Annotated in this window: 215 protein-coding genes, 5 tRNA genes, 1 other RNA gene and 2 pseudogenes (2 of these 223 cut by a window edge); 133 read left to right on the top strand and 90 right to left on the bottom strand. The window is 56.0% G+C overall.

Translation table 11 applies throughout. From position 1 onward, the window contains the following. Window positions 1-829, top strand: partial view of a glycoside hydrolase family 88 protein gene (locus tag G6Q29_RS15510; RefSeq protein ID WP_165466311.1) — the 3' portion only. The gene continues 359 nt to the left of window position 1, outside the view; the window shows 829 of its 1,188 coding nt (coding positions 360-1,188); the start codon falls outside the window, past its left edge; the stop codon is at window positions 827-829. 12 nt (window positions 830-841) lie between these two features. On the opposite strand, the gene G6Q29_RS15505 is transcribed toward G6Q29_RS15510, so the two are convergent. From G6Q29_RS15505 to qseB, 6 genes are all read right to left on the bottom strand, one after another. Further along, a complete protein-coding gene (locus tag G6Q29_RS15505) occupies window positions 842-1,369 on the bottom strand; it encodes a hypothetical protein (RefSeq protein WP_165466310.1) in 528 nt (175 codons plus the stop codon). A gap of 39 nt (window positions 1,370-1,408) precedes the next feature. Continuing rightward, window positions 1,409-1,849 carry a peptidoglycan-binding protein LysM gene (gene lysM, locus G6Q29_RS15500; protein ID WP_003862507.1) on the bottom strand — a complete coding sequence of 147 codons (441 nt, stop codon included), beginning with the start codon at window positions 1,847-1,849 and terminating at the stop codon, window positions 1,409-1,411. 144 nt (window positions 1,850-1,993) lie between these two features. Then, window positions 1,994-2,308, bottom strand: a complete 315-nt coding sequence (locus tag G6Q29_RS15495; RefSeq protein WP_003862506.1) for a putative quinol monooxygenase — start codon at window positions 2,306-2,308, stop codon at window positions 1,994-1,996. Between the two features lie 30 nt (window positions 2,309-2,338). Beyond that, window positions 2,339-2,920 carry an NAD(P)H-dependent oxidoreductase gene (locus tag G6Q29_RS15490; RefSeq protein WP_015571876.1) on the bottom strand — a complete coding sequence of 194 codons (582 nt, stop codon included), beginning with the start codon at window positions 2,918-2,920 and terminating at the stop codon, window positions 2,339-2,341. A gap of 104 nt (window positions 2,921-3,024) precedes the next feature. Beyond that, on the bottom strand, window positions 3,025-4,374 hold the full coding sequence (qseC, locus tag G6Q29_RS15485; protein ID WP_165466309.1) for a quorum sensing histidine kinase QseC: 1,350 nt from the start codon (window positions 4,372-4,374) through the stop codon (window positions 3,025-3,027). After that, window positions 4,371-5,030: a quorum sensing response regulator transcription factor QseB gene (gene qseB, locus G6Q29_RS15480; protein ID WP_165466308.1), complete on the bottom strand. Its 660-nt coding sequence runs from the start codon at window positions 5,028-5,030 to the stop codon at window positions 4,371-4,373. Before qseB ends, qseC begins: the two co-directional genes overlap by 4 nt. Before the next feature lie 139 nt (window positions 5,031-5,169). Between qseB and G6Q29_RS15475 the strand changes: the two genes are divergently transcribed. From G6Q29_RS15475 to G6Q29_RS15455, 5 genes are all read left to right on the top strand, one after another. Further along, entirely contained in the window at window positions 5,170-5,571 is a 402-nt protein-coding gene (locus G6Q29_RS15475) for a YgiW/YdeI family stress tolerance OB fold protein (protein WP_165466307.1), read from the top strand. Window positions 5,572-5,689: 118 nt separating this feature from the next. Beyond that, on the top strand, window positions 5,690-7,948 hold the full coding sequence (parC, locus tag G6Q29_RS15470; RefSeq protein ID WP_165466306.1) for a DNA topoisomerase IV subunit A: 2,259 nt from the start codon (window positions 5,690-5,692) through the stop codon (window positions 7,946-7,948). 163 nt (window positions 7,949-8,111) lie between these two features. Beyond that, window positions 8,112-8,849: a 1-acylglycerol-3-phosphate O-acyltransferase gene (gene plsC, locus G6Q29_RS15465; protein WP_165466305.1), complete on the top strand. Its 738-nt coding sequence runs from the start codon at window positions 8,112-8,114 to the stop codon at window positions 8,847-8,849. A 61-nt stretch (window positions 8,850-8,910) separates the two neighbouring features. Continuing rightward, complete coding sequence (ftsP, locus tag G6Q29_RS15460) at window positions 8,911-10,323, top strand: cell division protein FtsP (RefSeq protein ID WP_165466304.1); 1,413 nt, start codon at window positions 8,911-8,913, stop codon at window positions 10,321-10,323. Window positions 10,324-10,453: 130 nt separating this feature from the next. Then, window positions 10,454-12,628 carry a YgiQ family radical SAM protein gene (locus G6Q29_RS15455; protein ID WP_242637222.1) on the top strand — a complete coding sequence of 725 codons (2,175 nt, stop codon included), beginning with the start codon at window positions 10,454-10,456 and terminating at the stop codon, window positions 12,626-12,628. Between the two features lie 86 nt (window positions 12,629-12,714). Here the strand turns inward: G6Q29_RS15455 and dkgA are convergent, their stop codons facing one another. Beyond that, window positions 12,715-13,542, bottom strand: a complete 828-nt coding sequence (gene dkgA / locus G6Q29_RS15450; protein WP_003862493.1) for a 2,5-didehydrogluconate reductase DkgA — start codon at window positions 13,540-13,542, stop codon at window positions 12,715-12,717. A 105-nt stretch (window positions 13,543-13,647) separates the two neighbouring features. After that, window positions 13,648-14,811: an alcohol dehydrogenase gene (gene yqhD, locus G6Q29_RS15445; protein WP_165466303.1), complete on the bottom strand. Its 1,164-nt coding sequence runs from the start codon at window positions 14,809-14,811 to the stop codon at window positions 13,648-13,650. A gap of 195 nt (window positions 14,812-15,006) precedes the next feature. On the opposite strand from yqhD, the gene G6Q29_RS15440 reads away from it, so the two are divergent. Next, the gene (locus G6Q29_RS15440) at window positions 15,007-15,906 is read left to right on the top strand and encodes an AraC family transcriptional regulator (RefSeq protein ID WP_165466302.1); all 900 of its coding nucleotides are present in this window, start codon (window positions 15,007-15,009) and stop codon (window positions 15,904-15,906) included. Between the two features lie 45 nt (window positions 15,907-15,951). On the opposite strand, the gene yghB is transcribed toward G6Q29_RS15440, so the two are convergent. Together yghB and metC are read right to left on the bottom strand one after the other, a co-directional pair. Further along, entirely contained in the window at window positions 15,952-16,611 is a 660-nt protein-coding gene (gene yghB, locus G6Q29_RS15435; RefSeq protein ID WP_015571869.1) for a DedA family general envelope maintenance protein YghB, read from the bottom strand. A 142-nt stretch (window positions 16,612-16,753) separates the two neighbouring features. Beyond that, entirely contained in the window at window positions 16,754-17,941 is a 1,188-nt protein-coding gene (gene metC / locus G6Q29_RS15430) for a cystathionine beta-lyase (protein ID WP_165466301.1), read from the bottom strand. 251 nt (window positions 17,942-18,192) lie between these two features. Between metC and exbB the strand changes: the two genes are divergently transcribed. Then, on the top strand, window positions 18,193-18,924 hold the full coding sequence (gene exbB, locus G6Q29_RS15425; protein WP_003862482.1) for a tol-pal system-associated acyl-CoA thioesterase: 732 nt from the start codon (window positions 18,193-18,195) through the stop codon (window positions 18,922-18,924). A gap of 4 nt (window positions 18,925-18,928) precedes the next feature. Then, window positions 18,929-19,354 carry a TonB system transport protein ExbD gene (exbD, locus tag G6Q29_RS15420; RefSeq protein WP_001251472.1) on the top strand — a complete coding sequence of 142 codons (426 nt, stop codon included), beginning with the start codon at window positions 18,929-18,931 and terminating at the stop codon, window positions 19,352-19,354. Window positions 19,355-19,434: 80 nt separating this feature from the next. On the opposite strand, the gene G6Q29_RS15415 is transcribed toward exbD, so the two are convergent. After that, the gene (locus G6Q29_RS15415) at window positions 19,435-19,860 is read right to left on the bottom strand and encodes a cytoplasmic protein (RefSeq protein WP_165466300.1); all 426 of its coding nucleotides are present in this window, start codon (window positions 19,858-19,860) and stop codon (window positions 19,435-19,437) included. Window position 19,861: 1 nt separating this feature from the next. After that, window positions 19,862-20,266, bottom strand: a complete 405-nt coding sequence (locus G6Q29_RS15410; RefSeq protein ID WP_165466299.1) for a hypothetical protein — start codon at window positions 20,264-20,266, stop codon at window positions 19,862-19,864. Between the two features lie 102 nt (window positions 20,267-20,368). Between G6Q29_RS15410 and G6Q29_RS15405 the strand changes: the two genes are divergently transcribed. Next, window positions 20,369-20,872 carry an ESA_00282 family adhesion-associated protein gene (locus tag G6Q29_RS15405; protein ID WP_165466298.1) on the top strand — a complete coding sequence of 168 codons (504 nt, stop codon included), beginning with the start codon at window positions 20,369-20,371 and terminating at the stop codon, window positions 20,870-20,872. Window positions 20,873-20,915: 43 nt separating this feature from the next. After that, window positions 20,916-21,404, top strand: coding sequence for a TIGR00645 family protein (locus tag G6Q29_RS15400; protein WP_006811956.1), 489 nt, complete (start codon window positions 20,916-20,918; stop codon window positions 21,402-21,404). Window positions 21,405-21,508: 104 nt separating this feature from the next. Here G6Q29_RS15400 and G6Q29_RS15395 read toward each other — a convergent pair whose 3' ends face one another. After that, window positions 21,509-22,549, bottom strand: coding sequence for an aldo/keto reductase (locus G6Q29_RS15395; RefSeq protein ID WP_165466297.1), 1,041 nt, complete (start codon window positions 22,547-22,549; stop codon window positions 21,509-21,511). 151 nt (window positions 22,550-22,700) lie between these two features. Here G6Q29_RS15395 and G6Q29_RS15390 point away from each other — a divergent pair, with 151 nt between their 5' ends. Beyond that, a complete protein-coding gene (locus tag G6Q29_RS15390; protein ID WP_165466296.1) occupies window positions 22,701-24,248 on the top strand; it encodes a methyl-accepting chemotaxis protein in 1,548 nt (515 codons plus the stop codon). A 2-nt stretch (window positions 24,249-24,250) separates the two neighbouring features. On the opposite strand, the gene fucR is transcribed toward G6Q29_RS15390, so the two are convergent. After that, window positions 24,251-25,000 carry an L-fucose operon activator gene (gene fucR, locus G6Q29_RS15385; RefSeq protein WP_165466295.1) on the bottom strand — a complete coding sequence of 250 codons (750 nt, stop codon included), beginning with the start codon at window positions 24,998-25,000 and terminating at the stop codon, window positions 24,251-24,253. A 76-nt stretch (window positions 25,001-25,076) separates the two neighbouring features. Then, on the bottom strand, window positions 25,077-25,943 hold the full coding sequence (gene yghU, locus G6Q29_RS15380; RefSeq protein WP_023314842.1) for a glutathione-dependent disulfide-bond oxidoreductase: 867 nt from the start codon (window positions 25,941-25,943) through the stop codon (window positions 25,077-25,079). A gap of 183 nt (window positions 25,944-26,126) precedes the next feature. On the opposite strand from yghU, the gene gss reads away from it, so the two are divergent. Then, entirely contained in the window at window positions 26,127-27,989 is a 1,863-nt protein-coding gene (gss, locus tag G6Q29_RS15375; RefSeq protein ID WP_165466294.1) for a bifunctional glutathionylspermidine amidase/synthase, read from the top strand. 92 nt (window positions 27,990-28,081) lie between these two features. Further along, on the top strand, window positions 28,082-28,894 hold the full coding sequence (locus G6Q29_RS15370) for a DUF817 domain-containing protein (protein WP_242637224.1): 813 nt from the start codon (window positions 28,082-28,084) through the stop codon (window positions 28,892-28,894). Window positions 28,895-28,971: 77 nt separating this feature from the next. Here the strand turns inward: G6Q29_RS15370 and G6Q29_RS15365 are convergent. Continuing rightward, window positions 28,972-29,047 (bottom strand) — tRNA-Phe (locus G6Q29_RS15365). A gap of 95 nt (window positions 29,048-29,142) precedes the next feature. Further along, window positions 29,143-29,856, bottom strand: coding sequence for a DUF554 domain-containing protein (locus G6Q29_RS15360; RefSeq protein ID WP_165466292.1), 714 nt, complete (start codon window positions 29,854-29,856; stop codon window positions 29,143-29,145). Between the two features lie 181 nt (window positions 29,857-30,037). Here G6Q29_RS15360 and G6Q29_RS15355 point away from each other — a divergent pair, with 181 nt between their 5' ends. Continuing rightward, window positions 30,038-32,176, top strand: coding sequence for an ornithine decarboxylase (locus G6Q29_RS15355; RefSeq protein WP_165466291.1), 2,139 nt, complete (start codon window positions 30,038-30,040; stop codon window positions 32,174-32,176). Window positions 32,177-32,273: 97 nt separating this feature from the next. Here the strand turns inward: G6Q29_RS15355 and G6Q29_RS15350 are convergent, their stop codons facing one another. From G6Q29_RS15350 to mutY, 4 genes are all read right to left on the bottom strand, one after another. Then, complete coding sequence (locus G6Q29_RS15350) at window positions 32,274-33,530, bottom strand: nucleoside permease (protein ID WP_165466290.1); 1,257 nt, start codon at window positions 33,528-33,530, stop codon at window positions 32,274-32,276. Window positions 33,531-33,813: 283 nt separating this feature from the next. Then, window positions 33,814-34,890: a membrane-bound lytic murein transglycosylase MltC gene (gene mltC, locus G6Q29_RS15345; RefSeq protein WP_165466324.1), complete on the bottom strand. Its 1,077-nt coding sequence runs from the start codon at window positions 34,888-34,890 to the stop codon at window positions 33,814-33,816. 124 nt (window positions 34,891-35,014) lie between these two features. After that, window positions 35,015-35,287 carry an oxidative damage protection protein gene (locus tag G6Q29_RS15340; RefSeq protein ID WP_003862425.1) on the bottom strand — a complete coding sequence of 91 codons (273 nt, stop codon included), beginning with the start codon at window positions 35,285-35,287 and terminating at the stop codon, window positions 35,015-35,017. A gap of 26 nt (window positions 35,288-35,313) precedes the next feature. Continuing rightward, entirely contained in the window at window positions 35,314-36,366 is a 1,053-nt protein-coding gene (gene mutY / locus G6Q29_RS15335; RefSeq protein WP_207309799.1) for an A/G-specific adenine glycosylase, read from the bottom strand. A 144-nt stretch (window positions 36,367-36,510) separates the two neighbouring features. Between mutY and trmB the strand changes: the two genes are divergently transcribed. Genes trmB through G6Q29_RS15320 form a run of 3 tightly spaced genes read left to right on the top strand, consistent with a single transcriptional unit; the run spans window position 36,511 to window position 38,329 of the window. Next, window positions 36,511-37,230: a tRNA (guanosine(46)-N7)-methyltransferase TrmB gene (trmB, locus tag G6Q29_RS15330; RefSeq protein ID WP_165466288.1), complete on the top strand. Its 720-nt coding sequence runs from the start codon at window positions 36,511-36,513 to the stop codon at window positions 37,228-37,230. Continuing rightward, a complete protein-coding gene (locus G6Q29_RS15325; RefSeq protein WP_165466287.1) occupies window positions 37,230-37,556 on the top strand; it encodes a YggL family protein in 327 nt (108 codons plus the stop codon). The genes trmB and G6Q29_RS15325 overlap by 1 nt, the downstream gene beginning before the upstream one ends. Before the next feature lie 56 nt (window positions 37,557-37,612). Beyond that, window positions 37,613-38,329, top strand: a complete 717-nt coding sequence (locus G6Q29_RS15320; protein WP_165466286.1) for a DUF2884 domain-containing protein — start codon at window positions 37,613-37,615, stop codon at window positions 38,327-38,329. 81 nt (window positions 38,330-38,410) lie between these two features. Here G6Q29_RS15320 and G6Q29_RS15315 read toward each other — a convergent pair whose 3' ends face one another. Genes G6Q29_RS15315 through G6Q29_RS15290 form a run of 6 tightly spaced genes read right to left on the bottom strand, consistent with a single transcriptional unit; the run spans window position 38,411 to window position 42,126 of the window. Continuing rightward, complete coding sequence (locus G6Q29_RS15315) at window positions 38,411-38,749, bottom strand: endonuclease domain-containing protein (protein WP_165466285.1); 339 nt, start codon at window positions 38,747-38,749, stop codon at window positions 38,411-38,413. A 56-nt stretch (window positions 38,750-38,805) separates the two neighbouring features. After that, on the bottom strand, window positions 38,806-39,954 hold the full coding sequence (hemW, locus tag G6Q29_RS15310) for a radical SAM family heme chaperone HemW (protein WP_165466284.1): 1,149 nt from the start codon (window positions 39,952-39,954) through the stop codon (window positions 38,806-38,808). After that, window positions 39,947-40,540, bottom strand: a complete 594-nt coding sequence (locus G6Q29_RS15305) for an XTP/dITP diphosphatase (RefSeq protein ID WP_048991669.1) — start codon at window positions 40,538-40,540, stop codon at window positions 39,947-39,949. The genes hemW and G6Q29_RS15305 overlap by 8 nt, the downstream gene beginning before the upstream one ends. A 3-nt stretch (window positions 40,541-40,543) precedes the next feature. Then, a complete protein-coding gene (yggU, locus tag G6Q29_RS15300) occupies window positions 40,544-40,840 on the bottom strand; it encodes a DUF167 family protein YggU (protein WP_003860023.1) in 297 nt (98 codons plus the stop codon). Next, complete coding sequence (locus G6Q29_RS15295; RefSeq protein ID WP_165466283.1) at window positions 40,837-41,403, bottom strand: YggT family protein; 567 nt, start codon at window positions 41,401-41,403, stop codon at window positions 40,837-40,839. Before G6Q29_RS15295 ends, yggU begins: the two co-directional genes overlap by 4 nt. A gap of 21 nt (window positions 41,404-41,424) precedes the next feature. Next, on the bottom strand, window positions 41,425-42,126 hold the full coding sequence (locus G6Q29_RS15290) for a YggS family pyridoxal phosphate-dependent enzyme (RefSeq protein ID WP_165466282.1): 702 nt from the start codon (window positions 42,124-42,126) through the stop codon (window positions 41,425-41,427). A 17-nt stretch (window positions 42,127-42,143) separates the two neighbouring features. On the opposite strand from G6Q29_RS15290, the gene G6Q29_RS15285 reads away from it, so the two are divergent. After that, window positions 42,144-43,124 (top strand): type IV pilus twitching motility protein PilT, encoded by a 981-nt coding sequence (locus G6Q29_RS15285; protein ID WP_165466281.1) that lies wholly within the window; start codon window positions 42,144-42,146, stop codon window positions 43,122-43,124. A gap of 10 nt (window positions 43,125-43,134) precedes the next feature. Here the strand turns inward: G6Q29_RS15285 and ruvX are convergent, their stop codons facing one another. The 8 genes from ruvX to metK all read right to left on the bottom strand — a co-directional run bounded on the left by ruvX (window position 43,135) and on the right by metK (window position 50,274). Further along, entirely contained in the window at window positions 43,135-43,551 is a 417-nt protein-coding gene (gene ruvX, locus G6Q29_RS15280) for a Holliday junction resolvase RuvX (RefSeq protein WP_014171567.1), read from the bottom strand. After that, window positions 43,551-44,111 (bottom strand): YqgE/AlgH family protein, encoded by a 561-nt coding sequence (locus G6Q29_RS15275; RefSeq protein ID WP_165466280.1) that lies wholly within the window; start codon window positions 44,109-44,111, stop codon window positions 43,551-43,553. The genes ruvX and G6Q29_RS15275 overlap by 1 nt, the downstream gene beginning before the upstream one ends. Window positions 44,112-44,185: 74 nt before the next feature. Then, complete coding sequence (gene gshB / locus G6Q29_RS15270) at window positions 44,186-45,133, bottom strand: glutathione synthase (RefSeq protein WP_165466279.1); 948 nt, start codon at window positions 45,131-45,133, stop codon at window positions 44,186-44,188. Between the two features lie 31 nt (window positions 45,134-45,164). After that, complete coding sequence (rsmE, locus tag G6Q29_RS15265; RefSeq protein ID WP_165466278.1) at window positions 45,165-45,896, bottom strand: 16S rRNA (uracil(1498)-N(3))-methyltransferase; 732 nt, start codon at window positions 45,894-45,896, stop codon at window positions 45,165-45,167. 51 nt (window positions 45,897-45,947) lie between these two features. Next, window positions 45,948-46,655, bottom strand: a complete 708-nt coding sequence (gene endA / locus G6Q29_RS15260) for a deoxyribonuclease I (RefSeq protein WP_165466277.1) — start codon at window positions 46,653-46,655, stop codon at window positions 45,948-45,950. A 94-nt stretch (window positions 46,656-46,749) separates the two neighbouring features. Then, a complete protein-coding gene (locus tag G6Q29_RS15255; RefSeq protein WP_165466276.1) occupies window positions 46,750-47,247 on the bottom strand; it encodes a SprT family zinc-dependent metalloprotease in 498 nt (165 codons plus the stop codon). A 58-nt stretch (window positions 47,248-47,305) separates the two neighbouring features. After that, on the bottom strand, window positions 47,306-48,703 hold the full coding sequence (gene galP / locus G6Q29_RS15250) for a galactose/proton symporter (protein WP_165466275.1): 1,398 nt from the start codon (window positions 48,701-48,703) through the stop codon (window positions 47,306-47,308). Between the two features lie 416 nt (window positions 48,704-49,119). Next, the gene (gene metK, locus G6Q29_RS15245; RefSeq protein WP_041908329.1) at window positions 49,120-50,274 is read right to left on the bottom strand and encodes a methionine adenosyltransferase; all 1,155 of its coding nucleotides are present in this window, start codon (window positions 50,272-50,274) and stop codon (window positions 49,120-49,122) included. Between the two features lie 425 nt (window positions 50,275-50,699). Here metK and G6Q29_RS21890 point away from each other — a divergent pair, with 425 nt between their 5' ends. The 4 genes from G6Q29_RS21890 to speB all read left to right on the top strand — a co-directional run bounded on the left by G6Q29_RS21890 (window position 50,700) and on the right by speB (window position 54,182). Further along, window positions 50,700-50,840 (top strand): hypothetical protein, encoded by a 141-nt coding sequence (locus G6Q29_RS21890; RefSeq protein ID WP_418235904.1) that lies wholly within the window; start codon window positions 50,700-50,702, stop codon window positions 50,838-50,840. Window positions 50,841-50,934: 94 nt separating this feature from the next. Then, complete coding sequence (gene yqgB, locus G6Q29_RS15235) at window positions 50,935-51,066, top strand: acid stress response protein YqgB (protein WP_057979949.1); 132 nt, start codon at window positions 50,935-50,937, stop codon at window positions 51,064-51,066. Between the two features lie 8 nt (window positions 51,067-51,074). Then, complete coding sequence (speA, locus tag G6Q29_RS15230) at window positions 51,075-53,051, top strand: biosynthetic arginine decarboxylase (protein WP_022649348.1); 1,977 nt, start codon at window positions 51,075-51,077, stop codon at window positions 53,049-53,051. Between the two features lie 210 nt (window positions 53,052-53,261). Next, window positions 53,262-54,182 carry an agmatinase gene (speB, locus tag G6Q29_RS15225; protein WP_148400594.1) on the top strand — a complete coding sequence of 307 codons (921 nt, stop codon included), beginning with the start codon at window positions 53,262-53,264 and terminating at the stop codon, window positions 54,180-54,182. Window positions 54,183-54,185: 3 nt separating this feature from the next. On the opposite strand, the gene G6Q29_RS15220 is transcribed toward speB, so the two are convergent. Beyond that, the gene (locus G6Q29_RS15220) at window positions 54,186-55,397 is read right to left on the bottom strand and encodes an MFS transporter (RefSeq protein ID WP_165466323.1); all 1,212 of its coding nucleotides are present in this window, start codon (window positions 55,395-55,397) and stop codon (window positions 54,186-54,188) included. 414 nt (window positions 55,398-55,811) lie between these two features. Here G6Q29_RS15220 and G6Q29_RS15215 point away from each other — a divergent pair, with 414 nt between their 5' ends. From G6Q29_RS15215 to G6Q29_RS15150, 14 genes and pseudogenes are all read left to right on the top strand, one after another. Further along, a complete protein-coding gene (locus tag G6Q29_RS15215; RefSeq protein WP_003860044.1) occupies window positions 55,812-56,135 on the top strand; it encodes a Rieske (2Fe-2S) protein in 324 nt (107 codons plus the stop codon). Further along, window positions 56,132-56,440 carry a recombinase-like helix-turn-helix domain-containing protein gene (locus tag G6Q29_RS15210; protein ID WP_165466274.1) on the top strand — a complete coding sequence of 103 codons (309 nt, stop codon included), beginning with the start codon at window positions 56,132-56,134 and terminating at the stop codon, window positions 56,438-56,440. Before G6Q29_RS15215 ends, G6Q29_RS15210 begins: the two co-directional genes overlap by 4 nt. A 10-nt stretch (window positions 56,441-56,450) precedes the next feature. Next, entirely contained in the window at window positions 56,451-57,473 is a 1,023-nt protein-coding gene (locus G6Q29_RS15205; RefSeq protein WP_017692695.1) for an aromatic ring-hydroxylating oxygenase subunit alpha, read from the top strand. Continuing rightward, window positions 57,473-58,222, top strand: a complete 750-nt coding sequence (locus G6Q29_RS15200; protein ID WP_165466273.1) for an SDR family oxidoreductase — start codon at window positions 57,473-57,475, stop codon at window positions 58,220-58,222. Before G6Q29_RS15205 ends, G6Q29_RS15200 begins: the two co-directional genes overlap by 1 nt. Window positions 58,223-58,234: 12 nt before the next feature. Then, window positions 58,235-59,023 (top strand): IclR family transcriptional regulator, encoded by a 789-nt coding sequence (locus tag G6Q29_RS15195; protein ID WP_165466322.1) that lies wholly within the window; start codon window positions 58,235-58,237, stop codon window positions 59,021-59,023. A gap of 78 nt (window positions 59,024-59,101) precedes the next feature. After that, a pseudogene (locus G6Q29_RS15190) lies at window positions 59,102-60,028 on the top strand (VOC family protein). Next, window positions 60,025-61,212, top strand: a complete 1,188-nt coding sequence (locus G6Q29_RS15185; RefSeq protein ID WP_165466272.1) for an NAD(P)/FAD-dependent oxidoreductase — start codon at window positions 60,025-60,027, stop codon at window positions 61,210-61,212. The pseudogene G6Q29_RS15190 and the gene G6Q29_RS15185 overlap by 4 nt, the downstream one beginning before the upstream one ends. A 25-nt stretch (window positions 61,213-61,237) precedes the next feature. After that, entirely contained in the window at window positions 61,238-62,494 is a 1,257-nt protein-coding gene (locus tag G6Q29_RS15180; protein ID WP_165466271.1) for an MFS transporter, read from the top strand. 10 nt (window positions 62,495-62,504) lie between these two features. Next, window positions 62,505-63,035, top strand: a complete 531-nt coding sequence (locus G6Q29_RS15175; protein ID WP_165466270.1) for a cupin domain-containing protein — start codon at window positions 62,505-62,507, stop codon at window positions 63,033-63,035. A gap of 9 nt (window positions 63,036-63,044) precedes the next feature. Next, window positions 63,045-63,815 (top strand): alpha/beta fold hydrolase, encoded by a 771-nt coding sequence (locus G6Q29_RS15170; protein ID WP_165466321.1) that lies wholly within the window; start codon window positions 63,045-63,047, stop codon window positions 63,813-63,815. Further along, on the top strand, window positions 63,799-64,593 hold the full coding sequence (locus G6Q29_RS15165; protein ID WP_165466269.1) for an SDR family oxidoreductase: 795 nt from the start codon (window positions 63,799-63,801) through the stop codon (window positions 64,591-64,593). Before G6Q29_RS15170 ends, G6Q29_RS15165 begins: the two co-directional genes overlap by 17 nt. Window positions 64,594-64,602: 9 nt before the next feature. Continuing rightward, window positions 64,603-65,373, top strand: coding sequence for an aspartate dehydrogenase (locus tag G6Q29_RS15160; RefSeq protein ID WP_165466268.1), 771 nt, complete (start codon window positions 64,603-64,605; stop codon window positions 65,371-65,373). 9 nt (window positions 65,374-65,382) lie between these two features. Further along, entirely contained in the window at window positions 65,383-66,852 is a 1,470-nt protein-coding gene (locus G6Q29_RS15155; protein ID WP_165466267.1) for an aldehyde dehydrogenase, read from the top strand. Between the two features lie 13 nt (window positions 66,853-66,865). After that, window positions 66,866-68,506: a thiamine pyrophosphate-binding protein gene (locus G6Q29_RS15150; protein WP_165466266.1), complete on the top strand. Its 1,641-nt coding sequence runs from the start codon at window positions 66,866-66,868 to the stop codon at window positions 68,504-68,506. Window positions 68,507-68,554: 48 nt separating this feature from the next. Here the strand turns inward: G6Q29_RS15150 and G6Q29_RS15145 are convergent, their stop codons facing one another. Beyond that, the gene (locus tag G6Q29_RS15145; RefSeq protein WP_003860073.1) at window positions 68,555-69,313 is read right to left on the bottom strand and encodes a M48 family metallopeptidase; all 759 of its coding nucleotides are present in this window, start codon (window positions 69,311-69,313) and stop codon (window positions 68,555-68,557) included. A 272-nt stretch (window positions 69,314-69,585) separates the two neighbouring features. Here G6Q29_RS15145 and tkt point away from each other — a divergent pair, with 272 nt between their 5' ends. From tkt to G6Q29_RS15110, 7 genes are all read left to right on the top strand, one after another. After that, window positions 69,586-71,577 (top strand): transketolase, encoded by a 1,992-nt coding sequence (gene tkt / locus G6Q29_RS15140; RefSeq protein ID WP_165466265.1) that lies wholly within the window; start codon window positions 69,586-69,588, stop codon window positions 71,575-71,577. Window positions 71,578-71,917: 340 nt separating this feature from the next. Next, window positions 71,918-72,937 carry an erythrose-4-phosphate dehydrogenase gene (gene epd / locus G6Q29_RS15135; RefSeq protein WP_165466264.1) on the top strand — a complete coding sequence of 340 codons (1,020 nt, stop codon included), beginning with the start codon at window positions 71,918-71,920 and terminating at the stop codon, window positions 72,935-72,937. 49 nt (window positions 72,938-72,986) lie between these two features. After that, window positions 72,987-74,150, top strand: coding sequence for a phosphoglycerate kinase (gene pgk, locus G6Q29_RS15130; protein WP_165466263.1), 1,164 nt, complete (start codon window positions 72,987-72,989; stop codon window positions 74,148-74,150). A 92-nt stretch (window positions 74,151-74,242) separates the two neighbouring features. Next, window positions 74,243-75,322: a class II fructose-bisphosphate aldolase gene (fbaA, locus tag G6Q29_RS15125; RefSeq protein ID WP_013098634.1), complete on the top strand. Its 1,080-nt coding sequence runs from the start codon at window positions 74,243-74,245 to the stop codon at window positions 75,320-75,322. A 187-nt stretch (window positions 75,323-75,509) separates the two neighbouring features. Beyond that, a complete protein-coding gene (gene mscS / locus G6Q29_RS15120) occupies window positions 75,510-76,364 on the top strand; it encodes a small-conductance mechanosensitive channel MscS (protein WP_165466262.1) in 855 nt (284 codons plus the stop codon). A 145-nt stretch (window positions 76,365-76,509) separates the two neighbouring features. Beyond that, complete coding sequence (gene argO / locus G6Q29_RS15115; protein WP_165466261.1) at window positions 76,510-77,145, top strand: arginine exporter ArgO; 636 nt, start codon at window positions 76,510-76,512, stop codon at window positions 77,143-77,145. Window positions 77,146-77,236: 91 nt separating this feature from the next. Next, complete coding sequence (locus tag G6Q29_RS15110; RefSeq protein ID WP_165466260.1) at window positions 77,237-77,977, top strand: oxidative stress defense protein; 741 nt, start codon at window positions 77,237-77,239, stop codon at window positions 77,975-77,977. A 48-nt stretch (window positions 77,978-78,025) separates the two neighbouring features. On the opposite strand, the gene argP is transcribed toward G6Q29_RS15110, so the two are convergent. After that, on the bottom strand, window positions 78,026-78,919 hold the full coding sequence (argP, locus tag G6Q29_RS15105) for a DNA-binding transcriptional regulator ArgP (protein WP_003860089.1): 894 nt from the start codon (window positions 78,917-78,919) through the stop codon (window positions 78,026-78,028). 127 nt (window positions 78,920-79,046) lie between these two features. Here argP and rpiA point away from each other — a divergent pair, with 127 nt between their 5' ends. Together rpiA and serA are read left to right on the top strand one after the other, a co-directional pair. Continuing rightward, entirely contained in the window at window positions 79,047-79,706 is a 660-nt protein-coding gene (gene rpiA, locus G6Q29_RS15100) for a ribose-5-phosphate isomerase RpiA (RefSeq protein ID WP_003860091.1), read from the top strand. Between the two features lie 267 nt (window positions 79,707-79,973). Continuing rightward, the gene (serA, locus tag G6Q29_RS15095; protein WP_165466259.1) at window positions 79,974-81,206 is read left to right on the top strand and encodes a phosphoglycerate dehydrogenase; all 1,233 of its coding nucleotides are present in this window, start codon (window positions 79,974-79,976) and stop codon (window positions 81,204-81,206) included. Window positions 81,207-81,312: 106 nt separating this feature from the next. On the opposite strand, the gene G6Q29_RS15090 is transcribed toward serA, so the two are convergent. The 3 genes from G6Q29_RS15090 to zapA form a co-directional block, all read right to left on the bottom strand. Beyond that, on the bottom strand, window positions 81,313-81,909 hold the full coding sequence (locus G6Q29_RS15090; protein ID WP_165466258.1) for a 5-formyltetrahydrofolate cyclo-ligase: 597 nt from the start codon (window positions 81,907-81,909) through the stop codon (window positions 81,313-81,315). A 24-nt stretch (window positions 81,910-81,933) separates the two neighbouring features. Then, a non-coding RNA gene (ssrS, locus tag G6Q29_RS15085) (6S RNA) lies at window positions 81,934-82,117 on the bottom strand. 41 nt (window positions 82,118-82,158) lie between these two features. Beyond that, window positions 82,159-82,488, bottom strand: a complete 330-nt coding sequence (gene zapA, locus G6Q29_RS15080; protein ID WP_006811891.1) for a cell division protein ZapA — start codon at window positions 82,486-82,488, stop codon at window positions 82,159-82,161. Window positions 82,489-82,655: 167 nt separating this feature from the next. Between zapA and G6Q29_RS15075 the strand changes: the two genes are divergently transcribed. From G6Q29_RS15075 to G6Q29_RS15040, 8 genes are all read left to right on the top strand, one after another. Continuing rightward, on the top strand, window positions 82,656-83,234 hold the full coding sequence (locus G6Q29_RS15075; protein ID WP_165466257.1) for a YecA family protein: 579 nt from the start codon (window positions 82,656-82,658) through the stop codon (window positions 83,232-83,234). Window positions 83,235-83,265: 31 nt separating this feature from the next. Continuing rightward, on the top strand, window positions 83,266-84,579 hold the full coding sequence (gene pepP, locus G6Q29_RS15070; protein WP_165466320.1) for a Xaa-Pro aminopeptidase: 1,314 nt from the start codon (window positions 83,266-83,268) through the stop codon (window positions 84,577-84,579). Beyond that, a complete protein-coding gene (gene ubiH, locus G6Q29_RS15065) occupies window positions 84,576-85,754 on the top strand; it encodes a 2-octaprenyl-6-methoxyphenyl hydroxylase (protein ID WP_165466256.1) in 1,179 nt (392 codons plus the stop codon). Before pepP ends, ubiH begins: the two co-directional genes overlap by 4 nt. A gap of 12 nt (window positions 85,755-85,766) precedes the next feature. Continuing rightward, window positions 85,767-86,969, top strand: coding sequence for an FAD-dependent 2-octaprenylphenol hydroxylase (ubiI, locus tag G6Q29_RS15060; protein WP_165466255.1), 1,203 nt, complete (start codon window positions 85,767-85,769; stop codon window positions 86,967-86,969). A gap of 397 nt (window positions 86,970-87,366) precedes the next feature. Continuing rightward, window positions 87,367-88,461, top strand: coding sequence for a glycine cleavage system aminomethyltransferase GcvT (gcvT, locus tag G6Q29_RS15055; protein WP_165466254.1), 1,095 nt, complete (start codon window positions 87,367-87,369; stop codon window positions 88,459-88,461). A gap of 23 nt (window positions 88,462-88,484) precedes the next feature. Next, on the top strand, window positions 88,485-88,874 hold the full coding sequence (gcvH, locus tag G6Q29_RS15050) for a glycine cleavage system protein GcvH (protein WP_006811885.1): 390 nt from the start codon (window positions 88,485-88,487) through the stop codon (window positions 88,872-88,874). Between the two features lie 123 nt (window positions 88,875-88,997). Continuing rightward, window positions 88,998-91,871, top strand: coding sequence for an aminomethyl-transferring glycine dehydrogenase (gene gcvP, locus G6Q29_RS15045; protein WP_165466253.1), 2,874 nt, complete (start codon window positions 88,998-89,000; stop codon window positions 91,869-91,871). 70 nt (window positions 91,872-91,941) lie between these two features. Next, window positions 91,942-92,685 (top strand): SDR family oxidoreductase, encoded by a 744-nt coding sequence (locus G6Q29_RS15040; RefSeq protein WP_165466252.1) that lies wholly within the window; start codon window positions 91,942-91,944, stop codon window positions 92,683-92,685. Window positions 92,686-92,687: 2 nt separating this feature from the next. Here G6Q29_RS15040 and G6Q29_RS15035 read toward each other — a convergent pair whose 3' ends face one another. From G6Q29_RS15035 to G6Q29_RS15010, 6 genes are all read right to left on the bottom strand, one after another. Continuing rightward, window positions 92,688-93,188 (bottom strand): protein disulfide oxidoreductase, encoded by a 501-nt coding sequence (locus G6Q29_RS15035; RefSeq protein WP_165466251.1) that lies wholly within the window; start codon window positions 93,186-93,188, stop codon window positions 92,688-92,690. Further along, the gene (locus G6Q29_RS15030; protein WP_165466250.1) at window positions 93,178-93,780 is read right to left on the bottom strand and encodes a DsbA family protein; all 603 of its coding nucleotides are present in this window, start codon (window positions 93,778-93,780) and stop codon (window positions 93,178-93,180) included. The genes G6Q29_RS15035 and G6Q29_RS15030 overlap by 11 nt, the downstream gene beginning before the upstream one ends. A gap of 1 nt (window position 93,781) precedes the next feature. Continuing rightward, window positions 93,782-95,791 carry a protein-disulfide reductase DsbD family protein gene (locus G6Q29_RS15025; RefSeq protein WP_165466249.1) on the bottom strand — a complete coding sequence of 670 codons (2,010 nt, stop codon included), beginning with the start codon at window positions 95,789-95,791 and terminating at the stop codon, window positions 93,782-93,784. 48 nt (window positions 95,792-95,839) lie between these two features. Then, the gene (locus tag G6Q29_RS15020; RefSeq protein WP_022649310.1) at window positions 95,840-96,199 is read right to left on the bottom strand and encodes a hypothetical protein; all 360 of its coding nucleotides are present in this window, start codon (window positions 96,197-96,199) and stop codon (window positions 95,840-95,842) included. Window positions 96,200-96,323: 124 nt separating this feature from the next. Next, a complete protein-coding gene (locus G6Q29_RS15015) occupies window positions 96,324-97,757 on the bottom strand; it encodes a 6-phospho-beta-glucosidase (RefSeq protein WP_165466248.1) in 1,434 nt (477 codons plus the stop codon). Between the two features lie 116 nt (window positions 97,758-97,873). Beyond that, on the bottom strand, window positions 97,874-98,605 hold the full coding sequence (locus G6Q29_RS15010; protein WP_015571796.1) for a MurR/RpiR family transcriptional regulator: 732 nt from the start codon (window positions 98,603-98,605) through the stop codon (window positions 97,874-97,876). 266 nt (window positions 98,606-98,871) lie between these two features. On the opposite strand from G6Q29_RS15010, the gene trhA reads away from it, so the two are divergent. Then, on the top strand, window positions 98,872-99,531 hold the full coding sequence (gene trhA / locus G6Q29_RS15005; protein WP_003863433.1) for a PAQR family membrane homeostasis protein TrhA: 660 nt from the start codon (window positions 98,872-98,874) through the stop codon (window positions 99,529-99,531). 105 nt (window positions 99,532-99,636) lie between these two features. On the opposite strand, the gene ygfZ is transcribed toward trhA, so the two are convergent. Next, the gene (gene ygfZ, locus G6Q29_RS15000; RefSeq protein WP_165466247.1) at window positions 99,637-100,617 is read right to left on the bottom strand and encodes a tRNA-modifying protein YgfZ; all 981 of its coding nucleotides are present in this window, start codon (window positions 100,615-100,617) and stop codon (window positions 99,637-99,639) included. A 293-nt stretch (window positions 100,618-100,910) separates the two neighbouring features. Here ygfZ and sdhE point away from each other — a divergent pair, with 293 nt between their 5' ends. Together sdhE and G6Q29_RS14990 are read left to right on the top strand one after the other, a co-directional pair. Continuing rightward, window positions 100,911-101,177, top strand: coding sequence for an FAD assembly factor SdhE (gene sdhE / locus G6Q29_RS14995; protein WP_003863437.1), 267 nt, complete (start codon window positions 100,911-100,913; stop codon window positions 101,175-101,177). After that, window positions 101,158-101,568, top strand: a complete 411-nt coding sequence (locus G6Q29_RS14990) for a protein YgfX (RefSeq protein WP_165466246.1) — start codon at window positions 101,158-101,160, stop codon at window positions 101,566-101,568. Before sdhE ends, G6Q29_RS14990 begins: the two co-directional genes overlap by 20 nt. A 1-nt stretch (window position 101,569) precedes the next feature. On the opposite strand, the gene fldB is transcribed toward G6Q29_RS14990, so the two are convergent. After that, window positions 101,570-102,091 carry a flavodoxin FldB gene (gene fldB, locus G6Q29_RS14985; RefSeq protein ID WP_165466245.1) on the bottom strand — a complete coding sequence of 174 codons (522 nt, stop codon included), beginning with the start codon at window positions 102,089-102,091 and terminating at the stop codon, window positions 101,570-101,572. 101 nt (window positions 102,092-102,192) lie between these two features. Here fldB and xerD point away from each other — a divergent pair, with 101 nt between their 5' ends. The 5 genes from xerD (at window position 102,193) to lysS (ending at window position 108,286) form a co-directional block, all read left to right on the top strand. Beyond that, window positions 102,193-103,089: a site-specific tyrosine recombinase XerD gene (xerD, locus tag G6Q29_RS14980; protein ID WP_003863442.1), complete on the top strand. Its 897-nt coding sequence runs from the start codon at window positions 102,193-102,195 to the stop codon at window positions 103,087-103,089. A 28-nt stretch (window positions 103,090-103,117) separates the two neighbouring features. Continuing rightward, entirely contained in the window at window positions 103,118-103,831 is a 714-nt protein-coding gene (gene dsbC / locus G6Q29_RS14975; RefSeq protein WP_165466244.1) for a bifunctional protein-disulfide isomerase/oxidoreductase DsbC, read from the top strand. A 5-nt stretch (window positions 103,832-103,836) separates the two neighbouring features. Then, entirely contained in the window at window positions 103,837-105,570 is a 1,734-nt protein-coding gene (gene recJ, locus G6Q29_RS14970; RefSeq protein ID WP_165466243.1) for a single-stranded-DNA-specific exonuclease RecJ, read from the top strand. A 90-nt stretch (window positions 105,571-105,660) separates the two neighbouring features. After that, a protein-coding gene (gene prfB / locus G6Q29_RS14965; RefSeq protein WP_096147815.1) for a peptide chain release factor 2 occupies window positions 105,661-106,759 on the top strand; the annotation gives its coding sequence in 2 pieces (ribosomal slippage) (window positions 105,661-105,735 and window positions 105,737-106,759; 1,098 coding nt in all). A 9-nt stretch (window positions 106,760-106,768) separates the two neighbouring features. After that, window positions 106,769-108,286 carry a lysine--tRNA ligase gene (gene lysS, locus G6Q29_RS14960; protein WP_165466242.1) on the top strand — a complete coding sequence of 506 codons (1,518 nt, stop codon included), beginning with the start codon at window positions 106,769-106,771 and terminating at the stop codon, window positions 108,284-108,286. A gap of 48 nt (window positions 108,287-108,334) precedes the next feature. On the opposite strand, the gene idi is transcribed toward lysS, so the two are convergent. Further along, the gene (idi, locus tag G6Q29_RS14955; RefSeq protein ID WP_165466241.1) at window positions 108,335-108,877 is read right to left on the bottom strand and encodes an isopentenyl-diphosphate Delta-isomerase; all 543 of its coding nucleotides are present in this window, start codon (window positions 108,875-108,877) and stop codon (window positions 108,335-108,337) included. Between the two features lie 163 nt (window positions 108,878-109,040). Here idi and actS point away from each other — a divergent pair, with 163 nt between their 5' ends. From actS to G6Q29_RS14940, 3 genes are all read left to right on the top strand, one after another. Continuing rightward, on the top strand, window positions 109,041-109,781 hold the full coding sequence (gene actS, locus G6Q29_RS14950; RefSeq protein ID WP_165466240.1) for an amidase activator ActS: 741 nt from the start codon (window positions 109,041-109,043) through the stop codon (window positions 109,779-109,781). Between the two features lie 80 nt (window positions 109,782-109,861). After that, window positions 109,862-109,935 (top strand) — tRNA-Gly (locus G6Q29_RS14945). Between the two features lie 452 nt (window positions 109,936-110,387). After that, on the top strand, window positions 110,388-110,744 hold the full coding sequence (locus tag G6Q29_RS14940; RefSeq protein WP_165466239.1) for a putative T6SS immunity periplasmic lipoprotein: 357 nt from the start codon (window positions 110,388-110,390) through the stop codon (window positions 110,742-110,744). 22 nt (window positions 110,745-110,766) lie between these two features. Here the strand turns inward: G6Q29_RS14940 and G6Q29_RS14935 are convergent, their stop codons facing one another. After that, on the bottom strand, window positions 110,767-111,411 hold the full coding sequence (locus G6Q29_RS14935) for a LysE family translocator (protein WP_165466238.1): 645 nt from the start codon (window positions 111,409-111,411) through the stop codon (window positions 110,767-110,769). 483 nt (window positions 111,412-111,894) lie between these two features. On the opposite strand from G6Q29_RS14935, the gene G6Q29_RS21745 reads away from it, so the two are divergent. Then, window positions 111,895-112,047 carry a hypothetical protein gene (locus tag G6Q29_RS21745; protein WP_242637221.1) on the top strand — a complete coding sequence of 51 codons (153 nt, stop codon included), beginning with the start codon at window positions 111,895-111,897 and terminating at the stop codon, window positions 112,045-112,047. Window positions 112,048-112,206: 159 nt separating this feature from the next. Here G6Q29_RS21745 and G6Q29_RS14925 read toward each other — a convergent pair whose 3' ends face one another. Both G6Q29_RS14925 and G6Q29_RS14920 read right to left on the bottom strand, forming a co-directional pair. Continuing rightward, the gene (locus G6Q29_RS14925) at window positions 112,207-113,091 is read right to left on the bottom strand and encodes an SDR family oxidoreductase (protein WP_165466237.1); all 885 of its coding nucleotides are present in this window, start codon (window positions 113,089-113,091) and stop codon (window positions 112,207-112,209) included. A 61-nt stretch (window positions 113,092-113,152) separates the two neighbouring features. Further along, window positions 113,153-113,542 (bottom strand): YdeI family stress tolerance OB fold protein, encoded by a 390-nt coding sequence (locus G6Q29_RS14920; RefSeq protein WP_165466236.1) that lies wholly within the window; start codon window positions 113,540-113,542, stop codon window positions 113,153-113,155. 139 nt (window positions 113,543-113,681) lie between these two features. Here G6Q29_RS14920 and G6Q29_RS14915 point away from each other — a divergent pair, with 139 nt between their 5' ends. Genes G6Q29_RS14915 through G6Q29_RS14900 form a run of 4 tightly spaced genes read left to right on the top strand, consistent with a single transcriptional unit; the run spans window position 113,682 to window position 116,175 of the window. Continuing rightward, complete coding sequence (locus G6Q29_RS14915; protein WP_165466235.1) at window positions 113,682-114,185, top strand: hypothetical protein; 504 nt, start codon at window positions 113,682-113,684, stop codon at window positions 114,183-114,185. Window positions 114,186-114,194: 9 nt separating this feature from the next. Beyond that, window positions 114,195-114,641, top strand: a complete 447-nt coding sequence (locus G6Q29_RS14910; protein ID WP_165466234.1) for a DUF421 domain-containing protein — start codon at window positions 114,195-114,197, stop codon at window positions 114,639-114,641. A 12-nt stretch (window positions 114,642-114,653) separates the two neighbouring features. Next, complete coding sequence (locus tag G6Q29_RS14905; RefSeq protein ID WP_165466233.1) at window positions 114,654-115,172, top strand: 2-oxo-tetronate isomerase; 519 nt, start codon at window positions 114,654-114,656, stop codon at window positions 115,170-115,172. 16 nt (window positions 115,173-115,188) lie between these two features. Further along, window positions 115,189-116,175, top strand: coding sequence for an SDR family oxidoreductase (locus G6Q29_RS14900; RefSeq protein ID WP_165466232.1), 987 nt, complete (start codon window positions 115,189-115,191; stop codon window positions 116,173-116,175). Here G6Q29_RS14900 and G6Q29_RS14895 read toward each other — a convergent pair whose 3' ends face one another. The 7 genes from G6Q29_RS14895 to G6Q29_RS14865 all read right to left on the bottom strand — a co-directional run bounded on the left by G6Q29_RS14895 (window position 116,176) and on the right by G6Q29_RS14865 (window position 122,529). After that, window positions 116,176-117,801: an alpha-amylase family protein gene (locus G6Q29_RS14895; protein ID WP_165466231.1), complete on the bottom strand. Its 1,626-nt coding sequence runs from the start codon at window positions 117,799-117,801 to the stop codon at window positions 116,176-116,178. 8 nt (window positions 117,802-117,809) lie between these two features. After that, window positions 117,810-118,820 (bottom strand): cytochrome d ubiquinol oxidase subunit II, encoded by a 1,011-nt coding sequence (gene cydB / locus G6Q29_RS14890; protein ID WP_165466230.1) that lies wholly within the window; start codon window positions 118,818-118,820, stop codon window positions 117,810-117,812. Beyond that, the gene (locus G6Q29_RS14885) at window positions 118,820-120,223 is read right to left on the bottom strand and encodes a cytochrome ubiquinol oxidase subunit I (RefSeq protein ID WP_017382872.1); all 1,404 of its coding nucleotides are present in this window, start codon (window positions 120,221-120,223) and stop codon (window positions 118,820-118,822) included. Before G6Q29_RS14885 ends, cydB begins: the two co-directional genes overlap by 1 nt. Window positions 120,224-120,293: 70 nt before the next feature. Next, window positions 120,294-121,166, bottom strand: a complete 873-nt coding sequence (locus G6Q29_RS14880; RefSeq protein ID WP_165466229.1) for a manganese catalase family protein — start codon at window positions 121,164-121,166, stop codon at window positions 120,294-120,296. Window positions 121,167-121,183: 17 nt separating this feature from the next. Next, the gene (locus G6Q29_RS14875) at window positions 121,184-121,690 is read right to left on the bottom strand and encodes a ferritin-like domain-containing protein (RefSeq protein ID WP_038416640.1); all 507 of its coding nucleotides are present in this window, start codon (window positions 121,688-121,690) and stop codon (window positions 121,184-121,186) included. Between the two features lie 62 nt (window positions 121,691-121,752). Then, window positions 121,753-122,250 (bottom strand): ferritin-like domain-containing protein, encoded by a 498-nt coding sequence (locus tag G6Q29_RS14870; RefSeq protein WP_003862851.1) that lies wholly within the window; start codon window positions 122,248-122,250, stop codon window positions 121,753-121,755. Window positions 122,251-122,340: 90 nt separating this feature from the next. After that, a complete protein-coding gene (locus G6Q29_RS14865) occupies window positions 122,341-122,529 on the bottom strand; it encodes a general stress protein (protein ID WP_022651794.1) in 189 nt (62 codons plus the stop codon). A 453-nt stretch (window positions 122,530-122,982) separates the two neighbouring features. Between G6Q29_RS14865 and yjdI the strand changes: the two genes are divergently transcribed. Together yjdI and G6Q29_RS14855 are read left to right on the top strand one after the other, a co-directional pair. Then, entirely contained in the window at window positions 122,983-123,213 is a 231-nt protein-coding gene (gene yjdI, locus G6Q29_RS14860; RefSeq protein WP_165466228.1) for a 4Fe-4S mono-cluster protein YjdI, read from the top strand. A 10-nt stretch (window positions 123,214-123,223) separates the two neighbouring features. Then, window positions 123,224-123,496 (top strand): GNAT family N-acetyltransferase, encoded by a 273-nt coding sequence (locus G6Q29_RS14855; RefSeq protein ID WP_059370842.1) that lies wholly within the window; start codon window positions 123,224-123,226, stop codon window positions 123,494-123,496. Between the two features lie 183 nt (window positions 123,497-123,679). Here G6Q29_RS14855 and G6Q29_RS14850 read toward each other — a convergent pair whose 3' ends face one another. Both G6Q29_RS14850 and G6Q29_RS14845 read right to left on the bottom strand, forming a co-directional pair. Continuing rightward, window positions 123,680-124,909, bottom strand: coding sequence for an amino acid permease (locus tag G6Q29_RS14850; RefSeq protein WP_165466227.1), 1,230 nt, complete (start codon window positions 124,907-124,909; stop codon window positions 123,680-123,682). 114 nt (window positions 124,910-125,023) lie between these two features. Then, entirely contained in the window at window positions 125,024-125,488 is a 465-nt protein-coding gene (locus tag G6Q29_RS14845) for a multidrug/biocide efflux PACE transporter (RefSeq protein ID WP_165466226.1), read from the bottom strand. A gap of 102 nt (window positions 125,489-125,590) precedes the next feature. Here G6Q29_RS14845 and G6Q29_RS14840 point away from each other — a divergent pair, with 102 nt between their 5' ends. From G6Q29_RS14840 to G6Q29_RS14830, 3 genes are all read left to right on the top strand, one after another. Next, on the top strand, window positions 125,591-126,457 hold the full coding sequence (locus G6Q29_RS14840) for a LysR family transcriptional regulator (protein WP_165466225.1): 867 nt from the start codon (window positions 125,591-125,593) through the stop codon (window positions 126,455-126,457). 92 nt (window positions 126,458-126,549) lie between these two features. Further along, window positions 126,550-127,728 carry an acetyl-CoA C-acetyltransferase gene (locus G6Q29_RS14835; protein WP_165466224.1) on the top strand — a complete coding sequence of 393 codons (1,179 nt, stop codon included), beginning with the start codon at window positions 126,550-126,552 and terminating at the stop codon, window positions 127,726-127,728. A 317-nt stretch (window positions 127,729-128,045) separates the two neighbouring features. Continuing rightward, a complete protein-coding gene (locus G6Q29_RS14830; RefSeq protein WP_165466223.1) occupies window positions 128,046-128,729 on the top strand; it encodes an oligogalacturonate-specific porin KdgM family protein in 684 nt (227 codons plus the stop codon). A gap of 154 nt (window positions 128,730-128,883) precedes the next feature. Here G6Q29_RS14830 and G6Q29_RS14825 read toward each other — a convergent pair whose 3' ends face one another. Next, window positions 128,884-130,059 (bottom strand): oligogalacturonate lyase family protein, encoded by a 1,176-nt coding sequence (locus G6Q29_RS14825; RefSeq protein WP_165466222.1) that lies wholly within the window; start codon window positions 130,057-130,059, stop codon window positions 128,884-128,886. A 300-nt stretch (window positions 130,060-130,359) separates the two neighbouring features. Here G6Q29_RS14825 and kduI point away from each other — a divergent pair, with 300 nt between their 5' ends. From kduI to araE, 3 genes are all read left to right on the top strand, one after another. Continuing rightward, complete coding sequence (gene kduI / locus G6Q29_RS14820) at window positions 130,360-131,196, top strand: 5-dehydro-4-deoxy-D-glucuronate isomerase (protein WP_165466221.1); 837 nt, start codon at window positions 130,360-130,362, stop codon at window positions 131,194-131,196. Window positions 131,197-131,259: 63 nt separating this feature from the next. Next, window positions 131,260-132,021, top strand: a complete 762-nt coding sequence (gene kduD / locus G6Q29_RS14815) for a 2-dehydro-3-deoxy-D-gluconate 5-dehydrogenase KduD (RefSeq protein WP_003862835.1) — start codon at window positions 131,260-131,262, stop codon at window positions 132,019-132,021. 312 nt (window positions 132,022-132,333) lie between these two features. After that, window positions 132,334-133,749, top strand: a complete 1,416-nt coding sequence (araE, locus tag G6Q29_RS14810) for an arabinose-proton symporter AraE (protein WP_165466220.1) — start codon at window positions 132,334-132,336, stop codon at window positions 133,747-133,749. A gap of 42 nt (window positions 133,750-133,791) precedes the next feature. Here araE and G6Q29_RS14805 read toward each other — a convergent pair whose 3' ends face one another. Genes G6Q29_RS14805 through G6Q29_RS14790 form a run of 4 tightly spaced genes read right to left on the bottom strand, consistent with a single transcriptional unit; the run spans window position 133,792 to window position 138,017 of the window. Further along, window positions 133,792-135,078, bottom strand: a complete 1,287-nt coding sequence (locus G6Q29_RS14805; RefSeq protein WP_165466219.1) for an ABC transporter substrate-binding protein — start codon at window positions 135,076-135,078, stop codon at window positions 133,792-133,794. A gap of 13 nt (window positions 135,079-135,091) precedes the next feature. After that, complete coding sequence (locus G6Q29_RS14800; protein ID WP_165466218.1) at window positions 135,092-136,219, bottom strand: ABC transporter ATP-binding protein; 1,128 nt, start codon at window positions 136,217-136,219, stop codon at window positions 135,092-135,094. Window positions 136,220-136,231: 12 nt separating this feature from the next. Further along, the gene (locus G6Q29_RS14795; RefSeq protein WP_165466217.1) at window positions 136,232-137,134 is read right to left on the bottom strand and encodes a carbohydrate ABC transporter permease; all 903 of its coding nucleotides are present in this window, start codon (window positions 137,132-137,134) and stop codon (window positions 136,232-136,234) included. Beyond that, the gene (locus G6Q29_RS14790) at window positions 137,127-138,017 is read right to left on the bottom strand and encodes a carbohydrate ABC transporter permease (RefSeq protein ID WP_003862825.1); all 891 of its coding nucleotides are present in this window, start codon (window positions 138,015-138,017) and stop codon (window positions 137,127-137,129) included. Before G6Q29_RS14790 ends, G6Q29_RS14795 begins: the two co-directional genes overlap by 8 nt. A 546-nt stretch (window positions 138,018-138,563) precedes the next feature. Between G6Q29_RS14790 and wzz(fepE) the strand changes: the two genes are divergently transcribed. After that, window positions 138,564-139,700, top strand: a complete 1,137-nt coding sequence (wzz(fepE), locus tag G6Q29_RS14785; protein ID WP_165466216.1) for an LPS O-antigen length regulator Wzz(fepE) — start codon at window positions 138,564-138,566, stop codon at window positions 139,698-139,700. Between the two features lie 34 nt (window positions 139,701-139,734). On the opposite strand, the gene G6Q29_RS14780 is transcribed toward wzz(fepE), so the two are convergent. Next, the gene (locus G6Q29_RS14780; RefSeq protein WP_165466215.1) at window positions 139,735-140,058 is read right to left on the bottom strand and encodes a cupin domain-containing protein; all 324 of its coding nucleotides are present in this window, start codon (window positions 140,056-140,058) and stop codon (window positions 139,735-139,737) included. Between the two features lie 135 nt (window positions 140,059-140,193). Here G6Q29_RS14780 and G6Q29_RS14775 point away from each other — a divergent pair, with 135 nt between their 5' ends. After that, window positions 140,194-140,886, top strand: coding sequence for an aspartate/glutamate racemase (locus tag G6Q29_RS14775; RefSeq protein ID WP_165466214.1), 693 nt, complete (start codon window positions 140,194-140,196; stop codon window positions 140,884-140,886). Here G6Q29_RS14775 and G6Q29_RS14770 read toward each other — a convergent pair. Continuing rightward, window positions 140,881-141,807 (bottom strand): LysR family transcriptional regulator, encoded by a 927-nt coding sequence (locus G6Q29_RS14770; RefSeq protein ID WP_165466213.1) that lies wholly within the window; start codon window positions 141,805-141,807, stop codon window positions 140,881-140,883. The genes G6Q29_RS14775 and G6Q29_RS14770 overlap by 6 nt on opposite strands. Before the next feature lie 120 nt (window positions 141,808-141,927). Between G6Q29_RS14770 and lysA the strand changes: the two genes are divergently transcribed. Beyond that, window positions 141,928-143,190 (top strand): diaminopimelate decarboxylase, encoded by a 1,263-nt coding sequence (gene lysA, locus G6Q29_RS14765; RefSeq protein ID WP_165466212.1) that lies wholly within the window; start codon window positions 141,928-141,930, stop codon window positions 143,188-143,190. Here lysA and G6Q29_RS14760 read toward each other — a convergent pair. Beyond that, on the bottom strand, window positions 143,160-144,197 hold the full coding sequence (locus tag G6Q29_RS14760; RefSeq protein WP_165466211.1) for a LacI family DNA-binding transcriptional regulator: 1,038 nt from the start codon (window positions 144,195-144,197) through the stop codon (window positions 143,160-143,162). The two genes, lysA and G6Q29_RS14760, sit on opposite strands and share 31 nt — an antisense overlap. A gap of 299 nt (window positions 144,198-144,496) precedes the next feature. Between G6Q29_RS14760 and G6Q29_RS14755 the strand changes: the two genes are divergently transcribed. The 4 genes from G6Q29_RS14755 to G6Q29_RS14740 all read left to right on the top strand — a co-directional run bounded on the left by G6Q29_RS14755 (window position 144,497) and on the right by G6Q29_RS14740 (window position 148,582). Continuing rightward, window positions 144,497-145,822, top strand: a complete 1,326-nt coding sequence (locus G6Q29_RS14755; protein ID WP_165466210.1) for a PTS sugar transporter subunit IIC — start codon at window positions 144,497-144,499, stop codon at window positions 145,820-145,822. A 7-nt stretch (window positions 145,823-145,829) separates the two neighbouring features. Beyond that, window positions 145,830-147,257 carry a glycoside hydrolase family 1 protein gene (locus G6Q29_RS14750; RefSeq protein ID WP_165466209.1) on the top strand — a complete coding sequence of 476 codons (1,428 nt, stop codon included), beginning with the start codon at window positions 145,830-145,832 and terminating at the stop codon, window positions 147,255-147,257. 78 nt (window positions 147,258-147,335) lie between these two features. After that, entirely contained in the window at window positions 147,336-148,109 is a 774-nt protein-coding gene (locus tag G6Q29_RS14745) for a GntR family transcriptional regulator (protein ID WP_003862809.1), read from the top strand. Next, on the top strand, window positions 148,106-148,582 hold the full coding sequence (locus G6Q29_RS14740) for a GNAT family N-acetyltransferase (protein WP_165466208.1): 477 nt from the start codon (window positions 148,106-148,108) through the stop codon (window positions 148,580-148,582). Before G6Q29_RS14745 ends, G6Q29_RS14740 begins: the two co-directional genes overlap by 4 nt. Here G6Q29_RS14740 and galR read toward each other — a convergent pair. Beyond that, window positions 148,543-149,559 carry an HTH-type transcriptional regulator GalR gene (gene galR, locus G6Q29_RS14735; protein ID WP_165466207.1) on the bottom strand — a complete coding sequence of 339 codons (1,017 nt, stop codon included), beginning with the start codon at window positions 149,557-149,559 and terminating at the stop codon, window positions 148,543-148,545. The genes G6Q29_RS14740 and galR overlap by 40 nt on opposite strands. Before the next feature lie 617 nt (window positions 149,560-150,176). Between galR and aas the strand changes: the two genes are divergently transcribed. Together aas and lplT are read left to right on the top strand one after the other, a co-directional pair. Continuing rightward, on the top strand, window positions 150,177-152,336 hold the full coding sequence (gene aas / locus G6Q29_RS14730; protein ID WP_165466206.1) for a bifunctional acyl-ACP--phospholipid O-acyltransferase/long-chain-fatty-acid--ACP ligase: 2,160 nt from the start codon (window positions 150,177-150,179) through the stop codon (window positions 152,334-152,336). Beyond that, window positions 152,329-153,522, top strand: a complete 1,194-nt coding sequence (lplT, locus tag G6Q29_RS14725; RefSeq protein ID WP_165466205.1) for a lysophospholipid transporter LplT — start codon at window positions 152,329-152,331, stop codon at window positions 153,520-153,522. Before aas ends, lplT begins: the two co-directional genes overlap by 8 nt. A gap of 92 nt (window positions 153,523-153,614) precedes the next feature. On the opposite strand, the gene G6Q29_RS14720 is transcribed toward lplT, so the two are convergent. From G6Q29_RS14720 to G6Q29_RS21740, 4 genes and pseudogenes are all read right to left on the bottom strand, one after another. After that, a complete protein-coding gene (locus G6Q29_RS14720) occupies window positions 153,615-154,655 on the bottom strand; it encodes an NADP(H)-dependent aldo-keto reductase (RefSeq protein ID WP_006811821.1) in 1,041 nt (346 codons plus the stop codon). 132 nt (window positions 154,656-154,787) lie between these two features. Beyond that, on the bottom strand, window positions 154,788-155,006 hold the full coding sequence (locus tag G6Q29_RS14715; protein WP_003862794.1) for a YgdI/YgdR family lipoprotein: 219 nt from the start codon (window positions 155,004-155,006) through the stop codon (window positions 154,788-154,790). 128 nt (window positions 155,007-155,134) lie between these two features. Next, the gene (gene mutH / locus G6Q29_RS14710; protein ID WP_165466204.1) at window positions 155,135-155,827 is read right to left on the bottom strand and encodes a DNA mismatch repair endonuclease MutH; all 693 of its coding nucleotides are present in this window, start codon (window positions 155,825-155,827) and stop codon (window positions 155,135-155,137) included. A gap of 154 nt (window positions 155,828-155,981) precedes the next feature. Continuing rightward, window positions 155,982-156,056, bottom strand: a pseudogene (locus G6Q29_RS21740) (hypothetical protein); the annotation flags it as partial. 454 nt (window positions 156,057-156,510) lie between these two features. Between G6Q29_RS21740 and rppH the strand changes: the two are divergent. From rppH to recD, 12 genes are all read left to right on the top strand, one after another. Then, window positions 156,511-157,041, top strand: coding sequence for an RNA pyrophosphohydrolase (rppH, locus tag G6Q29_RS14705; protein ID WP_165466203.1), 531 nt, complete (start codon window positions 156,511-156,513; stop codon window positions 157,039-157,041). 12 nt (window positions 157,042-157,053) lie between these two features. After that, window positions 157,054-159,300, top strand: a complete 2,247-nt coding sequence (ptsP, locus tag G6Q29_RS14700) for a phosphoenolpyruvate--protein phosphotransferase (RefSeq protein ID WP_165466202.1) — start codon at window positions 157,054-157,056, stop codon at window positions 159,298-159,300. A gap of 262 nt (window positions 159,301-159,562) precedes the next feature. Further along, the gene (gene lgt, locus G6Q29_RS14695; RefSeq protein ID WP_063869279.1) at window positions 159,563-160,438 is read left to right on the top strand and encodes a prolipoprotein diacylglyceryl transferase; all 876 of its coding nucleotides are present in this window, start codon (window positions 159,563-159,565) and stop codon (window positions 160,436-160,438) included. A gap of 6 nt (window positions 160,439-160,444) precedes the next feature. Further along, complete coding sequence (gene thyA / locus G6Q29_RS14690; RefSeq protein WP_165466201.1) at window positions 160,445-161,239, top strand: thymidylate synthase; 795 nt, start codon at window positions 160,445-160,447, stop codon at window positions 161,237-161,239. A gap of 184 nt (window positions 161,240-161,423) precedes the next feature. Next, a complete protein-coding gene (locus G6Q29_RS14685) occupies window positions 161,424-161,888 on the top strand; it encodes a prepilin peptidase-dependent protein (protein WP_165466200.1) in 465 nt (154 codons plus the stop codon). Next, window positions 161,879-162,445, top strand: a complete 567-nt coding sequence (locus tag G6Q29_RS14680; RefSeq protein WP_165466199.1) for a prepilin peptidase-dependent protein — start codon at window positions 161,879-161,881, stop codon at window positions 162,443-162,445. Before G6Q29_RS14685 ends, G6Q29_RS14680 begins: the two co-directional genes overlap by 10 nt. After that, entirely contained in the window at window positions 162,442-162,840 is a 399-nt protein-coding gene (locus G6Q29_RS14675) for a DUF2509 family protein (RefSeq protein ID WP_165466198.1), read from the top strand. The genes G6Q29_RS14680 and G6Q29_RS14675 overlap by 4 nt, the downstream gene beginning before the upstream one ends. After that, window positions 162,825-163,148, top strand: a complete 324-nt coding sequence (locus G6Q29_RS14670) for a prepilin-type N-terminal cleavage/methylation domain-containing protein (RefSeq protein WP_165466197.1) — start codon at window positions 162,825-162,827, stop codon at window positions 163,146-163,148. The genes G6Q29_RS14675 and G6Q29_RS14670 overlap by 16 nt, the downstream gene beginning before the upstream one ends. A gap of 12 nt (window positions 163,149-163,160) precedes the next feature. After that, window positions 163,161-166,535 (top strand): exodeoxyribonuclease V subunit gamma, encoded by a 3,375-nt coding sequence (recC, locus tag G6Q29_RS14665; RefSeq protein WP_165466196.1) that lies wholly within the window; start codon window positions 163,161-163,163, stop codon window positions 166,533-166,535. A 139-nt stretch (window positions 166,536-166,674) separates the two neighbouring features. Continuing rightward, window positions 166,675-169,557 (top strand): pitrilysin, encoded by a 2,883-nt coding sequence (gene ptrA / locus G6Q29_RS14660; protein WP_165466195.1) that lies wholly within the window; start codon window positions 166,675-166,677, stop codon window positions 169,555-169,557. Further along, on the top strand, window positions 169,554-173,096 hold the full coding sequence (gene recB / locus G6Q29_RS14655; RefSeq protein WP_165466194.1) for an exodeoxyribonuclease V subunit beta: 3,543 nt from the start codon (window positions 169,554-169,556) through the stop codon (window positions 173,094-173,096). The genes ptrA and recB overlap by 4 nt, the downstream gene beginning before the upstream one ends. Next, window positions 173,093-174,913 (top strand): exodeoxyribonuclease V subunit alpha, encoded by a 1,821-nt coding sequence (gene recD, locus G6Q29_RS14650; protein WP_165466193.1) that lies wholly within the window; start codon window positions 173,093-173,095, stop codon window positions 174,911-174,913. The genes recB and recD overlap by 4 nt, the downstream gene beginning before the upstream one ends. Before the next feature lie 33 nt (window positions 174,914-174,946). On the opposite strand, the gene argA is transcribed toward recD, so the two are convergent. Beyond that, window positions 174,947-176,278, bottom strand: coding sequence for an amino-acid N-acetyltransferase (gene argA / locus G6Q29_RS14645; RefSeq protein ID WP_006811807.1), 1,332 nt, complete (start codon window positions 176,276-176,278; stop codon window positions 174,947-174,949). Window positions 176,279-176,505: 227 nt separating this feature from the next. Between argA and amiC the strand changes: the two genes are divergently transcribed. Further along, window positions 176,506-177,759, top strand: a complete 1,254-nt coding sequence (gene amiC / locus G6Q29_RS14640) for an N-acetylmuramoyl-L-alanine amidase AmiC (RefSeq protein WP_165466192.1) — start codon at window positions 176,506-176,508, stop codon at window positions 177,757-177,759. A gap of 89 nt (window positions 177,760-177,848) precedes the next feature. On the opposite strand, the gene G6Q29_RS14635 is transcribed toward amiC, so the two are convergent. The 3 genes from G6Q29_RS14635 to G6Q29_RS14625 form a co-directional block, all read right to left on the bottom strand. Next, window positions 177,849-177,925 (bottom strand) — tRNA-Met (locus G6Q29_RS14635). A gap of 44 nt (window positions 177,926-177,969) precedes the next feature. Continuing rightward, window positions 177,970-178,046: transfer RNA gene (locus G6Q29_RS14630), tRNA-Met, on the bottom strand. Window positions 178,047-178,090: 44 nt separating this feature from the next. Beyond that, window positions 178,091-178,167, bottom strand: a tRNA-Met gene (locus G6Q29_RS14625). A gap of 208 nt (window positions 178,168-178,375) precedes the next feature. Here G6Q29_RS14625 and mltA point away from each other — a divergent pair. Beyond that, on the top strand, window positions 178,376-179,473 hold the full coding sequence (gene mltA / locus G6Q29_RS14620) for a murein transglycosylase A (protein ID WP_047050219.1): 1,098 nt from the start codon (window positions 178,376-178,378) through the stop codon (window positions 179,471-179,473). Window positions 179,474-179,548: 75 nt separating this feature from the next. Then, window positions 179,549-180,355, top strand: a complete 807-nt coding sequence (tcdA, locus tag G6Q29_RS14615) for a tRNA cyclic N6-threonylcarbamoyladenosine(37) synthase TcdA (RefSeq protein ID WP_006811804.1) — start codon at window positions 179,549-179,551, stop codon at window positions 180,353-180,355. On the opposite strand, the gene csdE is transcribed toward tcdA, so the two are convergent. After that, window positions 180,346-180,792 (bottom strand): cysteine desulfurase sulfur acceptor subunit CsdE, encoded by a 447-nt coding sequence (csdE, locus tag G6Q29_RS14610; protein WP_165466191.1) that lies wholly within the window; start codon window positions 180,790-180,792, stop codon window positions 180,346-180,348. The genes tcdA and csdE overlap by 10 nt on opposite strands. Then, on the bottom strand, window positions 180,792-181,997 hold the full coding sequence (gene csdA / locus G6Q29_RS14605) for a cysteine desulfurase CsdA (RefSeq protein WP_165466190.1): 1,206 nt from the start codon (window positions 181,995-181,997) through the stop codon (window positions 180,792-180,794). Before csdA ends, csdE begins: the two co-directional genes overlap by 1 nt. Before the next feature lie 191 nt (window positions 181,998-182,188). Between csdA and G6Q29_RS14600 the strand changes: the two genes are divergently transcribed. The 4 genes from G6Q29_RS14600 to rlmM all read left to right on the top strand — a co-directional run bounded on the left by G6Q29_RS14600 (window position 182,189) and on the right by rlmM (window position 185,212). Then, a complete protein-coding gene (locus G6Q29_RS14600) occupies window positions 182,189-182,416 on the top strand; it encodes a YgdI/YgdR family lipoprotein (RefSeq protein ID WP_015571738.1) in 228 nt (75 codons plus the stop codon). A gap of 350 nt (window positions 182,417-182,766) precedes the next feature. Continuing rightward, a complete protein-coding gene (gcvA, locus tag G6Q29_RS14595) occupies window positions 182,767-183,684 on the top strand; it encodes a glycine cleavage system transcriptional regulator GcvA (protein ID WP_003862758.1) in 918 nt (305 codons plus the stop codon). 39 nt (window positions 183,685-183,723) lie between these two features. Then, complete coding sequence (locus G6Q29_RS14590) at window positions 183,724-184,119, top strand: DUF423 domain-containing protein (RefSeq protein ID WP_003862756.1); 396 nt, start codon at window positions 183,724-183,726, stop codon at window positions 184,117-184,119. Beyond that, window positions 184,112-185,212 (top strand): 23S rRNA (cytidine(2498)-2'-O)-methyltransferase RlmM, encoded by a 1,101-nt coding sequence (gene rlmM, locus G6Q29_RS14585; RefSeq protein ID WP_063132983.1) that lies wholly within the window; start codon window positions 184,112-184,114, stop codon window positions 185,210-185,212. The genes G6Q29_RS14590 and rlmM overlap by 8 nt, the downstream gene beginning before the upstream one ends. 57 nt (window positions 185,213-185,269) lie before the next feature. Here rlmM and xni read toward each other — a convergent pair whose 3' ends face one another. The 5 genes from xni to queF all read right to left on the bottom strand — a co-directional run bounded on the left by xni (window position 185,270) and on the right by queF (window position 191,684). After that, window positions 185,270-186,025: a flap endonuclease Xni gene (gene xni, locus G6Q29_RS14580; RefSeq protein WP_165466189.1), complete on the bottom strand. Its 756-nt coding sequence runs from the start codon at window positions 186,023-186,025 to the stop codon at window positions 185,270-185,272. Between the two features lie 112 nt (window positions 186,026-186,137). Next, window positions 186,138-187,505, bottom strand: coding sequence for an L-serine ammonia-lyase (locus tag G6Q29_RS14575; protein ID WP_165466188.1), 1,368 nt, complete (start codon window positions 187,503-187,505; stop codon window positions 186,138-186,140). 62 nt (window positions 187,506-187,567) lie between these two features. Next, the gene (locus tag G6Q29_RS14570) at window positions 187,568-188,857 is read right to left on the bottom strand and encodes an HAAAP family serine/threonine permease (RefSeq protein WP_165466187.1); all 1,290 of its coding nucleotides are present in this window, start codon (window positions 188,855-188,857) and stop codon (window positions 187,568-187,570) included. A gap of 503 nt (window positions 188,858-189,360) precedes the next feature. Next, complete coding sequence (gene ppnN, locus G6Q29_RS14565) at window positions 189,361-190,725, bottom strand: nucleotide 5'-monophosphate nucleosidase PpnN (protein WP_165466186.1); 1,365 nt, start codon at window positions 190,723-190,725, stop codon at window positions 189,361-189,363. A 116-nt stretch (window positions 190,726-190,841) separates the two neighbouring features. After that, entirely contained in the window at window positions 190,842-191,684 is an 843-nt protein-coding gene (gene queF / locus G6Q29_RS14560; protein ID WP_165466185.1) for an NADPH-dependent 7-cyano-7-deazaguanine reductase QueF, read from the bottom strand. A 69-nt stretch (window positions 191,685-191,753) separates the two neighbouring features. On the opposite strand from queF, the gene syd reads away from it, so the two are divergent. The 8 genes from syd to G6Q29_RS14520 all read left to right on the top strand — a co-directional run bounded on the left by syd (window position 191,754) and on the right by G6Q29_RS14520 (window position 200,108). Beyond that, a complete protein-coding gene (gene syd / locus G6Q29_RS14555) occupies window positions 191,754-192,299 on the top strand; it encodes a SecY-interacting protein (protein ID WP_165466184.1) in 546 nt (181 codons plus the stop codon). Window positions 192,300-192,931: 632 nt separating this feature from the next. After that, a complete protein-coding gene (locus G6Q29_RS14550; protein ID WP_165466183.1) occupies window positions 192,932-193,261 on the top strand; it encodes a YqcC family protein in 330 nt (109 codons plus the stop codon). After that, on the top strand, window positions 193,258-194,043 hold the full coding sequence (gene truC, locus G6Q29_RS14545; protein WP_165466182.1) for a tRNA pseudouridine(65) synthase TruC: 786 nt from the start codon (window positions 193,258-193,260) through the stop codon (window positions 194,041-194,043). The genes G6Q29_RS14550 and truC overlap by 4 nt, the downstream gene beginning before the upstream one ends. Window positions 194,044-194,058: 15 nt before the next feature. Beyond that, a complete protein-coding gene (locus G6Q29_RS14540; RefSeq protein WP_165466181.1) occupies window positions 194,059-194,508 on the top strand; it encodes a flavodoxin in 450 nt (149 codons plus the stop codon). Between the two features lie 334 nt (window positions 194,509-194,842). Beyond that, entirely contained in the window at window positions 194,843-196,198 is a 1,356-nt protein-coding gene (gene gudP / locus G6Q29_RS14535) for a galactarate/glucarate/glycerate transporter GudP (RefSeq protein ID WP_165466180.1), read from the top strand. Further along, a complete protein-coding gene (locus G6Q29_RS14530) occupies window positions 196,198-197,538 on the top strand; it encodes an enolase C-terminal domain-like protein (RefSeq protein WP_165466318.1) in 1,341 nt (446 codons plus the stop codon). The genes gudP and G6Q29_RS14530 overlap by 1 nt, the downstream gene beginning before the upstream one ends. Window positions 197,539-197,553: 15 nt before the next feature. Continuing rightward, complete coding sequence (gudD, locus tag G6Q29_RS14525) at window positions 197,554-198,891, top strand: glucarate dehydratase (RefSeq protein ID WP_165466179.1); 1,338 nt, start codon at window positions 197,554-197,556, stop codon at window positions 198,889-198,891. A gap of 77 nt (window positions 198,892-198,968) precedes the next feature. After that, on the top strand, window positions 198,969-200,108 hold the full coding sequence (locus G6Q29_RS14520; RefSeq protein ID WP_165466178.1) for a glycerate kinase: 1,140 nt from the start codon (window positions 198,969-198,971) through the stop codon (window positions 200,106-200,108). Window positions 200,109-200,627: 519 nt separating this feature from the next. On the opposite strand, the gene barA is transcribed toward G6Q29_RS14520, so the two are convergent. After that, window positions 200,628-203,387, bottom strand: a complete 2,760-nt coding sequence (gene barA / locus G6Q29_RS14515; protein WP_165466177.1) for a two-component sensor histidine kinase BarA — start codon at window positions 203,385-203,387, stop codon at window positions 200,628-200,630. Window positions 203,388-203,444: 57 nt separating this feature from the next. Here barA and rlmD point away from each other — a divergent pair, with 57 nt between their 5' ends. The 5 genes from rlmD (at window position 203,445) to eno (ending at window position 211,126) form a co-directional block, all read left to right on the top strand. Continuing rightward, the gene (rlmD, locus tag G6Q29_RS14510) at window positions 203,445-204,743 is read left to right on the top strand and encodes a 23S rRNA (uracil(1939)-C(5))-methyltransferase RlmD (protein ID WP_165466176.1); all 1,299 of its coding nucleotides are present in this window, start codon (window positions 203,445-203,447) and stop codon (window positions 204,741-204,743) included. Between the two features lie 51 nt (window positions 204,744-204,794). Next, window positions 204,795-207,026 (top strand): GTP diphosphokinase, encoded by a 2,232-nt coding sequence (relA, locus tag G6Q29_RS14505; protein WP_165466175.1) that lies wholly within the window; start codon window positions 204,795-204,797, stop codon window positions 207,024-207,026. 66 nt (window positions 207,027-207,092) lie between these two features. Beyond that, on the top strand, window positions 207,093-207,884 hold the full coding sequence (mazG, locus tag G6Q29_RS14500; protein WP_165466174.1) for a nucleoside triphosphate pyrophosphohydrolase: 792 nt from the start codon (window positions 207,093-207,095) through the stop codon (window positions 207,882-207,884). 223 nt (window positions 207,885-208,107) lie between these two features. Beyond that, entirely contained in the window at window positions 208,108-209,745 is a 1,638-nt protein-coding gene (gene pyrG, locus G6Q29_RS14495; protein ID WP_003862718.1) for a glutamine hydrolyzing CTP synthase, read from the top strand. A gap of 82 nt (window positions 209,746-209,827) precedes the next feature. Then, a complete protein-coding gene (gene eno, locus G6Q29_RS14490) occupies window positions 209,828-211,126 on the top strand; it encodes a phosphopyruvate hydratase (protein ID WP_006811784.1) in 1,299 nt (432 codons plus the stop codon). A 52-nt stretch (window positions 211,127-211,178) separates the two neighbouring features. On the opposite strand, the gene G6Q29_RS14485 is transcribed toward eno, so the two are convergent. Beyond that, window positions 211,179-212,003 carry a MurR/RpiR family transcriptional regulator gene (locus G6Q29_RS14485; RefSeq protein WP_165466173.1) on the bottom strand — a complete coding sequence of 275 codons (825 nt, stop codon included), beginning with the start codon at window positions 212,001-212,003 and terminating at the stop codon, window positions 211,179-211,181. Between the two features lie 165 nt (window positions 212,004-212,168). Between G6Q29_RS14485 and G6Q29_RS14480 the strand changes: the two genes are divergently transcribed. The 3 genes from G6Q29_RS14480 to queE are packed head-to-tail and all read left to right on the top strand — an operon-like array spanning window position 212,169 to window position 215,161. After that, window positions 212,169-213,728 carry a PTS transporter subunit EIIC gene (locus tag G6Q29_RS14480; protein WP_165466172.1) on the top strand — a complete coding sequence of 520 codons (1,560 nt, stop codon included), beginning with the start codon at window positions 212,169-212,171 and terminating at the stop codon, window positions 213,726-213,728. Next, complete coding sequence (locus G6Q29_RS14475; RefSeq protein ID WP_165466171.1) at window positions 213,728-214,435, top strand: N-acetylmannosamine-6-phosphate 2-epimerase; 708 nt, start codon at window positions 213,728-213,730, stop codon at window positions 214,433-214,435. Before G6Q29_RS14480 ends, G6Q29_RS14475 begins: the two co-directional genes overlap by 1 nt. 54 nt (window positions 214,436-214,489) lie before the next feature. Further along, window positions 214,490-215,161: a 7-carboxy-7-deazaguanine synthase QueE gene (queE, locus tag G6Q29_RS14470; RefSeq protein WP_165466170.1), complete on the top strand. Its 672-nt coding sequence runs from the start codon at window positions 214,490-214,492 to the stop codon at window positions 215,159-215,161. A gap of 88 nt (window positions 215,162-215,249) precedes the next feature. Here the strand turns inward: queE and queD are convergent, their stop codons facing one another. Continuing rightward, the gene (queD, locus tag G6Q29_RS14465; RefSeq protein ID WP_006811776.1) at window positions 215,250-215,615 is read right to left on the bottom strand and encodes a 6-carboxytetrahydropterin synthase QueD; all 366 of its coding nucleotides are present in this window, start codon (window positions 215,613-215,615) and stop codon (window positions 215,250-215,252) included. Between the two features lie 303 nt (window positions 215,616-215,918). On the opposite strand from queD, the gene cysJ reads away from it, so the two are divergent. Genes cysJ through cysH form a run of 3 tightly spaced genes read left to right on the top strand, consistent with a single transcriptional unit; the run spans window position 215,919 to window position 220,186 of the window. After that, window positions 215,919-217,724, top strand: a complete 1,806-nt coding sequence (gene cysJ / locus G6Q29_RS14460) for an NADPH-dependent assimilatory sulfite reductase flavoprotein subunit (RefSeq protein ID WP_165466169.1) — start codon at window positions 215,919-215,921, stop codon at window positions 217,722-217,724. Beyond that, entirely contained in the window at window positions 217,724-219,436 is a 1,713-nt protein-coding gene (gene cysI / locus G6Q29_RS14455) for an assimilatory sulfite reductase (NADPH) hemoprotein subunit (RefSeq protein WP_165466168.1), read from the top strand. Before cysJ ends, cysI begins: the two co-directional genes overlap by 1 nt. Window positions 219,437-219,451: 15 nt before the next feature. Next, window positions 219,452-220,186 (top strand): phosphoadenosine phosphosulfate reductase, encoded by a 735-nt coding sequence (gene cysH, locus G6Q29_RS14450; protein WP_165466167.1) that lies wholly within the window; start codon window positions 219,452-219,454, stop codon window positions 220,184-220,186. Between the two features lie 69 nt (window positions 220,187-220,255). Here the strand turns inward: cysH and G6Q29_RS14445 are convergent, their stop codons facing one another. Next, the gene (locus G6Q29_RS14445) at window positions 220,256-221,299 is read right to left on the bottom strand and encodes an aminopeptidase (protein ID WP_165466166.1); all 1,044 of its coding nucleotides are present in this window, start codon (window positions 221,297-221,299) and stop codon (window positions 220,256-220,258) included. 237 nt (window positions 221,300-221,536) lie between these two features. On the opposite strand from G6Q29_RS14445, the gene cysG reads away from it, so the two are divergent. From cysG to ispF, 8 genes are all read left to right on the top strand, one after another. Continuing rightward, window positions 221,537-222,895, top strand: a complete 1,359-nt coding sequence (gene cysG, locus G6Q29_RS14440; protein WP_165466165.1) for a siroheme synthase CysG — start codon at window positions 221,537-221,539, stop codon at window positions 222,893-222,895. A gap of 9 nt (window positions 222,896-222,904) precedes the next feature. Then, window positions 222,905-223,813, top strand: coding sequence for a sulfate adenylyltransferase subunit CysD (gene cysD / locus G6Q29_RS14435; protein ID WP_006811770.1), 909 nt, complete (start codon window positions 222,905-222,907; stop codon window positions 223,811-223,813). A gap of 9 nt (window positions 223,814-223,822) precedes the next feature. Continuing rightward, window positions 223,823-225,247 carry a sulfate adenylyltransferase subunit CysN gene (gene cysN / locus G6Q29_RS14430; RefSeq protein ID WP_165466164.1) on the top strand — a complete coding sequence of 475 codons (1,425 nt, stop codon included), beginning with the start codon at window positions 223,823-223,825 and terminating at the stop codon, window positions 225,245-225,247. Further along, window positions 225,247-225,852, top strand: coding sequence for an adenylyl-sulfate kinase (cysC, locus tag G6Q29_RS14425; protein ID WP_165466163.1), 606 nt, complete (start codon window positions 225,247-225,249; stop codon window positions 225,850-225,852). The genes cysN and cysC overlap by 1 nt, the downstream gene beginning before the upstream one ends. A 58-nt stretch (window positions 225,853-225,910) precedes the next feature. Beyond that, window positions 225,911-226,237, top strand: a complete 327-nt coding sequence (locus G6Q29_RS14420) for a DUF3561 family protein (RefSeq protein ID WP_006811767.1) — start codon at window positions 225,911-225,913, stop codon at window positions 226,235-226,237. A 79-nt stretch (window positions 226,238-226,316) separates the two neighbouring features. Then, window positions 226,317-226,628, top strand: a complete 312-nt coding sequence (gene ftsB / locus G6Q29_RS14415) for a cell division protein FtsB (RefSeq protein WP_003862095.1) — start codon at window positions 226,317-226,319, stop codon at window positions 226,626-226,628. Between the two features lie 19 nt (window positions 226,629-226,647). Continuing rightward, window positions 226,648-227,358 carry a 2-C-methyl-D-erythritol 4-phosphate cytidylyltransferase gene (gene ispD / locus G6Q29_RS14410; RefSeq protein ID WP_165466162.1) on the top strand — a complete coding sequence of 237 codons (711 nt, stop codon included), beginning with the start codon at window positions 226,648-226,650 and terminating at the stop codon, window positions 227,356-227,358. Then, a protein-coding gene (gene ispF / locus G6Q29_RS14405) for a 2-C-methyl-D-erythritol 2,4-cyclodiphosphate synthase (protein ID WP_165466161.1) crosses the window boundary here: on the top strand, window positions 227,358-227,532 show its start. The gene runs 305 nt beyond the window's last position; the window shows 175 of its 480 coding nt (coding positions 1-175); its start codon is at window positions 227,358-227,360; the stop codon falls past the right edge of the window. The genes ispD and ispF overlap by 1 nt, the downstream gene beginning before the upstream one ends.

The following is a 227,532-nucleotide window of genomic DNA, read 5'->3' as shown; positions in this document are numbered from 1 at the left end:
CTGCGTAGCCGCGTGGCGGCTGACCGGAAACCGCGAGGCGCGCGGCTTCTCGCTGCTGGCGGCGGAAGCCCTGCTGGAACGCTTCCACGAGAAGGCGAAAATCATCCAGGCGTGGGGCGATCTCTCCGATCCGGAGCAGGCCGGGCGGATGATCATCGACTGCAACATGAACCTGCCGCTGCTCTACTGGGCAACGGAGCAGACGGGCGATCCGCGCTTTGCCGACGCCGCAAAAGCGCACGTCATGCAGGCCGCGACGTACCTCATTCGTGACGATGCCTCCACCTTCCACACCTACTATATGGATGTGGTAACCGGCGCGCCGCGCTACGGCAACACCCAGCAGGGATATGCCGACGACTCCTGCTGGTCGCGCGGGCAGGCGTGGGGGATTTACGGCTTCCTGCTGAGCTATATCTATACCGGCGATGAAACGATGATTGCCCTGTCGAAACGGCTGGCGAACTACTTCCTCAATCGCCTGCCGGAAGACTACGTGTGCCACTGGGATCTGGCGCTGGTGGGTACCGACGCACTGCGTGATTCTTCCTCGGCGGCAATCGCGGTGTGCGGGCTGCTGGAGCTGGTGAAACATCTGCCGGTCACAGATCCGGATCGCGAACGTTACCTCGAATGGGCGAAAGGGATTATGTCCTCCCTGACAAAGCACTATCTGATGGGCAAAGAAGAGAAGGGCAACGGGCTGCTTAAGCACTCGGTGTATCACCTGGCGAGCAATAAAGGCGTGGATGAGTGCGCGAGCTGGGGCGATTATTTCTACGTTGAGGCGCTGGTGCGTTTTACGCAGAGCTGGAAACTGTACTGGTAACGGGCAGCGGTATCACCACCCAAGCACCTCTTTAATGGCGCGCCGGTAGGGCGTATCAAGCTGGGCAGGCACGCGGCAAATATAGTCCCGCGCATGGCTGCGGGTCTGTCCGCTGAGGCTGTCGAGATAAGCGATGGCCTCGTCCACGGCAGGAACCCTGCCTTCCTGCGACGCGCTTCTCGGCGGAAGCCCGGTCCAGATGAGCGCCTCAATTCCTCTCTCCCTCGCCCATGTCGAGATCGCTCCCATGTTGCGTCCGGCTATCAGCAGCGAGCCGATACCATCGCAACGATCGTCAGGAATGGCCTCCCGCTCGCGCAGGGCCTGAGTGGCCACGCTCAGCGAAGTCGCATTCAGCCATACCCAAAGCACAGGCAGGGCGGGCGCGTTCATGCAGATGGCGGTCGCCAGTTCGCCGCCATCGCTGACGCGGCAGAACTCGACGGGCAGTGATGGCCCGTCGGTTTGCCACTCACCGGCTACCGGTAGCGCGCCGCTTTTCCAGATTAACGAGCCCCAGCCAAGACAAGCGATTTTCATGCTGTTCCTCTGCGCGACGTGAACCAATAGCCTCAGACGTTATGCCTTAGGAATACGCAGCGTCTGGCCGGGATAGATTTTATCCGGGCTGGAGAGCATTGGGCGGTTAGCCTCAAAAATCTTGTTGTACTGGTTGGCATCGCCGTACACGGTTTTAGAGATGGCGCTCAGGGTATCGCCGGATTTCACCGTATAGTAGGTGGCTTCATCTTTAGCGTCTGTCGCGGTGATATTGTTTTCCACTTCGCTGACGCCAGCGATGTTGCCGACGGCGACCTGGATTTTTTCTTTCTGCTCCTGCGTTAGCCCGTCGCCCGTTACGCTGGCCTTGCCATCGGTGACGTTAACCTGAACCTTATCGGAACCGGGAATGTTGAGTTTCTTGAGGTGCTCGGTGATTTTATCGCTCTGACCCTTATGATCGGTCAGGTTATCCCACAGCTTTTCGCCTGCTTCTTTTACGAAGTTAAAAAGTCCCATTCCATCCTCCTGTTAAACATGAAGTCAGAATAAGCATAGCAGTTGAGTGTTAAGGTGATAAAAAAAGCCCGGTGACGTTAACGCTTACCGGGCCTGGCGCTGTTCTCCCTCTCCCTTGGGGAGAGGGTTGGGGTGAGGGGAAACTTAAACCCCTTGTTCCAGAATACGGATGTGGGTTTCCAGAACGTCCCCTTTCACCGCGTCGCTCCACGCTTTCATATGCGCAGTCTGCAAATGCGCTTCAAGGTGTGCGACGGTTTCCCACTGCTCAACCATGATGATTGAGTCTGGCGCGGTCGCCTGGAAGCTTGCGCTGGTGGCGGCGTCCACCATCGGCGCGTAGCCGTGGCAGCCTTCTTCTTTCAGTACGGTGGGGATGATCTTCGCGAACTCATCCAGTACCGCCTGGCGGTGATGTTGGCCAGGACGCGTACGGATTTCAGCAATAACGGTAAGCATAATTAACTCCTTCTAATTCCAGGCTACCAGTTAAGCAAAAATTTCCGCGAGATGCTTGCGATATTCTGCGATATAGCGCGGGACGTCCGGCATTTTAATTACGTCGTTGACGATAAAGGTCGGCAGCGGCTCCATACCCAGGAACTGATTCGCCTTGTGGAACGGCAGATACGCGCCGTCTACGCCCACGCCTTCGAAGAACTGATCTTGCTCAGTGAACGCTTCAAGCGGGGCATTCCAGGTCAGGGAGAGCATGTATTTCTTGCCCTGAATCAGGCCGCCGGAACCGTATTTTTTAGACGCGTCTGAGCGGGTGCGGCCGTCGCTGGCATACAGCGAACCGTGACCTTCGGTAAACACATCGTCCATGTATTTTTTCACGGTCCACGGTGCGCCCATCCACCAGCCCGGCATCTGCCAGATAACCACGTCGGCCCACAGGAAGTTCTGCACTTCGGCCTTCACGTCGTAATCGCTGTCCGCGCGCACGACCTTAACATCATGTCCGGCGTCGCGCAGGAAACCATCCGCGACCTCGGTCAGGGTGTCATTGAGCTGGCCTTTAGAGTGCGCAAATTCTTTCGCGCCGTTGATAATCAGAATATTGCTCATTATTTGTCCTCGATGCTGAGAGTATGCCGGGTATTCTACGCGCGAGGACGGAGCGGAAAAATAAGCAAAATGTGCAAAGTCTTTTGCGCTCAGCGCAATAATGGCTACCAGCTGACGGTCACCTCAAAGCCCCCTTCCGGCGCATTGCCCAGCGAAACGCGCATCTCGTGTAACGCCGCGATACGCTTGACGATAGACAACCCCAGACCGCTGCCGGTGGCGTCCTGGCCCGGTGGACGATAAAAGCGCTCGCCGAGACGCGCCAGCGCATCGGATGAAATGCCTGGGCCGTTGTCGCGCACCGTAAAGCGTTGGGTATTCAGCGTCACGTCCACCACGCTGCCGCGCGGGCTGTAACGAACGGCGTTGTCCAGCAGGTTACGCGCCAGAAGGCTCAGCAGTAGCGGCTGTCCGTGACGCATCACCTCGGGCGCGTTGATGTTGAGCCGAATATCAATGCCCGCCTGCTGCGCCGGATGCCAGATATCCAGCACCGCGGATTGCAGCAAATCGGCCATCATCACGGGTTCGACGTCATCAAGATTATCCAGTGAATCCAGGCGCGACAGGGTGAGAAGCTGGTCCACCAGCCGGGAGGCGCGGTCGATGCCCGCATGCAGCTGCCCCAGCGCTTTAGACTGCGCCCCGGGATCGTCAAAGGAAAGCTGCGCCACGTCGGTTTGCACCTTCAGCGCGGCCAGCGGGCTGCGCAACTCATGGGCGGCATCCGAGGTGAAGCGGCGCTCGCGGGCCATCATCTCCTGCGTACGGGCGAAAAGATGGTTAAGCGCATCAAGCAGCGGGCGAACCTCCGTCGGCACGCCGTGGGTGGGCAACGTGTCGGTCGCATCCGGCGAGCGCGAGCGCAGGGTCCGCGCCAGATTTTTCAGCGGTTTCAGTTCCCGGCTCAGCAGAACAATCAGCAACAAAAGCATGACGGGCAGCGCCACCAGCCACGGCATCAGCTGCGAGCTGACCACGTCCAGCGCCATATCCTGTCGGTACTCCCACTCCTGGCCAACCACCACGCGGTATTTCCCGTCCGGAGAAGTCAGCCACAGGAAACGCCATTCGTCGCTGTCATCCTGTAACCGACCGTCATCAAACCCGTCCCGGCGGTAAAGGTAAGGTATGTCGCGCCCGTTTTCACCGTCGTTAAGCACCATACTGCCGTCGGCGGTAAAGATCGCGAAGGCCAGCGCATCGTCGTCAAGATGGCCGTGTTTGGCTTTTTTGGGCACCTCGCGCATGCGTTCCGGGGCGCGGAGTTCGTCCACGTCCATCGTCAGCAGCCGTTTGGCAAACAGCATCTGCTGGGTATCGAACAGCTTATCGAGCTTGTCGGTCGTCTGGTGCCAGGCCACCACGCTTGCGGCAAACCAGGCCGCCAGGGACAGCAGCAAAAAGAGGAGCGTCAGGCGCAGCTTCAGGCTCAGGCGTTGGGTCAGTTTCATGCGTCATCCAGGGTATAACCGATGCCGTGAACGGTGCGGATAAATTCGCTGCCGAGCTTGCGGCGTAAATGATGAACGTGGACTTCGACGGCGTTGCTGGAGACGTCATCGTCCCAGTTGTAGAGTTTCTCTTCGATGACCTTGCGCGGCAGCACGCGGCCCGCGTTGCGCATCAGCAGTTCCAGCAGGGCGAACTCTTTGGGTTTGAGCACCAGCGTTTCGCCCTCCAGCGTGGCGACACGGCTTGCCGGATCGAGCGTGACCTTGCCGTGACGCAGCTCGCTGCGCGCTTGCCCGTGGCTGCGGCGCACCAGCGCGTCGAGGCGGGCCGCCACTTCAATCAGCGCGAACGGCTTGCACAGATAATCATCCGCCCCCAGGCGTAACCCTTCGACGCGCTGATTTAGCGCATCCCGCGCGGTCAGGATCAGCACCGGTTCGCTCTTTCCGCTTTCGCGCCAGGCGCGCAGGATCTCAAGCCCGTCGATTTCCGGCAGCGTCAGGTCAAGCACTACGGCATCATACGGCGCGGTGTAAAGGGCCGCCTGCCCGGTTTTCCCGTCGGTAAACCAGTCTACGCTAAAACCCATTTTGCTTAAGCCCGCTTTGAGGCCATCGCCAATGAGCTTGTCGTCTTCTACCAGTAAAATGCGCATATTTCCTCCTTGATGCCGTCAGTAAACCTTCTGCAAACGCCTGCTGTACAGCAAAAATAAATAAATTTTTCCCTTAAGAAGTTGTTAAGGATTACCCTGTTTAATGGACTGCGAAACCACATTAAAGGGAGAGATTAAGATGAAAAAATTCGCTGCACTTGCTGCCATCATGATGATGACTACTGCACCCGTTTTTGCTGCGCAGGGTGGCTTTCACGGCCCATCTGCCGACGAACCTCATCTGCAAACCCAGCAGGGTGGCTTTGTAGATAATAACGCCAACCTCACCACCGCGGTGAAGGTTAAAGAGATGAAAGACGACAGCTGGGTGAAGCTGCGCGGAAACATTACCGAGCGCCTGTCCGATGACCGCTACACCTTCCGCGATGAGACCGGTACGGTCGTTGTCGAAATCGACCACAAGCGCTGGAACGGCGTCACCGCGACCCCGCAGGATAAGTTGGAAATCCAGGGTAAAGTCGATAAAGACTGGAACGAGTTTGAAATCGACGTGAAGCAGGTTATCAAGCTGAACAAATAACCCGGAAAGGGCCGCTTATGCGGCCCTTTTTCTTTGTGACTCAACTCGCCAGATAGGGTAGTATCTGCGGCAATATTGCCTGAAACCCATCGGTTTCTGAGTTGAGGAATCACACGTAATGAGCGATATGGCAGAGCGCCTCGCGCTACATGAATTCACGGAAAACGCCTACCTGAACTACTCCATGTACGTCATCATGGACAGGGCGTTGCCGTTTATCGGGGATGGCCTGAAGCCCGTTCAGCGCCGCATCGTGTATGCGATGTCCGAACTGGGGTTGAATGCCACCGCCAAGTTCAAGAAATCCGCCCGTACCGTCGGTGACGTGCTGGGTAAATACCATCCGCACGGCGACAGCGCCTGCTATGAAGCGATGGTGCTGATGGCCCAGCCGTTCTCTTATCGCTATCCGCTGGTGGATGGCCAGGGGAACTGGGGGGCGCCGGACGATCCGAAATCCTTCGCGGCAATGCGTTATACCGAATCCCGTCTGTCTAAATATGCCGAAGTGCTGCTGGGCGAACTGGGTCAGGGGACCGTCGACTGGGTGCCAAACTTCGACGGTACGTTGCAGGAGCCGAAAATGCTGCCTGCGCGTCTGCCGAACATCCTGCTGAACGGCACGACCGGGATCGCCGTGGGCATGGCGACGGACATTCCGCCGCACAACCTGCGTGAAGTGGCAAAAGCCGCCATCACCCTGATTGAGCAGCCGAAAACCTCGCTGGACGATCTGCTGGATATCGTGCAAGGGCCGGACTACCCGACCGAAGCCGAAATCATCACCTCGCGTGCGGAAATCCGCAAAATCTACCAGAACGGCCGCGGCTCCGTACGCATGCGCGCGGTATGGACCAAAGAAGATGGGGCCGTGGTGATCACCGCGCTGCCGCACCAGGTGTCCGGCGCCAAAGTGCTGGAGCAGATCGCCTCCCAGATGCGCAATAAAAAGCTGCCGATGGTGGACGACCTGCGCGACGAATCGGACCACGAAAACCCGACCCGTCTGGTGATTGTGCCGCGCTCTAATCGCGTGGACATGGAGCAGGTGATGAACCACCTGTTCGCCACCACCGATCTGGAAAAGAGCTACCGCATCAATCTGAATATGATTGGTCTGGACGGTCGTCCGGCGGTGAAAAACCTGCTGGAGATCCTCACCGAATGGCTGGCCTTCCGCCGCGATACGGTGCGCCGTCGTCTGAACCATCGCCTGGAAAAAGTGCTTAAGCGCCTGCATATCCTCGAAGGTTTACTGGTGGCGTTCCTCAACATTGATGAAGTGATCGAGATCATTCGTACCGAGGACGAACCTAAGCCCGCCCTGATGTCGCGCTTTGGCATCAGCGAGACCCAGGCCGAAGCGATCCTCGAACTGAAACTGCGCCATCTCGCCAGACTGGAAGAGATGAAGATCCGTGGTGAACAGAACGAGCTGGAAAAAGAGCGCGACCAGCTTCAGGCGATCCTGGCCTCCGAGCGCAAGATGAACACCCTTCTGAAGAAAGAGTTGCAGGCCGATGCCGACGCCTTTGGCGATGACCGTCGATCTCCACTGCACGAGCGCGAAGAAGCGAAGGCGATGAACGAGCACGACATGCTGCCGTCCGAGCCGGTGACTATCGTGCTTTCCCAGAGCGGCTGGGTACGTAGCGCCAAAGGCCACGATATTGACGCGCCGGGCCTGAGTTACAAATCCGGTGATAGCTTCAAGGCGGCGGTGAAGGGCAAGAGCAACCAGCCGGTAGCATTTATCGACTCCACGGGCCGCAGCTACGCCATTGATCCGATCACGCTGCCGTCTGCGCGCGGCCAGGGCGAGCCGCTGACCGGTAAGCTGACGCTGCCGCCAGGCGCCACGGTTGACCATATGCTGATGGAAGCGGACGATCAAAAACTGCTTATGGCATCGGATGCGGGTTACGGCTTTATCTGTACCTTTAACGATCTGGTGTCACGTAACCGTGCCGGTAAAGCGCTGATCAGCCTGCCGGATAACGCACGCGTCATGCCGCCGCTGATCATTGAGAACGAAAGCGACATGCTGCTGGCGATCACCGCTGCCGGACGTATGCTGATGTTCCCGGTCAGCGATCTGCCGGAGCTGTCGAAAGGGAAGGGCAATAAGATCGTCAGTATCCCGTCAGCGGAAGCGGCAAAAGGCGAAGATAGCCTCGCGCATCTCTTCCTGCTGCCGCCGCAGAGCACCCTGACCATTCATGTCGGCAAGCGTAAGATCAAACTGCGTCCGGAAGAGTTGCAGAAGGTGGTGGGCGAGCGTGGACGTCGTGGCTCACTGATGCGCGGCCTCCAGCGAATCGACCGCGTGGAGATTGATTCGCCGATGCGCAACAAAGCCGACGATAGCGAAGAGTAACCTGTTTTATCCCCCCTCTTTTCGGAGGGGGAATTACCATAAAATTTCCCGTAAAAACGTTGTTAATTCGTGCGTTGCGATTAACAATACGCGCTCGTAATAAAGTCCTTACCTGGCCACAGGTGAAGTATAATTGTCAGCTGTCAGGGCTTCAGAGGTCGCTATGCTATACATTGTTCGTCTCATTCTTACCGTTATTTACTGCATTCTGGTCTGTATTTTCGGATCGATTTATTGCCTGTTCAGCCCGCGTAACCCAAAACATGTTGCGACGTTTGGTCACATGTTTGGTCGTCTTGCGCCGCTGTTTGGCCTGAAGGTTGAAAAGCGTCTGCCAGAAGGGGCGGAGAATTTCGGTAACGCCATCTATATCGCTAACCATCAGAACAACTACGATATGGTGACGGCCTCAAATATTGTTCTTCCGCCGACCGTAACCGTGGGTAAAAAGAGCCTGCTGTGGATCCCGTTTTTCGGCCAGCTGTACTGGCTCACCGGTAATTTGCTGATTGACCGTAACAACCGCGCCAAAGCGCATGGCACCATTGCGGAAGTGGTGGATCAGTTTAAAAAGCGCCGGATCTCAATCTGGATGTTCCCGGAGGGGACGCGCAGCCGTGGTCGTGGCCTGCTGCCATTCAAGACCGGTGCGTTTCATGCTGCAATTGCGGCGGGCGTTCCAATTATTCCCGTGTGCGTTTCCAATACATCGAATAAGATTAATCTTAATCGTTTCAATAACGGACTGGTGATTGTCGAAATGCTGCCGCCGGTGGATACCTCTAAATACGGTAAAGACCAGGTGCGCGAGCTGGCCACACACTGCCGCGAGCTCATGGCTCAGCATATTGCGCAGCTCGATAAAGAAGTTGCAGAGCGAGAAGCCGCCGGTAAGATTTAACCCGGTGTCGTTTAAGGGAAAACGAATTCCCGCGTTGTTAGTCGTTTCAGATGGAGCTTATATGTCACTCAGTCGGCGTCAGTTTATTCAGGCTTCGGGTATCGCCCTTTGTGCGGGTGCGATGCCGCGGACAGCCAGCGCCGCCGGGCAGCAACAGCCGCTGCCTATTCCGCCGTTGATTGAATCCCGTCGCGGACAGCCGCTATTCCTCACGCTTCAGCGTAGCCACTGGTCCTTTACCCAGGGAACGCGCGCGCAGGTATGGGGCATTAACGGACGTTACCTTGGTCCGACCATTCGCGTGTGGAATGGCGATGACGTTAAGCTCATTTACAGTAACCGTACAACGGAAAATGTCGCGATGACCGTCAGTGGTTTGCAGGTGCCGGGTCCGCTGATTGGCGGTGCGGCACGCATGATGTCGCCGAATGCCGACTGGGCACCCGTCCTCCCGATTCGTCAGAGCGCGGCAACATTGTGGTATCACGCCAACACCCCTAACCGTACCGCTCAGCAGGTCTATAACGGCCTGGCCGGGATGTGGCTGATTGAAGATGAGGTCAGCAAAACGCTACCGATTCCGAATCACTACGGGGTTGATGATTTCCCGATCATTATTCAGGACAAGCGCCTGGATAACTTTGGTACACCGGAGTACAGCGAGCCAGGCAGCGGTGGCTTTGTGGGCGATACGCTGCTGGTTAACGGCGCGCAAAGCCCGTATGTCGAAGTGTCTCGTGGCTGGGTGCGCCTGCGTCTGCTGAATGCTTCAAACTCGCGCCGCTACCAGTTGCAGATGAGCGACGGCCGCGCGCTGCACGTGATTTCAGGCGATCAGGGGTTATTACCTGCACCGGTGTCGGTGAAACAGCTGGCGCTGGCGCCGGGTGAACGTCGTGAAATCCTCGTGGATATGACCAACGGAGATGAGGTGTCCGTGACTTGTGGCGAAGCGGCAAGCATTGTTGACCGCATTCGCGGCTTTTTTGAACCGTCGAGTGTTCTGGTCTCCACGCTGGTGCTGACGCTGCGCCCGACCGGCCTGTTGCCGCTGGTGACCGACAGCCTGCCGATGCGCCTGCTGCCGCAGGAGATTGTGACCGGACCGGCAGTGCGCAGCCGCGATATCAGCCTGGGCGACGATCCGGGCATCAACGGCGCGCTGTGGGACGTTAACCGCATTGATATCACCGCCCAGCAGGGAACCTGGGAGCGCTGGATCGTCCGCTCGGAGATGCCGCAGTCGTTCCATATTGAAGGGGTGTCATTCCTGATCCGCAACGTTAACGGGGCGATGCCGTTCCCGGAAGACAGGGGCTGGAAAGATACCGTCTGGGTGGATGGCCAGGTTGAACTGCTCGTCTACTACGGCCAGCCTTCCTGGCCGCACTTCCCGTTCCTTTTCCACAGCCAGACGCTGGAGATGATGGACAGGGGATCGGTAGGGCAGATGCTGGTGAATCCGGCGCCGTAAAACGCTTTCTCCCTCTCCCTGTGGGAGAGGGTTGGGGTGAGGGCAACAGCCCGCACAATACCCCTTCATTTCCCCCGATAAACCAGCGTATAATCCCGCTCCTTTTGTCTATTTTTTCTTCGGAAGCATTATGAGCGCTATTTCCCTGATCCAGCCGGATCGTGACCTCTTCTCCTGGCCCCAGTACTGGGCAGCCTGCTTTGGGCCGGCGCCGTTCCTGCCGATGTCCCGGGAAGAGATGGATCAACTGGGCTGGGACAGCTGCGATATCATTCTCGTAACGGGCGATGCGTATGTCGATCACCCGAGCTTTGGCATGGCGATCTGTGGCCGTATGCTTGAAGCCCAGGGCTTCCGCGTGGGGATCATCTCCCAGCCTGACTGGAACAGCAAAGACGACTTTATGCGTCTGGGCAAGCCTAACCTGTTCTTCGGCGTGACCGCGGGCAACATGGACTCGATGATCAACCGTTATACCGCCGACCGTAAACTGCGCCATGACGACGCCTACACGGCCGACAACGTGGCAGGTAAACGTCCCGATCGCGCGACCCTCGTCTACACCCAGCGATGCAAAGAAGCATGGAAAGACGTGCCGGTGATCCTGGGCGGCATCGAGGCGAGCCTGCGCCGTACCGCGCACTACGATTACTGGTCTGACACCGTGCGCCGTTCGGTGCTGGTAGATTCGAAAGCCGACATGCTGATCTTCGGCAATGGCGAGCGCCCTCTGGTGGAAGTGGCACATCGACTGGCCCAGGGCGAACCGGTCAATGAGATCCGCGACGTGCGCAACACTGCAATCATGGTGAAAGAGGCGCTGCCGGGCTGGAGCGGGGTGGATTCCCGCATTATCGATATGCCGGGCAAAATCGACCCTATTCCGCATCCGTACGGTGACGATCTACCGTGCGCGGATAACAAACCGGTTGAGCCGAAGAAAGCGGAAGCCAGGGCCGTGGTGGTGCAGCCGCCGCGTCCGAAGCCGTGGGAAAAAACCTATGTGCTGCTACCGTCCTATGAAAAAGTAAAAAGCGATAAAGTGCTCTACGCCCACGCGTCGCGCATTTTGCACCATGAAACCAACCCCGGCTGCGCGCGAGCGCTCATGCAAAAGCACGGTGAACGCTATATCTGGGTAAACCCGCCAGCGATCCCGCTCTCTACCGAAGAGATGGACAGTGTCTTTGCCCTGCCGTACAAGCGCGTACCGCATCCGTCATATGGCAATAGCCGCATTCCGGCGTACGAGATGATCCGTTTCTCAGTCAATATCATGCGCGGCTGCTTCGGTGGGTGCTCCTTCTGTTCGATCACCGAACATGAAGGCCGTATTATTCAGAGCCGTTCCGAAGAGTCGATTGTTAACGAGATCGAAGCGATTCGCGACACAGTGCCGGGCTTTACCGGCGTGATTTCCGATCTGGGTGGCCCGACGGCCAACATGTATATGCTGCGCTGTAAATCACCGCGTGCGGAGCAGACCTGTCGTCGTCTCTCCTGCGTCTATCCGAGCATTTGCGAGCACATGGACACCAACCACGAGCCGACGATCAACCTCTACCGTCGCGCCCGTGACCTGAAAGGCATCAAGAAGATCCTGATAGCCTCCGGCGTGCGTTACGACATTGCGGTGGAAGATCCGCGCTACATCAAAGAGCTGGCGACGCACCACGTTGGCGGTTATCTGAAGATCGCCCCGGAGCACACCGAGGAAGGCCCGCTGTCCAAAATGATGAAGCCGGGCATGGGCAGCTACGATCGCTTTAAACAGCTGTTTGACACCTTCTCAAAACAGGCGGGGAAAGAGCAGTATCTGATCCCCTATTTCATCTCCGCACACCCCGGAACCCGTGATGAAGACATGGTGAACCTGGCGCTGTGGCTGAAGCAGCGTCGATTCCGTCTGGATCAGGTGCAGAACTTCTACCCGTCGCCGCTCGCCAACTCGACAACCATGTATTACACCGGCAAAAACCCGCTGAGTAAGATTGGTTATAAGAGCGAAGACGTGGTGGTGCCGAAAGGGGATAAACAGCGCCGTCTGCACAAAGCGCTGCTGCGCTATCACGATCCGAAAAACTGGCCGCTGATCCGTCAGGCGCTGGAAGATATGGGGAAAAAGCACCTGATTGGCTCGCGTCGTGATTGCCTGGTGCCTGCGCCAACGCTGGAAGAGATGCGCGAAGCGCGCCGCCAGAACCGCAACACGCGCCCGGCGCTGACCAAGCACACGCCGATTGTGCATCAGCGTTCGAACGGTGGTGCGGGAACGAAGAAGAACGTAAAACGTAAGACCGGTTAAACCTGTAACAATGCCCGGTGGCGCTGCGCTTACCGGGCCTACAGGTCTAACCCTCTCCCCTACGGGGAGAGGGCAGGGTGAGGGGATTACCCGCCAAACTGATCCGGGTCTGGCCCAAGCCGCTTGCCCTGATCCAGCTTCGCAATTTCACCCAGCTCGTCTTTATCCAGGCGGAAATCCCAGACGTCGAAGTTCTCGGCGATACGCGATGGCGTGACCGATTTCGGGATCACCACCAGACCGCTATCCAGATGCCAGCGAATGACGATCTGCGCCGGGGTTTTACCGTACTTATCCGCCAGTTCACGGATGATTTTCTGGTCAAACACCCCTTCGCCGCCCTGGGCCAGCGGGCTCCAGGATTCGGTCTGGATCTTGTGCGTGGCGTTCCATGAATGAAGCTGGCGCTGCTGCATGAGCGGGTGAAGCTCAATCTGGTTAATCACCGGCGCGACGCCCGTTTCATCAATCAGGCGTTGCAGGTGATGAACCTGGAAATTACAGACGCCGATGCTTTTTATCAGCCCCTCTTTTTGCAGCTCAATCATCCCTTTCCAGGCATCAACGTAATGGTCGATAGCCGGAACCGGCCAGTGCATCAGATAAAGATCGACAAAATCGAGCTGGAGTTTCTCCAGGCTCTCCTGCAACGCTTCGCGGGGACGCTTTTGATCGTCGTTCCACAGCTTGGTGGTGATGAATAACTCATCCCGGGGAACGCCGGCGCTGGCAAGTGCCTTTCCCACGCCGTCCTCGTTTTTATAGGCGGCAGCGGTATCGATGGACCGATAGCCGACTTCCAGGGCTTTATGAATGGCGGAGACGACCTCGTCGTTACCGGCTTTCCATACACCTAGCCCCAGCTGGGGCATCACGTTGCCGTCCTGTAGCTTGATTACGGTTTGGTTTGCCATTTTTCCTCCTTCAGGTGCTCATCGCCGGAGGGAACCTCCGACGATGTGATGTGCATTAAGTCTGGACGAAATGTCAAAAAACGAAAGTCAGGATCCTAAAAACGCTTAGCGTGCCGCTTCGTAAATACGACGGCTGGCGTCCAGAGTGATGTCGCCGTGCTCGCCGATCTGCGTCATGCCGTGTGCTTCCAGTTTCGCCAGCAGGGCAGGGATGGAGCTGCCGTCCAGGCCGTAGCCAGAGAGACGCGTTGGCACGCCCAGGCTTTCAAAGAATTGACGGGTGGCTTCAATCGCGGCATCAATACGCGCATCGTCGGAACCGTCGGTAATGTTCCACACGCGTTCGGCGTACTGGAGGAGTTTGGCGCGTTTAGCGTCACGTTTTTCGTTCCACAGCGCAGGCAGAACCACCGCCAGCGTCTGGGCGTGATCCAGGCCGTGCATCGCCGTCAGCTCGTGGCCGAGCATGTGGGTAGCCCAGTCCTGCGGCACGCCAGCACCGATCATGCCGTTCAGCGCCTGGGTGGCGGCCCACATCACGTTGGCACGCACGTCGTAGTTTTCAGGCTCTTTCAGCGCTTTCGGACCTTCTTCAATCAGCGTCAGCAGAATGCCTTCCGCGAAACGATCCTGAATTTTGGCATTCACCGGGTAAGTGACGTATTGCTCAACGGTGTGAACAAAGGCGTCGACCACGCCGTTCGCCACCTGGCGCGCAGGCAGGGTATAGGTGTAAACCGGATCGAGGATCGCGAACACGGGCTGAACGTGTTCGTTCATAAAGGCCTGCTTGTCACCGGTGGTTTTACGGGAGATAACCGCGCCTTTGTTGGACTCAGAGCCGGTGGCCGGCAGCGTCAGCACGGAGCCCATCGGGATCGCACTGCTGATGTCGCTGCCGCCCGTTTCCAGAATATGCCACGGGTCGATGCCGTCAGCGTAACGCGCCGCCGCCGCGATGAATTTGGTGCCGTCCAGCACGGAACCGCCGCCCACCGCCAGCAGGAAGGTGATCTGCTCGTCGCGGGCGATTTTTACCGCATTCATCAGCGTTTCATAAGACGGGTTAGGCTCGATACCGCCGAACTCACGTACGTCCAGACCTTCCAGAGCACTGTAAACCTGATCCAGTACGCCGGTTTTTTTTACGCTGCCGCCGCCGTAGGTAATCAGGACGCGGGCGCCCGTCGGGATTTGCGCACGCAGGTCAGCAATAGCGTTTTTACCAAACAGAATGCGGGTCGGGGTATGAAGATTAAAGTTGTTCATGGCGTGTTCCCTGTAGTGGGTAAAAAATTGTGGTGGCGCAGAAGGCAACCTGATGCTGCACATTGTGGCGGGCAGGCGCTGTCCTCTCAATGCACATTTCTGCCGATGTCTTGCCCATTCCTACAACGCGCTGGAGAAATGGTAAGAAAATGCGCACACTGCTAGCGTCGGAAACCGTACCCGGAGTAACTGAAAATGAACCGTGATGCCATCTGCCACCAGCTAACGTCGCAGATTAAAAGACTGATAGATAATGGAAATAATACGGCCGATCTGTTGCCGGATATTCGATTGCTCTACGGTACCCAGCCCGGGACACGCACCCCGGTAATGTATCAGCCTGGCATCGTTTTTCTCTTTTCCGGCCATAAGATTGGCTATATCAACGAGCGTGTGTTCCGTTACGACACCAATGAATATCTGCTTCTGACAGTACCTTTACCCTTCGAATGTGAAACCTTCGCGACAGAGGAGATACCGCTGGCAGGGATCCGCGTCAACGTCGATATCCTCCAGTTGCAAGAGCTGCTGATGGAGATCGGAGAGGACGAACTTTTCCGGCCTTCGATGGCGGCAAGCGGTATCAACTCCGCGACCTTATCGGAGGAAATCCTCTGCGCGATTGAGCGCCTGTTAGACGTGATGGAAAGGCCGCTGGATGCCCGTATTCTCGGCAAGCAGATTATCCGTGAAATTCTTTATCACGTGCTGCTGGGGCCGGGCGGCGGGGCGCTGCTGGCGCTGGTAAGTCGACAAACGCACTTCAGCCTGATTAGCCGCGTGCTGAAGCGCATCGAGAGCCAGTACACGGAAAACCTCAGCGTTGACCAGCTGGCGGCGGAAGCCAATATGAGCGTCTCGGCGTTTCACCATAACTTTAAATCCGTCACCAGCACGTCGCCGTTGCAGTATCTTAAAACTTACCGTCTGCATAAGGCGCGGATGCTGATGATCCACGATGGCATGAAGGCCAGCGCCGCGGCGATGCGGGTCGGGTATGAAAGCGCCTCGCAGTTTAGTCGGGAGTTTAAGCGATACTTCGGCGTCACGCCGGGGGAAGATGCGTCACGTATCAGAACCATGCAGGGAGCCTGAGGGGAAACGGAGGCCGGGTAAGCGGTAGCACCACCCGGCTTATGTTTATGCGCTGCAATACTTTTTCTTAATCACCACCGCAATGGTACCCACCAGTCCGGCAACCAGCAGGAAAATCGGCAGGATCATCAGGAATGTCATCACCTGATCTTCATGGCGCTTAACAAAGGGGATCATGTTCAGCGCGTAACCGAGCGTGGTGACCACGCCGACCCAGAGCAGGGCGCTCAGCCAGTTGAAGAACTGGAAGCGGCGGTTAGAGAGGCCTGAAATACCCGCCATGGTAGGCAACAGGGTGCGAACAAACGCCAGAAAACGCCCGGCCAGTAACGCCAGCAGGCCGTGACGGTCAAACATGCAGGTCGCGCGCTGATGGTATTTATGCGGCAGCTGCGCCAGCCAGCCTTTCACCACGCGGGTATTTCCAAGCCAGCGCCCTTGCAGGTAGCTCAGCCAACAGCCGAGACTGGCCGCAGAGGTGAGGATCACCATTGTCGGTGCGAAGTCCATCACACCCTTGCCGATTAACGCCCCTGCGAGCAGGAGCAGGCTGTCACCGGGTAAAAATGAGGCTGGCAGTAATCCATTTTCCAGAAACAGCGTCGCGAACATCACGAAATAGACAATCCCGACGACATGCGGGTCCGCCAGCGCGGCAAAATCGTGTTGCCAGAGCGCCGTGATGATATTTTGAATAACAGCCATGGACTTTCCTGTGGAACAGCAGATATAACGCTATTGTACTCCCAATTCTGCCTGTCGGGGTTGATCGCAGGCGCATCTTATACAGACTTTTCTGCTTGCGGTGTTCAGAATAATGTCCGGAGAGTACATGTCAGCCTGCACTTTACACGATGCGCTCAAATCCTGCCGATAAATCCGCAATTAAATCGTCCGCATTTTCCAGCCCGATATGCAGGCGGATTAAGGTCCCCTCGAAGTCCACCTCGCCGCCCGGGCGCAGGGCCGCAATCTGCTCCGGCTGATTGGGCAGGATCAGAGATTCGAACCCACCCCATGAGTAGGCCATGCTGAAGAGGGTAAAGTTATCCAGATAGCTTGCCAGCTCGGCGTCAGTCAGGCGCTTTTTAAGAACAAATGAGAACAACCCGCTGCTGCCCGTAAAGTCACGTTGCCAGTATTCGTGGCCCTTGCTGCCCGGCAGCGCCGGATGATTAACGCGCTCCACCTGCGGATGACGCGCCAGCCAATGTGCAATTTGCAGGCTACTTTCGTGATGCTGACGCAGCCGCACGCCGAGCGTACGGATCCCGCGGCTGGTCATGTAGGCGGTATCAGCATCCACCATCTGGCCCATCAGGTAGGCATTTTCACGCAATTGATCCCAGCAGCGGGCGTTAGACACCGCCGTACCGATCATGCCGTCGGAATGGCCAATCAGGTATTTGGTCGCCGCCTGAATGGAGATATCAATATCAAATTCCAGGGCTTTAAACAGCACACCTGCCGCCCAGGTGTTGTCGATCATGATGATCGCTTCCGGCGCTATGCTGCGCACCGCCTTCACGATGGCCGGGACATCATGCACTTCCATGGTGATGGAGCCGGGAGATTCCAGGAACACAACGCGCGTGTTGGGCTGAATAAGCCCGGCAATGTCGGCCCCAATCAGCGGATCGAACCAGCTGGTGGTTACGCCGAGCTTGCTGAGTATTTTGGTGCAGAAATCCTGGCTTGGTTCGTAGGCGGTATTGGTCATCAGGACATGGTCACCCTGTTCTACAAACGCCAGAATGGTATTAGCGACCGCCGCCGCGCCGCACGGGAACAGCGCGCAGCCCGCACCGCCCTCCAGTTCGCACATGGCTTCCTGCAACGAGAAATGGGTTAACGTGCCGCGACGACCGTAAAACAGGCCGCCCTTCGCGCGATTACGGGTGGCGATTTTTTTATCCTCAACGGTATCAAATACCAGCGAAGAGGCGCGCTGGATCACGCTATTGACCGAACCCTGAGTGTATTTCTTACTGCGTCCTGCCTGCACCAGCGTGGTCTCAAGCTGTTTTTTAGTCATGTTCGCTAACCCTATTTTTATACGTCTGGACGTCCAGACTACCACGATTGTCAGAATGTGCATCCGGATGCTTATCGAATAAGCAGAAAATATTATCAAAAATTCGCATAAGAAATTTTTACTGCGTAAGCGCAAGGAAAGTGAGCGAAAATTACGGCACTATGTAAATACTAATGAGAACTACTATCAATTCGACGACGTTTTGATATTATTACGTTCAGATTTTGTGATTTGCGTCCTGGAGATACAGAGTGGGTAATAATTTGATGCAGACGGATCTCTCCGTTTGGGGCATGTATCAACATGCTGACATCGTCGTTAAGATTGTGATGATCGGCCTGATTCTGGCGTCCGTGATCACCTGGGCTATCTTCTTCAGCAAGAGCGCCGAACTTCTTTCACAAAAACGCCGCCTCAAGCGTGAGCAGAAGCAGCTGGCGGAAGCCCGCTCTCTGGATCAGGCTTCTGATATCACCTCATCCTTCCATGCGAAAAGCCTGACTACCCTGTTGGTGAACGAAGCGCAGAACGAGCTGGAACTCTCCGCAGGCAGCGAAGATAACGAAGGCATTAAAGAGCGTACCGGCTTCCGTCTTGAGCGTCGCGTTGCGGCCGTAGGTCGTCATATGGGCCGCGGTAACGGCTACCTGGCGACTATCGGCGCTATCTCCCCGTTCGTCGGCCTGTTCGGTACCGTCTGGGGCATCATGAACAGCTTTATCGGTATCGCCCAGACGCAGACCACTAACCTTGCGGTCGTCGCGCCGGGTATCGCAGAAGCGCTGCTGGCCACGGCTATCGGTCTGGTTGCCGCTATTCCGGCGGTTGTTATCTATAACATCTTCGCGCGCATGATTGGCAGTTATAAAGCCACACTGGGTGACGTTGCCGCGCAGGTTCTGCTGCTGCAAAGCCGCGATCTGGACCTGAACGCCAGCGCCGTTAAACCGGTTCATGCGGCGTCCAAACTGCGCGTAGGTTGATTGTATGGCAATGCGTCTTAATGAAAATCTGGACGATAACGGTGAAATGCATGAGATCAACGTGACGCCGTTTATCGACGTTATGCTGGTTCTGCTGATTATCTTTATGGTTGCCGCGCCGCTGGCGACGGTGGACGTGAAGGTGAATCTGCCTGCGTCCTCCAGCCAGCCGCAGCCGCGTCCGGAAAAGCCTATCTACCTGTCCGTGAAGGCCGATAAGTCCATGTTCCTGGGCAACGACCCGGTGACGGATGCCTCGGTTATTCCGGCGCTGGATCAGCTGACCGGCGGCAAGAAAGACACCACCGTCTTCTTCCGCGCGGATAAAACTGTCGATTATGAAACCATGATGAAGGTAATGGACACGCTGCATCAGGCGGGATACCTGAAGATTGGTCTGGTCGGCGAAGAGAAAGCGGCCGCGAAGTAAAACGAAGGCTTTTGCAGCCTTCCCTGCCGGGTGGCGGCGTCGCCTGCCCCGGCCTGCATTCCGCAACAATCATTGTTGACTCATACTGAAGGCGCCGTCGGCGCCTCTTCATCCAGCGCTACACAGGTCACATTTGAGGTACGGTAGTTGCCTTCCGAGAGTTTCCGGATCAGGCGCAGGGTGGCCGTCTCGCGTGCCAGCAGGTACTGATAGTTCGCCTCCAGTCGCCCGAGGATCTTCTCTTTAAGCTCAGGGCGCTGTTCAATAATGGCGTTCATCACCGCGCCGTAAATCTCTTCTTTGGCCTGCAAGGCATAAATTTCACGACGGTTCTGCCATTTCAGGCGTACCAGCGTGGCCGGAATCGAAACCAAATCCTGCGTAATTCGCGTCATCTCGTCATTTTTTATCTTTTTGAGAGCGTCGAGATTCTGCTTTAAGATAAATTCATCGCTTTTCTTATCATCTAAAGTCAAATAAACGTTATTACCGCTATCATCATTCACGTTAATCTTCCCCCAGGTTATAAAAAATGGGATTGTTTTTTTCACGGGTAATTAAATTAAGCCAAATTTCATCGCCCGCTTCATTTATTTTCTGTGTTTTTTCGGACATTATTTGACTTAACGTCTGGGTATCTATTTCCCCTTCGGCCTGTAAATCATTGAGCAAATGTACCAGGGCTTCAATCTTGATGGCACGAAATAAGCGCTCTTTTAAATGGCGATCGTGCTCTTCCAGCACCATATTACGAGATTTGCCGGTGCGCGAAACACCGATTAATATGTCGGCTTCATAGTCCGAGAGTTTTCTTTTCCCTTGAGTGAAATTCGCCTCTTTATCTGCTTCCGTCGAAGGCTGTTCCACAGGCGTAATGTGGTACTTTGCCGGGACAAGATTGTCGGGCAGCATTTTAATTTCCTTTAATTTCAAAAGGGTGTGGTTGGAAAAAGGGTGAGATTCGTTGACAATATCATGAGGCAATTTTAAAATCAAAAAAAATGGAGCCTACCCATGAACAGCATTTTCTTCACGGTCATAACGTTACTTTTACTGACCGCTGGCGTGCTTTTATTGATGCAAGAGTTTAATAAAACAAAAGTGTCGAAAGACGCCAGTGAACCGCTACAGCCTGAATTGATGTCCAAAGAGGAGGGAGAAGATCATTTCTCCGTATTGATGAATGCCGTGACGCCGGTCTGGTACTGGCGAGTGAACCACGAATATATCGATTTCCTTCATGCGACAATTAAGCGGATGAAAATGGCCGAAATTAATGATACGCCCGGCCTGTTTGACGCGCAGCGTCGTTGTAGCGACCTTAATTCGGCGGTCTATAAATATTATGACAATATCAAAAAGCGCTGTCTGAATGGCGAGAAGGTGTCGTACTCCGATTTAGACGTATTAAATCTACGCCAGTGTTTTCGCGAGTTTAGCCTGGAAGCCTACCCGGAGCTGGTCGCGCTGGTCTGGCCGGAGTATGCGCGCCCGGATGTGGATCCCAACGAGGTATAGTTGAGATATACTGAGCGCTGGTTTCGTTTGCAGACAGGATTTTATGGAACGCTTCTTTGAAAACGCAATGTATGCCTCTCGCTGGCTGCTCGCACCCGTCTATTTCGGTCTCTCCCTGGCGTTGGTCGCCCTGACGATCAAGTTCTTCCAGGAGATTTTCCACGTATTGCCAAACATTTTCTCCGTGGCAGAAGCCGATTTGATCCTGGTTCTGCTGTCGCTGGTGGATATGACGCTGGTGGGAGGATTACTGGTGATGGTGATGTTCTCCGGTTATGAGAACTTCGTCTCTCAGCTTGATATCGCCGAGCACAAAGAAAAGCTCAACTGGCTGGGGAAAATGGACGCCTCATCGCTGAAGAATAAAGTCGCGGCGTCGATTGTGGCAATTTCGTCTATTCACCTGTTACGCGTCTTTATGGACGCGAAAAACGTCCCGGATAATAAGCTGATGTGGTATGTGATTATCCACCTGACGTTTGTGCTGTCGGCGTTTGTGATGGGGTATCTGGATAAGATCAGTAAGAAATAAATTCACCATGCCCCTCACCCTAACCCACTCCCACAGGGAGAGGGAATATCAATCTCCCTCTCCCTGTGGGAGAGGGCCGGGGTGAGGGCAGCAGGCCGCACTATTTATTTATCCGACGATGCCTGCCACAAATTCAGTTCCCCATCCGCCACGTGCTGGTCAATCCGCGTCAGTTCGTCTTCGCTAAAGCGCAGGTTATTCAGCGCCTGAACGTTCTCCTCCAGCTGCTCCGGGCGGCTCGCGCCAATCAGCACCGACGTTACACGCTCATCTTTCAACAGCCAGCTTAGCGCCATCTGCGCCATCGTCTGCCCGCGCGCGTGCGCCATCTCGTTCAGCAGACGAAGGCTGCTCAGGTTGGCTTCCGTCAGCATTTTCTCCGTCAGGCCGCGCACTTTTTTCCCTTCGCGCTGCATACGTGAACCGTCCGGAACACCGTTCAGGTATTTCCCGGTCAGCAGGCCCTGCGCCAGCGGGGTAAAGGCGATACAGCCCGTTCCGTTTTTCTCCAGCGCGTCCAGCAGGCCGCTCTTGTCGACCCAGCGGTTAAGGAGGTTGTAAGACGGCTGGTGGATCAAAAGCGGGATCTTCCACTCGCGCAGCAATTCGGCCATTACCGCCGTGCGTTCCGTGGAGTAGGACGAAATACCGACGTACAGCGCTTTTCCGCTCTGCACCGCGTGGGCCAGCGCGGCGGCGGTCTCTTCCATCGGCGTGTTTTCGTCCACGCGGTGGGAGTAGAAAATATCCACATACTCTACGCCCATGCGTTTCAGGCTCTGGTCGAGGCTGGCGAGCAGGTATTTACGTGAACCGCCTGAACCATACGGCCCTGGCCACATGTCGTAGCCCGCTTTGGTGGAGATGATCAGCTCGTCGCGATACCCGGCAAAATCCTCCCGCAGCAGGCGGCCAAAATTCTCTTCAGCGCTGCCCGGAGGGGGGCCGTAGTTATTGGCAAGGTCAAAATGGGTAATGCCGAGATCGAAGGCCTTACGCAGCAGCGCGCGCTGGGAATCGAGCGCCTGAACGTGACCGAAACTGTGCCACAGGCCCAGCGACAGTGCCGGTAAGCGCAGGCCACTTTTGCCGCAGTATCGGTATTGCATGTTTTCGTATCGGCCGGTGTAAGGGTGCCAGGACATGATGTCTCCTTTCTTGTCGATGAATTTTCGAAACAACGTTTTCATTCTATGCCGACTCGCTAACAAAAAAGTATATTTTCTACGGTATCTGCCGATAACGAGGGTAGTACTCGCCTCTGGGCGAATTCACCCTCACGGCAAGGAATACTCAATGAAGATGCTTCGTAATTTCACCATCCGTTTCGTCATGCTGACGATACTGGGGATCTTTTGTGTCATGTGGGCAGGCGTGGGGCTTTACAGCACCTGGTCTCTGTCTCGTGTTTCTGATGGTAATGATGTTGACCGTCAGCTGGTCCGGCAAATGACGGTGCTGAGCCAGGGCAACGATCAGTATTTCCGTTTCGTCACCCGCCTGAGCCGGGCGATGGAAGTTAAAGCGGCGGGCGGTACGCCGGACCTGGCTCCTGCTCAGCAGGCGCTGGATAACATGAGTAAAAAGCTGGCGGAGATGAAAGCTATCTCCCCGGGCCCGATGGATGAAAAAGTGTCTGCGCAGGTGATTTCTGCCTGGCAGGCACTGCTCGATCGGGGCGTTACGCCGCAGATGGCGCAGGCGAAGCAGGCGACGCTCGAAGGTTATCGTCAGCATGCCAACAACGTCACGCCGCCGCTTAGTCGAGCATTCGGGTCAGCGGCTGAGCACTTCAACAACACCGCGGCGAAGGCGCTCGACAGCACACGCGTAGTGGTCGATGGCCTCACCAGCATGACCCGGACGGTGATTATCACCGCCACGATCGTGGGCCTGCTGATCCTGCTGTTCACCGACCGCTACCTGGTGGCGATACTGGTAAAACCGCTGGATCGTATCCGTCAGCAGTTCCGCCAGATTGCGCAGGGCGATCTCAGCCAGCCGATTGAATCCTTTGGCCGCAACTGCGTGGGGCAACTGGTGCCGCTGCTAAGCGCCATGCAGGACAGCCTGCGGGAGGCGGTCAGCACAATTCGTTCCGGCAGCGAGAATATCTGGCGCGGGGCAACGGAGATCTCCAGCGGGAATAACGATCTCTCCTCGCGTACCGAAGAGCAGGCCGCCGCGCTGGAAGAGACCGCGGCCAGCATGGAGCAGCTTACCGCAACGGTGAAGCTGAACGCCGAAAGCGCGCGCCAGGCCAGCCAGCTTGCGGATGTCGCCTCCAGTACGGCCAGCCGCGGCGGATCGCTGGTGGAAGAGGTCGTGACAACCATGAGCGGCATTTCGGACAGCTCGAAAAAAATCGCTGAAATCACTAACGTTATCAACAGCATCGCCTTCCAGACCAATATTCTGGCGCTTAACGCCGCGGTGGAAGCGGCCCGGGCCGGGGAGCAGGGGCGTGGCTTTGCGGTCGTGGCGGGTGAGGTGCGTAATCTGGCAAGCCGCAGCGCGAATGCGGCAAAAGAGATCGAAGGGCTGATTGCGGATTCCGTTGCCCGCGTGGAGCAGGGGGCGCAGCTGGTGAACGATACCGGCACTACGATGGAAGCGATCCTGCGCGACGTGACGGAGGTGACCGTCATTATGAAGCAGATCGCCACTGCGTCAGAGGAGCAAAGCAAAGGTATTTCTCAGGTAGGCGTTGCCATCACGCAGATGGATGGCGTGACCCAGCAGAACGCCTCGCTGGTGGAGCAGGTTTCCGCCGCAGCCGCAGCACTTGAACGGCAGACCGAAGAACTCCAGCGCTCAGTGCAGAAATTCCGTCTCACCGCGTAATCTCATCGTGTCAGGCCGTCTCTGGCGGCCTGACGTTTATCGCTCTGAATAATCTGTGTCACCTGCGACAGCTGACCAATTTTCACTTCACTTGCCCGCATGAATTTACTTTTGTCGATCAGCAGCAGCGACTGGCTGGCACGGTTCAACAGCAGCGCCTTAAAGCCCGCGTTGTGCCCGGACGGATCCCAGAGGACGCCATGCTCATCGACCCCTTCGCACGAGAAGATGAACAGATCGATCTCCAGCCCTTTTAGCTGCGCCACCAGCGCCGGATTAACATAGCAGCGATACTTACGCTCAAGCGTTCCGCCGGAGCAGATCAGCGTGATCCGCTCGCGCTTTGCCATCTCGTGGCAAATTGGCAGGCTATTGGTAAATACGGTGAGGTCGATGTTCGGTAACTGGCGCGCCAGATGAAAGCAGGTTGAGCTGGCGTCGAGGGCGATGGTCATCCCTTCGCTGATCCAGCCCAGCGCGTGTCGGGCAATATCGGCTTTGTCGGCATAATGACTTTTCAGGCGTGCGCCAAAGGGTTCACCGCTGTCGCGGCTGTCCGGGTGAATCAGACGCGCGCGCCCGTGCTGGCGCAGAAGCTTCCCCTGCTGTTGTAACGACTTTAGATCCCGGCGGATCGTCTCTTTGCTGACGGAGAGCTTTTCAGCCAGCACATCGGTGGTCAGCCAGTCGCTTTTACTCAGCAGGGCGATCAGGCTCTGCTGTCGGGTCGCTTTTAGCGTCTGGTCTGACATACGAGGCTCCTTGCGCACGCGTGCTGACTCATTGTTCTCATCGCGGAAGAAGGGCGGCGAACCGCCCGGTCATTGATCAGGCCTGACGTTTATCTTCCGTCTGGGTATCGAAGTCGCTCGCTGAATGGCGCTCATGCAACTGCTCGTTCAGCTCGCCGTTGGTACGGTTAACAATGCGCCCGCGTTTAACGGCCGGACGATTCGCCACATCTTTTGCCCAGCGCTGCACGTTGGTGTACTTCCCGGCATCCAGGAACTCGGCGGCGTTATACACGCTGCCCAGCGCCACGCAGCCAAACCATGGCCAGACCGCCATATCCGCAATGGTATATTCTTCACCCGCTACGTAACGACCGCGCGCCAGCTGTTTGTCCAGCACGTCGAACAGGCGTTTTGCTTCCATGGTAAACCGATCGATAGCGTACTCAATCTTCACCGGCGCGTAGTTATAGAAGTGGCCAAAACCGCCGCCGAGGAACGGGGCCGCGCCCTGTAACCAGAACAGCCAGTTCAGAGTTTCCGTTCGTCCTGCCGGATCTTTTGGCAGGAAGTGACCAAATTTCTCGGCCAGATAGAGCAGGATATTGCCGGATTCAAATACGCGCGTCGGCGGGGTGGTGGAGTGGTCACGCAGCGCCGGGATCTTCGAGTTCGGGTTCACGTCGACAAAACCGCTGGAGAACTGATCGCCCTCACCAATGCGGATTAACCATGCGTCGTATTCCGCGCCCGTCACGCCCAGCGCCAGCAGCTCTTCCAGCATGATGGTAACTTTCTGTCCATTCGGCGTGCCGAGAGAGTACAGCTGGAGCGGGTGCGCGCCCACAGGTAGCTCTTTCTCGTGCGTAGCGCCCGAGACGGGACGGTTGATATTGGCGAACGCGCCGCCGTTGTTCTGTTTCCATTCCCACACTTTCGGTGGCTGATAGGTGTTATCTGACATGTTGGCCTGCCTTTTTGGTGTTGTGTTGAGGCAGTGTAGCAGGAGATGCAGGAACCGTTTAACGATGCGAGCGTAATGGGCAGGGCGGGTGTATGATAACGCCACCTCTGTCAGTTAATTACAACGTGCAGACGACGACAACCCCACAAAAAAATTGCCGCCTGCCTGTTTTAGGTTGGACACATGCGTAAAGGAACATTAAGCAGTGACGCACCCTTCGGGACGTTATTAGGCTATGCGCCGGGTGGCGTGGCGATTTACTCTTCAAATTACGACAGTCTCGATCCGCGTCGCTACCCGGAAGACGCGGAATTCCGCAGCTATATCGGCAACGAATACATGGGCCATAAATGGCAGTGCGTTGAGTTTGCGCGCCGTTTCCTGTTTCTCAATCACGGGTTTGTTTTTACCGACGTCGGGATGGCGTGGGAGATCTTCTCCCTGCGTTTTTTGCGCGAAGTGGTAAACGACAATATTTTGCCGCTACAGGCCTTTGCCAATGGCTCAAAACGCCCGCCGCAGGCCGGTGCGCTGCTCATCTGGCAAAAGGGCGGTGAGTTCCATGAGACCGGCCACGTCGCCGTCATTACCCAACTGCTGGATGACAGAGTGCGTATTGCCGAGCAGAACGTTATTCACTCACCGCTGCCGATGGGGCAGCAGTGGACGCGCGAGCTGCGTCTGAGCGTGAAGGACGGTTGCTATACGCTTCATGACACGTTCAACGATACCGAGATCCTCGGCTGGATGATCCAGACGGAGGAGATCGAACACAGTATTCCTCAGCCGGGGATCGACGGTGAACTGCTGAAAATCAGCGGCGCACGGTTGAAAAACAACCGTCAGTTCGACGGAAAATGGCTCAATGAAAACGACGCCCTGCAACAGGCGTACATTCGCGCCAACGGCCACGTTATCAACAACGATCCCTGCCAGTACTTCACCATTACCGAAAGTGCCGAGCAGGAGCTGATCAAAGCCACCAACGAACTGCACCTGATGTACCTCCACGCTACCGACAAGGTGCTGAAAGACGACAACTTACTCGCGCTTTTCGACATCCCGAAAATCCTCTGGCCACGTCTGCGCCTCTCCTGGCAGTGGCGTCGTCATCATATGATTACCGGTCGTATGGATTTCTGCATGGATGAGCGCGGCATTAAGGTTTACGAGTACAACGCGGATTCCGCCTCCTGCCATACCGAGGGTGGGCTAATTCTTGAAGAGTGGGTGAAAAATGGCTATCGCGGCACTGGCCATAATCCGGCGGAAGGGCTGCTGGAGGAGCTGACCGGGGCATGGAAGCACAGCCACGCGCGGCCGTTCGTCCATATCATGCAGGACAACGATGTCGAAGAGGATTATCACGCGCTCTTTATTCAGCGCTCGCTGATCCAGGCCGGGTTTGAAACCAAAATTCTGCACGGACTGGGGGCGCTGAGCTGGGATGCCGCCGGGCAACTGATTGATGATGAAGGCCGTCACGTCAACTGCGTATGGAAAACCTGGGCGTGGGAAACGGCGATTGAGCAGATCCGCGAGGTGAGCGAAACCGAGTACGCCGCCGTGCCCATCCGTACCGGTCACCCGCAAGGCGAAGTGCGCCTGATAGACGTCCTGCTGCGCCCGGAAGTACTGGTCTTTGAACCGCTGTGGACGGTGATCCCAGGTAACAAGGCGATCCTGCCGGTGCTGTGGCAGCTGTTCCCGAACCACCGTTACCTGTTGGATACCGATTTTGAGGTCAACGATCTGCTCAAACGGACCGGTTATGCCGTTAAACCGATCGCCGGACGCTGCGGGAGCAATATCGATCTGATCGGCGCTCGGGAGGAACTGCTGGACCAGTCCAGCGGCAAGTTTGTTGACCGCAAAAATATCTACCAGCAGCTATGGTGCCTGCCGAAGGTTGACGGCAGGTACATTCAGGTCTGCACCTTTACCGTGGGCGGGAACTATGGCGGAACCTGTCTGCGCGGGGATGAGTCGCTGGTGGTGAAGAAAGAGAGCGATATTGAACCGCTGATTGTGGTGAAGGATAAGTAGTGTACGCAGGGAGGGGCGGGCGAGCCTGCACTCCCTTCGGTTTAGGAATGAGAAATGGAGTTTCAGTGTTAAACCGTATTGATCAGTTTTTGATGGGCCCGCCGCCGATGAACCGTACCGGCGTGTCGCGCTTTGTTATCGAGTTTTTGTGGTTTGGTATAAAGGAACTGCGCGCCTGTTTTTTTGCAGGTCTGTTTTTTATCGCCATCTTCTGTATCCCGCGAACCGGTTTATACGGGATTGCCCGCTATGATGTTTTGCTGCTGATTGCTGTGGCTATCCAGGCCCTCATGGTTCTGACAAAACTGGAAAGTTGTGATGAACTTAAGGCAATAACATTGTTTCATGTTCTGGGTTTCGGCCTTGAACTCTTTAAAACGTCGTCGGCAATTGGCTCCTGGCACTACCCTGAAGCCGGATGGAGTAAAATTGGCGGCGTGCCGCTGTTTAGTGGATTTATGTATGCGGCGGTAGGCAGCTATATTATACAGTGCTGGCGTCTGTTTGATTTAAAAATACGCCACCATCCTCCACTCCTTATGGCGACAACCCTGGCCCTGGCGCTATACGCGAATTTTTTCACACATCACTTTATTGGCGACTATCGCTGGTACATTGTCGCCGTTGCACTGGGCATGTACGGGCGTTCAACGGTGATATTTACGCCTTACCGTCGCGCTTACAAAATGCCCTTACTGTTGGCCTTTGTTCTGATCGGCTTCTTTATCTGGCTGGCCGAGAACCTTGGAACGCTGTTTGGCGTCTGGCAGTACCCCAATCAGATCGGCGCTTGGGCAACGGTGCATGTGGGGAAGTGGGGGGCATGGTCGCTATTGGTCATGATGACATTTACCATCACGCTATTTCTCAAGGATATTAAGAACCGTATTCATATTGCGCGATAAGACGGTTAGGGGGCGAGAGGTAGGGGTTAAACGCCTATAAAGTAAAAACCCGCCTTAAGGGCGGGTTTTCTCAATATTGGTGCCCGGACTCGGAATCGAACCAAGGACACGGGGATTTTCAATCCCCTGCTCTACCGACTGAGCTATCCGGGCAACGGGGCGCATTAAACCCGATCCTCCCTCCGACGTCAACGAAATTTGTTGCTTTCGGTGCAGACTGCACACTCTCTCACCATTTCGTCGCAAACTTAAGCGAAAAAATGCGTCCAGAGCGCGGAAAGCGGCATCGCGAGCAGCAGGGCAGGGAGCATGTTCACCACTGCAAACATCTTAATGCCACAGATGCGCAGCCCTGTCGCCAGCAGCAGCAGGCCGCCGACGGCGGTAAAGTCTGCCATCATCGCTGGCGTTGTCAGCGGCAGGATCAGCGTGGCGCAGGTGGCCAGCGCCAGCTGAATAAGCAGCATCGGCACACAAATCGCGGCGACGGCGATGCCGAGGGTAGTGGCAAAAATGGTGGCAGTAAAGAAATCCAGAAACGCTTTCGCAATCAATATGCTGGGATCGCCGGTCATCCCTTCCTGCATCGAACCGAATATCCCTGTGCCGCTGGCGCAGAACAGAATAACGATCGCGACGTAGTTCTGAATAAACGATTCGTGCATGACGTGCTTCGCCTTCCCCGGTCGGGTAATCAGGTTTTTGGCTTTACCTACTGCGCTGTTTATGCCTTTTTCAAGGTAGCAGAACTCGCCGATCAGCGCGCCGAGCAGGGTCGCCAGTACCATCACCGGCAGGTTGGCGCATTTCACCACTAAAAGGATACCAATCCCTAACGACGCCAGGCCAAAAATAGAGGGCATGGAGACGCGAATACGCTCCGGCAAGCGCTGACTTAATACTGCCCCAAGTACACCGCCCAGCAATACGGCTCCCGCATTGATAAAGGGTCCAATTACCACGTTTAACTCCTGTTATTTAAGCACTGGCATTGCATGATTATGACACGTCCGTCCCTGATTACGCTTAGCTTTGGGAGGCGTAACGCATACTGATTCCTTCTTGCACCTTAAAATAAAAGGTGACATGATTGCGCGAATTTTCTCCTTCCTGTCTCACCGTTCGGTGAGGGTATTTGCGCTTATGAAAACCATGAAAATTGCCGTCAGCCGTGAGCTGGTATCTAAAGTTTCTACGCATCGCGAAAAGGTTATGCTGGATAACACCGACTTCACCGATGTGGCGGCAGTCGTCATTACGGTTGTTGAAAGCTACAGCGGCATTCTCGCGTTGCTGAAGCGGACGGGCTTTCAGTTACCGGTATTTATGTTCTCAACAGAGCCAGGAGAGGTGCCAGAGGGTGTCACGGCGATCATCTCGGGTAAAGCACAGGAATTGCTGGAACTGGAATCTGCCGCCTGCCGGTATGAAGAGAACCTGCTGCCACCCTTTTTTGACACCCTGAGCCAGTATGTGGCGATGGGAAACAGCACCTTTGCCTGTCCTGGACACCAGCACGGTGCCTTTTTCAAAAAACACCCGGCGGGACGGCAGTTTTACGACTTCTTCGGTGAAAACGTGTTTCGTGCCGATATGTGCAATGCCGACGTGAAGCTCGGTGATTTGCTGATCCACGAAGGTTCTGCCAAGCACGCGCAAAAGTTCGCGGCGAAAGTGTTCAACGCGGATAAAACCTACTTCGTGCTGAACGGCACGTCGGCGGCCAATAAAGTGGTGACCAATGCGCTGCTGACCCGCGGCGACCTGGTACTGTTCGACCGCAACAACCATAAGTCCAACCATCATGGGGCGCTGATCCAGGCCGGGGCAACGCCTGTCTATCTTGAGGCAGCCCGTAATCCGTTTGGTTTTATCGGCGGGATTGATGAACACTGCTTTGATGAGGCCTGGCTGCGGGAACTGATCCGTGACGTCGCGCCGCAGAAAGCCGCCGAGGCGCGCCCGTTCCGCCTGGCGATCATCCAGCTCGGCACCTACGACGGTACGATCTACAACGCCCGCCAGGTGATCGACAAGATCGGTCACCTTTGCGACTACATCCTGTTTGACTCCGCCTGGGTCGGCTACGAGCAATTTATCCCGATGATGGCGGAAACGTCGCCGCTTTTGCTGGAACTGAACGAGAACGATCCGGGTATTTTCGTGACCCAGTCGGTCCATAAGCAGCAGGCCGGGTTCTCGCAAACGTCGCAGATCCATAAAAAGGATAACCATATTCGCGGTCAGACGCGTTTCTGCCCGCACAAGCGGCTGAACAATGCGTTCATGCTGCATGCCTCCACCAGCCCGTTTTACCCGCTGTTTGCGGCGCTGGATGTGAACGCCAAGATCCACGAGGGCGAGAGCGGACGCAGGCTGTGGGCGGAGTGTGTCGAGCTTGGCATTGAAGCGCGCAAGGCCATTATCGCCAACTGTAATATGATTAAACCGTTTATCCCACCGGTGGTGGCGGGGCGTCCATGGCAGGATCACCCTACGCAGGTCATTGCCAGCGAGCGTCGCTTCTTTAGCTTTGAACCAGGTGCAAAATGGCACGGTTTTGAAGGCTATGCCCGCGAGCAGTATTTCGTCGATCCGTGCAAGCTGCTGCTGACCACGCCGGGCATTGATGCTGAAACAGGGCACTATACCGATTTCGGCATTCCGGCGACCATTCTCGCCCACTACCTGCGCGAAAACGGCATTGTGCCGGAGAAGTGCGATCTCAACTCCATCCTGTTCCTGCTGACACCCGCCGAAAGCAGCGAGAAGCTGGCGCAACTGGTAGCAATGCTGGGGCAGTTTGAACAGCATATTGAAGACGACACGTCGCTCGCGGACGTGCTGCCGACCATCTATCAGAAATATCCGGTGCGTTACCGCGACTACACGATCCGTCAGCTGTGCCAGGAGATGCATGATCTCTATGTCAGTTTTAACGTGAAGGACTTGCAGAAGGCGATGTTCCGCCAGGAGAGCCTGCCCGCCGTGATGATGAACCCGCAGGATGCAAACCAGGAGTATATTCGCGGTAACGTGGAACTGGTACGCATTCGTGACGCCGAAGGGCGCATTGCCGCCGAAGGTGCGCTGCCATACCCGCCGGGCGTACTGTGCGTGGTGCCGGGGGAAGTCTGGGGCGGAGCAGTACAGCGCTATTTCCTGGCGCTGGAAGAGGGCATTAATATGCTGCCGGGTTTCTCCCCAGAGTTGCAGGGCGTTTACAGCGAGAAAGATGCGGATGGGATTAAGCGGCTGTATGGATACGTATTGAATGTCTGAACGTAGGCCGGGTAAGCGTTAGCGCCACCCGGCCTTTTTTCTGTGCTTTTGTAGGCCCGGCAAGGCGAAGCCGCCACCGGGCACAACACATCAAAGATCAATGCGCAATCGGCTGCGCGCCGTGCGGTTCACGAACGTGCTTGTACTTGAACAGCGCGATGAACGCGAAGAACAGCACCAGCGAGTACGCCGCGAAGATCAGCCACACCGGCTGCCAGTTGGTGATGCCGTTGGTGGTGTACATTTCAACCACTTTCCCGCTCACCACGCCGCCAAGAATACAGCCGAAGCCGTTGGTCATCATCAGGAACATGCCTTGTGCGCTGGCGCGGATTTCAGGCTTCACTTCTTTTTCCACGAACACGGAACCGGAGATGTTGAAGAAGTCGAAGGCGCAGCCGTAAACAATCATCGACAGCACCAGCAGCACGGTGCCGAACGCGCTCGGGTCGCCGTAGGCGAACAGGCCAAAGCGCAACATCCATGCCGCGATACTGATCAGCATGACGTTCTTGATGCCGTAGCGGCTCAGGAAGAACGGGATGGTCAGGATGAACAGCGTCTCGGAGATCTGCGAGATGGACATCATCACCGACGCGTGTTCAACGATAAAACTTCCGGCAAACAGCGGATCGTTATCGAAGCTGTGCAGGAAAGTGTTCCCGAACATGTTGGTGATTTGCAGTTCCGCGCCCAGCAGCATGGAGAAGATGAAGAAGATCGCCATGCGTTTGTTTTTGAACAGCGCGAAGGCGTCCAGACCGAGCATGGTGCTCCAGCTCTGGTTTTTCTGCTGGTTTGAAACCGGAATGGTGGGCAGCGTCAGGGTGAACAGCGCCAGCAGCACGGAGAGCGCTGCCCCAATATACAGCTGCATGTGGCTCAGCTCGAAGCCCGCGAAGCTCACGCCCCACATCGCCATGATAAAGCCGATGGTGCCCCAGATACGGATTGGCGGGAAGTCGGTGACGATATCCAGACCGGCAGATTTCAGGCGGTAGTAGGAGATGGTGTTGATCAACCCAAGCGTTGGCATGTACGCCAGCGAGTTAAGGAGAATCACCATAAACATCGCCCCCGGCGTGGTCACCTCGGCCGCCATAAACAGCGTCCCCGCACCCACCAGATGGCAAAGCATATACAGCCATTTCGCGCTTAGCCATTTATCCGCCACGATGCCCAGCAGCGTTGGCATGAAAACAGCCGCAATACCCAGCGAGCTGTAGACGGCACCGATAGACGCACCATCGAACTTCAGCGTCACAAACATATAGGAGCCGAGTGTAGTCAGCCAGCTACCCCACAGGCAGAACTGCAGAAACGACAAGATTTTAAGCTGCAGCTTAAGGTTCATGTTACTTTCCTCACAAGTGAGCGGGAGATATGTTGTTATAGGAACATTCAGGGTTGTTATTTGATGCAATTTTATCAGCTGGCAACAATATGTTTTGTTACCTCCCGCAAAAAAATGCAATCCACATTAATTTGCAGTCTGGATTGTGATGCAAATAGCATTTTCGTATGGATGGGATGAGATGGGTGCGGTCTGATGCCCTCACCCTGGCCCTCTCCCACGGGGAGAGGGCACTTGAACACCCTCTCCCTGTGGGAGAGGGTAGGGTGAGGGGATGTCGGTTTTAGCGGCGACGGTAGTTCTTCTGTGCCGTATTCACCTTATACAGATAGCGGCGGGATTCCGCAGACGGGTGGCGGGTGGTGAGGGTAGCGTACACATCCCCCGGCGCCATGCTGTTAATAATAGTCGCGGCCTGCACCTTGTCGTTCGAGAAGACGCGCAGCACGCTGCCCGCGCCGCCATTATAGGCGGTGATCACCGCATAGCGACGTGAGGTTGGGTTATCAATCCCGCCGAGATAGACATTGTTCAGCATCGCCAGGTAGGCCGTGCCAGTATCAATGTTGCTTTGTGGATCGAACAGGTAGCTGCGGCTCGGCGTGCCGGATTTCCCCTGCGCGCGGAACACGTCTTTACCGGCGCTGTGCTGTACAACCTGCATCAGCCCCAGCGCGTCGGAACGGCTTACCGCGTAGGGGTTGAACGAGGACTCGGTCTGCATAATCGCCAGGATCAGCGACTCATCCACGCCATACTTGCGCGATGCCTGCCGCACCATGCCCAGATACTTATGCGCACGCTTGTCGAGGTGGTTCGGCACCAGGTTGATGGTGACGCTATAGATCACTTTCAGGCCGTTGGTGCGGCTTTTCAGGCGCGTTTGCAGCAAATAGTCGGCAAATTTCGTGGCGCGGCCTTCCCAGCGAATCGGCTGACCGGTCTGGTCAACGACCTGGCCATAGAGGAATGGCTCTTTGGAGATGGTGATGTCATCGGCATCAGAGTAGAGGTCGATAGACCCCGGATCGTCACCCATTAGCAGGGTTTTGATGATTGCCTGACGTAAATGCGCCGCAGGTTCAGTCCCCGCGATGGTTTCAACCGTAATCGTGCCGTCATCGAAGTTGATGTGGCTACGGGTCTGATAGGCGTCGGTGTATTTAACGTAGTCCTTCGGTCCGGCAATAAGAACTTCGTTAAATCCCCATATGTTCTCGATGTTGTGGGCAAACTGCCCCATCAAAATGTCAAAACCGTTGGTGTCCTTGACCCAGGCTTCGTTGTATTCATCGCCTTTTTTGGAAGAACAAGACACAAGCAACGGCGCAACAAGGGCTAGCGCTAAAAGTTTTTTCATCATTCCGGGAGTGCGTGTTGTGTTTGCTTTGGGGTTGCTGTTGCAGGGCGGCACTGCGCTTACCCGGCCTACAAAACCGTAGGCCCGTACAAGCGCAGCGCCGCCGGGCAGCAGCCGCAGAGTATTATTTTTCCGGTGGCGTATAGCCTTCGATGTGGACGTCTTTACCTTCGAACAGGAAGTTCACCATCTCCTGCTCCAGCAGTTTGCGGTGTTCCGGGTTCATCATGCTGAGCTTTTTCTCGTTGATCAGCATGGTCTGTTTTTTCTGCCACTGTCCCCAGGCTTCTTTGGAGATCTCGTTGTAAATGCGCTTACCCAGGTCGCCCGGGTAGAGCTGGAAATCCTGGCCTTCAGCGTCGCGCTGTAGGAAAGTACAAAAAATGGTTCTGGCCATACTCATTCCTCTTTGTCTTGGCGATGCTAAACCATTGCACCGACACGTAATTGCTGTAACAGGCGCTCCACGGGAGCCGCCAGCCCGACTGATGGCGGTTGCGCTAAGTTATACCAGAGAGCGGTGCCTTCATCCATGCACGACGTGAGTGAGGACACGGGAAGCCACATCGGCACAATATCCAGATGGAAATGGCTGAAGGTATGACGGAACGCGTTGAGTTGCGTCAGGGTATCGGCCGCAATGCCGCGCTGTTCAAGCCATGCCCGAAGTGAGGCTTCATCCTCAAACTGTGGGAAGCAGTATAGACCACCCCACAGGCCACTCGGCGGGCGTTGGGCGAGAAATACCTCGTCGCCATGCTGCATCAGCAGCATGAACCCGGTGCGTTCAGGCAGCGTCTGCTTCGGTTTTTTCCCCGGATACTGCGCCCAGGTGTGGTTTGCATAGGCCACGCAGAGGTTGTTTACCGGGCAGAGTTCGCACTTTGGTTTTGAACGAGTGCAGACCATCGCGCCCAGATCCATCATCGCCTGGTTAAAACGCTCTACCCCCTTCGCCGGAGTGACCGCTTCACTGATCTCCCACAGGCGTTTCTCAACCTCTTTCTTTCCCGGCCAGCCATCTACCGCGTAGCAGCGTGCGAGCACGCGCTTGACGTTGCCGTCGAGAATAGGGAAATGTTTGCCTAAAGAGAGGGAGAGGATTGCGCCTGCGGTTGAACGCCCGACGCCGGGCAAGTCCGCCACCTCGTCAAAGGTCTCCGGGAATTTACCGTTGTGGCGGGTGGCGACCTGCTGTGCGGCTTTGTGCAGGTTGCGCGCGCGGGCGTAATAGCCGAGGCCTGTCCACAGGTGAAGTACCTCGTCCAGCGGGGCGTTTGCCAGATCGGTGATTGTCGGGAAGCGCGCCATAAAACGCTCGAAGTAAGGAATGACCGTCGCGACCTGCGTTTGTTGCAACATCACTTCAGAGAGCCATACTTTGTAAGGCGTTTTTTCAATTTGCCAGGGCAGGGTTTTACGCCCGTATTTGTCGTACCAGTCCAGCACCTGGGCTGAAAATTGAGAGGCTTGCATGGTCATCGATTCGCATAATCAGGGACGCAGATTGCAGCACAGCGTCAATCTGCTGTAAACCGGATCTTTCCCATGCTTGCATAGACGCCTTAACTTTGGATAATGCCCGTTTCCCGAACATTCTCACAAGCAGACAACTCTTTTATGAAAAACGACGTCATTTCACCGGAATTTGATGAAAACGGTCGCCCGCTGCGCCGTATTCGCAGCTTTGTCCGTCGTCAGGGCCGCCTGACAAAAGGGCAGCAACACGCGCTGGACAACTACTGGCCGGTGATGGGCGTTGAGTTCAGCGAGCAGCCGCTCGACTTTACCGACCTGTTCGGTCGCGATGCGCCAGTGACCCTGGAGATCGGCTTTGGTATGGGCACCTCGCTGGTGACCATGGCGAAGGCTCGCCCGGAGCAGAATTTCCTCGGTATTGAAGTACACTCACCGGGCGTCGGCGCGTGCCTGGCAACGGCCCATGAAGAAGGCGTTGAGAACCTGCGCGTCATGTGTCATGACGCGGTGGAAGTGCTGCATAAAATGATTCCTGACAATTCTTTGAACATGGTTCAGCTCTTTTTCCCTGACCCGTGGCACAAAGCGCGTCATAATAAACGCCGTATCGTTCAGGCACCGTTTGCCGAGCTGGTAAAAAGTAAGCTTAAGCTGGGCGGCGTCTTCCACATGGCGACCGACTGGCAACCTTATGCGGAACATATGCTGGAAGTGATGTCGTCGCTGGACGGGTATAAAAACCAGTCTGAAAGCAACGACTACGTACCGCGTCCGGATTCACGTCCGGTGACAAAATTTGAACAGCGTGGCCATCGTCTTGGTCACGGCGTATGGGACTTAATGTTCGAGAGGGTGAAATAATGGCAAAGAATCGTAGCCGTCGTCTGCGTAAAAAGATGCACATCGACGAATTCCAGGAAGTGGGTTTCTCCGTTGCCTGGCGTTTCCCGGAAGGCACCAGTGTAGAACAGATCGATCAGGACGTTGATGCGTTCATCAACGAGGTGATCGAGCCAAACAAGCTGGCCTTCGACGGTAGCGGCTATCTGGCGTGGGAAGGTCTGATTTGCACCCAGGAAGTGGGGAAATGCACCGAAGAACATCAGGCGCTGGTACGCAAATGGCTTGAAGACCACAAACTGGAAGATGTCCGCGTCAGCGAACTTTTCGACGTTTGGTGGGACTAATAAAGCAGTCAAGGGCCAGCATTAGCTGGCCCATTTTGTCTGAGGGAGTGTTAAAGATGCGCAAAACGTTGCTGGCTGTTGCTTTACTGGCAATCGGATCCACCGCTCATGCGGAGTATAAATGTAGCGTTACCCCGCGTGATGACGTGGTGCTGAGTCCGCAAACCGTGCAGGTTAAAGGCGAGAATGGCAATCTGGTGATTACGCCGGATGGCAACGTGACCTTTAACGGCAAACCACAAAACCTGACGGCTGCCCAGCGCGAGCAGGCGATGGACTATCAGGCCGAGTTGCGTACCGCGCTGCCCTGGATCAACAACGGCGCGCTGACCCGTGTCGAGAAAAGCCGCGTGGCGCTGGATAAAATCATCACCAAAGAGGTGGGGGAGAGCAGCAATATGCGCACCCGCCTGACGAAGCTGGATAAACAGCTGAAAGAGCAGATGAACCGTATTATCGAGACGCGCTCTGATGGCCTGACGTTCCACTATAAGGCGATCGATCAGGTGCGTGCCGACGGTCAGCAGCTGGTGAACCAGGCAATGGGCGGCATTCTCCAGGACAGCATCAACGAGATGGGCGCCAAAGCGGTGCTGAAAGGCGGCGGTAATCCGTTGCAGGGCGTGCTGGGAAGCCTGGGCGGCCTGCAAACCTCGATTCAGAACGAGTGGAAGAATCAGGAAGCCGATTTCCAGCAGTTCGGCAAAGACGTGTGTAAACGCGTGGTGTCGCTGGAAGATAGCCGGAAGGCGCTGGTGGGGACGTTGAAGTAACGTCTCTGCGCGCTGGGCCCCTCACCCTGGCCCTCTCCCCATGGGAGAGGGTGTAATCGTTCCCTCTCCCGTGGGAGAGGGTTAGGGTGAGGGCATCTGGCATTGCAATCGTTGCAAAATAGCCATCAACACCTGCTCCTCATTAGTCCTGAATTCATTATTCCAGAACCGCACGACTTCCCAGCCGTTCGCATTCAAAAACTCGGTACGGTGAGAATCATACTTCTCTTTGTTCTGATGCTGCCCACCGTCCAGCTCAATAATCAGCTTCGCCTTAAAGCAGGCAAAATCCACGATATACGGCCCAACCGGCATCTGACGACGAAACTTATTCCCGAAGAAACGACGATCTCTGAGCAAATACCAGAGGCGTAATTCTTCGGGTGTCATTTGTTTGCGGAGTTGTTTTGATTTTTCCATCCCCACACTCTGCCAGCCTTTCCCTCAACCAGCAGAACGGGATGTAAAATCCTGAATCAGCCTTCAGGATTTTCAGCGAGGAACAGCTCAAGAAGGGAGTTCAGGAACAGTTTGCCGTGCTCGGTGATCTGCCAGGACTCATCACACTCGGTCAGATACCCCTTCGCCAGCGCCTCGTCAATCTGCGGACGAATCACCGACTCCGATAACCCGGTGTAGAGCGCAAACTCCGCGCGCGGTGCGGCTTCCAGCAGACGGAAACGGTTCATAAAGAACTCAAACGGTTTATCCTCCGCCTCGACGTCGTGCTGACGCTCCAGGTAGCGGCCTTCCATATACCCGCGCGGATGACGCGTTTTGGCGGTACGCAGAATGCGCCCGTCCGGGAAGGTCACCTTGCCGTGAGCGCCGCAGCCAATCCCCAGATAATCACCAAAACGCCAGTAGTTCAGATTGTGCTGACACTGATAGCCCTGCTTCGCATACGCCGACGTTTCGTATTGCTGATACCCCGCCGCGGTCAAAAGCTGGTGGCCCTGTTCGAAAATATCCCACAGCGCGTCGTCGTCCGGCAGCACCGGAGGACGGGACCCAAACAGGGTGTTCGGCTCTATGGTCAGCTGATACCACGACAGGTGCGGCGGATTCAGCTCAATCGCCTGACGCAAATCGTCCAGCGCTTCTTCCAGCGACTGATCCGGCAGGCCGTGCATCAGGTCGAGGTTAAAACTGCGCAGCCCAAGCCCCGTTGCCAGCTTCGCCGCGCGCTTTGCCTCTTCCGGGCCGTGAATGCGCCCCAGGCGCTTCAGCTTTGGCTCGCTAAAGCTCTGCACGCCGATGGAAATACGGTTCACGCCTGCACGCTGATACTCGACAAAACGGTCGGCTTCAACGGTACCGGGGTTGGCTTCCATCGTAATTTCAGCATCCGCCGCCAGGTTCAGGCGCGCACGCACGCCGTCCAGCAGCGTTTGCATCGCCGGGCCTGACAGCAGGCTCGGCGTACCGCCACCAATGAAAATGGTCTTCACTTCACGTCCCTGTGCGTAAGGTACATCGGCGTCCAGGTCAGCCAGCAGATGCGCAACGTAGTCATCGTGCGGCACTTCACCTTTCAGCGCGTGCGAGTTGAAATCGCAGTACGGGCATTTCTGCACGCACCATGGGATATGAATATAAAGACTCAGAGGCGGCAAATTAGCCATTACGCAGTGCTTCCAGTAACAGTTTCAGGGCGCGTCCACGGTGGGAAATCGCGCTTTTCTCTTCGCGGGTCAGTTCCGCTGCGGTTTTGCCCTCGGTCGGGACAAAGAAAATCGGATCGTAGCCAAAGCCGCCGTTGCCCGCCGCTTCACGGGTGATCACGCCCGGCCAGCTGCCGTGACAGACAATCGGCGTGGGATCTTCCGCGTGACGCATGTAGACCAGCACGCAGTGGAACTGCGCGGTACGCTGTTCGTCAGGCACGTCTTTCAGGGCAACAAGCAGCTTTTCCAGATTCTGCTGGTCGGTGGCGTCCGCCCCGGAATAGCGGGCGGAATAAATCCCCGGCGCACCGCCCAGAAAATCCACGGCCAGACCGGAGTCGTCGGCAATAGCGGGCAGCCCCGTAATCTGCGCGGCATGACGCGCTTTCAGTATGGCATTTTCGATAAACGTCAGCCCCGTCTCTTCGGCGGAATCCACGCCAAGGTCGGTCTGGGCCACTACGTCCAGCCCAAAATCATTTAATAGCGAGGCCAGCTCGCGCACTTTACCGGCGTTACCGGTGGCGAGAACAACTTTCTGCATGGTTTAGTCCTGTTCTGTCAGAGCCGCGACTTCCGTCGGGATAGATTGCGGATTAAGGATTTTTACCTGTTTATGTCGGCCGAGTTCACCTTTCTCAATGATGACCTGGCTTTTAGCGACGCGAAACTGTTTAGCCAGATATTTGGTCAGATGCGCATTCGCCTGGCCGTCAACGGGCGGGGCGGTGATGGCGACTTTTAGCTCGTCGCCATGCAGCCCAACAATACTGTCGCGGCTGGCTTTCGGCTGAATGTACAGCCGTAAAACCAGCCCGTCGGCGCAGGGGCTAACTGCACTCATAACGCCATCCACAGCCCCGGCAGCAGCATATTACCCGTCGCCTGTAACAGTTCCGCGATACCCATGTTAAGCACGTAAAGCAGCAGAACGAGAAGCATCGGGGAGAAGTCGATTCCGCCCATTGCGGGCAGCAGACTACGAATCGGACGCAGCAGCGGTTCAGTCAGCTGAATCAACGCGTACTCCACCGGGCTACGGCCCCGGCTTACCCAGCTCATGATCGCCATCACCAGCAGGACCCAGAAGATCAGCGAGCCGACGGTTTTAAGCAGGATCAAAACGGCTGAAATCCAGATAATCGGCTGGAAAGTGATGACCATAAACAGCACGATCGCTTTGATAACGCTCAGAATAAACGCCATCAGCAGAGATGAACTGTCAATGGGCCCCATTGCCGGAATGACGCGGCGAAGCGGCCCCACAACGGGCTGCGTGATTTTCACGATAAATTGTGAGAATGGATTGTAAAAATCACAACGGGCCCACTGCATCCAGACGCGCAACAGCAGCGCCATCGTATACAGTTCAATGACCGTTGAAAGCAGGAAAGTCAACGTCTTCATGGCGTTCCTCAGGTTTCCTTATTATTGGGTGTAATCGCGCGCACCGAAAATTGCCGTGCCGATGCGCACCATGGTACTGCCTGCCGCGATGGCGGCTTCCATATCGTCCGACATGCCCAGAGAAAGCGTGTCTACCGTGTCATAGCGCGCTTTAAGCGCCTCAAATGCTACAGCCATTTGCTGTGCCACGGCAAACTGCCTTTCATAACTTGACTCTGGCGCCGGAATGGCCATCAGCCCGCGCAGGGTTAAGCGCGGCAGCGCTGCAACGTCAGCTGCCAGCTGGTCCAGTTCGCTAAGCGTAATGCCGGACTTGCTGTTTTCATCACTGATGTTGATTTGAATCAGCACGTTAAGCGCAGGCATCTCCGCCGGGCGCTGGTCGCTCAGACGGGTAGCGATGCGCAGGCGATCGAGGGTGTGGCACCAGTCGAAATGCTCTGCGACCAGCCGGCTTTTGTTCGACTGTAGCGGACCAATAAAGTGCCATTGCAGATCAGTATTTCCCCGTTCCTGGAATGCACGGATCTTATCCACGCCTTCCTGCACATAGTTTTCGCCAAAGGCGCGATGACCGGCGGCGATCGCTTCTGCGATGGCGCTCGCAGGCTTGGTTTTGCTGACTGCAAGCAATGTAATTTCTTCTGAAGCACGGCCGCAACGCGTTGCCGCGGCTGAGATTTTGTCCCGGACCTGTGCCAGGTTATGCGCAATGTCGTTCATTTTCCGAGGAGTAGTCTATGGATGTGGAAGAAATTGTGGCCCTTAGTGTAAAGCATAACGTCTCCGATCTACACCTGTGCAGTGATTCGCCGCCGCGCTGGCGCAGGTCAGGCCGGCTTGAATCTGCGCCGTTTCCGCCCCCGGATGTGGGGGCATTATTAAAAGCGTGGCTCAACGATGAACAGCAGGGCGCATGGTGGGCAAACGGGCAGGTGGATTTTGCCGTTACCCTCGCAGACCGTCAGCGGCTGCGCGGCAGTGCGTTTAAGCATATGCACGGCGTTTCGATCGCGCTGCGCCTGTTGCCGCTGACGTGCCCGCAGCTCTCTGCGTTAGGCGTGCCGCGAGCGATCCCGGAGCTTTTGTCCAATGACAATGGCCTGATTCTGGTCACCGGCGCCACCGGCAGCGGGAAATCGACCACCCTGGCCGCGATGGTCGATTTTCTCAATCACCACACGGACGGGCATATTCTGACCCTGGAAGATCCGGTAGAGTTTATGTACCAGAGCGAGCGTTGCCTGATCCAGCAGCGGGAGATAGGCCAACACAGCCCGTCTTTTGCCGAGGCCCTGCGAAGTGCATTGCGTGAAGATCCGGATGTGATTCTGCTTGGTGAGCTCCGCGACAGCGAGACAATACGCCTGGCGCTGACGGCGGCGGAAACCGGCCATCTGGTCTTAGCCACGCTGCACACGCGTGGTGCGGCGCAGGCGATTGAGCGCCTGGTCGATACCTTCCCGGCGCAGGAGAAAGATCCGGTGCGTAATCAGCTGGCGGGAAGCCTGCGTGCGGTGCTGGCGCAAAAACTGCTTCAGGATGTCCAGGGCGGGCGCGTGGCGTTGTATGAGCTACTGGTCAATACGACGGCTGCGGCAAACCTGATCCGCGAAGGCAAAACCTGGCAACTGCCGGGCATTATTCAAACTGGACAGCAGGCGGGGATGCAGAACTTTGAGCAGAGTCTGGCGGAGCGACGGGCGCAGGGGCGGCTGTAGGCCCCGGCGCTCAGTAACCCTGTTCGAAATAGCTTTCGAGGATAATGACGGCTGAAGCTGAATCCACGCTGCCTTTGTTAAGCGCCCGGAATCCGCCGTGCTCGAACAGACCAGCGCGCGCCTCAACGGTGCTCAAACGTTCATCGTGAAGCTTAACGGAGACGCCAAAGCGGCCATGGATTTTGTTCGCGAACTTGCGTGCGCGGGCGGTAAGCGGTTGTTCGGTGCCGTCCATGTTCAGCGGCAGGCCGACAATCACGTCGTCCGGCTGCCACTCTTTAAGCAAGCGCTCAATAAGGTTCCAGTCCGGCGTGCCGTCGCTAGCTTTCAGCGCCGTGAGCGGGCGTGCGGTGCCGGTGATTCGTTGACCAACGGCGACGCCGATGCTTTTGGTGCCGAAGTCGAAGGCGAGAAGGGTGCCGCTCATTACGCGTGCCCCGCAACGCCAGGCATGGTCAGAATATCAATGCCAATCAGTTTTGCCGCGTCACGCCAGCGATCGGCGATAGGGGTTTTAAAGAGGATATTCATATCCGCAGGGGCTGTCAGCCAGGCGTTGTCCAGAATTTCTTGTTCCAGCTGCCCTTTTTCCCAGGAGGCGTAGCCGAGCGCAACCAGCACCTCAGATGGCTGGTTTGCAGTGCCCAGCGTTTCAAGTACGTCGCGAGAGGTGGTGACGACGGTGTTATCGGAGATACGAATGCTGGACGAGAAAACCGGCGGGGTATGCAGGATAAAGCCACGATCTTCTGCAAGCGGGCCGCCGAGCATCACTGGTTTATCGAGGCGGATTTCCGGCAGTCGCGCTTCAGCAGGGATTTTCAGCTTGTCCAGAATCCCTTCCACCTGGAGGTTCTCCAGCGGCTTATTGATGATAATCCCCATCGCGCCGTCTTCGTTGTATTCGCAAATATACACCACGGAGCGGCGGAAAATCGGGTCCTGGAGAGCAGGCATGGCAATAAGAAAGTGATGCTGTAAATTCATTGTCAGAGGTACTGTTTCCTGGTTTAAAAAGCGACAGCGCCCAGTATGGGGATAAACACAGGCGCTGTCACAGGTTATTTCTGTAAACGTTTTTCGATAGCGTCCATCAGCATTCCGGTGATCGAGATCGGGAATTCCGCTTCAATTTCACGAATGCAGGTCGGGCTGGTGACGTTCACTTCGGTCAGACGATCGCCGATGATATCAAGGCCGACGAAGATCAGGCCTTTGGCTTTCAGCGTAGGGCCGACGCGGCGGGCAATTTCCCAGTCGCTTTCGCTTAATGGACGCGGCTCGCCACGGCCACCGGCCGCCAGGTTACCGCGGGTTTCACCGCCCTGTGGGATACGCGCCAGGCAGTAAGGCACCGGCTCGCCGTCTACCACCAGCACACGCTTGTCGCCGTCTTTAATGGCCGGCAGGTAGTTCTGCGCCATGCAGTAGCGGGTGCCCAGCTCGGTCAGCGTTTCGGCAATTACGCCAATGTTCGGGTCGCCTTCCTTCACGCGGAAAATAGACGCGCCGCCCATGCCGTCCAGCGGCTTCATGATGATATCGCCGTGTTTTTGCCAGAATTCCTTCAGCTGAGCTTTGCTGCGGGTCACCATCGTTTCAGGCGTCAGGTCTGAGAACCAGGCGGTGTACAGCTTCTCGTTGCAGTCGCGCAGGCTCTGCGGCTTATTGACGATCAGCGTCCCTTTCTCTTCGGCACGCTCAAGGATATAGGTGGAGTAAATGTATTCGGTATCGAACGGCGGATCTTTACGCATCAGGATCACGTTGAGGTCGGCCAGGGCAATGTCCTGCTCGGTGCCGAATTCGTACCATTTGTCGTAGTTCTGCTCGACGTTAACGATGCGGGTGCGGGCGCGGGCTTCACCGTTAATCAGGTAAAGATCGTTCATCTCCATATAGTGGAGTTCATAGCCGCGACGCTGAGCTTCCAGCAGCATAGCGAAACTGGAATCTTTTTTGATGTTAATGTTTGCGATGGGGTCCATCACGATGCCGAGCTTAATCATCTTCTTCTCCGGTTATGGGTCAGGCTTTGCTTCAACCCAGATCGCCAAATCGCACCTGTAGCGCGGTAATGGCGGTGAGTGCCGTTGTCTCAGTGCGCAGAACGCGAGGTCCCAACAGAATATCAGTAAACTGGTAACGCGCCGTCATGGCAATTTCGTCAGCCGACAGGCCGCCTTCCGGACCAATCAGCAGGCGTACACGCTCAACGGGCAGCGGTAGCGTATTGATGCTGGCGCTGGCGCGCGGATGAAGATTGAGCTTAAGCCCGCGTTCTTCTTCTGCACACCAGTCCTCCAGATCCATCGCCGGGCGGATCTCCGGGATACGGTTGCGACCGCTCTGTTCGCAGGCTGCGATGGCAATTTTTTGCCACTGCTGGATCTTTTTGTTCAGACGTTCCGCATCCAGTTTAACGCCACAGCGCTCAGAAAAAAGTGGCGTAATGAGGCTTACACCCAGTTCAATCGATTTCTGAATGGTGAACTCCATCTTTTCCCCACGCGACATCACCTGTCCCAGGTGAATGTGCAGCGGTGATTCCCTGTCGTCCACTTCACTACGTAGCACCTTCACGTGCACGCTTTTCTTGTCAGCGCGCGTAATTTCAGCGTCGAAAACCTGATTAGAACCGTCAAAAAGCTGAATCGCCTGGCCTGCGCCCATGCGCAGCACGCGGCCTACGTGGTTTGCAGCATCATCAGACAGGGCGATTTCGCCGCCCGGGGTAATCAGTTCAGGGTGATAGATGCGAGGGATGCGCATAGTCCGAAATTCCATGTGTCATGCGATATAAGCGAATTGCCGTAGTGTAGGTTAGCTCTTTTGTGCCTGGCAAGCCCGCTGGACGTATGGGTTGTGATTCCCCTGGACTTTAGCGATGCGTTCGTCGCGCTGGCATTCCCAGTCCGTCACCGGGTAGAGTTTATCCCAGGCATTGAAGAGCTGCGTCTGCTGGCGGGAAAGGTTGAGATTGTACCGGTCGCGCATATAGAAGTAGGTTCGAGCGATGCTGCCACGCGCGCGGGCGGGCGGTTCGGCGACTTTTTCTTTGAAATCGACCTTCATGGCGCACTGACCGTACTGGCCTTCGCCACCGTTCCATTGACTATACATGAAGTTACCGCGATCGCCATTGACTTCACCCACGGCGGGTTGAAGGTTGTGCATATCGCTTTCCATCTGGCGGTAGACAGGATCTTTGGCGCAATTCTTACGCCCACCCTCCTGCCAGCACTGGCGCTGGTGGCCAAACTGCCAGGCCGGAACAACATGCTCCCATTCGATTCGGCTGGCGCGGTTCTCGTTCTTGCGCACCTTATAGCCGCAGGACTCCAGGTCCACGAGCCCTTTTTTACCTTGCCAGTTAATTTTACAGCCACAGTAGAAATCGCCCGGCACGTCGGCGTTAATCTTTACGCCTGCGGTTTTTGCCTGAGAAAAACTGTGAATACCGTCGGCCAGAGCATGGCCGGAAAGCGCTGTCGCCAGAAAAGCGACCGCGAGAGAAACATTACGGGACATCTTACACTCCGTGTCAAAACGAGCCCGCAACGTAACGAATGTTGTTCCCGTATGCAATCAGTCAGATCAGGAAAGTTCCTGAATGTTCAGCTGATTATTCCGCAATCAGCGGTTCGCCGCATTTTACGCAGCGGTAGGTGGCCTCGCCCCGCATCACGCGGTTGTGGCGGCGGACGGTAAGCTGGTGCTGCTGGCACTGGCAGCGGTAGGGAAACGTATTGCGGCGCACCGATTCCAGCTCGAACTGATGGGTTCGGCGTGCCGGAACATCGAGCACCGCCTCCATCATCCACTTCCACTCTTTGCCGTGCGGCGCCACGCGGCCAAAGTGTTTCCACACCAGAAGGTGGGCCAGCTCGTGCGGTACCACTTCTTCGATAAACGCCTGCTGATTTTCCATCATCAGTACCGGATTCAGGCGGATCTCGTAGGCTTCCAGCCAGGCGGTGCCAGCCGCGGTGCCACGCTGCTGATAGACCAGCTTCGGTTCAGGATAATTGCGGCCGAGCTTGAGGTTGGCCTGGGCGAGTTTTTCCCGCAGGCGGCGCATGACGGCTAGCTGAATGGCGATGGGGAGACGGGGAGCTTTCATAGGGGCAGAGCATAAAGCGGGAAGCGGGGAGGCGCAAGAGGCGCCTCCCGCAAGAGGATCAGTCGTGTGCGCCGATTTCGCGCAGTGGACGACCTTTCATCAGGTTACGTTCAATGTGTTCCAGTGAAACGTGTTTAGTTTCAGGAACCAGCCAGAGAGTAAGAACAATAAAGAACAGGTTCAGACCGGCGTAGACCCAGAAGGTATTGGCGTTACCCAGGGTGTTGAGCATGGTCAGGAACGTCGCGCCGACGATCATGTTGGCAATCCAGTTGGTAGCAGTAGAGCAGGTGATGCCGAAGTCACGCCCTTTCAGCGGCTGGATCTCTGAGCACAGCACCCAAATCAGCGGACCGGCGCTCATCGCAAACCCAATGATAAACATCAGCAGCATCGCCACGGCGAAGTACTGTGCCGTTGAGGAGTGAATGCCCATGTGCATCATGGTACCCAGTACGCCCATCCCGACGGCCATCACCAGGAAGCCCAGCGTCAGGGTTGGCTTACGTCCCCAGCGGTCTACCAGACCGATAGCGATAAAGGTCGCCAGCACGTTGGTCAGGCCGACGATCACGGTGCCCCACATCTGCTCGGTGGTGTTGGTGTAGCCCGCCAGTTCGAAGATTTTCGGCGCGTAATACATGATGACGTTCATCCCGGTGAACTGTTGCATGATCTGTAACAGCACGCCGAGGAACACCGCGCGGCGGAAGTTGCTGTTCTCTTTAAACAGCGCCCAGCCGGACTGTTTGACCTTCAGGCTTTCGCGGATCTCTTCCAGCTCGTTTTTGGCTTCGGCGCTGGTATCACGCAGGCGTAAGAGAACGCGTTCGGCATCATGGAAGCGGCGTTTTGCGGCAAACCAGCGCGGGCTGTCCGGCAGGAAGAAGACACCAATCAGCAGCAGGACGGCAGGAATGATGATCACACCGAGCATCCAGCGCCATGCGCCGCTGTAGCTGAATGCAGTATCGGAGAGATACGCCCCCAGAATACCGATGGTGATCATCAGCTGATACATGGAAATCATGCTGCCGCGGATTTTTTCCGGGGCGATTTCGGACAGGTACAGCGGGGCAGTATAAGACGCCACGCCCACTGCCAGACCGAGCAGCACACGAGAGAGGATCAGCACTTCGACGTTAGGCGCAGCGGCAGAGAACAGCGAGCCGGCAACGAACAGGATCGCGCCGATCATCAGACTCTTTTTACGCCCGAGCTTGAAGGAGAGCCAGCCGCTGCCGACCGCGCCGACGGCGGCACCGAACATCATGGAACTCACCACCCATTCCTGAGTGTGTGCGCTAATCTGGAACTCATCGGTAATGAACGGTAATGCACCGGCAATTACGCCAATATCCAGGCCAAAGAGTAATCCTGCCAGAGCGGCGAGGAAGCAGACGAAGAACGTCATTGCCTTATTGGACGTACGCCCCTGTTTATTATTGTCAGGCATTATGCCCTCCAGTTGAGTTATCAGTTTTTACGATATAAAGGGTAGGCGAGCGACTCATAAAAATATGTGAGTCAAATCACAATGGTGTAATCGGTTACACTAACCTGTAACCGTAAAAATAATTAAAGCTTTGAAAATATAGAGGCAAATTAATTGATGTGCATCGCGTTTGAATACATTTCAGACTTAACTGAAAGGGAATGTAACAGCAGAAGAAATGCGATCATGCAAAGAGAATATTCTGAAAGCGGGGTACAGAGAGTCAGGTGTAAGCGGTTCCAAATATTGCCGGGTGGCGGCTATGCCTTATCCGGCCTATAAAACTCACTACCCGTAGGTCGGGTAAGGCCTGGCCGCCACCCGACATAAAAAAAGGCCAGCACAAAGGCTGGCCTGTTTAAGCTGCTGGCAGTCGATTATTTCAGACCGGCAGCCTCACGCAGCAGAGCGGCTTTGTCGGTTTTTTCCCATGGGAAATGTTCGCGACCAAAGTGACCGTACGCCGCGGTTTCCTGGTAGATTGGGTGCAGCAGATCCAGCATCTGAATCAGACCGTATGGACGCAGGTCGAAGAACTCGCGCACCAGCAGGGTTAACTGTTCTGAAGGCACTTTTTCAGTACCGAAGGTTTCCACCATGATGGAGGTTGGCTCAGCCACGCCGATAGCGTAGGAAACCTGAATCTCACAGCGATCAGCCAGACCGGCAGCAACGATGTTTTTCGCCACATAACGTGCCGCGTACGCCGCAGAGCGGTCAACTTTAGACGGATCTTTACCGGAGAATGCACCGCCGCCGTGACGCGCCATGCCGCCGTAGGTATCAACGATGATTTTACGACCGGTCAGACCGCAGTCACCCATTGGGCCGCCGATAACAAAGCGTCCGGTTGGGTTGATGAAGAATTTGGTCGCAGAGCTCAGCCATTCAGTTGGCAGAACCGGCTTGATGATCTCTTCCATCACCGCTTCTTGCAGGGATTTCTGGTCAATCTCTTCAGCATGCTGCGTGGAAAGAACCACGGCATCGATACCGACGATTTTCCCATCGTCATACTGGAAGGTCACCTGGCTTTTCGCATCCGGGCGCAGCCACGGCAGGGTGCCGTTTTTACGCACTTCAGCCTGACGCTGCACCAGACGGTGTGCGTAGGTCACCGGGGCAGGCATCAGCACGTCGGTTTCGTTGGTTGCGTAACCGAACATCAGGCCCTGGTCGCCCGCGCCCTGTTCCAGCGGATCGGCACGGTCAACGCCCTGGTTGATGTCCGGAGACTGTTTGCCAATCGCGCTCAGTACGGCGCAGGAGTTGGCATCAAAGCCCATATCAGAATGTACATAGCCGATCTCACGCACCGTGTTACGGGTGATCTCTTCGATATCAACCCATGCGCTGGTGGTGATCTCACCGCCAACCAGAACCATGCCGGTTTTGACATAGGTTTCACACGCTACGCGCGCTTTTGGATCCTGCGCGAGGATCGCATCCAGCACCGCATCGGAGATTTGGTCAGCAATTTTATCAGGATGTCCTTCTGATACGGACTCGGACGTAAACAGGTGTTTTGCCATGTTTTATTTCACCTAAGAGGAATTTGGTTAGCTCAAGCTGCTGTGTGGATTAGCCAAAGGAGATAATTCTACCAAGACCTACAGAATTTTGACACTGGCAGTCTGAGTGTTAATCAGTATGGATGGATTAACATCTGGACGTCTATTTTAGGTCACTTCTTCACCCGATTTCCAGTTTTTTTTGACTCACCTCTCACTGCGTTGAAAACACGGCTGGACATTTTTCCTGACGGCGCTGGCAACCTCCGCATTTTTGTTTTGCTTTTTAGCGACCTTCTCGGTATAAAACGCGGCGCGCGGCTCATATAAAATAAGCGCTCGATGAACACATCGTGTCGCCACTTCCAGCCGGGTTAAGCAGTGAACTTTTAGCTTTGGCTTGTGGTCCGTTTCAGCAGAGGCGGCCGTGGAGGTGATACGAGATAATGAACCATCGTTTTCCGCTCATTCAGCGCAGCCGTTCTGGCGCGCATTTGATTCCCACCCGCACTTCCGGTCTAAACACCTGCCGATGTTATACCCATCTCGGTGCTTCTCAGGATTCCAGAGCCGGTCACGCTTTGTGAAAACTGAACAAGGGCGCTCTTGTTAATACAGGAGTTTTCTCGTGGTTTCGCCGAACCTTGTCATACAGAGTTCGGATACGTGTTTTACAATGATATGAATAAGAAACCGGTCGCACGGTCTGGATTTCAGCATACTCTGCTGGGAAATGGAGCCGTTAATGGGTTGTTATCGCCGTATAACGCTGCGATAGTAGTCAACTGTTTTACACTTAATACAAAGAGTTGAGGTTCGCTATGTCTGACGACATGTCTTCGCTTTCGCCTTCGTCAGCAGGCGAACAGGGTGTACTACGTTCTATGCAGGAGGTTGCGATGAGCTCCCAGGAAGCCAGCAAGATGCTGCGCACTTACAATATTGCCTGGTGGGGCAATAACTACTACGACGTCAACGAGCTGGGTCACATCAGTGTCTGCCCGGATCCGGACGTCCCGGAAGCGCGCGTGGATCTCGCTAAACTGGTGAAAGCCCGTGAAGCGCAGGGCCAGCGCTTGCCTGCACTGTTCTGCTTCCCGCAGATCCTGCAACATCGCCTGCGTTCTATTAACGCCGCGTTCAAACGTGCGCGCGAATCGTATGGTTATAACGGCGACTATTTCCTCGTTTATCCGATCAAGGTAAACCAGCACCGCCGCGTGATTGAGTCCCTGATCCACTCCGGCGAACCGTTGGGCCTGGAAGCAGGCTCTAAAGCGGAGTTGATGGCTGTCCTGGCCCACGCGGGCATGACCCGGTCGGTGATCGTCTGTAACGGCTATAAAGACCGTGAATATATTCGTCTGGCGCTAATTGGCGAGAAGATGGGCCACAAGGTCTATCTGGTGATCGAGAAGATGACCGAAATCGCGATTGTGCTGGAAGAGGCCGAGCGTCTGAACGTGATCCCTCGCCTTGGCGTGCGTGCGCGTCTGGCCTCGCAGGGATCCGGTAAGTGGCAGTCTTCCGGCGGTGAAAAATCCAAGTTCGGCCTCGCGGCGAACCAGGTGCTACAGCTGGTGGAAATTCTGCGCGAGCGCGGTCGTCTGGACAGCATTCAGCTGCTGCACTTCCACCTCGGCTCGCAGATGGCCAATATCCGCGACATCGCCACCGGCGTGCGTGAATCGGCACGTTTCTACGTTGAGCTGCATAAGCTCGGCGTGAATATTCAGTGCTTTGACGTGGGCGGCGGCCTGGGCGTGGACTACGAAGGGACCCGCTCGCAGTCTGACTGCTCGGTAAACTACGGCCTGAACGAATACGCTAACAACATCATCTGGGCGATTGGCGATGCCTGCGAAGAGCACGGCCTGCCGCATCCGACGGTGATCACCGAATCCGGCCGCGCGGTTACCGCGCACCATACGGTGCTGGTCTCTAACATCATCGGCGTTGAGCGTAGCGAAATCACCGAAGCCACACCTCCGGCAGACGATGCCCCGCGTTCTCTGCAAAGCATGTGGGAAACCTGGCAGGAGATGCACGAGCCGGGCACGCGTCGTTCCCTGCGCGAATGGCTACACGACAGCCAGATGGACCTGCACGATATTCACGTCGGCTATTCTTCGGGCACCTTTAGCCTGCAAGAGCGCGCGTGGGCCGAGCAGCTCTATCTGAATATGTGCCACGAAGTGCAGAAACAGCTCGACCCGAGCAACCGCGCGCACCGTCCAATTATCGACGAGTTGCAGGAGCGTATGGCGGACAAAATGTACGTCAACTTCTCCCTGTTCCAGTCGATGCCGGATGCCTGGGGTATAGACCAGCTGTTCCCGGTTCTGCCGCTGGAAGGGCTGAACCACGCTCCGGAGCGTCGCGCGGTGCTGCTGGACATCACCTGTGACTCCGATGGCGCGATTGATCACTATGTCGACGGTGACGGTATTGCCACAACCATGCCGATGCCGGAGTACGATCCGGAGAATCCGCCAATGCTGGGCTTCTTTATGGTGGGGGCGTATCAGGAGATCCTCGGCAATATGCACAACCTATTCGGCGATACCGAAGCGGTTGACGTGTTTGTCTTCCCTGACGGCAGCGTGGAGGTTGAGCTGTCCGACGAAGGGGACACCGTGGCGGACATGCTCGAATACGTTCAGCTGGATCCGAAAAAACTGCTCACCCAGTTCCGCGATCAGGTGAAAAATACCGGTCTGGACGATGCCTTGCAGCAGCAGTTCCTGGAAGAGTTTGAAGCAGGTCTGTACGGGTACACCTATCTGGAAGACGAGTAGGTAAAACGCCCTCTCTCTGTGGGAGAGGGTTGGGGTGAGGGCATCAGACCGCACAATGCCCTATACTCACTTGAACCCGTATGAATTAACGGCGATAATTCGCCCCAATATGCGATTTACGAATCAATCCCTTCCTCGTCGGGTTTAACGACGCGGAGGGGATTTTTTTTCATCTGTTTTTAATGTATCGACTTTATAAGAGGTCAGGACATGAGCACTTTAGGTCATCAGTACGATAACTCTCTGGTATCTAACGCGTTTGGTTTTTTACGCCTTCCGATGAACTTCCAGCCGTACGACAGCGACGCTGAGTGGGTGATCACCGGCGTACCGTTCGACATGGCAACGTCCGGTCGCGCGGGTGGACGTCATGGTCCGGCGGCGATCCGTCAGGTTTCCACTAACCTGGCCTGGGAGCACAACCGCTTCCCGTGGAACTTCGACATGCGCGAGCGCCTGAACGTGGTGGACTGCGGCGATCTGGTGTACGCCTTTGGCGACGCGCGTGAGATGAGCGAAAAATTGCAGGCGCACGCCGAGAAGCTGCTGGCGGCTGGTAAACGCATGCTCTCCTTCGGCGGCGACCACTTCGTCACACTGCCGCTGCTGCGCGCCCACGCGAAGCACTTCGGCAAAATGGCGCTGGTGCACTTCGATGCGCATACTGACACCTACGCGAACGGCTGTGAATTCGACCACGGCACCATGTTTTACACTGCGCCAAACGAAGGTCTGATCGACCCGAATCACTCCGTGCAGATCGGCATCCGTACCGAGTTCGACAAAGATAACGGCTTCACCGTGCTGGACGCAGGCCAGGTGAACGATCGCGGCGTGGACGATATCCTGGCTCAGGTTAAGCAGATCGTCGGCGATATGCCTGTGTACCTGACCTTTGATATCGACTGTCTGGATCCGGCATTTGCACCGGGTACCGGTACGCCGGTGATTGGCGGCCTGACGTCAGACCGCGCCATCAAGCTGGTGCGTGGCCTGAAGGATCTGAACATCGTCGGGATGGACGTGGTGGAAGTGGCTCCGGCCTATGACCAGTCCGAGATCACCGCGCTGGCCGCGGCGACCCTGGCACTAGAAATGCTCTACATCCAGGCGGCGAAAAAAGGCGAATAAGCCTTACGCGCTGATTGCTGCTGCGCGCCGCATGCGCAGCAGCAACATTCCCCCGGCAAGCAGGGTGACAACCTGCGAGACGACCAGCACCGAAAAGCCTGAACTGACCGACCCCACCGATCTCATCACCATCCCCATCAGCAGCGGAATAAACGCCGCGCAGATATTGCCGATCCCATTGATTATGCCGTAAGCGCTGCCCACCGCTTCCCGCGCGGCGTGATGCTGGATCACCGCCGGAATAGCCGCCCCCTGAAGCCCCCAGAAGACGTTAGCCGAAAGCATAAACAGCGCCAGCCAGGCAGGCTGATGGCTGAGCATCAGCGCGACCACGGACAGCGCCGTCATCGCCCCGCCCACCACAAACAGCACCGGTGCCTGTTCCGGACGCATTTTGTCGAGCAGCACGCCACCCAGAAACTTTGACCCCAGGCTGAGCAGGAAGGGGATCGCCGCAAGCCAGCCCGTGGCATGCAGCGAGAAGTGGTGCTCGTCACGCAGCCACGCGGGTAGCCAGGCGCTACTTCCCCAGAGATAGCTCAGGGTGGCGATTTCAACCACCATGATCCAGCCCAGCAGCGGCGTCTGCCAGGCCAGCGTGAAGGTGTGGACAAACCCCGGCTTTTTCGCGGTCGGGAGCTTGCGCGGCGCGGGCAGAAAACGCCAGATTAAGCCGCCGCCGAGGAGAAGGTTGATTGCCGCCAGTGCATAAAACGATCCGGCCCAGCCCAGATGTGCCATCAGCCAGGTCACCAGCGGAAAGCCCACGGCCAGACCGAGCGAGACGCCCAGCGCGGTCACGGCATTGGGTTTGCCGATCTCTTGCGCGCTAAAGTTATCGCTGATAAAGCGCGTTTTCAGTGAAAAAAGCGGTCCCTCCGCGATCCCCAGAACCACGCGGGCGATGAGCATTCCCGTCAGCGAGCCGAGCAAAGGCGAAACCGCGCAGACCGCGGCCCAAATCGCAATGCTGCTTAATAATCCCTGCCGATAATGAAGTTTGCTTTCAATAACCGGCGTTAATAATAAAGCAGAAAAGCCATAACCCAGGAGAAAGCAGGTCATGAGCAGACCCTGTAACATTCTGTTTTCATTTAACTGAAAATGTTCGGCAAATTCCGGGTTTAAAATCATTACCGAGATATTTACCCGATCGACGTACGAAATAATAATGAGTAATAAAAGCGCAATCGTGCCTTGCCATTTTGCCGTCATCATGTCCGCCTTACGTTTTTTGTAACTTATATTTTCATCAATGTGATTGTCACGGAGCTAAAATGGTTCACCTATGAAACTCTTTGTTTATTAAAAATAAATTTAAAACGAGTTTCACAGGTGAAACGCGAAACAGGTGACGCTCATTTATTTTTAAAGAGTAAAAAGAAAGGAAGTCAATATCTTTTATTCAAAATAAGAGGGCATTAAAAAAACGTATTTCTCACGCTGCAATAATGAAAATTTCATATCGCTGCATTTTTTCGTGATCCTTTGCACACTTAGTTAATTAATTACTCGCTGATTAACAAATTCGTCACATTCGCGCTTGACGAAACTTTCATCGCTTTTATATTGACCGTATTAAATAAGAAACAGAGTTTCATATATGAAACAAAAGCCTGGAGGATCGTGATGAGCTGGATAGGCGTATGTGACGCAGAACAAGTACAGGAAGATTTCCCTTTTAGCGGCAACGTCGACGGGAAAGAGATCGGCGTTTACCTGATCGACGGTGAATATTACGCGCTGGAGGACGTATGCCCACACGCCTATGCCCTGCTGAGCCAGGGCTTCGTGGAGGACGGCAAGGTGGAGTGTCCGCTCCACGAGGCGGTGTTCGACGTCAAAACCGGCCAGTGCCTCCACGGACCCGGGGGGCGCAACCTTAACCGCTACCCGGTTCGGGTTTTTGAAAACCAGATTCAGATTACCTTTGTCGAGGAGACCGTGGCATGAGCGACACTCTCAACTACAACCCGGCGCTGCCGGAAAGCCGTCAGTTTGCCCCACCGGCAGAGGGCGGTAACGGTGCGATCCATAAGCCGGGTGATTACCAGAACCTGATCTGGCAGACCCGCAGCCGCGAGCCGGAAAACTGGGAGATGAACCTGATCGCGACGCTGGAAGATCTCTTCGAGCAGGGCATTGAAACCTTGCCGGAGCTGGTGAACGGGCTGAACGCGGTGCGCATGCACGACCAGCAGGGCGAGCCGTGGAGCGAGGCCAGCTTCCAGGCATTCTTACAGGTTAACGGCTACTGAGGGCAACGCGATGACGACTACCGTACAACACTATCTCGATAAAGGTCTGCGCGGCCTCTGGTATCCGGTGCTGGCGAGCTGGGAAGTGCAGTCTGCGCCGGTGGGCATCACCCGCCTGGGCGAGCAGATTGTGGTCTGGCGCAACAAAGACGGCCAGGTGCAGGCGCTGGAGGACCGCTGTCCGCACCGCGGCGCGCGCCTGTCTATGGGCTGGAACCTTGGGGACCGCATCGCCTGCTGGTATCACGGCGTAGAGGTGGCGGGCAACGGCGAGGTGAAAGACGTGCCGGCCGTGGATAAATGCCCGCTGGTCGGCCAGCAGTGCGTGCGCAGCTATAACGTGCAGGAGGCGCACGGCGCCATCTTCCTCTGGTTTGGCGTTACCGCGGACCAGCAGCCGGACGAACTGACCTTCCCGGATGAACTCGCCGACACGGAAAACTTCAGCAACTTCCTCTGCACCGCCGCGTGGAAATGCAATTACCAGTACGCGCTGGAAAACGTCATGGACCCGATGCACGGCACCTATCTGCATTCGTCGTCGCACTCGATGGCGGAAGGGGATCGCAAGGCCGACATGGTGCTCCAGCCGACCAAAACCGGCTTCATCTTCGAGAAAAAAGGGCAGAGCGGCGTCAACTTCGACTGGGTGGAGCTGGGCAACAGCGGCACCTGCTGGATGCGTCTCTCCATTCCCTATAAGAAGCGTTTCGGACCGGGCGGCCACTTCTTTATCGTCGGCATGGTGGTGCCGGAAGATAACGACAATTGCCGCGTCTTCTTCTGGCGCATCCGCCGCGTACAGGGCTGGCAGCGCGATATGTGGCGCTTCATGTACCGCAACCGGCTGGAAAAACTGCACTGGGAAGTGCTGGAGCAGGACCGCGTGGTGCTGGAAAGCCTGGCGCCAAACGCCCGCGATCATGAATACCTGTATCAGCACGACGTTGGCCTCTCGCGCCTGCGCCGCATGATGCAAAAGGCCGCGAAAGAACAGCTGGCGATGCGTGAAGCACAGCAGGGAGCCGCCTGATGAACGGGCTGCTGAGCGGAAAGCGCATCGTGGTGACCGGCGCCGCGCGCGGGCTGGGCTACCACTTTGCCCAGGCCTGCGCGGAGCAGGGCGCGGCGGTGGTGATGTGCGACATCCTCAAAGGCGAGCTGGCCGAGAGCGCCCACCGGCTGCGCGAGCAGGGCTATGCGATCGAATCGCACGTTATCGATCTGGCCGATCCGCAGTCCATCGACCTGGTGTTCAGCGCCATTGGCGAGCAGGGGCAGATTGACGGCCTGGTGAACAACGCCGCGATGGCGACGGGCGTGGGCGGCAAACACATGCTCGATTACGATCCGGATCTCTGGGATCGGGTGATGAGCGTCAACGTCAAAGGCACCTGGCTGGTGACGCGCGCCGCGGTGCCGCTGCTGCGCGAGGGGGCGGGGATTGTGAACGTGGCGTCCGACACCGCGCTGTGGGGCGCGCCGCGCCTGATGGCCTACGTGGCCAGTAAGGGGGCGGTAATTGCGATGACCCGCTCGATGGCGCGCGAGCTGGGGGAAAAACGCATCCGAATCAACGCTATCGCGCCGGGCCTGACCCGCGTCGAGGCAACCGAATATGTGCCCGCAGAACGCCATCAGCTCTACGAAAATGGCCGCGCGTTAACGGGCGCGCAGCAGCCGGAAGATATCACCGGCAGCGTGGTCTGGCTGTTAAGCGATCTGTCGCGGTTTATCACCGGGCAGTTGATCCCGGTCAACGGCGGTTTTGTCTTTAACTAAGGTAGGGCGATGATGGCAAACGATCAGGAAGTGAAGTATCTGGTGCCGGGGCTGGAGCGCGGTTTACAGCTGCTGTTGGCCTTTGGCGAGCAGCATCGCGATCTGACCTTTGCCGAACTGCACCGGCTGGTGGATATGCCGAAGGCCACCGCCTACCGCGTGGTGCAGACGCTGGAGTATATGGGCTTTCTGGAGCGCAACGCGCGCACCAATACCTTCTCGCTGGGCATGAACGTGCTGCGGCTGGGCTTTGAGTACATCGCCTCGCTGGACGTGGCGCAGGTCGGCCAGCCGGTGATCGAGCAATTGCGCGACGTGAGCCAGTGCAGCAGCCACCTGGCGATCCGCGACGGGCGCGACATTATCTACATCGCCCGCGTCAGCGCCGCCGGGTCGCGCATCAACCAGGTCAGTATTGGTACCCGTCTGCCGGTGCACTGCACCTCGCTGGGCCGCATGCTATTGACCGATATTTCCCGCGCCGATTTCGAACAGCTGTTCCCGCACGAGCGCCTGCCGGGCAACGCGCCGGGGCAGCTTCACGACCGTGAAGCCCTGTGGCAGATGGTGCAGCAGGACAAAGCCCGGGGATATGTGATTGGCGAGTCTTTCTTCCGCCACGGCATCTCTTCCATCGTTTATCCGGTGTATGACCGAAGCGGCCGCGTGGCGGCGGTGGTCAGCATTCTGGTGCCGTCGGAGGAGATCCCGCAGACCGACCGCGAGCGGCTCCAGAACGAGGTTCGCCTCGCGGCGGATAAAATTTCTGGCTTCTTAGGGTACCTGTCACAGGCCAGTTAAATCAGTGAGTTAACGTCAGGCGCTTCAGTGCGTCGGGCATGTTTTACGCCCAATTTGGGCCAGATGAGGCAACGAACGATGAGTGTAACCGGAATTGAAAAGCTGGAATCTGGCGTGGAAGACCTGACCCACTGCGCCAAATTTATGCGTGATTTTGGCCTGACGGGCGATGCCAGCGGCCAGCGTTTCACCACCCTGAGCGGCGCGCGCGTGGAGCTTAACCCGATCGACAGCCCCGACCTGCCGCCCGCGTTTGAAGCGGGCAACACCCTGCGCCGCATGACCTGGGCGGTTGCCAGACAGTCTGATCTGGACGCGCTGCGCCCGAAGCTGGCGCAACAGCCAGGCTTTCGTGAAGTGGGCGATGCGCTGGAGTGCCTGGACCCGAACGGCATGACGCTGCGCGTGTAGGTCAGCCAGCAGAGCGACGTGGAGCTGAACGTCGAGCCGATTAACCAGTGGGGAGACGCTCGCCGCATCGACACGCCAAGCCCGGTCTACGATCGCGCCCAGCCGATCAACGTCGGGCACGTGGTGTTTTTCGTTGAGGAGCTGGCGGCAGTGGAGAAATTCTACCGCGAGGTGCTTGGCTTCCAGGTCTCGGACCGCTACATCAACCGCGCCGTGTTCCTGCGCTGCGGCGTACGCGGCGGCCATCACAACCTGTTCCTGCTGCAACTGCCGAACCGCAAGCGCGGCCTCAACCACGTGGCCTTCACCGTGCGCGACATCCACGAGGTGATCGGCGGCGGTATCGCGATGAATAAACATGACTGGAGCACCTTTATCGGGCCGGGCCGTCATCCGGTGTCGTCGGCCTATTTCTGGTACGTCAACAGCCCGACTGGCGGCGCGTTTGAGTATTACACCAACGATGATTACCTGACGGAAAACTGGCAGCCGCGCGAGCTGGAGCATTCGCTGGTCTCCTTCACCGAATGGGCGGTGGAAGGTGGGATTGACCACGACACGCGCCGCCAGCAGAAAAAGCCGGAGGCGGTATGACGTCGCGCATTGTCATTATCGGCGGCGGTCAGGCGGGCGGCTGGGCAGCTAAAACCCTGCGCGATGAGGGTTTCGACGGCGAGATTTGCGTGGTGGCGGAAGAAGCGTGGGATTTCTACGAACGGCCGCCGCTGTCGAAGGCGTCTCTGCTGGAGCCTGACGCTGCGCTCCCGCGGCTGTTTTCCGAAGCGGCACAGCAGGCGCTGGATCTGACCTGGTACCGCCCACTGCGTGCGGAGCAGATCGACCGCGAGGCAAAAACGGTGCGTTTAAGCAACGGTACGCATCTTAGTTACAACATTCTTTTGATTGCCACCGGAGGGCGGGCGCGTCTGCCGGGCGAGGCGTGGGCGGCGCATCCGCAGGTCTATACCCTGCGCCACTGGCAGGACGCGCAGCGTCTGAAGGGACGTCTGGCAGAGAGTCAAACCCTGGCGATTGTGGGCGGCGGCTGGATCGGCCTTGAGATTGCCGCTTCCGCGCGCAAAAACGACGTGGCGGTCACGCTGTTCGAGCAGCAGCCCGCGCTGTGCATGCGTTCGGTGAGTGGAGAGGTATCGCAACGCTTAGCGGCCATCCATCGCGAACAAGGGGTGGATATCCGTACCGGCTGCGGCGCGCTGGAGCTGGAGGACGACAATGGCCTGCCGGTTATTCACTGTGATGGCCAGCGCGAAACCTTTGATGCGGTGGTGGTGGGGATCGGCGTTGATCTCAATCTGGAACTGGCGCGCGATGCGGGGCTTCATACCGGGCGCGGGATCGTGGTGGATGCTCAGGGACGCACCTCGGATCCGTTCATCTTTGCGGCTGGCGATGTGGCGCAGCATCACCACTACGGCTTGTGCATTCAGTCGTGGGCATTTGCCCAGAATCAGGCGGTGGCGACGGCGAAAGCGATGCTAAATCCGGATGCGCCAGGCTACGACGATGCCCCGTGGCTGTGGTCGGATCAATACCAGCACAATATTCAGATCCTCGGCATTCCGCAGCCGGGCAGCAGCACGATAGTGCGTGAAGATTCGCTCTTCTTCTCGCTGGATGACAGCGGGCGACTGACGCAGCTGGTGGCGTTTAACGATGCGCGCACCGTCAAGCTGGCGAAGCGCTGGATGGCGGCAGGGCGGGATTTATCGGACGTACCGCTCGCTGACCCGACTTTTTCACTGATGTCATTGCGATAGCTAACCCGCACCCGTAGGGGGAGAGATGACCACACTAGAGACGAACACCGCGCCGGTTGAGGCGAGCGGTGAGGGGGCCCGCACGCCCGAAAAAGCGGTGCGCTGGGCCATCCCGCTGTCGCTGCTGGCCTGCGTGCTGCTGGCGTTTTTCGACAAAATCAGCATCGCGGCGCTCTTTTCGGATACCCATTTCCAGCAGGCGATGGGGATCGATTTCGACACCACGCGCCTCGGCATTTTGATGAGCGCCTTCCTGCTGAGCTATGGCTTCTCATCGGTGTTTTTAAGCGGTTTAGGCGACAAAATCGCGCCGCTGCGCCTGCTCACCGGGATGATGGCGGTGTGGTGCGTGCTGATGGTGGCGATGGGCTTTACCCATAACTACACGTTGATGATCGTCCTGCGCATCCTGCTGGGCGTGGCGGAAGGGCCGCTGTTCCCGCTGGCCTTCGCCATTGTGCGTCACAACTTTCCGCAGCATTTGCAGGCGCGCGCCACCATGCTGTGGCTGCTCGGCACGCCGGTGGGCGCGGCGATTGGTTTCCCGCTCTCCCTCTGGCTGCTGAACACCTTTGGCTGGCAGAGCACCTTCTTTGTGATGGCGATGCTTACCGTACCGGTGTTGATTTTCGTGCGCGTTGGTCTGCGTGGGATCCGCCTGGAGGCGAAGCCTGGCACCACGCAGGCGTCTCAGGATGAGCGGCGTGCCGCACGGCGCGAGCTGTTCGTCAGCCCGCACTTCTGGATCATCTGCATCTTTAACATCGCCTTCCTGACCTACCTGTGGGGCATCAACGGCTGGCTGCCTGGTTACCTCATCAAGGGCAAAGGTATCCATCTGGAGCACGCGGGCTGGCTGTCGTCGATGCCGTTCATCGCCATGCTGGCGGGGGAAGTGATTGGCGCGTGGCTCTCTGACCGGGTCGATAAGCGTGCGGCAGCCTGCTTTATCTCGATGGCGGGCGCGGCCGTCGGGCTGGCGGCGGTCATGCACCTTGATACACCGCTGGCCATCATCGCGGCGATGAGCTTCAGCACCTTTATGTTGGGCACTGGCGCACCCAACATTTTCGCCCTGCTGGCGAAGGCCACCCATCCACGAGTGAGCGCGACGGCGGGCGGCATATTCAACGGGCTGGGAAACTTTGCGGGCGCGCTGTCGCCGGCGGTGATGGGGGCGCTTATCGCCTTCACCCACAGCATGGATTCCGGGCTGATTTTTCTGGCGGTGATGGCGGCGGTGGGCTGCGTCCTGTTACTGCCGCTGCTGAGACGTTACTGAGGAGAGTGTCATGACTGATTCAACCGTAACCCATAAATCAGGCATCAAACCTGAGCACCTGACGATGGAAGAGTGGGTCGAGTCGCGCATCGCGCGCTTTGAAGGCCGTAAATACGACTGGAACGCGCTGAAGTTCCAGGCCGATTTTGATCCGAAATACCGCCGGGCGCAGATGCGCTACATCGGCACCGGCGCAACGGGCGTGGCGAACGACACCAACACCGTGCAGGCAGACCATTTCACCTTCTCCACCATGGTGCTGCCGTCGAAGTGCGAAGGGCCGCTGCACCTGCACGACGACGTGGAAGAGGTGTTCTTCATGCTGAAAGGCCAGATCACGCTGATGATCCAGGACGGTGAACACTATACCGAAACCGTGCTGCGCGAGCGTGACCTGATCTCCGTCCCGGCGGGTATCTATCGCGGCCTGTTTAACCATGGGGAAGAAGAGGCGCTGATGTGCGTGATGCTGGGAACCAACAAGCCGGAAATCCCGACCTATCCCGCCGATCATCCGCTTTCCAAAGTGAAGCGGAACTAGGGGGGCATGATGACGGGTTTTCGTGAACAGGGAAGCGGTATTCCACTGATGCTGCTGCATGGGATCAGCTCGGGTGCCGCCTCCTGGCATAAGCAGATGGCGCTGAAGGGTTTTCGCGTGCTGGCGTGGGACATGCCCGGTTATGGCGCAAGCCCGATGCTGGCCGTTGAGCGGGCAAATTCGGGAGATTACGCCGACGCGCTGGCGGCAATGCTGGATCGCGCCGGTGTCTGGCAGACGGTGCTGGTGGGACATTCCCTGGGGGCACTGGTGGTCAGCGCCTTTGCCGCGAAATTCCCGGATCGCGTCATTCATCTGGTGCTGGCCGACGCCGCGCAGGGTTACGGGCAGGCCGCGCCGGAGCAGCGGGAGCAGGTCTGGCGCAACCGCGAGCAGCAGATGGCGCTGGGCGGCGAAATCCTCGCCCAGACCCGCGCCGCGAAGCTGCTGCGCCCCGGCGCGCGCGCGGAAGATATCGCCACCGTCGCGGCGGGCATGCGGGCGCTGCGCCCGGAAGGCTATCTCGCTGCCGCGTGGATGCTGGCACATGACGACATTCACGGCTGGCTTAAACGCTACTCCGGCACGTTTGAGGTCTGGTGCGGCGAGCAGGATGCCATCACCCAGCCGGAACTGGTGCAGGGGCTGGCGCTGCGCTACGGCATGCCGTTTACCGCCATTCCCCAGGCCGGGCACGCCAGCTATCTCGATAACGCGGCGTTTTTTAATCAACAGCTATTACGTATTCACCAGGAGGTAGGCGATGAATGCACACATTGACGGACGCGTAGCGGTAGTCACCGGCGGATCGTCCGGCATTGGCTTTGAAACGCTGCGCCTGCTGCTGGGCGAGGGGGCAAAAGTGGCTTTCTGTGGCCGCGATCCGGACCGGCTCGCCAGCGCGCGCGCTGCGCTGCAAAACGACTACCCCCATGGGGAGATTTTCGCTTATCGCTGCGACGTGCTGAACGCCGACGAAGTGCAGGCCTTCGCGGATGCGGTGCAGGCGCGTTTTGGCGCGGCGGATATGCTGATCAACAACGCCGGACAGGGCTACGTGGCGCACTTCCAGGACACCCCGCGCGAGGCGTGGCTGCACGAAGCTGAACTCAAACTGTTCGGGGTAATTAACCCGGTGCAGGCGTTTCAGCCTCTGCTGGAGCGGTCCGACATCGCCTCCATTACCTGCGTGAACTCCCTGCTGGCGCTACAGCCGGAGGAGCACATGATCGCCACTTCTGCCGCCCGTGCCGCGCTGCTGAATATGACGCTGACGCTCTCAAAAGAGCTGGTGGGCAAAGGTATCCGCGTGAACTCCATTTTGCTCGGCATGGTGGAATCCGGGCAGTGGCAGCGCCGCTTTGAGAGCCGGACGGACAAAAGTCAGAGCTGGCCGGAGTGGACGGCGGATATCGCGCGCAAGCGCGGCATCCCGATGGCGCGTCTCGGCAAGCCGCAGGAGCCCGCGCAGGCGCTGCTGTTCCTCGCCTCGCCGCTGGCCTCGTTTACCACCGGTGCGGCGCTGGACGTTTCCGGCGGCTTCTGCCGCCATCTGTAAGGACACATCATGAAAAAAATCATGTTAATTGGCTTTGGCGCGATGGCGCAGGCGGTAATTGAGCGCCTGCCTGCTGGCGTCAGCATCGGCTGGATCGTAGCGCGCGAGGCTCACCACGAGGCTATTCGCGCGCAGTTCGGTGGTGTGGTGGCGGCGCTGGTCTCGCCGGTGGACTGCGCAGAAGCGCCTGACCTCGTGCTGGAGTGCGCCAGCCAGCAGGCGGTGGCGCAGTACGGCGAGGACATTCTGCGTCGCGGCTGGCATCTGGCGGTGATCTCCACCGGCGCGCTGGCGGACAGCGCGCTGGAGCAGCGTCTGCTCAGTGCTGGCGGCAAGCTGACGCTGCTCTCCGGCGCGGTTGCCGGTATCGACGGGCTGGCGGCGGCGAAAGAGGGCGGGCTGGAACGCGTGACCTATCAGTCGCGCAAAAGCCCGGCCAGCTGGCGCGGCAGTTATGCTGAGCAGCTAATCGACCTTAACGCGGTGTCTGAGGCGAGCATTTTCTTTGAAGGCAGCGCCCGCGAGGCGGCGCGTCTGTTCCCCGCGAACGCCAACGTGGCGGCGACGGTGGCGCTCGGTGGCGTCGGGATGGACGAGACGCGCGTGCAGCTGATGGTCGACCCGGCCACCAGACGCAACACCCACACGCTGCACGTCGAAGGACTGTTCGGCGAGTTCCATCTTGAGCTGAGCGGGCTGCCGCTGGCGTCTAACCCTAAAACCTCCACCCTTGCAGCACTGAGCGCGGTACGCGCCTGCCGCGAGCTGGCCCTGAGCTGAGGAGTGACGATGGACGATCTGAAGATTTTTATCGGCGGCCTGTGGCGACACGGCGGTGGCAACCCGATGCAGAGCCACTTCCCGGCAGATGGATCGATTAACGCGACGCTGAACGCCGCCAGCCTGGATGACCTGGAGGAGGCGGTAGACGCCGGAGAGCGCGCCTGGCGCGATCCCGCATGGCGTAACAGCCTGCCGCACATGCGCGCGACGATCCTGCACAAGGTGGCCGATCTGATTGAATCCCGCGTCGACGAACTGGCGAAGATGCAGAGCCGCGATAACGGCAAGCCGCTCGCGGAAGCGCGCGGGCTGGTGATGAGTGCGGCAGGGACGGCGCGCTACTTTGCCGCCGCCTGCGAGCTGCTGGAAGGGGAGCTCCCGACGCCACGCCAGCCGGATCTGCTGACCCTGAGCCGCTATGAACCGCTCGGCGTGGTGGCCGCCATTACGCCGTGGAACTCGCCGATTGCCAGCGAAATGCAAAAGGTTGCTCCGGCGATTGCCGCCGGAAATGCGGTGATATTGAAACCCGCTGAAGCCACACCGCTGATGGCGCTTGAGCTGGCGCGTATTTTTGAACAGGCCGGGCTGCCCGCCGGGCTGCTGAGCGTGCTGCCGGGTAAAGGCTCGGTGATTGGCGATGCGCTGGCGCGTCACCCTAAGGTGCGCAAAATCTCCTTTACCGGTGGCACCACTACGGGCCGCCATCTTGCACACGTGGCGGCGGAAAAGCTGATCCCGGCCTCGCTGGAGCTGGGCGGAAAATCCCCGACCATCGTGCTGGAAGACGCAGACATCGAGCAGGCCGCGCGCGGCATCTGCTACGGCATTTTCAGCTCGGCGGGGCAGGCGTGCATCGCCGGTTCACGGCTGTTCATACACGAGAGTATTTACGCGCCGCTGATGTCGCGGCTGCTGGAATTAACTCGCGGTCTGCGCGTAGGACACCCGTTTAACGACGGCGTTCATGTAGGACCGCTAATCAACGAGAAACATCGTCAGAGCGTGATCGAGTACGTCGAACTGGCGAAGCGTGAAGGGGGCCACGTGCTGTGCGGCGGCGAGAACCCCGCCGATCCCGCTCTGGCAAACGGCAGTTTCTTCCAGCCAACCATCATTGAAGGGCTGAGCAACGGCGCCCGCGCATGCCAGGAGGAGATCTTCGGCCCGGTACTGGTGGCGATGCCGTTTCGCGATGAAGCGGCGTTGATCCGCGAGGCCAACGATTCGGTGTACGGCCTGGCGGCGGGGATCTGGACGCGCGATACCGGACGCGCGCTGCGCCTGAGCGAACAGCTGGAGGCGGGCACGGTGTGGATCAACACCTATAAAGTCTTTGCGATTTCAACCCCGTTCGGGGGCTTTAAAGAGAGCGGTCTGGGCCGCGAGAAGGGCATTCAGGGGTTAAAAGCCTGGATGCAGCAAAAGAGCATTTATCTGGCGACGGGTAACAGCGTCAACCACTGGTGCGACTGAGAAAGGGTGAGCAATGAGCGAAATGATAACCGTCGGCGACGCCATCGCCAGAACGCTGGAGCAGTATCAGGTTGAGGCCATCTACGGCGTCATCTCTATTCACAACCTGCCGATCGCGGATGCGGTCGGGCAGCGCGGCAACATTCGCTTCGTGCCCGCGCGCGGCGAAGCGGGATCCGTGACCATGGCCGACGCCCACGGACGTTTTTCCGGCCTCGGCGTGGCGCTGACCAGCACCGGCGCGGGTGCGGGTAATGCGGTAGGCGCGCTGGTAGAAGCGATGAACGCCTGCTCGCCGCTGCTGCATTTAACCGGGCAGGTAGAAAAAGCCTGGCTGGACGCCGACACCGGGTTTATCCATGAGACTCGCGACCAGCTGACCTTTCTGAAGGCCAGTTCAAAACGGGCGTACCGGATCAGCAATGCGAATCAGGCGATAGCCATTCTGCATAAAGCCATCCAGGACGCGCAGACCCCGCCGTGCGGGCCGGTCTCGGTTGAAATCCCGATTGATATTCAGGGCGCCAAAATTCCGCTGTCACTGGTAACCGCTCCGATCAAACCGGTATCGGCTCCAGCCGTGGATACCGGAATGGTTGACGCGCTGTGGGCGCAGCTCAAACAGGCTAAGCAGCCGCTGCTGTGGCTGGGGGGCGGGGCGCTGGGTAGCGCTGACGCGGTGAAAACGCTGGCTGAAGCGGGCATCACCGTGATTTCCAGCACCCACGCACGCGGCGTGCTGCCGGACGACCATCGCGCCAGCCTGCGCGCGTTCCACAATTCGCCGTCGGTGGAAGCGCTGATTGCGCAGTGTGATTTTACGCTGGTGGCCGGTTCACGCCTGCGCAGCAACGAAACCCGATCCTGGACGCTGGAACTCCCGTCTCCGCGCGTGCAGATCGATATCGACCCCGCGGCAGCAAGCCGTAACTACCTGATGGATAACACGTTAATAGCCGATTGTTCCGCGTTGCTTGGCGCGCTGGCTGAAAAAGCCCAGGGCCGGGAATGGGGCAACGCCCAGTGGGACGCGCAGGTGCAGCAGGCGGTTGGGCAAGCTGAACAGGGTTTGCGCGAGCAGTGCGGCGTCTATGCGAAGCTTAACGACGCCATAGAAAAAGCCCTGCCGAAAGATGGCCTGCTGGTGCGTGATATAACCGTGTCCGGCAGCCTGTGGGGTAGCCGCCTGTTCAGGGCTAACGGTCCGCTGTTGAACATACACTCTCTCGCCGGGGCGATTGGTATGGGACTGCCGATGGCCATCGGCACCGCGATTGCCAACCCGCAGCGCAAGGTGGTAGGACTGGTGGGCGACGGCGGCCTGAGCCTCAATTTAGGCGAGCTGGCGACGCTGGCGCAGGAGAAAGCCAACGTGACGCTGCTCATCATGAACGACGGGGGTTACGGCGTAATGCGCGGCATTCAGGATAAATATTTTGGCGGACGGCAGTATTTTAACGCGCTGCATACGCCGGACTTTACCCTGCTGGCGCAGGCGATTGGCCTACAGGCCTGGAGCGTTGAACGGGCCGAGGATTTTGATGCAGTCATGACAGAGGCGCTGGCCATGCCGGGGCCGTCGGTAGTGGAGGTGCGGATGGGGCAGATTGGCGCCCTTAAGTTTGCCGGGCCGCCACAGAAAACGCTGTACTGATTGAGCCTTGTTGCCCGGTAGCGCAGCGCGCACCGGGCCGGAGTTCAGCTATTTAATTCCGTCTGCCGCCATGCGGTCTCGGATATGCTGCGCACGTTCAACGGAGGCCGGGTGATCGTCAAACATAGAGCTTTGACGACCTTCTTCCAGCTTCGCCAGTTTTTCGAAGCTGGTGGCTAACCCCGATGGATTGATGCCGCGTTTGCGCAACAGATCGTAAGAGTAGTCATCCGCTTCCGACTCCTGACGCTGGGAGAACTGGGAGTTCACCAGTTTCTCGCCCACATCGCCAAGCTGCGACTGGGACAGGCTGCCGACAATGCCGCCCGCTGAGGCTGCCGCGGCGCGCACGGCATTGGTGCCCAGCGCAACCTGCATCCCTTTCTTCACGTGGCCCAGAGCAACGTGACCCATTTCATGGCCGATCACCGCTTCCACTTCGTTGTCGGTCATCATGTCCATCAGGCCGCTGTAAACGCGGATACAGCCGTTCGCCATCGCAAAGGCGTTGACGTCTTTCGCCATGTACACCTTGTAGTTCACCGGCTGACCGTTAATGTTGTCCCCCAGCGCGGAAGCAATCTTGTTCAGACGCTGCGTGTAGGTGCTGTTTGCCGGGGCAAGCGTAGCTTTTCCATCCATATCCTTACAGGCCTCGTCGCTCAGCGCTTTGACCTGCGCATCGCTCAGTGAGTAGGCCTGAAAAGCTTCTGCGCCTGAGGTCATCAGGCCGTTAGAATCCATATTCTGACAGCCGCTTAGCAGGAGCGTTGTCCCCACAGCCAGCCCGATTGCACGCATTTTCATGATGTTGCTTCCGTACTCGTTAAACTGAATTAAATCCGAAAAATGCACCGTCAACGAAGCCGGTGTCGGGCTAAGTATAAGGAATATCTACCGCGGCGAGCGAGCAGATTGCGCAACATGCGAGCATGATCCAGAGATTTCTTAAGCTGCAAAAGAATGGTCCATGTACATGCCCTGCGGCTTGGGTTACATTGTTGGCACTTTTTTCCGGCGTAGCCCAAAACGCGCTGTCGTCAAGGGCATGGCCTTTAACAGTCCGATCTGGAGTTAAAATGTCCTCACGTAAAGAGCTTGCTAATGCTATTCGTGCGCTGAGCATGGACGCAGTACAGAAAGCCAAATCCGGCCACCCGGGTGCCCCTATGGGTATGGCTGATATCGCCGAAGTCCTGTGGCGTGATTTCCTTAACCACAACCCTCAGAACCCTGCATGGGCAGACCGCGACCGTTTCGTACTGTCTAACGGCCACGGCTCTATGCTGATCTACAGCCTGCTGCACCTCACCGGCTACGATCTGCCAATTGAAGAGCTGAAAAACTTCCGTCAACTGCACTCCAAAACTCCAGGTCACCCGGAAGTGGGCTACACCGCTGGCGTTGAAACCACCACCGGTCCGCTGGGTCAGGGCATCGCTAACGCTGTAGGTATGGCGATTGCAGAGAAGACCCTGGCGGCGCAGTTTAACCGTCCTGGCCACGACATCGTTGACCACTTCACCTACGCCTTCATGGGCGACGGCTGCATGATGGAAGGCATTTCTCACGAAGTGTGCTCCCTGGCAGGTACCCTGAAGCTGGGTAAACTGGTTGCGTTCTATGACGACAACGGCATCTCCATCGACGGTCACGTTGAAGGCTGGTTCACTGACGACACCGCCGCACGTTTCGAAGCCTACGGCTGGCACGTTGTGCGCGGCGTTGATGGCCACGATGCTGACTCGATTAAACGTGCAGTAGAAGAAGCGCGCGCCGTGACCGATAAACCGTCCCTGCTGATGTGCAAAACCATCATCGGCTTCGGTTCCCCGAACAAAGCGGGTACTCACGACTCACACGGCGCTCCACTGGGCGACGCGGAAATCGCACTGACCCGTGAAGCACTGGGCTGGAAACATCCTGCCTTCGAAATCCCGTCTGAAATCTATGCTCAGTGGGATGCAAAAGAAGTGGGCCAGGCGAAAGAAGCGGCCTGGAACGAGAAGTTCGCGGCTTACGCGAAAGCCTTCCCACAGGAAGCGGCTGAATTCACCCGTCGTATGAAAGGTGACATGCCGTCTGACTTCGACGCGAAAGCGAACGCGTTCATCGCGCAGTTGCAGGCGAACCCATCTAAGATCGCCAGCCGTAAAGCATCTCAGAATGCGATCGAAGCGTTTGGTCCTCTGCTTCCAGAATTCCTCGGCGGCTCCGCTGACCTGGCGCCATCTAACCTGACCCTGTGGTCTGGCTCTAAGCCAATCAATGAAGATACTGCCGGTAACTACATCCATTACGGTGTACGTGAATTCGGTATGACCGCGATTGCCAACGGTATCGCTCTGCACGGTGGTTTCCTGCCGTACACCTCTACCTTCCTGATGTTCGTAGAGTATGCACGTAACGCCGTGCGTATGGCTGCGCTGATGAAACAGCGTCAGGTGATGGTCTACACCCACGACTCCATCGGTCTGGGCGAAGATGGTCCAACTCACCAGCCGGTAGAGCAGGTGGCTTCCCTGCGTGTGACCCCGAACATGAGCACATGGCGTCCATGTGACCAGGTTGAATCTGCGGTGGCGTGGAAATATGGCGTTGAGCGTCAGGACGGTCCAACCGCGCTGATCCTCTCTCGTCAGAACCTGGCACAGCAGGAGCGTACTCCAGAGCAGCTGGCGAACATCGCGCGCGGTGGTTATGTGCTGAAAGATTGCGCAGGCCAGCCTGAGCTGATCTTCATCGCGACCGGTTCTGAAGTTGAACTGGCTGTAGCAGCATGGGAAAAACTGACTGCCGAAGGCGTGAAGGCGCGCGTGGTCTCCATGCCGTCTACCGATGCGTTCGATAAGCAGGATGCCGCGTACCGCGAATCTGTACTGCCTAAAGCGGTCTCCGCTCGCGTGGCAGTGGAAGCGGGTATCGCTGACTACTGGTTCAAATACGTTGGCCTGAACGGTGCTATCGTCGGTATGACCACTTTCGGTGAGTCTGCTCCAGCGGAACAGCTGTTTGAAGAGTTCGGCTTCACCGTTGAGAACGTTGTCGCTAAGGCGAAAGAACTGCTGTAACTGCTTGTACGGTGTGGGCGGATGCCCTCACCCCAACCCTCTCCCACGGGGAGAAGGTGCAAACACTAAAAACGGTAACCTTTGGGTTACCGTTTTGCTTTTACCTCGCCGGCATTATTCCACCGAAAATGTGACGCAAGTCATATAGCTCGCTTATACATCTGGACAAAGATTCCTTTTATTCCCCGATTCGCTTATTCTTGCTGAAGCGTTTCAGTCGATTAAATGTTCGACAATTGACCAATCAATCGCAGTTTGTGACAGCAAGGATTCCCCTTCGGGCGTCGCTGGATTACTCTTTCAGCGACCTCAAACTCAGGGATAGCTTTGCAGGAGATCTATGACCGTACGCGTAGCGATTAATGGCTTCGGTCGCATCGGGCGCAACGTGGTTCGTGCTTTATATGAATCCGGGCGTCGTGCGGAAATCACCGTGGTGGCAATCAATGAACTGGCGGATGCTGCGGGTATGGCGCATTTGTTGAAGTATGACACCAGCCACGGTCGCTTTGCCTGGGACGTTCGCCAGGAAAGGGAACAGCTATTTATCGGTGACGATGCTATCCGCGTACTACACGAGAACAGTATTGCAGGGCTGCCCTGGCGCGAACTGGGTGTGGATGTGGTATTGGATTGTACCGGCGTGTACGGTAACCGCGAACATGGCGAAGCGCATCTGAATGCTGGTGCGAAAAAAGTCTTGTTCTCACATCCAGGCAGTAATGACCTCGACGCCACCGTCGTGTTTGGCGTCAACCAGCACGAGCTGCAAGCTGAACACCGCATTGTCTCCAACGCCTCCTGCACCACCAACTGCATTATTCCGGTCATTAAACTGTTAGACGATGCGTATGGCATTGAATCCGGCACCGTGACGACGATTCACTCCGCCATGCACGATCAGCAGGTTATCGACGCCTATCATCCGGATTTACGACGCACTCGCGCGGCGAGCCAGTCTATCATTCCGGTGGATACGAAACTGGCTGCTGGCATTACCCGTATTTTCCCGCAGTTTAACGACCGTTTCGAAGCGATTGCCGTGCGCGTGCCGACGATAAACGTCACCGCAATCGATCTTAGCGTGACGGTGAAAAAACCGGTAAAAGCCTGTGAAGTCAACCTGTTGCTGCAAAAAGCGGCACTGGGAGCATTTCATGGTATAGTTGACTATACGGAATTACCGTTGGTCTCAGTAGATTTTAACCACGACCCGCACAGCGCCATCGTGGATGGCACGCAGACGCGAGTGAGTGGTGCACACCTCATCAAGACGCTGGTCTGGTGTGATAACGAATGGGGCTTTGCTAACCGAATGCTCGACACCACGTTAGCCATGGCCGCAAAAGGTTTCAGGTAGAGCGCACCTTGCGCTTGCAAAACTTTAAGAATCAACGAGAGGATTCACCATGTCTGTAATTAAGATGACCGATCTGGATCTGGCAGGTAAACGCGTTTTCATCCGTGCCGATCTGAACGTACCGGTTAAAGATGGCAAAGTGACCAGCGACGCGCGCATCCGTGCATCTCTGCCAACCATTGAACTGGCTCTGAAGCAGGGCGCTAAAGTGATGGTCACCTCCCACCTGGGCCGTCCAACTGAAGGCGAGTACAACGAAGAGTTCTCTCTGCTGCCGGTTGTTAATTACCTGAAAGACAAACTGTCCAGCCCGGTTCGCCTGGTGAAAGATTACCTGGACGGCGTGGAAGTTGCCGAAGGTGAGCTGGTTGTTCTGGAAAACGTTCGCTTTAACAAAGGCGAAAAGAAAGACGACGAAACTCTGTCCAAAAAATACGCTGCGCTGTGCGACGTATTCGTAATGGATGCCTTTGGTACGGCGCACCGTGCTCAGGCATCTACGCACGGTATCGGTAAATTCGCAGACGTCGCCTGTGCAGGTCCTCTGCTGGCTGATGAACTGGAAGCGCTGGGCAAAGCGCTGAAAGAACCTGCTCGTCCAATGGTCGCTATCGTGGGCGGCTCTAAAGTGTCTACCAAACTGACCGTACTGGATTCCCTGTCCAAAATCGCTGACCAGCTGATTGTTGGCGGTGGTATCGCGAACACCTTCGTTGCTGCGCAAGGCCACAACGTCGGTAAATCCCTGTACGAAGCGGATCTGGTTGACGAAGCCAAACGTCTGCTGGGTACCTGTGACATCCCGGTTCCAACTGACGTTCGCGTGGCAACCGAGTTCTCCGAAACCGCTACCGCAACCCTGAAATCTGTTAACGACATCAAAGATGAAGAGCAGATCCTGGACCTGGGCGATGTTTCTGCACAGAAACTGGCTGAAATCCTGAAAAACGCAAAAACTATCCTGTGGAACGGTCCTGTCGGCGTGTTCGAATTCCCGAACTTCCGCAAAGGGACTGAAATCGTGGCTAACGCTATCGCAGACAGCGAAGCGTTCTCTATCGCAGGCGGTGGTGACACCCTGGCAGCAATCGATCTGTTCGGTATCGCTGACAAAATCTCCTACATCTCCACTGGTGGCGGCGCATTCCTCGAATTCGTGGAAGGTAAAGTCCTGCCAGCAGTAGCAATGCTCGAAGAGCGCGCTAAGCAGTAAGCCATTCAGGGGCAGGGAAACCTGCCCAATTTTCAGCGCGCTTATCAGAGCTCGCACCTTTTCTAACGGCCGAAGATACAGGACTAAGCAACATGTCTAAAATTTTTGATTTCGTAAAACCTGGCGTTATCACTGGTGATGACGTACAGAAAGTGTTCCAGGTAGCTAAAGAAAACAACTTCGCTCTGCCAGCAGTTAACTGCGTAGGTACCGACTCCATCAACGCCGTACTGGAAACCGCTGCAAAAGTTAAAGCACCGGTTATCGTTCAGTTCTCTAACGGCGGCGCTGCGTTCATCGCCGGTAAAGGCGTGAAAACTGACATTCCTCAGGGCGCTGCTATCCTGGGTGCTATCTCTGGCGCACATCACGTTCACCAGATGGCTGAGCACTACGGTGTTCCGGTTATCCTGCACACTGACCACTGCGCGAAAAAACTGCTGCCATGGATCGACGGTCTGCTGGACGCGGGTGAAAAACACTTCGCAGCAACCGGTAAGCCACTGTTCTCTTCTCACATGATCGACCTGTCCGAAGAGTCTCTGGAAGAAAACATCGAGATCTGCTCTAAGTACCTGGCGCGTATGTCCAAAATGGGCATGACCCTGGAAATCGAACTGGGTTGCACCGGCGGTGAAGAAGACGGTGTGGACAACAGCCACATGGACGCTTCTGCACTGTACACTCAGCCAGAAGACGTTGATTACGCTTACACCGAGCTGAGCAAAATCAGCCCACGCTTCACCATCGCAGCGTCCTTCGGTAACGTACACGGCGTATACAAACCAGGTAACGTGGTTCTGACCCCGACCATCCTGCGTGATTCTCAGGAATACGTGTCCAAAAAACACAACCTGCCGCACAACAGCCTGAACTTCGTCTTCCACGGCGGTTCCGGTTCTTCTGCTCAGGAAATCAAAGACTCCGTCAGCTACGGCGTAGTGAAAATGAACATCGATACCGACACCCAGTGGGCAACCTGGGACGGTATCCTTCAGTACTACAAAGCGAACGAAGCTTACCTGCAAGGCCAGCTGGGCAACCCGAAAGGCGAAGACCAGCCGAACAAGAAATACTACGATCCACGCGTATGGCTGCGCGCTGCACAGACGTCCATGGTGACTCGTCTGGAGCAGGCATTCAAAGAACTGAACGCGATCGATGTTCTGTAATTTGTGCTGCTGAAAGCACATCAGAAGGCCCGCAAATGCGGGCCTTTTTTATGTTTTTTCAATATCCTGCAAGACCTGATTTTGTGATCTGTTTGGCATTAACCGCTCTTTTTGTTTACCCTTTACTGACCTGCCTGTCCCCTTAAGGGATGGATTTTTGTATTTGGTTTAGCAAAAGGAAGAATAAATGGAACAACTTGATGTTGTAGACAGCATCAACAATGCGGGTAACTGGCTGGTGCGCAACCAGGCACTGTTGCTGAGCTACGCCGTGAATATTGTTGCCGCTATTGCCATCATCATTGTCGGGATGATCGTGGCGCGTATTGTATCGAATGCTGTCAACCGGGTGATGGTCGCACGACACATTGACGCCACGGTCGCCGACTTCCTCTCCGCGCTGGTGCGTTACGGCATCATCGCCTTTACGCTGATTGCGGCGCTGGGGCGTGTAGGCGTGCAGACGGCATCCGTTATCGCTGTGCTCGGTGCTGCCGGTCTGGCCATTGGTCTTGCATTGCAGGGTTCGCTTTCAAACCTGGCGGCGGGCGTTCTGCTGGTGACCTTCCGTCCATTCCGTTCCGGTGAATACGTGGATTTAGGGGGGATCGCCGGTACCGTGTTACAGGTACAGATTTTCTCTACCACCCTGCGTACCGTCGATGGTCGTATTGTGGTGGTGCCGAACGGGAAAATCATTGCGGGCAATATCATCAACTTCTCCCGCGAGCCGGTGCGTCGTAACGAGCTGATTATCAGCGTGGCGTACGATTCCGATATCGACCAGGTGAAATCGCTGATCGCTAACATCATTGATTCTGACGACCGCATTCTGAAGGACCGCGAGCAGACCGTTCGTCTGAACGAGCTGGGCGCGTCATCCATTAATTTTGTGGTACGCATCTGGAGCAAAAGCAGCGATCTGCAAAACGTTTACTGGGACGTGCTGGAGCGCATCAAGCGTGACTTCGATGCCAACGGCATCAGCTTCCCGTACCCGCAGATGGACGTAAACGTCAAAAACGTCAAAGAAGCAGAGTAACTTCACCAGTAAGCCCGGTAAGCGATAGCGCCACCGGGCTTTTTTGTTATTAGTCTCACTAATCCCCGATTAATATTATCCATTTCCTCTAATGACATTCCCGCAGTATAGTCTGCCTCCAGGACAACTCTTCGAGAATTACGTCATGTTATCTTATTATTTTCAAGGGCTTGCGTTAGGCACGGCTATGATCCTCCCCCTTGGTCCACAAAATGCGTTCGTGATGAACCAGGGCATTCGCCGCCAGTACCACCTGATGATTGCCCTGCTGTGCGCGGTGAGCGATCTGCTGCTGATTTGCGCCGGGATTTTTGGCGGCAGCGCGCTGTTGATGCAGTCGCCGTGGCTGCTGGCGCTGGTTACCTGGGGCGGCGTAGCGTTTCTGCTGTGGTACGGGTTTGGCGCCCTGAAAACGGCCATGAGCAGCAATCTTGAGCTGGCGAGCGCCGACGTGATGAAGCAGGGACGCTGGAAGATTATTGTCACCATGCTCGCTGTGACGTGGCTTAACCCGCACGTTTATCTTGATACGTTCGTGGTGCTCGGCAGCCTGGGTGGACAGCTTGACGTTGAGCCTAAACGCTGGTTTGCGCTCGGCACGGTCAGCGCCTCCTTCCTCTGGTTCTTTGGCCTTGCGATCCTGGCGGCGTGGCTGGCGCCACGACTGCGTACCGCCAAAGCGCAGCGCATCATCAATACGCTGGTTGGGCTGGTGATGTGGTTTATTGCCTTTCAGTTAGCGAAAGAGGGCATTTATCATGTACAGGGTTTGTTCAACTAAGCGTTGTCTTATGGACATATGAACAAGACCCGCTAAGCTTGCTGGCATGAGCCCTGTTGTTGGGCACTCTTCGCAACATGGAGGAATGACAGTGAAGTTTAAAGTGATGGCCCTGGCGGCATTAGTAAGTTTTGGTGCGGTGTCGGTGCAGGCGAATGAACTGCCAAACGGCCCGCACATTGTCACTTCAGGCACTGCAAGTGTGGATGCGGTACCGGATGTTGCAACCCTGGCAATTGAAGTGAACGTGGCGGCGAAAGATGCTGCTTCCGCCAAGAAACAGGCAGACGATCGTGTTGCGCAATACCTCTCTTTCCTGGAACAGAACGGTGTCGCGAAAAAAGACATCAGCTCTGCGAACCTGCGTACCCAACCGGATTACGACTACCAGAACGGCAAAAGTATCCTGAAAGGCTATCGCGCCGTGCGTACTGTGGAAGTGACCGTGCGCCAGCTTGATAAGCTCAACGGATTGCTGGACGGTGCGCTGAAGGCAGGGCTGAACGAAATTCGTTCCGTCTCGCTGGGCGTTGCGCAACCGGAGAAATATAAAGACGAAGCGCGTAAAGCGGCGATTGATGATGCCATTCATCAGGCGCAGCAGCTGGCGTCCGGCTTCAAGAGCAAGCTCGGCCCGGTTTACAGCGTGCGTTACCACGTCTCTAACTATCAGCCAAGCCCGATGGTGCGGATGATGAAGGCTGACGCGGCCCCGGTTTCTGCTCAGGAAACTTACGAGCAGCCGACCATTCAGTTCGACGATCAGGTTGATGTGGTGTTCCAGCTGGAGCCAACTCAAACTCAGCAAACTGAGGCGGCTAAGGCGCAGTAATTTGCCCTCACCCTAACCCTCTCCCACAGGGAGAGGGAATTTAAGCGATTAATCCTGCCTCAATACCTTGTGCCCAAACGCCAGCAGCGCGTCGGTGACGTTGCGCATCATGCGGCTTTCCGGCGCAAAACGGTGCCAGTACAGCATACGGCGCTGATACAACCCCGGGGTTAAATCAATCAGCTCACCGCTTTTTAACTCTTTCTCAATCTGCAAATGCGGGATCATGCAGCAGGTCGTTCCCTGACGTGCGAGCTGCACAAAGGCTTCGGACGAGTTAACGATATGACACGGTACGCTGCCCGGCGGCAGATCGAAGTTTTGTTGCAGGAAGGCCTGATGCATATCGTCCAGATGGTCGAACGCGACGGCAGGGGCTTTCAGCAGCGCGGCACGGGTCACGCCGTTCGGGAAGTAGCGCTCGGCAAAGGCTTTTGAACCGACAAACAGGTAATCCAGCGCGCCCAGCTGATCCACCAGGCAGCTTGGCAGCGCCTGTGGCTGAATACTGACTGCCCCAACCACTTCACCGCGACGCAGGCGTTCCTGGGTACGGGTTTCATCTTCCACCTGGAGGTTCAGCCGGATAGGGGAGTCAGCTAATACCGGCGCAAGGGCTGGCAGTAACCAGGTTGCCAGACTGTCGGCGTTGACCGCCAGAGAGAGCAACAGCGGCGTGGAGCCCGTTTGTTCGTCCCCCAGCCATTCGTCTTCCAGCAGTTCAACCTGGCGCAGCAGGGCGAGGAGCTTTTGCCCTTGCTCCGTTGGGCGAGGCGGCACGGTACGCACCAGCAGCGGCTGCCCGAACATGTTTTCAAGCTGTTTGATACGCTGTGATACGGCGGACTGGGTGATGCACAGCTTTTGCGCCGCGCGCTCAAAACCGCGTTCACGAATAACTGCATCAAGTGCCTGTAGTGTTCTGTAGTCCGGACGTTTCATTGCTCTGGCTGACTCCTTAATTTTGCTTAATCTGCACTATGACACAATTTTCCCTTTGTGGCAGACGAAATCCATTCGACGTGTTCTATAATGCGCCCTGAGTTTTCACACCACAGGCAAAACGATCATGACGCAGGATGAACTGAAAAAAGCAGTAGGATGGGCCGCTCTCCAGTACGTACAGCCGGGTACCATTGTCGGTGTTGGTACGGGGTCGACGGCGGCACACTTTATCGATGCGCTGGGCACGATGAAGGGGCAGATCGAGGGCGCGGTTTCCAGCTCTGATGCTTCCACGGAAAAGCTGAAAAGCCTCGGCATTACCGTTTTCGATCTTAACGAAGTGGATCGTCTGGGGATTTACGTTGATGGCGCGGATGAAATCAACGGCCATATGCAGATGATCAAAGGCGGCGGCGCGGCGCTGACCCGCGAAAAAATCATCGCTTCCGTGGCGGATAAGTTTATCTGCATCGCGGACGCCTCCAAGCAGGTCGACATTCTGGGGAATTTCCCGCTGCCGGTCGAAGTGATCCCGATGGCGCGCAGCGCAGTTGCCCGTCAGCTGGTCAAGCTGGGCGGTCGTCCGGAATATCGTCAGGGTGTGGTGACCGATAACGGCAACGTGATCCTCGACGTTCACGGCCTTGAGATCCTCGATGCCATTGCGCTGGAAAATGCGATCAACGGCATTCCAGGCGTCGTTACCGTAGGGTTATTTGCCAACCGTGGCGCGGATGTGGCGCTGATTGGCACCGCTGACGGCGTGAAAACCATCGTAAAATGATCTGACGGGGGGAGCGCTCCCCCCGCTAAAAAATTTTTGAAAAGCTAAATTCGGTGACTTGTGTCACGTTTTTCCACCTCTTTTGCCGATCCTGCCACGTTTATAAATTTCCTTAGCATTTTGCTCTGCCATTTTGCTCTGTATGACTTTTCTTCAGAGTGCCGACGCAAACGTTCATATTGCTGCAATAGTTTTTTTTGATATGTTGGCTAGAGCGGATTTCAATCCAGCACAACATCAGTTCAGATAAAAAACAGGGTCGGGTAAATGGCAAAGGTATCACTGGAGAAAGACAAGATTAAATTCCTGCTGGTCGAGGGCGTGCATCAGAAAGCAATCGATAGCCTTCGCGCGGCGGGTTACACCAACATCGAATTTCACAAAGGCGCGCTCGATACCGAAGAGCTGAAAGCGTCCATCCGTGATGCCCATTTCATTGGCCTGCGATCCCGTACCCAACTGACCGAAGACGTTATTGCCGCGGCGGAAAAGCTGGTTGCCATTGGCTGTTTCTGCATCGGTACCAACCAGGTTGATCTGAATGCTGCCGCCAAACGCGGTATCCCGGTGTTCAACGCCCCCTTCTCCAACACCCGTTCCGTGGCGGAGCTGGTGATTGGCGAATTACTGCTGCTGCTGCGCGGTATCCCGGAGGCAAACGCTAAAGCGCACCGCGGCGTATGGAATAAACTGGCTGCGGGCTCATACGAAGCGCGCGGTAAAAAACTGGGTATCATCGGCTATGGCCACATCGGTACTCAGTTGGGGATTCTGGCAGAATCTCTGGGGATGCATGTTTACTTTTACGATATCGAAAGCAAGCTGCCGTTGGGGAATGCGACGCAGGTGCAACATCTCTCTGACCTGCTGAACATGAGCGACGTGGTAAGCCTGCACGTACCGGAAAATGCGTCCACCAAAAATATGATGGGTGCGGAAGAGCTGGCACTGATGAAGCCGGGCTCACTGCTGATCAACGCCGCGCGCGGTACTGTGGTTGACATCCCCGCGCTGTGCGATGCTCTGAAGCGTAAGCATCTGGCGGGGGCGGCCATCGACGTATTCCCGACGGAGCCTGCCACCAACAGCGATCCGTTTAACTCTCCGCTGTGCGAGTTCGACAACGTGATCCTGACGCCGCACATCGGCGGTTCAACCCAGGAAGCGCAGGAAAATATCGGCCTGGAAGTGGCGGGTAAGCTGAGCAAATACTCCGACAACGGTTCCACGCTCTCGGCGGTGAACTTCCCGGAGGTGTCTCTGCCGCTACACGGTGGACGTCGTCTGCTGCACATTCACGAAAACCGTCCGGGCGTGCTGACGGCTATCAACCAAATCTTTGCCGAGCAGAGCGTCAACATTGCTGCCCAGTATCTGCAAACCAACTCGCAGATGGGTTACGTGGTCATTGATATCGAAGCAGATGAAGATGTTGCCGAAAAAGCGCTACAGAGCATGAAGACCATTCCGGGGACGATTCGCGCGCGTCTGTTGTACTGATGCTGCGAGGTAAATGCAAAACGGTAACGATAGTTACCGTTTTTTATATTTTCACCCTCTCCCTGTGGAGAGGGGTGGGATGAGGGCATCAGGCTGCACGCCTGTTTCACCACTCCCACAACGTCGATGGCGTCACTACCGCCGGCAACGGCACATCCCATTTCTCCACGGGCAACGCCTCCACGCCCTGACAATCATGCGCGTAACCCACCGGCTGCAACCCGTACTGCTGCCAGTTTTGCAGCGTCCGGTCGTAAAAACCGCCGCCCATTCCTAAACGCTGGCCCTGTTCATCAAACGCCACCAGCGGCGTAACCAGTACGTCCAGCTGTGAAAGCGGGAGCACGTCGCGAACGTCGAGCTTCGGCTCGGTAATTTTCAGACGATTTACCACCAGCTCGCTGTGCGGATGGTAGTGAAGAAACAGGAGATTGCCTTTGCTAAACGGATGAAGTACCGGCAGATAAACTTTCTTCCCGGCGCGCCAGAGCTGGTCTATCAGCGGCTGGGTATCCAGCTCGCCGTCAAATGACAAAAACAGTGCAACGGTGTGCGCCATCACGACAGGGGGATACGCCATCATGCGGGCGGCGGCCTGTTGGGCAAACTGTGCCTGTTGCCCGGCGCTTAAGGCGCGACGACGCTGGCGAATAAGCTGACGGATGTCATGGCGTGAAGCAGAAACTTCAGGGAATTGAGTCATGGTAGTCGGTAGAAGAAGAGAGAGGGAATCTCCGAGATGCCGCCGCAGGCTGTAACCCTTGAACCCTTGGTTCAAGGTGAATGTGTCGTCATAGTTTTAAGGCTTCTCGGACGAACCGAGCATGCTCACCAACCATGGAGCGCCACATTCTTGTGGTATGAAATATCGGCTCAGGGGACTGGCCCGCTTGCGAACATCTCAGAGAAATTTTGTCTTCACAGTTACTCTACCATAGTCAACTGCGAAGTGTTATTCAAACTTTGGTCCCGGTCTTTCGGGATTGCGACCTTGATCAAGCAATGCCTGTTCAATGGTCTGCTGGAGCATTTTAATGCGCTGCTCCATGCTAGCCGCGTAGTCGCGGGTCTTCGCTTTTTCCTGAGTCAGTTCATAGCTGATGTTCAACGCGGCGATGAAAACCAGCTGCTCAGTATTTGTGACTCTAGTGCGTTCTTTAAGATCTTGCAACCGCTGATTCAAATCGTCCGCAGCCTGATTCAAAGCATCCCTTTGTTCAGGTGGACAATTCACTCGCAGTGAACGGCCAAAAATCTGGAGATCGACGGGTTGTGCAGACATGCCACCTTCCTGCTGATTGACTGCGCTACCTTCGCTTACTGCCCCGGGGGCTGCGAAGGGGCGACACTATAGCTACCCTGATGTGAAGATACAAGCCCTTTTCTGGTGTCACCAGGGTCCAAAGTGGTAGCATATCATGAATATCCTCCCTTTGATGACGAATGCGTATGTCTATACAGAACGAAATGCCTGGTTACAAGGATTTAAACCAGTTACTGAACCAGCAGGGAGTCGGTTTAACCCCTGCCGAAATGCACGGTCTGATCGGTGGCATACTGTGCGGCGGAAACAGCGACAGCTCATGGCAGCCGCTGATCCACGACCTCACCAACGAAGGGCTGGCGTTTGGCCACGAACTGGCGGAAGCGCTGCGTAAAATGCACGCCGCAACCAGCGATTCCCTGGAAGACGATGGCTTTCTTTTTCAGCTTTATCTGCCTGAAGGCGACGATGTCAGCGTCTTCGATCGCGCCGATGCGCTCGCGGGTTGGGTAAACCACTATCTGCTTGGCCTGGGCGTTACTCAGCCTAAGCTTGATAAAGTGACCGGCGAAGCGGGTGAAGCGATCGACGATCTGCGTAACATTGCCCAGCTCGGCTACGATGAAGACGAAGATCAGGAAGAGCTGGAGATGTCTCTCGAAGAGATCATCGAGTACGTGCGCGTGGCGGCGCTGCTGTGCCACGACCACTTTACGCGCTCGCAACCGACCGCGCCGGAAGTTCGTAAGCCTACATTACATTAAGAAAAATAACGCACAGGAGGGTGTCATGGTTATCTCCAGTCAAGAGTATTCTCGCCGCCGTCAGGCTCTGTTGGCAAAAATGCAGCCGGGAAGCGCTGCCCTGATTTTTGCCGCGCCGGAAGTGACGCGCAGCGCCGACAGCGAATATCCCTATCGCCAGAACAGTGATTTCTGGTACTTCACCGGGTTTAACGAGCCGGAAGCGGTACTGGTGCTGATTAAAAGCAATGACACCCATAACCACAGCGTGATTTTCAACCGCGTGCGCGATCTGACGGCTGAAATCTGGTTTGGCCGCCGCTTAGGACAAGAGGCTGCACCGGAAAAGCTGGGCGTTGACCGTGCGCTGGCCTTCAGTGAAATCAACCAGCAGCTTTATCAGCTGCTGAACGGCCTGGACGTGCTCTACCACGCGCAGGGCGAATATGCGTATGCGGATGAGATTGTTTTCACCGCGCTGGACAAGCTGCGTAAAGGTTCGCGCCAGAACCTGACTGCGCCCGCAACGCTCACGGACTGGCGTCCGGTGGTGCATGAGATGCGCCTGTTCAAGTCTGAAGAAGAACTCAACGTGCTGCGCCGTGCGGGCGAAATCAGTGCCCTGGCGCATACCCGCGCAATGGAAAAGTGTCGTCCCGGCATGTTCGAGTACCAGCTTGAAGGGGAAATCCACCACGAATTTAACCGTCACGGCGCGCGCTTCCCGTCCTATAACACTATCGTGGGCGGCGGAGAAAACGGCTGTATCCTGCACTACACCGAAAACGAAAGTGAACTGCGCGATGGCGATTTGGTGCTGATTGACGCTGGCTGTGAATATCAGGGTTACGCGGGCGACATCACCCGCACCTTTCCGGTGAACGGCAAGTTCACGCCTGCTCAGCGAGAAATCTATGACATCGTACTTGAGTCTCTGGAGACCGCGCTGACGCTGTTCCGCCCGGGAATCTCCATTCAGGACGTCACGGGCGAGGTCGTGCGCATCATGATTACCGGGCTGGTGAAGCTTGGCATTCTGAAAGGCGAGGTGGACACGCTGATTGCTGAAAACGCCCATCGCCCTTACTTTATGCACGGCCTGAGCCACTGGCTGGGGCTGGATGTGCATGACGTGGGTGCATACGGCGCGGAGCGTTCGCGCGTGCTGGAACCGGGCATGGTGCTGACCGTCGAACCGGGACTGTACATCGCGCCGGATGCCGACGTGCCCGAACAGTACCGCGGGATCGGCATTCGTATTGAAGATGACATCGTCATTACCGAAACCGGTAACGAAAACCTGACCGCGACCGTGGTGAAAAAAGCCGACGACATCGAGGCGCTGATGGCGGCGGCACGCGGATGAGCGTAATCATCGTTGGCGGAGGCATGACCGGCGCTACTCTGGCGCTGGCTATTTCGCAGTTAACTCAGGGCCAGCTTCCGGTGCATCTGGTTGAGGCGGTCGCGCCACAGGCGGCCGATCATCCCGGTTTCGACGCGCGCGCCATCGCGCTTGCGCAGGGAACCTGTCAGCAGCTTGCGCGTATTGGGATCTGGCAGGCGATAGCAGATTGCGCGACGGCCATTGGTACCGTTCACGTCAGCGATCGCGGGCACGCCGGGTTTGTGACGCTGGATGCCCACGATTACCGGATCGAGGCGCTGGGGCAGGTTGTTGAGCTGCATGACGTGGGGCTGCGGCTGTTCCGTCTGTTACAGGATGCGCCTGGCGTCACGCTGCACTGCCCGGCGCGGGTCGGCAGCTTTAGCCGCCGTGATGAGGCCGTCAGCGTGACGCTGGACAACGGCACCACGCTGGAGGGGCAACTGCTGGTGGCGGCAGATGGTTCACGCTCGGCGATCGCCACGCAGTGCGGCGTTGAATGGCGCTCTGAACCCTATGGTCAGGCGGCGGTCATCGCCAACGTCTCTACGGCTGGCGCGCATAACGGCAGGGCATTTGAGCGCTTCACCGAGCACGGCCCGCTGGCCATGCTGCCGATGTCGAACGGGCGCTGCTCGCTGGTGTGGTGCCATGCGCAGGATCGAGCCGATGAGGTTCTCTCCTGGTCCGACGAACGTTTTTGTTCCGAGCTGCAAAAGGCCTTCGGCTGGCGGCTTGGGCGTATCACCCACGCCGGAAAACGCGTGGCCTATCCGCTCGCGCTGACGACCGCATCGCAGACGGTCTCCCACCGCGTCGCCCTGGTCGGCAACGCCGCGCAGACGCTGCACCCCATCGCCGGACAAGGCTTTAACCTTGGCCTGCGCGACGTGATGAGCCTGGCTGAGCTTCTGGCGCAGACGTGGAGCGAGCAGCAGGATTGTGGTGCATATTCAGTGCTGTGCCATTACCAGAAACGACGCCAGGCGGACAAAGCGGCGACCATTGGCGTCACCGACGGTTTAGTCCACCTGTTTGCCAATCGCTGGGCACCGCTGGTTGCGGGCCGCAACCTTGGGCTGATGGCGATGGAACTGTTCATTCCGGCACGTGACGTGCTGGCGCAGCGGACCCTGGGTTGGGTCGCGCGTTAAGGAGTTATCACCGTGCAAAATGTTGATGTCGCCATTGTAGGCGGCGGAATGGTAGGACTGGCGCTGGCCTGTGGTTTACAGGGCAGTGGTCTGCGCGTGGCCGTGCTTGAGCAAAAAGCGCCGGAGCCTGTGGCGCAGGATGCACCGCCGGAACTGCGCGTCTCGGCGATCAATGCCGCCAGCGAAAAGCTACTGACGCACCTTGGCGTCTGGTCTGAAATCGTGGCGCAGCGTGCCAGCTGCTATCACGGGATGGAAGTGTGGGACAAAGACAGCTTTGGCCATATTGCGTTTGACGATGAAAGCATGGGCTACAGTCACCTCGGACACATCGTTGAAAACGCGGTGATCCACCACGCGCTGTGGCGCAAAGCGCAGCAGTGTAGCGACGTCACGCTGATTGCCCCCGCGAAGCTTCAGCAGGTGGCGTGGGGGGAAAACGACGCGTTTATCACCCTTGAGAGCGGCGACATGCTGACCGCGCGTCTGGTGGTGGGGGCCGACGGCGCCAATTCCTGGCTGCGTAACAAAGCGGATATTCCGCTGACCTTCTGGGATTACCGCCATCACGCGTTGGTGGCCACGATCCGCACCGAAGAGCCGCACGGCGGCGTGGCGCGTCAGATTTTCCACAACGACGGTATTCTGGCCTTCCTGCCGCTTGCCGATCCGCATCTTTGCTCCATCGTCTGGTCCTTAGAGCCGGAGAAAGCGCAGCAGATGCAGGAGGCGACGCCGGACGCCTTCAATCAGTCGCTATGCGTAGCGTTTGATAACCGTCTGGGATTATGCTCACTGGAAAGCGAACGCCAGACGTTTCCGTTAACCGGTCGCTACGCGCGTCAGTTTGCGGCGCACCGTCTGGCGCTGGTGGGCGATGCGGCACATACTATTCATCCGCTGGCCGGTCAGGGGGTGAACCTCGGTTTTATGGACGCGGCGGAGCTGGTTGAAGAACTGCGTCGTCTGCATCGTGAAGGCAAAGACATTGGTCAGCATTTGTATCTGCGTCGCTACGAGCGCAGCCGCAAGCACAGTGCGGCGATGATGCTTGCAGGCATGCAGGGCTTCCGCGAGCTGTTTGCCGGGGCAAATCCGGCGAAAAAACTGCTGCGTGATATTGGGCTCAAGCTCGCCGATACCCTTCCTGGCGTCAAACCTCAACTCCTGCGTCAGGCGATGGGTCTTAACGACCTGCCGGACTGGCTGAAATAAAATAGACCCCCGTCACACTTTCTTTTCCCGGCCTCTGTGCCGGGAAAAGTCCCTCGTTTGAAATATTCTAATTTCACGTCATTTTTCGCATTAGATAATCTAATGTCATGATTTTTATGTGACGGAAAATCGGCCCGTTTTTCCGCATGAAATATCACCATCTGCTAAATCCTGTTAGATCATTGTTAACTTTGTGCGGGGTTAATCGCATTTTTCCAGTGAATAACTCTGTAGGCTTTTCAGCGTTTTTTGGTCATAAGCTAATGTGATGACCCGTTTTAACTTATGGTTAACCGCCGATTTCGGTGGTAAGTTCAGGTAAAAGAGAACGTTTGCGTCGGCCCCCGCTCGCGAGGCCGACACCGGGTTTCACGGTGAATTTTTCAACGAGGAAAAGATGGCTCAACAGACTCCTTTGTACGAACAGCACGTGTTATGCGGCGCCCGCATGGTGGACTTCCACGGCTGGATGATGCCGCTGCACTACGGCTCGCAGATTGATGAGCACCACGCGGTGCGCACCGATGCCGGTATGTTCGACGTGTCTCACATGACGATTGTCGATCTGCGCGGTAGCCGCACCCGGGAGTTTTTACGTTATCTGCTGGCAAACGACGTCGCGAAGCTGAAGACACCGGGGAAAGCGCTCTATACCGGTATGCTGAACGCCTCGGGTGGCGTGATTGATGACCTCATCGTCTACTACTTCACCGAAGATTTCTTCCGCCTCGTTGTAAACTCCGCCACCCGCGAAAAAGACCTCTCCTGGATCACCCAACACGCCGAACCTTATGCCATCGACATCACCGTCCGTGACGATCTGTCGCTGATTGCCGTGCAGGGGCCAAACGCCCAGGCGAAAGCCGCGTCTCTGTTCAGCGACGAGCAGCGCAGAGCCACCGAGGGCATGAAGCCGTTCTTCGGCGTGCAGGCGGGCGATCTGTTTATTGCCACGACCGGCTATACCGGCGAAGCGGGCTATGAAATTGCGATGCCAAACGAAAAGGCCGCTGATTTCTGGCGTGCGCTGGTGGAGGCGGGCGTGAAGCCTGCGGGCCTGGGCGCGCGCGATACGCTGCGTCTGGAAGCGGGGATGAACCTCTACGGTCAGGAGATGGACGAAGGCGTCTCTCCGCTGGCGGCCAACATGGGCTGGACCATCGCGTGGGAACCCGCTGACCGTGATTTTATAGGCCGTGAAGCGCTGGAGATGCAGCGTGAGAAGGGCACTGAACAGCTGGTTGGACTGGTGATGAAGGAAAAAGGCGTTCTGCGCGGCGAGCTGCCGGTGCGCTTCACCGATGCCGACGGCAATCATCGCGAAGGCGTGATCACCAGCGGAACGTTCTCCCCGACGCTCGGCTACAGTATTGCCCTGGCACGCGTGCCGGCGGGCATTGGCGAAACGGCGGTGGTGCAGATCCGCAACCGTGAAATGCCGGTCAACGTGACCAAACCGATTTTTGTTCGCGCCGGTAAGCCGGTCGCCTAACTCTTTTTATCAGGAGAAATTTTATGAGCAATGTGCCAGCAGAACTGAAATACAGCAAAGAACACGAGTGGCTGCGCAAAGAGGCGGACGGCACTTACACCGTAGGGATCACCGAGCACGCGCAGGAGCTGCTGGGCGACATGGTGTTTGTTGATCTGCCGGAAGTGGGCGCAACCGTGAGCGCAGGCGACGACTGTGCGGTGGCGGAATCCGTGAAAGCGGCCTCTGACATCTACGCCCCGGTGAGCGGTGAAATTGTTGCCGTGAACGACGCGCTCAGCGACTCCCCGGAACTGGTGAACAGCGAGCCTTATGAAGGTGGCTGGATCTTCAAGATCAAAGCCAGCGACGAAGCGCAGGTTGCCGCGCTGCTGGATGCCACCGCGTACGAAGCATTACTGGAAGACGAATAACCGTTTTTCTCCCTCTCCCTTTGGGAGAGGGCCGGGGTGAGGGTACCCATTTTCCCCTCACCCTAACCCTCTCCCGGAGGGGAGGGAACTTAAATTCACTGCACGTTTCAGGAACCATCGCTCATGACACAGACTTTAAGCCAGCTTGAAAACCGTGGCGCCTTCATTGAACGTCACATTGGGCCGGATGCTCAGCAACAGCAGGAGATGCTGAAAACGGTTGGCGCGGATTCATTAAACGCACTGATCGGCCAGATCGTGCCAAAAGACATCCAGCTTGCCACGGCGCCGCAGGTAGGCGAGTCCACCACGGAATTCGCCGCACTGGCGGAGCTGAAGGCCATTGCTGGCCTCAACAAGCGCTATAAGTCTTACATTGGCATGGGCTACACCAACGTGCAGTTACCGCCGGTGATCCTGCGCAACATGCTGGAAAACCCGGGCTGGTACACCGCTTATACCCCTTATCAGCCAGAAGTTTCCCAGGGCCGACTGGAAGCGCTGCTGAACTTCCAGCAGGTGACGCTGGATCTGACCGGTATGGACATTGCTTCCGCCTCTCTGCTGGATGAAGCCACCGCCGCCGCCGAAGCGATGGCGATGGCGAAGCGCGTGAGCAAGCTGAAAAACGCTAACCGCTTCTTTGTCGCGGCGGACGTGCATCCGCAGACGCTGGACGTGGTGCGCACCCGTGCGGAAACCTTCGGCTTTGAGGTGATTGTCGACGACGCTGATAAGGTGCTGGATCACCAGGACGTCTTCGGCGTGCTGTTGCAGCAGGTAGGCACCACCGGAGAAGTGCACGACTACAGCGCACTGATCGCCGAGCTGAAATCCCGTAAGGTTATTGTTAGCGTCGCCGCTGATTTTATGGCGCTGGTGCTGCTGACGGCGCCAGGTAAACAGGGCGCGGACATTGTCTTCGGCTCGGCCCAGCGCTTCGGCGTGCCGATGGGCTACGGTGGCCCGCACGCGGCGTTCTTTGGCGCGAAAGATGAATTTAAACGTTCCATGCCAGGCCGTATTATCGGCGTATCGAAAGATGCCGCCGGTAACACCGCGCTGCGCATGGCGATGCAGACCCGCGAGCAGCATATCCGCCGCGAGAAAGCGAACTCGAACATTTGTACCTCGCAGGTACTGCTGGCTAACATTGCCAGCCTGTACGCGGTGTTCCACGGTCCGGCTGGCCTGAAGCGCATTGCCAGCCGCATCCACCGTCTGGCCGATATCCTGGCCTGCGGTCTGCAACGGAAAGGCCTCAGGCAGCGTCATGAGCACTACTTCGACACCCTGTGCGTTGAGGTGGCAGACAAAGCCGACGTGCTGGCGTGCGCCGAGGCTGCGCAAATTAACCTGCGTAGCGACATCCATAATGCGGTCGGCATTACGTTAGACGAAAGCACCACCCGTGACGATATCCTGAACCTGTTCAACGTATTACTGGGTGACGCACACGGTCTGGACGTTGATACGCTCGACAAAGAGGTTGCGCTCGACAGCCGCTCGATTCAGGAAAGTATGCTGCGCGATGACGCGATCCTGACTCACCCGGTATTCAACCGCTACCACAGCGAAACCGAGATGATGCGCTATATGCACTCTCTGGAGCGCAAAGATCTGGCGCTGAACCAGGCGATGATCCCGCTGGGCTCTTGCACCATGAAGCTGAACGCCGCGGCTGAGATGATCCCAATTACCTGGCCTGAATTCTCCGAGCTGCATCCGTTCTGCCCGGCTGAGCAGGCGGAAGGCTATCACATGATGATTAACCAGCTCTCCGACTGGCTGGTGAAGCTGACCGGGTACGACGCGCTCTGCATGCAGCCGAACTCCGGTGCGCAGGGTGAATACGCCGGTCTGCTGGCGATCCGTCACTATCACGAAAGCCGCAACGAAGGCCACCGTGATATCTGTCTGATCCCAAGCTCTGCCCACGGTACCAACCCGGCTTCTGCTCAGATGGCTGGAATGGAAGTGGTAGTTGTGGCGTGTGACAAAAACGGCAACATCGATTTGGCCGACCTGCGCGCCAAAGCCGAGCAGGCGGGCGATAAACTCTCCTGCATCATGGTGACCTACCCGTCCACTCACGGGGTGTACGAAGAAACTATTCGTGAAGTGTGTGAGGTGGTGCATCAGTTCGGCGGTCAGGTTTACCTCGACGGCGCGAACATGAACGCTCAGGTGGGCATCACCTCACCGGGCTTTATCGGCGCGGACGTGTCGCACCTGAACCTGCATAAAACGTTCTGCATTCCGCACGGCGGTGGCGGCCCGGGTATGGGCCCAATCGGCGTGAAAGCGCACCTGGCGCCGTTTGTGCCGGGCCACAGCGTGGTGCAGATTGAAGGCATGCTGACCCGTCAGGGCGCGGTATCTGCGGCACCGTTCGGCAGCGCCTCTATCCTGCCAATCAGCTGGATGTACATCCGCATGATGGGCGCGGAAGGGCTGAAGCAGGCCAGCCAGGTGGCGATCCTCAACGCTAACTACATCGCAACGCGTCTTAAGGATGCCTATCCGGTGCTCTACACCGGCCGCGACGGTCGTGTAGCGCACGAATGCATTCTCGATATTCGTCCTCTGAAAGAAGAGACGGGCATCAGCGAGCTGGATATTGCCAAGCGCCTGATCGACTACGGTTTCCATGCACCAACCATGTCCTTCCCGGTAGCGGGAACGCTGATGGTTGAGCCGACCGAGTCTGAAAGCAAGGTGGAGCTGGACCGCTTTATCGACGCGATGCTGGCGATCCGCAGCGAAATCGACCGCGTGAAAGGCGGGGAGTGGACGCTGGAAGATAACCCACTGGTTAACGCGCCGCATACCCAGAACGAGCTGGTGGCAGAGTGGAACCACGGTTATACCCGCGAGCTGGCTGTCTTCCCGGCAGGCGTGGCAAACAAATACTGGCCAACTGTGAAACGTCTTGATGATGTTTACGGCGACCGTAACCTGTTCTGCTCCTGCGTGCCGATGAGCGAATACCAGTAACGTTGTTCCTGTAGTAACGTAGGCCGGGTAAGGCGAAGCCGCCACCCGGCTTTTTTATTGGGAGAAAAGAATGGCAATTGCTCTGGTCACCGGCGCCAGCCGGGGTATTGGGAAAGCCACCGCGCTACAGCTGGCAAGCGAAGGCTACACCGTTGCGGTGAATTTTCATCACAACATCAAAGCCGCGACGGACGTCATTAATCAGATCGTGGACGCGGGCGGTAAATCCTTTGCCGTGCGCGCGGACATCAGCGATGAAGCGCAGGTGATGGCGATGTTCGACAGCATCGATCGCGAAGGCGAGCCGCTCACCGCGCTGGTAAATAACGCCGGGATTTTGTTTGAACAATCCACCATTGAAAATCTCTCCGCTGAACGTATTAACCGCGTGCTGGCTACCAACGTCACCGGCTATTTTCTCTGCTGTCGTGAGGCGGTGAAGCGCATGTCGCATAAACACGGCGGCAAGGGCGGCGCGATTGTGAATGTCTCCTCGGCGGCCTCACGGCTGGGCGCGCCGGGGGAATATGTGGATTATGCCGCCTCCAAAGGGGCGGTGGATTCCCTGACAACCGGCCTTGCGCTGGAGGTGGCGGCGCAGGGCATCCGCGTTAACTGCGTGCGGCCAGGTTTGATTTATACCGATATTCACGCCTCCGGCGGCGAGCCGGGACGTGTGGATCGGGTCAAGTCGGTGTTGCCGATGCAGCGTGGCGGTCAGCCGGAGGAGGTCGCCCAGGCCATTGCCTGGCTGCTGAGCGACAAAGCCTCCTATGTCACCGGTAGCTTCCTGGAGCTGGCTGGCGGGAAGTAACGCTACGACGCCAGCCACAGCCGCAGGCGCATTCCCCAGCCGCTGGTCCAGCCGGTGGTGATCGACTTCACTTCACCGTGTGAGATCACCACCAGCGTTGGCGTCACCTGAACGTCCCACTGACGCGCCAGTTCTCCGCTGGCGTCGTTGATCGTGGGCATCGTCGCCTTCTTCTTCCTTAGCCACGTTTCGAGCGTCGCGTTATCGCCGGATCGCAGCGCAACCGACATCACATTACCCCCGTCCGCGGCAAGCGCCGCCACCGAGGGCGTGGTGTAGCGACAGACGCCGCACCATGTTGCCCAGACGTAAACCAGCAGCGGACGATCCTCGCTCATGGCAGCAAGATCCACGGTCTCGCCGTCGAGGGTGTGCAGACGCGTCGCGGAGAAATTCTGCGGTAGCGCGGGCTGGCGGAAATAGTCCACCGCCAGGCTCACGGCTACGCCAATCAGCAGCCACACGCCCAGCTCGCGCAGCAGGCGCGGCAGCTTACTTGCCACGGGCATTTGCCAGCTGTTCTTTGACCAGCCCCTCCAGGTCGTCATACGGAATTGCGCCCGCCACCATCTGGTCGCCGATAATGGTCGCCGGGGTACCCTGAATATTCAGCACCTGCGCCAGGATGAGGTTCATCTTTAGGCTGTCCATGGTTTTATCATCCGTTTTAATGCCGTCCGTTCCGGTCTTTACCTTCGCGGCCGCGATGCTGGCGTCATCGTGATAGCCCTTTTTCATCATCAGCCGTTGGTGCAGCGCCCAGAATTTATCCGGCGCCTGCTGCCACGTTGAGAGCGCCGCTTTTGCGGCATTTACCGAGCTTTGGCCCTTGAACGGCAGCAGTTTGACGATGAGCTGCACGTCGGGATTTTCCTGCACGATTTTCTCCAGCATCGGGTCGAACTGCTTGCAGTAAGGGCAGTTATAGTCCGTGAAGGAGACGATGGTAAGCTTCGGCGATGTCGCGCCGGTTCGCGGGCTGTTGGGGTCGTTAAACAGCAGTTTTGCCAGCTGGTCGTTGGAAGCGTCATCTGACGGTGCGGCGAAACCGAACGTTGATAACGACAGCAGAAGTAAGGCAACTAAGGCTTTCATGTTATTTTCCTTTCGCATCGGACAGGGTGCTCAGCACCGCTTCGCGGCTTAACAGCGCAGGCAGCACGTGGCCCTGCGGTAGTCCCGGTCCGTAGATCTGGTTAAACGGCACGGCGGCGCTGCCGCGCGTGGTTAAGAACTGGCTGATGGTATCGGAGGGGCGGCTCCAGTCGCCGCGCAGAGCGACCACGTCCGGGGCGGAGAGCACATCCTGCACGTCCTCGCGCAGCAGCACGTTGTATTTATTGGCTTTACAGGTCACGCACCAGTCGGCGGTCACGTCGACGAACACCCGTTTGTTCTCCGCCAGCGCGCGGGCAATGGCCTGCTCGCTGAGCGGCTGCCAGTCAATACGATCGCGGCGGGAACTCTCGCCGCCGGAGCCGGAGACAAACGCGACCGCCCCGGCCACCACTACAGCTAATGCTCCCGCGCGCAGTGCCGTTTGCCAGCGGTAGCGCCAGGCGGTGATCAGCAGTAGCACAAGGATCAGGAGCACGCCCAGCGTGATGACGGGCAGGCTGCCAATGTGCACCATCAGCAGGCTCAGCAGCCACAGCGATGAGCCGAGCATCATCATCCCCAGCACTACGCGTACGACGTTCATCCAGCGTCCCGGACGCGGCAACCGCTGGGCCAGCCCCGGCCAGGCCGCCACCAGCAGCCATGGCAGGCTCATGCCAATACCCATCGCCAGGAAAATCCCCCAGAGCAGGGGAAGCGGCGCCGCCAGCGCGACCGAGACCGCCGTACCCAGGAACGGCGCGGTGCAGGGGGTCGCCAGCAGCGTGGCAAACGCGCCTTGCCAGAAATGACCCGCAAGCCCGTTGCCGCCGCGCGTGGCGAGGAAGGTGCTGGCGCCGGAAGGGAGACGGATTTCAAACAACCCCAGCAGGCTGGCGCTGAAAAGCACCATTACCAGCGCCATCGCACCAATAAACCACGGGTTCTGGAACTGGATCCCCCAGCCGAGCGCCTGATTGCCTAAACGTAATACCGTCATCATCAGCGCCAGCGCGAGGAACGAGATGACGATCCCGGCGACCGACGCAAGAAACTGTCGGCGTACCTGACCCCGTGCCTGTTGCTCAGTCTGCATCAGCGTACCGAGCTTCATGGCCAGCACGGGCAGTACGCAGGGCATGACGTTAAGGATCAGACCGCCAGCCAGCGCCATCATCAGCACCCAGCCTAACGAGAGCGCCGGCGCGGCGTTCCCTGGCTTAATGCTCAGGCTGGACTCCTGCGCCTGCCCGCTATCGGTCAGAACCAGCGACAGGGTTTTGCCGCTGAGGTTGGGCGCGGCCTCGCCCCAGCTGTCCGTCACGGGTACGGTTGCGACCAGCGACTCACCGCGCACGGCGAGGATCGGCTTGCCAAAATCAACATCGTCCATGCCGTCGATAAACAGGGACGGCGCCTGCCAGCCAGCGTCACGCTGCGCCGTGACGGTCAGCTTGCCGGGGGCATAGGTGGCGTTAAGCGCTGAGGTTAACCCGTCGCTGAGCGGAAGGGTGCCCATGGCCCGACTGAAATCGTAATCAAAACCGGCGCCAGCGGATGCGGTCATGTTCAGCGAAAACGGGTAGTCAGTAAGAATACAGACGTTGCTACAGGTGGAGAGCGTCAGCACGCCGCTCAGGATCTTCGGGACGTCGCCCCGCAGAGTGATGGGAAAGCTGACATCGCCGTGATAGCCCTGCGTGGTGATACCCGCGACGTCGAAACGCTGCGGCACAGGCCAGCGCCAGATCGCCTCGACGGGCTGATGCCATTTAATCGTGGGGGCGACGCCCCCTTCGCCCGGCGAACGCCAGTAGGTTTTCCAGCCTTTTTGCAGGGCGACGTCCAGCAGCAGGCGGGTTTCGCCAGTGCTTTCGGGTTGCGCACGCAGCCTGACGCTGGCGTGTTGATTATCGGCGGCGCGCAGCCAGCCGCTGTCGGCAGCCTGGCTTAAGGGCAGCCATAGCCAAAGCAGGCAGACCAGCAGTCGCCTGAATACAGTAAACATAAATTTTCTCCGTAAATGATGAATTAACCTGAAGTGACAGGCGAAGGCTCATTCACGGAAGACGCATAATCGTAGATGTACCCGTAACCGGGGCGGGGAGATAACGCGGGGAGGCCACTGCCGTTCGCGGCGCGGCGGACTGGCTGCCAGTAACGCCAGCAGCAGGGTGACGGCAATCAGGGCGCCTTCAAACAAAACAGGCGGGACCGACATCAGCGACTTGGCGCTAAGCTCACACGGGGTTACCGGTGCGTCGGCACTCTCCTGCCCCTGCTGGACAGACTGGCTCGTGGCGGTGACGTTCATGACAAGCGCATGCATCCCGGCCATCCGCTGGGCGGTACATATCAGTACCACCAGGCAGGCCAGGGCTACAAGCAGGATAGCGTTGCGTTGTCGCTTAATCATGTTCGCCTCAAATATTCAGGACGCCTATATTATCGGGCGAACATATTTTGGCAACGCAAAAGCTGTAAAGAAGTGTCTGGAAGATAAGCGGTTTGCCCTCTCCGCTTGAAGAGAGGGCGAGCGATTATAGCGTTTCGCCGTTACTGGCAATGACGGTTTTATACCACTCAAAGCTCTTCTTACGGGAGCGGGACATGTCACCGGTGCCGTCGTCGTGCTTGTTGACGTAGATAAAGCCGTAGCGCTTGCTGTACTGGCCGGTGGTGAAGGAGACGCAATCGATGCAGCCCCACGGGGTGTAGCCCATCAGATCCACGCCGTCCCAGGTCACCGCCTTCATCATCTCTTCCACGTGGGCGCGCAGGTAGTCGATGCGATAGTCATCGTTGATGCTGCCGTCCTCTTCCACGGTGTCGTAGGCGCCGAAACCATTTTCCACGATAAACAGCGGCTTCTGATAACGTTCGTACAGTTCACACAGCGAATAGCGCAGGCCTACCGGATCAATCTGCCAGCCCCAGTCGGACGCCTTGACGTGTGGGTTTGGCACGCTGCCCTCGAAGCCGGAAATGGCGTCGCCGGTGCCGCCTTCTGCTTTGACCGCGTTGGTCATGTAGTAGCTGAAACCTAAGTAATCGCAGGTGCCTTCACGCAGGATCTGCTCGTCGCCTGCTTCCATGTTGATGGAGAAGCCACGGCGTTCCCACTCGTTCAGCACGTAAGACGGGTAGTAGCCGCGCAGCTGTACGTCGGTAAAGACGTAGCGCTCGCGCATGGATTCCTGAGCGAACATGACATCTTCTGGCTTGCAGGAGTACGGATAGAGCGCCACCATCGCCAGCATGCAGCCGACTTTCATCTCCGGGTTAATTCGGCGTGCGGCTTTCACCGCCAGCGCGCTGGCCACGAACTGGTGATGCAGCACCTGGTACATGGTCTCTTCCGGGTTGTCGTGCTCGGTATAGACCACACCAGAGCAGCAGTAGCCGAACAGAGGCGCACGCCAGTTGCGCTGGTTGTTGATTTCGTTGAAGGTCATCCAGTATTTGACCTTATTTTTGTAGCGCTCAAATACCACTTCTGAGAAGCGCACAAAGAAATCGACCACTTTACGGTTGGTCCATCCGCCGTATTCCTGAACGAGGTGCAGCGGCATTTCAAAGTGGGAGAGGGTGATCACCGGCTCGATGTTGTACTTCAGCAGTTCATCGAACATGTCGTCGTAAAACTTCAGCCCCTCTTCGTTTGGCTGAGTCTCGTCCCCTTTCGGGAAGATGCGCGTCCAGGCGATGGAGGTACGGAAACATTTGAAGCCCATCTCGGCAAACAGCCTGATGTCTTCTTTGTAATGGCCATAAAAATCGACGGCTTCGTGGTTCGGATAATATTTGCCTTCAATCACTTCCTGCGTGATTTCACGCGGAACGCCGTGTGCGCCGCCGGTGAGCACGTCGCAGATGCTTGGCCCTTTGCCGCCTTTGTTCCAGCCGCCTTCAACCTGGTGCGCCGCCACCGCGCCGCCCCATAAAAAATCTTTCGGTAAGGTGAGTTTTTTCATCTTCGCTATTCTCAATTCAGGACTTATTGATTTCGAGTCTAGCAAAGCGGAATTAAATGTCACGATATAACATTTTGTGGAAAGTGTAATTTGTCACATCAAAAAAACAGGATGTTTTATTCTGTTAATTTCTTCGCCAGTTTCCGGCCTAATGATTCCAGAATATAGATGACGGGAATTTGCGTGGTGATATCGTAAACGCCGCCAATGCGCGTTTGCGGGACATGCCAGGAGAGGTTAAAGTCCGCCAGTTTCGCGAGACGCGAATGTTCGTGGCTGGTGACGGAGAGCACCTTGCAGTGGTGCAGGCTGAACTGGCTGGCGAAGCGCAGGATCTCCTCGGTTTCGCCAGAGACGGAGAGAACAATAGCCAGCGCATTTTTAGCCATGTCGTTAGTGACCGGAAAATAAGGATCGTCGATATGGTTGCTGAATTTTCCTATATTTGAAAAGAAACGTGCGCCATATTTTGCCAGCGATCCGGACGTGCCCGCACCGACAAAAATAATTCGTTCAGAGGATAAGATAATATCGACGGCGTTATCTAATAGCGCATCAAACTCTTCGTTATTTACGCTTTTAAAAAAGCTGATAATTTCACTGGCACCAAAATTCGCCTGCTGCGGCTCGTTCTGCTCCAGGTAGAGCTTAAAGCGCACCCGAAATTCCGAGTAGCCATCGCAGTTAAGCTTGCGGCAGAAGCGCAGGATAGTGGTAGTAGAGACCCCAGCCGCATCCGCCAGCTCGCGGATGGTCATGTACATCACTTTATCGCGGTTCTTAATGACATAGTTATAGACCATCATTTCCAGATTGTTGAGGCTGGCAATGGCGGAATGGCTGAACATACTCACAATGGCTAAACTCGCTGTCGGACACTATTCCTGAAGCATACCATGATGACGAGGGGCGGGAGACGGTTTTATCTCCTTGATTACTCGGGTGTTAATGAAATTATTTACACCTGTGCGGCGGGTTGTTTTTACATTGTATTGATTTATAAGGATAAATCTTGATTATGGATTTATTTTAGCTAACAGGTGTTCACTGGAATCATTCTCAGTTAGCATAGACTGGCGATGAATAATCATCTTTTGTTTTCCCGGAGTTAAGTATGGTGAGCAGACCATTAATCGCACAGGGATATTCGCTGGCTGAGGAAGTAGCCAACAGTATAAGCCACGGCATTGGCCTGGTTTTTGGGATTGTCGGCTTAGTGTTATTGCTGGTACAGGCGGTGGATACCAACGCCAGCGCGATGGCCATTACCAGCTACAGCCTGTATGGCGGGAGTATGATCCTGCTTTTCCTGGCCTCAACGCTGTATCACGCGATTCCGCATCAACGGGCGAAGATATGGCTCAAGAAATTTGACCACTGCGCTATCTATCTTCTTATTGCAGGTACCTATACGCCGTTTTTGCTGGTGGGGCTCAACTCTCCGCTGTCGCGTGGCCTGATGATTGTGATCTGGAGCCTGGCACTACTGGGGATCCTGTTTAAGCTGACCATTGCGCACCGGTTTAAAGTGCTGTCGCTGGTCACCTATCTGACAATGGGCTGGCTGTCGCTGATTGTGGTGTATCAGTTAGCCATTAAGCTGGCGGTAGGCGGCGTAACGCTTCTGGCGGTGGGCGGAGTGGTTTACTCGCTGGGCGTGATTTTCTACGTCTGCAAGCGTATTCCGTACAACCATGCCATCTGGCACGGCTTTGTGCTGGGCGGCAGCGTGTGTCACTTCCTGGCAATTTATCTGTATGTGGGGCAGGTGTAGTTTTTTGTAAGGTGCGGACTGCTGCCCCCGACCCTTTCCCACAGGGAGAGGGAGAATATTAAAACCGTATGCCCGGTAAGCGCAGGGCCACCGGGCGATACAGCATTACTCTTCCAGTGAATACGGCAGCGGCTCAATGCTGAGCGTGTTTGCATCATCCCTCACGCGGAACACGCTGTCGGGCTCCATATCATTATTCATGACAACCTGCACCAGCAGGCGTCCATCATCGAGCTGGACGGCGGCTAACACGGTGCCGGTACGGCGCCAGTTTTCGCCCATTTTCATTTCAAGATCTTCACCCGCTTCCGGCACGTGGCTGGCGTGACCTGCCAGCGTCCACAGGGCGCGTTTGTTCGCGCCGCGGAATTTCGCACGCGCCACCATTTCCTGACCGGTGTAGCAGCCCTTCTTAAAGCTGATACCACCCAGCGCCTGGATGTTTGTCGCCTGCGGGATAAACTGCGCGCTGTTTGCCGCGTCAATGACCGGCAGGCCCGCCTCGATGTTCAGCGCCAGCCACTGCTGGCTGTTATTGAGCTGTGCTTCACCGCGCAGGGCGTCGGTGACGCGTTCCGCCGTTGCTTCGTCGGTTACCAGAAGGAAGCGCTCCGCAGGGTGTTCGAACCACAGAATGGAGGTCGCTCCCTCGCTGACCAGCTGTTTTTCAGCATCCGGTAGCTCGGCAAACAGGTTTTTCAACGCTGCACGCGCCTGGAAACCCGCGACTCCCAGCAGAACGTGTTCATCGTCCGGGGCGATGGTGACTTTAGAAAAGACCGCGTATTTTTTCAGCTCTTTAAGCTGGGCGTCACGCAGGCTGCGGCGCTCAATAAAGGCGAATCCGTCCTGACGGCGGAACAGACGCAGGTTGCTCCACATTTTGCCTTTTGGATCGCAATGCGCGGCCAGCAGATGCTGGTGCTCGGTCAACTGCGCCACGTCCGCCGTGACCTGGCCTTGCAGATATTTTTCACTGTCTGCACCGGTCAGTGTGGCCAGTGCCCAGTCATCAAGAGTAATCAGCGTCAGCGGCAGACGCGCAGAGGCGGCGGGCTGGCGAGGAGAAAATGGTGTAAATGCCATAGTGATGTCCTGAATTGCTTAACGCTTTGATAATACCTAATGGTAAAAGAGACTGTATTCAATGCAAGCGCTTTCAGCAGGCCATTCGTGCCATTACGCGGTTATGCGTAGCGCTACGCAAAATAGTGTAATCCGCTGTCTTTATAAGGATTATTCTTGAAGCTTGCTCGAGGTTCGCAATATTCCAGTAAAGAAACGGTCAAAAACACGTTACACTAGCAGGTGTCCCCGAGAGCAATAATGAATACCGAACGGGATGCCGATTGTGCCAAACGTAAAGCAGGAAACAGAACATGGATATTAACAACAAGGCCCGTATTCACTGGGCGTGCCGTCGCGGCATGCGTGAGCTTGATATCTCCATCATGCCTTTCTTCGAGTACGAGTACGACAGCTTAAGCGATGACGATAAGCGCCTGTTTGTCCGTCTGCTAGAGTCTGACGATCCGGATTTATTCAACTGGCTGATGAATCACGGCAAGCCCGCCGACACCGAGTTGCAACGGATGGTGCAATTAATTCAAACACGGAATCAGGAACGTGGTCCTGTGGCAATCTGATCTTCGCGTCTCGTGGCGCTCACAGTGGATGTCCTTACTACTCCACGGTCTGGTCGCGGCAATGGTGTTATTGGTGCCGTGGCCGCTTAGCTATACCCCCCTGTGGTTGCTATTGCTGTCGTTTGTAGTGTTTGACAGCGTGCGCAGCCAGCGTCGAATCAACGCCCGTCAGGGTGAAATTAAGCTGCTGATGGATTCTCGCCTGCGCTGGCAGGGAAAAGAGTGGGAGATGATAGGGACGCCGTGGATGCTTAACAGCGGGATGATGCTACGGCTGCGCCAGCTCGAGGATGACCGACGCCAGCACCTGTGGCTGGCCGCAGACAGTATGGATCCCGCGGAGTGGCGAGATCTGCGCCGGTTGATTGTGCAACAGCCGACGCAGGAGTAAATCAGCTGAACTGCTCGGCCATCTCACCCAGAATCTGCTCGCACCAGGCTTGCAGGCGCTCGTCGCTGAGATCGTACTGGTTGGTTTCATCCAGCGCGAGCCCGACAAACAGCTGACCGTCGGCGATAATCGGTTTTTGGCTGGTGAACTCATAGCCTTCTGTTGGCCAGTAGCCGATAAACGTCGCACCCTTTGGCGCCAGTTTGTCGTGCAGCATGCCGAGCGCGTCAAGGAACCACTCCCCGTAGCCCAGCTGATCGCCCATGCCGTACATCGCAATGATTTTGCCGTCAAAATTGACCGAATCGAGCCGATCCCAGATGGCTTCCCAGTCTTCCTGTATTTCACCGAAGTCCCAGGTTGGGATGCCGAGGATCAACACGTCGTACTGCTCCATCAGCGCTACCGCGTCATCTTTCAGGTTATGCAACGTCACCAGTTCCGGACCAATGATGTCGCGAATTTTCTCCGCCGCCATTTCGGTATAGCAGGTGCTGGAACCATAGAACAGACCAATATTCATCGCGTAACTATCTCAATTCTTGCTATGACTTTGCGCGTAGTGTACCAGAAACCGATGGCAATCAGGCATAATGGCCAGATTGCAGAACCAAAGGGGCAGATGTGGAAAAGGATCTTGCACTCATCGAACAGTTTCTCGACGCGCTGTGGCTGGAGAAAAACCTCGCTGAAAACACGCTTAGCGCCTATCGTCGGGATCTCACGCTGCTGGTAGAGTGGCTGGCGCACCGGGGGCTTACGCTTGAAAGCGCGCAAAGCGATGACCTGCAAGGGTTACTGGCTGAGCGGATGGAAGGGGGGTACAAAGCCACCAGCTCCGCGCGTCTGCTGAGCGCCATGCGCCGCCTGTTCCAGCATCTGTACCGCGAGAAGATCCGCGCGGATGACCCCAGCGCACTGCTGGCATCGCCTAAACTGCCACAGCGGTTGCCGAAAGATCTCAGCGAAGCACAAGTTGAGAGATTATTACAGTCGCCCGCAGTTGACCTTCCGCTGGAGTTACGCGATAAAGCCATGCTTGAACTATTGTATGCCACAGGCTTGCGCGTTTCCGAGCTGGTTGGCCTGACGATGAGCGACATCAGCCTGCGTCAGGGCGTGGTGCGCGTCATCGGTAAAGGGAACAAAGAACGGCTGGTGCCGCTGGGTGAAGAGGCGGTCTACTGGCTGGAGACGTATCTGGAACACGGGCGTCCGTGGTTGCTGAACGGCGTCTCCATAGATGTCTTGTTCCCGAGCCAGCGCGCGCAGCAGATGACGCGACAAACGTTCTGGCATCGTATTAAACATTACGCCACACTGGCGGGTATTGACAGTGAGAAGCTGTCGCCGCACGTTTTGCGTCATGCCTTCGCGACGCATCTGTTAAACCACGGCGCTGATTTACGCGTGGTCCAGATGCTGCTGGGACACAGCGATCTTTCAACGACGCAGATTTACACCCATGTCGCGACGGAGCGCCTGCGGCAGCTACACCAACAGCACCACCCTCGCGCGTGAGTGCCGACGAATTGTTACAGGATCAACTATGAAAAAGTCTTTAGCGCTGCTCACCCTGCTGGCAGCTTCGGTTTCCGGTTTTGCCCATGCGGACGACGCCGCCATTAAACAGTCTCTGACGAAACTCGGTGTCGCCAGCAGTGAGATCCAGCCAGCACCGGTGGCTGGCATGAAAACCGTCTTAACCAACAGCGGTGTGCTCTACGTGACCGAAGACGGCAAGCATATTATTCAGGGGCCCATGTACGACGTGAGCGGTACGCAGCCGATCAACGTTACTAACCAGCTGCTGATGAAAAACCTGAACGCGCTCGAAAAAGAGATGATTGTTTACAAAGCGGCGCAGGAAAAACACGTCATTACCGTCTTCACCGACATCACCTGCGGCTATTGCCACAAGCTGCATGAAGAAATGAAAGACTACAACGCGCTGGGCATTACCGTGCGTTACCTGGCGTTCCCTCGCGCCGGTGTGCAGAGCCAGCCTGAGCAAGATATGAAAGCAATCTGGTGTGCGAAGGACCGTAATAAGGCCTTTGATGACGCGATGAACGGCAAAGGCGTGAAGCCTGCGTCCTGCGATATTGACATCGCTAATCACTACGCGCTGGGCGTACAGTTTGGCGTGAGCGGTACGCCAGCCATTGTGCTGAGCAACGGCTATGTGGTGCCAGGCTATCAGGGTCCAAAAGAGATGAAAGCGTTCCTCGACGAGCATCAGAAACAGATGGGTGGTAAATAATTCGCGTGAAAGCCCCGATAAAACTGCGCCGCCGCGATGCGGGTGAAACCGCTGATTTACCAGACACGCTTCCGCTACTGTTGAAGCGGCTGTATGCCAGCCGTGGCGTGCGTACGGCAAGCGATCTTGAGCGCAGCGTCAAAGGAATGCTGCCCTGGCAAGCGCTGAGTGGCATCGAAAAAGCGACTGAAATGCTTTACGACGCGTTCCGTGACGGGACGCGGATTGTGGTGGTGGGCGATTTCGATGCTGACGGCGCAACCAGTACCGCGCTGAGCGTGCTCAGCCTGCGTGCGCTGGGCTGTGATAACGTGGCTTACCTGGTGCCGAACCGGTTCGAAGACGGCTACGGCCTCAGCCCGGAAGTGGTCGATCAGGCCCACGCCCGCGGCGCACAGATGATCATGACGGTGGATAACGGGATCTCTTCTCATGCAGGCGTCGATCATGCCCATGCGCTGGGGATCCCGGTCCTGGTCACCGATCACCACCTGCCAGGTGAGACCCTGCCTGCCGCCGAAGCCATCATTAACCCGAACCTGCGCGACTGCGATTTCCCGTCGAAATCGCTGGCTGGCGTAGGAGTGGCCTTTTATCTGATGCTGGCGTTACGCACGTTGCTGCGTGATAAGGGCTGGTTTGAGTCGCGCGGAATTGCCGTGCCGAACCTCGCAGAGTATCTCGATCTGGTCGCGCTGGGAACCGTGGCGGACGTAGTGCCGCTCGATACCAATAACCGTATTCTCACCTGGCAGGGCTTAAGCCGCATTCGGGCAGGTAAATGCCGTCCGGGGATTAAAGCGCTGCTGGAAATTGCCAACCGCGATCCGCTGAAGCTCGCGGCAAGCGACCTGGGTTTTGCCCTCGGCCCGCGCCTGAATGCGGCGGGGCGGCTGGACGATATGTCGGTTGGCGTTGCGCTGCTGCTGTGCGACAACATTGGCGAAGCGCGCGTGCTGGCCAGTGAGTTGGACGCACTCAACCAGACCCGTAAAGAGATTGAGCAGGGCATGCAGGCCGAAGCGCTGACCCTGTGCGAAAAGCTGGAGCGCAGCGGCGAAACGCTGCCGGGCGGGCTGGCGATGTATCACCCCGAATGGCACCAGGGCGTGGTGGGTATTCTGGCGTCTCGCATCAAAGAGCGTTTCCACCGTCCGGTAATTGCCTTTGCGCCCGCCGGAGACGGCACGCTGAAAGGCTCCGGTCGTTCGATTCAGGGGCTGCATATGCGCGATGCGCTGGAGCGTCTCGACACGCTTCATCCGAACCTGATGATCAAGTTCGGCGGCCACGCGATGGCGGCGGGCTTGTCGCTGGAAGAGGCGAAGTTTGATGTGTTTCAGCGTCTGTTTGGCGAACTGGTCACTAAGTGGATCGATCCTTCTCTGTTGCAGGGAGAAGTGGTTTCAGATGGCGAACTTTCCCCGGCTGAAATGACCATGGAGGTGGCGCAGATGCTGCGCGATGCGGGCCCGTGGGGGCAGATGTTCCCGGAGCCGCTTTTTGACGGACGTTTTCGTTTGTTGCAACAGCGCATCGTGGGCGAGCGCCATCTCAAAGTGATGGTGGAACCGGTCGGCGGCGGGCCGCTGCTAGACGGCATCGCCTTTAACGTTGATACCTCCATCTGGCCGGACAACGGCGTGCGCGAGGTTGAACTGGCCTATAAGCTGGATATTAACGAGTTTCGCGGTAACAGCTCCCTTCAGATCATCATCGACAATATCTGGCCAATTTAGCGTCAGTAATCTCTATAAAAAAGGGCGTGGATTCGGTACAATCCCGCTCTTATCACCGCATTTTGACAAGCTCATAAAAGAAAACAGGCCATGTTTGAAATTAATCCGGTAAAAAACCGCATTCAGGACCTCACGGAGCGCTCTGACGTTCTTAGGGGGTATCTTTGACTACGATGCCAAGAAAGAGCGTCTCGAAGAAGTAAACGCCGAGCTGGAACAGCCGGACGTCTGGAACGAACCTGAACGCGCTCAGGCGCTGGGTAAAGAGCGTTCCTCCCTCGAAGCCATCGTAGATACGCTGGATCAAATGGCGCAGGGTCTGGAAGATGTTTCCGGGCTACTGGAGCTGGCCGTCGAAGCCGACGACGAAGAGACCTTTAACGAAGCCGTGGCAGAACTCGACGTGCTGGAAGAGAAGCTGGCGCAGCTGGAATTCCGTCGCATGTTCTCCGGCGAATACGATAGCGCTGACTGCTATCTCGATATTCAGGCAGGTTCTGGCGGTACCGAAGCGCAGGACTGGGCCAGCATGCTGATGCGCATGTACCTGCGCTGGGCGGAAGCGCGCGGTTTCAAAACCGAGATTATCGAAGAATCCGAAGGTGAAGTGGCGGGCATCAAATCCGTCACCATCAAGATTATTGGCGATTACGCCTACGGCTGGCTGCGTACTGAAACCGGCGTTCACCGCCTGGTGCGTAAGAGCCCGTTTGACTCCGGCGGTCGTCGTCACACCTCCTTTAGCTCCGCATTTGTCTACCCGGAAGTGGATGAAGATATCGATATCGACATCAACCCGGCGGACCTGCGTATCGACGTTTATCGCGCCTCCGGTGCGGGTGGTCAGCACGTTAACCGTACGGAATCGGCGGTGCGTATTACCCACATTCCGACCGGGCTGGTAACCCAGTGCCAGAACGACCGTTCCCAGCATAAGAACAAAGACCAGGCCATGAAGCAGATGAAAGCGAAGCTTTATGAGCTGGAGATGCAGAAGAAAAATGCTGAGAAGCAGGCGATGGAAGACAACAAATCCGACATCGGCTGGGGCAGCCAGATCCGTTCTTACGTCCTTGATGACTCCCGCATCAAAGACCTGCGTACCGGGGTTGAAACCCGCAACACGCAGGCGGTGCTGGACGGCAGCCTGGACCAATTTATCGAAGCAAGTTTGAAAGCAGGGTTATGAGGAACCAACATGTCTGAACAACAAGCACAGGGCGCTGACGCGGTCGTCGATCTTAACAACGAATTGAAAACCCGCCGCGAGAAGCTGGCAGCGCTGCGTGAGCAGGGCGTGCCGTTCCCGAACGATTTTCGTCGTGACCACACCTCAGACCAACTGCACGCAGACTTCGACGGTAAAGAGAACGAAGAGCTGGAAGCGCTGAACGTTGAAGTGTCCGTGGCGGGTCGCATGATGACCCGTCGTATCATGGGTAAAGCGTCCTTCGTGACCTTACAGGACGTTGGCGGCCGCATTCAGCTGTACGTCTCTCGTGACGACCTGCCGGAAGGCATCTACAACGAGCAGTTCAAGAAGTGGGACCTGGGCGATATCCTGGGCGCAAAAGGTAAGTTGTTCAAAACCAAAACCGGTGAACTGTCTATCCATTGCACCGAGCTGCGTCTGCTGACCAAAGCCCTGCGCCCGCTGCCGGACAAGTTCCACGGTTTGCAGGATCAGGAAGCGCGTTATCGTCAGCGCTATCTGGATCTCATCTCTAACGATGAATCCCGTAAGACCTTCAAAATTCGCTCCCAGATCATGGCCGGTATTCGCCAGTTCATGGTTAATCGCGACTTTATGGAAGTGGAAACCCCGATGATGCAGGTGATCCCAGGCGGTGCCTCTGCCCGTCCGTTCATCACCCATCACAACGCCCTGGACCTGGACATGTACCTGCGTATCGCGCCGGAACTGTACCTGAAGCGTCTGGTAGTCGGTGGTTTTGACCGCGTGTTTGAGATCAACCGTAACTTCCGTAACGAAGGTATCTCCGTACGTCATAACCCAGAGTTCACCATGATGGAACTCTATATGGCGTATGCAGATTACAAAGATCTGATCGAGCTGACCGAATCCCTGTTCCGTACCCTGGCGCAGGACATTCTGGGCACCACCCAGGTCCCTTACGGTGAAGAAGTGTTCGACTTCGGCAAGCCGTTCGAAAAACTGACCATGCGTGAAGCGATCAAGAAATACCGTCCGGAAACCAACATGGCGGATCTGGACAGCTTCGACTCTGCGAAAGCGATCGCGGAAAGCATCGGTATTAAAGTTGAGAAGAGCTGGGGTCTGGGCCGTATCGTGACCGAGATCTTCGAAGAAGTGGCCGAAGCGCATCTGATTCAGCCGACCTTTATCACCGAATACCCGGCGGAAGTGTCTCCGCTGGCCCGTCGTAATGACCAGAACCCGGAAATCACTGACCGCTTCGAATTCTTCATCGGTGGTCGCGAAATTGGTAATGGCTTTAGCGAGCTGAACGATGCAGAAGATCAGGCGCAGCGCTTCCAGGATCAGGTTAACGCGAAAGCGGCAGGCGACGACGAAGCGATGTTCTTCGACGAAGACTACGTGACCGCACTGGAACACGGTCTGCCGCCGACGGCGGGCCTGGGTATTGGTATCGACCGTATGGTGATGCTGTTCACCAACAGCCATACCATCCGCGACGTGATCCTGTTCCCGGCGATGCGTCCGGTGAAATAAGCCGTTAAGACGTAAAAAAAGCCCCGTGCGTTTATCGCCGGGGCTTTTTTATTGCGCTGCGAAGGCGCTGAGTTTCTCGCGCGCGGTGTTCGCTTCCTGCACCATCCACGGACTGAAAGCCCATGGCGTGGCGTCCAGCGCGCGGAATAGCGCGTCCAGCTCCACCCACTGATACTCCATCACTTCTTCGCTATTGATTGTGAGGATATTCGTTACGCGAGCGGCATAGACCGGGCAGATTTCGTTTTCAACGATCCCTGACGGGTCTGCTTCACGGTAGCGGAACGCCGGGGCAATGGGGGTGATGTCCGTGATTTCAGCGCCAACTTCAAAGCGGCAGCGGCGGATAATCGCCTGCTCTGTCGCTTCGTCGGCCTGTGGATGTCCACAAACGGAGTTGGTCCATACGCCGGGCCAGGCTTTTTTACTTAAGGCGCGCCGGGTAATTAGACATTCTCCGTGAGCGTTAAACAGCCATGAAGAGAAGGCCAGGTGTAGCGGGGTATGTGACGTGTGCGCGGCATACTTCTCCTGAGTGCCAATCACCTTTCCCTGGTCATTTACCAAAATAACGTGTTCTTGAGTACTCATTGATGCTCCAGTGCCAAAATGCATAATGGTTCAGCACCATCAGCAGAATTATTATACTGCATTCTTATCCGTACGGTTTGACCCCCAGAGCGGAAAAGGGCATGACCCGCATCAGTTTGGGCTGCTATCATAATGCGCCATTCACGCTGACCGAGGAGCTGTTTTGTTTGCAGGAAGCCCGACGAGAAACCCAATCATTGCCGTTTTCTGCCTGACGCTGACGCTACTTATAGTGGGATGCTCGGGGAGTAAATCTTCGGATATGGGCAGTTATTCTGGTGCAGTCTATACCGTTAAGCGCGGGGATACGCTCTACCGCATATCCCGCGTCACGGGAACCAGCGTAAAGGAGCTGGCGCGCCTGAATAATATCTCTCCACCGTATACTATTGAGATAGGGCAGAAGCTCAAGGTTAACAGCGGTTCCTCCTCAGGGAAAAAGTCCTCTACGCGTAAAACGGCCAAAGTCACGCCATCCTACCAGGTGCCTAAATCATCCTGGCCGCCGGTCGGTCAGCGATGCTGGATCTGGCCTGCAAGCGGAAAAGTGGTTGCGCCGTACTCGCTCTCGGAAGGCGGCAATAAAGGTATTGATATCGCTGCCGCACGCGGCACACCGGTTTACGCATCAGGGGCCGGGAAGGTGGTCTATGTCGGTAATCAGCTTCGTGGGTACGGTAACCTGATCATGATTAAGCATGGTGAGGATTACATTACGGCGTATGCGCATAACGACACGATGCTGGTCAATAACGGCCAGAACGTGAAGGCGGGGCAGAAGATTGCGACCATGGGCAGTACCGGGACGGATACGGTGAAGCTGCACTTCCAGATCCGCTATAAGGCCACGGCCATCGATCCGCAGCGCTATCTTCCGGCGCAGGGTAGTAAGCCAAAGTGCTAAGTGATTATTTAATCGCCACTTAGTGGGGGAAAGGCTTGTATGAAGAGGCGTAAGGTCTATAATGCCTTACGCACCTCAAAGCGGGCGTAGTTCAATGGTAGAACGAGAGCTTCCCAAGCTCTATACGAGGGTTCGATTCCCTTCGCCCGCTCCAGATCTCTCCCCTTGTGGAGAAGCCTTGAAAGCCTTCTCTATCAGCAACTTAAATAGTTACCTATTTTAGTCGCCTATGGGTTCTACCATCGTGATCCGCCCTTGGTAACTGTCACGCTAAGTTACATGGTGAGATATGATGGCGACAGTTGCATCCTCACACCGCAATAGCAAAACGTGAAGTAAAAGCCTGCCCAGGCATCGTTATGTCATCGACAGACTGATCATATGCATTTTAAGTTGGATGTGCGGCCTTGTGGCTGCGTAAACAGGTGACGAGTGGTAACACGTACCTGCACACGACATGCAGGCTCTGCCAGCGCTTCACACTCGCTCCTTACGGTACACGAGTACCTGGATAAGGTGTGATCCGTCTGACAATCCAGGGGGGGATTTGTTACAGGATGTCCCTTCGCTTTACCTGAAAATCGTAACAGGAAAGGGGCGTTAAACATGAAAAACATTAAGCTGCTGAGTGTTGTATTCCTCTTGACGGGATGCCCTGGGCCTGGTGATCGAATGGTAGATCGTGAATCTACAACGGTATTTATCAAAGATAATCAAGTTTGTGTGGTGTCACCACTGGAGCCGCAGGAACGGATCACTGCTATTCAAATCAACAGCGATAGTAGCGACTCTCTTCACAAGATTTTTGATGACAAGCCTGTTTATGTACCAAAGGGTGAGTGTCTTCCTGTGTTCGGATTTAAGTTTACCCCGGGAGAGCGGTATAACTTCACGTATGACGTCCAGCCTGGTAAATCAGAATCGCATTTAGTCACTGCTGATTTTTTATATCCCCAGGAATAAGGGGCAGAACGCCCCCTTTTTCTTAACGGCGTGTAAACGCCAGTCTGAGCCCTAATCCAATGAATGTTACACCAACAATTCTGTTCAGTATTTTCTGCAACCTTCTGTTTTGCGAAACGGTTCCAGCGGCACTACCCGCAAGTATGGCGAACGTTACATCAGTCATAAAAGCGATCAATGCGTAGGTCATTCCCAGGAACAGAAAAGATGCTGTCTGGTGCTCACTTCCAGGCGCAACGAATTGAGGGAAAAAGGAGATGAAGAACAACAGTACCTTCGGGTTGGTTAAGGTAGTTATGAAACCTTTAGTCATTAGACTCGTCAGCGTCGTTTTTGCCTTAACGCCTTCAGCTTCGCTGTGATTCGTGGTTTGCGTTATCAGCGTTTCCCAAATCATCTTACTACCGAGATACAGCAGATAAGCCGCACCGAGGTACTTAATGATGGTGAACATCATTGGCGACGCTGTTATCAACGCGGTTAATCCTACAGCGCTTGCAATTGCATGTGTGCAACTACCTAACGCAACCCCAGCGGCAGAGATAATTCCCGCTCGTCTTCCATTAACTACGCTTTGACCTACCACGTTGGCTATATCAGGCCCAGGTGTAACGGAAAGGAGAAATACAGACAGGGCAAAAAGCCCAAAATGAGTTATGTCCAGCATAGCGATCTCCGGAAAAAAATTAAGAACCACCATGCTAGCACTGAATTTTTATGCGTATAAAGTGATTTTCCATGCCTTTAGCATTCTTCTGCAAAACAACGAATCACCCATGGCGTAACACGCTAAGTTGCACATTTCCTGTACCCTGGATACCCTGAGATTAATCCTAATAATTCAAGGGTGAGTATGGCTACCGGGAAGAGAAAGAAGCAAAAGGAATCACCTGAAGAAAAGCTGGATCGCTTGCTTGATGAGCTTGAACTCACACAGGAGCAACGGGAGTTTATTGAATCCATGCGAGAGGATAAGGGGGATCCCTGTGAGGAGTAGCGTTGTCATCGTTGCTGAAGTGAAAGATTGTAAGAGGGGCTGAACCGCCCATAACTTAAAATTAAACCCTCTTTTTTACTCCTACATTTTCTCCTGTTATATCCGTCGGCACATTTTTATTTCCCGGAACCCCGTGTAAACACGACTCCTCCTTTGCGCCCGCTTGCTGCCCTGGGTACTGGATACGCCTTCAATAAAAACTGGGCGGGTCGCCTGGGGAATCAGTGGGCAAGCAACGTGGGCAATGCTAACGAGCTCGGTGAGAGCAGCGACATGAGTTCCGTCACCGCAGGGCTCAGCTATTAAGAAAAGCCTGCGTGATATCTGGCGCTATATTATCGACCAAATGATGAAACTGGAGAATCAAGCGGGCGGGTATATGTGCCTATGGAAAATATCGTGCTGTTTCTGATTTACTGTCATTATCCCTTAAACGTAAAAAAGGCTGCTTTCGCAGCCTTCTCGTTAGATGACGCCGTCGCCGCCGTCTGAACACCATACCTGCCCGGAGGTGTATGAACATTCATCCGAGGCCAGGGTGACATACAGCGGTGCGATCTCTACGGGCTGTCCCGGACGTCCCAGAGGGGTACTTTCGCCAAAATGTTTTACTTTTTCCTGTGGCTGACCACCGCTGGGCTGAAGCACGGTCCAGTATGGTCCAGGCGCCACCGCATTCACGCGTATCCCTTTCGGCCCCAGCTGTTTCGCCAGCGCTTTGGTAAATACCGCAAGACAGGCTTTGGTCTGCGCATAGTCAAGCAGTACGGCGCTCGGTTTAACAGCCTGTACCGATGAGGTGTTAATGATGGAAGCGGGGGCTTTCATGTGGCGCAACGCCGCTTTTGTGATCCAGAATGGCGCATAAACGTTAGTTTTAAAGGTCGCGTCAAAATCTTCGGTGGTCAGTTCTTCCAGCGACTCACGGTACTGCTGGCGGCCTGCGTTATTCACCAGGATATCCAGCCCGCCCAGTTTCCCGACGGCCTGCTCTACCAGGTTCTGACAAAACGTTTCGTCCCGCACATCGCCCGGAAGCGCGACGGCATTCCGTCCTTCCGCTTTAATCAGGGCGATCACTTCCGCTGCATCGTCTTCCTCTTCCGGCAAATAGTTAATCGCGACATCTGCCCCTTCGCGGGCATAGGCAATGGCTACCGCGCGTCCGATGCCGGAATCGCCTCCGGTAATTAGCGCCTTCTTACCGGCAAGACGACCATGCCCTTTGTAGCTCTTCTCGCCGTGGTCGGGTACGGGTTCCATCTCAGAGGCCAGGCCCGGTGGCGTCTGAGGCTGCTCCGGAAAAGGGGGCGTTGGATAAGCGTTCGTACGTTGTTCATTATCACTCATAGCTAACTCCTTGTTAGGGGTGAGATTTGATGGATAGGTACAGCGTTAACGCTTCGCTGAATTATTTTTGCAAGTGGCTGACCCGCACTACGGGTGGGGATGATTTTTTATCAAGCGAGCCGCTAATACTGATCATGTTGTCAGGTTCCACGGTTCTGTCATCAAATACGGCTTTCGGGATAATAACGTCGATTTTCCCGGTTTTATCCTGGAATACGTATTTATCGCCATTGCCATCAATAAGATTGCCGCGCAGTGAAATAGAGGCGCCATCATGCATCTCTTTCGCCTGAGTAATGGTCATAATGCGCGCATCATCGGTACCACGATAACCGCTCTCCAGCGCATGCGGCGGTGGCGGCGCGTCACCCTTTTGTAACCCGCCGTTATTATCTGCCCATGCGGAAGGGATAATTAATATTAACAAGGCTGAAATCACTGATAATTTCATCTGATATCCTTCATTTTGGATGTCTTGACTTATTAAGTATTGTTGCTATTCCTTTATGTGGCAAATGTGATAAGTCTTAAAAGCATTTGCGCTGAAAAATCATAAATTTCGACAATTAAGCGAAACGGTGACGAAGGCCATGCAACCAAAAAATGAAAAAGTGCCTGGGATTAAAGAGAGTCATCGTTTACTGACGTTTGAGTACGCATTTCGCCAGGTGGGTTTTATTGTGCTGTTAGCTATTATCGTGGCGGCGACTGCCGGACTGTTTTCCAGCGGCGTGGTGAGTGACGCGGAAAAACCAAACTCAGCAAACTCTCTGACAGTGAACTATGAGCGGTTCGGGCGCCGCCAGACTGAATCGCGGATGGCGCTGACGTTTCCGGTGACGTCTGAGGGTAAATATATTCTCAGTTTTAACAGCGAAACCCGCGATGCGTATGAGCCAGGCAGCGTCTGGCCACAGCCTGACAGCATGTACAGCCGGGGGAATACCCTCTTTCTCGTCTACGATCGTTTAAAACGTACCGATAAATTTACCGTTTTGTTATTCATTACGCCGTCAAAAGCAGGGAAGTGGACAAACAGCATCCGCGTAAACAACGCGCCAGATATCCGTTTCTGGCAGTTTATTTACCCTTAGGAGTCAAATATGGACATGGTGTTTCGTGCCCTGGCAATTTACCTGTTCCTGGTCATCGTGTTTAAAGTCGCCGGGCGGCGCGCCCTGCTGCAAATGACCAGCTTTGACCTTATTTTGCTCTTAATTATCAGTGAGGCGACACAGCAGGCGCTGCTTGGCGAAGATTTTTCCGTCACCGGTGCGATGATTACAATAACAACGCTGGTGGTGGTGGATATAATTTTTGGTCTGCTGAAAAAATATTTTTCTACCGTCGAGAATATTCTTGATGGCACGCCGGTGATATTAGTGGAGAACGGTGTTCCCCTTGATGATAAGCTAAAAAAAGTCGATGTATCCTGTGATGATATATTGGTATCAGCCCGCCAGAATCACGGTATTACAGAATTGAAGGAGATTAAATACGCTATTCTTGAGCGTAATGGTCATATTTCTATTATTCCTGACGAAAATTAAGGGGGGCACGTTATGAGCAATCTTATTCATGACAGCAACACCACCATCAGCGAACTGACGAAAAAGCTCGCCACTCAGCTTACGGACAGAGGTTTGCGGTTAACCACCGCAGAGTCCTGTACCGGCGGCAATCTCGCGGTTGCGCTTTGTGCCGAAGAGAACACGGCGGAGTTTTATGACGTTGGCATGGTGGTGTTCAGCGATGCGGCGAAGGAGAGGATCCTCGGCGTGCGGCACGAAACCATAGAGCGCTTCACCGCCGTCAGTGAACAAACGGTGACCGAGATGGCCGCTAAAATTCGCGACATCGCGGAGGCGGATATCGGTGTTGCCATCAGCGGCTATGCCGGGCCGGAAGGCGGCGACGATGGCACGGCAGCCGGTACGGTCTGCTTCGGCTGGGATATTCGCGGAAAGACGGAAACCCGCACCGTGCTGTTTTCCGGTGAATGTCAGGATGTGGTGGATAAAGCGGTGCGTTATTCGCTGTCTGAACTGATCGAAATACTCTCCGGCCGGGATAACGTCTGAAACAAGGGGAAAAGCTATGGCAGTCATCGTTATTACCGGCGGTACGGCGGGCGTGGGGAAAGCCACGGCGCTGCATTTTGCCAAAGCGGGCTACAATGTGGGCATCATTGCCCGCGATGAGCAGAGCCTGCGCTCCACAGAAGAGGAGTTACGCCGTTTCGGGATCAACGCCTGTGCCGTTCAGGCCGACGTGGCGGACAGCATGGCGGTGACCGATGCTGCTAACGAGATTGAATACCGGCTTGGGGCCATCGATGTGTGGGTGAATAATGCCATGGGCGGGATGCTGGCGCCGTTTCGCACCATGTCCCCTGAGGAGTTTCGCCGTGTCACCGAGGTGACCTATCTTGGCTATGTTAACGGCACCCGCGCCGCGCTGGAGTTAATGACCCCACGCGATCGCGGAACGATTATTCAGGTTGGTTCCGCGCTGGCCTATCGCTCCATTCCCTTGCAGTCAGCCTACTGCGGGGCGAAAGCCGCGATCCGCGGATTTACCGATGCCGTGCGCACCGAGCTGATGCACGAAAACAGCCGGGTGCAGATCGCAATGGTACAGATGCCGGGTCTCAACACGCCGCAGTTCGAGTGGGCGAGGAATAAATTTGCCTGGGCGATGCGCCCGATTCCCCCTGTCTTTCAGCCGGAAGTGGCCGCCAGCGCCATTTTTAAGGTGGCGCAGAAACCGGTGCGGGAACTGTGGGTGGGCAGCAGCACCGTCCAGTCGATTGTCGGGCAGTTCCTTTTCCCCGGCTTTCTGGATCGGTTGATGGTTAAAAAGGCCTGGGAAGGGCAGATGACCGATACGTTAAATGCGGATGACCGTCAGGACTATCTTGATCGGCCGGTTAACGACCTGCATAAAATCCACGGGCACTTCACCGACGAAGCAAAAGAGCGCGCTACCAGCGTCACCTCCGGCATGCCGGGAAAAGTGCTGCTCGGCTCCCTTGCCGTCACGGGCGCGATCGTGGCCCGTCTGCTGCTCTCGCGGAAACGATAATCAGCGCAGTGCGGTACGATCGGTCCAGAACCAGCGGTAGCCATAGCCGCTGAGGTTAAGCGCGACGGTTTTGCCGCACACCAGCGCGTCGTCGTAGCGTTTGTCCGCCAGGCAGGCGGTCCAGGTCGCATGCCGGATCCCTCTGGCGGTAAAATTAACGGGCTTATCGCTGAAGTTAACAAAGGTCAGAATGCTGCGCGTGTCGGTTTCGTAATAGATCCCCAGTACCGCATCGCTGTCGATATTAATAAGACGAAACGGCGCGACGCCGATCTCAGGGAACTCCGAGCGCGTATTGGCGATATCGATAATGCAGTGCAGGAGTGAGTTGCGGTGCAGCAGCGAATCCGCCACGTTGATTTTTTGATAGCGGTAGGGGCCGCGGTCAATCATCGGGGCGACAAAAGTTTCCGGGTCGGCATCTGAGAAACCGCCTCCTTGCGATCCGGCCCACTGCATCGGGGTGCGTACGGCGTAACGCTCCTCCAGTTCCAAATCATCCCCCATGCCAATCTCATCCCCGTAGCGCATGACCGGTACGCCCGGCAGCGAAAACAAGACTGCATGGCAAAAGGCCAGCCGCTTTCGATCGCCATTAAGCATCGGCGCCAGTCGGCGGCGGATCCCTCGCTGATACACACTCATCTCTTCGTCAGGGGCAAAGGCATCAATCACGGTTTGCTTCGCTTTTTTTCCTATCCCTTCCAGATCCAGCTCATCATGATTGCGCAGCCAGTTGGCGAAACAGCAGGAGTCCGGCGGCACAATCATCTTCTTCACCGCGTTGCGCAGCGGCCTTGCGCTCTTCTCTGCCAGGCTGACGTAAAAGTACTTATTGAGCCAGAAATTCAGCACCAGGTTGAGCCGGTCATTCTGACCAAAATAATTTTTGTAGGCCTCGACCTCCACGTCGACTTCGCCGAGCAGGATCGCGTCCGGATTACGCTGCCCGATAAGACGGCGCAGATGCTCCAGGATCCACAGCCCGCGTTTTTCATCTCCACGCCCGGCCTGTTTTGTCAGATGCGATGCCGCATCCAGGCGAAAGCCCGACACCCCGAGCTTTAGCCAGAAAATGATGATGTTCTCAACCTCCTTCAGCACCGCAGGGGAGGCGAGATTGAGATCCGGCTCGTGGTGATAAAACATATGCCGATAGTATTGCCCCGCCTCGTCGTCCCATGTCCAGATGCTCTTCTCCACGCCGGGGAACATCGGCGGCGTATCGTCATCGTCCGTGTCGGACCACAGGTAATAGTCCCGGTAGGGTGATTGCGGGTTGCGGCGGGCCTGTTGAAACCAGGGATGCGCATCCGAGGTATGCTGGATCAGTAGCTCAATAATGACCTGCATCCCCAGCTCCCGCGCCTGTTCAATAAAGGCGATGATATCGTTGAGCTTGCCGAAGCGGGGATCGACCTGCAAATGGTCGCTCACGTCATAGCCTTCATCGAGAAAAGGTGTGAGGTAAAACGGGGTGATCCAGATAACCGTCGCGCCCATCCGGCGGATATAGCGAAGCTTCGCGGTGATTCCGGCGATGTCGCCACAGCCATCGCCGTTAAGATCGTAAAACAGGGCGGTATCAATCTGGTAAATAATGGCGCGTGTATGCCAGCCTGCCATAGCAATCCTTAATGATAACCTTCGGTATCAGACACTTTGCCCCGGAAGACGTAGTAGCTCCAGGCGGTGTAAACCAGAATCACCGGGATGATTAACAGCGTGCCGATCAGCATAAACAGCTGGCTGGCAGGCGGCGCGGCGGCTTCCCATAGGGTGATGCGTGGCGGAATTATGTGTGGCCACAGGCTGATGCCCAGCCCGCTAAAGCCGAGGAAGATCAGGCCCAGCGTCAACAGGAACGGACGGGCATGGCTGTCGGGATTACGCGTCAGCCGCCAGATCCACAGGCTGAAAACCGCGACCAGAACCGGAACCGGCAAAAACCAGAAGAAGTTAGGCAGAGTAAACCAGCGCTCGGCGACAAACTTCCAGCCGAGTGGGGTCCATATACTCACCACCGCAATGACGGCGATGAGTGCCAGCAGCACGTGGCGAGTCAGCTCACGCATCCGTTGTTGCAGCGCGCCTTCGCTTTTCATGATCAGCCAGGTAGTGGCCAGCAGGGTATAGGCGACAATTAAGCCCAGCCCGCAGAACAGGTTAAACGGGGTGAGCCAGTCCAGCGAAGAGCCCACAAAGCGACGCTCTTCCACGTCAAAGCCGTTAATCATCGCGCCGACCACGATCCCCTGGCTGAAGGTTGCGAGCAGCGAGCCGCCAGCAAAGGCGTAGTCCCAGAATTTGCGGTGTGAAGGGGTTGCCTTGAAGCGAAACTCAAACGCCACGCCGCGGAAAATAAGCCCGATCAGCATGGCCGTCAGCGGGATGGTCAGGGCATCGATAATTACCGCATAGGCCAGCGGGAACGCGCCGAACAAGCCTGCACCACCGAGCACCAGCCAGGTTTCATTTCCGTCCCAGACCGGGGCGACGCTGTTCACCATCACGTCGCGCTCTTTGGCATCCCCCACAAAGCTGAACAGCATGCCGATACCGAGATCAAAACCGTCCATGATGATGTACATCAGCGTGGCGAAGACAATAATGGCAAACCAGATGACCGGGATATCGACGCCCATCAGATCTTCTCCTCTTCCGGAACGGACTCGGCGGCGGACAGCGGACGGGCAGGGGTGCCCGATGTATTAGACGTTAGCGTGCCGACAGGCTGCGGCCCTTTCTTAATCAACCGGGCGAGATACACATAACCCACGCCAAAGACCGAACAGTAGACCACGATAAAGGCCAGCAGGCTGATGCTCATCTGCAACGTGCTGTGCAGAGACACTGCATCTATCGTGCGCAGATAGCCGTAAACGACCCACGGCTGGCGGCCCACTTCGGTGGTAACCCACCCGGCGAGCAGCGCGAGCAGTCCGGCTGGTCCCATGCAGAGCGCAAACCAGTGGAATGGCCGCGAGTGATAGAGTCGGCGGCGATAGCGCAGCCAGACGCTCAGTACGCCAAGCGTAATCATCAGCAGCCCCATGCCGACCATTATGCGGAAGGACCAGAAGACGATGAGCGAGTTGGGCCGATCTTCTTTCGGGAAATCTTTCAGCGCCGGAACCTGTTTATCCAGGCTATGCGTCAGGATCAGGCTGCCGAGCGCGGGAATTTCAAGTCCGTATTTGGTGCGCTCCTCTTCCATATCCGGTACGCCAAACAGCAGCAGCGGTGTAGCCTCGCCGGGCGGGTTTTCCCAGTGGCCTTCAATCGCGGCGATTTTGGCTGGCTGGTGCTCAAGCGTATTCAGACCGTGCATATCCCCGACGACGGCCTGAATGGGCGCGACCAGCAGCGCCATCCACATGGCCATGGAAAACATGGTGCGAATAGCGGGCGTATCGTTACCACGCAGCAGATGCCATGCCCCGGACGCGCCCACAAATAAGGCGCTGCACAGGAAGGCGGCGATGGACATATGGATCAGGCGGTAAGGGAAAGAGGGGTTAAAGATGATGGCAAGCCAGTCTTCGGGAATGACCTGGCCGTTCTGAATACTAAAGCCCTGCGGGGTGTGCATCCAGCTGTTGGAGGCGAGGATCCAGAAGGTGGACATCAGCGTGCCCAGCGCCACCATGCAGGTGGCAAAGAAGTGCAGCCCGGGGCCGACCTTGTTCCAGCCGAACAACATCACGCCTAAGAAACCGGCTTCAAGGAAGAAGGCGGTTAAAACTTCATAGGTGAGCAGAGGGCCAGTGATGCTGCCTGCAAACTGGGAAAAACCGCTCCAGTTAGTCCCAAACTGGTAAGCCATCACCAGCCCGGAAACCACGCCCATACCAAAGTTGACGGCAAAAATTTTCAGCCAGAAATGGTACAGCGAGCGCCAGACGTCATTTTTTGTGCGAAGCCACATGCCCTCGAGAACCACCAGGTAGCTCGCAAGCCCGATAGTGATCGCCGGGAAGAGAATATGAAAAGAGACGGTAAAGGCGAACTGTATCCTGGCCAGATGAAACGCATCAAGCTCGAACATGCTCCGTACCTCTGGAACTGATAGCGCACAAGGCATTGCCAGACAGCCTCAGGCTGCCTGGCAAAGCCGGTTACGGTTTTTTCTTACCTGCGCCCAGCTCGGCACCGGTAAGCGGATCGGCATGGGGATCGGATTTCGTGCGTGCGCACATCGCTTTGATCAGCGTTTCCTGCTCTGTAGTGAGCGTTACGCTTGCGCCGCCGTCACCGCCATCGACCGCTGGCTGAGGGGATTCCACATAGTCGAAATGCTTATCGCTATTCCAGCTACCGCGTACTTCTCCTCCCTCAGACATATTGTAGTACTTGTTGGTGTACTCTTCGATTGGCGGCAATTTACCCGGTGGGAAATTGTTACGGATCGACTGGAGCGCCTTCTCAAACGAGAGCTGGTGCGCTGCCTCACGCGTCATTAAAAACGCCAGCGCATCTTTAACACCCGGATCGTCCGTTACGTTAATAAGCCGTTCGTAGATAATTTTGGCGCGCGCCTCGGCCGCTATGTTAGAGCGCAGATCCGCGGTGGGTTCGCCAATGGTATCCACGTATGCTGCTGTCCAGGGTACGCCTGCGGAGTTAGTCAACGGCGTACCGCCGCCGTAGAGCAGGGAGGTGATATGACTGTCGTTGCCATTCTCGGTCATGGACCGGTACAGCTCCGCTTCATTCTCAACGCCTTCTGCCAGTTCACCTTTCGCACCCTTATTCAGCATACCCACCAGGGTACCGATAATTTCCAGGTGACTTAACTCCTCGGTCGCGATATCCATCAGCATATCTTTACGACCGGGATCGTCGTCGCTCAGTCCTTGCGTAAAGTAACGACATGCCGCGGCAAGTTCGCCCTGTGGCCCGCCAAACTGCTCAAGCAGAAGATTGGCCAGGCCCGGATTCGGTTCGGCTACGCGTACCGTATATTGCAGCTGTTTTACGTGTCGAAACATACAGTCTCCCTCTTTCGTTATTTTTTCGCTTCAACGCCGTCCGCGTCGGAGCGCAGCAGGAACTGTTCCGTCGTCTGCGGAATATGTTGAATCAGCCAGTCAGCCATCTGGCGCTCTTCTTCCAGAATGGACTCAATGGCAGGAATGGAGGCGGTATCGCCCGCTTGTTTGGCCGCAGCCAGCAGAGAGGTGTAGCAGGCAATTTCAAACTGCTCGAAAACGTAGCCGCTGATGGAGCCTTTAACAATTTCATCGGAAGGGAACATGCCGCCAATGGACTGGCCGAGCGCCGCCATTTTGCTCATGGAATCTTTTATGACCGAACGGGAAATATCATTGCGGTCGAGAATTTCTTCCAGCACGGTTATTTGGTGTTTAGTTTCATTAACGTGTTGTTCAATTCGTGCACGTAAGTCGGGGTAGTTATCAATGCGGCTGGCCATTGATTCCAGCATGGATTCGGCTTGCTTTTCCATCGCATGGGCATCGCGTAGCCAATCATGGTAGTGTTCTACATGATTCATAATTAACTCCTGTGATTTATTTTCTGGTTAATTTTTGGTGCTGATGCTCATCAAATTATTATTTATCCTTTCTGGGCTTTTTGATTAATATTACCGACAGCCAGATCGGTTAATTTGAGATCGGTTTCTTTTTCTTCTTCCAGCGTTTCGGCAAGAAGTTTAACGGCTTTTTTATAGCCTAATTGTTCAGCCAGGGTGGCCAGAGTGCCGTAACTGGCAATTTCGTAGTGTTCGACTTTTTGAGCTGCCGCAATTAATGCAGCGTCACGCACTTCGTTTTTCTCAGTGCTCTCAATAACTTCGTTAGCTTCTTCAATTAAGCCTTCCATCGCAACGCATTTCATACGCTTCAGTTTGAGGCCGGATTCCTGCTCAATAATCTGATCGATACGTTCAATCTGTCCCTGCGTCTCTTCGAGGTGGGCCGTGAACGCGGCACTCAGCTTCTCGCTGGATGCGGCGCGAGCTAATTTGCTTAGCGCGCGGGTGAGCTGCTTCTCAGCGCTGTAGGTGTCGGATAACAGGTGAATAAATACATCTTCGACAGTTTTCATATTCATATTTTCGCTCCAGTGAAATAAAGGGAAGGTACTGCGAGCCGACGGGCCCGCAGCATGCTCTCGGTATATTTATAAGAGCTTTATGTAAGATCAGGAGTTATCAGATTTACGGCCTCCGCCGTGACTGTTCTGTCCCCCTTTCTTACCCGCTTCAGATGCGCGTTGCGGATCGTTTTTGAAATTACCGCCGCTGTGCTGGCCGCCTTTACGTCCAGCTTCTGATGCCTTTTCACGGTCTTCAGCGAAATTACCGGAACCACCACGATGTTGCTCTGCCATATATCAACCCTCATGTTGCGTTTATGTCAGGTGATACGATAAGTAATTCGTATCAGTTGTCGTTCAGAAATTAACATTAGTCGTTATGTGAGAAGAGTCAAATTTCTTGTCTGGGTTGTTTTGCGGAAATTTTGCAGGCGTTCAGAAAATACCGCTTCGTTACGAAGTTTAAAAATGGAAGGTAAATCCACCGCTTAGGGAGAAATAAATCTGGATGTTGGGATTTCGCCTGGCTAATAATCCTAATGTGAACGTGGCGTGAATTATTACAAGAGTTGACACAGCGCAAAAATATATCCTCGCAACGGTTTCCTCTGTATTCGGAGTAATCTTAAGTGTCTGGCGAAATAACGTGTTGAAAAGAGTGTGGCCAACCCTCGTTTTTGACGTGGTCAGGCGGATCGGCTGAGGGTATGCTTCTTTTGTCACCACAATAATTAGAGAGGCAATGTCATGGATCGGGAGTTACTGGATGCAGGATACCGGGCCTATACCGGTGAGAAGATTGATGTCTACTTTAACACTGGGATCTGCAAACACTCGGGCAACTGCGTGCGCGGCAGCGCGGCGCTATTCGACCTGAAGCGTAAACCGTGGATCGCACCGGATGAAGTGGATGCAGAAACGGTTGTGCGCGTAATTGATACCTGCCCGAGCGGTGCGCTGAAGTACCGCCAAAAATAAGCGAGGAACCATGGAAATTCTTGAAGGCCATAACAAGTTTTACGTCAACGATGCCGAAGGCAATCAGGTCGCGGAGATCGTCTTTGTCCCGACCGGCGAGCATCTGAGCATCATCGAGCACACCGATGTGGATCCAAGCCTGAAAGGGCAGGGTGTGGGTAAGCAGCTGGTGGCAAAAGTGGTGGAGAAGATGCGCGGGGAGAGCCGTAAAATTATCCCGCTGTGTCCGTTTGCGAAGCATGAGTTTGATAATACGCGGGAGTATGACGATATTCGGGCGTGACTTTCTGATAAAGCCTTCTTTGGCAGGGCCATAGAATTGTTCCGTTCGCTACAGCATCTTTGCTATCTGAAACGCCCGCTGCGGTGAACGTGTGAAGGGGGCCGCGGTGGCCCCCTTATCCCGTTCACAGGTTCAGGTGTAAGATTAACAACCAATCGTAAGGTGAACGGAAAAACGACATACTCAACCCACAAACATCACCGACACACACAGCACACCCACAATCAGCGTCAGCAAGTTACCGATGGAGCGGTACGGTTTTAACGACGGGATCAGGTACGTCGACAGCGTCGGCATGATGAACAGGATCATGGCGATAAGCGGACCGCTGATAGCGTAAATCATTGAGATGGCGTTCGGGTTGATGCAGCAGACCGCAAAGGTAATCAGCGACACGCCGAGAATAGAAACCGCACGGTTAAAGGCGCGGCTTTTCTTCACGCCCACCTGATTCAGCGACGATTTCACAATTTCCGTTGCCCCTTCAATCACGCCAAAATAGGTGCCGAGGAACGATTTCGACATCGCAATAATCGCCACAATAATGCCGGAAATGCCCAGCCAGGCCGGGGAGGAAGGCATCATCGACAGCGCGGACAGGATCGTCACCCCTTCCTCTTTTGCCGCCACGATATAGGACGGTGGAATCGAAAGCAGGCAGCTGAACACAAAGAACAGCACGCTGAGGCAGATGATCAGGTACGCCACTTTCATAATTTTTTTGCATTTACCCATCGCCTCTTCACCGTATTTCTCGCGACGATCCACGGCGAAGGTCGAGATGATCGGAGTATGGCTAAAAGCAAAAACCATCACCGGGATCGAAATCCACACCTGGTGCAGCGTATGCTGGTCGAAGGCCATCTGGCTGGTCAGCAGCGACGGCTGCCAGCTGCCCGTCAGATACAGCGAGACAAACAGGAAATAGGCGATCAGCGGAAAGACAAGGAAACCCATCACCTTAATAGTAATGTGTCGCCCCATCAGGAAGATCAGATTCAGAACCAGCACCACACCCAGGCTCACCAGCATCCGCACGCCGGTATCCACCGTCATCCGTTTCGCCAGCTGTTCAGTGAGTGAGTTGGTTATCGCCACCGCGTAAATCAGAACCACCACAAAGAAGGCCACAAAATAGAGCGTGGTGATCAAGTTGCCGATCTTTTTGCCGTAGTAATGGGAAACGGCACCGGTGATCCCTTCGTTGCCTTTCGTCTTTGACGACAGAATAAATTGCGCCAGCGCTTTATGCGGCCAGTAGGTTAAGGGATACGCCACAAGGGCGGTGATCAGCAGGACAATCGCGCCAGCAGAGCCGAGCTGAATGGGCAAGAACAGGGTTCCTGCGCCCACGGCAGTGCCGTAGAGGGCGAAACTCCAGAGAGTCTCTTCTTTTGACCAAATTTTCGACATTAGAGCAACGTATCAACTATAAAACGAACAAAAAGGAGTGCAATTTACCATAATTATGCGTTGAGGTCGCCGTTGCTTCGCAGGGGGGGCCGGAGCAGGTCTCCGGCCGGAAGGTTATTCGCTTGCCAGGGCGCGTCGTTGCTGGCGGCGCTTGATGATTTTCTCCCGCAGGGTGTCGTACGCCCAGTTGTAGAGCATGGTGTACGGCAGGAAGAACAGGAAGAAACCAATCTCCAGCGTGAAGGCCTGGAGCAGCGTCACGCCCAGCACGGCGGCAACGAGGGTTACGCCAATCACAATAAAGCCGCATTCAAAACCCAGCGCATGCAGGGCGCGCACTTTTGCCGTGCGCTTCACCCGCTGAACGGGCCAGAAACGGTCGAAGCCAAAGTTATAGATAATGTTCCAGAGCATTGCCGTGGTCGCCAGAATGATGGTGAGACCCCCCATTTCAACCACCGGGCGCTGCATTAGCCACGCGGCCGTCGGGGCGAGGATCGCCGTGGCAATGCCTTCAAAACAGACGGCATGGAAGATCCGCTCCGGCAATTTACGTTGGAGTGCATCCTGATGTTGCATATTTACCTCATTAGAGACGCCAGTATGGGCGTTGATGCGGCCTATTCTTATCGTTTAAGGTGATATATAAAAGATGGTACCCATCGATAAAGTAGATACATCATGCGTTATTCTCCCGAAGCACTGACCGCGTTTGTTGAAACGGTCGCCGCAGGTTCGTTTTCAGCTGCGGCAAGACGGCTGCGCAAAAGTCAGTCCACCATCAGCACCTCCATCGCCAACCTCGAAGCTGACCTTGGGTTTGAGCTGTTCGACCGTTCGGCGCGTCATCCGGTATTAACCGCCCAGGGGGAACAGGTGCTGGGCTATGTCCAGTCGATCCTCGCCGCCAGCGCGCGCCTGGACGAACTGGCCGTCTCCTTAACGGCGCAAACGGAGGCGCGTTTTACTTTTGTCCTCTCCGATACGCTTAACCCGGCCGTACTGGAAGAGATGATGAGCCAGTTCGACCAGCGATTTCCGCACACGGAATTCGAGTGCCTGATTGGGGAAGAGGAGGACGTGATCGATCTGCTGCAAAAGGAGCGGGCGCAAATTGGCCTGACGGAAGCGCGCGACAGCTACCCGACCGATATTGGCGCGACCCGCCTGCCTATGCAGACGCGGATGGCCATTTATGTGTCTGCCGGACATCCTCTGGCAGGGCAACATGAGACGCAGGCGGACGAGCTGCATGGCTGGCGCGAGCTGCGGCTGAGTACCTATCTTGAACGGGAAGCGCCACTTGCGCGCGGGCCGGTCTGGTCTGCGCCGAATTACCTGTTACTGCTGAGTATGGCGGTACAGGGCTTTGGCTGGTGCGCGTTACCCTGTGCGCTGGTCGAGGAATTTGCCGCGTCGAAATCGCTGGTGCAGCTGAACGTGCCGGGCTGGCCGAGGTCGATTGCTATCGATCTGGTGTGGAACAAACGATCTCCGCCCGGCGTCGCCGGAAGCTGGCTGCGCCAGTACTTGCAGGACGCACGATAATCCTGTGACTAGACTCACTAATTTTAAACATTTGCGTCAATTGTTGATAACAATCCTCTACTATCGTCGTGTCATTTTGCACAGAGGTCGTGATGAAAGATGTCGTTATAGTGGGTGCGTTACGTACGGCTATCGGCTGTTTTCAGGGAGCGCTTGCGCGTCACTCTGCGGTTGATCTCGGCAGCGTGGTGGTCAGAGCGCTGGTGGAACGCAGCGGGATTGCCGCACATGAAATTGATGAGGTGATCCTCGGCCAGGTGCTGACCGCTGGCGCGGGACAAAACCCTGCGCGCCAGGCGGCGCTGAAGGGCGGACTGCCTAATACCGTTTCGGCGATTACCATCAACGACGTCTGTGGTTCAGGTTTGAAAGCGCTCCATCTTGCGACGCAGGCCATCCAGTGCGGTGAAGCGGACGTGGTCATTGCCGGCGGGCAGGAGAATATGAGCCGCGCGCCGCATGTTCTGACCGACAGCCGGACCGGCGCGCAGCTCGGGAACAGCCAGCTGCTTGACAGCCTGGTTCACGACGGGCTGTGGGACGCCTTCAACGACTACCATATGGGCGTAACGGCGGAAAACCTGGCGCGGGAATACGGTATCAGCCGCGAGCTTCAGGATGCGTATGCCCTCAGCTCACAGCAAAAAGCGCGTGCAGCGATCGACGCCGGGCGTTTTCGCGATGAAATTGTCCCGGTTACGACCCCGCGCCAGAACGGCGAAGTGCTCATCGTCGATACCGACGAGCAGCCGCGTACCGATGCCAGCGCAGAAGGGCTGGCAAAACTCGATCCGGCCTTTGAAACGCTCGGTTCCGTAACGGCAGGCAATGCCTCATCCATTAACGACGGTGCGGCGGCGGTGATGATGATGAGTGAAAGCAAAGCCCAGGAGCTGGCGCTGCCGGTGCTGGCGCGCATCAAAGCGTTTGCCAGCGTGGGCGTTGATCCCGCGTTAATGGGGATCGCCCCGGTCTATGCCACGCGCCGCTGCCTGGAGCGGGCGGGCTGGGAGCTGAACGATGTAGATCTGATTGAGGTCAACGAAGCCTTTGCTGCACAGGCGATCTCGGTCGGGAAAATGCTGGAATGGGATCCGCTGCGGGTCAACGTCAACGGCGGTGCGATCGCGCTGGGCCATCCCATTGGCGCCTCCGGCTGCCGTATTCTGGTGTCGCTCGTCCACGAAATGAAAAAGCGTAACGCCCGAAAAGGGATCGCAACGCTCTGCATTGGCGGAGGGCAGGGGGTGGCCCTGGCTATCGAACGGTAATTTCCCCCTCTGCGCACGGAAAACCTCCCACGGGAGGTTTTTTTGTTTCCGCAGAATCCTTTTTTAACACTTCTGCGTTCTTTCTTAGGCACGCAATAATTATTACACGGTTAATTATTCTCCTTGCGAAGCGTTTAATGTGATCTGACGCCTGGAATTTACGGTTAAAACGTTCCTTTTGTTGATGAGGTTCACGTCGATCTTTGCCAAAAAAAATGAAACAAATAATTTCGATCTTTGTCACTAAAATAACGGTGCATAAAAAATAAACTCTAATTTCATAAAAACGAAACGTTATTTTAATTGAGGATTTTTTCATGTTTAAGAAATCTCTGCTCCTTGCTTCCCTTATTAGTGCCTCTTTTACGGCTAGTGCCGTCACTGTCGATCTACGTCATGAATATATCGACAGCGGCTCGAATGCTGACCGTGTTGCCGTCTCGCATCGCTTTGATAATGGCTTCGGTTTTTCAGTCGAGGCGAAGTGGAAATCAGGCGGGGACAAGGCAGATCAGCCCTTCGCGGATGTGGTAGGCAACGGTCACGAAGATCAGATTAGCTGGCGCTGGAAAGCGACAGACAATATCGCCCTGACGCCAGCATTTACGATTGAAAGCACAGACAGCCGCACCATTTATAAACCGAATCTGCATGTGCAATATAGCTTCGATAATGGCTTCTATGTAGCCGCGCGTTACCGTTACGAATATACCCGCTACCCGTCAAGCTCAAATAAGGACGATGATAAAGTTAACCGTGGCGATGCGTGGGTGGGTTGGGTATTAGGCGACTGGCGTACCGAGCTAAACTATGTTTACGCAAAAAGTTCTGAAGGCGTGGCCCGAAATAACAATAAAGATTATTCCAACGAATATAACGCCAAGCTGGCCTACAAATGGGATAAAAACTGGGCGCCGTATGTTGAGGTGGGCAACGTGGGGGTTAAAGACACGGACGAACGCCAGACCCGTTTCCGTTTAGGCGTGGCGTACTCCTTCTGATAATCCATCTTCTTCGCTAAAACCGCCGGGTGGCGCTAACGCTTACCCGGTCTACACCTTTACTCCACTTCGTCGTTTCGTATGTCGCGTAATCACTCAAAAAAAAGCCCTCCGAATCGGAGGGCAAGGCCAGTTACAGAAACACTAACTCAAGTCAGGCATGCAACATTTCAGGTTGCTCGGGGAGTTTCGCGATATAGAGGGCCGGTTTGCCGTCTTTATCGGAACTGTACAGCACCGCTTTCTCGTCCGGCGTAAAGGACGGATGCGGGTGGGTTACCTGACGGCTGTTCGCCACCGTAGCCCATGACGTGTCGTGACGGGCGATACGGAAATAGGCTTTCTTCGCCACGTCAAAGGCATACAGATAAGGATCGTTATCAATGGTGTAGCCGCCGGTGTCTTTCACATCGACAGGCGTGCCGGAACCGTCGCCAACCAGCAGAGTGCCGTCAACGTTGCTCATCAGATGCGAACAGGCGGGCATATTCATTACCGCTTCATTCACGCCGGTGTCCGGGTTGAAGCGGGAGATGGTGCGCCCTTGCTGACCCTTCAGGTAAGAGACGTAGATAAGCGCGGACCCGTCCGGCACCCAAAATTCATGTGTACAGCTTTCACCTTCCGCATGTGTTTTCACTTTTCGTACGTTGCTGCCGTCTTCGTTGACCAGCCACATGCGGGCGTCGACCAGATCGTGCGGCCCTTCATGACAGAAGGCCACGGTATTGTCATCGAACGGGCGATAAATCGGATGGCCCAGCCAGATCTTCTCGTCATGAATGGTGGTGCTTTCACCCGATCTCAGATCCACGCGCAGCAGGCGGCAGTGCGGCCCTTTGTGGAAGAAGTCGTGGAAAATTTTCCAGTCGTTGAGTGGCGTCCAGTCACGTCTGGCAATCTCAATACCTACCAGTTTATTGCAGTCGCTGTTCGCGACCCAGGTGCCGTAGCCGACCCACTCTTCCGGGACGCGGTACACTTCGCGCTCTGCCAGCGTCTGTAAATCCACCTCCAGCAGGGTACGATCGTTCTTCACATAGTAGAGGGATTTATCGTCCGGAGAGAGGAACCCGCCAAAGGTGTTATCGCCCGCGCCTTCGGTCAACTGTACCGCTTCGGCGTTTTTCAGATCCAACAGGTAATAGTTCCAGTGACCGTCGAACTCCCCGGCGAACAGCAGGTGGCTGCCATCGTTAAAGAAGCACTTCTGGTAAAAGTAGTTGCGATGACAGGTTACTTCCGGTGGGGTCAGGCGGGTGACTTCCACGCCTGTATCCGGATCGCGGCTGACCTCGTAGTTCAGCTTGACCCGCATACCTTTAGCCATAATGCACTCCTTTAAACGCGTAAAGTAGGTTGAAAACTGGGTGTTAAATTATCAAAACGATGTTTCATTATGTGTGACTGACAGCGCAATTTCTCAGTTTCCTTAACCAGATTGAATGTCTTAAAGATTTATCGTGATCGAAACACCATTTCTGGCATAAACACGCAGAAAAAATGAAACGTTGTTTTAAATGTAATTGAAAACCCCTTGGTCAGGGGATAATATGTGTTCATCACGAAAACGGAACATTGTTTCGTTATTTATCTTTGCCTTCGGGCACGATCAATTCTGGAGGTTTACGTGGACGTCAGACAAAGCATCCACAGTGCGCACGCTAAAACGCTGGATACTCAGGGGCTGCGCGGTGAGTTTTTAGTTGAGCAAGTGTTCGAAGCCGACAAGTACACCATGGTCTACAGCCATATTGACCGCATTATTGTGGGCGGGATTATGCCGGTGGCGAAAACCGTCTCCGTGGGCGGTGAAGTGGGCAAACAGCTGGGCGTGAGCTACTTCCTCGAACGCCGTGAACTGGGCGTGATTAACATTGGCGGGCCGGGCACCATTACCGTCGATGGCCAGTGCTACGAAATTGGTCACCGCGACGCGCTGTACGTCGGCAAAGGTGCGAAAGAAGTGGTTTTCGCCAGCATTGATGCCAGCAAACCGGCGAAGTTTTACTACAACTGCGCCCCGGCTCATACGACTTACCCAACCAAAAAAGTCACGCCAGCGGACGTTGCCCCGGTGACCCTTGGCGATAACCTCACCAGCAACCGTCGCACCATCAACAAATACTTCGTTCCGGATGTGCTGGAAACCTGCCAGCTCAGCATGGGGTTGACCGAGCTTGCGCCGGGCAACCTGTGGAACACCATGCCTTGCCATACCCACGAGCGCCGCATGGAAGTCTACTTCTATTTCAACATGGATGAAGATGCCTGCGTGTTCCACATGATGGGTCAGCCGCAGGAGACGCGCCATATCGTCATGCACAACGAGCAGGCGGTCATTTCCCCGAGCTGGTCTATTCACTCTGGCGTGGGAACGAAAGCCTATACCTTCATCTGGGGGATGGTCGGTGAAAACCAGGTCTTCGATGACATGGACCACGTCGCTGTTAAGGATCTGCGCTAGTCGCAGGCAGTTAAGCATAAATCTGCCTGTTGGTGACAGGCGCTGAACGAGTAAGGAACAAACATGATTCTGGATGCATTTTCTCTGCAAGGTAAAGTGGCTGTGGTTTCCGGTTGTGACACCGGACTGGGGCAGGGTATGGCGTTAGGTCTGGCGGAAGCGGGCTGTGATATCGTCGGGATTAACATTGTTGAGCCAACGGAAACCATTGAGCGCGTCACCGCGCTGGGCCGCCGTTTCCTGAGCCTGACCGCGGACCTGCGCAAAATCGATGCGATCCCTGAACTTCTGGATCGCGCGGTGGCGGAGTTCGGGCATATTGATATTCTGGTCAACAACGCAGGCCTGATCCGTCGTGAAGACGCGATTAACTTCAGCGAAACGGACTGGGACGACGTGATGAACCTGAACATCAAGAGTGTGTTCTTCATGTCTCAGGCGGCGGCGAAGCACTTCATCGCCCAGGGGAAAGGCGGCAAGATCATTAATATTGCCTCCATGCTCTCTTTCCAGGGCGGCATCCGCGTGCCGTCCTACACCGCATCGAAGAGCGCCGTGATGGGCGTGACCCGTCTGCTGGCGAACGAGTGGGCGCAGCACAACATCAACGTCAACGCGATTGCGCCGGGCTACATGGCCACCAACAATACCCAGCAGCTGCGTGCGGATGAAGAGCGCAGCGCGGCAATCCTGGAGCGTATTCCAGCGGGGCGCTGGGGTCTGCCGAGCGATCTGATGGGGCCGGTTGTGTTCCTGGCGTCTCCGGCGTCAGATTACATTAACGGTTACACCGTTGCCGTGGACGGCGGCTGGCTGGCACGTTAAGTCAGCCCCATTACAGAACCTCTGCCCTCGGGTGGAGGTTTTTTTTGCGCCAAAATTGCCTTTATCCATATCCTTAAAGATGAAAAATCCATACTAAAAAGGAATGAATGACGGGTATCACACATTTATTGCTTAAATATTAACTAATTAATAAAAAATAAGGTTAAACCACCCTAATTTGAAATTGTAATGTCCATCACAGAACGATATGTCGTAGCGAAAAAATCCATATCTTCACCAGTTCCGGCCTGACACTTTCTTCCGGTATCTCGTAATTTCACTTAACGAATTTCGCTGTTGAGGCAGGAAACTATGACATCTGTAAATGACTCTACCCTTATGCCCGCTGCGCTGCGCGATACCCGACGTATGAACCAGTTTGTTTCTGTTGCGGCCGCCGTAGCCGGTTTACTGTTTGGTCTGGATATCGGCGTTATCGCGGGCGCACTGCCCTTTATTACCGACCACTTTACGTTAAGTAACCGCCTGCAAGAGTGGGTGGTGAGCAGCATGATGCTGGGCGCGGCCATCGGTGCGCTCTTCAACGGCTGGCTGTCGTTCCGTCTCGGGCGCAAATACAGCCTGATGGTCGGGGCGATTTTGTTTGTTGCTGGCTCTCTGGGTTCGGCGTTTGCCACCAACGTTGAAGTGTTGCTGCTGTCCCGCGTGCTGCTGGGCGTGGCGGTGGGTATCGCGTCCTATACCGCGCCGCTTTATCTCTCTGAAATGGCGAGTGAAAACGTGCGCGGGAAGATGATCAGCATGTACCAGCTGATGGTGACGCTCGGTATCGTGCTGGCGTTCCTGTCGGATACGTACTTCAGCTACAGCGGCAACTGGCGGGCAATGCTTGGCGTGCTGGCGCTGCCTGCGGTGCTGCTGATTGTGTTAGTCATTTTCCTGCCGAACAGCCCGCGCTGGCTGGCGCAAAAAGGGCGTCACGTGGAGGCGGAAGAGGTGCTGCGCATGCTGCGCGACACGTCTGAAAAAGCGCGTGAAGAGCTGAACGAAATCCGCGAAAGCCTGAAGCTGAAGCAGGGCGGCTGGTCGCTGTTTAAGGCGAACCGCAACGTGCGCCGCGCGGTGTTTCTCGGCATGCTGTTACAGGCAATGCAGCAGTTTACGGGGATGAACATCATCATGTATTACGCCCCACGCATCTTTAAAATGGCCGGTTTTACCACTACCGAACAGCAGATGATCGCCACGCTGGTGGTGGGGCTGACCTTTATGTTCGCCACCTTTATCGCGGTGTTCACCGTGGATAAGGCCGGACGTAAACCGGCCCTGAAAATTGGCTTTAGCGTGATGGCGCTCGGCACCTTAATACTCGGCTACTGCCTGATGCAGTTCGATAACGGCACGGCGTCAAGCGGCCTCTCCTGGCTCTCAGTCGGCATGACCATGATGTGCATCGCCGGTTACGCGATGAGCGCCGCACCGGTGGTGTGGATCCTGTGCTCTGAAATTCAGCCGCTGAAATGCCGCGACTTTGGTATCACCTGTTCCACCACCACCAACTGGGTGTCGAATATGATCATTGGCGCGACCTTCCTGACGCTGCTGGATGCGATTGGCGCGGCAGGCACCTTCTGGCTCTATACGGTGCTGAACGTGGCGTTTATCGGCGTGACATTCTGGCTGATCCCGGAAACCAAAGGCGTGACCCTGGAGCATATTGAACGCAAGCTGATGAGAGGGGAGAAACTACGCGACATTGGCGTGTGATTTTAAAGCCGGGTAAGGCGTAGCCGCCACCCGGCTTTGTGTTTACCGCATCGCACGTCTCAAAATACGCTCCGCCTGACGCTGGAAGTCAGCGGCGGTCTCTTCCACGGTTTTCTGACCGTAGTCGATATACTGCAATGAGGTACCGAACTGCGCCACAATCTGTGGGTCGTCAAAGTACGGTGAGACGGTAAGCTTCGCCGGCAGCGACTGCGCCAGGCGCAGGCCCGCCACGGAAGGATCGTCCTCTTTAATGGTGCCGTCTTCGGTCAGATACTGCACCGCCACTTTACTCAGCGGCACGCCGCGCTCAAGACCCAGCGTATCAACCCCTTCTTTGCTGTTGAGCAGGAAGTTAATCAGCTTCGCTGCCGCTTCCGGGTGTTTGGTCGTCTTTCCAATCGACAGCATTTGCGCCGGTTTGAAGAACAGGCCCGCATCGGTGGCGCCCGGCAGCATTGGGTAGCTGCCCAGCTCCAGTTTCGCCGGTGGCTTCAGGTTGTCGGAATATTTGTTGATGGTGGAGTTCCACATGTAGGTGCCGCCCCATTCGCCCTGGATCCACGGCTTCATCTCATACATGTTGCTCTTACCGAAGGAGGCATAATATTTGGTGTCCGGCATAACGTGGCTGTCGATCAGCTTTTTATAGGTCTGGAAGAACTCCACCCACTGTTCTTTCGTGTAGCTGAACTTCCTGGTTTTCTCGTCCACGGCAGGAATGTTGTACTTCTGGATCATGTACGAGTTCAGCAGCGCCAGCGTATCCTGGTGCTCCAGGATGACCGGGTAATACTGCTTGCCGAGCTTGCTCTCGAAGGTTTTACCGGCCGCCATCAGCTCGTCCCAGGTTTTCGGGTAGGCAATACCCGCTTTTTTCCAGGTCTCGTCATTGAAGTAGAACACGCGCGCCGTCACCGAAATCGGAATGCCGTTCAGCTTGCCGTCCACGGTGGTCGTTTGCAGCTCTTTGGGATCGAACTGGGTTAAGTCGATTACGTTCTTCATCTTATTCAGATCGTAGAAGCCATCACCGGTTTTGGAGAAGATAGGCAGCCAGTTCCAGTTCGTCTGCATCACGTCCGGCTCGGTGCCGCCCGCAATCTGGGTGGTCAGACGGGAGAGGTGACCGTCCCAGCCGGTGTATTCCGCTTTCACGTTGATGTCCGGGTTCTGCTTATGAAACTCTTCCAGCGCTTTCAGGGTGACCTGGTGACGGCCGTTGCCGCCCCACCAGGACATCCGTAAATCCACATTCTGCGCCATCGATGGCAAAGCGGTAAGACCCAGGGTCGCTGAGATTGCTGCGCTTAAAAGCACTTTTTTCATTTTTATCACTCCATCAGAGAGAGAGGTTCTGTTCAGTTTTTGCGTCAAAAATATGACACTTGTTCATCTCAAACGTGAAATACACCTGACGATGAAGCCCCTTATCAATCATTGGCTTAGCTTCATCGGACGGGATTCGGGCGGTCAGTTCGTAGTCTGCAACCTTCAGGTACACGAAGAATTCGTGGCCCATGTTCTCAACGCGCACCATCTCCCCGCGACAGCCGCCGTTCGGGAAGGGCTCATCAGAGAGCGACACAAATTCCGGGCGCACGCCGTAGAAAATCTCCTGACCCGCGTAGGCCGCGACTTTCTCCTGCTTCTCCGCGTTCAGCGGCATGGTTTCATCGCCAATGGCGATGTGCAGCTGGCCCGCTTTTTCGACCAGCACGCTTTTGCGAATATTCATCTCCGGTGCGCCGATAAAGCCCGCCACGAACATGTTCTTCGGCTTGTGGTAGAGATTGTCCGGCGTATCCACCTGCATGATGTGACCGAGCTTCATCACGCAGATGCGGTCGCCCATGGTCATCGCTTCGGTCTGGTCGTGGGTCACGTAAACGGTGGTCGCCGGTTTTCCGGACTTCTTCAATTGCTTGTGCAGGTCAGAAATACGGATACGCATTGAGGCGCGCAGTTTGGCGTCGAGGTTTGAAAGCGGCTCATCGAACAGGAACACATCCGGCTTTTTCACAATCGCACGGCCTACCGCCACGCGCTGCGCCTGGCCGCCGGAAAGCTGGCGCGGCAGGCGGTCGAGCAATTCCTCCAGCTCAAGAATTTTGGCGGCTTCATTCACCTGAGACTCAATCTGATCTTTCGGCAGCTTGCTCAGCTTGAGGCCAAAGGCCAGATTCTCGCGTACCGTCATGTGCGGATAAAGGGCGTAGTTCTGGAATACCATTGCAATTCCGCGCTCTTTTGGCGCGAGGTTGTTCACGATCTTGTTCCCAATGCGCACCTCGCCGCCGCTGATGGTTTCCAGCCCCGCCAGCATGCGCAGGGTAGTGGATTTAGCGCAGCCGGATGGGCCGACGATCACCATGAATTCCCCTTCGGCGATTTTAAGATCGATAGCGTGTACCGCTTTAAAACCGTTGGAGTAGACCTTTTCCAGCTTGTTGAAAATAACTTCAGCCATGGTATTTCCCTCTTAACCTTTAATTCCGCTGCTGGTGACGCCCTGTACGAAGTAGCGCTGTGCCAGGAAGAAGACAATGATGGATGGCAGAATGGAGATGCTCGCCATTGCCAGAATTTCGTTCCACGGCGCCCCTTCGGTGACGTCGATGGACATTTTCAGCGCCAGTGCGATGGGGTATTTATCCACGCTGTATACGTAAATCAGCGGCCCGATAAAGTCGTTCATAGACCACATAAACTGGAACAGGGCGACGGAGATAATGGCCGGTTTCAGGATCGGCACGACCACGTACCACAGCACCTGAATGGAGTTACAGCCGTCGATTTGCGCGGCCTCTTCCATGTCACGCGGGACGCCGCGCAGGAACTGGATCAGCATGAAGACGAAGAACCCTTGCGTGGCAAAGGCCAGCGGCAGGTACAGCGGCATGTAGCTGTTGAGCATGCCCATTTCACGGAACATCAGGTACTGCGGGATCAGCAGCACGGTGCTTGGCAGCAGCATGGTGGTGATGAGCGTGGCGAACCAGAACTTTTTCCACGGGATCTCGAAGCGGGCAAAGCCGTACGCCACGATGGTGGAGGAGATAATGGTCAGGATCACTTTCGGGATCACATACTTGAAGGTGTTCAGCATGTAATGGCCGAAGTTGTATTCGGTGCCGGTTTTCCAGCCGTTTACGAAACCATCCCAGGTGGCGTGGGCAGGCCACAGGCTCAGGGTGGTGAAGATCTCGTGGTTCGGTTTGAACGACGCCGAGAACATCCACACCAGCGGGTAAAGCATCAGCAGGCCGACAAACAGCAGGATCACATAGCGAACGGTGGCGTTGATTTTTTCCCGGCGCAGCGTGCGGGCCACTTCGCGCTCGGCGACGCTGCGTGCCGTGGAGAATTGTTGGATATCAGCCATTTTTGCCTCCTTTATCGGCGGAGTAGAACACCCAATATTTCGACGACTTAAAGGCGATACCGGCGAAGACGGCCACCACCAGGAACAGGATCCACGCCAGCGCCGCGCCATAACCCATATCAAAATACTTAAACGCGGTGTCGTAGATGTAGAGCGAGAACAGGTAGGTCGAATAGGTTGGCCCGCCGCCGGTAATCACGTATGGCCCGGTAAATTCCTGGAAAGCCTGGGTGGTCTGCATGATGAAGTTGAAGAAGATCACCGGCGTAATCAGCGGTACGGTTACCTTCATGAACATTTGCCATTTCGATGCGCCATCGATCATCGCCGCTTCATACTGGGACTGCGGTACGTTTTGCAGCGCGGCCAGGAAGATGACCATCGCGGAACCGAACTGCCAGACGCGCAGCAGGGTAACGGACATCAGCGCCAGCGACGGTTCACCCAGCCAGTTCACCGGGTCAAAACCAAATACGCCGATAAAGCTGTTCAGCAGGCCATCGATTGCAAATAAGGCGCGCCACAGTACGGCAATGGCGACGGAACTGCCGAGGATCGACGGAATATAGTAGGCAGTACGGAAAAAACCGATACCGCGTAATTTAAAGTTCAGGACAAAGGCAATTCCTAATGCAAAGGCGAGCTTTAACGGGATGGTTAGAAATACATAGGCAAAGGTCACGCCCATCGATTTCCAGAAGAGCGTGTCTTCGGTAAACATGTAGCGATAGTTTTCGATGCCGTTAAACACCGGCGGACTCATCAAATCGTAATCCGTAAAGCTAAGGAAAAACGATGAGACGAAGGGGAATGCCGTAAAGAGTATCAGCCCGATGATGTAGGGTGATATCCATGCGAGCCCCAGCAGCTTGTTTTCATTCATACATACCTACCTGGCAATCAATGGTTTAATACGAAATCTGCTTTGTTACATTTTCCCAGGCCTGCAATGCGCGGCTTGAGAGCGGAAATTCAGGGTGCGACGTCCGGCAGTGGTTAAATATATGCTTGTTTATTAATACTTTTTTTGTCTTTCTTCCTGCTGTGGGTGCTTTGGGTTTCAAAAGAGCTGAACCGGTGTTCTTGGATACTAAAACATCGTTTTATTTTATATTATTGCGATTTATTTCTGCGTCATTCGCTTAATGGTGGAAATGTGATCAGCGTCGAAACGCTGTTTCAATATAGTGAGGGAGGTGGCATTTTTGACTTTTTATGGGCGTTCGACGCAGGCCATAAGTAAGAGGTCACGCAGCAGAATGGGTAGTGGGAATAACAATAGTCGCGCAGCGTGGCTAACTACCAGATCTGATAGCTGGTCTGAAGATGTATCAATTCGCCATTCAGATAATTCTTACATTCTTGTATGATTCGTCACACCGGAACCAGTCAGGCAGAATTTCACTGCATCCTTAAAAGAAGAACAGTTATGTCAGCGATGGATTTCAAAAAACATACGGATCTCAACTTTCCTCACTATGCTCCTCCGGCGGTCAGCGCTAAAGAAATAGATTTTCTGGGTCTGCTGGACGTCCTGCTGGCAGCAAAAAAACGCATCATCACCATTGTGTTTGCCTTTGCACTGGTCGGCCTGGCAATCGCCTTTCTGATTCCGCAAAAATGGACCAGTAAAGCGGTCATTACGCCAGCGGAACAGACGCAGTGGAGTTCGCTGCGCCAGATGATGGTGGCGCTACAGGTGCTTGACGTCGACGTGAAAATTACACGGGCGGATGTGTTTAATCTGTTTATCAAAAAGTTTCAGTCCCAGTCCCTGCTTGAAGAGTACATGAAGAGCTCACCTTACGTGATGGCTCAGCTCGATGGCGCCGAGGTTGACCCGCTGGAGCTGCACCGCGCGGTGGTCACGATTGCCGAAAAGATGAAGGCCATTGATAACACTCAGGAAAAAGATGCTGATAAAGCACCGTATCTCTCCTGGACGTTAAGCTTCACTGCCCCAACGGCAGAGGACGCGCAGAAAGTGTTGAATGGTTACATTCAGTACATCTCCCGCATCGTCGAGCAGGAGACCATGCAGAACATTCGCGATCAGCTGATTCTGAGAACCAAAACGGTACAGCAGCAGCTGGAGCTGGATCGGGTTCGTCTGACCAATATCCATAATACCAACCTGCAACGCCTGAACTACTCGCTGGAAGTGGCGAACGCGGCAGGGATCAAAAAGCCGGTTTACAGCAATGGACAGGCGGTGAAAGACGATCCGGATTACTCCGTTGCGCTCGGCGCGGACGGGATTGCGCAGAAATTGCAAATTGAAAAAAATCTGAAGGACGTTTCTGAGCTGAACGCCGATTTCCAGAACCGCGAATACTATCTGGCCCAGCTGCAAAAACTCTCCTTCGAAGATGTGAGCCTGGAGCCGTTCAAATACCAGCTCTCTCCTTCTATGCCGGTGAAAAAAGATGGCCCGGGCAAAGCCCTGATCGTGCTGCTGGCGTGTATTCTGGGTGGACTGTTTGCCTGCGGCAGCGTGCTGCTGCGCGAGGCAATGAGCACCCGCAGCCCGCTGCCGGAACAACTTCCTGAACCGGTTACGGAATAAGATCAAATGAAGGCGCTCTGATGAGCGCCTTTTTTTATTTCAGGAAATCTTTGCGTATCGGCGTAAAGGTATCCAGCAGGGTACCGGGTTTCAGGCAAACGCAGCCGTGCATCACGTTTGGCTCTTTATAGAGGGTGTCGCCCGCCGTCACCACATGCTTCTCCTCGCCAATGGTGAACTCAAATTCCCCCGAAAGAACGTAGGTGAGCTGCTCATGCGGGTGGTTATGCATCGGGCCAATTGCGCCTTCCTCGAAATTCACTTCCACCGCCATCATCCTGCCGTCGTGCGCCAGAATACGACGCGTCACGCCGTTGCCCAGATCCTCAAGCGTGGTCTCTTTATGGAAAATAAACATATTGTCGCCCCGTTATGTAATGAAACAATGTTTCATTTAACCTATCTTACCCGCAGAGAAAAGGAAACATCCGGCCAAATAACTGGAAAGGCGATCACAAGTTTGCTTCACTGGGTGAAACGCACAGGAGGAACAATGAAAACGATCGGTCTGTTAGGGGGCATGAGCTGGGAATCAACGATCCCGTACTACCGCCTGATTAATGAAGGCGTCAAACAGCGTCTGGGCGGTCTGCATTCGGCCAGCCTGCTGCTGCACAGCGTGGATTTCCAAGAAATAGAAGCCTGCCAGTCGAGCGGGGAGTGGGACAAAGCCGGGCAGATGCTGGCGGACGCCGCGCTTGGGCTGGAGCGCGCGGGCGCGCAGGGTATTCTGCTGTGTACCAATACCATGCATAAGGTGGCGTCGCACATTGAAGACCGCTGTTCGCTGCCGTTTTTACATATTGCGGATGCCACCGGGCGTGCGGTACGTGCCACCAGCATGAAGCGCGTGGCGCTGCTGGGGACGCGCTACACCATGGAGCAGGATTTTTACCGCGGGCGGCTGAGCAGCCAGTTCGGGATTGAAAGTTTGATCCCCGATGAGGCCGATCGGGCGCGCATTAACCAGATTATTTTTGATGAACTGTGCCTGGGCACCTTCAGCGAAACTTCGCGCGCCTGGTACGTCAGTGTGATTGAAAAACTGGCGCAGCAGGGGGCGGAAGGGGTGATTTTCGGCTGTACCGAAATTGGCCTGCTGGTGCCGGCAGACCAAAGCCCGTTACCGGTTTTCGATACCGCCGCCATCCATGCTGCGGATGCGGTGGAGTTTATGCTGTCATAAGGGTGTTAGCAGGTCAGGTAAGCGAAGCGCTACCTGACGCGCGTGCGCATTCAGGTGTTCACTAAACGCATCAACCAGCGCTGAGGCAGGCCGGTGCAGGGGGCGGATCAGGCTCACGGTAAACGGAACGGAAACGCTAAAACGGCGCAGGACCACGCCGCTGCTGGCGTAGTCCATGGCCGTGAGCGGGTTCACCACCGAAATACCCACGCCCGCACGCACCATCGCACAGATTGATGCCGCACTGTGCGTCTCCACCACCATCCGCCGCTTCACCTGATGTTCCGCAAACAGTCCATCCAGAAGCTGCCGGTAGCTGTCGGTCTGCGACAGGCTGATATAGTTCTCATCGTGGAAATCCACCGGAGTCAGCACCGCTTTGTGGGCAAGCGGATGGCTGGCAGGCAGCACGCAGACCTCATCCAGCGACAGCAGCTCCGTGCGTTCCGTTCCCGCTGGCGTGACGAGAGTTTCGGTCAGACCCAGATCGTGGCGCTGGGCCGAAAGCCACTCCTCCAGCAGAGGCGACTCCTGCGGCACGATGGTCAGACTGACCTCCGGATAGCGAGCCAGAAAAGGCTGTAGCAGCACCGGCAGGAATGACTGGGAAAAGACCGGCAGGCAGACGATGGACAGCTCGCCCTGGCGAAACTGCCTCAGGCTTTCCGCCGCGCTCACTATCCTGTCCAGCCCGTACCAGGAGCGCTGAACCTCCTCAAACAGACGTAGACCCTGTACCGTCGGATGCAGCCTGCCGCGCGTGCGTTCAAACAGCTTCAGCCCCAGCACTTTCTCAAAGCGTGCCAGCTCCCGGCTGACCGTCGGCTGCGAAGTGTGCAGCATGTGCGCGGCTTCAGTGAGATTGCCGGTGGTCATCACCGCATGAAAAATCTCGATATGGCGTAGGTTAACGGCGGGCATAGGGCACCTGATGGCTGAGCGTGGTCCATATCATTTTTGCATAGACTCACGATAAAACGATATTTTTTATTCTCTTCAGGCTATGGCGTAATGATAAAAAACAGATTTCCGGAGAAGACCATGCCACGCCCGCTCAACCAGACCGAGACCGATTTGAACGCCGATAACCTGCTGCGCCTGCCTGCCGAATTCGGCTGCCCGGTGTGGGTCTACGATGCTCAGATTGTCCGCGAGAAGATCGCCGCGCTGCATCAGTTTGACGTGGTGCGTTTTGCGCAGAAGGCCTGCTCCAATATTCATATTCTGCGCCTGATGCGCGAGCAGGGCGTGAAGGTTGACTCCGTATCGCTGGGTGAAATCGAACGCGCGCTGGCGGCAGGGTTTGATCCGAAAGCTGACAGCGACGCGATCGTCTTCACCGCTGACCTGATAGACGATGCCACGCTGGCGCGCGTGCACGAGCTGCAAATCCCGGTCAATGCCGGTTCGGTGGATATGCTGGAGCAGCTTGGGCAGGTTTCCCCTGGCCATCGCGTCTGGCTGCGCATCAACCCGGGCTTTGGTCACGGCCACAGTCAAAAAACCAACACCGGGGGCGAAAACAGCAAGCACGGGATCTGGTATGCCGATATGCCTGCGGCACTTGAGGTTTTACAACGCTACAACCTCAAGCTGGTGGGCATTCACATGCATATCGGGTCCGGCGTGGATTACGGCCATCTTGAGCAGGTCTGTGGCGCCATGGTGCGTCAGGTTATCGATTTTGGTCAGGATCTGGAGGCGATCTCCGCCGGGGGAGGGCTTTCGATCCCTTACCGCGAAGGAGAGGAGGCGATCGACACGGATCACTATTACGGCCTGTGGAGCGCCGCGCGTGACAGCATCGCTGCCCATCTGGGCCATGCGGTGAAGCTGGAGATTGAACCGGGTCGTTTCCTGGTCGCCGAAGCCGGCGTGCTGGTGGCGCAGGTGCGGAGCGTGAAGGAGATGGGCCGCCGTCACTTTGTGCTGATTGATGCTGGCTTCAACGACCTGATGCGCCCGTCCATGTACGGCAGCTATCATCACATCACCGCGCTTGCCGCCGATGGCCGCGATCTGGTCAACGCCCCGCGCATCGAGACCGTTGTTGCCGGCCCGCTGTGTGAATCCGGGGACGTCTTTACTCAGCAGGAAGGCGGGAAAGTCGAAACCCGTTCGCTGCCAGAGGTAAAACCGGGAGATTATCTGGTGCTGCATGATACCGGTGCGTACGGGGCGTCTATGTCTTCTAACTACAATAGCCGCCCGCTGCTGCCGGAAGTGCTGTTTGATAACGGCGTGGCGCGGCTGATTCGCCGTCGCCAGACCATTCAGGAGCTGCTGGCGTTAGAGCAGGTCTGATTAAACCAGGGCCCTGTTGTCACCGAATCGCGTAACACCAGCGTGCCGGTGAACGGCGGGATTGCTTCAACCGGCTGGTTTTTTGCCAGCCGGATCGCCTGGTCGATCGCCGTGACGATCATGTTGTCGATCGGCAGATACACCGACGACAGGGCAGGCTCCAGCCACTTTGCGCTGGGGGCATCGTCAAAACCAAACAGCGAAATATCCTGCGGGATCTTCAGCCCGGCCTGGTGTAATGCTTTGGAGGCGCCCAGGGCCATATCATCGTTGCAGGCAAACAGGGCGCTGAACGGTGTCTTTTCCGCTATCAGCTCCTTGCACCGCTCGTAACCTCCCGTCATGCCTGCATCGCCGTATTTAATCCGCCGCTCGTCGAGACGAATCCCATGTTTCTCCAGCGCTTTACGGTAGCCCATCAGTCGCGCTTTACCCGTTGGCGTGTGGATCGGGACGGTGATACAGGCGATCTCCCGATGGCCCTGGCTTATGAGGTAATCCACCGCTTTGAAGGCCGCGTCCTGCTGTTCAAAGAACACGCAGCGATCCGCCGCCTGGCTCACTTCACGGTTAATGATCACCAGCGGCGTCTGCACGCTGTCGATCAGCTTCAGGATCGTCTTTTCGCTCATAAAACGCGTGTACAGTACGATGGCGTCGCATTTGCGGTCGGCGAGCATCTGCACCGCCTGTTCTTCCTGTTCAGGAGCATCGTGACCGTCGGTAACAATCAGTTGTTTACCGTGCGTTTCGGTCTGCCGTGACGCCTGCTGTAGCAAACGACCAAAATAAAAACCGTCGAATGTCGAGACGACCAGACCAATGCTGTTGCTGGTCTGGTTAGCCAGCGAACGCGCAAGAAAGTTCGGACGATAGCCCAGCTCCTCCATCGCGCGAAATACCTGCTGACGCGTGCTCTCTTTAACCTGACCTGTGCCGTTCAGCACGCGCGAAACGGTGGCCTTCGACACGCCCGCACGCAGTGAGACATCCAGCATTGTTGCCATTCGAAATTCCTGTTTCCACTTAATGGTTTGCAGTTTAACACAGACCATTCGGCGCATAAGCGACGTGGGAAGGGCAAAACCCCATAACGATCACGCTTTTGGGTAACGATCCTCGCCAGCGGGATAAATGCCTGTCATTGGCATGCCAAAATGGTGATAAATCGCAATCTGGAATACCTCTTACCTCATTGAGAGCTTAATCACAGAACAAAGCGCCTGTGGACGCTATTTTTGGCATACCAATAGTATCCGGCTGTCCATCTTATTCAATAAAAGCCCTTTTACTGAGGTATTACCCTATGGCATTACAGGAAAAACTGATCGACGCTCTGGGCAGTTTTGCCACCACCTTCAACAGCTACCGCTATATCCAGGCGATCAAGTCTGCGTTTATTACCTTAATGCCGGTCATCATCGTGGGGGCGTTCTCGGTACTGATCTCCAATATGGTGCTGGATCCGAAAAACGGCCTGGCGAGCTTTCAGTCGCTGTCGTTTCTTGCGGCGTTAAAGCCGATCACCAGCGCGCTCAACTATGCCACGCTGAACTTTCTCAACATCGGCGCGGTGTTTTTAATCGGCATTGAGCTGGGGCGTATTAACGGTATTAAGTCCCTGTTTCCCGGCCTGCTGGCGGTGATCTGCTTTATCTGCGTTACGCCGACCACGGTGGAAATGCTGGTGGATGGCGAGATGCACGTGGTGAAAGACGTGCTGTTGCGCCAGTTTTCTGATACCCGCAGCCTGTTCCTCGGCATGTTTATCGCTATCCTGTCGGTGGAGATCTACTGCTGGCTGGAAAACCGCAAGGGGCTGAAGATCAGGATGCCGGACACGGTGCCGCCGAACGTCGCCGCGTCATTCTCTGCACTGATCCCGGCCATTATCACCACTACCGCTATCGCCACCTTTGGCTTCGTGTTTCATCAGGTAACCGGGATGTATCTTTACGACGCGGTTTACCAGGTGGTGCAACAGCCGCTGGAGCGCGTGGTGCAAAGCCTGCCGGGGATCCTGCTGCTGATGTTTGTTGCCCAGCTGTTCTGGGTGATTGGTATTCATGGCAACCAGATGATCAAGCCGATCCGCGAGCCGCTGCTGCTGGGAGCAATCACCGTTAACATGAGCGCGTTCGAGCAGGGCAAAGAGGTGCCAAACATCATCACCATGCCGTTCTGGGACGTCTATATGAGCATCGGCGGCTCCGGCCTGACCATCGGCCTGCTGATAGCCGTCATGATTGCCACCAAACGTAAAGAAATGAAGGAGATCGCCAAGCTCTCCATCGGCCCGGGTATTTTTAACATTAACGAGCCGGTGATCTTCGGGATGCCCATCATGCTCAACCCGATCCTGGCTATCCCGTTCATCATCACGCCGCTGGTGACGGGCTCCATAGGCTACTTCGCCACCGTGACCGGATTTGCCGGAAAAGCCGTGGTGATGGTGCCCTGGACCACGCCGCCGCTGATCAACGCCTGGCTGTCAACCGCGGGCTCCATGGGGGCGGTGATCACCCAGTTTATCTGCATCGTGACCGCGGTGATTATCTATCTGCCGTTTGTGAAAATTGCCTCACGCCGTGCAGAGCAGGCCGCGCTGCAACAAGCCACCGATAACGCATGAGGATACGATGAGCACAAAACAGATAGCCATACCGCAGGATTTTATGCTGGGCGCGGCGGCATCGGCCTGGCAGACCGAGGGCTGGAGTGGCAAAAAGCCTGGGCAGGATTCGTGGATAGATCTTTGGTACAAGAACGATCGTCACGTCTGGCATAACGGCTATGGCCCGGCGGTGGCAACCGACTTTATCAATCGCTTCCGCGAAGACGTGGCGCTGATGAAGCAGGCGGGACTGACGCATTATCGCACCTCGATCAACTGGTCGCGCTTTTTGACCGACTATGAAAACGCCACCGTAGATGAAGAGTACGCCGCGTATTACGACGCGCTGTTCGATGAAATGCACCGTCAGGGCATTGAGCCGATGATCTGCCTGGAACACTACGAATTGCCGGGCGTGCTGCTGGAGACCTACGGCGGCTGGGCGTCGAAGCACGTTGTCGAGTTGTTCGTTCACTATGCGGAAAAGGTATTTGAGCGTTTTCACGGCAAAGTGACTCGCTGGTTTACCTTCAACGAGCCGATTGTGGTCCAGACGCGCGTCTATCTCGACGCGCTGCGCTGGCCCTATGAGCAGAACACCAGCACCTGGATGCAGTGGAACCACCATAAGGTGCTGGCGACGGCGAAAGTGGTGAAACTGTTTCGTGAGAAAGGGTATGACGGCTCGGTGGGCTGTATTCTGAACCCGGAAGTGACCTATCCGCGCTCGCGTGCGCCGCATGACGTGCGGGCGGCAGAGATGTACGATCTGTTCTACAACCGCGTCTTTCTCGACCCGCTGGTGCATGGGCATTATCCGCAGGCGCTTTTTACCCTGCTGGCGCAGCATCAGGTGCAGTGGGACTACACGGCTGACGAGCTGGCGCTGATTGCCGACAACACCGTCGACGAACTGGGTATTAACCTCTATTACCCGCATCGGGTCAAAGCGCCATCCCGCGCATGGCACCCGGAGACGCCGTTCCATCCGGCATACTACTACGAGCCGTTTGAGCTGCCAGGACGTCGGATGAACACCTCCCGCGGCTGGGAGATCTTTCCGCGCATTGTTTACGACATGGCGATGCGGATTAAAAACGACTATCGCAACATTGACTGGTTTGTGGCGGAAAGCGGGATGGGCGTGGAGAACGAAGCGCAGTTTCGCAATCGCGACGGCATTATCGATGACGCGTACCGCATCGCGTTTATCAGCGAACATCTTTATTACACGCTGCTGGCGCGGGAGGCGGGGGCTAACTGCCACGGCTATATGCTGTGGGCCTTCACCGACAACGTCTCCCCGATGAACGCGTTTAAAAACCGCTACGGGTTGATTGAGATCGACCTTGAAAATCAACGCGCACGGCGGGCAAAGAAATCAGCGTTCTGGTTCCGCCAGCTGCGCGATGAGCGTGTGCTGACGCTCAGGGTTGACGATGAATGGAAGTAAGCCTTCTGGTAAAATAGCGCACAAACTGGCCGGGAGGACGTCCGGCCCGCGCATTAACTGACAAACACAGGTGAAAACGTGGATAAGGCTGTCATCCTGCCGGAAAAAAAACAGTACCAGGAGATTGGCGAGGATTTACGGGCGCAGATTATCCAGGGACATTATCCCGTGGGATCGCGTCTGCCGCCGGAGCGCAACATCGCTGAGACGTATGGCGTGAGCCGCACTATTGTGCGTGAGGCGCTGCTGATGCTTGAGCTACAGGGGACGGTGGATATCCGCCAGGGTTCGGGTGTTTACGTGATGCGCATTCCGGAGGAGCATGAAAACGAGGAAGAGCGGTTTCTGAACAGTGACGTGGGCCCTTTTGAAATTCTCCAGGCGCGTCAGCTGCTTGAAAGCAACATTGCAGCCTTTGCCGCAAAAATGGCGACACGGGCAGATATCGATAACCTGCGCCGTATCATCGAGCAGGAGCAACGGGCGATTGCCGCTGACGACCGCAGCCAGGACAACAACAAAATGTTCCATCTGGTGCTGGCGGGGGCCACACAAAATCAGATGCTGCTGGCGACCGTTGAGAGCGTCTGGCATCATATGGACAGCAGCCCGCTGTGGCAGCAGTTCAACGGCCACATCGCCAGCCGCGCCTGGCGTCTGAAATGGCTCGGCGACAGGCAAACCATTCTCGCTGCGCTCCGCCGCCGCGACGTGATGGGTGCATGGCAGGCGATGTTCCAGCATCTTGAAAACGTCAAAAAGAGCCTGCTTGAGCTGTCAGACGAAGACGCGCCGGATTTTGACGGCTATCTCTTCGAGTCGGTCCCCCTGTTCCAGGGGAAACTGGTATGAATATTCTGCCGCTTCACGCTGCGCCGCAGTTTACACAGCGGGTGATCGACTGGATCTGGAACGCGTTTGGTGAAGGCGTGCCGCGTGCCTTTTTTCAGAGTATTGTCGAGCACAGCCTGACGCCGGATGAGTTACCGCTCACCTTTATTGCCGTTGAGAATGACCAGCTGCTGGGCACCGTTGGGTTGTGGCGTTGCGATTTAATCTCCCGGCAGGATCTCCACCCATGGCTGGCTGCTCTGTATGTCGATGAAGCCGCCCGGGGACACGGGCTGGCGGGAAAGCTTCAGGATCATGTTATCGGTTATGCGCGACGTGCCGGATATCACGAGCTTCACCTCTGGTCTGCCTGCCGCGACTTCTACGAACGTTACGGCTGGGGCTACATCGGCGACGCGCTGGAATACCCGGATAAAACCGTCCATCTCTATCGCTATTCGCTTGCGGTTTCTGCGGGCGATACTACCGAGTGACGGCGCACTAAGGTTGGGCTGAACAGGTGAGTAATTTCCGGTGGTGGGCGATGCTCCGCCAGCGCTAAGGCCAGTTCTGCCGCCTGCGTTGCCATGGTCACAATCGGGTAGCGCACGGTGGTCAGGCGAGGGCGCACGTAGCGCGACACCAGCACATCATCAAAGCCAATAAGCGAAATTTCGGCTGGAACGTCAATTCCATTATCATTTAACACGCCCATTGCGCCTGCGGCCATGGAGTCGTTATAGCTGGCCACGGCGGTGAAATTTCGTCCGCGCCCCAGCAGCTCCGTCATCGCCTGCTCGCCGCCACTCTCATCTGGTTCACCGTACGCCACAAGACGATCGTTGCACGGCAGACCGGCTTCACGCAGCGCGTCGTAATAGCCCTGAAGGCGATCTTCCGCATCGGAAATCGGGTGGTTGGAGCACAGATAACCAATTCGGGTATGACCCTGCTGGATGAGATGACGGGTTGCGAGCCATGCGCCGTAACGGTTGTCGAGCGCCACGCAGCGGGTTTCAAAGCCGGGAATAATACGGTTGATAATCACCATCCCCGGCATCTGTTTCATCAGATGGATAAGCTCGGCATCGGGGATCATTTTGGCATGGACCACCAGCGCCGCACAGCGATGACGAATCAGTTGCTCAATGGCCTGGCGCTCTTTCTGTTCATTGTGGTAGCCATTACCAATTAGCAGGAAATTACCGGTGTGATAAGAGACTTGTTCTACGGCTTTGACCATCGCGCCGAAAAACGGATCGGATACATCCCCGACCACCAGCCCGATGGTTTCTGTCGACTGCTGGGCAAGGGCACGCGCGTTGGCGTTTGGGTGATAATTGAGGTTTTCCATGGCGTCCTGCACGGCCTGGCGCGATGCATCACTGGCTTTAGGGGAGTTGTTGATTACGCGGGAGACGGTCGCGACGGAAACACCCGCCAGACGAGCCACATCCTTAATTGTCGCCATTCAATACCTTCTTTTAGGGGTAAGCGTTTACACACTAACTAGTGTTGCGGAAAAGTGGCGTGCATTCAAGGGGAGCGGGTGAGCGTCCTCTGCAAACGTGATGCAGAACATCCCTCGCGGTGTAATCGTTACACGGCCAGTCATGTCTGAATAATGTCAATCCGAACCTTTAGTTACACTTTGCCTCAGGCTGTTGCGATTGTCCGTTAGCAGCGATACGTCATGAATTGCTAGAGTCGAGATCCCAGAGGTATTGATAGGTGGAATCAACTTCGGTTGATTAACACGATTTACACCAACCTGCGTTTTACGCAGGTTTTTTTTTGCCTGTAAGTTCAACCTGTAACAGTAACAGAGAATATTCACACCTGGTTGCACTTCGGCTCATTCCCTTGCGTTTTCCCGCTGGCGAAGCCCGGTGCCGGAGGCCACAATCAAGATCCCAGAGGTATTGATTGGTGAGAATTCCTGGTACGTTTTCGTACTTATCTCTTGCACCAACCTGCGCGGATGCGCAGGTTTTTTTTTGCCTCTGTTTTTGCTATCGCTCCCTCACTACTTCTCGTGTAATCTGCCACCATTTATACCTTTCACACTGGCTGGCAAAGGGAGTTGAAATGCTTTTTGGGTTCTTCCGCACACTGTTTCGTGTCCTGTTTCGCATCCGCGTCACTGGCAATACGCAGGCACTCTATGGCGAGCGCGTTCTTATCACACCGAATCACGTCTCTTTTATTGATGGCGTATTGCTGGCGCTGTTTTTGCCTGTGCGGCCCGTCTTCGCGGTGTACAGCTCCATCAGTGAAAAATGGTACATGCGCTGGCTGAAGCCGCTGATTGATTTTGTGCCGCTCGACCCAACCAAACCGATGATGATTAAACATCTGGTGCGTCTGGTTGAGCAGGGGCGTCCGGTGGTTATCTTCCCGGAAGGGCGGATTTCAGTGACGGGCTCCCTCATGAAAATTTATGACGGAGCCGGTTTTGTCGCGGCGAAGTCTCAGGCCACCGTCGTGCCGCTACGCATCGACGGGGCTGAGCTGACCTTTTTCAGCCGCCTGAAAGGACTGGTGAAGCAGCGCCTGTTCCCGAAAATCACGCTGCATATTCTACCGCCGACGTCGCTGCCGATGCCCGAGGCGCCGCGCGCGCGTGACCGCCGTAAGATCGCCGGAGAAATGCTGCACCAGATTATGATGGAAGCGCGGATGGCCGTTCGCCCGCGCGAAACGCTGTATGAATCGTTGCTGTCGGCCCAGTATCGCTACGGTGCGAAGAAAAACTGCATCGAAGACATCAACTTTACGCCGGATACCTACCGTAAGCTGTTAACCAAAACGCTGTTTGTCGGGCGCATCCTGGAGAAGTACAGCAAACAGGGCGAAAAGATTGGCCTGATGCTGCCGAACGCGGGGATTAGCGCGGCGGTGATCTTTGGTGCCGTCTCCCGGGGCCGCATTCCGGCGATGATGAACTACACGGCGGGCGTGAAAGGGCTCTCCAGCGCCATTACCGCAGCACAAATCAACACCGTCTTTACCTCCCGTCAGTTCCTGGAAAAAGGCAAGCTGTGGCATCTGCCGGAACAGCTGACCCAGGTGCGCTGGGTGTTCCTGGAAGATCTGAAAGCAGACGTTACGGCCGCAGACAAGCTGTGGATTTTCGCGCACCTGCTGATGCCGCGTCTGGCGCAGGTTAAGCAGCAGCCGGAGGATGATGCCATTATCCTCTTTACCTCTGGCTCTGAAGGCAACCCGAAAGGTGTGGTTCACAGCCACAAAAGCATTCTGGCGAACGTTGAGCAGATTAAAACTATCGCCGATTTTACCGCCAACGATCGCTTTATGTCGGCGCTGCCGCTGTTCCACTCATTTGGTCTGACTGTGGGTCTCTTTACGCCGCTGCTGACCGGTGCCGAAGTGTTCCTCTATCCAAGCCCGCTGCACTACCGCATTGTGCCGGAACTGGTTTATGACCGTAACTGTACCGTACTGTTCGGGACGTCCACCTTCCTCGGTAACTACGCGCGCTTCGCCAACCCGTATGATTTCTTCCGCGTACGCTACGTGGTGGCGGGGGCGGAAAAACTACAGGAAAGCACGCGCCAGATCTGGCAGGACAAGTTTGGCCTGCGCATTCTCGAAGGCTATGGCGTGACGGAGTGCGCCCCGGTGGTCTCCATCAACGTTCCGATGGCGGCAAAACCGGGAACGGTTGGCCGCATTCTGCCAGGGCTGGATGCGCGTCTGTTGGCGGTGCCGGGCATTGAAGATGGCGGACGACTTCAGCTGAAAGGGCCGAACGTCATGAACGGCTATCTGCGTGTTGAAAACCCGGGCGTACTTGAGGCGCCGACGGCCGAGAACGTCAATGGCGAGGTTGAAACGGGCTGGTACGACACGGGTGATATCGTGCGCTTCGACGATCAGGGCTTCGTGCAGATCCAGGGACGTGCAAAACGCTTCGCCAAGATCGCCGGGGAAATGGTCTCTCTCGAAATGGTCGAGACGCTGGCGACCGCAGTCTCGGCGGAGAAAATGCATGCAACCGTGGTGAAGAGTGATGCCAGTAAAGGCGAGGCGCTGGTGCTCTTTACCACCGACGGTGAACTGAAGCGTGATGCGCTGCTCAGGTATGCACGCGAACACGGTATTCCCGAGCTGGCGGTCCCCCGCGATATTCGTTACCTCAAACAGTTACCGGTGCTGGGCAGCGGTAAACCCGATTTCGTGGCCCTGAAGGGCATGGTTGAAGAGGCGGAACAGCAAAATGCGTGAGTCAGTGCACACTAACACTTCAATCTGGTCGAAAGGCATGATGGCGGTCATTGCCGCCCAGTTTCTTTCCGCGTTCGGCGATAACGCGTTGCTGTTTGCCACGCTGGCGTTGCTTAAGGCTGAGTTTTATCCTGACTGGAGTCAGCCGATCCTACAGATGGTGTTTGTGGGTGCTTACATTGTATTTGCGCCATTTGTCGGGCAGGTGGCCGACAGCTTCCCAAAAGGCCGGGTCATGATGTTTGCCAACAGCCTTAAGCTTCTGGGGGCGGCAAGTATCTGCCTGGGTATCAACCCGTTTGTCGGCTACACGCTGGTAGGCATTGGCGCGGCTGCCTACTCCCCGGCGAAGTACGGCATTCTGGGGGAACTGACTACTGGCGATAAGCTGGTCAAGGCCAACGGCCTGATGGAGTCCTCCACCATTGCGGCTATTCTGCTGGGCTCGGTGGCGGGAGGCGTACTGGCAGACTGGCATGTGCTCGCCGCGCTTGGCATCTGCGCCCTGATGTACGGTGGCGCGGTGATCGCCAACCTGTTTATACCCAAACTGGCCGTGGCGCGTCCAGGGCAATCCTGGCGTGTCGGGCCCATGACCGGCAGCTTCTTCAATGCCTGCCGCGTACTGTGGCGTCACGGTGAAACCCGCTTCTCGCTGATGGGCACCAGCATGTTCTGGGGGGCCGGCGTTACGCTGCGTTTCCTGCTGGTGCTGTGGGTGCCGGTGGCGCTGGGTATAACTGACAACGCTACACCGACTTATCTTAATGCCATGGTTGCCGTTGGGATTGTTGTCGGGGCAGGGGCCGCGGCAAAACTGGTGACGCTTGAAACCGTCGCACGCTGTATGCCTGCGGGGATCCTGATCGGCGTCGGCGTTCTGTTCTTCTCCCTGCAACATGGCATATTGCCTGCCTATGCCCTGCTGTTACTGATCGGCATGTTAGGCGGTTTCTTTGTGGTGCCGCTTAACGCGCTGTTGCAGGAGCACGGCAAGCAGACCGTTGGGGCGGGCAACGCCATTGCGGTGCAAAACCTTGGCGAAAACATGGCGATGTTACTGATGCTGGGGATTTACTCGCTGGCGGTAAAAGCAGGTGCGCCGGTTGTGGCAATCGGTGTGGGATTCGGCGCGCTGTTTGCGCTGGCGATTACCGGGCTGTGGGTCTGGCAGCGTCGTCGTTGAATTGTGCGGCCTGATGCCCTCACCCCGGCCCCCTCCCAAAGAGAGAGGGTGAAAACTCTAAAAACGGCAACGTGCGTTGCCGTTTTGCTTTTTTACGGTGCCGGGTAGGTATAAACCTGATGCACCGCTTCAATCTCCGCTAATACTTCTTCACTCAGGTTCAGATGGAAACTCTCAATATTCGTTTTCAACTGATCCATCGTCGTTGCGCCGAGCAGGGTACTTGCCACAAATGGCTGGCGACGCACGAAGGCCAGCGCCATTTGCGCCGGATCGAGTCCGTGACGCTTCGCGATATCCACATAGGCCGCAACGGCTTTTTGCGTCTGCTCACCGCTATAGCGGGTGAAGCGGCTGAAAAGCGTGTTACGCGCGCCAGCCGGTTTCGCGCCGTTCAGGTATTTGCCCGTCAGAGTACCGAAGCCCAGGCAAGAGTAGGCGAGCAGCTCCACCTCTTCGTACTGCGTCACTTCCGCCAGACCCACTTCATAACTGCGGTTAAGCAGGCTGTACGGGTTCTGAATGGTCACGATGCGCGGCAGGTCGTGTTTATCGGCCAGATGCAGATAGCGCATCACGCCAAACGCCGTCTCGTTGGAGACGCCGATGTAGCGGATCTTACCCGCGCGCTGGCACTCCGTAAGCGCTTCCAGCGTTTCCAGCAGGCTAACGGCCGGAGCACTCTCGTTCCAGGTGTAGCCAAGCTTACCGAAGCAGTTCGTCTGACGCTGCGGCCAGTGCACCTGATAAAGATCGAGATAGTCGGTTTGCAGGCGCTTGAGGCTGGCATCCAGCGCGGCACGGATATTCTTTCGATCGAGGATCTGGTTAGGGCGGATCCCGGCATCGTTATTACGGGAGGGGCCGCTAACCTTGGAGGCGATAACCAGCTTTTCGCGATTGCCGCGTTTCGCCAGCCAGTTGCCGACATACGTTTCGGTAAGACCTTGTGTTTCCGGGCGTGGAGGAACAGGGTACATCTCCGCCACGTCAATCAGGTTGATGCCCTGACTGACGGCGTAATCGAGTTGTGCATGGGCATCGGCTTCGCTGTTTTGTTCACCAAATGTCATAGTGCCCAACCCCAGTTGGCTGATCTCCAGAGCGCTGTGGGGGATACGGTGATAATGCATAGCCGCTTTCCTTTTTTAGACATACAGACCGCGTCAGGAACCTCCCGACAAAGGAATATAAACATGGCAGAGGGAAGACAAAAGGGGAAGGAAAAAATCAAAAAGGCCAGCAAGCTACTGACCTTTATCTGTTTAACGCTCGATGATCTGGGAGACTTCGTCGCGATTAATCTGCATTTGATTGCCTTCGCGATCGCGGTAACTCACCAGACCGGTATCGTCGTCGACTTCGGGTTTGCCATCGGTCAGGATCATACGACCATCTTTCGTTGACATGACATAGTCGCTGCTACAACCCGATACCGCAAACGCTAAACCGACTGCTGAGATAATTACTGCCCATTTTTTCATCGTTCTCATCCTCACCTGGCTCGTATCAAATCATAGTGTAGTAATAACCTGATATTACGACAGGTGAAAGGGGGGAAATCTTAAAAAGGAGGAGATTATGTTAGCGGCAGCTCAAAATTGGTAAAAAACTATGTTTTCAACAGGAAGTGGCGTGCCAGCAGCGCCCCGGTGAAATTCTTTTTGAGATAGAAACCGCGCGGCAGCGTCAGGATCGGTTCCCCGTGCGCGCCTACTGCTTCAGTGAGCGCTTTGCTGTTGGCGGCTTTGGGACGAAGTTGCAGCACTTCGCCATGCCTGGCGGTGATCCGCTCAACCTGTCCCAGCACAATCATATCCATTAACTCTTCCCAGTCCTGAGAGAGCTGTCTCTCTTCTTCTTCATTCGGGCTCCAGAGCAGCGGGGCGCCAACGCGACGCGCTGCCAGCGGGATCTGCCTGTCGCCCTCAACGGGTACCCACAACACTCGCTTCAGCTTATGCCTGACGTAACTGGTTTCCCAGGTCACTCCGCTGTTACCCGTGAGCGGCGCAACGCAGACAAAGGTGGTTTCCAGCGGCCGCCCCTGGCTGTCGATGGGGATCGTCTTCAGTTCCACCCCCAGCGCCGCAAAATCTTGCTCTGGTTTACTGCCCGCGCTTGCGCCCAGCCAGCGTTCCAGCAACACGCCGATCCAGCCCTTATCACGCTTTAGATCGTTAGGTATCATCAACCCCGCCATCACGGCCAGCTCGCCCAGTGAATAGCCTGCCAGACGTTGTGCCTGCTGGAGCAACTGGGCTTCACTGACGGGAGGAGAGAGCAGTGGGGCGAGAGAATGCATGCAAACAACCTTCTGGTTAAAAAATGAGCTGATATTTTATCCCTTGTGGACAGAGTTTACCTTTTTCTGCGTACCTATTCCATGTGGGTGATTTATATCATCTTTTTTAGAATGTCATCCGTCGCGCGGCGCCTAAAAAACAGGTTGTGCAATTCTGGTCACTGACAATAAACAGGATCTTACACCATGTTATCCACAGAAAAATGGGATAACTGGGAATAACTGCCACTACTGTTTCAATTTACAGCCTTGACGTGCGATGAAAATCGAATTTTCACACAAATTGTGCCTAACTTATTGGCACAAACTGTGGATAAAACCGACGCTGTTCGATCTTTCATCAGCAGGAGGATCTTTGGTGTGACGATCGTCACGTTTATCGCCCGGGATACCCTTAATTTCAATATAAGTATATGAATTTAAATCTTTTATTCTGGTCGGGGTAAATTTGCAGCTCGTCGGGCTACAAGGTTGTTCATCGGTAATTCCGTACTTCTTCACAACTATATCCACAGAAAAGGTGAATAAAAATGGTCTCTGTCGCCTTCATCTGTTTATAACTCTTCACAAAATTGTGAGTTATTCAAATGTTATACGGTTGCAGGCCTGTAAGAGAGTGGTTTACCGCCTCCCTGTAGTGTGAAACAATCGTTCATATATCAGATTTAGTTTGGGGTAGTCCGGTGATTGATGACGATGGCTACCGCCCAAACGTTGGAATAGTAATTTGTAATCGTCAGGGCCAGGTGATGTGGGCCCGGCGATATGGTCAGCACTCCTGGCAGTTCCCGCAAGGCGGGATCAATCCCGGAGAGTCCCCAGAACAAGCGATGTACCGGGAGCTGTTTGAAGAGGTTGGTTTAAGCCGCAAAGATGTTCGCATCATGGCTTCGACCCGCAACTGGTTGCGTTACAAGTTACCGAAACGTTTGGTGCGTTGGGACACAAAGCCGGTTTGTATCGGCCAGAAACAGAAGTGGTTTCTTTTGCAGTTGGTGGGCAACGATTCAGATATCAATATGCAAACCAGCAGCACGCCAGAATTTGATGGCTGGCGCTGGGTAAGTTACTGGTATCCGGTTCGTCAGGTCGTGTCATTCAAGCGCGATGTATACCGTAGGGTGATGAAAGAGTTCGCAAGTGTTGTGATGCAGCTTCAGGAGACACCTCCGAAGCCACAGAGCGCACCTGCCTGGCGACGTAAAAGAGGTTAAGTTACGCAAATCATGCTCACCCGCTTGCGAGAAATAGTTGAAAAGGTTGCCAGCGCGCCTCGCCTCAACGAGGCGCTGAATATTCTGGTGACGGACATCTGTCTTGCGATGGAAACCGAGGTCTGTTCGGTCTATCTGGCCGACCATGACCGACGTTGCTACTACCTGATGGCAACCCGCGGATTAAAAAAACCACGGGGACGCACCGTCACGCTCGCGTTTGATGAGGGTATTGTTGGCCTGGTCGGGCGACTGGCGGAGCCCATCAACCTTGCCGATGCGCAAAAACACCCCAGCTTCAAATATATCCCTTCCGTTAAAGAGGAGCGTTTCCGCGCTTTCCTTGGCGTGCCGATTATTCAGCGCCGTCAACTGCTTGGCGTGCTTGTTGTCCAGCAGCGAGAGTTGCGACAGTACGACGAAAGCGAGGAGTCTTTCCTCGTCACGCTGGCAACGCAGATGGCTGCGATCCTCTCCCAGTCTCAGCTGGCAGCCCTTTTTGGGCAGTATCGTCATACCCGCATCCGCGCGCTTCCGGCCTCGCCGGGCGTCGCGATTGCCGAAGGCTGGATGGATGCCACGCTCCCGCTGATGGAGCAGGTCTACGAAGCTTCTACGCTGGATGAAGCGCTTGAGCGCGAACGGCTTACCGCTGCGCTGGAAGAAGCGGCGAATGAATTTCGTCGCTACAGCAAACGCTTTGCCGCTGGCGCGCAAAAAGAGACGGCGGCTATTTTCGACCTCTACTCACACCTGCTTTCCGATGCGCGTTTGCGTCGTGAGTTATTTGCCGAGGTCGATAAAGGTTCGGTGGCAGAGTGGGCGGTTAAAAAGGTCATAGAAAAATTTGCCGAGCAGTTTGCGGTATTGACTGACGGTTATTTAAAAGAGCGAGCCGGCGATTTACGCGCGCTTGGGCAACGTCTGCTGTTCCACCTCGATGATACTATTCAGGGAGCGAATGCCTGGCCGAACCGGTTTGTGCTGGTGGCCGATGAGCTCTCGGCGACGACGCTGGCGGAATTACCGCAGGACAGGCTGGCGGGCGTAGTGGTGCGCGATGGCGCTGCTAACTCCCATGCCGCCATTATGGTGCGTGCGCTCGGCATTCCGACCGTGATGGGGGCGGATATTCAGCCCTCCGTACTGCATCGCCGCACGCTGGTGGTGGATGGATATCGCGGTGAGTTGCTGGTGGATCCTGAACCGATTCTCCTTCAGGAGTACCAGCGTCTTATCAGCGAAGAGAATGAATTAAGTAAACTGGCGGAAGACGACGTCAACCTGCCCGCGCAATTGAAAAGCGGTGAGCGGGTGAAGGTAATGCTCAACGCGGGCTTAAGCCCCGAACACGAGGAGAAGCTCGGCAGCCGCATTGATGGTATTGGTCTCTACCGCACTGAAATACCGTTCATGCTGCAAAGCGGCTTCCCTTCAGAAGAGGAGCAGGTTGCGCAGTATCAGGGCATGTTGCAGATGTTTAACGACAAACCCGTAACGTTACGTACCCTGGACGTCGGCGCGGATAAGCAACTGCCCTATATGCCCATCAGTGAAGAGAACCCCTGCCTCGGCTGGCGTGGGATCCGCATAACCCTCGATCAGCCGGAAATCTTCCTTATCCAGGTTCGTGCCATGCTGCGTGCCAACGCGGCCACGGGGAATCTCAGCATTTTGCTGCCGATGGTCACCAGTATTGACGAGATCGACGAAGCGCGGCGGTTGATAGAACGTGCAGGACGCGAAGTGGAAGAGATGATCGGCTATGCCATCCCAAAACCCCGTATCGGCGTAATGCTTGAAGTGCCTTCGATGGTCTTTATGTTGCCGCAGCTGGCGACCCGCGTTGATTTTATCTCCGTTGGCACCAACGACTTAACGCAATACATTCTGGCAGTAGATCGCAACAATACGCGCGTTGCCAGCATCTACGACAGCCTGCATCCGGCGATGCTTCGTGCCCTGGCGATGATCGCCCGTGAGGCTGAACAGTACGGTATCGATCTACGCCTGTGCGGTGAAATGGCCGGAGACTCTATGTGCGTCGCGATCCTGATTGGTCTGGGGTATCGCCATCTGTCGATGAACGGCCGCGCCGTAGCGCGCGTGAAGTATTTGTTGCGTCATATTGACGTCAATGATGCCCGCGAGCTGGCTGAACGCAGCCTTGACGCGCAGCTGGCGGCCGAGGTTCGTCACCAGGTGGCGGCATTTATGGAACGACGCGGTATGGGCGGCCTGATCCGCGGTGGTCGCTAAAGCCTTTTCCCCTCTCCCACACGGCTGAGGGATCCCCACAAATTAATGCGAGCAGCTAACATTCCTCTCGCCCCTTTGGGGAGAGGGCCAGGGTGAGGGGGAACCGCGCGCATAAAACCCTATACACATCTTTTACATCTCAGGCGCATCCTCCGCGCCTGCCTTATGCTATGATTCGCAACTTTGGAGCACCTGCCAACGGCGGGAATGCAATTCACCCGCTGTCCACTTTCAGCGGAATAACAACATCTTGTGGTGACAGATGAACAGTGGTTATCTGCATTTTCCGGAATTCGATCCGGTCATTTTCTCAATAGGGCCTGTAGCGCTGCACTGGTACGGTCTGATGTACCTCGTGGGCTTCGTCTTTGCCATGTGGCTTGCTGGCCGTCGCGCCAGTCGTCCAGGCAGCGGCTGGACAAAGAACGAAGTGGAAAACCTGCTTTATGCCGGCTTCCTCGGCGTGTTCCTGGGCGGCCGCATCGGCTATGTCCTGTTCTACAACTTCCCGGTATTCCTGAACGATCCGCTCTATCTGTTCCGCGTCTGGGACGGCGGCATGTCCTTCCACGGCGGGCTGATTGGTGTGATCCTGGTCATGGTGATCTTTGCTAAACGCACCAAACGTAACTTCTTCCAGGTGGCTGACTTTATTGCGCCGTTAATCCCGTTTGGGCTGGGCGCAGGGCGTCTGGGCAACTTCATCAACGGTGAACTGTGGGGGCGTGTCGATCCGAGCGTGCCGTTTACCATGCTGTTCCCGGGCTCCCGCGCGGAGGATATCGCGCTGCTGCCTTCGCATCCTGAGTGGCAGTCTGTTTTCGATACCTACGGCGTTCTGCCGCGCCACATGTCTCAGCTTTACGAACTGGCGCTGGAAGGCGTGGTGCTGTTTATCATCCTGAATCTGTATATCCGCAAACCGCGCCCAATGGGGGCTGTCTCTGGTCTGTTCCTGATTGGCTATGGCGCATTCCGTATCATCGTCGAGTTCTTCCGCCAGCCGGATGCGCAGTTTACCGGCGAATGGGTACAGTACATCAGCATGGGGCAGATCCTCTCCATCCCGATGATTGTCGCGGGTGCCATTATGATGATTTGGGCGTATCGTCGTCGTCCACAGCAACAACTTTCCTGAGGAATCATGAAACAGTATCTTGAATTGATGAAAAAAGTGCTCGACGAGGGCACGCCGAAAAACGACCGCACCGGCACCGGTACGCTCTCCATTTTTGGCCACCAGATGCGCTTCAATCTGCAAGAAGGCTTTCCTCTGGTGACAACGAAGCGCTGCCATCTGCGCTCGATCATTCATGAACTGCTCTGGTTCCTGCAAGGCGATACCAACGTTGCTTATCTGCATGAAAACAATGTCTCCATCTGGGACGAGTGGGCAGATGAGAACGGCGACCTGGGTCCGGTATACGGTAAGCAATGGCGCGCGTGGCCTACCCCGGACGGCCGCCATATCGACCAGATCACGACCGTCATGAACCAGCTGAAAAATGACCCGGACTCGCGCCGTATCATTGTTTCTGCCTGGAACGTGGGTGAGCTGGATAAAATGGCGCTGGCGCCTTGCCATGCGTTTTTCCAGTTCTACGTGGCGGACGGCAAGCTTTCCTGCCAGCTCTATCAACGTTCCTGTGACGTATTCCTCGGCCTGCCGTTTAACATTGCCAGCTACGCGCTGTTGGTGCACATGATGGCGCAGCAGTGCGATCTTGACGTAGGTGATTTTGTCTGGACGGGCGGTGATACCCACCTCTACAGTAATCATATGGAACAGACGCATCTCCAGCTGACGCGCGAACCGCGTGCATTGCCGAAGCTGGTGATCAAACGTAAACCGGAATCGATCTTCGATTACCGTTTTGATGATTTCGAGATTGAGGGTTACGACCCGCATCCCGGCATTAAAGCTCCTGTCGCCATCTGATACGGCAAATCCTGACACAACCGGTGCTCTTTAGCGCCGGTTTTTTTTCACGCCCGTTTTGTTTTTCGAGCCTGTTTCCAGAGATGATGCAACGCGTTGCAACGGGTGAAAATCTCCTGAAAGCGGCTCGTAAAGTTCTGGTTTGACGCTCGCACCGTTTTTGCTATTCCGCCACACTCCCGCCATGAAAAACGAACAAGGCTTTACGCTTATCGAAACCCTTATCGCCGTTTCGCTGACAGTGATCCTCAGCGCCACAGGGCTCTATGGCTGGGACAGCTGGCAGCAGCGGCAGCGGCTTTGGCAAACCGCCTGCCAGGTGCGGGATTACCTGGTGTTTTTGCGCAATGACGCCAACCGTCACAACAGCGAGCACAGGATCGCGCTGTATAACGACGGTGAAAAGAACTGTCTGGCCAGTTCAGCGGTTAACGGTTGTGACAGCGGCGGACCGTTCGTAATGAAGCCGATGTGGCCTGGGGTCACGATAAGCGACATAACACCAGCGCTGGGATTTTACGGCTTAAGGGATACCGCGTGGGCCGGGCATATCCGCGTGCAGAGCCACGCTGGTGCGTGGTGGGTTGTTGTCTCAAATGGCGGACGTATCAGGCTGTGCAATGCCGCAGGAGAAGGTGCATGCCAGTAAATCGAAAAGGGTTTTCACTGCTGGAAGTGCTGATTGCGATGACGATAAGCAGCATTCTGTTACTCAGCACGTCACGTTTTTTACCGGGGTTACAGCGGGGTGTTTTACTGCAATCCGGGCAACAGGAGCTGGAGGATGAGGTCTGGCAACGTCTGTTCGCAATCGGTAAACAGTTTCAGCGAGCAGGATACTGTGCAGGGCAGTGCCAGGGGCAGGGGCAGGGGATGATCATCGGCAGGCAAGGACGATGTGCGATTGTGCATTGGGATGCGAACAGCAACGGCCAGTGGGACACTACCGCGTCAGAAAATGACAGTACGGGATTCCGGCTTGAGTCCGGATCGCTTGAAACGCTGCGGGGCGCCACATCCTGTGACGGTAAGGGATGGGATAAGCTCACCGACCCGGATCGGGTCCTGATAGAGCAGTTTATGGTCACTAAAACCGATCGTGCTGGCTTTGCGCCGATCATCAGTATCGAGCTGCGCGCCCGCCGCAAAGGTGGGGTGGCCACACCCTTTTCGGCCCGCCACGTCGTAACGGGGTTTAATCTGTGAATCGTCAGCGGGGCATGTCATCGCTGGCGCTGGTTCTGCTGTTACTGGTGCTCGGCACGCTGATCCTCACCGGATTAAATAAGCAGTTGCAAACCTTTAGCACGCTGGTGAGTGGCGAGAGTTTGTCTGTTCGCCAGCAGGCTGCCGTGCAATCTGCACTGGAGTGGGGACGCGTTCAGGAATGGGCTTTACAGCCAGAGGTTCAGTGTAAACAGACACAACGTTTGCGGGTCTGTGTAAGGCTGTTAGGGGAGCGTGTTTTGCTTATTGCCGGAAATGACGATCTGTTGCTATGGCGAGGCGGGGACATCGCGGAAGGGCAGATACGCTTTTCCGCCCACGGCTGGAGTGATTTCTGCCCCCTTAAGGAAAGTGCGCTATGTCAGTTACCCTGAGCAGACAAAAAGGATTTAGCGTGGTTGAGGTTTTGCTGGCAATGATGTTACTGGTTGTGGTTGTGACGGCGTTATCCGGCTATCATCGCGCGCTGGCAGTCCGGTACGCGGCACTTAGCCAGTATCGTCAGCTATGGCATCATGCGTGGAATCAGTCGCAGATCTCAACATTAACGCTCCCGCCGGGCTGGCAGGTCAGTCGGGGGCAGACAACACAGTCCGGATGTGTCAGCATCACGGTCACACTTATTTCTCCTATGGGGCGGCAGGGTGCGTTGACGCGTCTGCATTGCCCGGTTAGCCGGTAGTCGGGAGCGTTTATGCTAAGGGTTTACCACTCAAATCGTCTGGATGTGCTGGAAGCACTGATGGAGTATATCGTTGAGCAAGAGCGTCTTGACGATCCGTTTGAGCCAGAAATGGTGCTGGTGCAGAGCACCGGTATGGCGCAGTGGCTGCAAATGTCCCTTTCGCAGAAATTTGGCATTGCGGCGAACATTGATTTTCCGCTGCCCGCGAGCTTTATCTGGGAGATGTTTGTTCGCGTTCTGCCGGATATCCCTGAGCAGAGCGCTTTCAACAAACAAAGCATGGCCTGGAAACTGATGACGCTGCTGCCGGACATGCTGGCGCATGATGAGTTCGCCATGCTCCGCCACTACCTGAATGACGACACCGACAAGCGTAAACTTTTTCAGCTGGCCTCACGTACCGCCGATCTCTACGACCAATATCTGGTTTACCGGGCAGAATGGTTGATTCGCTGGGAAGCGGGAGAATTAGTTGATGGGTTACCGGAAGCGCAAATCTGGCAGGCGCCGCTCTGGAAAGCGCTGGTCGAGCATACCGGGAACCTCGGTCAGCCTAAGTGGCACCGTGCTAACTTGTACGATCGCTTTATCTCGATACTTGAGAACAGCGCAGAACGGCCAGCCCGTTTGCCGTCACGCGTATTCATTTGCGGTATCTCCGCACTGCCGCCTGTCTACCTGAACGCGCTAAAAGCGCTCGGTAAGCACACTGATATCCATATCCTCTTTACCAACCCGTGTCGGCACTATTGGGGGGATATTCAGGATCCGCGCTGGCTATCACGGCTGGTCACCCGCCAGAGAAAACGTCTCTTTGAAGAACGTGCCGTGCCGCTGTTTAAAGACAGTGAAAATGCGGCGCAGCTTTTTGATGAGGAGGGGATTCAGAACCTGCCGAACCCGCTGCTTGCCTCGTGGGGCAAGCTCGGACGCGACTATATTTATCTGCTTTCAGATATCACCTCTTCGGGAGAAGGGGATGTGGATGCGTTTGCGGATATTACGCCGGATAGCCTGCTGCACAATATTCAGCTCGATATACTGGATTTAGAAAACCGTGCCGTTGCCGGGATCACCGCCGAGGAGTTTGCGCGAAGCGATAAGAAGCGAAAACTGGATCCTGACGATCGCAGTGTCGCGATCCACGTTTGCCATAGCCCACAGCGTGAAGTTGAAATTCTGCATGACCGTCTGCTGGCCATGTTACAGGACGACCCAACCCTGACACCGCGCGATATCGTGGTGATGGTGGCGGATATCGACAGCTACAGCCCATTTATTCAGGCGGTATTTGGCAGCGCAACGGGCGACCGCTATCTTCCCTACGCAATTTCTGACCGTCGCGCTCGTCAGTCACACCCTGCGCTACAGGCCTTTATCAGCCTGCTTTCGCTGCCTGATAGCCGGTTTATCTCTGAGGATGTGCTGGCATTGCTGGATGTGCCTGTTCTGGCCGCACGTTTCAACATTAACGAAGAGGGGTTGCGCTATCTGCGCCAGTGGGTCAACGAATCCGGTGTCCGCTGGGGTATCGACGATGATAACGTCCAGGAGTTCGAACTGCCAGCGACCGGGCAGCATACCTGGCAGTTTGGCCTGACGCGTATGCTGCTGGGGTATGCGATGGAGAGCATCCACGGCGAATGGAATGACGTACTGCCGTACGATGAGTCCAGTGGGTTGATCGCGGAACTGGTTGGTCACTTAGCCTCGCTGCTGATGCAGCTCAACCGCTGGCGCCGTGCGTTGATGCAGCCCCGCCCGCTCGAAGAGTGGCTGCCAGTTTGTCGTGAAATGCTGAATGATTTCTTCCTGCCGGACAGCGAAACTGAAGCCGCCATGGCGCTTATCGAGAAGCAGTGGCAGGCCATCGTCGATGAGGGGGTTAATTCGCACTATCACGAGGCGGTTCCCCTTTCGCTTCTGCGTGATGAGCTGACGCAACGCCTCGATCAGGAGCGCATCAGCCAGCGCTTCCTGGCAGGGCCGGTGAATATTTGTACCCTGATGCCAATGCGTTCAATCCCGTTCAAAGTGGTCTGTCTGCTTGGCATGAACGACGGTATTTATCCGCGTGCGCTGCCACCCCTGGGTTTTGATCTCATGAGCGCACAACCGAAGCGGGGTGACCGCAGCCGCCGCGATGATGACCGTTACCTCTTCCTTGAGGCGCTGATGTCTGCGCAAAACAGGCTGTATATCAGCTATATCGGTCGCTCTATTCAGGATAACAGCGAGCGTTTCCCGTCTGTACTGGTGCAGGAGCTGGTGGACTATATTGGACAGAGCCATTATCTGCCAGGCGACGAAGCCTGCAACTGCGATGAAAGCGAACGTCGGGTGAAAGCGCACATCACCTGTCACCATAGCCGTATGCCGTTTGATCCTGTCAATTACGTTCCTGATGAACTGCAAAGCTATGCCCGCGAGTGGCTTCCCGCCGCGAAGAAAGCGGGGACGCCACAAACCGATTTTATTCAGACGCTCGAACCGCGCGCCATAGATACCCTCACGTTTGAGCAGCTACAGCGCTTTTGGGCACACCCGGTTCGGGCGTTTTTCCAGCAACGCTTGCAGGTGAATTTTCGCTCGGAAGAGAGCGAAATCCCCGATGCGGAACCGTTTATTCTTGATGGGCTGGAGCGTTTTAAGCTTAATTCCCAGCTTCTGAATGCGCTGGTTGATGAAGAAGACGCCAGTAAACTGTTCCGACGTTACAGAGCGTCGGGATTACTTCCGTATGGTGCATTCGGCGAAATCGTCTGGGATGCCCAGTGCGAGGAGATGCGAGCGCTAGCTGACCGCGTTATCGCGTGTCGGCAGCCGGCGAGCAGCATTGAAATCGATCTCGATTGTAACGGTATGCACCTCAGCGGCTGGCTCACGCACGTGCAGTCTGACGGGCTGCTGCGCTGGCGCCCATCCTTGCTCAGCGTTTCACATGGCCTGCAACTCTGGCTCGAACATCTTGTCTACAGTGCGAGTGGTCACGAAGGTGAAAGCCGGTTGTTTGTACGTAAGGACGGCGAATGGCGCTTCCCGTCGATGGAGCCTGAGCAGGCGTTGACGTATCTGTCGCTTTATATTGAAGGTTACCGTCAGGGCATGAACAAACCTCTGCTTTTGCTGCCTGAAAGTGGGGGGGCATGGATAAAAGCCTGTTACGACGCGCAGAATGATGCCATGTTAACGGATGAGGCTTCGCTCCAGAAAGCGCGCAGCAAGTTTTTACAGGCCTACGAAGGGAACATGATGGTACGTGGCGAAGGTGACGATGTGTGGTATCAACGTTTATGGAGAACGCTGGAGCCAGAATATTTCGACATTATCACCCAGGAGGCGCAACGCTACCTGCTACCGTTGTTCAAATTTAATCAGTCCTGAGTGCTGTATAAAAATTGCGCAGTACGAGGTGTTCATTTATGATGCACCTCTTATCACGGACTGATGTACCCAAAGAAAGAGATGCTGGCGTGTCCAGCACGCACGTTGTTAATGATGTAGCCGTGATAAAGAGGTCGTAATGCCAGGCAGCACCTTGTTCAAAGCGTTTGTTTTGTTTATCGCCCTTTGGGCTCCCGTCACTCAGGCCGATTCCGGTTGGCAACCAGTCCAGGAAACAATCCGTAAGAGCGATAAGGACACCCGTCAGTATCAGGCGATTCGTCTTGATAACGGGATGACCGTGCTGCTGGTTTCCGATCCTCAGGCGGTCAAATCTCTCTCCGCACTGGTTGTGCCGGTCGGTTCGCTGGAAGATCCTGACGCCCATCCGGGGCTGGCGCACTACCTTGAACACATGACGCTGATGGGCTCTAAAAAATACCCACAGCCTGACAGCCTGTCCGAATTTCTGAAAATGCATGGCGGCAGCCACAACGCCAGTACTGCGCCGTATCGCACCGCGTTTTACCTGGAAGTGGAAAATGATGCGCTTGACGGGGCGGTGGACCGTCTGGCGGATGCCATCGCCGCACCGCTGCTGGATAAAAAATACGCTGACCGTGAACGCAATGCCGTGAACGCCGAACTGACGATGGCGCGCACGCGAGACGGTATGCGCATGGCGCAGGTTAGCGCTGAAACCATTAATCCGGCGCACCCGGGTTCGCGCTTCTCAGGCGGCAACCTTGAAACGCTGAGCGACAAGCCGGGTAGCCCGGTGCTCGATGCGCTGCATGCGTTTCGTGAAAAATACTATTCCGCCAATCTGATGAAAGCGGTTATTTACAGCAACAAACCGTTGCCGACGCTGGCAAACATGGCGGCGCAGACCTATGGCAGGGTGCCAAATAAAAATATCGAACTGCCGCAGATTAACGTGCCGGTTGTTACGGACGCGCAAAAAGGCATTGTTATTCACTATGTTCCGGCACTGCCGCGCAAGGTGTTACGCGTTGAATTCCGTATTGATAACAATACGGCACAGTTCTGCAGCAAAACCGACGAGCTGGTGACCTATCTTATTGGCAACCGCAGCCCGGGCACACTCTCCGACTGGCTGCAAAAGCAGGGGCTGGTTGAAGGAATTCGCGCTGACTCCGATCCGGTCGTAAACGGTAATAGCGGCGTGCTGGCCATCTCCGCGACGCTGACCGATAAAGGGCTTGCTCATCGTGACGACGTCGTTGCGGCCATTTTCAGTTACCTCTCTCTGCTGCGCGACAAAGGCGTCGATAAACGCTACTTTGACGAGCTGGCGCACGTGCTGGATCTCGATTTTCGCTATCCCTCTATCACGCGTGACATGGACTACGTTGAGTGGCTGGCAGATACTATGATCCGCGTGCCGGTGGAACATACGCTGGATGCGGTCAATATTGCCGACCAGTATGACGCCGGAGCGCTCAAAGCGCGTCTGGCGATGATGACTCCGCAGAATGCCCGCGTCTGGTATATCAGTCCGAATGAACCGCATAACAAAACGGCGTACTTCGTTGATGCCCCGTATCAGGTTGAAAAAATCAGCGAACAGACCTTCGCGGGCTGGCAGAAAAAGGCGGGGGAGATTACGCTGAAGTTACCGGAGCTTAACCCCTACATCCCGGACGATTTCTCCCTGATCAAACCCGCAAAGGCGTATCCGCATCCGGAGCTGATTGTTGATGAGCCAACGCTGCGCGTGGTCTATACCCCAAGCCGCTATTTCGCCGACGAGCCAAAAGCCGATGTCAGCGTGGTGCTGCGTAACCCCAAAGCAATGGACAGCGCCAGAAACCAGGTGCTTTTTGCACTGAACGATTATCTGGCCGGTATTGCCCTCGATCAGCTCAGCAACCAGGCTGCCGTTGGCGGCATCAGCTTCTCTACCAACGCCAATAACGGCCTGATGGTGAATGCCAACGGCTATACCCAGCGTTTGCCGCAGCTGTTGCAGGCGCTGCTGGACGGTTATTTCAGCTATACGCCTACGGAAGAACAGCTCGAGCAGGCTAAGTCCTGGTATGCGCAGATGATGGATTCTGCCGAGAAAGGTAAAGCCTACGATCAGGCGATTATGCCAGCGCAAATGCTGTCGCAAATTCCGTACTTCCAGCGCGAAGATCGCCGTGCGTTACTGCCCTCAATCACCTTAAAAGAGGTGCTGGCTTACCGTGATGCGCTGAAAATCAATACCCGTCCGGAGTTCCTGGTTGTGGGGAATATGAGCGAAGATCAGGCTAAAACGCTGGCGCAAAACGTGCGTACGCAACTGGGTTCAAAAGGCGATGAGTGGTGCCGCAACCAGGATGTGCTGGTAGAGAAAAAGCAGAACGTGATCTTCGAAAAAACGGGGAGCAGCACGGATTCCGCGCTTGCTGCGGTGTTTGTCCCTGTCGGTTATGACGAATTTACCAGCTCTGCCCAGAGTGCGGTACTCGGTCAAATTATTCAGCCGTGGTTCTACAACCAGTTGCGCACCGAAGAGCAGCTGGGCTATGCGGTGTTCGCCTTCTCCATGAATGTGGGCCGTCAGTGGGGGCTGGGCTTCCTTCTGCAAAGCAGCGACAAGCAACCCGCTTACCTGTGGCAACGTTATCAGGCGTTCTTCCCGCAGGCGGAAGCAAAACTGCGCGCGATGAAGCCGGAAGAGTTTGCCCAGATCCAGCAGGCGGTTATCGCCCAGGTAATGCTGCCGCCGCAGACGCTGGGTGAAGAGACCTCGCAGCTGAGCAAAGATTTTGATCGCGGTAATATGAAATTTGATTCGCGTGATAAAATAGTGGCCGAAATAAAACAGCTGACGCCACAGAAGGTTGCCGATTTCTTCCATCAGGCGGTGGTAAAACCGCAGGGTATGGCCATCCTGTCTCAGGTTTCTGGCAGCCAGAACGGGAAAACGGACTACGTAAAATCAAAAGAGTGGACCGTCTGGAAGAGCGTCAGCGCGCTGCAACAAACTATGCCCTGGAGTAAGAAAGAATGACCCATACCGCTGAGCCGCTTGATCCCCTAAGTTTACCTCTACAGGGTGAGCGACTGATTGAAGCCTCAGCGGGAACGGGAAAAACCTATACCATCGCCGCGCTTTATCTGCGCCTGCTGTTGGGGCTCGGCGGCAATGCCGCTTTTTCGCGCCCGTTAAGCGTGGAAGAGCTGCTGGTGGTAACCTTCACCGAAGCGGCCACTGCCGAGCTGCGTGGTCGTATTCGCAGCAACATTCATGAGCTGCGCATCGCCTGTCTGCGACAGACGACGGATAACCCCCTCTACGCCAGCCTGCTGGACGAAATTGCGGATAAGCAACAGGCTGCGCACTGGCTGCTGCTGGCCGAGCGGCAAATGGATGAAGCGTCCGTTTTCACCATTCACGGTTTTTGTCAGCGCATGCTGAGCCTGAATGCGTTTGAATCCGGCATGCTCTTTGAGCAGCAGCTTATTGAAGATGAATCCGAGCTTCGCTATCAGGCCTGTGCGGATTTCTGGCGTCGTCACTGTTATCCGTTGCAGCGCGACATTGCTGAAGCGGTTCACGCTCTATGGAAAGGTCCGGAAGAGCTTCTTCGCGCCATCGACCGTTACCTGCAAGGCGAAGCGCCAGTCATTAAATCTCCGCCGCCTGCCGATGAAACGCTGGCCTCGCGCCATGAAAAGATCGTTGCCAAAATTGCTGCTCTCAAGCAGAAGTGGAATGAGTCGGTTGGTGAAATTGATGCGATCATCGAAAACTCTGGCATCGACAGACGCAAGTTCAACCGGGGGAACCAGGGGAAGTGGATCGAAAAGATCAGCGCCTGGGCCCAGGAGGAGACGCGGGGCTACCAGCTTCCGGACGCACTGGAAAAATTTTCGCAGCGCTTTTTGACCGAGCGAACCAAAGCCGACGGTATTGTGCCTGAGCACCCCCTGTTTGTGGCGATTGAAGCGCTGCTTGCTGAGCCATTAACGCTCAATGACTTGATGATCTCCCGCGCCATGACGGAGATCCGCCAGGCCGTAGCGCGCGAAAAACGTCGCCGGGGCGAGCTGGGGTTTGATGACATGCTGAGCCGCCTGGACGAGGCGCTGTCCAGCGAGAATGGTGACGCGCTCGCCAGCGCGATCCGTACCCGTTTTCCGGTGGCGATGATTGACGAATTTCAGGACACCGACCCTCAGCAGTACCGCATTTTTCGCCGCATCTGGCGACAGCAGCCCGATACTGCCCTGTTGTTGATTGGCGACCCTAAACAGGCGATTTACGCCTTCCGCGGGGCAGATATCTTCACCTATATGAAAGCCCGTAGTGAGGTTGTCGCGCATTACACGTTAGACACTAACTGGCGTTCCGCTCCGGGGATGGTTGAGAGCGTCAATGCGCTGTTCAGCCGTATGGAGACGGCGTTCATGTTCAATGAAATCCCTTTCCTGCCGGTGAAATCCGCCCCAAAAAACGCATCCCTGCGCTTCGACGTCAGTGGCGCGGTGCAACCCGCCATGACCTTCTGGCTGCTGGAAGGGGAAGGCTATGGGGTTGCCGACTATCAGGCGGCGATGGCCCAGCACTGCGCCGCGCAAATCCGTGACTGGCTGAGCGCAGGCGCGCGCGGCGAGGCGCTGCTGTGGAAGGGGGAACAGGCGAATCCTGTTAAAGCCTCTGATATAACCGTGCTGGTGCGCAGTCGTCAGGAAGCTGCGCTAATCCGCGATGCGCTAACGTTGCTGGATATTCCGTCAGTGTATCTCTCTAACCGCGACAGCGTGTTTGACACGCTGGAAGCCCAGGAAATGCTCTGGCTACTTCAGGCGGTACTGGCGCCGGAGCGCGAAAATACGCTTCGAAGCGCGCTGGCCAGCTCTATGCTGGGGTTGAACGCGCGCGATATTGATGAGCTCAACCATGACGAAAACGCATGGGATGCGGTGGTGGAAGAGTTTGTCCATTACCGTGAACGCTGGCAAAAACGCGGCGTCATGGCGATGCTTCGCGAACTGATGACGCGGCGTCAGATTGCCGAAAATATGCTGGCGTCATCCGGCGGTGAAAGGCGTCTTACCGATATTTTACACATCAGCGAACTGTTGCAGGAAGCCGGCACCCAGCTTGAAAGTGAACATGCCCTCGTGCGCTGGCTGGCGCAGCAAATCGCGGATCCAAACAGTAACGCCTCAAGCCAGCAGATGCGTCTTGAGAGCGATAAGCATCTGGTGCAAATCGTCACCATTCACAAATCGAAAGGTCTCGAGTATCCGCTGGTCTGGCTGCCCTTTATCGCCAACTACCGCGTTCAGGATCAGGCCTATTATCATGACCGCGAGACTTTCGATGCGGTACTCGATCTCAGCAAGGCGGAAACCAGCGTTGAGCTGGCGGAAGCGGAGCGTCTGGCGGAGGATTTGCGCTTGCTTTACGTGGCGCTGACCCGTTCTGTCTGGCATTGCAGCCTGGGCGTCGCGCCGGTTTTCCGCCGTCGCGGGGAGAAAACAGGGGAGAGCGATTTCCATTTAAGCGCGTTAGGGCGGCTTATTCAGCGTGGTGAGCCGAAAGATGCGGCGGGGTTGCGCCTCTGTATTGAGTCGCTTTGCGGTGACGATATTGCCCTGCATATCCCCTCTCTGCCAGACAACAGCCGCTGGGAAATGGCGCAAGAGCCCACGACCGATCTTAACGCGCGCCAGATCACACGGGTGCTTGCCGATGACTGGCGCGTCACCAGCTATTCTGGCCTGCAACAGCACGGGCAAAGTATTGCGCAGGATCTCATGCCGAAGCTGGACGTGGATGCCGCAGGTGTGGGCGATGTTCCGGTTGAACCGATGTTAACTCCGCATCAGTTCCCACGCGGCGCGTCGCCGGGCACCTTTTTGCACAGCCTTTTTGAAGAGCTTGATTTCACCCAACCTGTCAGTGAGGAGTGGGTGCTGAAGATGTTGCAGAGCGGAGGCTATGACGCGCACTGGCAGCCCGTTCTCACTGACTGGATCAACGCCATTTTGCAGGCGCCGCTGACGCCGCAGGGCTTCTCTCTTCGCCAGTTAACGGCCAAAAATAAGCAGGTGGAGATGGAGTTTTATCTGCCTGTCGCAGGCCCGCTTAAGGCCGACGCGCTCGATGCGCTTATCCGTCAGTACGATCCGCTGTCAGCCGGTTGCCCCCCGCTGAACTTCCGTCAGGTGCAGGGCATGCTGAAAGGGTTTATCGACCTGGTCTTCCGCCACGAAGGACGGTACTACCTGCTGGATTACAAATCGAACTGGCTGGGCGAGAACAGCGAAGCCTATACCCGGCAGGCGATGGCGGCCGCCATGCAGATGCATCGCTACGATCTCCAGTATCAGCTCTATACCCTGGCGCTGCACCGCTATCTGCGCCACCGTATTGCGGACTACCGTTACGACGACCATTTTGGCGGCGTCATCTACCTGTTCCTGCGCGGGGTCGACGCTGCCGATCCGCGCAGTGGTATCTTCAGCACTCGTCCGGATGCGGAATTGATCGATAAAATGGATAACCTGTTTGCTGCAAATACGGAGGAGATGGCATGACGATGCAGGACTTATTGCTGGATGCAGTAGAGCAACGTGTGCTGCGTCAGCTGGACGTACAGTTTGCCATGATGATTGCCGCTGACCAGCCCGCCGTGATGCTTGCAGCAGCCCTTTTAAGTAAAGACGCTGGAGAGGGCCATGTGTGTCTGCCGCTCTCGCGTCTGGTGGTTGACGGGAATATGCCGCCCGTAATCCAGTCTTGCTTTGCTCTGCTGGGTGATGCGGTGGACTGGCAGAAGATTTTGCGCGAATCGTCAGCCGTCGGGCCGGGAGAAAACCAGGCACCGCTGATCCTGACGGGGGAGCGCTTATACCTGAACCGCCTGTGGCGAAACGAACTGACGGTAGCGCGTTTCTTTAGTGAGACCAATGCGCCGCTTCCCTGCGACGAGGCGCAGCTTCGCCAGACGCTGGACGGGCTGTTTGACTCTGGTGAAGCCACAGACTGGCAGAAAGTGGCGGCAGCTGTCGCCCTGACGCGGCGGATCTCCGTGATATCCGGCGGCCCGGGGACCGGGAAAACAACGACCGTCGCAAAGCTGCTGGCAGCCCTGATACAGCTTTCAGGAGAGCAGCGATGCCGTATTCGTCTGGCGGCGCCCACCGGAAAGGCTGCGGCGCGTCTGACCGAGTCATTGGGCGGCGCAATGCAACAGCTGCCACTCACTCAGGAGCAGCTTGCGCTTTTCCCGGGTGAAGCAAGTACCCTGCACCGTCTGCTCGGCGCGCAGCCGGGTAGCCAGCGGCTGCGCTACCATGCGGGCAATCCGCTGCATCTGGACGTGCTGGTGGTGGATGAAGCCTCCATGATCGACCTGACCATGATGTCGCGCCTGATCGATGCGCTACCACCCCATGCGCGCGTGGTTTTCCTGGGCGATCGCGACCAGCTCGCCTCTGTAGAAGCCGGGGCGGTGCTGGGAGATATCTGTACCTACGCCAGTTACGGTTATACCGCCGCGCGGGCGGAGGAGCTCGCCCGTCTGACCGGTTGCTCGCTTGAACCCGATCACACGCCGATCGCGGGCGCACTGCGTGACAGCCTGTGCCTGCTGCAAAAAAGCTACCGTTTCGGTAGCGACTCCGGCATCGGCCAGCTGGCTGCGGCGGTCAACCGTGGCGACAGGCACGCCACGCGCACGGTGTTTGACGGTTCCTTCACTGACATTGAAAAGAAATCGCTGCAAAGCGGGGAAGAGTATCAGGCTATGCTTGAAGCGGCTCTTCAGGGATACCAGCGTTTTCTGAACTGCGTGCAGCAGCGCAGTCAACCCGGGCAGGTCATCGCCGCATTTGGCGAATATCAGCTTCTGTGCGCATTGCGGGAAGGGCCGTTTGGCGTAACGGGCCTGAACGACAGGCTGGAGCAGCTGCTGGTGCAGAAACGCAAAATTAACCGTCCACCGCATTCACGATGGTATGAAGGCCGACCTGTGATGATCTCCCGCAACGACAGCGCGCTGGGGCTGTTCAACGGGGACATCGGCATTGCGCTCGATCGCGGTAACGGTCTGCGCGTCTGGTTCCAGCTGCCGGACGGTAGCGTGAAGTCCGTCCAGCCCAGCCGCCTGCCAGAGCATGAAACGGCATGGGCGATGACGGTACATAAATCTCAGGGCTCCGAGTTCAACCATGCGGCGCTGATCCTGCCGACCCAGCTTTCACCGGTTGTGACCCGCGAGCTGGTCTACACTGCCATTACCCGTGCGCGCCAGCGTTTGTCGCTGTATGCGGATGAGCGCGTGTTGAGCCAGGCGATTGCCACCCGCACCGAGCGCAGAAGCGGATTAAGCGCGATATTTGAATCTGTCTGAGTGAACGCCCTCTCCGTCAGGAGAGGGTGACTGTTATCCCAGGTCCGCCATTAACACCTTCGAGCGGCGCTGGTAGTTGTACATCTCTTTCTTACTTTCCGGCAGGGAATCAATATCCACCGGCGTGAAGCCGCGCTCCTGGAACCAGTGAATGCTGCGCGTGGTGAGCACGAAGAGCTTGCTCAAACCCATCTGGCGCGCCTGTGCCGCCACGCGTTCAAGCAGCAGTTCCCCCCGCGAGGAGCTACGGTAATCTGGGTGCACGGCGACGCATGCCATTTCGCCAATCTGCTCTTCCGGGAACGGATAAAGCGCCGCACAGGCAATCGTCAGGTTATCGCGTTGAATAATGGTGAACTTGTCGATCTCCATCTCCAGCTGCTCGCGGGAGCGGCGAACCAGAATGCCCTGTTGTTCCAGCGGACGGATCAGCTCCAGAATGCCGCCGATATCGTTGATGGTGGCACGGCGGATCTGCTCGGCGCTCTCCATCACGATCTGCGTACCGATCCCGTCACGGGAGAACAGCTCCTGCAACAGCGCGCCGTCCTCCTGATAGCTGATCAGGTGACTGCGGCGCACCCCGCTGCGGCACGCTTTAACGGCGCCGCGCAGAAAACGCACGGTACCGGAATAGTAATCGCCTTGTGCTTCCAGCGCTTCCACGCGCGCCTGGGCTTCATTCGGAAAAAGTTCTGGCACAATCACGCCCTCATCGTTAACGACGCCCTGTGAGGAGCAAAAGCCGATCATTTTTTCCGCTTTCAGCTTGATGGCCAGCTGGGTGGCAATCTCTTCTGAGGTCAGATTAAAACTTTCACCCGTTACGGAGACGGCAACGGGTCCCATCAGGACGATTGCGCCATTGTCTAACTGTCGGTGAATGGCTTCTTCATCTATACGCCGGATGCGGCCGCTGTGGCAGTAATCCACGCCATCGTCCACGCCGAGTGGCTGAGCGATGATAAAGTTGCCGCTTACCACGTTGATGTGCGCGCCCTGCAACGGCGTATTATTCAGGCTCATCGACAGGCGGGCGGTGATATCGAGCTGTAACAGACCCGCCGCCTGTTTGACGAGTTCGAGGGTTTTCGCATCCGTCACGCGGGTATGTTTGTGGTAGATCGGCTCATGGTGATGGGCGGCCAGGTTGGCTTCGATTTGCGGACGCGCGCCATATACCACCACCAGACGGATGCCGAGGCTGTGCAGCAGGCCGATATCATTGACGATGCTGGAAAAGTTTTCATGCTCAATGGCTTCGCCGCCAAGCATGATGACAAACGTTTTTCCCCGATGGGTGTTGATATAGGGAACAGAATGGCGGAATCCCTGGACCAGTTCGGTTCTGCGTTCCTTAACCATGACACAACCCTTAATGAATGTTTATTCGTAATTTGTGTATTTTTATTCGATTATGGTCACGTGTGCAAGCCTAAATTTTCTGCGACCCACAGAAAATAATAAGTAATCCGTGCGTTAACGTATGATTGTTTACCCTTTTATAGATGACAGTTTATGCGTCATTCGTTAAAGTTTTCGGTCAATTTGGGCGTTTTGTTCATTAATCAGATTTCTTGCTCGGGAGAAGCATGTCGGGATCCAATTCAGCAATAAGCCGCCGCCGCCTGTTAAAAGGGGCCGGGGCGATGTGGTTGCTTAGCGTCAGCCAGGTGGGTCTTGCCGCCACAAGCCAGGTAGTCGCGGTGCGCGTCTGGCCGTCGTCGACCTATACGCGCGTGACGGTCGAGTCCAACCGCGTGCTGAAATACAAGCAATTTGCCCTCAGCAATCCTGAACGTGTGGTGGTTGATCTTGAAGGAGTAAACCTCAATTCCGTGCTTAAAGGCATGGCGGCTCAGATCCGGGGCGACGATCCGTTTATCAAATCAGCGCGCGTCGGGCAGTTCGATCCGCAAACCGTGCGCATGGTGTTTGAGCTAAAGCAGAACGTGAAACCACAGCTCTTTGCCCTTGCGCCTGTTGCCGCCTTTAAGGAGCGTCTGGTGATGGATCTCTATCCGGCGAATGCAACGGATATTCAGGATCCGCTCCTGGCATTACTTGAGGATTACAACAAAGGCGATCTCGACAGCCAGGTTACGCCAGCGCAAAGCGGTCCAAAGCCGGGCAAAGCCGGGCGCGATCGCCCGATTGTAATAATGCTCGATCCTGGCCATGGCGGAGAAGATTCCGGCGCCGTCGGGAAATATCGCACCCGCGAAAAAGATGTGGTGCTGCAAATTGCCCGTCGTCTGAAGGCGTTGATCGACAAAGAGGGCAATATGCGCGCCTACATGACGCGCAACGAAGATGTCTTTATCCCGCTGAAGGTCCGCGTGGCAAAAGCACAGAAGCAGCGCGCGGATCTGTTTGTTTCTATTCACGCAGATGCCTTCACCAGCCGCCAGCCGAGCGGGTCATCAGTGTTTGCCCTGTCAACGAAGGGGGCGACCAGTACCGCAGCGAGATATCTGGCGGACACGCAGAACGCCTCGGATTTAATCGGTGGCGTGAGCAAAAGCGGCGACCGTTACGTCGACCATACGATGTTCGATATGGTGCAGTCGCTAACCATTACCGACAGCCTGAAATTTGGTAAAGCGGTGCTGGGGAAGCTGGGTCGGGTCAATAAGCTGCACAAAAACAGCGTCGAGCAGGCCGGATTTGCGGTACTGAAAGCGCCGGATATTCCGTCCATTCTGGTCGAAACCGCGTTTATCAGTAACGTTGAAGAGGAACGTAAGCTCAAGACGGCTAAATTCCAGCAGGAAGTGGCGGAATCAATTCTGGCGGGGATCCGGGCCTACTTCTCAGACGGGGAAACGCTGGCGCGGCGGGGATAGGGCATTAAGCCGGGTATCATGCCCGGCGTTTTCACAAACGCCAGATACAAAAAAACACCCTTCAGGGTGTTTATTGTTTTAAGAAGTGTTGGTTGCGGGGGCCGGATTTGAACCGACGACCTTCGGGTTATGAGCCCGACGAGCTACCAGGCTGCTCCACCCCGCGTCCGTCTTTCTACACTTGTAGAAACTTACTTCTTCAAATTTGATTGGTTGCGGGGGCCGGATTTGAACCGACGACCTTCGGGTTATGAGCCCGACGAGCTACCAGGCTGCTCCACCCCGCGTCCGTCTTTCTACAGTCGTAGAAGATACTTCATCAAATTTTAATTGGTTGCGGGGGCCGGATTTGAACCGACGACCTTCGGGTTATGAGCCCGACGAGCTACCAGGCTGCTCCACCCCGCGTCCGTGGAAGCGCACTATACTCGGATAGGTTTGTGATGCAACCCCTTTTTCACATAATTCATTATTTTGTATGCAAAATGAACGGTAAAAGCCACTTTGGGCTATTTTTTGTGCAGAATTTGCCAAAGGGAAGGCGATTGCATTTCATTAACACGGTGGGTTTGTTATCTTCATCACGCGGAATTGGGCAACTAAAAGACGAGATATAATGAAAGGACGTTGGGCGAAGTATCTGATGACGGGCGCAATGGTAGCAATTCTTGCGGCCTGTTCTTCCAAACCGACCGATCGCGGTCAACAGTATAAAGACGGGAAGTTATCCCAGCCTTTCTCTTTAGTTAACCAGCCAGACGCCGTGGGCGCTCCGATCAATGCCGGAGATTTCTCCGAGCAGGTCTACCAGATCCGCACTGCTTCCCCGCGTTTATACAGTTCGCAGAACAACGTCTATAGCGCCGTCCAGGACTGGCTGCGTGCAGGCGGTGATACCCGTAATATGCGCCAGTTTGGTATCGATGCCTGGCAGATGGAGGGGGCGGATAACTACGGTAACGTCCAGTTTACCGGTTACTACACCCCGGTTGTCCAGGCGCGACACACGCGCCAGGGCGAGTTCCAGTATCCTATTTACCGTATGCCGCCGAAACGCGGTCGTTTGCCGTCTCGCGCCGAGATCTACGCCGGTGCGCTTAGCGAAAATTATGTTCTGGCCTACAGCAACTCGCTGATGGACAACTTCATTATGGACGTGCAGGGCAGCGGTTATATTGATTTTGGCGACGGCTCGCCGTTGAACTTCTTTAGCTATGCGGGGAAAAATGGTCATGCCTATCGCAGTATCGGTAAAGTGCTCATCGACCGTGGTGAAGTGAAACGAGAAGATATGTCAATGCAGGCGATCCGCGAGTGGGGCGAAAAACACAGCGAAGCGGAAGTGCGAGAGCTGCTTGAGCAGAACCCATCGTTTGTCTTCTTCAAACCGCAAAACTTTGCGCCAGTGAAAGGGGCTAGTGCCGTACCGCTGATTGGCCGCGCTTCTGTGGCATCGGATCGTTCGATTATCCCGGCGGGTACCACGCTGCTGGCGGAAGTCCCTCTCCTCGACAACAACGGCAAATTCAACGGCAAGTATGAATTGCGCCTGATGGTGGCGCTGGATGTGGGGGGGGCGATCAAAGGCCAGCACTTCGACATTTATCAGGGCATCGGCCCGGATGCCGGTCACCGTGCAGGCTGGTATAACCACTACGGACGCGTGTGGGTGCTGAAGACAGCGCCGGGTACCGGAAACGTATTCAGCGGCTGATTGTGGTATTCTGAGGGCAATAAGGATTACGGTTCAGGGTGAGGAATACCTCACCCTTTTTACATCTGAGGTTTTATGTCTGTGGTAATCAGCGATGCCTGGCGCCAGCGTTTCGGCGGCACGGCACGGTTATATGGTGAAAAAGCCCTGCAACTGTTCGCGGATGCGCATGTCTGCGTGGTGGGCATTGGTGGTGTGGGTTCGTGGGCAGCAGAAGCGCTGGCGAGAACCGGCATTGGCGCAATTACGTTGATTGATATGGATGACGTTTGCGTTACTAACACTAACCGTCAGATCCACGCCCTGCGTGATAACGTCGGTCTGGCTAAGTCTGAGGTGATGGCGGAGCGTATTCGTCTCATCAACCCGGAGTGTAGGGTGACGGTAATCGACGACTTTGTGACGGCAGATAACGTCGCGGAGTACATGAGCAAAGGCTACAGCTATGTGATTGACGCCATCGACAGCGTGCGGCCAAAAGCGGCGCTGATCGCTTATTGTCGTCGTTACAAGGTACCGCTGGTGACAACAGGCGGCGCGGGTGGACAAATTGATCCGACGCAGATCCAGGTGGCGGACCTGGCGAAAACCATTCAGGATCCGCTGGCCGCTAAGCTGCGCGAGCGCTTAAAAAGCGACTTCAACGTGGTGAAAAACAGCAAAGGCAAGCTGGGCGTGGACTGTGTGTTCTCGACAGAAGCGCTGGTTTATCCGCAGGCGGATGGTTCGGTCTGTGCAATGAAAAGCACAGCGGAAGGGCCAAAGCGGATGGATTGTGCATCAGGGTTTGGAGCGGCCACCATGGTGACCGCCTCCTTCGGCTTTGTGGCGGTCTCTCACGCCCTGAAGAAGATGATGGCGAAGGCGGAACGTCAGGCCTGAGCCTGACGGGCGGCATTCAGCACCGCGTCGTTGAGCGCGATCAGTCCCTGTCCGCGCGAGGCGCTAAGCTGCGCGCGAAGTCCCAGCTCATCAAACAGCGCCAGCGGAGAATGCGCCAGCAGCTCTGCGGCGCTTTTCCCTTCGATTGCGGTCAACAGCACCGCCAGCAGACCGCGAACAATGCGTCCCTCGCTGTCGCCGAAGAAATGCAGTTTCTCACCGGATACGCTAAACCCAAGCCAGACGCGGTTCTCGCAGCCGGCGATCTCCTCCGCCTGTGATTTCAGCTCGTCTGACAGCGTGGGCAGCTGTTTACCCAGCAGGATCAGCTGACGGTATTTATCCTCCCACTGCGTGAGCGGGGCGAAGGTCTGTTTCAACGTCTCTTCAGTGATAACGGTGCCGAACGGGTGCCCGGCTAAGGCTGAACTTGTCATTAATCCACCAGTAATTCCAGGGCGCGGTCGATGGCGGAAACCAGCGCGTCGACGTCACTTTTTGAATTGTACGGGGCAAACGAGGCGCGCAGGGTGCCGCTCACGCCCATGGCTGCCAGCAGCGGCTGGGCGCAGTGCTGTCCGGCACGCAGGGCAATGCCGTACCCGGCAAGCAGCGTCACCATGTCGCTATGGTGTACGCCCGCGAAGTCAAAGGCGAGCAGGCTGGAGTCCTGTACGCGGAACGAGCGAAACCCCGGGCGTTTTTTAAGCTCTTCTTCCGCCAGCGTCGCCAGACCCCGGCTCCAGCTTTCAGCCTGAACCACATCCGTTTCTGCCAGCCATTCGAGCGCCGCGCTCAGACCGATAACCCCGGCCACGTTTGGCGTACCGGCTTCCAGGCGGTAAGGCACATCCTGCGTTTTAAAACCATCGAAGGTGACTTCGGTAATCATCTTGCCCCCGCCGAGCCACGGCGTCATCCGGGCCAGCAGGTCAGGTTTGCCGTACAGCGCGCCGATACCGGTTGGCCCGTACAATTTGTGTCCTGAGAAGGCATAGAAGTCGATATCCAGCGCCTGAACGTCAGCCGGAAAATGCACCACCCCCTGCGCACCGTCGACCATCACCACCACGCCGCTGGCATGGGCAATCTCAATGGCACGCGCCAGATCCGGACAGCCGCCGGTGACGTTGGACATCTGCCCCAGCGCCAGAATACGGCTGCGCGGCGTAATCAGCTCAGGCAGACGCGCCACGTCAGGCAGGAAGTCTGTACCCAACGGGAGCTTTACAACCCGTGCCCCGGTTTGTTCGGCCACCATCAGCCAGGGCACCAGGTTGGCGTGGTGTTCCGCCTCGCTGACGATGATCTCATCCCCGGGCTGCAACAGCGGACGCGCGTAACATTGCGCCACCATGTTAATGGCCTCGGTGGTGCCCCGCGTCCAGACGATATTCTTACCGCTGTCAGCATTGATCAGGCGCGCGACCTGATCACGTGCGGCTTCGTATTGCGCCGTTAAGCGCTGCGCGTCGGCATACTGGCTGCGGTGCACGTTCCCGGCGCTCAGGCTGTAAAACTGGCGGGTTGCCTCTATCACCGCCTGCGGCTTAAGGGCCGTGGCGGCGCTATCAAGGTAAATGCCGGCATCGGCCAGCGCCGGAAACTGTGCGCGAAACTGCGCAGGGCTGAAAGCGTTCATGGAATTCCTCATCTCGATTCTCCGATCGTCGCGCAAATTCATCGACAGGGCAAGGAAGTTGATATCTATCAGATTTGTCTGCTTATCCTGGCGAGTCTGAAAAAGCAGGTTATGCTAAATAGTGTTAGGCGGATGTTTTAGCCTGTTATAAATCGAGGTTTGAATAGCATTAATTGCTAAAGGAGATAATCATGAAAAAGACAGCTGCAATCATTTCTGCCTGTGCGTTGACCTTTGCCCTGAGCGCCTGTTCTGGTAACAACTACGTAATGCATACTAACGATGGTCGATCTATCGTCTCTGAAGGGAAACCGACAACCGATAATGATACCGGGATGATTTCATACAAAGATGCTAACGGGAACAAACAGCAGATCAACCGCAGTGACGTGAAAGAGATGAAGGAAATCGAGCATTAACAGTTAGATAAGCGAAAAAAAAGCACCGCAAGTTGGCGGTGCTACATTAATCACTATGGACAGACAGGGTAAATGTACAGGAAGTGAAAAATTGGTAGCGTTGCTACCGTGGTCTGAATCGCAGACCAATTGCAAACACAACAACACAACATCACAACCGTAAGCCAAAAGCCCTTCAGAACACGCATTCCAAAAAAAGCTTTTCGTTCCGGCTCAGGAAGTGCCGCCACTATAGGTATTTGCTGGTAGTTCCTCAACGGACAAATTATAATGGCTCAGATAAAAAAAACTAATAGGTTAAACGTTGTTTCCTATATGTTAAATCTCGTTAACATCTAAGCCAGATAACCATGTCCAAGCGATTGCCACCCCTAAATGCATTACGTGTTTTTGATGCAGCAGCACGCCACCTCAGCTTCACTCGCGCAGCCGATGAGCTTTTTGTGACACAGGCCGCAGTAAGTCATCAAATCAAGTCTCTGGAGGATTTTCTGGGGCTTAAGCTGTTTCGTCGACGCAACCGTTCATTGCTGTTGACCGAAGAGGGGCAGAGCTATTTTCAGGATATTAAAGAGATTTTTTCCCAGCTGACGGAAGCCACTCGCAAACTTCAGGCCCGAAGTGCAAAAGGTGCCCTGACTGTCAGTTTATTGCCCAGTTTTGCCATTCAGTGGCTGGTGCCGCGACTCTCAAGCTTTAACTCAACTTATCCGGGAATCGATGTCCGAATCCAGGCCGTGGACCGTCAGGAAGACAAGCTTGCAGATGATGTGGACGTGGCGATTTTTTACGGCCGTGGTAATTGGCCGGGCTTGCGTGTGGAAAAATTATACGCAGAATATCTCTTGCCGGTCTGTTCACCGCTGCTGCTGACGGGGGATAAAGCGCTTAAGACGCCCGCCGATCTCGCGCAACATACGCTTTTACACGATGCCTCGCGTCGCGACTGGCAAACGTATACCCGCCAGTTAGGTCTTAATCATATTAACGTGCAGCAGGGGCCCATTTTTAGCCACAGCGCGATGGTGCTACAGGCTGCCATTCACGGGCAGGGCGTGGCGTTGGCAAACAACGTGATGGCGCAGTCCGAAATTGAGGCAGGCCGTCTGGTTTGCCCATTTAACGATGTACTGGTCAGCAAGAATGCATTTTATCTGGTTTGTCATGACAGTCAGGCAGAACTGGGTAAAATAGCTGCTTTCCGGCAGTGGATACTGGCAAAAGCGGCAAGCGAGCAAGAAAAATTCCGCTTCAGGTATGAACAATAACGTTTGTGTGCCGGGCACGCATCAATTCAGGACTTAAACATGACCAGCCGATTCATGCTGATTTTCGCCGCGGTGAGTGGCTTTATTTTTGTAGCTCTGGGCGCGTTTGGCGCGCATGTCTTAAGCAAGTCTTTGGGCGTTGTGGAGATGGGCTGGATCCAGACCGGCCTTGAATATCAGGCGTTCCACACGCTGGCAATTTTTGGGCTGGCGGTGGCGATGCAGCGCCGCATCAGCATCTGGTTTTACTGGAGCAGCGTCTTTCTGGCGCTGGGTACCGTACTGTTCAGCGGCAGCCTCTACTGTCTGGCGCTGTCGCATTTACGCCTGTGGGCGTTTGTTACACCTGTCGGCGGCGTCAGCTTCCTGGCGGGTTGGGTTTTAATGTTTATCGGAGCTATCCGTCTGAAACGCAAGGGCGTTGTTCATGAATAAGGTTGTTTTATATTGTCGCCCGGGGTTTGAGAAAGAGTGCGCCGCGGAAATCACCGATAAAGCGGCGAAGCGTGAAGTCTTCGGATTCGCTCGCGTCAAAGAGAACGCGGGCTATGTGGTATTTGAATGTTATCAGCCTGATGATGCCGACAAGCTGGCGCGCGAACTGCCGTTCAGCTCATTGATTTTCGCGCGCCAGATGTTTGTCGCGGGCGAACTGCTGAAAGATCTTCCGCCGGAAGATCGCATTACGCCGATTGTTGGCCTGTTGCAGGGCGTGGTGGAGAAGGGCGGCGATTTACGCGTGGAAGTGGCCGACACCAACGAAAGCAAAGAGCTGATGAAGTTCTGCCGTAAGTTTACCGTGCCGCTGCGCGCGGCGCTGCGTGATGCGGGGGTGCTGACTAACTACGAAACGGCAAAGCGTCCGGTTGTGCATATCTTCTTTATTGCGCCAGGATGTTGCTACGCCGGCTACTCGTATACCACCAATAACTCGCCGTTCTTTATGGGGATCCCGCGTCTGCGCTTCCCGGCAGACGCGCCGAGCCGTTCAACCCTGAAGCTGGAAGAGGCGTTCCACGTGTTTATCCCGGCGGATGAGTGGGACGAACGTCTGGCAAACGGCATGTATGCCGTCGACCTTGGCGCATGCCCGGGCGGCTGGACCTATCAGCTGGTGAAACGCAACATGTGGGTTTCGTCTGTGGATAACGGCCCGATGGCGCAAAGCCTGATGGATACCGGGCAGGTCACCTGGCTGCGTGAGGACGGCTTCCGCTATCGGCCTAACCGCAACAACATCTCCTGGATGGTGTGCGACATGGTAGAAAAACCGGCGAAAGTCGCGGCCCTGATGGCCTCCTGGCTGGTGAACGGCTGGTGTCGTGAGACGATTTTCAACCTCAAGCTGCCGATGAAAAAGCGCTACGAAGAGGTGTCGCAGAACCTGGCTTATATTCAGCAGCAGCTGGACGAACACGGGATTAACGCGGAAATCCAGGCGCGTCAGCTTTATCACGACCGCGAAGAAGTCACGGTACATATCCGTCGCTGGTGGGCGGCCGTGGGTGGACGTCGCGACGAGCGATAACGTTTGTAACGCCCGGTGGCGCTGCGCTTACCGGGCCTACAAAATCGTGTAGTTGTTTTAACGTTCTAACCTTAACTGCTGTAAATTCCCGTCCAGCTGTAAATCAGTCTGTAGCGTCGCCACCTCCCGGCAGATAAACGCCATTTCTTTATGCGCCTCCAGCTTATTGCGCCATTTTTCCGGCACTTCATCAAGCATGGCGTAGATTCCTTCCAGACTCTTAAACTCTGTCAGCAGCTGTGCGGCGCTTTTGGGTCCAATACCGGCGACGCCCGGCACTTTAGCGCTGCCGATCCCCGCCAGCCCCCAGTAATCCGGCAGTTGCTCAGGCGATACGCCAAACTCGCCGGCAATGAATGGCGCGTCCAGCCAGCGTTTTTGAAAGTAGTCCCGGATGCGGATCGTTGGAGAGAGCAGCTGGCAGTAGCCTTTGTCGGTTGAAACGATAGTCGCCTGATGCCCGGCGCTCGCGACCTTAACCGCCAGCGTTGCGGCTAAATCGTCAGCCTCATTACCGTGGGCGCCCCAGCACGGAACGCCGCGCTGTTCAAAGGCCGCGCGAATCACGGGCATTTCTGCGTGCAGATCGTCCGGCATCGGCGCACGTCCGGCTTTGTAGTCCGGCAGGCGCTGGTGCCGCCAGCCGGTATTGCGTGCTTCATCGTCGAATACGGCAACAGCATGGGTGGGTTCGCTATGGCGAATGAGCTGCTCCAGCGCGTGTAAACAGGTGTCCTTGCAGGGGGTGCCCTGTACCGCATGAATACGGCGAATCAGGTTAAGTGCATCGACGATAAGCAAATGAACGGCCACAGATAATCTCCCTTCTGTCTAATGGGTGAAGGGTAACACTGAGCGCAGCATGAAACTATGAATGGTGAGGAAAACGGGAAGAAGCCTCGCAAAACGAGGCTTCCTGAGAGGCTTAATCGCAGGTAACGATCTTCATCGCCAGGCCGCCGCGGGAGGTTTCGCGGTATTTGGCGTTCATATCTTTACCGGTTTCGTACATGGTTTCGATAACCTTGTCGAGGCAGACGCGCGGTTCGCTGGTACGACGCAGCGCCATACGGGCCGCGTTCACCGCTTTCACAGAGGCGATGGCGTTACGCTCGATGCATGGCACCTGGACCTGTCCGCCGACCGGATCGCAGGTCAGCCCCAGGTTATGTTCCATGCCGATTTCCGCCGCGATACAAACCTGCGCAGGGCTTGCGCCCAGCAGCTCGGCCAGACCCGCCGCGGCCATAGAGCAGGCTACGCCCACTTCACCCTGACAGCCTACTTCCGCGCCGGAAATTGAGGCGTTCATCTTGTACAGTGAGCCAATCGCACTCGCGACCAGCAGGTAGCGCGCGAGGGAGTTTGCGTTCACTTCGCGGATAAACTTGTCGTAATACGCCAGGACCGCCGGAACAATGCCGCACGCCCCGTTGGTTGGTGCAGTGACGACGCGGCCTCCCGCGGCGTTCTCTTCGTTCACCGCCAGCGCGAACATGTTGATCCAATCGACAACGGCCATCGGGTCGGTGGTGGTTTTGTCGGTGCTGACCAGCATGCGGCGTAACGCAGCCGCACGACGCGGAACACGCAGTTTACCCGGCAGGACCCCTTCGGTGGTGATCCCGCGCTCAATGCCGCTGCGCATCACTTCCCAGACGTTAGTGAAGTGCTGTTCCAGCTCCTCTTTGCTGTGCAGGGCCAGCTCGTTTTTCATCATCAGGCCGGAGAGAGAAAGCCCTGTCTCCTGGCAGTGACGCTGTAAGTCGGCCGCGTTTTTGTACGGGTACGGCACGTCAACGGCAGAATTAGTGCTTTGACCAAAATGATCCTCGTCGACGATAAACCCGCCGCCGATGGAGTAATACGTCTGGCTGTAAACCGCTTTGTCGCCGGCCAGCGCGGTAATGCGCATGCCATTCTCGTGCAGCGACAGGTTATCCGCATGGAAATTCATGCAGTGATCAACCGGGAATTCAATCTCATGCTCGCCGTTCGCCAGAAGCAAACGACCGTGGGTGTTCACGTCCTGGATAAAGCCAGGTATTGCATCAATATCAACGGTATCCGGCAGATTACCCGCCAGCCCCATGATAATGGCAATATCAGTATGGTGGCCTTTACCGGTCAGGGAAAGGGAACCATATACATCGACAACCACGCGGGTGATGTCGTGCAAAATGCCGCGTGCAATCAAGTCATCCGTGAATTGTTTACCGGCTTTCATTGGTCCGACGGTGTGAGAGCTGGAAGGACCAATACCGATTTTGAAGATATCGAATACGCTAATCATGATGCGTCCATTGCTTCAGTCAGAGGGGAGAAGTGCGCCGTCCGCAGACGGCGCAGGAGGTATTAGCTGAACAGCGAGTAGAAAATAGCGGAGATGGCAATCAGACCCATCACAACAACGAACACGTTGCTGATATGGCCGCTGTATTTACGCATCGCAGGCACTTTCTGAATCGCGTACATCGGCATCAGGAACAGGATCATCGCGATAATCGGGCCGCCCAGGGTTTCAATCATGCCCAGAATGCTTGGGTTCAGGGTGGCTACCGCCCAGGTGGTCACCAGCATGAACAGCGCGGTGATTTTATTCAGACGGTTGATTTCAATGGTCTTGCCTTTACCACGCAGAGATTTAATCACCATGCCGTTGAAGCCTTCACGTGCGCCCAGGTAGTGGCCCAGGAAGGATTTGGTGATGGCGATAATTGCGATGATCGGCGCCATCCACGCAATCAGCGGTGCGTTAAAGTGGTTTGCCAGGTAAGACAGAATAGAGATGTTCTGCTCTTTCGCCGCCGCCAGATCCGCCGGGGAGAGGCTCAGCACGCAGCTGAATACGAAGAACATTACGGTCAGTACCATCATGATGTGCGCGCGAGCCAGGATGCTGGAGCACTTCTTCTCTGCGCCATTACCGTACTCTTCACGCTTCGCTACTGCGAAGGAAGAGATGATTGGCGAGTGGTTGAAGGAGAACACCATTACCGGGATCGCCAGCCACAGGGTCAGCAGCAGGCCGTTGCCGGTCGTGGATGCGCTGCTCAGAGACAGGGTTTCCAGCGCAGCGCCGTTCCACTGTGGGATCAGGTACAGAGCCAGCAACATCAGAGCCGCCACAAACGGGAACACCAGCACGCTCATCGCTTTCACAATCATCTGCTCGCCGAAGCGCACGATGGTCATCATACCGACGATCAGGATCAGTGACAGAATCGCACGCGGCGGCGGGGTCATCTGAAGCTGATGCATCATGAAGCTTTCAACGGTGTTGGTGATAGCAACGCTATAAACCAGCAGAATCGGGTAAATCGCAAAGAAGTAGAGCAGGGTTATCAGCTTACCTGCGCCGACGCCAAAGTGTTCTTCAACGACTTCAGTGATGTCCTCGCCCGGGTTTTTACCGGACAGCACGAAGCGGGTCAGACCGCGGTGTGCAAAGAAGGTCATCGGGAAGGCGATGATTGCCATGATGATCAGCGGGATCAGGCCGCCGACACCTGCGTTGATAGGAAGGAACAGTACACCAGCGCCGATTGCTGTGCCGTACAGGCCAAGCATCCACATGGTATCCGTTTTGCGCCAACCGCTTCGGGATTCAATCGAAGCAACGGTGCTGGTTTGAGTGGTTTCCATCTGTATCTCCTGGAGGAAGCAAATTGTCAGGTTGTTAGTCAAATCCGATGAAAAAGTGCCTGACGGTAATATGAAATTCGTTCAGTGACGGTTTTTTAATAATTTTTGCCCGTAACTATTGGCGGGCGGAAAGATACATTCTAGTTATGAATCTATCAGTGATCGCGATCCCAAATGCAATAATCCACTTATGATGTGGGTATCTTTAGACCATTTATCTGTTAAAAAAACATCAAAGAGAATTTACGGGCGCGAAGGCTACCATTAACGACATGTTTTCGAAAAGGTGAATCCGTGAGATAGGTGTCTTTCGCTGTAAAGAAATGGGATTTTAGTATTTTCTGACGGATAATTTGGCTTAAGCCTGATTATTTACGCTTTCAAAAACGAGGTAATCGTTTGCGCGGGCGGCAGATTTGTTAATAACATTGAAGATCGCTATGAATTGCATCGCTAATAAAAAGCCGGATGACGATCCGGCTTAAGAGGAGAGAAATGTCGCTTTACTTGATGATTTCGTAACACGGAATATAGGCAGAGCCTGGAAGCTTCATGCGGTGTTGAGCGACAAAGCCCTGCAACATGTCATCCATGCGGCGCATCATCTCCGGGTCACCGTGGATCTTATATGGCCCGAACGCTTCAATCGCACGGATCCCTACCTCTTTCACGTTCCCCGCCACGATGCCTGAGAAGGCGCGACGCAGGTCGGCAGCCAGCACCTCCACCGGCTGATCCGGATAGAGTTTGAGGTTCGCCATGTTCTCATGCGACGGCTCGAAGGGGATCTGGAGATCCGGTGCGATACGGATAGACCAGTTAAAGCTGTAGGCATCCCCGGTATCACGACGATTCTCTTTCACCAGCGGCATCGCTTTTTTCATCTGACGAGCCACTTCTGCGGCATCGTCAATGATAATGCGGTAGTGACGGCGCGCGTCTTCGCCCAGCGTATGCACGATAAACTCGTCCAGTACGCGGAAGTAGTCGGCGCTCTCTTTCGGGCCGGTCAGGATCAGCGGCAGAACCTGATCTTTGTTGGCCGGGTTCATCAGGATCCCCAGCAGGTAAAGCAGCTCTTCAGCCGTACCTACGCCGCCCGGGAAGATGATGATGCCGTGCGCGATACGGACAAACGCCTCAAGACGTTTTTCGATATCCGGCATAATAATCAGTTCGTTAACCAGCGGGTTAGGCGGCTCAGCGGCGATGATCGACGGCTCGGTCATGCCGATAAAACGGCCTTCTTTATAGCGTTGCTGCGCGTGTCCTACTGCCGCGCCTTTCATTGGCGCTTCCATCGCACCAGGACCGCAACCGGTACAGATATTCAGTTCGCGCAGGCCGAGCTGCGTCCCCACGCGGCGGGCATACAGGTATTCGGTTTCGTTAATGGAGTGACCACCCCAGCAGACGACCATGTTCGGTGCTTCACCCACGTGCAGGGCACGGGCGTTACGCAGAATGGAGAAAACCAGGTTGGTGATATGAACGGAGCTTTCCAGGTCAAGATGCTGGAAACGACCGGCGTTGCTGATCTGGCCGTTAACAAACAGGATGTCGCGCAGCACGGCAAACAGGTTAGCCTGAAGTGAGCGAATAATACGCCCGTCGACAAACGCCTCTTCCGGCGGGTTGATCACTTCCAGCTTCACCCCGCGCTCGCGGCGCAGCACGTTGATATCAAAACTTTCGAAGCGGGACAGCAGCTCTTTACTGTTGTCGGTCAGGCTTCCGGAGTTCAGTACGGCAAGTGAACAGTTACGAAACAGTTGATAAAGGTCGCTACTGGCAGTGCGTTTAAGCATGTCCACTTCCAGCTGCGACAACATATCCATAGAGCCAAGCGGGCTAATATGTGTAATCAAGTGAGCTCCTTACGGGACGATTATCGTCTTTCCCTGTTGATTACAATAGCCCTGGCTTATGACGTTTCACAACACTTCGGGCGGAATACCGCCCGCATATTGTGAAAAAATTTATCTTACTGGCGCACCAGCCGTCCGGTGGCGGGCACAAAATCGGTATTGGTGCGCCACGGGTTGATATCCAGGCCGCCGCGACGGGTATAGCGGGCGTAAACGCTCAGCGTTTCGGGCTGGCAGAAACGCTGGATGTCGTTGAAGATGCGCTCCACGCATTGTTCGTGGAATTCGTTGTGATGCCGGAATGACACCAGGTAACGCAGCAGCTTTTCACGATCAATCTGCGGGCCGCGGTACTGGATCTGTACCGAGCCCCAGTCCGGCTGATGGGTGATAAGGCAGTTGGATTTCAGCAGATGGCTGACCAGCGTCTCGTTAACCACTTTACCGCCCGCCGCGTTTTCCAGGTAGTCGGTGCTAAATTCATAGCTTTCCACCTCAATGTCCTGATCGTCGATGCAGGTGCCGTGGAAATGGGCGATAGGCTGCCCTTCCAGCTCATGCAGACGGTATAACGAGACGGTTACGTTCCCCTGCGCGCACGCGCTTAAATCACGTTCAAGCGTCTGTTGTACCTCGTCCCAGCTGTTAAATTTGGTCTGGTTAAAACTGTTGAGATAGAGCTTAAAGCTCTTGGATTCGACCAGGTTTACGCTGGCGAAATCCAGCTCGACATGGCCCACGGCCACCTGCGGCAGACCGCGCGCATTCAGCCAGGAGAGTTCGTACAGCGTCCAGATGTCGCCGCCGACAAACGGCAGCGCGTCAGCGTGCAGCCCGAGCGGATCGCGGTTCAGACTGCGCGGCACGCCTTGCAGCAGGCTTGCATCGTAGGTGTCGCGGTAATCGGTCGATTTACCCAGCGTTAAGCCCGTTAACGCCTGATGATTTTCGTAAGACATGTTTCATAGCCACTTTACAGGTACACTTATGGGCTGAGTTTATCCTGTCTTACAAGAAGAGAGAAATCGGTGGATATCGAAACTGCAAATGCCCTGACGTCCTTCACGACCCGCTATTGCGATGCCTGGCATGAAAAGCGGGGGACTTGGCCGCAAAGTACTGATTTATATGGCGTGCCGTCACCGTGCATACTCGCTTCGCAGGATGATTACGTTATCTGGCAACCGAAACCGTTCACGGGCGAGCAGAATGTAAATGCGGTTGAACGCGCAATGGACATTGTGATACAACCTGCGCTTCATGCATTTTATACCACGCAGTTTGCCGGAGATATGACGGCATGTTTTGCACGACAGCCGCTGACGCTGCTGCAAACCTGGAGCGAAGACGATCTTCAACGCGTTCAGGAAAACCTTATCGGTCACCTGGTCACGCAAAAACGTCTTAAGCTTTCTCCGACTCTCTTTATTGCGACGCTCGACAGTGAACTGGACGTTATATCTGTCTGCAACCTGTCTGGCGAGGTCATTAAAGAAACGCTCGGCACCCGCAATCGCGATGTTCTCGCGCCTTCACTTGCGGATTTCCTTACCCGACTTGAGCCACTTCTGTAATCCATTATGCTACTGAGCGTGTGAGAGATCTCTTACACGCTCTGTGAGACATCGCCGAAACAATTAGCATTGTCTTAGGAATTTCAGATTAATATTAACTTTTCTTTCAAAGAGTTAGTGGCCTTCTGGCAAGTGTTCTCCCGTTTCGCCTGGCTGACATTGCTCACAAGGTGGGTTGTAAGACGAAGCAGAATAGCGGATTCTATCTGTGTCGACAGGATGCCGACACGAGAAACGAACATCAGGATGATGACGTTTCTTACCAGGAACACGTCAGGATGACGCCGCAGGAAGGCTTCAGGATGAAGCAAAGTGGATCACGCAGGATGCGTAAGGGACACCTCCAGGAAGGAGAACGAGAGCCGATCGGGATGGTCGGTGGGTCAGGATGGCCAGGACGTTTCAGGATGAAACCTACACATCAGGATGATGTGAGCAGGAAGCAAAAGGTAAAAGGATGACCAGGCCTTCGGGCATCAGGAAAAGTTGTCACGGACGAGCAGGGAGCACGTATTGTAGCTGGAATGCTGCGAAACGAACCGGGAGCACTGTTTTTACAGTGCTCCCTTTTTTTATTTCTGTCTTCCGCAATGCTATGCTTCGCGCCATTCCGTTTTTCAGTTGAGGTATATATGTCGCATCACGATAGCGTTCGTGCGCAGTTGCACGCCATCGAAGCCCTTATGCGCCAGCATCAGCTGTGGCAGGATAATGCGCCGCAGCCAGAAGCGTTCGCCAGCACCCAACCGTTTTGTCTGGATACGCTGGCCCCGTTTGAGTGGCTCCAGTGGGTATTAATTCCGCGTATGCACGCGCTGCTGGAGGGTGGCCACGCGTTGCCCGCGTCTTTTGCCGTCTCCCCCTATTACGAAATGGCGCTGGAAACAACCCACCCGGCGCGCGCAATGATGCTGGTAGAGCTGGAAAAGCTGGATGCGCTTTTCGCCGGTGACGATGTATGACGCTTGAGATCCTTTATCAGGATGAGTGGTTAGTGGCGGTGAATAAACCGTCCGGCTGGCTGGTGCACCGGAGCTGGCTCGATCGCGATGAGAAAGTGGTGGTCATGCAGACCGTGCGCGATCAAATCGGTCAGCACGTCTTTACCGCCCACCGTCTGGATAGGCCCACCTCTGGCGTTCTGCTGATGGGGCTTTCCAGTGAGGCCGGGCGCCTGCTGGCGCAGCAGTTTGAACAGCACCAGATCCAGAAACGCTATCACGCTATTGCGCGTGGCTGGCTGACGGACGCCGCCACGCTTGATTATCCCCTGGTGGAGGAACTGGATAAAATTGCCGATAAATTTGCCCGCGAAGATAAAGGCCCGCAGCCTGCTGTAACCGACTATCGCGGTATGGCGACCACGGAAATGCCGGTGGCGACCAGCAAATTTCCGACCACACGATACAGTCTGGTTGAGCTTTTGCCCAAAACCGGGCGCAAGCACCAGCTTCGCCGCCACCTTGCGCACCTGCGACACCCGATTATCGGCGACAGTAAGCATGGCGATTTGCGCCAGAACCGCAGCGCGGCAGAACATTTTGGCTGCAACCGGCTGATGCTGCACGCCAGCGAGCTAACCCTGACGCACCCGTTTACCGGCGAGCCGCTGGTTATTCGCGCGGGGCTGGATGAGGTTTGGATGCAGGCGCTGTCACAGTTTGGCTGGCTGGGACAACTCCCCGAAAATGAAAGGGTTGAGTTTGCCGCAGGCAACGTTCAGGATGAACAGCAAACGCAATAATGACGGGAGCAAAGCATGGCTGAAGTAGGCATTTTTGTCGGCACGATGTACGGCAACTCGCTGCTGGTGGCGGAGGAAGCGGAAGCAATCCTCGTAAACCAGGGCCATAAAGCAACGGTTTATGAAGATCCTGAGCTGGCGGACTGGGAAAAGTATAAAGATAAATACATCCTGGTGGTGACCTCCACTACCGGGCAGGGCGATCTCCCGGACAGCATCGTCCCGCTTTTCCAGGCCATTAAAGACCAGCTTGGCTATCAGCCAGATGTTCACTATGGCATCATTGCCCTCGGCGATAGCGCTTATGCCAATTACTGCGGCGGCGGTAAGCAGTTCGACGCGCTGTTGCAGGAACAGCGCGCTCAGCGCGTCGGAGAGATGTTGCTGATTGATGCGGGTGAACATCCTGAGCCAGAAAGCGAGTCGAACCCGTGGGTGGAGAACTGGGCCACACTTCTCAAATAACATTCTGCCCGGCGGCGCTTCGCTTGCGCGGGCCTACGGGTCTTTCAGGCCGGGTAAGGCGAAGCCGCCGCCCGGCAACGAAGCCGCACCCTATCCTCAATTCCGTGAAGTATCTTCCACCACTTTGGGCTTATGCCCCAAACCACGTTCCCCACGCCCGTCAATGTTGTGTTCCTGCACGGTGAGAGAACCGGTCACTCCTTCATATACTTTTCCCGTCACTATAAAACGGCTTCGGGCCGTACCAAAACCAAACACAAATCTCTCATTCTGATTACCCTACAGGTGCTGTACAGAATGAACCAGGCGAAAGCTATGTTTCAGGAGTGCAACAATGAGTACATTAAGCCACGCGGCGAGCAGCGCTGAGAAGCGCACCAACGCCCGCTACTGGATAGTGGTGATGCTGTTTATCGTCACCTCTTTCAACTACGGCGACCGTGCCACGTTATCCATTGCCGGCTCTGAGATGGCAAAAGATATCGGACTTGATCCGGTGGGTATGGGTTATGTTTTCTCCGCATTTTCATGGGCCTATGTAATCGGCCAAATCCCTGGCGGCTGGCTGCTGGACCGCTTCGGTTCAAAACGTGTCTATTTCTGGTCCATTTTTATCTGGTCAATGTTTACCCTGTTACAGGGCTTCGTGGACATCTTCAGCGGCTTCGGGATTATCATTGCGCTCTTTACCCTCCGCTTCCTGGTGGGCTTAGCGGAAGCGCCATCCTTCCCTGGCAACAGCCGCATTGTGGCCGCCTGGTTCCCGGCGCAGGAGAGGGGGACGGCGGTAGCGATCTTTAACTCGGCGCAATACTTCGCGACGGTTATTTTCGCGCCAATCATGGGCTGGCTGACGCACGAGGTGGGCTGGTCACACGTCTTCTTCTTCATGGGCGGGCTGGGCATAGTCATCAGCTTCATCTGGCTGAAAGTGATCCACGAACCAAACCAGCATCCGGGCGTGAACAAAAAAGAGCTGGACTACATTGCTGAAGGTGGAGCGCTGATCAACATGGATCAGAAAACCCATAAAGCAAAAGTCCCGTTCAGCCAGAAATGGGCGCAGATCAAACAGCTCGTGGGCACGCGTATGATGATTGGTATCTATCTCGGCCAGTACTGCATTAACGCTTTAACCTACTTCTTCATCACCTGGTTCCCGGTTTACCTGGTGCAGGCGCGTGGGATGTCGATTCTGAAGGCGGGGTTTGTCGCCTCCGTGCCGGCCATCTGCGGCTTCGTGGGCGGGGTGCTTGGCGGGGTCATCTCCGACTGGCTGATGCGTCGTACCGGTTCGCTGAATATCGCGCGTAAAACGCCAATCGTGCTCGGCATGCTGCTCTCCATGACCATGGTGTTCTGTAACTACGTCAATGCGGAGTGGATGGTTATCGGCTTTATGGCGATGGCTTTCTTTGGTAAAGGCATTGGCGCGCTGGGCTGGGCCGTGATGGCGGATACCGCGCCGAAAGAGATCAGCGGCCTGAGCGGCGGTCTGTTCAACATGTTTGGCAACATTTCCGGGATTGTCACCCCAATCGCTATCGGTTACATCGTCGGCACCACCGGCTCCTTCAATGGTGCGCTAATTTATGTCGGCGTCCATGCGCTGGTGGCGGTACTCAGTTACCTGGTGCTGGTGGGTGACATCAAACGAATCGAACTGAAACCTGTTGGAGAGCGCGGATGATGACAACGCAATCAAGCCCGATCGTGACAGAGATGAAGGTCATCCCGGTGGCGGGGCAGGACAGTATGCTGCTCAACATTGGTGGCGCGCATAACGCCTGGTTCACCCGCAATATCGTGGTGCTGACCGACAGCGCAGGGAATACCGGTGTTGGGGAAGCGCCTGGCGGAGAGGTGATATACCAGACGCTGGTCGATGCAATCCCGCAGGTGGTTGGGCAGGAAGTGGCTCGTCTGAATAAGGTGGTTCAGCGGGTGCATAAGGGCAATCAGTCGGCAGATTTTGATACCTTCGGTAAAGGCGCCTGGACGTTTGAACTGCGCGTTAACGCAGTGGCGGCGCTGGAGGCCGCTCTTCTCGATTTACTCGGTAAGGCACTGAGCGTGCCGGTCTGCGAACTGCTGGGGCCAGGCAAACAGCGTGAGGCGGTAACGGTACTGGGTTATCTGTTCTACGTTGGCGACAGGACTAAAACCGATCTGCCGTATCTGGAACGCTCGCCGGGCAGCCACGAGTGGTATCACCTGCGTCATCAGGAAGCACTCTCTGGCGAGGCGGTGGTACGCCTGGCAGAGGCGGCGCAGGATCGCTACGGCTTTAGAGACTTCAAGCTGAAAGGCGGCGTTCTGCCGGGCGAGCAGGAGATTGACAGCGTGCGCGCGTTGAAAAAACGCTTCCCGGAGGCACGCATCACCGTCGATCCGAACGGCGCGTGGCTGCTGGATGAAGCTATTACGCTTTGCAAAGGGCTGGGCGACGTGTTGACCTACGCGGAAGACCCGTGCGGCGCCGAACAGGGTTTTTCTGGGCGCGAGGTGATGGCCGAATTCCGCCGCGCTACCGGGCTGCCAGTTGCGACCAACATGATTGCCACCAACTGGCGCGAAATGGGCCATGCGGTAATGCTGAATGCGGTGGATATTCCGCTGGCGGACCCGCACTTCTGGACCCTTTCCGGGGCGGTGCGCGTAGCGCAGCTGTGCGATGACTGGGGGCTCACCTGGGGCTGTCACTCCAATAACCATTTTGACATTTCGCTGGCGATGTTTACCCACGTTGGCGCGGCGGCGCCGGGCAACCCGACCGCTATCGATACGCACTGGATCTGGCAGGAAGGCGAAGCGCGCCTGACCAAAAATCCACTTGAAATCAAAAACGGCAAAATTGCCGTACCGGATGCGCCGGGGCTGGGCGTGGAGCTTGACTGGGATCAGATCCACAAGGCGCATGAAGCGTATAAAAAACTGCCGGGCGGCGCGCGCAATGACGCAGGTCCGATGCAGTACCTTATCCCCGGCTGGACATTTGACCGTAAGCGCCCTGTATTTGGACGTCACTGATAAAAGGATCGAACAATGAGCACATTTTCTACCCCTGTCGTCACCTCCATGCAAATCATTCCCGTCGCGGGACATGACAGCATGTTGATGAACCTGAGTGGCGCCCATGCGCCGTTTTTCACCCGTAATATCGTGGTAATCAAGGACAACTCAGGGCATACCGGTGTTGGTGAAATCCCGGGCGGGGAGAAGATCCGTAAAACGCTGGAGGATGCCATTCCGCTGGTGGTGGGGAAAACGCTGGGCGAGTACAAAAATGTGCTGACGAGCGTGCGTACTACTTTTGCCGATCGTGATGCGAGTGGCCGTGGTCTGCAAACGTTTGACCTGCGTACCACTATCCACGTGGTCACGGGCATTGAAGCCGCGATGCTGGATCTGTTAGGCCAGCATTTGGGCGTCAATGTCGCTTCCCTGCTGGGAGACGGCCAACAGCGCAGCGAAGTGGAAATGCTTGGCTACCTGTTCTTTATCGGCAATCGCAAACTCACCCCGCTGCCGTACCAGAGCCAGCCGGACGAAAAATGCGACTGGTATCGTGTACGCCATGAGGAAGCGATGAACCCGGACGCGGTGGTGCGCCTGGCGGAAGCCGCGTATGAAAAATACGGCTTTAATGACTTTAAGCTAAAGGGCGGCGTGCTGGCGGGTGAAGAAGAAGCAGAGGCGATCGCCGCGCTGGCGAAGCGCTTCCCCCAGGCGCGCGTCACGCTGGATCCGAACGGTGCCTGGTCGCTTGATGAGGCGATAAAAATCGGTAAGCAGCTCAAAGGCGTGCTTGCCTACGCAGAAGATCCGTGCGGCGCAGAGCAGGGCTTCTCCGGCCGGGAAGTGATGGCGGAGTTCCGTCGTGCCACCGGCCTGCCGACCGCTACGAACATGATCGCGACCGACTGGCGCCAGATGGGGCACACGCTCTCGCTGCAATCGGTGGATATTCCGCTGGCAGATCCGCACTTCTGGACGATGCAGGGCTCGGTTCGCGTGGCGCAGATGTGCCACGAGTTTGGCCTGACCTGGGGCTCGCACTCCAACAACCACTTCGATATCTCGCTGGCGATGTTCACCCACGTGGCGGCCGCTGCGCCGGGCAACATTACCGCCATCGACACCCACTGGATCTGGCAGGAGGGCAACCAGCGCCTGACCAAACGGCCGTTTGAGATCAAGGGAGGTATGGTGCAGGTTCCCGCCACGCCGGGTCTGGGCGTTGAGCTGGATATGGATCAGGTCATGAAAGCGCACGAGCTGTACCAAAAACACGGCCTGGGCGCGCGTGATGACGCGCTGGCGATGCAATACCTGATCCCAGAGTGGACATTCGACAATAAACGTCCGTGCATGGTACGATAAGCGCATTGGGACCGCTCCCATAGGCGGTCCCTTACGTGGTGTATGCTTAACGTAACTAACATGCGTAAGGATGGCTTATGAAAATTGTTATCGCTCCGGACTCGTATAAGGAAAGCTTGAGCGCGCTGGAGGTGGCGACAGCGATAGAGGTCGGTTTTCGCGACATTTTCCCGTCAGCGGACTATGTCAAATTACCGGTTGCCGATGGTGGCGAAGGGACGGTGGAAGCGATGGTGGCAGCCACGCATGGGCGTCTTGTCCATGTTCCCGTTACCGGGCCTTTGGGTGAACGCGTGGAAGGATTTTTCGGGTTATCCGGAGACGGGAAAAGCGCGTTTATCGAGATGGCGGCAGCGAGCGGTCTGGAGCTTGTTGCTCCCGCAAAGCGTAACCCGTTAATCACCACCTCTTGGGGAACCGGGGAACTGATCCGTCATGCGCTGGATGCGGGCGTTAAGCATATCATTATTGGCATTGGAGGCAGCGCGACCAATGACGGTGGCGCAGGCATGGTGCAGGCGCTGGGCGTAAAACTGCTGGATGCGAAAGCGCAGCCCGTTGGGCCGGGCGGCGGCGAACTGGCAAGCCTTGCGCATATCGATCTTAGCGGGCTGGATAAGCGGCTGGCAGACTGTCGAATTGAAGTGGCCTGCGATGTAACCAACCCCCTGATCGGCGAAACTGGCGCTTCTTCGGTATTTGGTCCGCAGAAAGGGGCGACGCCGGAAATGGTCAGGACGCTGGACAACGCGCTTGCGCATTACGCAAAAATTATCGCCCGGGATCTGGATATTGACGTCTTAAACCTGGCGGGCGGCGGTGCGGCTGGCGGAATGGGGGCAGCGCTGTATGCATTTTGCGGCGCACAGCTCCGTCAGGGGATTGAGATTGTCACCGATGCCCTGCATCTTGAAGAACAGGTCGCGGATGCCGATCTGGTTATCACAGGCGAAGGGCGTATCGACAGCCAAACGATCCACGGCAAAGTGCCCGTTGGCGTGGCGAGAGTAGCGAAACGCTATAACAAGCCGGTTATCGGCATTGCCGGCAGCCTGACGGCGGATGTTGGCGTAGTGCATGAGCACGGACTGGACGCCGTATTCAGTGTGATTTACACCATCTGCTCGCTGGAGGATGCGCTGGAAAATGCGCAACAGAATGTGCAGATGGCCGCAAGGAATATTGCGGCGGTGCTGAAGGTGGGACAGGGAATGTAGTTCTCCTTCTCCCCGTGGGCTGAGGGATCCCCACAAAATAATGCCTGCACGGACGGCCCCCTCTCCCTTGAGGGAGAGGGCTGGGGTGAGGGGGAGCATACGGCTCTGGTGGTCATCCCGTTCACTTTATGTTCCCTGCTACTCTGTCACGACATGACCAGTGAACGTGCCAGGGTGACTCAGTCGCCACCACCCTGGCGACCCGGGCTTCCGGCGGAAAATCGCCGCTTCGCGGTGCCTTCGGCTTATTCCTTCCGGCTTATTGGGGACGGGCGGAGGTAACATCCCTGTAAAGCCCGCCCTCTCGGCGCATCCCTGCGCCTCGCCCCGGCCGGAAGGCAAACGCCTCAGCGATTTATAGCCGGACCGAGGCATCGCTAAAAGCCCTTAGCTATTCTGAAGGCAACGTTATCGCTTTTGCTTTCAAATTACCGGGGACCCTCTCCCCGTGGGAGTGAGGGTATCAGGCTGCACCCGTAATCGTTGGCCCGGTATGCGAAGCACCACCGGGCTTTTGTCTTAGCTCCCCAACACCTTCATTGCTTCCCGCGTCACGTTGTCCATCTCGTCCAGCAGCTCCAGGAACTCCGGTTCGAGATCGGATTCTGGCGTACCCGCGCGGAGCTGCTGTTCAAGCAGCTGGCAGAGATTTTTCAACCGCGGTACGCCGCTGTAGCCGCAGCTGCCGTGCAGTTTATGAATGGCTTCCAGCAGTCCTTCAGGGTTTTCACCTACCAGCTGTTCTTCAACCTTGTTACGAATCTCAGGCAGGAAGTCCACCAGCATTTGCAGCATATCGCGGGCCAGATCGGGTTTGCCCGCCGCCTGCCGCAGCGCCAGTTGCCAGTCAAACGTGGCATTCTGGTTAACGCTGATTTCCGGCGATTCAGCTGTAATGGTGTATGTCCCGCCAATGTGCCCCGGCTTGTAGCGCAGCAGCAGGCTGCGCAGCTTCTCTTCGTCGATCGGTTTCGCCAGATAATCGTTCATGCCCGCACCCAGCAATTTCTCTTTTTGACCCGCCATCGCGTGCGCCGTCACGGCAATCACCGGCGTCTGCTGCTGGTGCGGAAGCTGACGAATCAACTCGCAGGCGCGGATGCCATCCATGCCTGGCATCTGAATATCCATCAGGATCAGGTCGAACTGCATCTGTTTGGCTTGTTCCACGGCTTCGGCGCCGCTGGTACACAGCTCAACGTGCTGAACCTGATCCTCAAGCAGCACGCCAATCAGCTTCAGGTTCGCCGGGTTGTCGTCCACGGCCATCACCGTCATCGGCAGCTTATGTTCGTCATTCTCCAGCGGCAGGGACTGATGCGTCAGACGACAATACTCGGTCAACGCAGGTAACAGTCGTGTGGCCGTGAGGGGTTTCAGCAGGCACGCCGCCGCCCCGTCGTTTTTCAGCTCTTCGGCGTTGATTTGGGCGTGGCACGGCAGCGCCAGCAGCAGGTAGTCCGTCATTGAGGCCGCTTTCGCCAGGCGTTCCTGCTGCATGGTCAGTTCTCCGGTAAACGTTACCGGAATACCCAACAAGAGGATATCGTAATGATCGTTCGCCAGCGCGGAGAAGGTCGGGCTGTAGATGACCTCCAGCGGCGTGCTGCTTAATATATCCAGTGTACACTGCGCCGCCGCAGCGTTCGGTTCCACGTAGGCCAGACGCATCCCTTTCAGGCAGCCGGTGACCGGACCGTCAGTCTGCACGTTCGGGTTAAGATCAAGATTGATATGGAACCAGAAGGTTGAGCCCCGGTTAGGCTGGCTGTGGAAGGAGATATCGCCTCCCATCTCTTTCACCAGCTTTTGGGTGATCACCAGCCCCAGGCCCGTTCCGCCGTGACGACGGGAAATGCTCGCATCGGCCTGGCGGAACGCCTGGAAAAGACGCGTCTGATCGCGCTCCGGAATACCGATGCCGGTATCCCGGATCTGAACTTCAATCTGGACTTTATTATTACTGAGTGACCTTTTTTCGACCAGAATGTCGATGTTGCCGCTTTCGGTGAACTTAATCGCGTTGCCCACCAGATTGGTAATGACCTGTTGCAGGCGTAGCGGGTCGCCAATGACGTTGTCCGGCACATCATTTTTAATATTGAGCGTCAGTTCCAGACCCTTATCATGCGATGAGTGGGCAAGAAGCGTGACCACGTCATCCAGCGTGCTGCGCAGCGGGAAGGGGATACTCTCCAGAATCAGCTTGCCCGCTTCCAGCTTCGAGAAGTCCAGCACGTCGTTGATAATGGTCAGCAGGTTGTTAGCCGATCGTTCGATGGTATGCAGGTGGTCACGCTGGGTCGGGTTCAGCTCGCTTTTGAGCGTCAGGCGGGTGAAGCCAATCACCCCGTTCAGCGGCGTTCGCAGCTCGTGCGACATGTTCGCCAGGAACTCCGACTTAATACGCGCTGCCTCCTGAGCGCGTTTTTTCGCCAGATCCAGCTCCACGTTCTGGATCTCCATCTGTTCCAGCGTTTCGCGCAGGTCAGAGGTGGCCTGGTCAACGTTGTGCTGCATCTCTTCGTGATAAGCCGCCAGCGACATCGCCATTGAGTTGATGCCGTTTTTTAGCATATCCAGCTCGCCGAGCATAAAGCCTTCCACGCGGCTGTCGAGCTGACCCCGGCGGATCCGGTCAACGGTATTCACCATGTTGCGGATAGGCCCCGTGACGTCGCGCATCAGTCGCCAGCCGAAGATCAGCGCAATGCCAATACAGAACAGCATCATCACGCCGGATATGAAAATTTCTTTGTACTGCTGAAGTCGCACCGACTTGAGATCCAGCTCCAGCGCCACATATCCCAGCATATTATTGCTGGACTTCGCATCGGACTGGGCGGATTCATCGGGTGAATAGCTTTCGGAGATAATCGGCGTGCGTAGGATCATGATATCGCCGCGCCGTAGCACCGTAAGATGACGCGGGAAGGGGGTACCTTCCGGAATTTTCAGCGACGTCGGATCCAGATGGAAATTCGAGGTAACGAAAAGGCGGTTATGTTCATCGTAAACGGAAATGGCGCGCACGATCTCTGAATGACGGCGGTGCAGCACGCTAATTAACTGACCAATGGATTCACGATTTTGCAGGTTCATGCCGTACTCGCTGGAGACAGCCAGCGGTTCGATGATGCTGGCCCCGGCGTCTTCAAGCTGTCTCTGCAAATCGTTATAGCGATGCACCACAAAGAAAATGCTCAGCAGCAAACCGATGAGAACGGTAGGTGCGAGGATCAAAATCATCATGCGCGCGCGCAGGCTGTAGTTGGTCATGGAGTTCCGTTATGGGACAATCAGGCTAATTATGTTTATTTGAGAACAATCTCGGCGATGGCGCAATTCTACTCTGCAAAACGACGCGTGACGACGCGTCAGATCATAACTGTTGAAGCCACGGACCTCGATCCTTTTGGACAGGGGGTGGCGCGTCACAAGGGTAAGACACTGTTTATCACAGGTTTGCTGCCAGGAGAACGCGCAGATATTACGCTGACGGAAGACAAACGTCAGTATGCGCGCGGCCAGGTCAAGCGCCGTCTTAATGATAGCCCGGCGCGCGTGACGCCTCGCTGTCCCCATTTTGGCGTCTGTGGGGGCTGTCAGCAACAGCATGCCAGCACAGAATTACAGCAAAAAAGTAAAAGCAGCGCGCTGGCTCGCCTGGTCGGACACGACGTTAATGACATCATTGCCGATCGGCCCTGGGGCTACCGTCGCCGCGCTCGCCTGAGCCTCAGCTACCAGCCAAAAACCGGGCGGCTGGAGATGGGTTTTCGCAAAGCCGGCGCCAGCGATATCGTCTCCATCACGCAGTGCCCTGTTTTGGTGCCCCATCTTGAGGCGTTGCTCCCGGGCGTGCACCACTGTCTTGCATCGCTGGAAGGAGTGCGTTCGCTCGGCCATGTCGAACTGGTGCTGGCCAACAGTGGCCCGCTGATGGTGCTGCGCCACACCGCACCGCTGTCAAAGGCGGATCGCGAAAAACTGGAACGCTTTTCGCATTCTCATGAGCTGGCGCTTTTCCTCGCGCCGCAAAGCGAGATACTTGAGCAGGTCACCGGTGAAGCGCCCTGGTATACGTCAGACGGACTACGCTTAACGTTCAGCCCGCGGGATTTCATCCAGGTTAACGACGGCGTGAACCAGCAGATGGTGGCGAACGCGCTGGCGTGGCTTGACGTACAACCCTCCGATCGGGTGCTCGATTTGTTCTGCGGTATGGGGAACTTTACCCTGCCGCTGGCCCGTAAAGCAGCAAGCGTGGTCGGGGTGGAAGGCGTTGAGGCGCTGGTCGTAAAAGGTCGGGAGAACGCCCAACAGAACGGCTTGCAAAATGTGACATTCTTTCTTCAAAATCTCGAAGATGATGTTACTCAGCAACCGTGGGCTAAGCAGGGCTTTGATAAGATCCTGCTCGATCCGGCGCGCGCAGGTGCGCCGGGCGTGATGCCGCATATAATTAAACTCGCGCCTGAACGCGTGGTCTATGTTTCCTGTAATCCGGCGACGCTTGCCCGTGACTGCGAAGCATTATTGAGCGGGGGTTACCAGATTCGGCGTCTGGCAATGCTGGACATGTTCCCGCACACTGGACATCTGGAATCGATGGTGTTGTTCGAGCACATCTAATGAGTTTGGCTTGTCGACTTCGACAGGCCCTTGTCCCTAAAGGAGAGGACGATGGTTGCGGTAAGAAGTGCACATTTAAATAAAGCTGGTGAGTTTGACCCTCAAAAATGGATCGCAAGTCTGGGGATTTCCAGCCAGCAGTCGTGTGAACGCTTAACCGAAACCTGGGCCTATTGTTTACGCACAACGCAGGGGCATCCGGACGCTGAACTGCTGTTGTGGCGCGGCGTGGAGATGGTTGAAATTCTCTCCATGCTGAACATGGACATCGAAACGCTACAGGCCGCACTGCTGTTCCCACTGGCGGACGCTGATGTGGTGACGGAAGACGTGCTGCGTGAAAGCGTCGGCCAGTCCGTCGTGGCACTCATCCACGGCGTGCGTGACATGGCCGCCATTCGTCAGCTTAAAGCCGCGCAAACGGACTCTGTCTCTTCCGAGCAGGTGGATAACGTTCGTCGCATGCTGCTGGCAATGGTAGATGATTTCCGCTGCGTGGTTATCAAGCTGGCCGAACGGGTTGCCCATCTGCGCGAAGTAAAGGATGCGCCGGAAGACGAGCGCGTCCTGGCCGCCAAAGAGTGTACGAATATCTATGCGCCGCTGGCGAACCGTCTGGGTATCGGGCAACTAAAGTGGGAGCTGGAAGATTACTGCTTCCGCTACCTGCATCCGGCGGAATACAAACGCATTGCAAAACTGCTGCACGAACGCCGCATTGACCGCGAGCACTATATCGAGGAATTTGTCAGCGGGCTGCGCCAGTCGATGAAAGAGGAGAATGTGCGCGCCGAGGTCTACGGGCGTCCGAAGCACATCTACAGCATCTGGCGCAAAATGCAGAAGAAACACCTCGCCTTTGACGAACTGTTTGACGTGCGCGCGGTGCGTATCGTGGCGGAGCGTCTCCAGGACTGCTATGCCGCGCTGGGGATAGTGCATACTCACTTCCGCCATCTGCCGGATGAGTTCGATGACTACGTCGCCAACCCCAAACCAAACGGCTATCAGTCTATTCATACCGTGGTGCTCGGCCCTGGCGGCAAAACGGTGGAAATTCAGATCCGTACCAAACAGATGCACGAAGACGCCGAGCTGGGCGTGGCGGCGCACTGGAAATACAAAGAAGGCACCTCCGGAGGCGGGCGCTCGGGTCACGAGGATCGTATCGCCTGGCTGCGTAAGCTGATTGCGTGGCAGGAAGAGATGGCCGACTCCGGCGAAATGCTCGACGAAGTGCGCAGTCAGGTCTTCGACGATCGCGTCTACGTCTTTACCCCGAAAGGGGATGTTGTTGATTTGCCGGCAGGCTCCACGCCGCTCGATTTCGCCTACCACATCCACAGCGATGTGGGGCACCGTTGCATCGGGGCGAAGATCGGCGGACGTATCGTACCGTTTACCTACCAGCTCCAGATGGGCGATCAGATTGAAATCATCACCCAGAAGCAGCCAAACCCAAGCCGCGACTGGCTGAATCCGAACCTCGGTTACGTTACCACCAGCCGTGGGCGCTCTAAAATCCACGCCTGGTTCCGCAAGCAGGATCGTGACAAGAATATCCTTGCCGGTCGCCAGATACTTGACGACGAGCTGGAGCATATTGGGATAAGCCTGAAAGAGGCGGAGAAATTCCTGCTGCCTCGCTACAACTTCAACGAGCTCGACGAACTGTTAGCGGCGATTGGCGGCGGCGATATCCGCCTGAACCAGATGGTGAATTTCCTGCAAGCGCAGTTCAACAAGCCAAGCGCGGCAGAGCAGGATGCGGCCGCGCTGAAACAGCTCCAGCAGAAAACCTACGCTCCGCAGCAGCGCAGCAAGGACAATGGCCGCGTGGTGGTTGAAGGCGTGGGTAACCTCATGCACCATATTGCCCGCTGCTGCCAGCCGATCCCGGGAGACGATATTGTCGGCTTTATCACCCAGGGGCGCGGGATTTCGATTCACCGCTCCGACTGCGATCAGCTTGCAGAGCTGCAATCGCATGCGCCAGAACGTATCGTGGACGCCGTCTGGGGGGAGAGCTACTCGGCGGGTTACTCGCTGGTGGTACGCGTCACTGCCAACGACCGCAGCGGCCTGCTGCGCGACATCACCACCATTCTCGCCAACGAGAAGGTCAACGTGCTGGGCGTTGCCAGCCGCAGCGATACCCGCGAGCAGCTTGCCACCATCGATATGACTATCGAAATCTATAACCTTCAGGTGCTGGGCCGCGTACTCGGCAAACTAAACCAGGTGCCGGATGTGATTGACGCGCGTCGTCTGCACGGCGGCTAAACATCCTCATCTGTAGGCCGGGTAAGGCAACGCCGCCACCCGGCATTTTGACATCAGGACAGAACTATGACTCAAATCGACCGCCTGCTCGGCATCATGAAACGCCTGCGCGATCCGGAAAACGGCTGTCCGTGGGACAAAGAGCAGACTTTCGCCACCATTGCGCCTTACACGCTGGAAGAGACCTACGAAGTGCTGGACGCGATTTCGCGCGAAGATTTCGACGACCTGCGCGGTGAGCTGGGCGACCTGCTGTTCCAGGTGGTGTTCTACGCGCAGATGGCGCAGGAAGAGGGGCGCTTTAACTTTGACGATATCTGCGCCGCTATCAGTGACAAGCTGGAGCGTCGTCATCCGCATATCTTTGGCGATGCCACCGCAGGCAACAGCACCGAAGTACTGGCTCGCTGGGAGCAGATCAAAAGCGCCGAACGCGCCGAAAAATCCCAGCACTCGGCGCTGGACGATATCCCCCTGAACCTTCCCGCGCTGATGCGCGCGCACAAAATTCAAAAGCGCTGCTCGGCGGTAGGGTTTGACTGGACCTCTCTCGGCCCGGTGCTGGAAAAAGTGCACGAAGAGATCGACGAAGTGATGCATGAAGCGCAGCAGGCGGTGGTGGATGACGCAAAGCTGGAAGAGGAGATGGGCGATCTGCTGTTTGCGACCGTCAACCTTTCGCGCCACCTCGGTGTAAAAGCGGAAACCGCGCTGCAAAAAGCGAACATTAAATTCGAACGACGCTTTCGCGAAGTTGAGCGGATTGTGGCCTCGCGCGGCCTGGAAATGAGCGGGATTGACCTCGACGCGATGGAGGAAGTCTGGCAGGAAGTAAAACGCCAGGAACATGATCTCTAACGAGATTTTGCGATCAAGCGCAATTTGTGTGATTTTTTAAATGACAAGCGCTTGATTTGCGTCAAAAACATTTACCCAAAAGGGGCTATTTTCTCACTCCTTATGTTTGTCATGGCCTGGAGTGGAGACGGAGAATGAAAGTTTGTGGCGCTCGTCGTGTTCGGGTATACTACTTTCCCGTCCTGGTTATTCCATCGTTTCACCCTAACTTCTCAGGTTCAGCATGACAACGAACTATATTTTTGTGACCGGCGGGGTCGTATCCTCTCTGGGTAAAGGCATTGCCGCAGCCTCCCTCGCAGCCATTCTTGAAGCCCGTGGCCTCAATGTGACCATGATGAAACTGGATCCGTACATCAACGTCGATCCTGGCACCATGAGCCCAACCCAACACGGGGAAGTGTTCGTTACTGAAGACGGCGCTGAAACCGATCTGGATCTTGGCCACTACGAGCGTTTCATCCGTACTAAAATGACCCGTCGTAACAACTTTACGACTGGCCGTATCTACTCTGACGTTCTGCGTAAAGAGCGCCGTGGTGACTACCTGGGCGCAACCGTGCAGGTTATCCCACACATCACTAACGCCATCAAAGAGCGCGTCCTTGCCGGTGGCGAAGGGCATGACGTTGTGCTGGTTGAAATCGGCGGTACCGTAGGTGATATCGAATCCCTGCCGTTCCTCGAAGCGATTCGTCAGCTGGCGGTAGATATTGGTCGTGAACACGCGCTGTTCATGCACCTGACGCTGGTGCCTTATATGGCGGCAGCGGGTGAAGTGAAAACCAAACCGACTCAGCACTCTGTTAAAGAGCTGCTCTCCATCGGTATTCAGCCTGACATCCTGGTTTGCCGTTCCGATCGCGCGATTCCAGCGAACGAACGCGCAAAAATTGCATTGTTCTGTAACGTGCCTGAAAAAGCCGTTATTTCAATGAAAGATGTCGATTCCATTTATAAAATTCCGGGCCTGTTGAAATCTCAGGGTCTGGACGATTATATTTGTAAACGATTCAGCTTGAACTGTCCGGAAGCTAACCTGTCTGAATGGGAACAGGTGATTTACGAAGAAGCCAATCCGGGTGGCGAAGTGACTATCGGTATGGTCGGCAAGTACATTGAACTGCCGGATGCCTATAAGTCAGTTATCGAAGCGCTGAAACACGGTGGTCTGAAGAATCGCGTCTCCGTCAACATCAAGCTGATTGATTCGCAGGATGTTGAAACGCGCGGTGTCGAAATTCTCAAAGATCTGGATGCGATTCTCATCCCTGGCGGTTTCGGCTACCGTGGTGTTGAAGGCAAGATCGCCACTGCACGCTATGCGCGTGAAAACAATATTCCATACCTCGGTATCTGCCTGGGTATGCAGGTTGCGCTGATTGAATTTGCGCGCAACGTAGCGGGAATGGAAAACGCGAACTCTACGGAATTTGTGCCAGACTGTAAGTACCCTGTCGTGGCGCTGATTACGGAATGGCGCGACGAAGACGGTAACGTCGAAGTCCGTACCGAGAAGAGCGATCTGGGTGGCACCATGCGTCTTGGCGCACAGGCCTGCCAGCTGTCCGACGATAGCGTGGTTCGTAAGCTTTATGGCGAGCCGGTCATTACCGAACGCCATCGTCACCGCTATGAAGTCAACAACATGTTGTTGAAACAAATTGAAGCTGCGGGTCTGCGCGTTGCGGGCCGCTCCGGGGACGATCAGTTAGTCGAGATCATCGAAGTGCCTAACCATCCGTGGTTCGTGGCCTGCCAGTTCCACCCGGAATTTACTTCAACGCCGCGTGACGGACATCCGCTGTTTGCAGGCTTCGTGAAAGCCGCCAGCGAGTACCAGAAGCGTCAGGCGAAGTAAAAAAAGTTAGAACGGCAACGCGTACCTTTGGTACGCGTTGTTTGTCTGGAGTTTTAGTTTAACTTGTACTGAGGAAAATCTAATGTCCAAAATCGTTAAAGTCATCGGTCGTGAAATCATCGACTCCCGTGGTAACCCGACCGTTGAAGCTGAAGTTCATCTGGAAGGTGGTTTCGTCGGTATGGCAGCGGCTCCATCAGGTGCTTCTACGGGTTCCCGTGAAGCGCTGGAACTGCGTGATGGCGACAAATCCCGTTTCATGGGCAAAGGCGTACTGAAAGCGGTTGGCGCTGTTAACGGTCCTATTGCTCAGGCTATCGTTGGCAAAGATGCTAAAGATCAGGCTGGCATCGACAAGATCATGATCGATCTGGACGGTACTGAAAACAAATCTAACTTCGGTGCGAACGCAATCCTGGCGGTTTCCCTGGCGAACGCCAAAGCAGCAGCGGCTGCTAAAGGTATGCCACTGTTCGAGCACATCGCTGAGCTGAACGGTACCCCGGGCAAATACTCCATGCCTGTACCAATGATGAACATCATCAACGGTGGTGAGCACGCAGACAACAACGTTGATATTCAGGAATTCATGATTCAGCCAGTTGGCGCGAAAACCCTGAAAGAAGCGGTTCGTATGGGTTCTGAGGTGTTCCACAACCTGGCTAAAGTTCTGAAAGCTAAAGGTATGAACACCGCTGTTGGTGACGAAGGTGGCTACGCGCCAAACCTGGGTTCTAACGCAGAAGCACTGGCTGTTATCGCTGAAGCGGTTAAAGCAGCAGGCTACGAGCTGGGCAAAGACATCACCCTGGCGATGGACTGCGCAGCATCTGAATTCTACAAAGACGGTAAATACGTTCTGGCTGGCGAAGGCAACAAAGCGTTCACCTCCGAAGAGTTCACTCACTTCCTGGAAGACCTGACCAAACAGTACCCAATCGTTTCTATCGAAGACGGTCTGGACGAGTCTGACTGGGATGGTTTCGCATACCAGACCAAAGTACTGGGCGACAAAATCCAGCTGGTTGGTGACGATCTGTTCGTAACCAACACCAAGATCCTGAAAGAAGGCATCGAGAAAGGCATCGTTAACTCCATCCTGATCAAATTCAACCAGATCGGTTCTCTGACCGAAACGCTGGCTGCGATCAAAATGGCGAAAGACGCTGGCTACACCGCGGTTATCTCTCACCGTTCTGGCGAAACTGAAGACGCTACCATTGCTGACCTGGCTGTGGGTACCGCTGCTGGCCAGATCAAAACCGGTTCTATGAGCCGTTCTGACCGTGTTGCTAAATACAACCAGCTGATTCGTATCGAAGAAGCGCTGGGCGAAAAAGCACCTTACAACGGCCGTAAAGAGATCAAAGGCCAGGCATAAGCCGGAACCTTCGTTCTTATGAAAAAACCCGCTTCGGCGGGTTTTTTGTTCTCTAAAGCAGAAGCGGCAACGTGGCGCTTGCCGTTTGCTGGCTGACGTCACCGTAATGGCTGTCTAATGCGATAAGAGAAGTGGTTAGCAGTTCAACCAGCAGCATCACGCCAACTTTAGCATTGAGCGCACCCGCGCTCAGCGGTCCTTCGGGCTTGGCTGCAACCAGCTGTAAATCGCTCAGGGAGGCCAGCGGGCTGCGGGGCGTATTGCTGAGCGCCAGGACCTTAACGCCGCGCTTGCGGGCGAGTTTCACCACGTGAAGCAGATCCCGTGTAGAGCCAGAACTTGAGATGGCGACCACCAGTGTCTCTTTCGAGAGCGTCGTCGCATTCATGGCGGCGCGATGCATATCGCTAAACAGCTGTGCAGGTTTGCCGAGTCGCAGCAGCTTGTAATGCAAATACTCTCCCAGGATCGCGCTGGCCGCCACCCCGTAAATTTGCACTGACTGCGCCTGATGAAGGGCCAGTGTCGCCTGTTCAAGCTGGGCCCGGTCGAGGAGTTTTGCGGTATCTTGCAGCGCCTGGACAGACTCATCCACCACGTTATCTATTGCATCTCCTTCCTGACGCTCCGGCAAACCCTGCTGAATATCCAGCGCAAGCGCCATTTTAAATTCGTTGTATCCCTTACAGCCCAGCGTGCGGCAAAGGCGTGTGACGCTGGCCTCGCTGGTGCTGCTTTCACGCGCCAGCTCGGTGATCGTCAGGTAGAGCACCCTGGCAGGATCGTTTAAAACAAACTCCCCCAGTTTTTGTTGCGTTGGGCTGTACCCGGAAGCCTCCTGGCGTAGCTTCAGCAGCAGGTTTTCATGGTCCGACATACTAGATCCTTAATGCGTTTCTCTGCCGACTAGTGTGGCGGAAAGCGGGGCAGAGATGCCAGTCATTTTGAAAAAGTATGATCGGCGTCCTGGTTTTTGGTGATAATTTTCACAATTAAAAATATATGTGGTAAAAATTTTCATCATTAACCAGAGGGATAAAAAATGATGCAAATGTTCAGCGGAGCGTCTTCCGGCGGATGGTTTGAAAAAGCGCAGCGCTTTGGCAAATCCTTTATGTTACCCATCGCGATACTGCCCGCAGCCGGTCTGTTGCTGGGGATCGGCGGGGCGCTATCGAATCCGAATACGCTTACCGCGTATCCATTTTTAGACGTTGGCTGGCTACAGGCCATCTTTACCATCATGAGCAGTGCAGGCTCGATTGTGTTTGCAAACCTGTCGGTACTGTTCGCTGTTGGGGTCGCCGTTGGGCTGGCGAAAAATGATAAAGGCACGGCAGGGCTGGCGGCGTTGCTCGCTTATCTGGTGATGAATGCCACTATCAATGCGCTGCTGATCCTGACCGGAAAACTGGCGCATGAGAACCCGGGTGCCGCAGGACAGGGCATGACGCTGGGTATTCAAACGCTTGAAACGGGCGTGTTTGGTGGGGTAGTTATTGGGCTGGTGACCTGCGCACTGCATCATCGGTTTAATAAAATCGCGCTTCCGCAATTTCTGGGCTTCTTTGGCGGCTCGCGCTTTGTACCCATTATCAGCTCGCTGGCGGCAATACTCGTCGGCGCGCTGATGACCGTGGTCTGGCCGCATTTTCAGAAGCTGATCTTTGGCCTCGGCGGGCTGGTGGATGCCACCGGCTATCTGGGGACTTTGCTGTACGGCTTCATCCTGCGCATGCTTGGCCCGTTTGGCTTGCACCACATCTTTTATCTTCCATTCTGGACCACCGCGCTTGGCGGCAGTGAAATTGTCAACGGGCACCTGGTCGAGGGCACGCAGCGGATCTTCTTCGCCCAGCTCGCCGACCCGAACACGCAGCACTTCTATGAGGGCACGTCGCGCTTCATGTCCGGGCGCTTTATAACAATGATGTTTGGTCTTCTGGGCGCCTGTCTTGCGATGTACCACACGGCCAGGCCGGAGAACAAGAAGCGCGTTGCCGGACTGCTGCTTTCCGCGGCGTTAACCTCTTTCCTGACCGGCATTACTGAGCCTGTCGAGTTCTCATTCCTGTTTATTGCCCCGGTGCTGTACGTCATTCATGCGCTGTTTGACGGGCTGGCGTTCATGCTCGCACACATTCTGCACATCACCATCGGACAAACTTTCTCCGGCGGGTTTATTGATTTCGTGCTGTTCGGCATTTTGCAGGGGGAAGCGAAAACTAACTGGATGTTCGTCCCGCTGGTGGGCGTACCGTGGTTCTTCCTTTACTACTGTACTTTCCGCTATCTGATTAAACGTTTTGATTTTGCTACGCCGGGCCGTGAAAAGGAGGCGGTAGCTGACGAGGCTACCCTGCTGCAAAGCGAGCGCGCCGCGGCGGTGATCGCCGGGTTGGGAGGAAAAGACAATCTGGATGACGTTGACTGCTGCGCCACGCGCCTTCGCGTCACGGTGAAAGACGGTAGCAAAGTCAATGAATCTGCACTGAAAGCGACCGGCGCGCGCGGCGTTATCGTCCGCGGCAACGGTGTCCAGGTCATCTATGGCCCGCACGTCACCATTATCAAAAACGAAGTAGAAGAGATCTTATCGTAATGAAAACTGTACTGGATACGCTGAAAGGAAAACTGGTCGTCTCCTGCCAGGCGCTGGAAAACGAACCGCTGCACAGCCCGTTTATTATGTCGCGAATGGCGCTGGCGGCGGCCCAGGGCGGTGCTGCGGCGATCCGCGCCAATAGCGTGGTGGATATCGACGCTATCAAAGGTCTGATCTCACTGCCGGTAATCGGCATCATCAAACGAGACTATCCGGACAGCGAGGTGTTCATCACCGCGACGCTCAAAGAAGTGGATGAGCTGATGGCGGTCGCCCCGGACATCGTTGCGCTGGATGCAACCGCCCGGAAACGGCCTGGTGGCGGATCGCTGAATATGCTGATCGCGCAGATCCGCGCCCGTTACCCTTCGCTGCTGCTGATGGCGGATATTGCCACCGTGCAGGAGGCCGTGACCGCGCAAAGGCTGGGGTTTGATTGCGTCGGAACCACCCTTTACGGTTATACGGCGGAGACCGCGGGCCATTCGCTACCGCAAAATGACTGCGCGTTTTTGAAAGAGGTGCTGTCCGCCGTCACGATCCCCGTAATTGCCGAAGGTAACGTGGATACGCCTGAACGCGCAGCCAGGTGTCTGGCGCTGGGGGCGCATACGGTTGTCGTCGGCGGGGCGATAACCCGACCGCAGCAAATTACGGAACGGTTTATGACGGCAATTGGCGCGCAAAGCACCGATGGAGCATGATCATCTGACGGGGATCTGCGATACTTATCGTTTATCCCCTTAACAGAGTTGACTATGCAGTACCCGATTAACGAGATGTTCCAGACCCTGCAAGGCGAGGGTTACTTTACCGGCGTTCCCGCTATCTTTATTCGTCTACAGGGATGCCCGGTTGGCTGCGCCTGGTGTGATACCAAACATACGTGGGATAAGCTCGCAGATCGGGAAGTGTCACTGTTCAGTATACTGGCGAAAACCAAAGAGAGCGATAAATGGGGCGCGGGCAGTGCGGAAGATCTGCTCGCCATTATTGGTCGTCAGGGCTGGACGGCGCGGCACGTGGTGATCACCGGCGGGGAACCCTGCATTCACGATCTGATGCCGCTCACCGAACTGCTCGAAAAGAATGGCTATAGCTGTCAGATCGAAACCAGCGGCACCCATGAAGTGCGCTGCTCTCATTCAACATGGGTAACGGTTTCACCAAAAGTGAATATGCGCGGCGGTTATGACGTGCTGTCGCAGGCGCTTGAGCGTGCTGATGAGATCAAACATCCGGTGGGGCGCGTGCGTGACATCGAAGCGCTGGACGAACTGCTGGTGACGCTGACGGACGAAAAGCAGCGCGTTATTGCCCTACAGCCTATCAGCCAGAAAGACGATGCGACCCGTCTGTGCATTGAAACCTGTATCGCCCGCAACTGGCGCCTGTCGATGCAAACGCACAAATATCTGAACATTGCCTAGAAAAAAGCCCGGTGGCGCTCGCGCTTCCCGGGCCTACGATTAGAGGCTTTAACAGGCCGGGTAAGGCGAAACCGCCACCCGGCAAGCATCACTCTCCGCGGTAGACGCAGCCTGCCGTACAGGTCTCTTTGATCATCACCGCGCTCAACAGCGGCACAAGCGGTTTCATCTGATCCCAGATCCATTTCGCCAGCACTTCGCTGGTCGGGTTTTCAAGGCCCGGAATATCATTCAGATAGTAGTGATCGAGACGATCGTAGGTCGGCTTAAACGCGGCCTTCAGTTCGGCAAAGTCCATGATCCAGCCCGTATGGGGATCGACTTCACCGGTGATTTCAAGACGCACCATAAACGAGTGTCCGTGCAGGCGGCCACATTTATGCCCGGCAGGTACGTGTGGAAGGTGGTGTGCGGCTTCGAAGGTGAAATCTTTAAACAGTGTGGTGGACATCATAGCTCTCAGGAATGCGGAAAAAACCGCCGCATAGTACCGGAAAGCACAATTTTTAGCATTAACTAAAACGGCTCTCAACGGTCACCGCCTCGTATTCATGGTATTTATTAGGTTTTATTGTTTAATTTCAAATGGTTATTTAATCGTTTTTATCGTTAAGAACGATAACTAAAACAGGTTAGTCCATTTGGTTATTTATTATTTCCATCCCTTCTTTAATTGTTATTATCGCCGCCGTTAACCTTATCTTCAGTTTGGATTTATTCGCTTAAAGTCCGCTTTGCTACTGGAACATAACGACGCATGACAACACAGGCCCCACCTTCAAATTTGCTTCCCCTTAACCCGGAGCAACTGGCGCGCCTACAGGCCGCGACTTCCGATTTTTCACCCACCCAGCTTGCCTGGGTCTCCGGCTATTTCTGGGGAATGCTGAACCAGCAGCCGGGGGCTGTGGCTGGCGTATCACCAACTGCCGTTGAAATTCCAGCCATTACGCTTATCTCCGCTTCGCAAACGGGTAATGCCCGGCGTGTGGCCGAAGCATTGCGTGATGACCTGATCGCCGCAAAGTTGAACGTCAACCTGGTCAACGCCGGGGATTATAAATTCAAACAGATCGCGTCAGAAAAAATGCTGGTGGTGGTGGCGTCAACGCAGGGAGAAGGTGAGCCTGCGGAAGAAGCCGTCGCGCTGCATAAGTTCCTGTTCTCCAAAAAAGCGCCAAAGCTGGAGGGCACCGCCTTTGCCGTCTTCGGCCTCGGTGACACGTCCTATGAATTTTTCTGCCAGTCTGGTAAAGATTTCGACAGCAAGCTGGCGGAGCTGGGCGCAGAGCGCCTGCTGGACCGCGTAGATGCTGATGTCGAATATCAGGCCGCCGCCGCCGAATGGCGGGCGCGCATCGTTGAGGTGCTGAAGGCCCGCGTCCCGAAAGAGACGCCCGCGCAGGCTGCCGTTACCGCAGCGGGCACCGTCAATGAAATCCACACCAGCCCTTACACGAAAGAGGCGCCGCTGACGGCGAGCCTGTCGGTAAACCAGAAAATCACGGGCCGTGATTCGGAAAAAGACGTGCGCCATATCGAAATCGATCTTGGCGACTCCGGTCTGCGTTACCAGCCTGGCGATGCGCTGGGCGTCTGGTATCAGAACGATCCGGCGCTGGTTCAAGAGCTGGTTGAGCTGCTCTGGCTGAAAGGCACGGAGCCTGTTCAGGTGGAAGGCAAAACGCTGCCGCTCTCTGAAGCGCTCCAGTGGCATTTCGAACTGACGGTGAACACCGCTAACATCGTTGAAAACTACGCGACCTTAACGCGCAGCGAGTCCCTCCTGCCGCTGGTGGGGGACAAGGCGAAGTTACAGCATTACGCCGCGACGACGCCGATTGTCGATATGGTGCGTTTCTCCCCGGCACAGCTGGATGCCGACGCGCTGATCGGCCTGCTGCGTCCGCTGACGCCGCGCCTTTACTCCATCGCCTCCTCACAGGCTGAAGTGGAAAGCGAAGTCCACATCACCGTCGGCGTGGTGCGCTACGACATCGAAGGCCGCGGGCGGGCGGGCGGGGCGTCGAGTTTCCTGGCCGATCGCGTGGAAGAAGAGGGCGAGGTGCGCGTCTTTATCGAACATAACGACAACTTCCGCCTGCCAGCGAACCCGGAAACACCAGTGATTATGATTGGCCCAGGTACCGGCATCGCGCCATTCCGCGCCTTTATGCAGCAGCGCGCGGCAGACGACGCGCCGGGTAAAAACTGGCTGTTCTTCGGAAACCCGCACTTCACCGAAGATTTCCTCTACCAGGTTGAGTGGCAGCGCTACGTCAAAGAGGGCGTGCTGACCCGCATCGATCTGGCCTGGTCTCGCGATCAGAAAGAAAAAGTATATGTACAAGACAAACTGCGCGAACAGGGCGCAGAGCTGTGGCGCTGGATCAATGACGGTGCCCACATTTATGTCTGCGGCGACGCCAATCGCATGGCGAAAGACGTTGAGCAGGCTCTGCTGGAAGTGATTGCCGAATTCGGCGGTATGGATGCCGAAGCGGCGGATGAATTTTTAAGTGAGCTGCGCGTAGAGCGCCGTTATCAGCGAGATGTCTACTAATGAGCGAAAAACACCCTGGCCCACTGGTGGTCGAAGGCAAACTGTCTGATGCCGAGCGCATGAAGGTAGAGAGCAACTACCTGCGCGGGACTATTGCCGAAGATTTAAATGACGGCCTGACCGGCGGTTTTAAAGGTGACAACTTCCTGCTGATCCGTTTCCACGGTATGTATCAGCAGGACGACCGCGATATTCGCGCCGAGCGTGCCGAACAGAAGCTGGAGCCACGTCATGCCATGCTGCTGCGCTGCCGTCTGCCGGGTGGCATTATCACCACCAAACAGTGGCAGGCGATCGACAAGTTTGCCCATGACAACACGATTTACGGCAGCATTCGTCTGACTAACCGTCAGACCTTCCAGTTCCACGGCATTCTGAAGAAGAACGTCAAGCCGGTTCACCAGATGCTGCACTCCGTCGGGCTGGACGCGCTGGCGACGGCCAACGACATGAACCGTAACGTGCTATGCACCTCAAACCCGTACGAGTCCGAGCTGCACGCGGAAGCGTATGAGTGGGCGAAAAAGATCTCCGAGCATCTGCTGCCGCGCACCCGCGCCTATGCGGAGATTTGGCTCGATCAGGAGAAAGTCGCCACCACCGACGAAGAGCCGATCCTCGGTCAGACCTATCTGCCGCGTAAGTTCAAGACCACGGTGGTGATCCCGCCGCAGAACGATATCGATCTGCACGCCAACGACATGAACTTCGTGGCGATTGCCGAAAACGGCAAGCTGGTGGGCTTTAACCTGCTGGTGGGCGGCGGTTTGTCTATCGAGCACGGTAACAAGAAAACCTACGCCCGCACCGCGAGCGAGTTCGGCTTCCTGCCGCTGGAACACACGCTGGCCGTAGCGGAAGCCGTGGTCACGACCCAGCGCGACTGGGGTAATCGTACAGACCGTAAAAATGCGAAAACCAAATATACTCTGGAGCGCGTGGGCATAGAGACGTTCAAAGAAGAAGTGGAGCGTCGCGCGGGTATCAAGTTTGAGCCAATCCGTCCTTACGAGTTCACCGGTCGCGGCGATCGGATCGGCTGGGTGAAAGGCATCGACAATAAATGGCACCTGACGCTGTTTATCGAAAACGGCCGCATACTGGATTATCCGGGCCGTCCGCTGAAAACCGGCCTGCTGGAAATCGCAAAGATCCACAAAGGCGAGTTCCGTATTACCGCCAACCAGAACCTGATCGTCGCCAGCGTGCCGGAAAGCGATAAGGCGAGAATTGAAGAGCTGGCCCGCGAGCACGGGTTGATGAATGCGGTGAAGCCGCAGCGCGAAAACTCAATGGCCTGCGTGTCGTTCCCGACCTGCCCGCTGGCGATGGCCGAAGCCGAGCGTTTCCTGCCGTCCTTCACGGATAAAGTGGAAGCGATTCTGGAAAAACACGGGATTCCGGACGAGCATATTGTTATGCGCGTGACGGGCTGTCCGAACGGCTGCGGTCGCGCGATGCTGGCCGAACTCGGTCTGGTAGGGAAAGCGCCGGGTCGCTATAACCTGCACCTGGGCGGTAACCGTATCGGGACGCGTATTCCGCGTATGTTCCGCGAGAACATCACCGAACCGGAAATTCTCGATTCCCTCGACGTGCTTATCGGTCGCTGGGCGAAAGAGCGCGAAGCGGATGAAGGCTTCGGCGACTTTACAGTACGTGCGGGCATCATTCGCCCGGTGCTCGATCCCGCAAGGGATTTCTGGGAGTAACCACGAGAGGTATTTATGTCCGTACTCGATCTAAACGCGCTCAACGCATTGCCAAAAGTCGAACGCATTCTGGCACTCGCAGAAACCAATGCCCAACTGGAAAAGCTGGACGCCGAAGGGCGCGTGGCGTGGGCGCTGGAAAACCTGCCGGGAGACTATGTGCTGTCGTCGAGCTTTGGTATTCAGGCGGCGGTCAGTCTGCATCTGGTGAATCAGATCCGTCCGGATATTCCGGTGATCCTCACCGATACGGGCTATCTGTTCCCGGAAACCTACCAGTTTATTGACGAGCTGACGGATAAGCTCAGGCTGAACCTGAAAGTCTACCGCGCGACGGAAAGCGCGGCCTGGCAGGAGGCGCGCTACGGCAAGCTGTGGGAGCAGGGCGTTGAGGGCATTGAGAAATACAATGCGATCAACAAAGTCGAGCCGATGAACCGGGCGCTGAAAGAGCTTAACGCGCAGACGTGGTTTGCAGGGCTGCGCCGTGAGCAGTCTGGCAGTCGCGCCACGCTTCCGGTGCTGGCGGTGCAGCGCGGCGTGTTCAAAGTGCTGCCGATCATCGACTGGGATAACCGTACGGTGTACCAGTATCTGCAAAAGCACGGGCTGAAGTACCATCCGCTGTGGGATCAGGGCTACCTGTCGGTAGGCGACACCCATACCACGCGTAAATGGGAACCGGGAATGGCGGAAGAAGAGACGCGATTTTTTGGGCTGAAGCGCGAGTGCGGGTTGCACGAAGGGTGATTCCTGAACCCCCCTCTCCCTGTGGGAGAGGGGTGGGGAGGGCATCAGGCCACGCTATACTTAAAAAACTCAGCCTTTCCCCGCTTTCGCCAGCTCCTTCACCAACGGCAGCATCACTTTCACAACATCCCTGCTGCGGTGCTCAATTCGCTGCGGTAGCGCTTTATCAATGTGTTGCTGATTATCCAGCCGCACATCATGCCAGCTGGTCCCGTCCGGGAAGGCTTTCGATTTGCTGCGCTGCTGATAGCCATCTTTTTTGCCCAGCGCCCAGTTCGTCGCTTCGACGTAAAGCACCGGGATGCCCGCCTTATCAAACACTTCACCGTCATTACAGCAGCCTGTGCCTTTAGGATACTCCGGATTACCGCCCGGATTTGTCGCGGCATAGACGCCATGCGCGCGGGCAAGCGCCAGCGCCCGGTCGCGGGTGAGTTTACGTACGCTGCTCGGCGTGCTCTGTCCGCTATTAAAATAGAGCTTATCCCCCACGATCAGATTATCGAGGTTAACCACCAGCAACGTATTTTTCTTCTCCTCAGCGCTCATGCGTTTAAGGAGATTCTCAGCGCCGAGTTTTCCTTCTTCTTCGCCGCTGGTCGCGACAAAGCGAATGCTGTATTTCGTCGGAATATTCTTCAGGCGTTCGGCCAGCTCAAGCATCACGCCCAGCCCCGCGGCATTGTCATCCAGCCCCTGAAGCGTCAGCCCGCCGAGGTTATTATCGACGTCGGCGTCGCTCAACGGCGTGTAGGTATCAAGGTGCGCCATAATCATAATTTGCTGAGCCGCCTTGCCTTCGTGCGCTGCAATAACCGTGCTGCCGGTTATGTTATGCCAGTTCTGCGTTTTATTACGGGAGGTATAGATGTAGCGGCTATGGAAAGCGCGAATGTCACTTTTATAGCCCATGTCTGCAAACTGCTGACGAATATAGTCTGCCGAGAGCATCTCGGCTGGGGTTCCGGTCATGCGGCCCGGAAAGACCGTAGCAATATGCCGCGCCTGCGTGCTGGCTATTTCGCCGTAAGATTGATTTTTTGCCTGAGCCGGAAGGATAAAGCAAACGCCGAGCGCCAGGGCAACGAATCGGTGGCGCATTGCGGAAAACATAGGGAGTCCTTAAAAACAGAGCAAAATTTTAACCTGCATAGTATGAAACTGTGACCGGGTAGACACAATTTGAATTGCTCTTAAATGCCCGAAATTTCGCGTGTTAAGCACTTTTTGATATTTGCTTTTCCACGGCGTTATTCCATTGAGTAACTACTCATTCCAATTCGTAATTTCATTCGGTCTAAGCCGCCCCCTATAGTCCCTTTATTCCTGGTTGTTAGCGAGTTGTTGCCTGTGGACTATCTCCCCCTTTTTGCCGCCTTAAAAGACCGACCGGTACTGGTTGTCGGGACAGGTGAAATTGCCGATCGCAAAATCGCGTTCCTGCAACGCGCCGGGGCGCAGGTACAGGTTGTCGCAGAGGCAGATTTTGAAGCGTCTCAGATCGACAGCGTGGTGCTGGTGATAGCGGCAACCGAAGATCGGGCGCTCAACCGCCGCATCTCCGACGCAGCCCAGGTCCGTCACCGTCTGGTGAACGTGGTAGACGACCAGCCGTTGTGTTCATTTATCTTCCCGTCGATTGTCGACCGCTCGCCGCTGCTGGTGGCGATCTCCTCCGGCGGCACCGCCCCGGTGCTGGCGCGCGTGCTGAGAGAAAAAATCGAAGCGCTGCTGCCGACCAGCCTCGGGCGCATGGCGGAGAAAGCCAGCTACTGGCGCAACCATCTGAAAACACGCCTGACCAGCGTGACGGAACGCCGTCGCTTCTGGGAGCGTGTGTTTCGCGGCCGCTTTGCCAGCCTGATGCAGGCCGGTAACGAGACGGCGGCGCAACAAATCCTCGAAGACGAACTGGATAACCCCGGCAGTACGGGCGGGGAGATCATTCTGGTGGGCGCCGGGCCGGGCGATGCCGGGCTGCTCACGCTGCGTGGCCTCCAGGTTCTTCAGGATGCGGACGTGGTGTTCTACGACCACCTGGTCACTGACGGCGTGCGCGAGTTGATCCGCCGCGATGCAGAACAGATCTGCGTCGGCAAACGGGCGGGCGAGCACTCTGTGCCGCAGCACGATACCAACCAGATGCTGATTGACGCCGCGAAAGCGGGCAAAACCGTGGTGCGCCTGAAGGGGGGCGATCCGTTTATCTTCGGTCGCGGTGGCGAAGAGCTGCTGGCGGCAGCCGAAGCGGGCATTCCGTTCCAGGTCGTACCTGGCATTACGGCGGCGTCAGCAGTAACGGCCTACGCCGGCATTCCGCTGACCCATCGCGACTATGCGCAGAGCGTCACGTTTGTAACGGGTCACTACAAGGCGGACAGCACGCCGTTTGACTGGTCACATCTCGCCCAGAGCCGGCAAACGCTGGCGATATACATGGGCACGATGAAAGCCGCAGACATCAGCGAACAGCTTATTCAGCACGGTCGCGAGGCAACGACGCCCGTTGCCGTGATTTCTCGCGGCACGCGTGTCGATCAGCACGTCGCAATCGGCACATTACAAGAACTCGCAGACCTGGCGAAAGACGCTCCAATGCCCGCCCTGATCGTGGTGGGGGAAGTGGTACAGCTGCACAGCACGCTCGCCTGGTTTCAGCACACAACCGATACAGAAGGCTTTGGTTCTTCTGTCGTAAATTTGGCTTAAGGAACGGTTATGGACCAAAAACGACTTACTCACCTGCGGCAGCTCGAAGCGGAAAGTATCCATATTATCCGCGAAGTGGCCGCCGAGTTTTCTAACCCGGTGATGATGTACTCCATCGGTAAAGATTCCAGCGTCATGCTGCACCTGGCGCGTAAAGCGTTTTATCCGGGTACGCTGCCGTTCCCGCTGCTGCACGTGGATACCGGCTGGAAATTCCGCGAGATGTACGAATTCCGCGACCGTACCGCAAAAGCCTACGGCTGCGAGCTGCTGGTGCATAAAAACCCGGAAGGGGTGGCGATGGGCATTAACCCGTTCGTGCACGGCAGCGCCAAGCACACCGACATCATGAAAACCGAAGGGCTGAAGCAGGCGCTGAACAAATACGGCTTTGATGCGGCCTTCGGCGGCGCGCGTCGCGACGAAGAGAAGTCCCGCGCCAAAGAGCGTATCTACTCTTTCCGCGACCGCTTCCACCGCTGGGATCCGAAAAACCAGCGCCCGGAGCTGTGGCACAACTACAACGGCCAGATCAACAAGGGCGAAAGCATTCGCGTCTTCCCGCTCTCCAACTGGACCGAACTGGATATCTGGCAGTACATCTACCTGGAAAATATTGAGATCGTTCCGCTGTATCTGGCGGCCGAGCGCCCGGTGCTGGAGCGCGACGGCATGCTGATGATGATCGACGACGATCGCATTGATTTACAGCCGGGCGAAGTGATCAAAAAACAGATGGTCCGTTTCCGTACTCTCGGCTGCTGGCCGTTGACCGGCGCGGTGGAATCCAGCGCGCAGACGCTGCCCGAGATCATTGAGGAGATGCTGGTGTCGACCACCAGCGAGCGACAGGGCCGCGTGATTGACCGCGACCAGGCAGGCTCCATGGAGCTGAAGAAACGTCAGGGGTATTTCTAAGGAGCCGCCATGAATACGACTATTGCCCAACAAATTGCCGATGAAGGCGGCGTAGAAGCTTATCTGCACGCCCAACAGTACAAAAGCCTGCTGCGTTTCCTGACCTGCGGCAGCGTCGATGACGGGAAAAGCACGCTGATAGGGCGTCTGCTGCACGACACGCGCCAGATCTACGAAGATCAGCTCTCTTCCCTGCACAATGACAGTAAACGCCACGGCACCCAGGGCGAAAAACTCGACCTGGCGCTGCTGGTGGATGGCTTGCAGGCGGAGCGCGAGCAGGGCATCACCATTGATGTTGCCTATCGCTACTTCTCCACCGAGAAACGCAAATTTATTATCGCCGACACCCCGGGGCACGAGCAGTACACCCGTAACATGGCGACCGGCGCGTCCACCTGTGACCTGGCGATCCTGCTGATCGACGCCCGTAAAGGCGTGCTGGATCAGACTCGTCGTCACAGCTTTATCTCTACGCTGCTGGGGATCAAACACCTGGTGGTAGCGGTGAACAAAATGGATCTGGTGGACTACAGCGAAGCGCGATTCGACGAGATCCGCCAGAGCTACCTGACCTTTGCTGAACAGCTGCCGGGCAACCTGGATATTCGCTTCGTACCGCTCTCGGCGCTGGAAGGGGATAACGTTGCCTCTCAGAGCGCGAATATGCCGTGGTACAGCGGCCCAACGCTGCTGGAAGTGCTGGAAACCGTTGAAATTCAGCGCGTAGTCGACTCCCAGCCGATGCGCTTCCCGGTGCAGTATGTGAACCGTCCGAACCTTGATTTCCGCGGTTTCTCGGGCACCATTGCGTCCGGCCTGGTGAAGGTGGGCCAGCGCGTGAAGGTGCTGCCGTCCGGTGTGGAATCGGCCATTGCCCGTATCGTGACCTTCGATGGCGATCTGGACGAAGCCGGGGCAGGTGAAGCGGTAACCCTGGTATTGAAAGACGAAATTGATATCAGCCGCGGCGACCTGCTGGTCGACGCGCAGGAAACGCTGGCGGCGGTGCAGGGCGCATCCGTGGATGTCGTGTGGATGGCGGAACAGCCGCTGACCGCAGGCCAGAGCTATGACATTAAAATCGCCGGCAAGAAAACCCGCGCCCGCGTGGACGGCATTCAGTTCCAGGTGGACATCAATAACCTGACCCACCGTGACGTGAGCGAGCTGCCGCTGAACGGCATCGGTCTGGTGGATCTGACCTTCGACGAGCCGCTGGTGCTGGATCCGTATCAGCAGAATCCGGTGACGGGCGGGCTGATCTTCATCGACCGCCTGACTAACGTCACCGTCGGTGCCGGCATGGTGCGTGAGCCAAACGAGCTGGCGACCGTGACTTCTGAATTCAGCGCGTTCGAACTGGAGCTGAACGCGCTGGTGCGTAAGCACTTCCCGCACTGGGGCGCACGCGATCTGCTGGGAGGCAAGTGATGGCGGCCCATGATGAGAACGTCGTCTGGCATCCTCATCCGGTCACCGTCGCCCAGCGCGAACAGCTCCACAGTCACCGTGGGGTTGTGCTGTGGTTTACCGGGCTGTCTGGCTCCGGTAAATCCACGGTGGCAGGCGCGCTGGAAGAGGCGCTGCATCAGCAGGGGGTGAGCACCTACCTGCTGGACGGCGACAACGTGCGTCACGGTCTGTGCAGCGATTTGGGGTTCAGCGACGACGACCGGAAGGAGAACATTCGTCGTGTGGGAGAAGTCGCCAGCCTGATGGCGGATGCCGGGCTGGTGGTGCTGACGGCGTTTATCTCCCCGCACCGCGCCGAGCGCCAGATGGTGCGCGAGCGCGTGGGGCAGAATCGCTTTATCGAAGTGTTTGTGGATACGCCACTGGCAATCTGCGAAGCGCGCGATCCGAAAGGGCTGTATAAAAAAGCCCGCGCGGGAGAGCTGCGAAACTTCACCGGCATTGACTCGGTTTACGAAGCGCCTGAATCCCCTGAGATTCATCTGGAAGGTCAACAATTGGTAACAAATTTAGTAAGCCAATTATTAGACCTGCTCAGACGGGACGATATTATCAGATCCTGAGACGGTATCGTTCGGGAGCTGTCTTCCCGAGCGATGAGTCACGGTCACAGGATTAGCTATGCGCAACAGTGAAAACTACATGATTACCACCGGGTCGGAACCGTTAACGACCGACGACGAAACGACCTGGTCCTTCCCTGGGGCGATTGTCGGCTTCGTGTCGTGGTTACTGGCGCTGGGTATCCCGTTTTTGATCTACGGTGGTAACACCCTCTTTTTCTTCCTCTATACCTGGCCTTTCTTCCTCGCGCTGATGCCCGTTGCGGTGGTTGTGGGCGTTGCGCTGCACTCCCTTTTTAACGGCAAGCTCCTGTATAGTACCCTCATCACTATTGCCACCGTTGTGGTCATCTTTGGCCTGCTGTTTTTATGGCTGATGGGCTAACTTACGGCATAATTAAAACCCCGCAGTAGAGTCCAGCGGAAAGTTATGGGATGATGATGCCGTTTTTTCAGGGGGCAGGATGGGTAAACTAACGCTGCTGTTGCTGGCTTTGCTGGTCTGGCTGCAATATTCGCTGTGGTTCGGCAAAAACGGACTGCACGACTATAGCCGGGTGAGCGATGACGTCGCGGCACAGCAGGCGACAAACGCCAAACTTAAAGCGCGTAACGATCAACTTTTTGCTGAAATTGATGACCTCAATGGCGGCCAGGAGGCGATTGAGGAGCGCGCACGCAATGAACTCAGTATGACTAAGCCGGGCGAAACGTTTTACCGTCTGGTTCCGGATGCGTCTAAACGCAATCAGGGCTCCGCACAAAACAATCGATAATCAGGCCCAGGATTACGACATGGCAGCAACTTTTTCGGACGTCTGTGCCGTGGTGCCGGCCGCAGGTTTTGGCCGGCGCATGCAGACAGAATGTCCTAAGCAGTATCTCTCAATTGGCGATAAAACGATCCTCGAGCATGCCGTGGCGGCGCTGCTGGCACATGCCCGGGTGAAACGCGTTGTTATTGCCATCAGCCCCGGCGATGCGCGTTTTGCGCAGCTCCCGCTGGCGAATCATCCCCAGATTACCGTTGTTGACGGCGGCGCAGAGCGGGCCGACTCTGTACTGGCGGGCCTTCAGGCTGCCGGAAACGCGCAGTGGGTGCTGGTGCACGATGCCGCGCGTCCCTGTCTGCATCACGACGATTTGTCGCGTCTGCTGGCGCTGAGTGAAACCAGTAAAGTGGGCGGCATTCTGGCCGCCCCGGTGCGTGACACCATGAAGCGTGCCGAACCGGGTAAACCGGCGATTGCGCACACCGTTGAGCGCGTCGATCTATGGCACGCGCTGACGCCACAATTTTTTCCCCGCGAATTACTCCACGACTGCTTAACGCGTGCGCTTAAAGAAGGTGCGACCATTACGGACGAAGCCTCGGCGCTGGAGTATTGCGGTTTCCACCCAACGCTTGTTGAAGGGCGCGCTGATAATATAAAAGTAACGCGCCCGGAAGACTTACAGCTCGCGGAATTTTATCTTACCCGTACGACCCCTCAGGAGAAGGCATAATGCGTATTGGACACGGTTTTGATGTACACGCCTTTGGCGGAGAAGGCCCAATTATCATTGGCGGCGTGCGTATTCCTTTCGAAAAAGGTCTGCTGGCGCATTCTGATGGCGACGTGGCGCTGCATGCGCTGACCGATGCGCTGCTGGGTGCCGCCGCGCTGGGCGACATCGGAA

It is taken from the genome of Enterobacter cloacae (assembly GCF_011078175.1).
Classification (GTDB): domain Bacteria; phylum Pseudomonadota; class Gammaproteobacteria; order Enterobacterales; family Enterobacteriaceae; genus Enterobacter; species Enterobacter cloacae_Q.
Note: the sequence above shows the minus strand (reverse complement) of the source record. Positions and strands in the feature narration are given on the sequence as shown.

What these genes read in the sequence shown, in the direction of transcription:
- gcvA (WP_003862758.1), top strand. Translation starts at nt 182,767, where the DNA reads ATGTCCAAGCGATTGCCACCCCTAAATGCATTACGTGTTTTTGATGCA.
- G6Q29_RS15440 (WP_165466302.1), top strand. Translation starts at nt 15,007, where the DNA reads ATGAACCGTGATGCCATCTGCCACCAGCTAACGTCGCAGATTAAAAGA.
- ftsB (WP_003862095.1), top strand. Translation starts at nt 226,317, where the DNA reads ATGGGTAAACTAACGCTGCTGTTGCTGGCTTTGCTGGTCTGGCTGCAA.
- G6Q29_RS14850 (WP_165466227.1), bottom strand. Translation starts at nt 124,909, where the DNA reads ATGTCGAAAATTTGGTCAAAAGAAGAGACTCTCTGGAGTTTCGCCCTC.
- G6Q29_RS15145 (WP_003860073.1), bottom strand. Translation starts at nt 69,313, where the DNA reads ATGAAAATGCGTGCAATCGGGCTGGCTGTGGGGACAACGCTCCTGCTA.
- G6Q29_RS14870 (WP_003862851.1), bottom strand. Translation starts at nt 122,250, where the DNA reads ATGAATATGAAAACTGTCGAAGATGTATTTATTCACCTGTTATCCGAC.
- G6Q29_RS15390 (WP_165466296.1), top strand. Translation starts at nt 22,701, where the DNA reads ATGAAGATGCTTCGTAATTTCACCATCCGTTTCGTCATGCTGACGATA.
- G6Q29_RS15315 (WP_165466285.1), bottom strand. Translation starts at nt 38,749, where the DNA reads ATGGAAAAATCAAAACAACTCCGCAAACAAATGACACCCGAAGAATTA.
- yqhD (WP_165466303.1), bottom strand. Translation starts at nt 14,811, where the DNA reads ATGAACAACTTTAATCTTCATACCCCGACCCGCATTCTGTTTGGTAAA.
- serA (WP_165466259.1), top strand. Translation starts at nt 79,974, where the DNA reads ATGGCAAAGGTATCACTGGAGAAAGACAAGATTAAATTCCTGCTGGTC.
- eno (WP_006811784.1), top strand. Translation starts at nt 209,828, where the DNA reads ATGTCCAAAATCGTTAAAGTCATCGGTCGTGAAATCATCGACTCCCGT.
- G6Q29_RS14830 (WP_165466223.1), top strand. Translation starts at nt 128,046, where the DNA reads ATGTTTAAGAAATCTCTGCTCCTTGCTTCCCTTATTAGTGCCTCTTTT.
- G6Q29_RS14570 (WP_165466187.1), bottom strand. Translation starts at nt 188,857, where the DNA reads ATGGAAACCACTCAAACCAGCACCGTTGCTTCGATTGAATCCCGAAGC.
- gss (WP_165466294.1), top strand. Translation starts at nt 26,127, where the DNA reads ATGCGTAAAGGAACATTAAGCAGTGACGCACCCTTCGGGACGTTATTA.
- ftsP (WP_165466304.1), top strand. Translation starts at nt 8,911, where the DNA reads ATGTCACTCAGTCGGCGTCAGTTTATTCAGGCTTCGGGTATCGCCCTT.
- sdhE (WP_003863437.1), top strand. Translation starts at nt 100,911, where the DNA reads ATGGATATTAACAACAAGGCCCGTATTCACTGGGCGTGCCGTCGCGGC.
- cysC (WP_165466163.1), top strand. Translation starts at nt 225,247, where the DNA reads ATGGCGGCCCATGATGAGAACGTCGTCTGGCATCCTCATCCGGTCACC.
- gshB (WP_165466279.1), bottom strand. Translation starts at nt 45,133, where the DNA reads ATGATTAAGCTCGGCATCGTGATGGACCCCATCGCAAACATTAACATC.
- trhA (WP_003863433.1), top strand. Translation starts at nt 98,872, where the DNA reads ATGGTGAGCAGACCATTAATCGCACAGGGATATTCGCTGGCTGAGGAA.
- G6Q29_RS14750 (WP_165466209.1), top strand. Translation starts at nt 145,830, where the DNA reads ATGAGCACAAAACAGATAGCCATACCGCAGGATTTTATGCTGGGCGCG.
- G6Q29_RS15200 (WP_165466273.1), top strand. Translation starts at nt 57,473, where the DNA reads ATGAACGGGCTGCTGAGCGGAAAGCGCATCGTGGTGACCGGCGCCGCG.
- mazG (WP_165466174.1), top strand. Translation starts at nt 207,093, where the DNA reads ATGACTCAAATCGACCGCCTGCTCGGCATCATGAAACGCCTGCGCGAT.
- gcvP (WP_165466253.1), top strand. Translation starts at nt 88,998, where the DNA reads ATGACACAGACTTTAAGCCAGCTTGAAAACCGTGGCGCCTTCATTGAA.
- G6Q29_RS14770 (WP_165466213.1), bottom strand. Translation starts at nt 141,807, where the DNA reads ATGCCCGCCGTTAACCTACGCCATATCGAGATTTTTCATGCGGTGATG.
- G6Q29_RS15325 (WP_165466287.1), top strand. Translation starts at nt 37,230, where the DNA reads ATGGCAAAGAATCGTAGCCGTCGTCTGCGTAAAAAGATGCACATCGAC.
- lysA (WP_165466212.1), top strand. Translation starts at nt 141,928, where the DNA reads ATGCCACGCCCGCTCAACCAGACCGAGACCGATTTGAACGCCGATAAC.
- G6Q29_RS14800 (WP_165466218.1), bottom strand. Translation starts at nt 136,219, where the DNA reads ATGGCTGAAGTTATTTTCAACAAGCTGGAAAAGGTCTACTCCAACGGT.
- galP (WP_165466275.1), bottom strand. Translation starts at nt 48,703, where the DNA reads ATGCCTGACAATAATAAACAGGGGCGTACGTCCAATAAGGCAATGACG.
- G6Q29_RS15150 (WP_165466266.1), top strand. Translation starts at nt 66,866, where the DNA reads ATGAGCGAAATGATAACCGTCGGCGACGCCATCGCCAGAACGCTGGAG.
- G6Q29_RS14445 (WP_165466166.1), bottom strand. Translation starts at nt 221,299, where the DNA reads ATGTTTTCCGCAATGCGCCACCGATTCGTTGCCCTGGCGCTCGGCGTT.
- G6Q29_RS15215 (WP_003860044.1), top strand. Translation starts at nt 55,812, where the DNA reads ATGAGCTGGATAGGCGTATGTGACGCAGAACAAGTACAGGAAGATTTC.
- fucR (WP_165466295.1), bottom strand. Translation starts at nt 25,000, where the DNA reads ATGTCAGACCAGACGCTAAAAGCGACCCGACAGCAGAGCCTGATCGCC.
- trmB (WP_165466288.1), top strand. Translation starts at nt 36,511, where the DNA reads ATGAAAAACGACGTCATTTCACCGGAATTTGATGAAAACGGTCGCCCG.
- G6Q29_RS14575 (WP_165466188.1), bottom strand. Translation starts at nt 187,505, where the DNA reads ATGATTAGCGTATTCGATATCTTCAAAATCGGTATTGGTCCTTCCAGC.
- G6Q29_RS15340 (WP_003862425.1), bottom strand. Translation starts at nt 35,287, where the DNA reads ATGGCCAGAACCATTTTTTGTACTTTCCTACAGCGCGACGCTGAAGGC.
- G6Q29_RS15350 (WP_165466290.1), bottom strand. Translation starts at nt 33,530, where the DNA reads ATGAACCTTAAGCTGCAGCTTAAAATCTTGTCGTTTCTGCAGTTCTGC.
- csdE (WP_165466191.1), bottom strand. Translation starts at nt 180,792, where the DNA reads ATGACAAGTTCAGCCTTAGCCGGGCACCCGTTCGGCACCGTTATCACT.
- lysM (WP_003862507.1), bottom strand. Translation starts at nt 1,849, where the DNA reads ATGGGACTTTTTAACTTCGTAAAAGAAGCAGGCGAAAAGCTGTGGGAT.
- G6Q29_RS14530 (WP_165466318.1), top strand. Translation starts at nt 196,198, where the DNA reads ATGACAACGCAATCAAGCCCGATCGTGACAGAGATGAAGGTCATCCCG.
- cysN (WP_165466164.1), top strand. Translation starts at nt 223,823, where the DNA reads ATGAATACGACTATTGCCCAACAAATTGCCGATGAAGGCGGCGTAGAA.
- G6Q29_RS14880 (WP_165466229.1), bottom strand. Translation starts at nt 121,166, where the DNA reads ATGTTTCGACACGTAAAACAGCTGCAATATACGGTACGCGTAGCCGAA.
- zapA (WP_006811891.1), bottom strand. Translation starts at nt 82,488, where the DNA reads ATGTCTGCACAACCCGTCGATCTCCAGATTTTTGGCCGTTCACTGCGA.
- queF (WP_165466185.1), bottom strand. Translation starts at nt 191,684, where the DNA reads ATGTCTTACGAAAATCATCAGGCGTTAACGGGCTTAACGCTGGGTAAA.
- G6Q29_RS14835 (WP_165466224.1), top strand. Translation starts at nt 126,550, where the DNA reads ATGAAAGATGTCGTTATAGTGGGTGCGTTACGTACGGCTATCGGCTGT.
- G6Q29_RS15505 (WP_165466310.1), bottom strand. Translation starts at nt 1,369, where the DNA reads ATGAAAATCGCTTGTCTTGGCTGGGGCTCGTTAATCTGGAAAAGCGGC.
- rlmD (WP_165466176.1), top strand. Translation starts at nt 203,445, where the DNA reads ATGGCGCAATTCTACTCTGCAAAACGACGCGTGACGACGCGTCAGATC.
- aas (WP_165466206.1), top strand. Translation starts at nt 150,177, where the DNA reads ATGCTTTTTGGGTTCTTCCGCACACTGTTTCGTGTCCTGTTTCGCATC.
- gcvT (WP_165466254.1), top strand. Translation starts at nt 87,367, where the DNA reads ATGGCTCAACAGACTCCTTTGTACGAACAGCACGTGTTATGCGGCGCC.
- G6Q29_RS14780 (WP_165466215.1), bottom strand. Translation starts at nt 140,058, where the DNA reads ATGTTTATTTTCCATAAAGAGACCACGCTTGAGGATCTGGGCAACGGC.
- G6Q29_RS14775 (WP_165466214.1), top strand. Translation starts at nt 140,194, where the DNA reads ATGAAAACGATCGGTCTGTTAGGGGGCATGAGCTGGGAATCAACGATC.
- G6Q29_RS14875 (WP_038416640.1), bottom strand. Translation starts at nt 121,690, where the DNA reads ATGAATCATGTAGAACACTACCATGATTGGCTACGCGATGCCCATGCG.
- truC (WP_165466182.1), top strand. Translation starts at nt 193,258, where the DNA reads ATGACGCTTGAGATCCTTTATCAGGATGAGTGGTTAGTGGCGGTGAAT.
- queD (WP_006811776.1), bottom strand. Translation starts at nt 215,615, where the DNA reads ATGATGTCCACCACACTGTTTAAAGATTTCACCTTCGAAGCCGCACAC.
- G6Q29_RS15185 (WP_165466272.1), top strand. Translation starts at nt 60,025, where the DNA reads ATGACGTCGCGCATTGTCATTATCGGCGGCGGTCAGGCGGGCGGCTGG.
- G6Q29_RS15165 (WP_165466269.1), top strand. Translation starts at nt 63,799, where the DNA reads ATGAATGCACACATTGACGGACGCGTAGCGGTAGTCACCGGCGGATCG.
- G6Q29_RS14685 (WP_165466200.1), top strand. Translation starts at nt 161,424, where the DNA reads ATGAAAAACGAACAAGGCTTTACGCTTATCGAAACCCTTATCGCCGTT.
- G6Q29_RS14740 (WP_165466208.1), top strand. Translation starts at nt 148,106, where the DNA reads ATGAATATTCTGCCGCTTCACGCTGCGCCGCAGTTTACACAGCGGGTG.
- speB (WP_148400594.1), top strand. Translation starts at nt 53,262, where the DNA reads ATGAGCACTTTAGGTCATCAGTACGATAACTCTCTGGTATCTAACGCG.
- cysD (WP_006811770.1), top strand. Translation starts at nt 222,905, where the DNA reads ATGGACCAAAAACGACTTACTCACCTGCGGCAGCTCGAAGCGGAAAGT.
- tcdA (WP_006811804.1), top strand. Translation starts at nt 179,549, where the DNA reads ATGTCTGTGGTAATCAGCGATGCCTGGCGCCAGCGTTTCGGCGGCACG.
- csdA (WP_165466190.1), bottom strand. Translation starts at nt 181,997, where the DNA reads ATGAACGCTTTCAGCCCTGCGCAGTTTCGCGCACAGTTTCCGGCGCTG.
- speA (WP_022649348.1), top strand. Translation starts at nt 51,075, where the DNA reads ATGTCTGACGACATGTCTTCGCTTTCGCCTTCGTCAGCAGGCGAACAG.
- G6Q29_RS14670 (WP_165466197.1), top strand. Translation starts at nt 162,825, where the DNA reads ATGTCAGTTACCCTGAGCAGACAAAAAGGATTTAGCGTGGTTGAGGTT.
- argA (WP_006811807.1), bottom strand. Translation starts at nt 176,278, where the DNA reads ATGGTTAAGGAACGCAGAACCGAACTGGTCCAGGGATTCCGCCATTCT.
- recC (WP_165466196.1), top strand. Translation starts at nt 163,161, where the DNA reads ATGCTAAGGGTTTACCACTCAAATCGTCTGGATGTGCTGGAAGCACTG.
- ispD (WP_165466162.1), top strand. Translation starts at nt 226,648, where the DNA reads ATGGCAGCAACTTTTTCGGACGTCTGTGCCGTGGTGCCGGCCGCAGGT.
- G6Q29_RS14925 (WP_165466237.1), bottom strand. Translation starts at nt 113,091, where the DNA reads ATGAGTGATAATGAACAACGTACGAACGCTTATCCAACGCCCCCTTTT.
- G6Q29_RS14720 (WP_006811821.1), bottom strand. Translation starts at nt 154,655, where the DNA reads ATGCATTATCACCGTATCCCCCACAGCGCTCTGGAGATCAGCCAACTG.
- G6Q29_RS14900 (WP_165466232.1), top strand. Translation starts at nt 115,189, where the DNA reads ATGGCAGTCATCGTTATTACCGGCGGTACGGCGGGCGTGGGGAAAGCC.
- G6Q29_RS15475 (WP_165466307.1), top strand. Translation starts at nt 5,170, where the DNA reads ATGAAAAAATTCGCTGCACTTGCTGCCATCATGATGATGACTACTGCA.
- G6Q29_RS14825 (WP_165466222.1), bottom strand. Translation starts at nt 130,059, where the DNA reads ATGGCTAAAGGTATGCGGGTCAAGCTGAACTACGAGGTCAGCCGCGAT.
- yghU (WP_023314842.1), bottom strand. Translation starts at nt 25,943, where the DNA reads ATGTCAGATAACACCTATCAGCCACCGAAAGTGTGGGAATGGAAACAG.
- G6Q29_RS15320 (WP_165466286.1), top strand. Translation starts at nt 37,613, where the DNA reads ATGCGCAAAACGTTGCTGGCTGTTGCTTTACTGGCAATCGGATCCACC.
- G6Q29_RS14910 (WP_165466234.1), top strand. Translation starts at nt 114,195, where the DNA reads ATGGACATGGTGTTTCGTGCCCTGGCAATTTACCTGTTCCTGGTCATC.
- gcvH (WP_006811885.1), top strand. Translation starts at nt 88,485, where the DNA reads ATGAGCAATGTGCCAGCAGAACTGAAATACAGCAAAGAACACGAGTGG.
- kduD (WP_003862835.1), top strand. Translation starts at nt 131,260, where the DNA reads ATGATTCTGGATGCATTTTCTCTGCAAGGTAAAGTGGCTGTGGTTTCC.
- G6Q29_RS15030 (WP_165466250.1), bottom strand. Translation starts at nt 93,780, where the DNA reads ATGAAAGCCTTAGTTGCCTTACTTCTGCTGTCGTTATCAACGTTCGGT.
- G6Q29_RS15160 (WP_165466268.1), top strand. Translation starts at nt 64,603, where the DNA reads ATGAAAAAAATCATGTTAATTGGCTTTGGCGCGATGGCGCAGGCGGTA.
- G6Q29_RS15025 (WP_165466249.1), bottom strand. Translation starts at nt 95,791, where the DNA reads ATGTTTACTGTATTCAGGCGACTGCTGGTCTGCCTGCTTTGGCTATGG.
- G6Q29_RS15290 (WP_165466282.1), bottom strand. Translation starts at nt 42,126, where the DNA reads ATGAACGACATTGCGCATAACCTGGCACAGGTCCGGGACAAAATCTCA.
- G6Q29_RS15255 (WP_165466276.1), bottom strand. Translation starts at nt 47,247, where the DNA reads ATGAAAGCTCCCCGTCTCCCCATCGCCATTCAGCTAGCCGTCATGCGC.
- ubiH (WP_165466256.1), top strand. Translation starts at nt 84,576, where the DNA reads ATGAGCGTAATCATCGTTGGCGGAGGCATGACCGGCGCTACTCTGGCG.
- rsmE (WP_165466278.1), bottom strand. Translation starts at nt 45,896, where the DNA reads ATGCGCATCCCTCGCATCTATCACCCTGAACTGATTACCCCGGGCGGC.
- yggU (WP_003860023.1), bottom strand. Translation starts at nt 40,840, where the DNA reads ATGAGTGCAGTTAGCCCCTGCGCCGACGGGCTGGTTTTACGGCTGTAC.
- rpiA (WP_003860091.1), top strand. Translation starts at nt 79,047, where the DNA reads ATGACGCAGGATGAACTGAAAAAAGCAGTAGGATGGGCCGCTCTCCAG.
- fldB (WP_165466245.1), bottom strand. Translation starts at nt 102,091, where the DNA reads ATGAATATTGGTCTGTTCTATGGTTCCAGCACCTGCTATACCGAAATG.
- mltC (WP_165466324.1), bottom strand. Translation starts at nt 34,890, where the DNA reads ATGAAAAAACTTTTAGCGCTAGCCCTTGTTGCGCCGTTGCTTGTGTCT.
- mutY (WP_207309799.1), bottom strand. Translation starts at nt 36,366, where the DNA reads ATGCAAGCCTCTCAATTTTCAGCCCAGGTGCTGGACTGGTACGACAAA.
- yjdI (WP_165466228.1), top strand. Translation starts at nt 122,983, where the DNA reads ATGGATCGGGAGTTACTGGATGCAGGATACCGGGCCTATACCGGTGAG.
- G6Q29_RS15495 (WP_003862506.1), bottom strand. Translation starts at nt 2,308, where the DNA reads ATGCTTACCGTTATTGCTGAAATCCGTACGCGTCCTGGCCAACATCAC.
- gudP (WP_165466180.1), top strand. Translation starts at nt 194,843, where the DNA reads ATGAGTACATTAAGCCACGCGGCGAGCAGCGCTGAGAAGCGCACCAAC.
- tkt (WP_165466265.1), top strand. Translation starts at nt 69,586, where the DNA reads ATGTCCTCACGTAAAGAGCTTGCTAATGCTATTCGTGCGCTGAGCATG.
- qseC (WP_165466309.1), bottom strand. Translation starts at nt 4,374, where the DNA reads ATGAAACTGACCCAACGCCTGAGCCTGAAGCTGCGCCTGACGCTCCTC.
- thyA (WP_165466201.1), top strand. Translation starts at nt 160,445, where the DNA reads ATGAAACAGTATCTTGAATTGATGAAAAAAGTGCTCGACGAGGGCACG.
- dsbC (WP_165466244.1), top strand. Translation starts at nt 103,118, where the DNA reads ATGAAAAAGTCTTTAGCGCTGCTCACCCTGCTGGCAGCTTCGGTTTCC.
- G6Q29_RS14905 (WP_165466233.1), top strand. Translation starts at nt 114,654, where the DNA reads ATGAGCAATCTTATTCATGACAGCAACACCACCATCAGCGAACTGACG.
- cysH (WP_165466167.1), top strand. Translation starts at nt 219,452, where the DNA reads ATGTCCGTACTCGATCTAAACGCGCTCAACGCATTGCCAAAAGTCGAA.
- rlmM (WP_063132983.1), top strand. Translation starts at nt 184,112, where the DNA reads ATGAATAAGGTTGTTTTATATTGTCGCCCGGGGTTTGAGAAAGAGTGC.
- G6Q29_RS15455 (WP_242637222.1), top strand. Translation starts at nt 10,454, where the DNA reads ATGAGCGCTATTTCCCTGATCCAGCCGGATCGTGACCTCTTCTCCTGG.
- fbaA (WP_013098634.1), top strand. Translation starts at nt 74,243, where the DNA reads ATGTCTAAAATTTTTGATTTCGTAAAACCTGGCGTTATCACTGGTGAT.
- G6Q29_RS15210 (WP_165466274.1), top strand. Translation starts at nt 56,132, where the DNA reads ATGAGCGACACTCTCAACTACAACCCGGCGCTGCCGGAAAGCCGTCAG.
- cysI (WP_165466168.1), top strand. Translation starts at nt 217,724, where the DNA reads ATGAGCGAAAAACACCCTGGCCCACTGGTGGTCGAAGGCAAACTGTCT.
- lgt (WP_063869279.1), top strand. Translation starts at nt 159,563, where the DNA reads ATGAACAGTGGTTATCTGCATTTTCCGGAATTCGATCCGGTCATTTTC.
- mutH (WP_165466204.1), bottom strand. Translation starts at nt 155,827, where the DNA reads ATGCATTCTCTCGCCCCACTGCTCTCTCCTCCCGTCAGTGAAGCCCAG.
- plsC (WP_165466305.1), top strand. Translation starts at nt 8,112, where the DNA reads ATGCTATACATTGTTCGTCTCATTCTTACCGTTATTTACTGCATTCTG.
- G6Q29_RS15175 (WP_165466270.1), top strand. Translation starts at nt 62,505, where the DNA reads ATGACTGATTCAACCGTAACCCATAAATCAGGCATCAAACCTGAGCAC.
- G6Q29_RS14795 (WP_165466217.1), bottom strand. Translation starts at nt 137,134, where the DNA reads ATGGCTGATATCCAACAATTCTCCACGGCACGCAGCGTCGCCGAGCGC.
- gudD (WP_165466179.1), top strand. Translation starts at nt 197,554, where the DNA reads ATGAGCACATTTTCTACCCCTGTCGTCACCTCCATGCAAATCATTCCC.
- queE (WP_165466170.1), top strand. Translation starts at nt 214,490, where the DNA reads ATGCAGTACCCGATTAACGAGATGTTCCAGACCCTGCAAGGCGAGGGT.
- cydB (WP_165466230.1), bottom strand. Translation starts at nt 118,820, where the DNA reads ATGGGCGTCGATATCCCGGTCATCTGGTTTGCCATTATTGTCTTCGCC.
- G6Q29_RS14520 (WP_165466178.1), top strand. Translation starts at nt 198,969, where the DNA reads ATGAAAATTGTTATCGCTCCGGACTCGTATAAGGAAAGCTTGAGCGCG.
- ruvX (WP_014171567.1), bottom strand. Translation starts at nt 43,551, where the DNA reads ATGAGCGGCACCCTTCTCGCCTTCGACTTCGGCACCAAAAGCATCGGC.
- G6Q29_RS15405 (WP_165466298.1), top strand. Translation starts at nt 20,369, where the DNA reads ATGAACAGCATTTTCTTCACGGTCATAACGTTACTTTTACTGACCGCT.
- galR (WP_165466207.1), bottom strand. Translation starts at nt 149,559, where the DNA reads ATGGCGACAATTAAGGATGTGGCTCGTCTGGCGGGTGTTTCCGTCGCG.
- barA (WP_165466177.1), bottom strand. Translation starts at nt 203,387, where the DNA reads ATGACCAACTACAGCCTGCGCGCGCGCATGATGATTTTGATCCTCGCA.
- G6Q29_RS15355 (WP_165466291.1), top strand. Translation starts at nt 30,038, where the DNA reads ATGAAAACCATGAAAATTGCCGTCAGCCGTGAGCTGGTATCTAAAGTT.
- ptsP (WP_165466202.1), top strand. Translation starts at nt 157,054, where the DNA reads ATGCTCACCCGCTTGCGAGAAATAGTTGAAAAGGTTGCCAGCGCGCCT.
- G6Q29_RS15090 (WP_165466258.1), bottom strand. Translation starts at nt 81,909, where the DNA reads ATGACTCAATTCCCTGAAGTTTCTGCTTCACGCCATGACATCCGTCAG.
- G6Q29_RS14865 (WP_022651794.1), bottom strand. Translation starts at nt 122,529, where the DNA reads ATGGCAGAGCAACATCGTGGTGGTTCCGGTAATTTCGCTGAAGACCGT.
- G6Q29_RS14935 (WP_165466238.1), bottom strand. Translation starts at nt 111,411, where the DNA reads ATGCTGGACATAACTCATTTTGGGCTTTTTGCCCTGTCTGTATTTCTC.
- G6Q29_RS14485 (WP_165466173.1), bottom strand. Translation starts at nt 212,003, where the DNA reads ATGTCGGACCATGAAAACCTGCTGCTGAAGCTACGCCAGGAGGCTTCC.
- lysS (WP_165466242.1), top strand. Translation starts at nt 106,769, where the DNA reads ATGTCTGAACAACAAGCACAGGGCGCTGACGCGGTCGTCGATCTTAAC.
- recB (WP_165466194.1), top strand. Translation starts at nt 169,554, where the DNA reads ATGACCCATACCGCTGAGCCGCTTGATCCCCTAAGTTTACCTCTACAG.
- G6Q29_RS14915 (WP_165466235.1), top strand. Translation starts at nt 113,682, where the DNA reads ATGCAACCAAAAAATGAAAAAGTGCCTGGGATTAAAGAGAGTCATCGT.
- G6Q29_RS15155 (WP_165466267.1), top strand. Translation starts at nt 65,383, where the DNA reads ATGGACGATCTGAAGATTTTTATCGGCGGCCTGTGGCGACACGGCGGT.
- yghB (WP_015571869.1), bottom strand. Translation starts at nt 16,611, where the DNA reads ATGGCTGTTATTCAAAATATCATCACGGCGCTCTGGCAACACGATTTT.
- argO (WP_165466261.1), top strand. Translation starts at nt 76,510, where the DNA reads ATGTTATCTTATTATTTTCAAGGGCTTGCGTTAGGCACGGCTATGATC.
- G6Q29_RS15020 (WP_022649310.1), bottom strand. Translation starts at nt 96,199, where the DNA reads ATGATTAAGCGACAACGCAACGCTATCCTGCTTGTAGCCCTGGCCTGC.
- G6Q29_RS15305 (WP_048991669.1), bottom strand. Translation starts at nt 40,540, where the DNA reads ATGCAGAAAGTTGTTCTCGCCACCGGTAACGCCGGTAAAGTGCGCGAG.
- G6Q29_RS15180 (WP_165466271.1), top strand. Translation starts at nt 61,238, where the DNA reads ATGACCACACTAGAGACGAACACCGCGCCGGTTGAGGCGAGCGGTGAG.
- amiC (WP_165466192.1), top strand. Translation starts at nt 176,506, where the DNA reads ATGTCGGGATCCAATTCAGCAATAAGCCGCCGCCGCCTGTTAAAAGGG.
- G6Q29_RS15075 (WP_165466257.1), top strand. Translation starts at nt 82,656, where the DNA reads ATGTCTATACAGAACGAAATGCCTGGTTACAAGGATTTAAACCAGTTA.
- pyrG (WP_003862718.1), top strand. Translation starts at nt 208,108, where the DNA reads ATGACAACGAACTATATTTTTGTGACCGGCGGGGTCGTATCCTCTCTG.
- G6Q29_RS14885 (WP_017382872.1), bottom strand. Translation starts at nt 120,223, where the DNA reads ATGTTCGAGCTTGATGCGTTTCATCTGGCCAGGATACAGTTCGCCTTT.
- G6Q29_RS15400 (WP_006811956.1), top strand. Translation starts at nt 20,916, where the DNA reads ATGGAACGCTTCTTTGAAAACGCAATGTATGCCTCTCGCTGGCTGCTC.
- parC (WP_165466306.1), top strand. Translation starts at nt 5,690, where the DNA reads ATGAGCGATATGGCAGAGCGCCTCGCGCTACATGAATTCACGGAAAAC.
- G6Q29_RS14550 (WP_165466183.1), top strand. Translation starts at nt 192,932, where the DNA reads ATGTCGCATCACGATAGCGTTCGTGCGCAGTTGCACGCCATCGAAGCC.
- mscS (WP_165466262.1), top strand. Translation starts at nt 75,510, where the DNA reads ATGGAACAACTTGATGTTGTAGACAGCATCAACAATGCGGGTAACTGG.
- exbD (WP_001251472.1), top strand. Translation starts at nt 18,929, where the DNA reads ATGGCAATGCGTCTTAATGAAAATCTGGACGATAACGGTGAAATGCAT.
- G6Q29_RS21890 (WP_418235904.1), top strand. Translation starts at nt 50,700, where the DNA reads ATGAACCATCGTTTTCCGCTCATTCAGCGCAGCCGTTCTGGCGCGCAT.
- G6Q29_RS15205 (WP_017692695.1), top strand. Translation starts at nt 56,451, where the DNA reads ATGACGACTACCGTACAACACTATCTCGATAAAGGTCTGCGCGGCCTC.
- yqgB (WP_057979949.1), top strand. Translation starts at nt 50,935, where the DNA reads ATGAATAAGAAACCGGTCGCACGGTCTGGATTTCAGCATACTCTGCTG.
- G6Q29_RS15170 (WP_165466321.1), top strand. Translation starts at nt 63,045, where the DNA reads ATGACGGGTTTTCGTGAACAGGGAAGCGGTATTCCACTGATGCTGCTG.
- G6Q29_RS14845 (WP_165466226.1), bottom strand. Translation starts at nt 125,488, where the DNA reads ATGCAACATCAGGATGCACTCCAACGTAAATTGCCGGAGCGGATCTTC.
- ygfZ (WP_165466247.1), bottom strand. Translation starts at nt 100,617, where the DNA reads ATGGCATTTACACCATTTTCTCCTCGCCAGCCCGCCGCCTCTGCGCGT.
- G6Q29_RS14480 (WP_165466172.1), top strand. Translation starts at nt 212,169, where the DNA reads ATGATGCAAATGTTCAGCGGAGCGTCTTCCGGCGGATGGTTTGAAAAA.
- G6Q29_RS15285 (WP_165466281.1), top strand. Translation starts at nt 42,144, where the DNA reads ATGGATGTGGAAGAAATTGTGGCCCTTAGTGTAAAGCATAACGTCTCC.
- G6Q29_RS15010 (WP_015571796.1), bottom strand. Translation starts at nt 98,605, where the DNA reads ATGTTCAGCCATTCCGCCATTGCCAGCCTCAACAATCTGGAAATGATG.
- qseB (WP_165466308.1), bottom strand. Translation starts at nt 5,030, where the DNA reads ATGCGCATTTTACTGGTAGAAGACGACAAGCTCATTGGCGATGGCCTC.
- G6Q29_RS14895 (WP_165466231.1), bottom strand. Translation starts at nt 117,801, where the DNA reads ATGGCAGGCTGGCATACACGCGCCATTATTTACCAGATTGATACCGCC.
- G6Q29_RS15275 (WP_165466280.1), bottom strand. Translation starts at nt 44,111, where the DNA reads ATGAATTTACAGCATCACTTTCTTATTGCCATGCCTGCTCTCCAGGAC.
- relA (WP_165466175.1), top strand. Translation starts at nt 204,795, where the DNA reads ATGGTTGCGGTAAGAAGTGCACATTTAAATAAAGCTGGTGAGTTTGAC.
- argP (WP_003860089.1), bottom strand. Translation starts at nt 78,919, where the DNA reads ATGAAACGTCCGGACTACAGAACACTACAGGCACTTGATGCAGTTATT.
- G6Q29_RS15295 (WP_165466283.1), bottom strand. Translation starts at nt 41,403, where the DNA reads ATGAAGACGTTGACTTTCCTGCTTTCAACGGTCATTGAACTGTATACG.
- G6Q29_RS14600 (WP_015571738.1), top strand. Translation starts at nt 182,189, where the DNA reads ATGAAAAAGACAGCTGCAATCATTTCTGCCTGTGCGTTGACCTTTGCC.
- araE (WP_165466220.1), top strand. Translation starts at nt 132,334, where the DNA reads ATGACATCTGTAAATGACTCTACCCTTATGCCCGCTGCGCTGCGCGAT.
- G6Q29_RS14760 (WP_165466211.1), bottom strand. Translation starts at nt 144,197, where the DNA reads ATGGCAACAATGCTGGATGTCTCACTGCGTGCGGGCGTGTCGAAGGCC.
- G6Q29_RS14715 (WP_003862794.1), bottom strand. Translation starts at nt 155,006, where the DNA reads ATGAAAAAATGGGCAGTAATTATCTCAGCAGTCGGTTTAGCGTTTGCG.
- ptrA (WP_165466195.1), top strand. Translation starts at nt 166,675, where the DNA reads ATGCCAGGCAGCACCTTGTTCAAAGCGTTTGTTTTGTTTATCGCCCTT.
- metK (WP_041908329.1), bottom strand. Translation starts at nt 50,274, where the DNA reads ATGGCAAAACACCTGTTTACGTCCGAGTCCGTATCAGAAGGACATCCT.
- G6Q29_RS15395 (WP_165466297.1), bottom strand. Translation starts at nt 22,549, where the DNA reads ATGTCCTGGCACCCTTACACCGGCCGATACGAAAACATGCAATACCGA.
- endA (WP_165466277.1), bottom strand. Translation starts at nt 46,655, where the DNA reads ATGTCCCGTAATGTTTCTCTCGCGGTCGCTTTTCTGGCGACAGCGCTT.
- G6Q29_RS15410 (WP_165466299.1), bottom strand. Translation starts at nt 20,266, where the DNA reads ATGCTGCCCGACAATCTTGTCCCGGCAAAGTACCACATTACGCCTGTG.
- cysJ (WP_165466169.1), top strand. Translation starts at nt 215,919, where the DNA reads ATGACAACACAGGCCCCACCTTCAAATTTGCTTCCCCTTAACCCGGAG.
- lplT (WP_165466205.1), top strand. Translation starts at nt 152,329, where the DNA reads ATGCGTGAGTCAGTGCACACTAACACTTCAATCTGGTCGAAAGGCATG.
- G6Q29_RS15015 (WP_165466248.1), bottom strand. Translation starts at nt 97,757, where the DNA reads ATGAAAAAACTCACCTTACCGAAAGATTTTTTATGGGGCGGCGCGGTG.
- dkgA (WP_003862493.1), bottom strand. Translation starts at nt 13,542, where the DNA reads ATGGCAAACCAAACCGTAATCAAGCTACAGGACGGCAACGTGATGCCC.
- recD (WP_165466193.1), top strand. Translation starts at nt 173,093, where the DNA reads ATGACGATGCAGGACTTATTGCTGGATGCAGTAGAGCAACGTGTGCTG.
- G6Q29_RS14420 (WP_006811767.1), top strand. Translation starts at nt 225,911, where the DNA reads ATGCGCAACAGTGAAAACTACATGATTACCACCGGGTCGGAACCGTTA.
- G6Q29_RS15040 (WP_165466252.1), top strand. Translation starts at nt 91,942, where the DNA reads ATGGCAATTGCTCTGGTCACCGGCGCCAGCCGGGGTATTGGGAAAGCC.
- G6Q29_RS14855 (WP_059370842.1), top strand. Translation starts at nt 123,224, where the DNA reads ATGGAAATTCTTGAAGGCCATAACAAGTTTTACGTCAACGATGCCGAA.
- G6Q29_RS14840 (WP_165466225.1), top strand. Translation starts at nt 125,591, where the DNA reads ATGCGTTATTCTCCCGAAGCACTGACCGCGTTTGTTGAAACGGTCGCC.
- G6Q29_RS14940 (WP_165466239.1), top strand. Translation starts at nt 110,388, where the DNA reads ATGAAAAACATTAAGCTGCTGAGTGTTGTATTCCTCTTGACGGGATGC.
- G6Q29_RS14590 (WP_003862756.1), top strand. Translation starts at nt 183,724, where the DNA reads ATGACCAGCCGATTCATGCTGATTTTCGCCGCGGTGAGTGGCTTTATT.
- G6Q29_RS15220 (WP_165466323.1), bottom strand. Translation starts at nt 55,397, where the DNA reads ATGACGGCAAAATGGCAAGGCACGATTGCGCTTTTATTACTCATTATT.
- G6Q29_RS15370 (WP_242637224.1), top strand. Translation starts at nt 28,082, where the DNA reads ATGGGCCCGCCGCCGATGAACCGTACCGGCGTGTCGCGCTTTGTTATC.
- G6Q29_RS14540 (WP_165466181.1), top strand. Translation starts at nt 194,059, where the DNA reads ATGGCTGAAGTAGGCATTTTTGTCGGCACGATGTACGGCAACTCGCTG.
- mltA (WP_047050219.1), top strand. Translation starts at nt 178,376, where the DNA reads ATGAAAGGACGTTGGGCGAAGTATCTGATGACGGGCGCAATGGTAGCA.
- epd (WP_165466264.1), top strand. Translation starts at nt 71,918, where the DNA reads ATGACCGTACGCGTAGCGATTAATGGCTTCGGTCGCATCGGGCGCAAC.
- idi (WP_165466241.1), bottom strand. Translation starts at nt 108,877, where the DNA reads ATGAGTACTCAAGAACACGTTATTTTGGTAAATGACCAGGGAAAGGTG.
- G6Q29_RS14680 (WP_165466199.1), top strand. Translation starts at nt 161,879, where the DNA reads ATGCCAGTAAATCGAAAAGGGTTTTCACTGCTGGAAGTGCTGATTGCG.
- pgk (WP_165466263.1), top strand. Translation starts at nt 72,987, where the DNA reads ATGTCTGTAATTAAGATGACCGATCTGGATCTGGCAGGTAAACGCGTT.
- G6Q29_RS14755 (WP_165466210.1), top strand. Translation starts at nt 144,497, where the DNA reads ATGGCATTACAGGAAAAACTGATCGACGCTCTGGGCAGTTTTGCCACC.
- G6Q29_RS14920 (WP_165466236.1), bottom strand. Translation starts at nt 113,542, where the DNA reads ATGAAATTATCAGTGATTTCAGCCTTGTTAATATTAATTATCCCTTCC.
- hemW (WP_165466284.1), bottom strand. Translation starts at nt 39,954, where the DNA reads ATGGCTAATTTGCCGCCTCTGAGTCTTTATATTCATATCCCATGGTGC.
- G6Q29_RS15195 (WP_165466322.1), top strand. Translation starts at nt 58,235, where the DNA reads ATGGCAAACGATCAGGAAGTGAAGTATCTGGTGCCGGGGCTGGAGCGC.
- G6Q29_RS15490 (WP_015571876.1), bottom strand. Translation starts at nt 2,920, where the DNA reads ATGAGCAATATTCTGATTATCAACGGCGCGAAAGAATTTGCGCACTCT.
- G6Q29_RS14790 (WP_003862825.1), bottom strand. Translation starts at nt 138,017, where the DNA reads ATGAATGAAAACAAGCTGCTGGGGCTCGCATGGATATCACCCTACATC.
- G6Q29_RS14805 (WP_165466219.1), bottom strand. Translation starts at nt 135,078, where the DNA reads ATGAAAAAAGTGCTTTTAAGCGCAGCAATCTCAGCGACCCTGGGTCTT.
- G6Q29_RS14475 (WP_165466171.1), top strand. Translation starts at nt 213,728, where the DNA reads ATGAAAACTGTACTGGATACGCTGAAAGGAAAACTGGTCGTCTCCTGC.
- metC (WP_165466301.1), bottom strand. Translation starts at nt 17,941, where the DNA reads ATGACTAAAAAACAGCTTGAGACCACGCTGGTGCAGGCAGGACGCAGT.